The 226412-nt window shown below is 70.8% G+C and carries 227 protein-coding genes and 3 pseudogenes (1 of these 230 only partly in view); 111 read left to right on the forward strand and 119 right to left on the reverse strand.

Annotated elements, in window-relative coordinates; all coding sequences use genetic code 11:
* Positions 1-713: 713 nt before the first annotated feature.
* The 4 genes from ACTXG6_RS28805 (at position 714) to ACTXG6_RS28820 (ending at position 4564) form a co-directional block, all read left to right on the forward strand.
* The gene (locus tag ACTXG6_RS28805; RefSeq protein ID WP_445182534.1) at positions 714-2135 is read left to right on the forward strand and encodes a polysaccharide lyase family 7 protein; all 1422 of its coding nucleotides are present in this window, start codon (positions 714-716) and stop codon (positions 2133-2135) included.
* Positions 2136-2183: 48 nt separating this feature from the next.
* Positions 2184-2828, forward strand: coding sequence for a helix-turn-helix transcriptional regulator (locus ACTXG6_RS28810; protein WP_445182535.1), 645 nt, complete (start codon positions 2184-2186; stop codon positions 2826-2828).
* Entirely contained in the window at positions 2825-3967 is a 1143-nt protein-coding gene (locus ACTXG6_RS28815) for an aminotransferase class I/II-fold pyridoxal phosphate-dependent enzyme (protein WP_445182536.1), read from the forward strand. The genes ACTXG6_RS28810 and ACTXG6_RS28815 overlap by 4 nt, the downstream gene beginning before the upstream one ends.
* Before the next feature lie 72 nt (positions 3968-4039).
* Positions 4040-4564, forward strand: a complete 525-nt coding sequence (locus ACTXG6_RS28820) for a hypothetical protein (RefSeq protein ID WP_445182537.1) — start codon at positions 4040-4042, stop codon at positions 4562-4564.
* Positions 4565-4612: 48 nt separating this feature from the next.
* On the opposite strand, the gene ACTXG6_RS28825 is transcribed toward ACTXG6_RS28820, so the two are convergent.
* Positions 4613-5347, reverse strand: a complete 735-nt coding sequence (locus tag ACTXG6_RS28825; RefSeq protein WP_445182538.1) for a glycosyltransferase — start codon at positions 5345-5347, stop codon at positions 4613-4615.
* 262 nt (positions 5348-5609) lie between these two features.
* Here ACTXG6_RS28825 and ku point away from each other — a divergent pair, with 262 nt between their 5' ends.
* Positions 5610-6596, forward strand: coding sequence for a non-homologous end joining protein Ku (gene ku / locus ACTXG6_RS28830; RefSeq protein ID WP_445182539.1), 987 nt, complete (start codon positions 5610-5612; stop codon positions 6594-6596).
* Positions 6597-6632: 36 nt separating this feature from the next.
* Here the strand turns inward: ku and ACTXG6_RS28835 are convergent, their stop codons facing one another.
* Positions 6633-7490: an SGNH/GDSL hydrolase family protein gene (locus ACTXG6_RS28835; protein WP_445182540.1), complete on the reverse strand. Its 858-nt coding sequence runs from the start codon at positions 7488-7490 to the stop codon at positions 6633-6635.
* Positions 7491-7800: 310 nt separating this feature from the next.
* Here ACTXG6_RS28835 and ACTXG6_RS28840 point away from each other — a divergent pair, with 310 nt between their 5' ends.
* Positions 7801-8550, forward strand: a complete 750-nt coding sequence (locus tag ACTXG6_RS28840) for a hypothetical protein (protein WP_445182541.1) — start codon at positions 7801-7803, stop codon at positions 8548-8550.
* Between the two features lie 559 nt (positions 8551-9109).
* Here the strand turns inward: ACTXG6_RS28840 and ACTXG6_RS28845 are convergent.
* Together ACTXG6_RS28845 and ACTXG6_RS28850 are read right to left on the reverse strand one after the other, a co-directional pair.
* Entirely contained in the window at positions 9110-10531 is a 1422-nt protein-coding gene (locus tag ACTXG6_RS28845) for an alpha,alpha-trehalose-phosphate synthase (UDP-forming) (protein WP_445182542.1), read from the reverse strand.
* Between the two features lie 55 nt (positions 10532-10586).
* Positions 10587-11222 (reverse strand): hypothetical protein, encoded by a 636-nt coding sequence (locus ACTXG6_RS28850; protein ID WP_445182543.1) that lies wholly within the window; start codon positions 11220-11222, stop codon positions 10587-10589.
* Between the two features lie 240 nt (positions 11223-11462).
* On the opposite strand from ACTXG6_RS28850, the gene ACTXG6_RS28855 reads away from it, so the two are divergent.
* A complete protein-coding gene (locus tag ACTXG6_RS28855; protein ID WP_445182544.1) occupies positions 11463-12125 on the forward strand; it encodes a hypothetical protein in 663 nt (220 codons plus the stop codon).
* 99 nt (positions 12126-12224) lie between these two features.
* On the opposite strand, the gene ACTXG6_RS28860 is transcribed toward ACTXG6_RS28855, so the two are convergent.
* The 5 genes from ACTXG6_RS28860 to ACTXG6_RS28880 form a co-directional block, all read right to left on the reverse strand.
* On the reverse strand, positions 12225-13754 hold the full coding sequence (locus ACTXG6_RS28860; protein ID WP_445182545.1) for a DHA2 family efflux MFS transporter permease subunit: 1530 nt from the start codon (positions 13752-13754) through the stop codon (positions 12225-12227).
* 127 nt (positions 13755-13881) lie between these two features.
* Positions 13882-14925, reverse strand: coding sequence for an adenylate/guanylate cyclase domain-containing protein (locus tag ACTXG6_RS28865; protein ID WP_445182546.1), 1044 nt, complete (start codon positions 14923-14925; stop codon positions 13882-13884).
* Positions 14926-15031: 106 nt separating this feature from the next.
* A complete protein-coding gene (locus tag ACTXG6_RS28870) occupies positions 15032-15697 on the reverse strand; it encodes a MadR family response regulator transcription factor (RefSeq protein WP_445182547.1) in 666 nt (221 codons plus the stop codon).
* Entirely contained in the window at positions 15694-16971 is a 1278-nt protein-coding gene (locus tag ACTXG6_RS28875) for a MadS family sensor histidine kinase (protein WP_445182548.1), read from the reverse strand. The genes ACTXG6_RS28870 and ACTXG6_RS28875 overlap by 4 nt, the downstream gene beginning before the upstream one ends.
* On the reverse strand, positions 16968-18176 hold the full coding sequence (locus ACTXG6_RS28880) for an iron-containing alcohol dehydrogenase (RefSeq protein WP_445182549.1): 1209 nt from the start codon (positions 18174-18176) through the stop codon (positions 16968-16970). Before ACTXG6_RS28880 ends, ACTXG6_RS28875 begins: the two co-directional genes overlap by 4 nt.
* A gap of 321 nt (positions 18177-18497) precedes the next feature.
* Here ACTXG6_RS28880 and mdo point away from each other — a divergent pair, with 321 nt between their 5' ends.
* The 4 genes from mdo to ACTXG6_RS28900 all read left to right on the forward strand — a co-directional run bounded on the left by mdo (position 18498) and on the right by ACTXG6_RS28900 (position 23197).
* A complete protein-coding gene (gene mdo, locus ACTXG6_RS28885; RefSeq protein ID WP_445182550.1) occupies positions 18498-19790 on the forward strand; it encodes an NDMA-dependent methanol dehydrogenase in 1293 nt (430 codons plus the stop codon).
* Positions 19791-19883: 93 nt separating this feature from the next.
* Positions 19884-21095 (forward strand): AAA family ATPase, encoded by a 1212-nt coding sequence (locus ACTXG6_RS28890; RefSeq protein ID WP_445182551.1) that lies wholly within the window; start codon positions 19884-19886, stop codon positions 21093-21095.
* A gap of 11 nt (positions 21096-21106) precedes the next feature.
* The gene (locus ACTXG6_RS28895) at positions 21107-22663 is read left to right on the forward strand and encodes a VWA domain-containing protein (RefSeq protein WP_445182552.1); all 1557 of its coding nucleotides are present in this window, start codon (positions 21107-21109) and stop codon (positions 22661-22663) included.
* 228 nt (positions 22664-22891) lie between these two features.
* Positions 22892-23197 carry a DUF2795 domain-containing protein gene (locus ACTXG6_RS28900; RefSeq protein ID WP_445182553.1) on the forward strand — a complete coding sequence of 102 codons (306 nt, stop codon included), beginning with the start codon at positions 22892-22894 and terminating at the stop codon, positions 23195-23197.
* Between the two features lie 21 nt (positions 23198-23218).
* Here the strand turns inward: ACTXG6_RS28900 and ACTXG6_RS28905 are convergent, their stop codons facing one another.
* Both ACTXG6_RS28905 and ACTXG6_RS28910 read right to left on the reverse strand, forming a co-directional pair.
* Positions 23219-23971 carry a ferredoxin reductase gene (locus ACTXG6_RS28905; RefSeq protein WP_445182554.1) on the reverse strand — a complete coding sequence of 251 codons (753 nt, stop codon included), beginning with the start codon at positions 23969-23971 and terminating at the stop codon, positions 23219-23221.
* Positions 23941-24540, reverse strand: a complete 600-nt coding sequence (locus tag ACTXG6_RS28910) for a sulfite oxidase-like oxidoreductase (protein ID WP_445182555.1) — start codon at positions 24538-24540, stop codon at positions 23941-23943. Before ACTXG6_RS28910 ends, ACTXG6_RS28905 begins: the two co-directional genes overlap by 31 nt.
* 92 nt (positions 24541-24632) lie before the next feature.
* On the opposite strand from ACTXG6_RS28910, the gene ACTXG6_RS28915 reads away from it, so the two are divergent.
* From ACTXG6_RS28915 to ACTXG6_RS28945, 7 genes are all read left to right on the forward strand, one after another.
* Positions 24633-25091, forward strand: a complete 459-nt coding sequence (locus ACTXG6_RS28915) for a TOBE domain-containing protein (RefSeq protein ID WP_445182556.1) — start codon at positions 24633-24635, stop codon at positions 25089-25091.
* A 281-nt stretch (positions 25092-25372) separates the two neighbouring features.
* The gene (locus ACTXG6_RS28920) at positions 25373-26680 is read left to right on the forward strand and encodes an extracellular solute-binding protein (protein ID WP_445182557.1); all 1308 of its coding nucleotides are present in this window, start codon (positions 25373-25375) and stop codon (positions 26678-26680) included.
* Complete coding sequence (locus ACTXG6_RS28925) at positions 26680-27627, forward strand: carbohydrate ABC transporter permease (protein ID WP_445182558.1); 948 nt, start codon at positions 26680-26682, stop codon at positions 27625-27627. The genes ACTXG6_RS28920 and ACTXG6_RS28925 overlap by 1 nt, the downstream gene beginning before the upstream one ends.
* The gene (locus ACTXG6_RS28930; RefSeq protein WP_445182559.1) at positions 27620-28519 is read left to right on the forward strand and encodes a carbohydrate ABC transporter permease; all 900 of its coding nucleotides are present in this window, start codon (positions 27620-27622) and stop codon (positions 28517-28519) included. Before ACTXG6_RS28925 ends, ACTXG6_RS28930 begins: the two co-directional genes overlap by 8 nt.
* Before the next feature lie 13 nt (positions 28520-28532).
* Complete coding sequence (locus tag ACTXG6_RS28935) at positions 28533-29294, forward strand: SDR family NAD(P)-dependent oxidoreductase (RefSeq protein WP_445182560.1); 762 nt, start codon at positions 28533-28535, stop codon at positions 29292-29294.
* Positions 29291-31141: a heparinase II/III domain-containing protein gene (locus ACTXG6_RS28940; protein WP_445182561.1), complete on the forward strand. Its 1851-nt coding sequence runs from the start codon at positions 29291-29293 to the stop codon at positions 31139-31141. The genes ACTXG6_RS28935 and ACTXG6_RS28940 overlap by 4 nt, the downstream gene beginning before the upstream one ends.
* Complete coding sequence (locus ACTXG6_RS28945; RefSeq protein ID WP_445182562.1) at positions 31138-33168, forward strand: DUF4962 domain-containing protein; 2031 nt, start codon at positions 31138-31140, stop codon at positions 33166-33168. The genes ACTXG6_RS28940 and ACTXG6_RS28945 overlap by 4 nt, the downstream gene beginning before the upstream one ends.
* Positions 33169-33175: 7 nt before the next feature.
* On the opposite strand, the gene ACTXG6_RS28950 is transcribed toward ACTXG6_RS28945, so the two are convergent.
* Positions 33176-34213 (reverse strand): LacI family DNA-binding transcriptional regulator, encoded by a 1038-nt coding sequence (locus ACTXG6_RS28950; RefSeq protein ID WP_445182563.1) that lies wholly within the window; start codon positions 34211-34213, stop codon positions 33176-33178.
* Positions 34214-34445: 232 nt separating this feature from the next.
* Between ACTXG6_RS28950 and ACTXG6_RS28955 the strand changes: the two genes are divergently transcribed.
* From ACTXG6_RS28955 to ACTXG6_RS28980, 6 genes are all read left to right on the forward strand, one after another.
* A complete protein-coding gene (locus ACTXG6_RS28955) occupies positions 34446-35609 on the forward strand; it encodes an ROK family transcriptional regulator (protein ID WP_445190126.1) in 1164 nt (387 codons plus the stop codon).
* A gap of 208 nt (positions 35610-35817) precedes the next feature.
* Positions 35818-37194, forward strand: a complete 1377-nt coding sequence (locus ACTXG6_RS28960; RefSeq protein ID WP_445182564.1) for an extracellular solute-binding protein — start codon at positions 35818-35820, stop codon at positions 37192-37194.
* 5 nt (positions 37195-37199) lie between these two features.
* Complete coding sequence (locus tag ACTXG6_RS28965; RefSeq protein WP_445182565.1) at positions 37200-38180, forward strand: carbohydrate ABC transporter permease; 981 nt, start codon at positions 37200-37202, stop codon at positions 38178-38180.
* A complete protein-coding gene (locus ACTXG6_RS28970) occupies positions 38177-39070 on the forward strand; it encodes a carbohydrate ABC transporter permease (protein ID WP_445182566.1) in 894 nt (297 codons plus the stop codon). The genes ACTXG6_RS28965 and ACTXG6_RS28970 overlap by 4 nt, the downstream gene beginning before the upstream one ends.
* Positions 39067-40332 (forward strand): 6-phospho-beta-glucosidase, encoded by a 1266-nt coding sequence (locus tag ACTXG6_RS28975; protein WP_445182567.1) that lies wholly within the window; start codon positions 39067-39069, stop codon positions 40330-40332. The genes ACTXG6_RS28970 and ACTXG6_RS28975 overlap by 4 nt, the downstream gene beginning before the upstream one ends.
* Positions 40329-41315 (forward strand): N-acetylglucosamine kinase, encoded by a 987-nt coding sequence (locus ACTXG6_RS28980; protein WP_445182568.1) that lies wholly within the window; start codon positions 40329-40331, stop codon positions 41313-41315. Before ACTXG6_RS28975 ends, ACTXG6_RS28980 begins: the two co-directional genes overlap by 4 nt.
* Positions 41316-41448: 133 nt before the next feature.
* Here the strand turns inward: ACTXG6_RS28980 and ACTXG6_RS28985 are convergent, their stop codons facing one another.
* The gene (locus ACTXG6_RS28985; protein WP_445182569.1) at positions 41449-42762 is read right to left on the reverse strand and encodes a fatty acid desaturase family protein; all 1314 of its coding nucleotides are present in this window, start codon (positions 42760-42762) and stop codon (positions 41449-41451) included.
* A 175-nt stretch (positions 42763-42937) separates the two neighbouring features.
* Here ACTXG6_RS28985 and ACTXG6_RS28990 point away from each other — a divergent pair, with 175 nt between their 5' ends.
* Together ACTXG6_RS28990 and ACTXG6_RS28995 are read left to right on the forward strand one after the other, a co-directional pair.
* On the forward strand, positions 42938-44035 hold the full coding sequence (locus ACTXG6_RS28990; RefSeq protein WP_445182570.1) for a ferredoxin reductase: 1098 nt from the start codon (positions 42938-42940) through the stop codon (positions 44033-44035).
* 141 nt (positions 44036-44176) lie between these two features.
* A complete protein-coding gene (locus tag ACTXG6_RS28995; RefSeq protein WP_445182571.1) occupies positions 44177-44479 on the forward strand; it encodes a hypothetical protein in 303 nt (100 codons plus the stop codon).
* Positions 44480-44501: 22 nt separating this feature from the next.
* Here the strand turns inward: ACTXG6_RS28995 and ACTXG6_RS29000 are convergent, their stop codons facing one another.
* Complete coding sequence (locus ACTXG6_RS29000; RefSeq protein WP_445182572.1) at positions 44502-45467, reverse strand: GlxA family transcriptional regulator; 966 nt, start codon at positions 45465-45467, stop codon at positions 44502-44504.
* A gap of 94 nt (positions 45468-45561) precedes the next feature.
* Between ACTXG6_RS29000 and ACTXG6_RS29005 the strand changes: the two genes are divergently transcribed.
* Together ACTXG6_RS29005 and ACTXG6_RS29010 are read left to right on the forward strand one after the other, a co-directional pair.
* Positions 45562-46107, forward strand: coding sequence for a hypothetical protein (locus tag ACTXG6_RS29005; RefSeq protein ID WP_445182573.1), 546 nt, complete (start codon positions 45562-45564; stop codon positions 46105-46107).
* Positions 46108-46633: 526 nt separating this feature from the next.
* Positions 46634-47098, forward strand: coding sequence for a MarR family winged helix-turn-helix transcriptional regulator (locus ACTXG6_RS29010; protein WP_445182574.1), 465 nt, complete (start codon positions 46634-46636; stop codon positions 47096-47098).
* Between the two features lie 42 nt (positions 47099-47140).
* On the opposite strand, the gene ACTXG6_RS29015 is transcribed toward ACTXG6_RS29010, so the two are convergent.
* The gene (locus ACTXG6_RS29015) at positions 47141-47599 is read right to left on the reverse strand and encodes a winged helix-turn-helix transcriptional regulator (RefSeq protein WP_445182575.1); all 459 of its coding nucleotides are present in this window, start codon (positions 47597-47599) and stop codon (positions 47141-47143) included.
* A gap of 199 nt (positions 47600-47798) precedes the next feature.
* On the opposite strand from ACTXG6_RS29015, the gene ACTXG6_RS29020 reads away from it, so the two are divergent.
* The 9 genes from ACTXG6_RS29020 (at position 47799) to ACTXG6_RS29060 (ending at position 54149) form a co-directional block, all read left to right on the forward strand.
* Positions 47799-48800 carry an oxidoreductase gene (locus tag ACTXG6_RS29020; protein ID WP_445182576.1) on the forward strand — a complete coding sequence of 334 codons (1002 nt, stop codon included), beginning with the start codon at positions 47799-47801 and terminating at the stop codon, positions 48798-48800.
* 164 nt (positions 48801-48964) lie between these two features.
* Positions 48965-49135, forward strand: a complete 171-nt coding sequence (locus tag ACTXG6_RS29025) for a hypothetical protein (protein ID WP_445182577.1) — start codon at positions 48965-48967, stop codon at positions 49133-49135.
* A 181-nt stretch (positions 49136-49316) separates the two neighbouring features.
* The gene (locus ACTXG6_RS29030; protein ID WP_445182578.1) at positions 49317-49928 is read left to right on the forward strand and encodes an OsmC family protein; all 612 of its coding nucleotides are present in this window, start codon (positions 49317-49319) and stop codon (positions 49926-49928) included.
* A gap of 61 nt (positions 49929-49989) precedes the next feature.
* The gene (locus tag ACTXG6_RS29035) at positions 49990-50694 is read left to right on the forward strand and encodes a mechanosensitive ion channel family protein (RefSeq protein WP_445182579.1); all 705 of its coding nucleotides are present in this window, start codon (positions 49990-49992) and stop codon (positions 50692-50694) included.
* 79 nt (positions 50695-50773) lie between these two features.
* Positions 50774-50986 (forward strand): dodecin, encoded by a 213-nt coding sequence (locus ACTXG6_RS29040; protein ID WP_445182580.1) that lies wholly within the window; start codon positions 50774-50776, stop codon positions 50984-50986.
* Positions 50987-51167: 181 nt separating this feature from the next.
* The gene (locus ACTXG6_RS29045; protein WP_445182581.1) at positions 51168-52739 is read left to right on the forward strand and encodes an aldehyde dehydrogenase family protein; all 1572 of its coding nucleotides are present in this window, start codon (positions 51168-51170) and stop codon (positions 52737-52739) included.
* Positions 52740-52772: 33 nt separating this feature from the next.
* A complete protein-coding gene (locus ACTXG6_RS29050; RefSeq protein WP_445182582.1) occupies positions 52773-53246 on the forward strand; it encodes a 2-oxoglutarate and iron-dependent oxygenase domain-containing protein in 474 nt (157 codons plus the stop codon).
* The gene (locus ACTXG6_RS29055; protein ID WP_445182583.1) at positions 53165-53803 is read left to right on the forward strand and encodes a 2OG-Fe(II) oxygenase family protein; all 639 of its coding nucleotides are present in this window, start codon (positions 53165-53167) and stop codon (positions 53801-53803) included. The genes ACTXG6_RS29050 and ACTXG6_RS29055 overlap by 82 nt, the downstream gene beginning before the upstream one ends.
* A gap of 139 nt (positions 53804-53942) precedes the next feature.
* Complete coding sequence (locus ACTXG6_RS29060) at positions 53943-54149, forward strand: hypothetical protein (protein ID WP_445182584.1); 207 nt, start codon at positions 53943-53945, stop codon at positions 54147-54149.
* Positions 54150-54666: 517 nt separating this feature from the next.
* On the opposite strand, the gene ACTXG6_RS29065 is transcribed toward ACTXG6_RS29060, so the two are convergent.
* Both ACTXG6_RS29065 and ACTXG6_RS29070 read right to left on the reverse strand, forming a co-directional pair.
* A complete protein-coding gene (locus ACTXG6_RS29065; RefSeq protein WP_445182585.1) occupies positions 54667-55143 on the reverse strand; it encodes an SRPBCC family protein in 477 nt (158 codons plus the stop codon).
* A gap of 57 nt (positions 55144-55200) precedes the next feature.
* On the reverse strand, positions 55201-55992 hold the full coding sequence (locus ACTXG6_RS29070; RefSeq protein WP_445182586.1) for a maleylpyruvate isomerase N-terminal domain-containing protein: 792 nt from the start codon (positions 55990-55992) through the stop codon (positions 55201-55203).
* A 223-nt stretch (positions 55993-56215) separates the two neighbouring features.
* On the opposite strand from ACTXG6_RS29070, the gene ACTXG6_RS29075 reads away from it, so the two are divergent.
* The 3 genes from ACTXG6_RS29075 (at position 56216) to ACTXG6_RS29085 (ending at position 58851) form a co-directional block, all read left to right on the forward strand.
* On the forward strand, positions 56216-56566 hold the full coding sequence (locus tag ACTXG6_RS29075; RefSeq protein ID WP_445182587.1) for a PadR family transcriptional regulator: 351 nt from the start codon (positions 56216-56218) through the stop codon (positions 56564-56566).
* On the forward strand, positions 56563-57297 hold the full coding sequence (locus ACTXG6_RS29080; RefSeq protein WP_445182588.1) for a permease prefix domain 1-containing protein: 735 nt from the start codon (positions 56563-56565) through the stop codon (positions 57295-57297). Before ACTXG6_RS29075 ends, ACTXG6_RS29080 begins: the two co-directional genes overlap by 4 nt.
* 93 nt (positions 57298-57390) lie before the next feature.
* Positions 57391-58851: a histidine kinase dimerization/phospho-acceptor domain-containing protein gene (locus tag ACTXG6_RS29085; protein WP_445182589.1), complete on the forward strand. Its 1461-nt coding sequence runs from the start codon at positions 57391-57393 to the stop codon at positions 58849-58851.
* Between the two features lie 277 nt (positions 58852-59128).
* Here the strand turns inward: ACTXG6_RS29085 and ACTXG6_RS29090 are convergent, their stop codons facing one another.
* Positions 59129-60874: a cytochrome c biogenesis protein DipZ gene (locus ACTXG6_RS29090; RefSeq protein ID WP_445182590.1), complete on the reverse strand. Its 1746-nt coding sequence runs from the start codon at positions 60872-60874 to the stop codon at positions 59129-59131.
* Positions 60875-61115: 241 nt separating this feature from the next.
* Between ACTXG6_RS29090 and ACTXG6_RS29095 the strand changes: the two genes are divergently transcribed.
* The 4 genes from ACTXG6_RS29095 to ACTXG6_RS29110 all read left to right on the forward strand — a co-directional run bounded on the left by ACTXG6_RS29095 (position 61116) and on the right by ACTXG6_RS29110 (position 64414).
* Positions 61116-61598, forward strand: coding sequence for an SRPBCC family protein (locus tag ACTXG6_RS29095; protein ID WP_445182591.1), 483 nt, complete (start codon positions 61116-61118; stop codon positions 61596-61598).
* Positions 61599-61722: 124 nt separating this feature from the next.
* Positions 61723-61956, forward strand: coding sequence for a hypothetical protein (locus ACTXG6_RS29100; protein ID WP_445182592.1), 234 nt, complete (start codon positions 61723-61725; stop codon positions 61954-61956).
* Positions 61957-62103: 147 nt separating this feature from the next.
* The gene (locus ACTXG6_RS29105) at positions 62104-63492 is read left to right on the forward strand and encodes a S41 family peptidase (RefSeq protein WP_445182593.1); all 1389 of its coding nucleotides are present in this window, start codon (positions 62104-62106) and stop codon (positions 63490-63492) included.
* Between the two features lie 286 nt (positions 63493-63778).
* Positions 63779-64414: a hypothetical protein gene (locus ACTXG6_RS29110; RefSeq protein WP_445182594.1), complete on the forward strand. Its 636-nt coding sequence runs from the start codon at positions 63779-63781 to the stop codon at positions 64412-64414.
* Between the two features lie 141 nt (positions 64415-64555).
* Here ACTXG6_RS29110 and ACTXG6_RS29115 read toward each other — a convergent pair whose 3' ends face one another.
* The 6 genes from ACTXG6_RS29115 to ACTXG6_RS29140 all read right to left on the reverse strand — a co-directional run bounded on the left by ACTXG6_RS29115 (position 64556) and on the right by ACTXG6_RS29140 (position 70017).
* Entirely contained in the window at positions 64556-64774 is a 219-nt protein-coding gene (locus ACTXG6_RS29115) for a hypothetical protein (RefSeq protein WP_445182595.1), read from the reverse strand.
* Positions 64771-66546 carry a xanthine dehydrogenase family protein molybdopterin-binding subunit gene (locus tag ACTXG6_RS29120; protein WP_445190127.1) on the reverse strand — a complete coding sequence of 592 codons (1776 nt, stop codon included), beginning with the start codon at positions 66544-66546 and terminating at the stop codon, positions 64771-64773. Before ACTXG6_RS29120 ends, ACTXG6_RS29115 begins: the two co-directional genes overlap by 4 nt.
* Entirely contained in the window at positions 66543-67178 is a 636-nt protein-coding gene (locus tag ACTXG6_RS29125; protein WP_445182596.1) for a xanthine dehydrogenase family protein molybdopterin-binding subunit, read from the reverse strand. Before ACTXG6_RS29125 ends, ACTXG6_RS29120 begins: the two co-directional genes overlap by 4 nt.
* Positions 67175-67747: a (2Fe-2S)-binding protein gene (locus tag ACTXG6_RS29130; RefSeq protein WP_445182597.1), complete on the reverse strand. Its 573-nt coding sequence runs from the start codon at positions 67745-67747 to the stop codon at positions 67175-67177. The genes ACTXG6_RS29125 and ACTXG6_RS29130 overlap by 4 nt, the downstream gene beginning before the upstream one ends.
* Positions 67740-68627 carry an FAD binding domain-containing protein gene (locus ACTXG6_RS29135; protein WP_445182598.1) on the reverse strand — a complete coding sequence of 296 codons (888 nt, stop codon included), beginning with the start codon at positions 68625-68627 and terminating at the stop codon, positions 67740-67742. Before ACTXG6_RS29135 ends, ACTXG6_RS29130 begins: the two co-directional genes overlap by 8 nt.
* Before the next feature lie 112 nt (positions 68628-68739).
* Positions 68740-70017 carry a polysaccharide pyruvyl transferase family protein gene (locus ACTXG6_RS29140; RefSeq protein WP_445182599.1) on the reverse strand — a complete coding sequence of 426 codons (1278 nt, stop codon included), beginning with the start codon at positions 70015-70017 and terminating at the stop codon, positions 68740-68742.
* 212 nt (positions 70018-70229) lie between these two features.
* On the opposite strand from ACTXG6_RS29140, the gene ACTXG6_RS29145 reads away from it, so the two are divergent.
* Together ACTXG6_RS29145 and ACTXG6_RS29150 are read left to right on the forward strand one after the other, a co-directional pair.
* On the forward strand, positions 70230-71933 hold the full coding sequence (locus ACTXG6_RS29145) for a PHA/PHB synthase family protein (RefSeq protein ID WP_445182600.1): 1704 nt from the start codon (positions 70230-70232) through the stop codon (positions 71931-71933).
* Positions 71930-72787, forward strand: a complete 858-nt coding sequence (locus ACTXG6_RS29150; protein WP_445182601.1) for an alpha/beta fold hydrolase — start codon at positions 71930-71932, stop codon at positions 72785-72787. The genes ACTXG6_RS29145 and ACTXG6_RS29150 overlap by 4 nt, the downstream gene beginning before the upstream one ends.
* A gap of 38 nt (positions 72788-72825) precedes the next feature.
* Here ACTXG6_RS29150 and ACTXG6_RS29155 read toward each other — a convergent pair whose 3' ends face one another.
* The 3 genes from ACTXG6_RS29155 to ACTXG6_RS29165 form a co-directional block, all read right to left on the reverse strand.
* On the reverse strand, positions 72826-73419 hold the full coding sequence (locus ACTXG6_RS29155) for a CGNR zinc finger domain-containing protein (RefSeq protein WP_445182602.1): 594 nt from the start codon (positions 73417-73419) through the stop codon (positions 72826-72828).
* A 55-nt stretch (positions 73420-73474) separates the two neighbouring features.
* Complete coding sequence (locus ACTXG6_RS29160; protein WP_445182603.1) at positions 73475-74458, reverse strand: quinone oxidoreductase family protein; 984 nt, start codon at positions 74456-74458, stop codon at positions 73475-73477.
* Positions 74459-74547: 89 nt separating this feature from the next.
* Complete coding sequence (locus ACTXG6_RS29165) at positions 74548-74832, reverse strand: hypothetical protein (RefSeq protein ID WP_445182604.1); 285 nt, start codon at positions 74830-74832, stop codon at positions 74548-74550.
* 253 nt (positions 74833-75085) lie between these two features.
* Between ACTXG6_RS29165 and ACTXG6_RS29170 the strand changes: the two genes are divergently transcribed.
* The gene (locus ACTXG6_RS29170) at positions 75086-75817 is read left to right on the forward strand and encodes a ribonuclease activity regulator RraA (RefSeq protein WP_445182605.1); all 732 of its coding nucleotides are present in this window, start codon (positions 75086-75088) and stop codon (positions 75815-75817) included.
* Here ACTXG6_RS29170 and ACTXG6_RS29175 read toward each other — a convergent pair.
* From ACTXG6_RS29175 to ACTXG6_RS29195, 5 genes are all read right to left on the reverse strand, one after another.
* A complete protein-coding gene (locus ACTXG6_RS29175; protein WP_445182606.1) occupies positions 75781-76149 on the reverse strand; it encodes a sigma factor in 369 nt (122 codons plus the stop codon). The genes ACTXG6_RS29170 and ACTXG6_RS29175 overlap by 37 nt on opposite strands.
* 5 nt (positions 76150-76154) lie before the next feature.
* Positions 76155-76487, reverse strand: coding sequence for a DUF3099 domain-containing protein (locus ACTXG6_RS29180; RefSeq protein WP_445182607.1), 333 nt, complete (start codon positions 76485-76487; stop codon positions 76155-76157).
* Positions 76488-76495: 8 nt separating this feature from the next.
* Complete coding sequence (gene qcrB / locus ACTXG6_RS29185; RefSeq protein ID WP_445182608.1) at positions 76496-78118, reverse strand: cytochrome bc1 complex cytochrome b subunit; 1623 nt, start codon at positions 78116-78118, stop codon at positions 76496-76498.
* Positions 78119-78264: 146 nt separating this feature from the next.
* Positions 78265-79233 (reverse strand): MerR family transcriptional regulator, encoded by a 969-nt coding sequence (locus ACTXG6_RS29190; protein WP_445182609.1) that lies wholly within the window; start codon positions 79231-79233, stop codon positions 78265-78267.
* Between the two features lie 55 nt (positions 79234-79288).
* Positions 79289-79897 (reverse strand): ethanolamine ammonia-lyase subunit EutC, encoded by a 609-nt coding sequence (locus ACTXG6_RS29195; RefSeq protein ID WP_445182610.1) that lies wholly within the window; start codon positions 79895-79897, stop codon positions 79289-79291.
* A 4-nt stretch (positions 79898-79901) separates the two neighbouring features.
* Here ACTXG6_RS29195 and ACTXG6_RS29200 point away from each other — a divergent pair, with 4 nt between their 5' ends.
* From ACTXG6_RS29200 to ACTXG6_RS29210, 3 genes are all read left to right on the forward strand, one after another.
* Positions 79902-80357, forward strand: coding sequence for a FadR/GntR family transcriptional regulator (locus ACTXG6_RS29200; protein WP_445182611.1), 456 nt, complete (start codon positions 79902-79904; stop codon positions 80355-80357).
* Positions 80358-80569: 212 nt separating this feature from the next.
* On the forward strand, positions 80570-81112 hold the full coding sequence (locus tag ACTXG6_RS29205) for a TetR/AcrR family transcriptional regulator (RefSeq protein WP_445182612.1): 543 nt from the start codon (positions 80570-80572) through the stop codon (positions 81110-81112).
* A 160-nt stretch (positions 81113-81272) separates the two neighbouring features.
* Positions 81273-81659 (forward strand): hypothetical protein, encoded by a 387-nt coding sequence (locus tag ACTXG6_RS29210; RefSeq protein ID WP_445182613.1) that lies wholly within the window; start codon positions 81273-81275, stop codon positions 81657-81659.
* A gap of 348 nt (positions 81660-82007) precedes the next feature.
* Here ACTXG6_RS29210 and ACTXG6_RS29215 read toward each other — a convergent pair whose 3' ends face one another.
* Positions 82008-82244 carry a hypothetical protein gene (locus tag ACTXG6_RS29215; RefSeq protein WP_445182614.1) on the reverse strand — a complete coding sequence of 79 codons (237 nt, stop codon included), beginning with the start codon at positions 82242-82244 and terminating at the stop codon, positions 82008-82010.
* Positions 82245-82789: 545 nt separating this feature from the next.
* Between ACTXG6_RS29215 and rpsR the strand changes: the two genes are divergently transcribed.
* Positions 82790-83059, forward strand: coding sequence for a 30S ribosomal protein S18 (rpsR, locus tag ACTXG6_RS29220; RefSeq protein ID WP_445182615.1), 270 nt, complete (start codon positions 82790-82792; stop codon positions 83057-83059).
* Positions 83060-83133: 74 nt separating this feature from the next.
* Positions 83134-84312, forward strand: a complete 1179-nt coding sequence (locus tag ACTXG6_RS29225; RefSeq protein WP_445182616.1) for an AAA family ATPase — start codon at positions 83134-83136, stop codon at positions 84310-84312.
* Between the two features lie 2 nt (positions 84313-84314).
* Here ACTXG6_RS29225 and ACTXG6_RS29230 read toward each other — a convergent pair whose 3' ends face one another.
* Positions 84315-84731 (reverse strand): MarR family winged helix-turn-helix transcriptional regulator, encoded by a 417-nt coding sequence (locus ACTXG6_RS29230; RefSeq protein WP_445182617.1) that lies wholly within the window; start codon positions 84729-84731, stop codon positions 84315-84317.
* 150 nt (positions 84732-84881) lie between these two features.
* Here ACTXG6_RS29230 and ACTXG6_RS29235 point away from each other — a divergent pair, with 150 nt between their 5' ends.
* Positions 84882-86762 carry an ABC transporter ATP-binding protein gene (locus ACTXG6_RS29235; RefSeq protein ID WP_445182618.1) on the forward strand — a complete coding sequence of 627 codons (1881 nt, stop codon included), beginning with the start codon at positions 84882-84884 and terminating at the stop codon, positions 86760-86762.
* A gap of 5 nt (positions 86763-86767) precedes the next feature.
* Here the strand turns inward: ACTXG6_RS29235 and ACTXG6_RS29240 are convergent, their stop codons facing one another.
* The 3 genes from ACTXG6_RS29240 to ACTXG6_RS29250 all read right to left on the reverse strand — a co-directional run bounded on the left by ACTXG6_RS29240 (position 86768) and on the right by ACTXG6_RS29250 (position 89246).
* The gene (locus tag ACTXG6_RS29240; protein WP_445182619.1) at positions 86768-87889 is read right to left on the reverse strand and encodes a glycoside hydrolase family 172 protein; all 1122 of its coding nucleotides are present in this window, start codon (positions 87887-87889) and stop codon (positions 86768-86770) included.
* A 511-nt stretch (positions 87890-88400) separates the two neighbouring features.
* Positions 88401-88601, reverse strand: a complete 201-nt coding sequence (locus tag ACTXG6_RS29245) for a helix-turn-helix domain-containing protein (protein WP_445190128.1) — start codon at positions 88599-88601, stop codon at positions 88401-88403.
* Positions 88602-88715: 114 nt separating this feature from the next.
* A complete protein-coding gene (locus tag ACTXG6_RS29250) occupies positions 88716-89246 on the reverse strand; it encodes a hypothetical protein (protein WP_445182620.1) in 531 nt (176 codons plus the stop codon).
* A gap of 348 nt (positions 89247-89594) precedes the next feature.
* Between ACTXG6_RS29250 and ACTXG6_RS29255 the strand changes: the two genes are divergently transcribed.
* Together ACTXG6_RS29255 and ACTXG6_RS29260 are read left to right on the forward strand one after the other, a co-directional pair.
* Entirely contained in the window at positions 89595-90284 is a 690-nt protein-coding gene (locus ACTXG6_RS29255) for a response regulator transcription factor (RefSeq protein WP_445182621.1), read from the forward strand.
* A gap of 6 nt (positions 90285-90290) precedes the next feature.
* A complete protein-coding gene (locus tag ACTXG6_RS29260; protein WP_445182622.1) occupies positions 90291-91595 on the forward strand; it encodes a HAMP domain-containing sensor histidine kinase in 1305 nt (434 codons plus the stop codon).
* A gap of 26 nt (positions 91596-91621) precedes the next feature.
* Here ACTXG6_RS29260 and ACTXG6_RS29265 read toward each other — a convergent pair whose 3' ends face one another.
* A complete protein-coding gene (locus tag ACTXG6_RS29265; protein ID WP_445182623.1) occupies positions 91622-92368 on the reverse strand; it encodes a GntR family transcriptional regulator in 747 nt (248 codons plus the stop codon).
* 162 nt (positions 92369-92530) lie between these two features.
* Here ACTXG6_RS29265 and ACTXG6_RS29270 point away from each other — a divergent pair, with 162 nt between their 5' ends.
* The 3 genes from ACTXG6_RS29270 to ACTXG6_RS29280 all read left to right on the forward strand — a co-directional run bounded on the left by ACTXG6_RS29270 (position 92531) and on the right by ACTXG6_RS29280 (position 94820).
* Complete coding sequence (locus tag ACTXG6_RS29270; RefSeq protein WP_445182624.1) at positions 92531-92830, forward strand: hypothetical protein; 300 nt, start codon at positions 92531-92533, stop codon at positions 92828-92830.
* Positions 92831-94389: 1559 nt separating this feature from the next.
* The gene (locus ACTXG6_RS29275) at positions 94390-94731 is read left to right on the forward strand and encodes a hypothetical protein (protein ID WP_445182625.1); all 342 of its coding nucleotides are present in this window, start codon (positions 94390-94392) and stop codon (positions 94729-94731) included.
* Positions 94674-94820 (forward strand): hypothetical protein, encoded by a 147-nt coding sequence (locus ACTXG6_RS29280; protein WP_445182626.1) that lies wholly within the window; start codon positions 94674-94676, stop codon positions 94818-94820. The genes ACTXG6_RS29275 and ACTXG6_RS29280 overlap by 58 nt, the downstream gene beginning before the upstream one ends.
* Positions 94821-94909: 89 nt before the next feature.
* On the opposite strand, the gene ACTXG6_RS29285 is transcribed toward ACTXG6_RS29280, so the two are convergent.
* The 8 genes from ACTXG6_RS29285 to ACTXG6_RS29320 form a co-directional block, all read right to left on the reverse strand.
* Positions 94910-95107 (reverse strand): hypothetical protein, encoded by a 198-nt coding sequence (locus ACTXG6_RS29285; protein WP_445182627.1) that lies wholly within the window; start codon positions 95105-95107, stop codon positions 94910-94912.
* Positions 95104-95877 carry a carboxymuconolactone decarboxylase family protein gene (locus tag ACTXG6_RS29290; protein ID WP_445182628.1) on the reverse strand — a complete coding sequence of 258 codons (774 nt, stop codon included), beginning with the start codon at positions 95875-95877 and terminating at the stop codon, positions 95104-95106. The genes ACTXG6_RS29285 and ACTXG6_RS29290 overlap by 4 nt, the downstream gene beginning before the upstream one ends.
* Before the next feature lie 9 nt (positions 95878-95886).
* Positions 95887-96780, reverse strand: a complete 894-nt coding sequence (locus ACTXG6_RS29295) for an NAD(P)-dependent oxidoreductase (RefSeq protein WP_445182629.1) — start codon at positions 96778-96780, stop codon at positions 95887-95889.
* Positions 96773-97225, reverse strand: coding sequence for a 4-carboxymuconolactone decarboxylase (gene pcaC / locus ACTXG6_RS29300; RefSeq protein WP_445182630.1), 453 nt, complete (start codon positions 97223-97225; stop codon positions 96773-96775). The genes ACTXG6_RS29295 and pcaC overlap by 8 nt, the downstream gene beginning before the upstream one ends.
* Positions 97222-97629, reverse strand: coding sequence for a cupin domain-containing protein (locus ACTXG6_RS29305; RefSeq protein ID WP_445182631.1), 408 nt, complete (start codon positions 97627-97629; stop codon positions 97222-97224). Before ACTXG6_RS29305 ends, pcaC begins: the two co-directional genes overlap by 4 nt.
* A 6-nt stretch (positions 97630-97635) precedes the next feature.
* On the reverse strand, positions 97636-98640 hold the full coding sequence (locus tag ACTXG6_RS29310; protein WP_445182632.1) for an NAD(P)-dependent oxidoreductase: 1005 nt from the start codon (positions 98638-98640) through the stop codon (positions 97636-97638).
* Positions 98588-99406, reverse strand: a complete 819-nt coding sequence (locus ACTXG6_RS29315; RefSeq protein ID WP_445182633.1) for an N-acyl homoserine lactonase family protein — start codon at positions 99404-99406, stop codon at positions 98588-98590. Before ACTXG6_RS29315 ends, ACTXG6_RS29310 begins: the two co-directional genes overlap by 53 nt.
* A 70-nt stretch (positions 99407-99476) precedes the next feature.
* Entirely contained in the window at positions 99477-100823 is a 1347-nt protein-coding gene (locus tag ACTXG6_RS29320; RefSeq protein WP_445182634.1) for an MFS transporter, read from the reverse strand.
* Between the two features lie 222 nt (positions 100824-101045).
* On the opposite strand from ACTXG6_RS29320, the gene ACTXG6_RS29325 reads away from it, so the two are divergent.
* Entirely contained in the window at positions 101046-102290 is a 1245-nt protein-coding gene (locus ACTXG6_RS29325) for an alpha/beta fold hydrolase (protein ID WP_445182635.1), read from the forward strand.
* Positions 102291-102390: 100 nt separating this feature from the next.
* Positions 102391-102807, forward strand: coding sequence for an HAD family hydrolase (locus tag ACTXG6_RS29330; protein WP_445190129.1), 417 nt, complete (start codon positions 102391-102393; stop codon positions 102805-102807).
* 22 nt (positions 102808-102829) lie between these two features.
* Here the strand turns inward: ACTXG6_RS29330 and ACTXG6_RS29335 are convergent, their stop codons facing one another.
* The 7 genes from ACTXG6_RS29335 to ACTXG6_RS29365 form a co-directional block, all read right to left on the reverse strand.
* Complete coding sequence (locus ACTXG6_RS29335) at positions 102830-103408, reverse strand: TetR/AcrR family transcriptional regulator (RefSeq protein WP_445182636.1); 579 nt, start codon at positions 103406-103408, stop codon at positions 102830-102832.
* Positions 103405-104127: a hypothetical protein gene (locus ACTXG6_RS29340; protein ID WP_445182637.1), complete on the reverse strand. Its 723-nt coding sequence runs from the start codon at positions 104125-104127 to the stop codon at positions 103405-103407. The genes ACTXG6_RS29335 and ACTXG6_RS29340 overlap by 4 nt, the downstream gene beginning before the upstream one ends.
* Before the next feature lie 9 nt (positions 104128-104136).
* Positions 104137-105342, reverse strand: a complete 1206-nt coding sequence (locus ACTXG6_RS29345) for a phosphotransferase family protein (protein WP_445182638.1) — start codon at positions 105340-105342, stop codon at positions 104137-104139.
* Positions 105343-105947: 605 nt separating this feature from the next.
* Positions 105948-106706, reverse strand: a complete 759-nt coding sequence (locus ACTXG6_RS29350) for an MIP/aquaporin family protein (protein WP_445182639.1) — start codon at positions 106704-106706, stop codon at positions 105948-105950.
* 296 nt (positions 106707-107002) lie between these two features.
* Positions 107003-107212, reverse strand: coding sequence for a hypothetical protein (locus tag ACTXG6_RS29355; RefSeq protein ID WP_445182640.1), 210 nt, complete (start codon positions 107210-107212; stop codon positions 107003-107005).
* A 138-nt stretch (positions 107213-107350) separates the two neighbouring features.
* On the reverse strand, positions 107351-108352 hold the full coding sequence (locus tag ACTXG6_RS29360) for a YihY/virulence factor BrkB family protein (RefSeq protein ID WP_445182641.1): 1002 nt from the start codon (positions 108350-108352) through the stop codon (positions 107351-107353).
* A gap of 75 nt (positions 108353-108427) precedes the next feature.
* Positions 108428-109315, reverse strand: a complete 888-nt coding sequence (locus ACTXG6_RS29365; RefSeq protein WP_445182642.1) for an AurF N-oxygenase family protein — start codon at positions 109313-109315, stop codon at positions 108428-108430.
* 109 nt (positions 109316-109424) lie between these two features.
* Between ACTXG6_RS29365 and ACTXG6_RS29370 the strand changes: the two genes are divergently transcribed.
* Positions 109425-110024, forward strand: coding sequence for a TetR/AcrR family transcriptional regulator (locus tag ACTXG6_RS29370; RefSeq protein ID WP_445182643.1), 600 nt, complete (start codon positions 109425-109427; stop codon positions 110022-110024).
* A gap of 8 nt (positions 110025-110032) precedes the next feature.
* Here ACTXG6_RS29370 and ACTXG6_RS29375 read toward each other — a convergent pair whose 3' ends face one another.
* The 9 genes from ACTXG6_RS29375 to ACTXG6_RS29415 all read right to left on the reverse strand — a co-directional run bounded on the left by ACTXG6_RS29375 (position 110033) and on the right by ACTXG6_RS29415 (position 115943).
* Entirely contained in the window at positions 110033-110293 is a 261-nt protein-coding gene (locus tag ACTXG6_RS29375) for a hypothetical protein (protein ID WP_445182644.1), read from the reverse strand.
* 80 nt (positions 110294-110373) lie between these two features.
* On the reverse strand, positions 110374-110817 hold the full coding sequence (locus ACTXG6_RS29380; protein ID WP_445182645.1) for a hypothetical protein: 444 nt from the start codon (positions 110815-110817) through the stop codon (positions 110374-110376).
* An 82-nt stretch (positions 110818-110899) separates the two neighbouring features.
* Complete coding sequence (locus ACTXG6_RS29385; RefSeq protein ID WP_445182646.1) at positions 110900-111115, reverse strand: hypothetical protein; 216 nt, start codon at positions 111113-111115, stop codon at positions 110900-110902.
* Between the two features lie 110 nt (positions 111116-111225).
* Entirely contained in the window at positions 111226-111582 is a 357-nt protein-coding gene (locus ACTXG6_RS29390; RefSeq protein ID WP_445182647.1) for an FAD-dependent oxidoreductase, read from the reverse strand.
* A gap of 591 nt (positions 111583-112173) precedes the next feature.
* A complete protein-coding gene (locus ACTXG6_RS29395; protein ID WP_445182648.1) occupies positions 112174-112908 on the reverse strand; it encodes a hypothetical protein in 735 nt (244 codons plus the stop codon).
* Between the two features lie 136 nt (positions 112909-113044).
* Entirely contained in the window at positions 113045-113917 is an 873-nt protein-coding gene (locus ACTXG6_RS29400) for a cytochrome c biogenesis CcdA family protein (RefSeq protein ID WP_445182649.1), read from the reverse strand.
* Entirely contained in the window at positions 113914-114639 is a 726-nt protein-coding gene (locus ACTXG6_RS29405; protein WP_445182650.1) for a DsbA family protein, read from the reverse strand. The genes ACTXG6_RS29400 and ACTXG6_RS29405 overlap by 4 nt, the downstream gene beginning before the upstream one ends.
* Before the next feature lie 98 nt (positions 114640-114737).
* Positions 114738-115136, reverse strand: coding sequence for a VOC family protein (locus ACTXG6_RS29410; RefSeq protein WP_445182651.1), 399 nt, complete (start codon positions 115134-115136; stop codon positions 114738-114740).
* 30 nt (positions 115137-115166) lie between these two features.
* On the reverse strand, positions 115167-115943 hold the full coding sequence (locus ACTXG6_RS29415) for an IclR family transcriptional regulator (RefSeq protein WP_445182652.1): 777 nt from the start codon (positions 115941-115943) through the stop codon (positions 115167-115169).
* 113 nt (positions 115944-116056) lie between these two features.
* On the opposite strand from ACTXG6_RS29415, the gene ACTXG6_RS29420 reads away from it, so the two are divergent.
* Genes ACTXG6_RS29420 through ACTXG6_RS29455 form a run of 8 tightly spaced genes read left to right on the forward strand, consistent with a single transcriptional unit; the run spans position 116057 to position 123193 of the window.
* Positions 116057-116752, forward strand: coding sequence for a 4-carboxy-4-hydroxy-2-oxoadipate aldolase/oxaloacetate decarboxylase (locus tag ACTXG6_RS29420; protein ID WP_445182653.1), 696 nt, complete (start codon positions 116057-116059; stop codon positions 116750-116752).
* A complete protein-coding gene (locus ACTXG6_RS29425; protein WP_445182654.1) occupies positions 116752-117849 on the forward strand; it encodes a 4-oxalomesaconate tautomerase in 1098 nt (365 codons plus the stop codon). Before ACTXG6_RS29420 ends, ACTXG6_RS29425 begins: the two co-directional genes overlap by 1 nt.
* A complete protein-coding gene (locus tag ACTXG6_RS29430) occupies positions 117846-118877 on the forward strand; it encodes an amidohydrolase family protein (protein ID WP_445182655.1) in 1032 nt (343 codons plus the stop codon). Before ACTXG6_RS29425 ends, ACTXG6_RS29430 begins: the two co-directional genes overlap by 4 nt.
* Entirely contained in the window at positions 118874-119788 is a 915-nt protein-coding gene (locus tag ACTXG6_RS29435; protein WP_445182656.1) for an amidohydrolase family protein, read from the forward strand. Before ACTXG6_RS29430 ends, ACTXG6_RS29435 begins: the two co-directional genes overlap by 4 nt.
* The gene (ligA, locus tag ACTXG6_RS29440) at positions 119785-120174 is read left to right on the forward strand and encodes a protocatechuate 4,5-dioxygenase subunit alpha (RefSeq protein WP_445182657.1); all 390 of its coding nucleotides are present in this window, start codon (positions 119785-119787) and stop codon (positions 120172-120174) included. The genes ACTXG6_RS29435 and ligA overlap by 4 nt, the downstream gene beginning before the upstream one ends.
* Before the next feature lie 2 nt (positions 120175-120176).
* Positions 120177-121019 carry a class III extradiol dioxygenase subunit beta gene (locus tag ACTXG6_RS29445; protein WP_445182658.1) on the forward strand — a complete coding sequence of 281 codons (843 nt, stop codon included), beginning with the start codon at positions 120177-120179 and terminating at the stop codon, positions 121017-121019.
* Complete coding sequence (locus tag ACTXG6_RS29450; RefSeq protein ID WP_445182659.1) at positions 121016-121972, forward strand: Gfo/Idh/MocA family oxidoreductase; 957 nt, start codon at positions 121016-121018, stop codon at positions 121970-121972. The genes ACTXG6_RS29445 and ACTXG6_RS29450 overlap by 4 nt, the downstream gene beginning before the upstream one ends.
* 12 nt (positions 121973-121984) lie before the next feature.
* On the forward strand, positions 121985-123193 hold the full coding sequence (locus tag ACTXG6_RS29455) for a 4-hydroxybenzoate 3-monooxygenase (RefSeq protein ID WP_445182660.1): 1209 nt from the start codon (positions 121985-121987) through the stop codon (positions 123191-123193).
* Between the two features lie 24 nt (positions 123194-123217).
* Here ACTXG6_RS29455 and ACTXG6_RS29460 read toward each other — a convergent pair whose 3' ends face one another.
* From ACTXG6_RS29460 to ACTXG6_RS29475, 4 genes are all read right to left on the reverse strand, one after another.
* Entirely contained in the window at positions 123218-124120 is a 903-nt protein-coding gene (locus ACTXG6_RS29460; RefSeq protein WP_445182661.1) for a LysR family transcriptional regulator, read from the reverse strand.
* Between the two features lie 59 nt (positions 124121-124179).
* On the reverse strand, positions 124180-125067 hold the full coding sequence (locus tag ACTXG6_RS29465) for an ABC transporter substrate-binding protein (RefSeq protein ID WP_445182662.1): 888 nt from the start codon (positions 125065-125067) through the stop codon (positions 124180-124182).
* 348 nt (positions 125068-125415) lie between these two features.
* Positions 125416-126183, reverse strand: a complete 768-nt coding sequence (locus ACTXG6_RS29470; protein ID WP_445182663.1) for a DUF1932 domain-containing protein — start codon at positions 126181-126183, stop codon at positions 125416-125418.
* A gap of 703 nt (positions 126184-126886) precedes the next feature.
* A complete protein-coding gene (locus ACTXG6_RS29475) occupies positions 126887-127336 on the reverse strand; it encodes a universal stress protein (protein WP_445182664.1) in 450 nt (149 codons plus the stop codon).
* Between the two features lie 572 nt (positions 127337-127908).
* Here ACTXG6_RS29475 and ACTXG6_RS29480 point away from each other — a divergent pair.
* The 4 genes from ACTXG6_RS29480 to ACTXG6_RS29495 all read left to right on the forward strand — a co-directional run bounded on the left by ACTXG6_RS29480 (position 127909) and on the right by ACTXG6_RS29495 (position 130701).
* Positions 127909-128202, forward strand: coding sequence for a hypothetical protein (locus ACTXG6_RS29480; RefSeq protein WP_445182665.1), 294 nt, complete (start codon positions 127909-127911; stop codon positions 128200-128202).
* A gap of 502 nt (positions 128203-128704) precedes the next feature.
* Entirely contained in the window at positions 128705-128860 is a 156-nt protein-coding gene (locus tag ACTXG6_RS29485) for a DUF6131 family protein (protein WP_445182666.1), read from the forward strand.
* A 464-nt stretch (positions 128861-129324) separates the two neighbouring features.
* Positions 129325-130446: an anion permease gene (locus tag ACTXG6_RS29490; RefSeq protein ID WP_445182667.1), complete on the forward strand. Its 1122-nt coding sequence runs from the start codon at positions 129325-129327 to the stop codon at positions 130444-130446.
* Positions 130447-130464: 18 nt separating this feature from the next.
* Complete coding sequence (locus ACTXG6_RS29495; RefSeq protein ID WP_445182668.1) at positions 130465-130701, forward strand: hypothetical protein; 237 nt, start codon at positions 130465-130467, stop codon at positions 130699-130701.
* A gap of 102 nt (positions 130702-130803) precedes the next feature.
* Here the strand turns inward: ACTXG6_RS29495 and ACTXG6_RS29500 are convergent, their stop codons facing one another.
* Positions 130804-131112, reverse strand: coding sequence for a DUF202 domain-containing protein (locus ACTXG6_RS29500; RefSeq protein ID WP_445182669.1), 309 nt, complete (start codon positions 131110-131112; stop codon positions 130804-130806).
* Positions 131109-131465 (reverse strand): DUF202 domain-containing protein, encoded by a 357-nt coding sequence (locus tag ACTXG6_RS29505; RefSeq protein WP_445182670.1) that lies wholly within the window; start codon positions 131463-131465, stop codon positions 131109-131111. Before ACTXG6_RS29505 ends, ACTXG6_RS29500 begins: the two co-directional genes overlap by 4 nt.
* 377 nt (positions 131466-131842) lie before the next feature.
* Here ACTXG6_RS29505 and ACTXG6_RS29510 point away from each other — a divergent pair, with 377 nt between their 5' ends.
* The 3 genes from ACTXG6_RS29510 to zwf all read left to right on the forward strand — a co-directional run bounded on the left by ACTXG6_RS29510 (position 131843) and on the right by zwf (position 135320).
* Positions 131843-132646 (forward strand): polysaccharide lyase family 7 protein, encoded by an 804-nt coding sequence (locus ACTXG6_RS29510; RefSeq protein ID WP_445182671.1) that lies wholly within the window; start codon positions 131843-131845, stop codon positions 132644-132646.
* A gap of 42 nt (positions 132647-132688) precedes the next feature.
* Positions 132689-133711, forward strand: coding sequence for an LLM class F420-dependent oxidoreductase (locus ACTXG6_RS29515; RefSeq protein WP_445182672.1), 1023 nt, complete (start codon positions 132689-132691; stop codon positions 133709-133711).
* Between the two features lie 109 nt (positions 133712-133820).
* Positions 133821-135320 carry a glucose-6-phosphate dehydrogenase gene (gene zwf, locus ACTXG6_RS29520; RefSeq protein ID WP_445182673.1) on the forward strand — a complete coding sequence of 500 codons (1500 nt, stop codon included), beginning with the start codon at positions 133821-133823 and terminating at the stop codon, positions 135318-135320.
* A gap of 79 nt (positions 135321-135399) precedes the next feature.
* Here zwf and ACTXG6_RS29525 read toward each other — a convergent pair whose 3' ends face one another.
* The gene (locus tag ACTXG6_RS29525; protein WP_445182674.1) at positions 135400-135825 is read right to left on the reverse strand and encodes an OsmC family protein; all 426 of its coding nucleotides are present in this window, start codon (positions 135823-135825) and stop codon (positions 135400-135402) included.
* Positions 135826-136114: 289 nt separating this feature from the next.
* Between ACTXG6_RS29525 and ACTXG6_RS29530 the strand changes: the two genes are divergently transcribed.
* The gene (locus ACTXG6_RS29530; RefSeq protein WP_445182675.1) at positions 136115-136414 is read left to right on the forward strand and encodes a hypothetical protein; all 300 of its coding nucleotides are present in this window, start codon (positions 136115-136117) and stop codon (positions 136412-136414) included.
* A 497-nt stretch (positions 136415-136911) separates the two neighbouring features.
* Here the strand turns inward: ACTXG6_RS29530 and ACTXG6_RS29535 are convergent, their stop codons facing one another.
* Positions 136912-137265: an ArsR/SmtB family transcription factor gene (locus tag ACTXG6_RS29535; RefSeq protein WP_445190130.1), complete on the reverse strand. Its 354-nt coding sequence runs from the start codon at positions 137263-137265 to the stop codon at positions 136912-136914.
* A gap of 177 nt (positions 137266-137442) precedes the next feature.
* Here ACTXG6_RS29535 and ACTXG6_RS29540 point away from each other — a divergent pair, with 177 nt between their 5' ends.
* Positions 137443-139422, forward strand: coding sequence for a heavy metal translocating P-type ATPase (locus tag ACTXG6_RS29540; RefSeq protein WP_445190131.1), 1980 nt, complete (start codon positions 137443-137445; stop codon positions 139420-139422).
* On the opposite strand, the gene ACTXG6_RS29545 is transcribed toward ACTXG6_RS29540, so the two are convergent.
* From ACTXG6_RS29545 to ACTXG6_RS29565, 5 genes are all read right to left on the reverse strand, one after another.
* Positions 139380-139571 carry a hypothetical protein gene (locus tag ACTXG6_RS29545; protein WP_445182676.1) on the reverse strand — a complete coding sequence of 64 codons (192 nt, stop codon included), beginning with the start codon at positions 139569-139571 and terminating at the stop codon, positions 139380-139382. The two genes, ACTXG6_RS29540 and ACTXG6_RS29545, sit on opposite strands and share 43 nt — an antisense overlap.
* 204 nt (positions 139572-139775) lie before the next feature.
* Positions 139776-141350 carry a flavin monoamine oxidase family protein gene (locus tag ACTXG6_RS29550; protein ID WP_445182677.1) on the reverse strand — a complete coding sequence of 525 codons (1575 nt, stop codon included), beginning with the start codon at positions 141348-141350 and terminating at the stop codon, positions 139776-139778.
* A 219-nt stretch (positions 141351-141569) separates the two neighbouring features.
* Positions 141570-143216, reverse strand: coding sequence for a flavin-containing monooxygenase (locus tag ACTXG6_RS29555; protein WP_445182678.1), 1647 nt, complete (start codon positions 143214-143216; stop codon positions 141570-141572).
* Between the two features lie 89 nt (positions 143217-143305).
* Positions 143306-144313, reverse strand: coding sequence for a GlxA family transcriptional regulator (locus ACTXG6_RS29560; protein WP_445182679.1), 1008 nt, complete (start codon positions 144311-144313; stop codon positions 143306-143308).
* 14 nt (positions 144314-144327) lie between these two features.
* The gene (locus tag ACTXG6_RS29565) at positions 144328-144966 is read right to left on the reverse strand and encodes an HD domain-containing protein (RefSeq protein WP_445182680.1); all 639 of its coding nucleotides are present in this window, start codon (positions 144964-144966) and stop codon (positions 144328-144330) included.
* 473 nt (positions 144967-145439) lie between these two features.
* Here ACTXG6_RS29565 and ACTXG6_RS29570 point away from each other — a divergent pair.
* From ACTXG6_RS29570 to hpaD, 5 genes and pseudogenes are all read left to right on the forward strand, one after another.
* Positions 145440-145660, forward strand: a pseudogene (locus ACTXG6_RS29570) (dihydrodipicolinate synthase family protein); the annotation flags it as partial.
* Positions 145661-145693: 33 nt separating this feature from the next.
* Positions 145694-145762: pseudogene (locus tag ACTXG6_RS29575) on the forward strand (hypothetical protein); the annotation flags it as partial.
* Positions 145763-145933: a hypothetical protein gene (locus tag ACTXG6_RS29580; protein WP_445190337.1), complete on the forward strand. Its 171-nt coding sequence runs from the start codon at positions 145763-145765 to the stop codon at positions 145931-145933. It begins immediately after the preceding pseudogene.
* The gene (hpaE, locus tag ACTXG6_RS29585; RefSeq protein ID WP_445182681.1) at positions 145930-147432 is read left to right on the forward strand and encodes a 5-carboxymethyl-2-hydroxymuconate semialdehyde dehydrogenase; all 1503 of its coding nucleotides are present in this window, start codon (positions 145930-145932) and stop codon (positions 147430-147432) included. The genes ACTXG6_RS29580 and hpaE overlap by 4 nt, the downstream gene beginning before the upstream one ends.
* Positions 147429-148508 carry a 3,4-dihydroxyphenylacetate 2,3-dioxygenase gene (gene hpaD / locus ACTXG6_RS29590; RefSeq protein ID WP_445182682.1) on the forward strand — a complete coding sequence of 360 codons (1080 nt, stop codon included), beginning with the start codon at positions 147429-147431 and terminating at the stop codon, positions 148506-148508. Before hpaE ends, hpaD begins: the two co-directional genes overlap by 4 nt.
* A gap of 12 nt (positions 148509-148520) precedes the next feature.
* On the opposite strand, the gene mdlC is transcribed toward hpaD, so the two are convergent.
* Positions 148521-150092: a benzoylformate decarboxylase gene (mdlC, locus tag ACTXG6_RS29595; protein WP_445182683.1), complete on the reverse strand. Its 1572-nt coding sequence runs from the start codon at positions 150090-150092 to the stop codon at positions 148521-148523.
* A gap of 103 nt (positions 150093-150195) precedes the next feature.
* Positions 150196-150408 (reverse strand): hypothetical protein, encoded by a 213-nt coding sequence (locus ACTXG6_RS29600; RefSeq protein ID WP_445182684.1) that lies wholly within the window; start codon positions 150406-150408, stop codon positions 150196-150198.
* Between the two features lie 189 nt (positions 150409-150597).
* Here ACTXG6_RS29600 and hmgA point away from each other — a divergent pair, with 189 nt between their 5' ends.
* From hmgA to ACTXG6_RS29615, 3 genes are all read left to right on the forward strand, one after another.
* Positions 150598-151923, forward strand: a complete 1326-nt coding sequence (gene hmgA / locus ACTXG6_RS29605) for a homogentisate 1,2-dioxygenase (protein WP_445182685.1) — start codon at positions 150598-150600, stop codon at positions 151921-151923.
* Entirely contained in the window at positions 151920-152747 is an 828-nt protein-coding gene (locus ACTXG6_RS29610) for a GntR family transcriptional regulator (protein ID WP_445182686.1), read from the forward strand. Before hmgA ends, ACTXG6_RS29610 begins: the two co-directional genes overlap by 4 nt.
* Before the next feature lie 109 nt (positions 152748-152856).
* Entirely contained in the window at positions 152857-153540 is a 684-nt protein-coding gene (locus tag ACTXG6_RS29615; RefSeq protein ID WP_445182687.1) for a GntR family transcriptional regulator, read from the forward strand.
* Between the two features lie 281 nt (positions 153541-153821).
* On the opposite strand, the gene ACTXG6_RS29620 is transcribed toward ACTXG6_RS29615, so the two are convergent.
* Both ACTXG6_RS29620 and ACTXG6_RS29625 read right to left on the reverse strand, forming a co-directional pair.
* Positions 153822-154658: an NmrA family NAD(P)-binding protein gene (locus ACTXG6_RS29620; RefSeq protein WP_445182688.1), complete on the reverse strand. Its 837-nt coding sequence runs from the start codon at positions 154656-154658 to the stop codon at positions 153822-153824.
* 68 nt (positions 154659-154726) lie between these two features.
* A complete protein-coding gene (locus ACTXG6_RS29625; protein WP_445182689.1) occupies positions 154727-155365 on the reverse strand; it encodes a DsbA family oxidoreductase in 639 nt (212 codons plus the stop codon).
* Between the two features lie 151 nt (positions 155366-155516).
* Between ACTXG6_RS29625 and ACTXG6_RS29630 the strand changes: the two genes are divergently transcribed.
* Positions 155517-156362, forward strand: coding sequence for a patatin-like phospholipase family protein (locus ACTXG6_RS29630; RefSeq protein ID WP_445182690.1), 846 nt, complete (start codon positions 155517-155519; stop codon positions 156360-156362).
* Positions 156363-156387: 25 nt separating this feature from the next.
* Here the strand turns inward: ACTXG6_RS29630 and ACTXG6_RS29635 are convergent, their stop codons facing one another.
* From ACTXG6_RS29635 to ACTXG6_RS29655, 5 genes are all read right to left on the reverse strand, one after another.
* Positions 156388-157185 (reverse strand): PASTA domain-containing protein, encoded by a 798-nt coding sequence (locus ACTXG6_RS29635; protein ID WP_445182691.1) that lies wholly within the window; start codon positions 157183-157185, stop codon positions 156388-156390.
* Between the two features lie 107 nt (positions 157186-157292).
* Positions 157293-158741, reverse strand: a complete 1449-nt coding sequence (locus ACTXG6_RS29640) for a DHA2 family efflux MFS transporter permease subunit (protein ID WP_445182692.1) — start codon at positions 158739-158741, stop codon at positions 157293-157295.
* 175 nt (positions 158742-158916) lie between these two features.
* Positions 158917-159753: a carbohydrate ABC transporter permease gene (locus ACTXG6_RS29645; protein ID WP_445182693.1), complete on the reverse strand. Its 837-nt coding sequence runs from the start codon at positions 159751-159753 to the stop codon at positions 158917-158919.
* 7 nt (positions 159754-159760) lie between these two features.
* Positions 159761-160675, reverse strand: coding sequence for a carbohydrate ABC transporter permease (locus ACTXG6_RS29650; protein ID WP_445182694.1), 915 nt, complete (start codon positions 160673-160675; stop codon positions 159761-159763).
* A gap of 5 nt (positions 160676-160680) precedes the next feature.
* On the reverse strand, positions 160681-161940 hold the full coding sequence (locus ACTXG6_RS29655; protein WP_445182695.1) for an ABC transporter substrate-binding protein: 1260 nt from the start codon (positions 161938-161940) through the stop codon (positions 160681-160683).
* Positions 161941-162096: 156 nt separating this feature from the next.
* On the opposite strand from ACTXG6_RS29655, the gene ACTXG6_RS29660 reads away from it, so the two are divergent.
* Entirely contained in the window at positions 162097-162999 is a 903-nt protein-coding gene (locus ACTXG6_RS29660) for a 2-dehydropantoate 2-reductase (RefSeq protein ID WP_445182696.1), read from the forward strand.
* A 30-nt stretch (positions 163000-163029) separates the two neighbouring features.
* On the opposite strand, the gene ACTXG6_RS29665 is transcribed toward ACTXG6_RS29660, so the two are convergent.
* The 7 genes from ACTXG6_RS29665 to ACTXG6_RS29695 form a co-directional block, all read right to left on the reverse strand.
* Positions 163030-164607: an ABC transporter permease gene (locus tag ACTXG6_RS29665; protein ID WP_445182697.1), complete on the reverse strand. Its 1578-nt coding sequence runs from the start codon at positions 164605-164607 to the stop codon at positions 163030-163032.
* A gap of 806 nt (positions 164608-165413) precedes the next feature.
* Complete coding sequence (locus ACTXG6_RS29670; protein WP_445182698.1) at positions 165414-166043, reverse strand: LysE family translocator; 630 nt, start codon at positions 166041-166043, stop codon at positions 165414-165416.
* Positions 166044-166187: 144 nt separating this feature from the next.
* A complete protein-coding gene (locus ACTXG6_RS29675) occupies positions 166188-167942 on the reverse strand; it encodes a DNA polymerase (RefSeq protein WP_445182699.1) in 1755 nt (584 codons plus the stop codon).
* A 48-nt stretch (positions 167943-167990) separates the two neighbouring features.
* Positions 167991-168989 carry an ABC transporter substrate-binding protein gene (locus ACTXG6_RS29680; RefSeq protein ID WP_445182700.1) on the reverse strand — a complete coding sequence of 333 codons (999 nt, stop codon included), beginning with the start codon at positions 168987-168989 and terminating at the stop codon, positions 167991-167993.
* On the reverse strand, positions 168986-170350 hold the full coding sequence (locus tag ACTXG6_RS29685) for an MFS transporter (RefSeq protein ID WP_445182701.1): 1365 nt from the start codon (positions 170348-170350) through the stop codon (positions 168986-168988). The genes ACTXG6_RS29680 and ACTXG6_RS29685 overlap by 4 nt, the downstream gene beginning before the upstream one ends.
* A gap of 88 nt (positions 170351-170438) precedes the next feature.
* Entirely contained in the window at positions 170439-171089 is a 651-nt protein-coding gene (locus ACTXG6_RS29690; protein WP_445182702.1) for a PadR family transcriptional regulator, read from the reverse strand.
* Between the two features lie 69 nt (positions 171090-171158).
* Positions 171159-172595: an MFS transporter gene (locus tag ACTXG6_RS29695; protein ID WP_445182703.1), complete on the reverse strand. Its 1437-nt coding sequence runs from the start codon at positions 172593-172595 to the stop codon at positions 171159-171161.
* A gap of 111 nt (positions 172596-172706) precedes the next feature.
* Between ACTXG6_RS29695 and ACTXG6_RS29700 the strand changes: the two genes are divergently transcribed.
* The 5 genes from ACTXG6_RS29700 (at position 172707) to ACTXG6_RS29720 (ending at position 176239) form a co-directional block, all read left to right on the forward strand.
* Positions 172707-173129 carry a MarR family winged helix-turn-helix transcriptional regulator gene (locus tag ACTXG6_RS29700; protein ID WP_445190132.1) on the forward strand — a complete coding sequence of 141 codons (423 nt, stop codon included), beginning with the start codon at positions 172707-172709 and terminating at the stop codon, positions 173127-173129.
* Positions 173130-173475: 346 nt separating this feature from the next.
* A complete protein-coding gene (locus ACTXG6_RS29705; protein WP_445182704.1) occupies positions 173476-174258 on the forward strand; it encodes a helix-turn-helix transcriptional regulator in 783 nt (260 codons plus the stop codon).
* A gap of 296 nt (positions 174259-174554) precedes the next feature.
* Positions 174555-174914, forward strand: a complete 360-nt coding sequence (locus tag ACTXG6_RS29710; RefSeq protein WP_445182705.1) for a TraR/DksA family transcriptional regulator — start codon at positions 174555-174557, stop codon at positions 174912-174914.
* Positions 174915-175271: 357 nt separating this feature from the next.
* A complete protein-coding gene (locus ACTXG6_RS29715; protein WP_445182706.1) occupies positions 175272-175547 on the forward strand; it encodes a hypothetical protein in 276 nt (91 codons plus the stop codon).
* A gap of 416 nt (positions 175548-175963) precedes the next feature.
* The gene (locus ACTXG6_RS29720) at positions 175964-176239 is read left to right on the forward strand and encodes a hypothetical protein (protein ID WP_445182707.1); all 276 of its coding nucleotides are present in this window, start codon (positions 175964-175966) and stop codon (positions 176237-176239) included.
* Positions 176240-176619: 380 nt separating this feature from the next.
* On the opposite strand, the gene ACTXG6_RS29725 is transcribed toward ACTXG6_RS29720, so the two are convergent.
* Both ACTXG6_RS29725 and ACTXG6_RS29730 read right to left on the reverse strand, forming a co-directional pair.
* Complete coding sequence (locus ACTXG6_RS29725) at positions 176620-176937, reverse strand: hypothetical protein (protein ID WP_445182708.1); 318 nt, start codon at positions 176935-176937, stop codon at positions 176620-176622.
* Positions 176938-177352: 415 nt separating this feature from the next.
* Positions 177353-177766 carry a hypothetical protein gene (locus ACTXG6_RS29730; protein WP_445182709.1) on the reverse strand — a complete coding sequence of 138 codons (414 nt, stop codon included), beginning with the start codon at positions 177764-177766 and terminating at the stop codon, positions 177353-177355.
* A gap of 513 nt (positions 177767-178279) precedes the next feature.
* Here ACTXG6_RS29730 and ACTXG6_RS29735 point away from each other — a divergent pair.
* Positions 178280-179665, forward strand: a complete 1386-nt coding sequence (locus ACTXG6_RS29735) for a DUF3710 domain-containing protein (RefSeq protein WP_445182710.1) — start codon at positions 178280-178282, stop codon at positions 179663-179665.
* Between the two features lie 37 nt (positions 179666-179702).
* Here the strand turns inward: ACTXG6_RS29735 and ACTXG6_RS29740 are convergent, their stop codons facing one another.
* Both ACTXG6_RS29740 and ACTXG6_RS29745 read right to left on the reverse strand, forming a co-directional pair.
* Positions 179703-180278, reverse strand: coding sequence for a hypothetical protein (locus ACTXG6_RS29740; protein ID WP_445182711.1), 576 nt, complete (start codon positions 180276-180278; stop codon positions 179703-179705).
* A 211-nt stretch (positions 180279-180489) separates the two neighbouring features.
* Positions 180490-180807: a hypothetical protein gene (locus tag ACTXG6_RS29745; RefSeq protein ID WP_445182712.1), complete on the reverse strand. Its 318-nt coding sequence runs from the start codon at positions 180805-180807 to the stop codon at positions 180490-180492.
* A gap of 458 nt (positions 180808-181265) precedes the next feature.
* Between ACTXG6_RS29745 and lepB the strand changes: the two genes are divergently transcribed.
* On the forward strand, positions 181266-182018 hold the full coding sequence (gene lepB, locus ACTXG6_RS29750; RefSeq protein WP_445182713.1) for a signal peptidase I: 753 nt from the start codon (positions 181266-181268) through the stop codon (positions 182016-182018).
* Between the two features lie 98 nt (positions 182019-182116).
* Here the strand turns inward: lepB and ACTXG6_RS29755 are convergent, their stop codons facing one another.
* From ACTXG6_RS29755 to ACTXG6_RS29770, 4 genes are all read right to left on the reverse strand, one after another.
* On the reverse strand, positions 182117-183760 hold the full coding sequence (locus ACTXG6_RS29755) for an efflux RND transporter periplasmic adaptor subunit (RefSeq protein WP_445182714.1): 1644 nt from the start codon (positions 183758-183760) through the stop codon (positions 182117-182119).
* Positions 183761-183800: 40 nt separating this feature from the next.
* Positions 183801-185018: an ABC transporter permease gene (locus tag ACTXG6_RS29760; RefSeq protein WP_445182715.1), complete on the reverse strand. Its 1218-nt coding sequence runs from the start codon at positions 185016-185018 to the stop codon at positions 183801-183803.
* On the reverse strand, positions 185015-185734 hold the full coding sequence (locus tag ACTXG6_RS29765; RefSeq protein ID WP_445182716.1) for an ABC transporter ATP-binding protein: 720 nt from the start codon (positions 185732-185734) through the stop codon (positions 185015-185017). Before ACTXG6_RS29765 ends, ACTXG6_RS29760 begins: the two co-directional genes overlap by 4 nt.
* A 685-nt stretch (positions 185735-186419) precedes the next feature.
* Complete coding sequence (locus ACTXG6_RS29770) at positions 186420-187016, reverse strand: LuxR C-terminal-related transcriptional regulator (protein WP_445182717.1); 597 nt, start codon at positions 187014-187016, stop codon at positions 186420-186422.
* Between the two features lie 162 nt (positions 187017-187178).
* On the opposite strand from ACTXG6_RS29770, the gene ACTXG6_RS29775 reads away from it, so the two are divergent.
* Complete coding sequence (locus ACTXG6_RS29775) at positions 187179-187370, forward strand: hypothetical protein (RefSeq protein WP_445182718.1); 192 nt, start codon at positions 187179-187181, stop codon at positions 187368-187370.
* 22 nt (positions 187371-187392) lie between these two features.
* On the opposite strand, the gene ACTXG6_RS29780 is transcribed toward ACTXG6_RS29775, so the two are convergent.
* The gene (locus ACTXG6_RS29780) at positions 187393-187917 is read right to left on the reverse strand and encodes a GNAT family N-acetyltransferase (protein ID WP_445182719.1); all 525 of its coding nucleotides are present in this window, start codon (positions 187915-187917) and stop codon (positions 187393-187395) included.
* 194 nt (positions 187918-188111) lie between these two features.
* Here ACTXG6_RS29780 and ACTXG6_RS29785 point away from each other — a divergent pair, with 194 nt between their 5' ends.
* Entirely contained in the window at positions 188112-188651 is a 540-nt protein-coding gene (locus ACTXG6_RS29785) for a L,D-transpeptidase (RefSeq protein WP_445182720.1), read from the forward strand.
* Between the two features lie 244 nt (positions 188652-188895).
* Complete coding sequence (locus ACTXG6_RS29790; protein ID WP_445182721.1) at positions 188896-189423, forward strand: SixA phosphatase family protein; 528 nt, start codon at positions 188896-188898, stop codon at positions 189421-189423.
* Positions 189424-189432: 9 nt separating this feature from the next.
* Here ACTXG6_RS29790 and ACTXG6_RS29795 read toward each other — a convergent pair whose 3' ends face one another.
* On the reverse strand, positions 189433-190044 hold the full coding sequence (locus ACTXG6_RS29795) for a TetR/AcrR family transcriptional regulator (protein WP_445182722.1): 612 nt from the start codon (positions 190042-190044) through the stop codon (positions 189433-189435).
* A 152-nt stretch (positions 190045-190196) separates the two neighbouring features.
* Between ACTXG6_RS29795 and ACTXG6_RS29800 the strand changes: the two genes are divergently transcribed.
* The 4 genes and pseudogenes from ACTXG6_RS29800 to ACTXG6_RS29815 all read left to right on the forward strand — a co-directional run bounded on the left by ACTXG6_RS29800 (position 190197) and on the right by ACTXG6_RS29815 (position 194582).
* The gene (locus ACTXG6_RS29800; protein WP_445182723.1) at positions 190197-191273 is read left to right on the forward strand and encodes a phosphotransferase; all 1077 of its coding nucleotides are present in this window, start codon (positions 190197-190199) and stop codon (positions 191271-191273) included.
* Complete coding sequence (locus ACTXG6_RS29805) at positions 191273-192436, forward strand: TIGR03857 family LLM class F420-dependent oxidoreductase (protein WP_445182724.1); 1164 nt, start codon at positions 191273-191275, stop codon at positions 192434-192436. Before ACTXG6_RS29800 ends, ACTXG6_RS29805 begins: the two co-directional genes overlap by 1 nt.
* Before the next feature lie 102 nt (positions 192437-192538).
* Positions 192539-192895: pseudogene (locus tag ACTXG6_RS29810) on the forward strand (VC0807 family protein); the annotation flags it as partial.
* Positions 192896-193052: 157 nt separating this feature from the next.
* Positions 193053-194582, forward strand: coding sequence for a S1C family serine protease (locus ACTXG6_RS29815; RefSeq protein ID WP_445182725.1), 1530 nt, complete (start codon positions 193053-193055; stop codon positions 194580-194582).
* Positions 194583-194602: 20 nt separating this feature from the next.
* Here ACTXG6_RS29815 and ACTXG6_RS29820 read toward each other — a convergent pair whose 3' ends face one another.
* Entirely contained in the window at positions 194603-195355 is a 753-nt protein-coding gene (locus ACTXG6_RS29820) for a M48 family metallopeptidase (RefSeq protein WP_445182726.1), read from the reverse strand.
* Between the two features lie 59 nt (positions 195356-195414).
* Here ACTXG6_RS29820 and ACTXG6_RS29825 point away from each other — a divergent pair, with 59 nt between their 5' ends.
* The 5 genes from ACTXG6_RS29825 to ACTXG6_RS29845 all read left to right on the forward strand — a co-directional run bounded on the left by ACTXG6_RS29825 (position 195415) and on the right by ACTXG6_RS29845 (position 200313).
* Positions 195415-195633, forward strand: coding sequence for a hypothetical protein (locus ACTXG6_RS29825; RefSeq protein ID WP_445182727.1), 219 nt, complete (start codon positions 195415-195417; stop codon positions 195631-195633).
* Positions 195634-195674: 41 nt separating this feature from the next.
* Positions 195675-196067 carry a hypothetical protein gene (locus ACTXG6_RS29830; RefSeq protein ID WP_445182728.1) on the forward strand — a complete coding sequence of 131 codons (393 nt, stop codon included), beginning with the start codon at positions 195675-195677 and terminating at the stop codon, positions 196065-196067.
* 126 nt (positions 196068-196193) lie between these two features.
* Positions 196194-198158: a hypothetical protein gene (locus ACTXG6_RS29835; protein WP_445182729.1), complete on the forward strand. Its 1965-nt coding sequence runs from the start codon at positions 196194-196196 to the stop codon at positions 198156-198158.
* Positions 198155-199735: a hypothetical protein gene (locus ACTXG6_RS29840; RefSeq protein ID WP_445182730.1), complete on the forward strand. Its 1581-nt coding sequence runs from the start codon at positions 198155-198157 to the stop codon at positions 199733-199735. The genes ACTXG6_RS29835 and ACTXG6_RS29840 overlap by 4 nt, the downstream gene beginning before the upstream one ends.
* A 104-nt stretch (positions 199736-199839) precedes the next feature.
* Positions 199840-200313 carry a hypothetical protein gene (locus tag ACTXG6_RS29845; protein ID WP_445182731.1) on the forward strand — a complete coding sequence of 158 codons (474 nt, stop codon included), beginning with the start codon at positions 199840-199842 and terminating at the stop codon, positions 200311-200313.
* 99 nt (positions 200314-200412) lie between these two features.
* On the opposite strand, the gene ACTXG6_RS29850 is transcribed toward ACTXG6_RS29845, so the two are convergent.
* From ACTXG6_RS29850 to ppdK, 7 genes are all read right to left on the reverse strand, one after another.
* Positions 200413-200580 (reverse strand): hypothetical protein, encoded by a 168-nt coding sequence (locus ACTXG6_RS29850; protein ID WP_445182732.1) that lies wholly within the window; start codon positions 200578-200580, stop codon positions 200413-200415.
* A 167-nt stretch (positions 200581-200747) separates the two neighbouring features.
* Positions 200748-201968 (reverse strand): formaldehyde dehydrogenase, glutathione-independent, encoded by a 1221-nt coding sequence (gene fdhA, locus ACTXG6_RS29855; protein ID WP_445182733.1) that lies wholly within the window; start codon positions 201966-201968, stop codon positions 200748-200750.
* Between the two features lie 320 nt (positions 201969-202288).
* A complete protein-coding gene (locus ACTXG6_RS29860) occupies positions 202289-202783 on the reverse strand; it encodes a bifunctional nuclease family protein (protein ID WP_445182734.1) in 495 nt (164 codons plus the stop codon).
* Between the two features lie 63 nt (positions 202784-202846).
* Complete coding sequence (locus ACTXG6_RS29865) at positions 202847-203617, reverse strand: FadR/GntR family transcriptional regulator (RefSeq protein WP_445182735.1); 771 nt, start codon at positions 203615-203617, stop codon at positions 202847-202849.
* Between the two features lie 16 nt (positions 203618-203633).
* The gene (locus tag ACTXG6_RS29870; RefSeq protein ID WP_445182736.1) at positions 203634-204413 is read right to left on the reverse strand and encodes an SDR family NAD(P)-dependent oxidoreductase; all 780 of its coding nucleotides are present in this window, start codon (positions 204411-204413) and stop codon (positions 203634-203636) included.
* A gap of 19 nt (positions 204414-204432) precedes the next feature.
* A complete protein-coding gene (locus ACTXG6_RS29875; RefSeq protein WP_445182737.1) occupies positions 204433-205890 on the reverse strand; it encodes an aldehyde dehydrogenase family protein in 1458 nt (485 codons plus the stop codon).
* 214 nt (positions 205891-206104) lie between these two features.
* A complete protein-coding gene (gene ppdK, locus ACTXG6_RS29880; protein WP_445182738.1) occupies positions 206105-208855 on the reverse strand; it encodes a pyruvate, phosphate dikinase in 2751 nt (916 codons plus the stop codon).
* A 241-nt stretch (positions 208856-209096) separates the two neighbouring features.
* Here ppdK and ACTXG6_RS29885 point away from each other — a divergent pair, with 241 nt between their 5' ends.
* Positions 209097-209873, forward strand: a complete 777-nt coding sequence (locus ACTXG6_RS29885; protein WP_445190133.1) for an ion transporter — start codon at positions 209097-209099, stop codon at positions 209871-209873.
* Between the two features lies 1 nt (position 209874).
* Here the strand turns inward: ACTXG6_RS29885 and ACTXG6_RS29890 are convergent, their stop codons facing one another.
* The 6 genes from ACTXG6_RS29890 to ACTXG6_RS29915 form a co-directional block, all read right to left on the reverse strand.
* On the reverse strand, positions 209875-210564 hold the full coding sequence (locus tag ACTXG6_RS29890; protein WP_445182739.1) for a cyclase family protein: 690 nt from the start codon (positions 210562-210564) through the stop codon (positions 209875-209877).
* Between the two features lie 20 nt (positions 210565-210584).
* Positions 210585-211367, reverse strand: a complete 783-nt coding sequence (locus ACTXG6_RS29895; protein WP_445182740.1) for an SDR family NAD(P)-dependent oxidoreductase — start codon at positions 211365-211367, stop codon at positions 210585-210587.
* Positions 211364-213799: a xanthine dehydrogenase family protein molybdopterin-binding subunit gene (locus ACTXG6_RS29900; RefSeq protein ID WP_445182741.1), complete on the reverse strand. Its 2436-nt coding sequence runs from the start codon at positions 213797-213799 to the stop codon at positions 211364-211366. Before ACTXG6_RS29900 ends, ACTXG6_RS29895 begins: the two co-directional genes overlap by 4 nt.
* Entirely contained in the window at positions 213796-214317 is a 522-nt protein-coding gene (locus ACTXG6_RS29905; RefSeq protein WP_445182742.1) for a (2Fe-2S)-binding protein, read from the reverse strand. Before ACTXG6_RS29905 ends, ACTXG6_RS29900 begins: the two co-directional genes overlap by 4 nt.
* A 5-nt stretch (positions 214318-214322) precedes the next feature.
* Positions 214323-215207, reverse strand: a complete 885-nt coding sequence (locus tag ACTXG6_RS29910; protein WP_445182743.1) for an FAD binding domain-containing protein — start codon at positions 215205-215207, stop codon at positions 214323-214325.
* A 234-nt stretch (positions 215208-215441) separates the two neighbouring features.
* Positions 215442-217316, reverse strand: a complete 1875-nt coding sequence (locus tag ACTXG6_RS29915; protein WP_445182744.1) for a helix-turn-helix domain-containing protein — start codon at positions 217314-217316, stop codon at positions 215442-215444.
* Positions 217317-217582: 266 nt separating this feature from the next.
* On the opposite strand from ACTXG6_RS29915, the gene ACTXG6_RS29920 reads away from it, so the two are divergent.
* From ACTXG6_RS29920 to ACTXG6_RS29930, 3 genes are all read left to right on the forward strand, one after another.
* Complete coding sequence (locus ACTXG6_RS29920; protein WP_445182745.1) at positions 217583-218713, forward strand: hypothetical protein; 1131 nt, start codon at positions 217583-217585, stop codon at positions 218711-218713.
* A gap of 220 nt (positions 218714-218933) precedes the next feature.
* Positions 218934-219980 (forward strand): alpha/beta fold hydrolase, encoded by a 1047-nt coding sequence (locus ACTXG6_RS29925; RefSeq protein WP_445182746.1) that lies wholly within the window; start codon positions 218934-218936, stop codon positions 219978-219980.
* Positions 219981-220186: 206 nt separating this feature from the next.
* Positions 220187-222364, forward strand: coding sequence for a glutamine synthetase III family protein (locus ACTXG6_RS29930; RefSeq protein ID WP_445182747.1), 2178 nt, complete (start codon positions 220187-220189; stop codon positions 222362-222364).
* Between the two features lie 65 nt (positions 222365-222429).
* On the opposite strand, the gene ACTXG6_RS29935 is transcribed toward ACTXG6_RS29930, so the two are convergent.
* The 4 genes in view from ACTXG6_RS29935 to ACTXG6_RS29950 are tightly spaced (at most 38 nt apart) and all read right to left on the reverse strand, a layout consistent with a single transcriptional unit that may run on beyond the window.
* On the reverse strand, positions 222430-222795 hold the full coding sequence (locus ACTXG6_RS29935) for a cupin domain-containing protein (protein ID WP_445182748.1): 366 nt from the start codon (positions 222793-222795) through the stop codon (positions 222430-222432).
* Positions 222796-222833: 38 nt separating this feature from the next.
* A complete protein-coding gene (locus ACTXG6_RS29940; protein ID WP_445182749.1) occupies positions 222834-224213 on the reverse strand; it encodes an LLM class flavin-dependent oxidoreductase in 1380 nt (459 codons plus the stop codon).
* Positions 224210-225355 (reverse strand): LLM class flavin-dependent oxidoreductase, encoded by a 1146-nt coding sequence (locus ACTXG6_RS29945; RefSeq protein ID WP_445182750.1) that lies wholly within the window; start codon positions 225353-225355, stop codon positions 224210-224212. Before ACTXG6_RS29945 ends, ACTXG6_RS29940 begins: the two co-directional genes overlap by 4 nt.
* Positions 225352-226412, reverse strand: the 3' portion of a protein-coding gene (locus ACTXG6_RS29950) for an ROK family protein (protein WP_445182751.1). 172 nt of this gene lie beyond the right edge of the window; only the last 1061 of its 1233 coding nucleotides appear in the window; its start codon lies beyond the right edge, outside the window; the stop codon is at positions 225352-225354. The genes ACTXG6_RS29945 and ACTXG6_RS29950 overlap by 4 nt, the downstream gene beginning before the upstream one ends.

Below are 226412 nucleotides of genomic sequence, written 5' to 3' on the forward strand. Positions count from 1 at the left end.
ACCCACATGCTTACCAGGCCCCCGAACCAGTGGCGGACAGATCACTCCTGTGCGCGGGGCGACCTGGGGACGAGGCCCGTTATCCGCCGCCAACGGTCGAGCGAGCGGCCGGAAACGCAACGTGAGAGCCAATCGGCGCGAACGGACCATTCGAATGATCCGAATAGCCCAAAGGGACGTTCCTCAGCCCTCAGCACGCCCCGATCGGCGTTTCGGCGTAACCTCGGCTCTCATGCAACGGCTCGCTCCCCATCCGCCTGCCTAGCATCACGTGTGTTGACCAAGGCGTGAGTACCCAACTCGCGTCGACGTGACGGGCTGCTGGTTTCGACGCTCCCCCTGCTCGGCTCCCCTCGAAGCAGGTCGAACCGATGCCCGGTTGTCCCACCACGGAGGGAAAGACCGGTGTCACCCCGAACACCTCACCACCGCATGAGCCGACGTTCCCGTCCGGGGGTGCGGTCATGAGTGGGGGAAGGCACCGCAGGCAGCCCGACGGCTCAGTCCCGCAGGCGGTGACCAGGGCGCCGGCCGCCACCAGTACGCGTGCCGCCAACCGCGCGGCGGCGCCGCCCAACAACGCAACCGCGCCTTCCACGGCGGGACCTCGTGCGGCGGCTCGCACCGGGACGACGGCCAGCCGCACGGCGGCGGCACCTCGCGCGGCGGCGGCACCTCGCGCGGCGGCGGCACCTCGCGCCGGGGCCCGCGCCGTGGGAACGACGACGCTCCCCCGGCGGTCGGCGGCGCAGTCCACGCCGCCGAGGCACACAGGGGCTACCCCGATCCCCTCTCCCCGGCACGTGGTCGCCGAGGACATCTGGTCCAGCGCGGTCGAGCTGACCGACGACACGGTGCGCATCGGTGAGCCGATCCGCGTCGACGAACCCTGGTACACCGACGCCGCCTACACCGACGCCGCCTCCTACGTCGACGCTCCCGCACACGTCGAGACCCCCGCACATGTCGACAACCCCCTGTTCGTTGACAGCCGTGCATACGTCGACGACTACGTGCACGTCGACACCCCGGCCCACATCGACGCCCCGGTCCACGTCGACACCCCCGTGCACGTCGACACCCCCATCCACGTCGACACCCCCGCGCACATCGACACCCCGGCCCGCGTTGCCCGCTCCGAGCACGACCGCGACGACACGGTGCACCCCCGTGACACCGCGCACAACGGCGCCACCGCGGCGGTCGTCACCTTCGGCACGAACCGGCAGTCGGTCGTGGCGGCGATCAAGGCGTCCTCCACCAGCCGTCGCCTGGTGGCCGCCGGGGTTGTGGTGGCGCTGCTCGGCGGCGGGCTCTGGCTGGAGCTCGGCCACCAACCTCGCGCACACGTCGACACGACGGCGGCGCCGCCACCCGCCCTCCCGGAGGAGCCGGCCCTGCCGATCCCGACCGCCCCCAGCGTGGCCGCCCCCGCCCCGATCACGACACCCCCGCCCGCGCCGACGGGACCGGTGAGCCTCGCCGGCTGGAAGCTCACCATTCCGGAGGCATCGGAGAAGGGCACCGCGGCCAACATCAACCCGGCGAAGAGCTCGTCACCCTGGCTGACCCGGGGCAGCAACGGCAGCCTCAAGTTCTGGGCTCCGGTCAACGGGGCGACCACGCCGAACTCGCAACACCCGCGCACGGAGCTGGACAGTCTCAACAACTTCAAGGCCGGCAAGGGCTCGCACACCCTGCGCGCCTCGCTTTCGGTGGCCCAGGCGCCCTCCGGCAACCAGGACATCATCATCGGCCAGATCCACGGCGCCGACGACATCAGCTCGGTGCCGTTCGTGATGCTGCACTACGACGCCGGCACGATCAAAGTTGTCATGAAGCAAGCCCAGAGCGGCTCGACCTCCGACAAGTTCCCGCTGATCACCGGCGTGCCGCTGGGTAGCCGGTTCGACTTCACGATCAGCGACCCCGGCACCGGAAACCTGGTCTTCACCGCTACCTACGGCAGCAACACCAAGAAGGTCACCACGGCGATCCCGGATCCGTTCAAGGGCGCCACCGTCCGCTTCCAGGCCGGGGCCTACCAACAGGGCGAGGGCGGCGACGGCAGCGCCAGTGACGGTGCCCGGGTCACCTTCTACACCCTGAGCGAAGGCCCCAAACCCGCCCCCTGAGCCACCGCCGTCTGGACTATTCGTCCAGCCTGGACGTATTGTCCAGGCATGGAGACGACCACCGACGCCGCTGACCCATGCGTGCGGATGTGGTCGCCGGCGTGCCAAGCGGTGGCGCTCCTGCTCGGCCCGTACGCCGAAGTGGTGCTGCACGACGCCGCGCGGGACCGGGTGCTCGCCATCTGGAACCCGATGACCACCCGCGCTCCTGGCGACCCTTCCCTGCTGGGCGAGCTGGACCAGCTGGAAGCGTCCGCCCACGACGTCTACGGCCCCTACGAGAAGCTGCTGGCCGACGGCCGACGTCTCTCCTCCGTCAGCGCGGTACTCCGGACCCCGGACGGGCAGCCCTCCGCCGTGCTCTGCGTGAACCTCGACCGCTCGCCGTTGGAGCAGGCCGCCGCGCTGTTGGCCGGCTTCGCCGCTCCCACCGAGGCCCGTCCGGAGGCGATGTTCGAGCAGGACTGGACCGAGCGCGTGCACCAGATCATCGGCGCTTTCGTCCGCGCTCGCGGTCGCCCGGTCGAACGCCTCGGGCGCGACGACCGCCTCGCCGTGCTCACCGAGCTCGACCAGGCCGGCGTCTTCGCGGTTCGGCGTGCGGTGCCGGTGGTCGCCAGGGCCCTCCAGGCGTCGCGCTCGACCGTCTACGCACTCCTGGCCGAGCTCAAGCAGCAGCGGAGCGAGTCATGAGCCGACTGCCCGACTTCCGGCTCGAGACGTACTTCTCCCGCTGGGAGTTCTCCGCCCGCCACCACCTGACGGCTTCCGACGCGCAGACCATGACCATGGCCGAGCTGCTCGACCTGGCCGACGACGCGGACCGTCGCGCCTGGGAGACGCTGTCCCTCGGCTACACCGAGACCTTCGGGGACCCCGCGCTCAGAGAGGCGATCGCCGGGACGTACCGCACCGCCGAGGCAGCTGACGTGATCTGTTTCGCCGGCGCCGAAGAGGGCCTCTACCTGGCCATGCAGGTCCTGCTGGGGCCCGACGACCACGCGGTGGTGATCACTCCCAACTACCAGGCGGCCGAGACCGTGCCTCGGTCGCTGTGCGCGGTCAGCGGGGTCGCCCTGGATCCGGGCCGGGACTGGGCACTGGACCTCGACGAGGTGGCCGCGGCGATCCGGCCCAACACCCGGGTGGTGTCGGTCAACTTCCCCAACAACCCGACCGGCAAAGTCATCGCGGTCGAGGAGCTCACCCGGCTGGCGGCGCTGTGCGACCAACGGGGGATCCACCTGTTCAGCGACGAGGTGTACCGGGGCTTGGAACGCGACCCGTCCCGCACCCTGCCACCGGCCGCGGATCTGTCGGAGCGGGCTCTGTCGCTCAACGTCACCTCCAAGTCGCTGGGCCTGCCCGGGCTGCGGATCGGCTGGCTCACCTGCCGGGACCGGAAGCTGCGCTCCCGCCTGGAGCGGGCCAAGCACTACACCACGATCTGCAACTCGGCCCCGAGTGAGATCCTCGCCCGCATCGCCATCAAGGCGCGCACCCGGATCCTGGATCGCAACCGCGCGATCATTGCCGCCAACGTGCCGGTGTTCGACGCCTTCTTCGCCGAGTTCCCCGACCTGGTCGACTGGCGGGGCCCGGACGGTGGTTGCGTGGCCTACCCCCGGTACCGCGGTGCCGACGGGGTGGAAGCGTTCTGCACGGACCTCGTCGAGGAGGCCGGGGTGCTGCTGCTGCCGGCGAGCATCTACCGCTCGGAGCTCACCGACACCCCCGCCGACCACTTCCGCATCGGCGTCGGGCGCCTCGCCCCCGAGCCTGCTCTGGACGCGTTCGGGACCTGGTTGCGGGCCCGCCGCGGCGGACGCTGACGGCCGTACGCGACGACCGAGATCGCGGCCGGTTGGCTCGTTTGCGGTGCCCACCGGCGGGAACCCAATCCGATGACGCAATTACCCTGGTCGCGGCCGAGCCTGCTCGGCATCTATCTCAATGACCACCTGGCCGGTTCCACCGTCGGCGTCGAGCTGATCCGCCGGGCGGCGAACAACCAGCGGAGCGAACCCTGGGGTCCGCTGCTGGCGCGGCTGGCAACCGAGATCGCCGAAGATCGCGATGCGCTGCTCGACATCATGCGGGTACTCGAGATCCCGATCCGGACGTACAAGGTGTACGCCGGCTGGATCGCCGAGAAGGCCGGGCGGGTCAAGCTCAACGGCCACCTCCTGAGCCGGTCCCCGCTGAGCTCGGTGACGGAGCTGGAGGGCATGCGGCTGGGTGTCGAGGGGAAAGCGTCCGCCTGGCGTACGTTGCGCACCCTCGCCGAGCACGACCGCCGGCTGGACCGCACCCGCCTGGACGACCTGCTGGCCCGCGCCACCCGGCAGGCCGAAGAGCTGGAAACCGCCCGGACGCAGGCATCGGAGCTGGCCTTCAGCGGCGGGACACGGCGCGACCAGGCCAGCTGAGCGCGCCGCGCCGGAACCAGTCCGCGTTTCACTGATCAACGGGGCCACCTACGCCACGTTCTCCGACCCCACTCGCGATTGCGCGTCGGTCTGCAACGACCGGAGCAGGTCGGCCACCCCTCCCGCCGCGCGGCCGCGTGTTCGAGCGCTGGTACGGACCCGCAGGTCGGTCGGCTGACGCAGCCGGCAACCGGCCTCCGACATCGCCTGCCACAGCTGTCGCTCCTCACCGTGGCCCCACGCCGGGAAGCCACCGCAGCGCAGGTACGCGTCGGCCCGCACCCCCAGGTTCGCCGCGTAGACGTGGTCGTGCGACCGACCGCGCATCCCGTCGGCCAGGATCGCGCGGTAGCGCGACCGGGCGTGAGCGCTCAGACCCCGCTCGTCCGCCAGGTCCGCCAAACCGGCTACCCCGTGCACCCCGGCCGCCGCGTAGCGCAGTTGCTCGACCGCCCACCCGGGCGGCACCGCGGTGTCGGCGTCGGTGCTGAGCAGCCAGATCTGCTCGGGCCGCGCCGGGTGCAGCCTGCGCAGGAGGTCGCGCACACCGAGGTCACGGACGAACCCGACGCCGGCGCCGAGCGGGCGGTGCGCCACCCGCAGGACCCGGGCACCGGGCCAGCCCCGCAGCTGCCCGGCGGCCAGCGACGGCGTCCGGTCCTCGCAGCGGTCCAGCACCACGGCGACCTCGACACGAACCTCGGCCGGCAACCGGCCCAGCGCCCCGCGCACACTCCGCAGACAGGCGGCGATGCCGGCCTCCTCGTTGTGTGCGGGAACCACCAGTCCAACAGCGTGAATCACTGGCACCTCTCGCTGGTCGTCGTGCGTACCCGCCCGGGGCGGCGGGCCCCTCGCGCACTGTCCGCCCGGTACGGCGGCATACCCGCCCACCGCCGGCTTACCCCTGCGGCGCGGGAGGTCCTGTTGCCGGCCGATCAGTGGGCCAGCGGGTCGCCGACCTCGCGTGCGACAGCGCGTTCACCCGACGCGCCGAACGGGTACGCCGAACCGGGTTGTGGTTCATCTCAGGAGGTTGGTGGCGATGGCACGGGCGATCTGGACCGGCTCGATCACGTTCGGGCTGGTGTCCATTCCGGTGGGGCTCTTCAGCGCGACCGAGGACCACACGGTCCACTTCCACCAGTTCCAGCGCGACACCTCCGATCGCATCCGCAACCAGCGGGTCAACGAGCGGACCGGCAAGGAGGTGGAGTACGGCGACATCGTCAAGGGCGCCGATGTCGGCGACGGCGAGCACGTGATCGTCGAGCCCGACGAGCTCGACTCGATCGCGCCGGGCCGCTCGCGCACCGTCGAGATCACCGACTTCGTCGATCTGGACGAGATCGACCCCCTCTACTTCAACAGGACGTACTGGCTCGCGCCGACCGGCGACCAGCACACCCAGCCGTACCGGTTGCTGCTCGAGGCCATGACGCGCACCAACCGCGCCGCGATCGGCACGTTCGTCATGCGTGGCAAGGAGTACCTCGCCGCGATCCGGCCCGACGGCGACGTCCTGGCCCTGGAGACGATGTTCTTCGCCGACGAGGTCCGCGACCCGGCCAAGGAGCTGGACAACATCCCAGAGAGCGGCGCGGCGAAGGGCAGGGAGCTGGACATGGCCACCCAGCTCGTCGAGTCGATGAGCGGGCCGTGGCGACCGGACAGCTACCGCGACTCCTATCAGGACCGGGTGCGGAAGCTGATCGAGGACAAGCGCCGCGGCCGTGAGATCGTGACCGAGCCTGAGGGTCCCGAGCCCACCGAGGTGTCCGACCTGCTCGCAGCCCTCGAGCGCAGCGTGTCCGAAGCCCGGGGCCGGGGCGGAGCCGGCAAGCGCGGCGGTGGCGGCGGTGGTGGTCGCACCGGCGGCTCGTCCGGACGGACCGACCTGGCGGACGCGACCAAGAGCGAGCTGCTCGAGGTGGCCCGCGAGCTCGATATCCCGGGCCGTTCGCGGATGAAGCGTGCGCAACTGGTCGAGGCGGTCGCCGACGCGCGCCGGAAGGCCAAGCGCGCGTCCTGACCCGGACTCGCGGACGGACGGAGACGCCGGGCACTCCTAGGGGACCGCGCCCAGCGCTTCGACCACCTGGTAGGCCGTATTGCGCATGCTGAGCGCGTTGGGGTGGAACGCGGCCGCCGGCGATGTGGGGTTCCGCCCCTCGATCCACCGACTCCCGGCCGGGGTGCAGATGTCGTGACCGGTACTGCTTTCCGCCGTGTCCACGAACCGTGCGCCGGCGACGCCCGCCTGGGTCCGGAGCATCGCGTTGAGCGACTGGAACGTCTGGTTCAGGTACGCGGTGTCGCCCGCGCTGAACGGTGCCTCCGGACAGCCGCCCGCCGCGGCCGGGAAGAGTGTCGGATAGCCGACGAGCAGCACCTTCGCACTGGGTGCCCGCTCCTTGATCCGCGTCAGGACGGCGGCCACCTTGGGAGCCGTTGCCGCGATGCGCTGGGCCAGCAGGTCACTCCCGGAGCGGTTGAAGTACGCGCGGCAGGCCGCGCCCCCGGGTTGACCGGCCGACCGGGACAGGCACTGGTTGATGATGTCGGTGAAGCCGATGTCGTTGCCGCCGATGGTCACTGTCACCAGGCGGGTGCGGCTGGTCACCGCGTCCAGTTGGGGCGGGTTGGGGCCGGTGCGGGTGGTCTGCGGCGCGGTCATGTTCCCGGTGGTGGCGCCGCCGCAGCTGGCGTCGGTGAAGGCCGAGGCGTGCACCGCGGCGCGCACCAGCGACGGGTAGTCGTTCGACGATCGACCGCAGGACAGGGGCACCCCGGTCGTCGACGGGATGCCGGGGCCGGCCACGTAGGAGTCCCCGAGCGCGACGTACTGACCGACGGCGCTCATCGGCAGCGCGACGCCTCGGCCGTGGCCGAGCACGACCGCCAGTACCCCCGTCGCGACAACCACAGCCGCGACAACCACAGCCATCGCGAGCCGAACACCGGTGTGTCGCATGCTGGTCTTCCCGATCGGGCCGATACTGGGCCAGCGATACCCGGTCAGCTACCCCGCGAACCCTGTCCCCCGGCACCGGATCAGCACCGCGAGCGGGAAACTAACTTGCCCCCGACCAGCTGACCACACGCCGACAAAGAGCAACCTATGTCCCCCGATGAGGGGGTTCTGAAGGGGCCAGTCGGGTGGCGCCTCGCCTTCCAGGTGACTGTCAGCTAGAAATCGCTGGTCTTGTTGTGTCGGTCAGGAGGTGTCACGGGTCGTGGCCAACTCTGATCCCGAGCACGGTGATCAACCTGAACGGATCGAGATCACCGTTGCCGAACTGCTCGCCCAACGCTCCGGCTCCGGCACCGCGCCGACACGGCGGCCCACCCGTCACGCCGACACCGTCTTCGGGCGGTTGTCGCCGCGCCGCAGGGCGGCCGTGACCGCCGGCGCGGTGGTCGCGGCCGGCTCGGTCGTGGCGACCGCCCTCTTCGGCCCCACCCACCTGTTCCGCCCCAGCGCTCCGGTCCCGACCGGCTCGCACGACCCGGACGGCGGCCATCCGAACACCGGCCCACCCGCGCTACCGCATCCGGCGCCGCCGTCCGATACGCACGGCCTCGGCGACCTTCCCGATGCGCTGAACCCTCGCCCGACACCGCCCTCGGCACTGCCGACACGCGCACTGCTGACCGCGCCGGACCGTGCTCGGCGGGCTGCGGCACCGGGCCGCGCCGGGCAGGTACGAACAGCGGCCGGCAGCCATGCCCGATCCGGCTCCCGCGACGGCACGAACAACGGCGGGAGCGACGACGGAAGCGGCGGTTCGAGCAGCCGCTCCGGCGGCGGCTCGAGCGGCGGTGGAACGTCGGGTCGCACGATCGGCAGCGTCGGCGGGGGCGTCGTCAGCGTCGGCCCCGCGAGCGTCCCGCTCGACGAACCGACAGAGGAGCTGAGCGAGCTGACGAACGACAACCCGATCGCCCCGGCTGGCTCGGCATTGAGCAGCCTGACCAGGCTTTAACGGCCCGCCACGAATAGCGACTTCACAGATACAACAGCTCGACAACCACAAGAACGTGAATTCTCGACAGAGCGTCACCCAGTCAAGTGTTAATGCACGATAGATCACCCTTACGTGGCTATGAACCGATCAGGTGAGTGGGTTCGAGTGGCTTTCCGTGACGATGAAGCCCTATTGTTCCAAAGCGTGACTGCAACGCCGATCTATGACGAGCTGCGGGCCGGACGGGAGGCGCCCAGCCCGAGGAGGTCCCGCGGGTGGCGGGCGGCGCTGGCCGACGGCCGCCCGGTCGGCAATGTGGTTCGGGCGCTATCCACCCGTCCCGGCCTTGGCGGGCGCCACCGTAAGCCACTCGATGACGCCGCCCACGGCGATCTCGCGCGCATGGAGACATCCCGCCGGTGAATGAGTGCCCGGCCCCTTCGAAATCGTGGAAAAGCTTGCGGATTGCGGTGTGATCCTCCTTGAGCAGGACGATTGCGTCAGTCGACATGAAAACGCCCTCATGCGGCCGCCATTGGATCGCTTGCTGCCCAGCATTCCCCGTGTCCACCGGCCGTTACCCGGGTGACGCCATTGCCGCGTCGGGGTCGAGCGCGTCCAGGAACGACCGCGCCCAGCGGTCCACGTCATGGCTCAGTACCTGGCGACGGAGGGCGCGCATCCGGCGGCGGCCCTGCGCCGCGGGCATGGTGAGTGCCTCGTAGAGGGTGTTCTTCACCCCGTCGAGGTCGTGTGGATTGACCAGGAGCGCCTGGTTCAGCTCGATGGCGGCGCCGGTGAACTCGGAGAGCACCAGTGCGCCGGACAGGTCGAACTTGCAGGCCACGTACTCCTTCGCGACCAGGTTCATGCCGTCGCGCAGCGGGGTCACCAGCATGACGTCGGCGGCAACGAAGAAGGCGGCCAGCTCGTCGCGGGGCAGCGACTGGTGCAGGTAGTGCACCGCCGGGTGGCCGACCCTGGCGAACTCGCCGTTCATCCGGCCCACGGTGAGCTCGATGTCGTCGCGCATCTTCTGGTAGGCGTCCACGCGCTCGCGGCTCGGCGTCGCGATCTGCACCATGACGGTGTCGGCGGCGTCGATCCGCCCGTCGACCAGCAGCTCGTGGAACGCGATGAGGCGCACGTTGATGCCCTTGGTGTAGTCCAGCCGGTCCACCCCGAGCACCACGCGCTTCGGGTCACCGAGCTCGGTGCGGATCTCGGCGGCTCTGGCCCGCGTCGCGGGTTCGCGGGCCAACTGGTCCAACTCGCCCGAGTCGATCGAGATCGGGAACGCCCCCATCCGCACGGTGCGTCCGCCGTAGTCGATCTCTCGGGTCCGTCCGGTCGCAGTGGCATCGGACAGGTGGGTGGCCAGCCACCGGAAGTTCCGTGCCCCGCCCAGGGTGTGGAAACCGACCAGGTCCGCGCCGAGCAGCCCCTCGACGATCTGGGTCCGCCACGGCAGCTGCATGAACAGCTCGGTGGGCGGGAACGGGATGTGCAGGAAGAACCCGATCCGCAGGTCGGGGCGCAGCTCCCGCAACTGACCCGGTACCAGCTGCAGCTGGTAGTCCTGGATCCAGACGGTGGCGCCCGGCGCGGCGACCTTCGCGGCGGCCTCGGCGAACCGCTGGTTGACCCGGACGTAGGTGTGCCACCACGTCCGGTCGTAGATCGGCGGGACGATGACGTCGTGGTACAGCGGCCACAGCGTGGCGTTGGAGAAGCCCTCGTAGTACTCGGCGACCTCGGCGGCCGACAGCCGCACCGGGTGCAGGACCACGCCGTCCTGCTCCAGCGGCTCCACCTCGACGTCCGGGACCCCGGGCCAGCCGACCCAGGCGCCGTCCCGACCGCGCAGCAGTGGCTCCATCGCGGTCACCAGGCCGCCGGGACTGCGCTTCCAGGACTTGCCGCCGTCCTCGTCCACCACCAGGTCGACCGGCAGCCGGTTGGCCACAACGATGAAATCGGAAGCGCCCGTGTCGTCCACGGCGGCCGACCTTACGGCCTGGACCGCCCGCTGTCCTGCTCTGTCAGTCTCGGACCTAGGGCGACGCGCGGTGGGCCCGCTTCGGGCGGCCGGCGTCGGTGCACGATGTCCCGACTCCGGCCGGGCACTGGTGCGCCGGCTCGCCGGTCGCGGCGGCGGGGGACGTGGCCGCTGCCGGCGGCGTCGCGCGGGTCGGTGTTGCCCCGGCGGCCGAGGCCGGCGAGTCGGGAGTAGCTGATCCGCCGGTCGCGGCGGCGGCATCCGAGGGTGCCGGGTGCTCGCGGGTGGCCGGTGCCGTGGTCGCACCGCGGCGCGCGGCCGGCGAGCGGCTCGAGTGTTTCGCCCTGCTCGCGGACGGGGCGTGCCGCTCCCTGGCGGCGGACGACGCATGTCGGGCCCGTGGCGTTGACGCCAGCCGGGACGCGGTGTCCGGCCCGGTCAGGCCCGCCGCCACGGCCGGTGAGGCACCTCGAGGTGTGGCCGACGGGTCGGGCATCGTGAAGATGGCGGGCGAGGATCGCGCCGGAGCGGCCGGGGCGGGCCGCGGCACAGCGGGGGCGACCGCGGGCGGGATCGGCGTCATCAGGTTCGCCGAGCCGAGGCCGAGTGACTCGACCCCGACACCGATACCGAGCCCGCCGACCAGCATCAGCGGGACCGCGACGATCAGCTGGTGCACAGTGTCGCGCACAGGATCCCCCCGGTCTCGAGCTGGCCAGGGCTTCGTTGTACGTCCTCAACTACCTCAGAAGCCACACCCGTCACACGAACGGTGCGCCAGGTTGCCGCGCTGGATCACCCGTTCAGCCGCACCGTCCAGTGCCGGGTAGGTCGCGGACGGGGGTCGAGCAGCGGTCGAGGTTTGGCGACTCCCCAGACGGGAACGCACCACTCAGAAGAGTGAGTCAGAAATCACAGAGGAGGTAGGACAATGGGGTCCACCACGGTCGTGCTGATCATCGTCGTCGTCGTGCTGCTCGTCGCGGCGCTGGGGTTCGGCGCCATGCTGCTCAAGCGCAAGCAGTCCGAGAACCTGCGCAAGCACTTCGGGACCGAGTACGAACGCACCGTCGCCGAAACCGGTGACCGCAAGGCCGGTGAGTCCGAGCTCCGGGAGCGCCAGCAACGGCGCCGCGAGCTGGACATCCGTGACCTGCGCCCGGAGGAGCGCAGCAAGTACCAGGAGTCCTGGAACTCGGTCCAGCGCGACTTCGTGGACGACCCGGCGCGCGCGATGGACAGGGCCGACGAGCTGGTGGTCGCGATCATGCGCACCAGGGGCTACCCGGTCGACGACTTCAACCGCCGCGCCGACGACATCTCGGTCGACCACCCGAACGTCGTGCGCCACTACCGCGAGGCACGGTCGGTCCGGGACGCCTCCTCCGACGGCTCGGTGGACACCGAGAGGCAGCGGGGCGCGCTCACGTCCTACCGGTCCCTCGTCGAGGAGCTGCTCGGCCGCGACCGGACCGCACAAGCCGACGGACGCGGAACCGGCACCGGAGAGACCGACCACCGCGAGCACCGGGCGGACACCGACGACCGCGACCGCGGGGCCGACAACACCGAGAGGGCCCGCGAGCGGCGCTGAACACCGCCCTGTGTCGAACCCGTCTCGGCGCCGGCCGGCGCCGAGACGGCCCTCGGGGGTGTTCGACCCCGACGAAGACACGCCCGCCTCGGCGGCGGCCTACATCTCGACGTGCACCGGTTCGCTGGACGACCCGACCCGCCCCGAGCGGAGTGTCAGCGCCAACGCCATGCCCGCCACACACAGGATCCCGACCACATAGAACCCGTTGTTGTAGGTCTCGGTCAGCACGCTCAGGTTGGTGGTCTGGTAGAGGCCGTACAGCCCGCCGGGGCCCCCCTCGGCCGCCGCCGCCACCCCGGGCAGTGCCTGGGCGCCGCCGGAGAACAGCACCCCCCGGTCATGCATCATCTGCGCCGCGTCGGACGCACCGAGGCTGCTGAACACAGCGACCGCGACGCTCGAGGCCACCCGCTGCATGACGTTGTTCATCCCGCTGCCGGCACTGGTCAGCGCGGCGGGCAGCGCCGAGACGCCGGAGGCGAAGATCGGCATCATGGCCAACCCGACACCGACGTTGCGGATGAAGGTCCAGATCTCGAGCTGCAGGCGCGGGGTGTCCGGGGTCATCCCGGCCATCAGGAACGAGCCGTACGCCATGATGGCCAGCCCGGCCACCACCGGCCAACGCGGCCCGAACCGGTCATAGATCCGCCCGGCCACCGGCATGAGCACCACCAGGACGAGGGCCGCCGGGACGAGGACCAGGCCGGCGTCCAGAGCCTGCATGCCCTGGACCACCTGGAGGAACTGCGGCAGGAAGTACAGCACCGCGAACAGGCCGGTGACAGCGATGCCGAGCAGCAGGATCGAGTTGGTGAAAGCCCAGACCTTGAAGATCCGCAGGTCGATCAGCGGGTTGTCCACCTCGAGCTCGATGATCACGAATAGGGCGAGGCTGAGCGCGCCGGAGACGACGAGCATCAGGATCGGGTAGGAGCCCCAGTGCCACTTCTGCCCCTTCGACGTCGCCAGCAACAGGGCGAACAGGCCGTAGGCGATGGTCAGGAAGCCCCACAGGTCGAACTTCGGCCAACTGGTCGGCCGCAGCCGCGGGAACACCACGATCGCGGCGATGGTGCCGAGAATCCCGATCGGCACGTTGATGAAGAAGATCAGCCGCCAGTCGACGTACTGCACCAGCCAGCCACCCAGCACCGGGCCGACGGCCGGGGCGACCACGACGCCGAGGCCGTAGATGCCCATCGCGGAGCCGATCCGCTCCCGCGGCACGACCTGGTAGAGCATGGTCAGGCTGACCACCGGCAGCACCCCACCGGGGATCGCCTGCAGCACCCGGAAGACGATCATGCTGTTCAGGTCCCAGGCCAGACCGCACAGCGCGGACGCCAGCGCGAACCCGATCATCGACAGGATGTAGAGCCGGCTCAGCCCGAGCCGTAGGCCCAGCCAGCCGCTCAGCGGCACCACGATGCCCAGGGCCAGGGTGAACCCGGTGACGATCCACTCCACGTTGTCGGGCGCCGCGTTCAGTTCGACCTGGATCTTCGGCACCGCGACGTTCACGATGCTGGTGTCCAGCACCGACATGAACGCGCCCACGATCAGCACGGACAACGGCAGCAGCCAGTTCTGGCTCTGTGTCTTCTCACCTGTAGCGGTCGACAACGCGTACCTGTCCTGCTCGTGGCGACGATGCGGCGGTACCGGGTCGGCGCCGACCTCGATGTGTTCCGCCCGCTTCGCTGGCAGAGCGCTTCGCGCACCCCCCAGGTCAACCACGCGACCTCGCCGTTTACTCCGCCGAGGTGTGCATTTCTTCGCCCTCCCCGCGCCTGAGCAGCCAGGGCTGCAGGTGGGAGAACCCGCGCACCGACACCCGCCGCAGTCTCTTCACACGGAAGCCCGGCTCGTCGCCGATGGCGGCCGCCAGCTCACGGTCGACGAGCACCGTGCCGGGCTGGGCCAGCGCGGTGAGCCGGCTGGCCAGGTTCACCACGGTGCCGTACACATCACCGAGGCGGTGCAGCACCGGGCCGTAAGCGAGACCTACGTGCAGGTCCGGGCGGCCGTCGAGCGCGCTGATCCGCTCCGCGAGGCCGAGCCCGATGTCGGCCGCGTCCCGTGCGCTGTCGGCGGTGAACATGATCTCGTCGCCGATATTCTTGATCACTCGGCCGCCGTGCTCGATCACCACCGACGATGCGCTCGCCTCGAACGCCTCGAGGAACTCGTCGAGGCGGGCCTCGGCCAGGCCCCGGCTCAGGCTGGTGAACCCGGCGACGTCGGCGAACCCCACCGCGAGCGGCGCCGTCTCACCGGGCCCCGTACCCGAGGCCACCATGCGGTTGCTGGCGGCGAGCAGGTGCCGGCGCCACACGTAGCGCTGCAGCCGCTCCACCCCGGGGATGAGCGCGGCGGCGGCGGCCAGTCCGGACTCCGTGGTCACCTCGCGGTCCGCCGCATCGGCGTCGGCCACGACCAGCTCGCGCAGCATGCCCACCTGCCACTCGGTCAACCGTGCCATCGCCTGGCCCATCGCGCGGGTCAGGGACAGCTCGACGCCGACGTCGCCGACGCCGGCGTTGCGCAGGCCGGCCACCGCGCGCAGGGCGTCCACGTCGGCATCGGTGAACACGATCTCGTCGTCCCCCGGTGTGGCGAACCCCAACGACCGCCACAGCGCGCCCGCCCGCTCGACGCCGACGCCGGCCCGCTCCGCGCACTGCACCCGGGTGTAGCGCGGCTCGCCGCCCAGCAGCAGCTGCTCGGCGCTGGGTGTCCCGGACGGGGCGTCCGCCGTCCGCTCCCCCGACTCCTGCCCCGGCCCATCCCCCACCGCGCACCTCCCGATCGCCGGCCCCACCCCTGAGTCGTGCCGGGCACAAGCTACTGCCTCGTGAGTGGCCAGCGTTGTCAGAGCAACGCTGGCTAGCCATCACGACTCAGAGCAGGCCGAGTTTGCTCGCGGCGTACACCGCCTCGGCGCGGCGACTGACCAGCAGCTTGCGCATCAGGTTGCCGACATGGAACTTCACCGTGGTCTCCGAGATGTACAGCTCGCCGCCGATCGCCCGGTTCGACAGGCCGCGCGCGAGCAGCCGCAGCACCTCCAGCTCACGGTCGGTCAACTGCTCCCGGTCCGCACCCGCGCCGTTGAGGGTGCGGACCATGGCCGAGGCGCTGCGCGCGTCGAACGCACTCTCGCCCCGCGACACCGCCCGGATCGCCCGGACCAGCTCCGTGGTGTCCACGTCCTTGACCACGTAGCCCCGGGCACCGGCCTGCACGGCCCGCACCACCAGTCGGTCCTCGGTGAACGTGGTCAGCACCAGTACCCCGATCCCGGGGTGCGCGGTGGTGAGGGCCCGGCACAGGTCGAGTCCGTCGGTCTGCGGCCCGGCGCTCAGCTTCAGGTCCAGCAGCACCACGTTCGGCCGGGCGTCCAGCACGGCGGCGGCCGCCCCGGCGGGGGTGGCGGCCTCCCCGACCACCCGGAGGTCGTCCTCCCGTTCGAGCACCGCCCGCAAACCCTGGCGCATGATCGAGTGGTCGTCCACCAGCACGATGCGGATCGGTGGCCGGCGGGCCCGGCCGGTCGTGACGCTCATTCCGCTGCCCCATTGGCCTCGGGCCGCGCCGGCACGCTGACCTGAACCTGCAGGCCGCCAAGCCGTGCCCTGGTCAGAGTTAGCGAACCGCCGAGCTCACGCGCCCTGGCCTGCATGTTCGCCACTCCCCGATGTTCGCCGGACGGGCAGGAGCTCGCCGCCCGCAGCATCCGACGGACCTCCTCCGGGCTGCCCCGGCCGTCGTCGGACACCGAGAGCACCACCCGGTCGTGCCGATAGGACAGCCGCACCAGGGCATGCCGGGCCTCGGCGTGCACGGCGGTGTTGAACAGTGCCTCGCCGGCGATCCGGAACAGCGACTGCTCGGCCGCGGCGGGCAGCGCGACCGGGTGCCCGCCGATCCGCACCTCGACCCGCAGCTCGTCGGGCAGGTGCACCCCGCAGAGCCGCTCCAGCATCGCCGGCAGGCCGTTGTCCCCCCGCTCGTCGTCGCTGAGGGCGTAGATCGCGGAGCGCAGCTGTTCGACTGCCCGGCGGGTCAGGTCCTTGGCGGTGTCCAGCCGCGCGCGCAGCCGGGGATCGTCGACCTCACTGCGGCACAGCTCGATCTGCATGCCGGCGGACAGCGCGTACTGGGTCACGCTGTCGTGCAGCTCGCGGGCGATCCGGTGCCGCTCCTCGTCGAGCACCTGGTGCTGGCGGGCCAGGAAGAGCTCTTCCTGGGTGCGCTGCAGCTGCAGGTTGCGCTCGCCGAGGTTCTGGAAGAGCGCGCAGTTGCGCAGCGCCGCCGCGGTCTGGCCGGCGAGGATGCGCAGCACCGACTCGTCGGTGCCGTCGATCTCCCGGTCCAGCGTGGTCCAGGCGGCGAACCCGCCGACCACGGCGTCGCCGAGGGTGACTGGCACGTGCGCGTGGCGCCGGCGTTCCTCGCCGTGGTGGTCATCGTGGAAGGTGCCGGCCCGTACCGCCCGGATGTGTCCGCCGATCTCGTCGGGCACCGCCGTCCAGTCGGTCACCTCCGTCCCGGTCGGGCCGAGCACCAGGTGCCTGGGTTCGGCGTCCGGCATCTCGCCGTCGACCAGCGCGAACACCACCCAGCGAGCGCTTAGGTGCTCGGCGGCCGCGGTGACCACGGCGCGGACCAGCGCCTCGGACCCGTCCACGGTGCACACCAGCGCGGCCGAGATCCGGTCCAGCGCGTGGATCACCCGGCGAAGGCGCTCGGCGGAGTGCCGGTACTCCGGGTAGAAGGACGGCTTGCCGGAGCGGATACCGGTCAGTGCCTCCAGGTCCGGTGCCGGGCGGCTGCTCACAGCGCGGCCCGGAACAGCGCCTCGATGTCGGCCACGGACGTCGAGCGGGGGTTCGTGGACAGGCACGCGTCGGCCATGGTGAACTCGGCCAGCCTCGGCACATCGGCCTCGGAGACGCCGAGCTCCGCCAGGCCCTTGGGTACGCCGACGTCGTCGGCCAGCCGCCGCACCTCCTCGGCCACCAGCTCGGCGGCCTCCGCACCCGGGATGTCCGCCCGGGGCGACAGACCCATTGCCAGCCCGATCGCCCGGAACCGAGCCGGCTCGGCCGCCCCGTTGAACCGGATCACGTGCGGCAGCAGGACCCCGTTGACCACGCCGTGCGGCAGGTCGAGCAGGCCGCCGACCTGGTGGCTCATCGCGTGGGTGGCACCCAGGATGGCGTTGGTGAAGGCCAGCCCGGCCTCGAGCGCCGCCTGCGCCATGCACGTCCGCGCCGCCGAGTCGCCGGGGTGGTGCATCGTGCGCGCCAGGTTCCCGTTGACCAGCGAGATCGCATGCAGCGCGTGGTTGTCGGTGAGCGGGTTGTGGGCCCTGGACACGTACGCCTCGACGCCGTGCGTGAGCGCGTCCAGCCCGGTGGCGGCATTCAGCTCGTCCGGCATGGTGGTCAGCAGCCTGGGGTCGATCACCGATACGTTCGGCACCAGGGCGCGCCCGATGATCGTTATCTTGGTCCGCCGCGCGGTGTCGGTCACGATGCAGAACTGCGAGACGTCCGCCCCGGTGCCCGAGGTGGACGGCATCATGACCAGCGGCGGGATCGGGCAGGTGACCTTGTCCACCCCCTCGTAGTCCAGGATCGAACCGCCGTTCGCGGCCAGCAGCGCGATCCCCTTCGCCGCGTCGATCACCGAGCCGCCACCGAGGCCGAGCACCACGTCGCAGCCCTCGGCGAGGTAGTGCTGGAAGCCGGCCGCGATCTCGTGGTCCTTCGGGTTCGGCGTGACGTCGTGCCAGACCTGTGGCCGCAGGCCCGCGTCCCGCAACTGGGCGAGCAGCTCGTCCGGCCACCCGGCGGCCATCAGGCCGGGGTCGGTGACCAGCAACGGCCGTCGACCACCCAGCCGCACTGCCGCGTGCGCCCCCTCGGACAGGGCGCCGGAGCCGAAGACGATCTCCGGGGCATGGAACTTGGCCAGCCGGGGCGGCACCGGGTCTGGCTGCGGCGACAGCTGGCCGGTGGGCACCCCGTCAGATGCCACGCTGTCAGCTGGCCGCGCCTCGCCGATGAGGACCACGGTGCCCTCCTGCCGTCTCGCCCCCGCACCCGTCACCGCCGCGCGACCGGGGTGAGCCAGGTTACAAGAGAACTGGGCCCGATTATCCCGTTACGGCGGCGTTGAAACCCCTCCGCCCGTGACCGTCCGCCCTACCGGAGAGCCAGGTACCTACCCGACCGGACAGGTTCGGCCCCCTCGGCAGCGACGGTTTCCCGGCGCGACGCTGTCAGCCGGGTCACAGGCCGCCCTACCGTCGCCGGCCAGGAACTCGCACCCCCACCATCGGCTCGAGAGAGGACCGCAATGCAGGTCGACGAACTCCTCAAACCGTTCCCGATCAAGGAATTCCACCCGTTCCCCCGGGCGCTGCTCGGCCCGGGCGGCCACGAGCTGATCGGCCCGGAAGCGCTGAAACTGGGCTTCAAGCGGACCTTGGTGATGACCTCCGGCCTGCGCGGCTCGAACATCGTGGAGAAGATCACCGAGTCGATGAAGTACCACGGCCTCGAGGTCGTGGTCTACGACAAGGTGGAGTCCAACCCCAAGGACTACAACGTCATGGACTCCGTCGAGCTGTACCAGCAGAACAACTGCGACAGCTTCGTGTCCATCGGAGGCGGCTCATCGCACGACGCCTGCAAGGGCGCCCGGGTCTCGGTGGCGCACGACGGCCGCAACGTCAACGAGTTCGAGGGCTTCAACAAGAGCGAGAACCCCCAGAACCCGCCGCACATCGCGGTGTCCACGACGGCGGGAACCGGGTCCGAGACCTCGTGGGCCTACGTCATCACCGACACCACCACCGACCCGGACAACCCGCACAAGTACGTCGCGTTCGACGACTACTGCGTGACCTCGCTGGCCATCGACGACCCGGTGCTCTACTACGACTGCCCGATCGACTACACCGCGCAGTGCGGCTTCGACGTGCTGGCGCACGCGTCCGAGCCCTACGTGTCCCGGCTGAACTTCCAGCCCTCGCTCGGCAACGCCCTGCACGCGATCAAGCTGACCGCACAGCACCTGCGCGCCGCGGTGTGGAACGGTCAGGACCTGCCCGGCCGCGAGGGCATGATGTACGCCCAGTACATCGCCGCGCAGGCCTTCAACTCCGGCGGGCTCGGCATCATCCACTCCATCTCGCACGCGGTCAGCGCGTTCTACGACACCCACCACGGGCTGAACAACGCGATCGCGCTGCCCCGGGTCTGGGCGTTCAACATGCCGGTGGCCTACGAACGGTTCGCCGACATCGCCGAGGCGATGGACATCGACACGCACGGGATGACCAAGGTGCAGGCCGCCGAGGCCGCGCTCGCCGCGTCGATCCGGCTGCTGCGCGACGTCGGGATCCCGGAGCGGTTCGTCGACGTCACGCAGAGCAGCTACTCGAAGAACCGTCTCGGCACCGGGCCGACCAAGTTCTACGAGAACGCCCGGGTCATCAGCGGTGACGAGGCCGACGTGGAGCGGATCACCAACCACGTGCTCGGCGACGCCTGCACCCCGGGCAACGCCAAGGAGTGCACCTTCGAGACGGTCCGCCCGGTGGTCGACCACTGCATGAACGGCGACCTGGACGACCTATTGAGCTAGGGCTAGTCGTGGTTCACGATTCGGGCAGCGGATCCGCCGCGGTGGGTCCGCTGCCCGGTCAGTTTCGGGAGACACTCGGCGGATCGGAGCAGCATGCCGGAGTTCGACTCGGTACCCAGCGTCGTCGACGCGCTGGGCGCACGCGGCTACATCGCCGACACCCGGCTCGCCACCACGGTGTACCTGGTGACCCAGCTCGACAAGCCGATGCTCATCGAGGGCCCGGCCGGCGTGGGCAAGACGGAGCTGGCCAAGGCGCTTGCCAAGATCACCGGCCGGCGACTGCTGCGGCTGCAGTGCTACGAGGGCCAGGACGAGACGAAGGCGCTCTACGAGTGGGACTACGGCAAGCAGCTGCTCTACACCCAGATCCTGCGGGAGAAGATCGGCCAGGTGGTTGCGGACGCCCCGGACCTGCGGGACGCGGTGGAGCGGATCGGTGCACAGGAGAGCGTGTTCTTCTCCGAGCGGTTCCTGGCCTCGCGCCCGCTGCTGGAGGCGGTCCGCTCGCCCGAGCCGGTGGTGCTGCTGATCGACGAGGTGGACCGGGCCGACGAGGCACTCGAGGCGGTACTGCTGGAGACCCTCGCCGAGTTCCAGGTGTCCGTGCCCGAGGTCGGCACGTTCGTCGCCGAAAAGCCGCCGTACGTCGTGCTGACCAGCAACAACACCCGAGACCTCTCGGCCGCCCTGAAGCGCCGCTGCCTGCACCTGTTCCTCGACTACCCCACCGCGGAACGCGAGCTGGAGATCGTCCGGTCCAAGAGGACCGGGCTGCCGGACGCGCTGGCGGCACAGCTGGTGGACATCGTGCGGGGACTGCGCGAGCTCGAGCTGCGCAAGGCCCCGTCGATCTCCGAGACCATCGACTGGGCCCGCACGCTGGCCGTGCTCGGGGTGAGCGAGCTGACCGCCGGCATCCTGTCCGACACCGCGTCCGTCGTCGTCAAGTACGACAAGGACGTACGCAAGACGATCTCCGCACTACCCCGGCTGGTCGACCCGAACGCGAAGGTCCCGGAGGCCGGCTCCGAACGGGGCCACGGCCACGGGCACGGTCCCGGTGAGCACGACCACGGCGAGCACAGCCACACCTCGAACGGCCGGCCGGAGCGGGACGCGGAGGAGGTGGACGGCCGTGCGGTGCGGGCCGGCAAGGACGCGCCGGGCCGCCACGGTCCCGGCTACTACCGGACCAAGGACTCCAGCCAGGCGGACACTGAGCCCGGCCCGCCGCGACGGGTCACCGCGGACCGGGGAGCCCGCAGCTTCGGCGCCAACCTCGGCCGCCGGCGCGCACTCTAGGAGGGGCCGCGATGGAAGCTGCCCTGCACCGCTTCATCCGGCTGCTCCGACTGCGCCAGGTGCGTATCTCGGTGTCCGAGGCGCTCGACGCGATGACCTGCGCGGCGCAGCCCGGAATGCTGGCCGACCGCGAGGTCCTCCGCCACGCCCTGCGGGTTGCGGTGATCAAGGACCGGCGGGACGAGGAGATCTTCGACGAGATCTTCGATGCCTTCTTCTCGCTGGTCAAAGTCGGTCCCACCGACACCGGGCACGGCCACGGGCACGGCCACGAGGACCTCGCCGACGGCGGGACCCTGGACGAGTTCACCCTGTCCGAGGAGCCCAGCGAGACTCCGCAACAGGGCCACACCCACGGCAAGCCGGTCGACATCCGGGACTTCTTCGACCCGGACGACCTGGCCCAGCAGTACAACCTGCACCAGGAGGCCAACAAGATCGACCTGGCCGCGATGACCGACGAGATCGTGCTGTCGAAAGAGAGCACAGGTAACACCCCCGACGGCGCCGACCAGCACCGGGTGCAGATCGAGACGGACCGGTTGCACGGCGCCGGAGCACCCGGCCAGATCTCCCAGCAACAGGGCACCAAGGTAGATGCCGACCTGTCCGTCGCCGAGCAGGAGGCGCTGCTGGGGTGGCTGAACGAGGTCGAGGAGGACCACGCCGCGCAGGACGGCACCGAGGACGATGCCGCCGCACTGCGCCGCCGGATGACGGGGGTGCTGGCCGGTCTCCCCGAGGCGCTCAAGCGGCACCTGGAGGCGCTGCTCGCGCTGGAGCAGCGGGTGGTGGAGCACGCCGAGGCGCGGGAGACCGCCGAGGTGGACCGGGTCGGCGAACACGAGCGGATGGAGCTGGAGGAGTCACTGCGGCGCCTGGCCCGCTCGCTGCACGGCGGGCTGACCCACAAGCGCCGGGTGTCCAGCCGAGGGCGGATCGACTCGGGCCGCACGATGCGCCGCAACATGCGCTTCGACGGCATCCCGTTCGCGCCGGTGACCGTGCGGCGCGCGGAGGACAAGCCAAGGCTGGTGATCCTGGCCGACGTCTCGCTCTCGGTGCGGGCCACCGCGCGGTTCACCCTGCACCTGGTGCACGGCCTGCAGAACCTGTTCGGCCAGGTCCGCACCTTCGCGTTCGTGGCCGACCTGGTCGAGATCACCGACCTGTTCGAGGATCACCCGGTGGAGCAGGCGCTCGGTCTCGTGTTCGGCGGCTCGGCCGGCAGCGGGGTCCTGGACGTCGACGCCAACTCCGACTACGGCGCGGCGTTCAGCACCTTTCACGAGGACTTCGGCTCGGCGGTCAACCGGCGATCCACCGTCATCGTGCTGGGCGACGGCCGGGGCAACGGCAACTACCCGAACCTGGAGGCCTTTGCCGAGATCACCCGCAGGGCCCGGGAGACGATCTGGCTCACCCCCGAACCGCGCTACTCGTGGGGTCTCGGCGGCTGCGACCTGCCCGACTACGCCGAGTACTGCAGCCGGGTCCGGGTGGTCCGCGACCTGACCGGACTGGAGAGCGCGGCGCGGGAGATGGCGACGGAGCTGACAGGACGCTGAGGCGATCGCGACCAGCGGCTAGGCCGATCAGCGGCCGGGACTACACCGATCGGCGTAGCAACCACCCTATTGCCCGCATAGAAACACGTTGTTAACGGTGAGGCCGCGGAGTTAACGGCGTGAGTCAGGCAGGCTTCGATCGAGCTCGAGGTGCTCCACGCCCGGGTGCTGTGGCCGCCCAGAAGGTATGCGGCCACACCCGGGAGTGTTGTAGGCGGAGGTGAGACCGTGATCGAGAAGTCGCGCTGGTACAAGGTCGCGGCAGGTGTGTACAGCGAGGACATCGCGCGGTTCGACCGGGCGCTGCGCGGGCTGCACTACCCGGCCGAGAAGTGGCAGCTGATCGCTCACGCGGTGCAGGCGCACGCCGACCAGGACCCGGCGGACCTACGCACGATCCAGCAGTTATGGGCATTGCCGGCCGGTCGGTACTCGAACTTCTCCCAAGTCCTTGGCGGGGCCGCACGAACCGCCCGCGGCCACCCCCGCCGACCCGGGACGGACACGACGCCGGAGCAGCAGCCGGCACAGTAGCCGTCCAGGGCGGGGTTCGGGTCAGTCTCCGGTAGGGCCGAAGCGTTCGGTTCGGATCCGGCCCGGGTCGTGGCCGAGCTCGACGAGCAGGTCGGCGGTGGTCTCGACGAAGCCGGTCGGGCCGCACACGTAGCAGCTCGGTTCGAACTCCGCCGGCCAGCCGCCCGCGTGCAGGTCGGCCGCGTCGATGCGCCGCGCCGGCCGGGCCGCGCCACGCGGGGTGGACCGGGTGTAGAGGTAGCTGATGTCCAGGCCACCTCGGCCCTGTCCCAGCTCGGGCTGGTAGTACCGGTCGTCCGGCGTGCGCACCGAGTACACCAGCCGGAACGGCACCCGGCTGCCGGCGTCCCGGCGGACCCGGACCATCGCCATCAGCGGCACGATGCCGGAGCCCCCGGCCACCAGCAACACCGGCGCGGGGTCCTCCGGGTGCCACACGAACCAGCCGCCGACCGGCCCGCGTAGCTCGACCTCGTCGCCCGGCTCCATCGTGTCGGCCAGGTAGGGCGAGACCTCGCCGTCCGGTACCCGCGCCACGGTGAGCTCGACACGGTCACCGGCCGGCGCCGAGGCCATCGAGTAGCTGCGCTGGGTGCTGTAGCCATCCTCGGCGGTCAGCCGCACGTCGACGTGCTGCCCGGCGAGGTGCCCTGGCCACCCGGGCACGTCGAAGACCAGCGTGCGGGCCGCCTCGGACTCGTCGCGCCGCTCGACCAGCCGGGCGACCAGCCACCGCAGGCGCCCTAATCCCCCTGGTACCGCTGCTCGCGCCACGGGTCTCCGTAGTCGTGGTAGCCGACGGACTCCCAGAACCCCTGCTTGTCCGTCACCCGCAGCTCGATCCCGCGCACCCACTTGGCCGACTTCCACAGGTACAGGTGTGGGACCAACAGCCGGGCGGGGCCGCCGTGCTCGGGCGTCAGGTCCTTGCCGTCGAACTGGTAGACGATCCATGCCTGGCCGTCGAGCAGGTCCCGCAACGGCAGGTTGGTGGTGTACCCGCCGTAGGCGTGCACCAGCGCGAACTCGGCCGCCGTCTCCACGTCGGCCAGCAGGGTGCTCAGCGACACGCCCTGCCAGTGGGTGTCGAACTTGGACCACTTGGTCACGCAGTGCAGGTCCACCGTCGGGCGCTCGGCCGGCAGCGCCAGCAGGTCCCGCCACGACCAGCGGTGCCGGGTGCCGGTCTCGGTGGAGATGACGAACTCCCACCGCTCGCGGGCGACCTTCGGGGTCGGGCCGGCGGCGAGTACCGGGAAGTCCTCGGTCAGGTACTGGCCGGGCGGGAGCTTCGAGTCCGACCGCCTGGGCCTGCCCTTGAAGCCCCTGGACACGATTGCCATCGCGCCGCCCCTCCCGCCCACGGCGCTCGGACCGAGCCCGCCCGCCGGCCAGCGTAGCGGCCCTGGGAGCCGGCGGATCTATGCTCTCGCGCGTGCCCCAGTTCAGGATCTCCCAGGCCGCCGAGCTCCTCGGGGTCAGCGACGACACGGTCCGGCGCTGGGCGGAGACGGGGACGTTGCCGGTGGAGCGGGACGCATCCAACCGCCGGGTCATCGACGGCGTCGCGCTCGCCACGTTCGCCCGCGCGCACGCCCGCGCCGCGCCCGACCCGTCGCCGGTGCGCACCTCCGCACGCAACCGGATGGTCGGCCTGATCACCTCGGTGGTCGCCGACCAGGTCATGGCGCAGGTCGAGATCCAGTGCGGGCCGCACCGGGTGGTGTCGTTGATGAGCAGCGAAGCGGTGCGCGACCTCGGCCTGGAGCCCGGTTCCCTCGCGGTCGCGGTGATCAAGTCGACCAATGTCGTGCTCGAGACCCCGAACCCGCCGACCGGCTCAACCGACCGGCGCGCGGGCCAGGACAACAACGACACCACCGCCACCGAGTAGCCACGCGGGGCCGCGGCTGGCGCCGGTTCTCTGTTGCCGAGAGCTACGTCGGGGGTCCCGAGCATGATCAAACCCCGCTGACGTAGCACTCGATGTGCCCACCTGGCGGACGCTCGCCGACCACGAGCAGCGCACGCCCACCACGTACGGCGCCCACCACGTACGGCCGCGCACGGACCGAGGAACCCGTCCGTTAGAGTCGGGCCACCAGAGTTCGGCGGCACCCGCAGCATCCGGTAAATCGACGCACCGCTCTCGTCCGCTTCGAAAGGCCCAAGCAGATGAATGCCTGGTCACGAGGCCTGTCCCGGCGTGAATTGCTCACCGCCGGCGCCTCGGTGGCCGGGCTGGCTGGGCTGTCCGCGCTCGCCGGCTGCGGCGCCAGGCTGTCCACCCCGTCCGACCTCGGCGGCCCGCCCGAGGGCCACATCAACCTGCTCACGCCGATCTTCCCCGGTGCCGACGGCAAGGCACTGCTGGAGAAGCAGCTGCTGCCCCAGTTCCTGGCGCGCAACCCGAAGGTCACCGTGTCGGTGGACTACACCACCTACAACTACCTGAACCAGAAGATCACCACCGGGCTGACCACCGGCATCCCGGCCGACGTGATCATGCTCGGGGTGGGCTGGGTCGAGCCGTTCGCGTCCCGGCAGGTGCTCTCGGAACTGACCATCCCGCCCAGTGGCCTGGCCGGCTACTCCGAGCGGGTCCTCACGTCCTGCCGGTGGGGCGGCAAGCTCTACGCCCTGCCCGTCGTGCTGGACACCCGGTTCGGGATCGCCCGCCGCGACATCCTGGCCCGGGCCGGCTTCAGCCGCCCCCCGACCAGCATCGACGAGCTGCGCGAGTATGCCATCGCGCTCACCCGGCGCACGGACGGCAAGCTCACCTGTGCCGGGCTGGACGTGCAGAGCCTGGACCCCCGGCAGTTGTTCGAGACGGTGTTGTTCGCCTTCGGCGGCGACCTGTTCCGGGGCGGCCGGCCGGCGTTCAACGACCCCACCGGGGTGGCCGCGCTGCAGTGGCTGGCCGACCTGCAACTGAAGGACAAGGTCATCGACCCCGGATTCTCCAGCCCGAACAGCACCACGCTGCCGATCGCCGACGGCCGGGCCGCCATGTCCATCGGGCACAACAACGCGTGGGTCACCACCTCGAAACAGCGCCCCGAAGTGCTGGGGCAGCTGCAGCCGTTCCTGCTCAACCAGGCCAAACCGTCGATCTTCGCCGGCGGCACCCTGGTCACCGTCTCGGCGGCCTCCCGACACCAGTCCGCGGCCCAGGCACTGGCCGCGTTCATCGCCACCCCGCAGGTGTCGCTGGCCGGCGCGGCGCAGCGGGGCAACGTGCCCGCACTTGCCGAGCTGGACAACACCCCCTACGTGCGGAACCACCCGCTGATCCAGTTCGGGCTGGACAACCTCAAGTACGGCCGGCCGGAGGGTGGCATCGCGGCGTGGCTGTCGCTGCGCGAGGAGATCCTCAACACCGTGCAGTCCGTCACGACCGGCCGCCAGGACGCCCAGCAGGCACTCGACGCACTGGCCGGCGTGGCCGACGCCGCAATCGCCGACTTCGGGGTGAACTGATGACCGCGTCCGAGGTCCACCCGCCGCTCCCGGTCGACACCGCGCCGAGCGGCCCGGCGGCGCCCAAGCGCCGGCGCCAGGTCTCCGACCACCGGGCCCGGGTGGCCTGGACGATGGTGGCGCCGGCCGGGCTGCACGCGCTGTTCTGGATCGCGCTCCCGGTGCTGGCCACCTTCGCCCTGTCCGTCACGAACTACAGCGTGCTGGCCCCGCTGCGGTTCGTCGGGCTGGGCAACTACGTCACGGCCTTCCGCGACCCGATCTTCCTCACCTCGATCTGGCACACCGCCGTCTACACCTTCTTCACCGTGCCGGTCGCGATGGCGATCGCGGTGTTCCTGGCCGTGCTGCTCAACCAGCAGATCCGGGCGCGGGCCTGGTACCGGGCGGCGGTCTTCCTGCCCCAGGTCACCGCCACCGTGGCGGTCGCCACCGTCTGGTACCAGATCTACGACCCGTACAGCGGGCTGGCCAACAAGCTGCTCAGCTTCCTCGGCATCACCGGCCCGGCCTGGCTCGCCGACCCGAGCTACGCCCTGTCGGCGGTGATCGTGATGGGGGTGTGGCAGGGGATCGGCATCAAGATGATCATCTACTTGGCCGCGCTGCAGAACCTCCCCGACGAGCTCTTCGAGGCCGCCGAGCTGGACGGGGCCAACGCCTGGCAGCGGTTCCGTCGGATCACTCTGCCGATGCTGCGCCCGGCCACCCTGTTCGTCGGGGTGGTCTCGATCATCAGCGCGTTCCAGGCGTTCGACCAGGTCTACGTGCTCACCCGGGGCGGCCCGGCCAACGCCACCACGATGATGACCTACGAGGTGTACAAGAACGCGTTCGCCACGTTCCAGATGGGGATGGCGTGCGCCAAGTCGGTGGTGCTGTTCGTGTTCCTGTTCGGCCTGACCGTGCTCAACCGGAAGCTGACCGGCGGTGACGAGGATGAGTGAGCGCGCCGCCGGGAGTCGTAACCGGCTGACCCCGCGGCTGCGGGTGGCCACCCACCTGCTGCTCGCCCTCACCGCCCTGGCCATGGTCGCGCCGTTCATCTGGATGGCACTCACCTCGTTCAAGACGGACCGGGACATCGCCACGTTCCCGCCGACGTGGCTGCCCAGCACCTGGCGGCTGGCCAACTACACCGACGCGCTCAGCGTGGCGCCGTTCGGGATCTACTTCCGCAACAGCCTGATCATCTCGGTCGGGCATGTGGTGATCAACCTGCTGCTGGCGTCGCTGGCCGGTTTCGCGCTGGCCCGCTACCGCTTCCGCGGCCGGGAGGCGGTGTTCCTCGGGTTCATCGCGATGCTCATGATCCCCACCTACACCAAGATCGTGCCGCAGTTCCTGATCGCCAAGACCATGCCGCTGTTCGGTGGCAACGACTGGCTGGGCTCGGGCGGCTCGGGTTGGGTGAACACCTGGTGGGGCCTGATCATCCCCGGCGCGGTGACCCCGTTCGCGGTGTTCCTGTTCCGGCAGTTCTACCTGTCCATCCCGCGCGAACTGGAGGACGCGGCGCGCATCGACGGGTTGGGCGAGTGGTCGATCTGGGCGCGCATCGCCAGCCCGCTGATCAAGCCGGCGTTCGTCACCGCCGGGCTGCTGACCTTCCAGGAGTCGTTCAACAACTTCCTCTGGCCGCTGCTGATCACCACCGACGACAACAAGCGGGTGGTCCAGCTGGGGCTGACCGTGCTGAAGGAGTCCGGGGAGGGTTTCACCACCCAGTGGAACCTGCTGATGGCCGGCACCGCCATGGCCAGCCTCCCGATGATCGTGCTCTTCCTGCTGACCCAGCGCTACTTCGTGCAGGGTCTGGCCACAACCGGAATCAAGTGAACGGAGATCGTGAGTGACCGTCGAGCAGACACCCGTCCGGGCCCTGGTGACCGGAGCCGCACACGGCATCGGCCGAGCGATCGCCCTGGCTCTCGCCGAGGCCGGCGCCGACGTCGCGGTCCACTACGGACACTCCGCCGACGAGGCCGAGAAGACCGCCGCCCAGATCACCGCACTGGGGCGCCGCGCCAAGACCTTCGCCGGTGACGTCCGGGACTCCGCGCAGGTCAACACCTTCGTGGCCGACGCGGTGGAGTTCCTGGGCGGGCTGGACGTGCTGGTCACCAACGCCGGGCACCTGGTCGGCCGCAGCCCGGTGGCGGACATGACCGACGAGCACTGGCACAGCGTGATCGACGTCAACCTCAGCTCCACCTTCTACACCTGCCGGGCCGCGCTGAGCAGCCTGGCCGCCTCGGGCGGTCGGATCGTGACCATGGCCAGCGTGGCCGCGCACAACGGCGGCGGGCCCGGCGCGGTGGCGTACGGGGCGGCGAAGGCCGGCGTGGTCGGGTTCACCAAGGCGCTGGCCAAGGAGGTCGGTCCGAAGGGGATCACCGTCACCTCGGTCGCGCCCGGCTTCATCGCCAACACCGCCTTCCACGACACCTTCACCTCGCCGGAGGCCCAGGCGGCGAACGTCAGCTCCATCCCGGTCGGCCGGGCCGGCACCCCGGACGACGTCGCGGCGGCCGTGGTCTACCTCTCCTCGCCCGCCGCGCGCTTCCTCTCCGGCGCCACCCTCGACATCACTGGGGCTCAGTGGCTTCGTTGACCGGGTCGGTCTCCTCCGGCGGCACGGTGGTCGAGGTCCCGGCGATCCCGGGTCGGCGGGGCGGCTGGTGGCACGAGTACGTCTGTCCCACGCACGGCACGGAACTGCTGCCGGCCCGTGACCAGGTGTTCCCGTGTCCGCACGGGTGCGAGCTGAGCGGTGAGCCGTACGCGGGCGCCTGGACGGTCCTGGCGCACCAGGCGGCGGCCCGCTCGCTGCGGCGGCTCGCGGTGCGCGCCCGGGGCGGTGACCGCGCGGCCGGCGATGCGGCGGTCGCCGGGCTGGCGCGCTACGCCGAGCTCTACGAGCGGCTCGCCGGCGAGACGCACCCGGACGCCCAGGGCTGGATGCTGTCCGGCCGGCTGTTCCAACAGGCGCTCACCGAGGCGATCTGGGGCACCTCGCTCGCCCATGCCGTGCACACGCTGGCCGGGTCGGTCGACCACGAGCGGCTCGAACCGGCCGCCGCCCTGCTGCGCGCGCTGCGGGACGGCGCCATGGCGGCCCGGGGCGTCCTGGTCGAGCGGGACGACTTCCGCAACAACTACACCGCCTGGCTGAACGCCGCCGGCTCGTCCGCGAGCCGCGCGCTGGCACTGCTCGGCGAGACCGACCAGAGCGCCGGGTGGCTGACCGGCGAGCACGGCATCGCCGCGCACGCGGCGGCGTCCATCCACCCCGACGGCTGGGAGTGGGAGGGCAGCAGCTACTACCACGTGTTCGTGCTGCGCGGGTACCTGCTGGCGCTGCGTGACTGCGCACCGGGGACCGTCCCGGCGGACCTGCTGCGCCGACTGCTCGACATGACCGCGGTGGTCGCCACGCTCGGCACGGACACCGGCGGCACGTTGCCCGCGGTGCACGACACGCCGTACGCGGGCCCGCGCTGGGACGACGAGCTGTACGAGCTCTGCCTGCTCTCCGCCGGTCTGCCGGGCGCACCGAGCCTGGTACACCTCGCCGAACCACTGGCCGCCCGGCTGCGGCCGGACCTCGAGGACCACTGGCGTTCCGAGGAGGCCCTCGGCTGGTTCGGCGCGACCCGTACCGCCGCCGAGGTCCCCCAGCCGCGGAGCCGCCTGTTCCCGGACGCGGGGTACGCCGTTCTGCGCGGCGCCGGCTACCAGGCGGTGCTCGACCTCGGGCCGCACGGCGGCTCGCACGGACACCTGGACAAGCTGGCCCTCTACCTCTACGGGCCGAGCGCCGCGTGGCAGCCCGCCTACGGCGTCCCCCCGTACGCCCATCCGCTGCGCCGCGACTACTACACCCGCACCGCCGCCCACCCGACCCTCACCGTGGACGGAGCCGACCAGCGCGAGGCGACCGGCCGACTGCTGTACTGGCACGACGACGTGGCGGGCGGGTTCACGGCCGTCGGCGCCGAGGCGGACGTCTACGACGGTGTCCGGTTCGAACGACACCTGCGCGCGGATACCGAGCAGCTGATCGACGTGGTGACCGTCGAGGCGGACCGCGAGCGGGAGCTCGTCCTGCACCTGCGGACCGACGTCGACGTGCAGGTGCGGCGGAGCGGCGCCGGCACCCACAGCCACTGGCCCGGCGACTCGGGGCTGACCGGGTGGCACGCCGCCGCCCCCGCCTCCGCACTCACCACCGGCGCCGACCTGGGGCCGGCCGACGACCCGCAGCGCTCCCGGCCACACCTGCGGTGGCGCACGGTCGGTCAGCGTGCGGTGTTCGCGTCGGTCTACTCCCCCGGTGGCGTGGCGAGCGGGATCAGCATCGAGCAGGCCGGCGACGACCTGACCATCCACGTCCAGCGGCACCGCGGTGAACCGGACCGCTGGCTGGTACCGAGCCGGAGGGACGGAGTGACGCGGTGACCGAGCCACGGCTGCTGATCGGTGGGGGGCGGCTGGACCGGCTGCGCACCGAGATCCGGGACGTCCGGGCCGCCCAGTTCCTGCGGCTGCTCGACCAGTGCGAGTTCTACGCCGGTGACAACCCGCCCGAGGAGCACCCGGAAGCCTCGATCACCTACCTCGGGCCGGCGAGCGCGGGGTTCGCACTGGCCTACCGGCTCACCGACCAGCCGCAGTACCTGGACCAGGCGCGGCGGTGGCTCGCGGCGGCCGTGTCCTACCCGCACTGGGGCCGGGCGCACATGCCGGACCACGACCTGGACGCCGGCTGGTTGCTGCACGGCCTCGGGCTGGCCTACGACTGGCTGGGCGACGCGCTGCCGGCGGCCGAGCGGTCGGCGCTGCGGGAGAAACTGATCCTGCAGGGCGACCGGCTGTACCGCTTCGCGGTGGAGTCCGAGGGCACCTGGTGGTCCTCGTCGTACTGGCAGAACCACAACTGGATCTGTTACGCGGGCGTGCTCACCGCCGGCTACGCGCTGCGCGACGAGCACCCGCCGGCGAAGGACTGGACCGCACGGGCGCTGGACAACTTCCGCACGGTGGCCGACATGCTGCCCGCCGACGGGTCGGGCAGCGAGGGCGTCGTCTACTGGCGCTACGGCGTGCCGTCACTGGCCATCGCCTTCGAGCTGATCGAGGAGCAGGACGGCGTCGACCTGTTCGAGTCCTGCGCGTTCCTGCGCAACACCTTCAGCTACCGGCTGCACCAGAGCGCGCCCGGCTGGGAGTACATCGTCGACCACGGCGACTGCCACGACCGGCGCAGCGGGCACAGCCTCGCGCTCTACCACAAGCTGGCCGGCGTCTACCGGCTCGGCGCGGCGCAGTGGCTGGCCGAGCGGGTGCGGACCGGCTTCCTCGGCCGGGAGTGGCACGAGAGCGGGGTCAAGCCCGGGGTGCGCGCGGAGGGTTACCTCGAGCTGCTCTGGTACGACCCGACCGTGCCCGCCGAGGCGCCCGAGCAGCTGCCGACCTCGGCCTACTTCCCGGACCTCGGCCTGGTCACCGCCCGGACCGGGTGGGACGACGACGCGGTGCTGCTGTCGTTCAAGGCCTCCCCCGGCGGCGGGCACCGGGCCTGGGAGACCAGTCACCGGATGCGCGACGAACGCGGCTGGGACACGCTCAACGCCGGGCACCACCACCCGGACGCCAACACGTTCGTCCTCATCGGGCACGGCTCACCGCTCGCCGTCGAGGACGGGTACGCCAACAACAAGCTGACCCGCAACCACAACGTCATCCTGGTCGACGGCTCCGGCTACGCCGGCGAGGACCGCTACCACGTCTACAAGGACATGCCGCTGGCGCACCAGGCGCACGTGCACTCGGTGCGGACCGCCGAGGGCTGGGTGCACGCGGTCGGCGAGACCGCCGCGATGTACCCGGCCGAGCTGGGCGTGCTGCGGGTCTCCCGGCGGGTCCTGTTCGGCCCGAGCGGCAGCCTGCTGCTGATCGACGACCTCGAGGCCGGGACGGAGCGGACCTGGACCTGGCTGCTGCACGCCGACCAGCCCGCGACCGCCAAGGCCGGCGAGGGGATGCTGGTCCGCTCCGGCACCGGGGCGCTCACCGTGCACGCGCTCCCCGGCGGCGAGTTCGGGCAGAGCGAGTTCGGGCAGAGCGAATTCGGGCAGAGCGAATTCGGGCAGAGCGAATTCGGGCAGCGCGAATTCGGGCAGAGCGAGACCCTGGTGACCGCGAACCCGACCTCCAGCACGCCGAGCCTGGTGGTCGGCCGGCGGCTGCACACGCTGCGCCGGGAGATCGGCCCGGTCCGCTCGGCGCGGTTCGTCAGCCTGCTGCTGCCCGGTTCCGCCCTGGAGCCCACGCCGGACGACCAGGTCAGCGGCACCGCCGACGAGATCAACTGGCGGCACGGCGACTGGGCCTACCGGGTCCGCCTCGATGGGACCGACGTCGAGGCGACCGCGCGGTCCGGCGGCGAGGTACGGCGGATCCGGGCCAGCGCGACGGAGGTGTGACCGACCGTCACCGCGCTGGCCGGACCGGGCCCGTCGAGGCTCGCACCACCAGCTCGGGGCGCATCAGCACCGACCGCCCGACACCGGTGGCGCTCGACCCCAGCAGGTACTCCACGGTCGCCGCGGCCATCTCCGGCAGCGGCTGCCGGACGGTGGTGAGCGCGGGAAACGTCAGGTCGGCCAGCGCGATGTCGTCGAAGCCCACCACCGAGATGTCCCGGCCGACCTCGAGCCCCGCGTCGCGGACGCCGGCGCAGACCCCGATGGCGAACATGTCGTTGTTCGCCACGATGGCGGTGGGGGCCGACGCGGCGCCGAGCAGCTCCCGAGCGGCGGCCCGTCCCGCCGCCGCGGCGTCCCGGTCGCCGTCGCGGCCGTTGCCGCCGCGGTGCACCAGCGCTCCCTCCGCCGGTAGGCCGGCGCGGTCCAGGGCGCGGCGGAAGCCGTCCAGCCGCTCCTGCCGGTTCACACTCGCCACCGTGCCGGAGACGAATGCCAACCGGCGGTGCCCGAGCTCGAGCAGGTGGTTGGTGGCCAGCTGGGCGCCCAACGAGTTGTCCACGCTGATGTTGGTCAGTGGCGGGTCGCCCAGCTGGCCGGTCCGGTCGAAGGCCACGATCGTCATGCCGCGCCGCAGAAATGTCTCGACGTGCGCGATCGAGGGCAGCGAGGAGCACAGCAGCACGCTGCCGATCCCGTCGGCCCACAGCTCTTCCAGGTACTCCGACTCCCGGGCGGGGTCGCGTTCGCTGTTGCACAACAGCACCCGGAAGTCCGACCGCAGCGCGACCGATTCAACGAGTTGCGCGAAGGCACCCCAGAACGGGTTCGCCACCGACGGCACGACCAGGCCGAGCATCTGGATCCGCCCGGTGCGCAGCTGCCGCGCGGCCCGGTTCGGCCGGTAGCCGAGCGCGGCGATGGCCTCCTCGACCCGCACCCTCGTGGCCGGCAGCATCCGGCGGTCGCGCCCGTTCAGCACGTTGGACACGGTGCTCGGCGACACCCGCGCGGCCCTGGCCACATCTTGGATGGTGACGGCCACGCGCCCAGCCCTTCATCTGACGGCAGCGCCGGCGGATTCGAGTGGTAAAACGATACACCGCAGCCGATCCCCCAGGACACGGCGGCAACGATCTCTGGGCCCTGAGGCCGATTTGCGCAGTTTGCGGTGAGCCGTTGACGCTCCCGGGCCGGCGACCTACAGTCCTCCGAAACCGTCTGTAAAGTTTCCTAATTAACTCGGGGGCGCGAGCGTGCGAGTCGGTAGCCCACGGATGCTGCGCGAGCTCAACGATCGCGCCGCCATCGACGTCCTGCTCCGGGAAGGTCCGCTCACGCGTTCGGAGCTGGAGTCCGCGATCGGGCTGTCCAAACCCGCCACCGCCCAACTGCTCACCCGGCTGGAACAGGACGACGTGGTCGGCAAGGCCGGGCTCCGCAGCGGCGGGCGCGGTCCCCGGGCGCAGCGCTGGGCGGTCCGGGGCGGCCTCGCGCACGTCGCGGCCGTCGACCTGACCCCGCACCTCGCCGACTTCGTGGTGGCCGACGTCGCCGGCACCGTGCTCGCCGAGTACCAGGTCACGCTCCCGGTGCACGAGGGCGCGGACGTGGTCGGGACCTTCGGCGAGGCGCTCTCACACGTGGCCGCGGCGGCCGGCCTCGGGCTGTCCGAACTGGCGAACGTGGTGATCGGCGCGCAGGGCGCGTTCGACCCGCGCACCGGCCTGCTCTCCTCGGCGCCGCACATCCCCGGCTGGCTGGGCTTCGACGTGCCGGCCCGGCTGAGCGAGAAGCTCGGCGTCGAGGTCACCATCGAGAACGACGTCAACCTGGTCGCGGTCGAGGAGATGACCGAGGGCAAGGCGGTCGGGATCGACGACTTCGTGATGGTCTGGCTCAGCGAGGGCGTCGGTGGCGCGGTGGTCATCGGTCGGCGACTGCTGCGCGGTACCACCGGCGGCGGCGGCGAGATCGACTGGATGCGGGTGCCCGACCCGGCCTCGGTGGACACCGGTGACCGGTGGCCGCCGGCCGGCGCCCGCTTCGGCAACCTGGTCGACTCCCCCGCGATCATCCGGCTGGCCGCCGCGCACGGCCTGACCGCGGCCACCGCCTGGGCCGCGGTCACCCTCGCCAGACGGGACGGCGCCGACGGGTTCCTCGACGACCTCGCCCGCCGGGTCGCCGGGGGCATCGCCAACCTGGTCGCGATCGCGGATCCGCAACTGATCCTGCTGTGCGGCGACACCAGCCGGGCCGGCGGTGAGGAGCTCGCCGCCCGGGTGGCGGGCCGGCTGCACGAGCTGGTGCTACCGCGCACCCCGGTGGCCGTCGCGTCGGTGCAGGGCAACGCCGTCCGTGCCGGTGCCCTGCAGTCGGCGCTGGCCATCGCGCGGGCGGACCTCTTCGGCGTCATCACCCCCGCCCTCGCGCACTAGGGCGTGTCTGGTGGATCTATGGCGAGCGAGCGGTGATCCAGATGTCGTCTCGCAAGGCGGAGAAGTCGCCGATCCCGGGGTTGGATCGGCGGCGACGACAACGCCGCGAGGCGGCATCTGGGTGCCGCGTAGCCGGCTGGAGATCCACCAGACATGTCCTAGAGCTCAACCGTGAAGCCCGCTGCCCCAACCGAGTAGGAGGAGGGTCATGCGCACCCTGACCCGGAGGATCGCCCGAGGGCGTCGTTCTCTGCTGTTCTGTGTCGCGGTCGTCATCGCACTGCTGACCACCGCCTGTTCCGGCGCCGCCGCACCGGGCGGGGGCGCCGCCGGGCAGGCCGCGGCGCCGCCGGGGCGCGACGACACACTCACCGTCACCGTGTACAGCAAGTTCACCTCGCGCGAGTACGACGTCGTCACCAAGGCGCTGAACAAGCTCAAGGACAAGTACCCGAACATCGAGATCAAGCACGAGGGCAACCAGGACGACGACAAGATCACCCAGTCGATCCGGAGCGGCAACCCGCCGGACGTGGCGATCTCGTTCTACACCGACAACCTCGGCGTGTGGTGCTCCAACGGCAGCTTCCAGGACCTCCAGCCCTACATCGACCGGGACCGGATCGACCTCGACCAGATCCCGAAGGCGGTCCGCGACTACACGGGCTACCAGGGCAAGCGCTGCGCGATGCCGATGCTCGCGGACGTCTACGGCCTCTACTACAACACCGACATGTTCGCGGGAGCCGGCATCACCGCGCCGCCGAAGAACACCACCGAGCTGCTCGCGGACACCAAGAAGCTGACCCAGTTCAACCCGGACGGGTCGATCAAGGTCGCCGGCTTCATCCCGTCGATGCCGTTCTACGCCAACCAGGCCCAGTACTGGGCACCCAACTTCGGCGCGAACTACTTCGGGCCCGACGGGAAGTCCGACCTCGCCGACAGCCCGGCGTGGAAGGCGATGTTCCAGTTCCAGAAGCAGCTCGTGGACTTCTACGGCGGGCACGACAAGGTGGAGCAGTTCAAGTCCGGCCTCGGCGACGAGTACTCGGCCGACCAGGGCTTCCAGGCCGGCAAGCTGGCGATGGCCTACGACGGCGAGTACCGCGACGCGTTCGTCTCCGACCAGGCGCCGGCGCTCAAGTTCGCCACCGCGCCGGCACCGGTGCTGGACAGCCTGTCGGCCCAGTACGGCGGCGGGTTCACCACCGGCACCATCATCGCCATCCCGAAGGGGGCCAAGCACCCCGGCGCGGCATGGGAGCTGATCAAGCAGGTCACCCTGGACACACCGACGCTGGTCGACCTGGCCAACGGGCTCAAGAACGTACCCAGCACGACCGCCTCGCTGACCGACCCGAAGCTCGTGGCCGACCCCCAGTTCAAGACGTTCCTGGACATCTACGGCAGTGGCAAGCTGGTGGCGAACCCGCCGTCACCGATCGGTGACGCCCACCTCAAGGCGGTCAACGACTTCGCCGAGCGGTGGCAGGCCGGCGGGGTGCCGGACCTGACCGCCGGCCTGAAGCAGGTCGACGCACAGATCAACGACGCGCTCGCGCAGAAGCCCACCGGCGGCTGAGCGGCATGACGACCACGCTGTCCGCTCGGGCGGCGGCACCGCCGCCCGCGCCCACTCCGGTGCGCACCGGGGCCAGACGCTACCGGACGGCCGCGCTGTTCATGGCGCCGGCCGGCCTGGGTTTCCTGGTCTTCTTCGCCTACCCGCTGGTCGCCACCGTCTATTACTCGTTGACCCGCTACGACCTGATCAACCCGCCCCAGTTCATCGGGTTCGACAACTACGTGCGGATGTTCACCAGCGAGCCGCTGATCCGCACGGCGGCCTACAACACGCTGTGGCTGGTCGTCGTGCTCACCGTCTGCCGGGTGACGTTCGCGCTCGGGGTGGCGTCGGTGATCTCCCGGCTCAAGGCGGGCGTGGGGCTGGTCCGGACCCTGTGCTACCTGCCGTCGCTGGCGCCGCCGGCCGCCGCGACGCTGGCCTTCGTGTTCCTGTTCAACTCCGAGTTCGGCCCGGTGAACCGGTTCCTGAAGCTGGTCGGGATCGACGGTGGGCTGTGGTTCAACTCGCCGACCATGTCGAAACCGGCGCTGAGCCTGCTGGCGCTGTGGGGCTCCGGCGAGCTGATGATCATCATCCTGGCCGCCCTGCTGGACGTGCCGCCGGAGCAGTACGAGGCGGCCCAGCTCGACGGCGCCGGCCCCATCCGCCGGTTCTGGCACGTCACGCTGCCCTCGATCTCGCCGGTGCTGACCTTCGGCGTCATCAACTCCATCATCTACGCGCTGCAGTTCTTCACCCAGGCGATCGTGGCGGGCTCCGCCGCGGCCGGCTCCGCCGACGTCGCGGGCAACAGCAAGTACATCGGCGCGCCGCAGAACTCGACGCTGACCTATCCGGTCTGGCTCTACGTGCAGGGCTTCCGCTACTTCAACATGGGCTACGCGGCGGCGATGGCGGTGCTGCTGTTCGTCGTCTCGGCCGGCTTCACCTGGATACTGGTGCGCCAGTTGCGCCGGTCCTCCCACCAGGAGCAGACGTGACCGCACTCAGCGAGGTGGCCCCGCCCCGGCCGGCCGCCGTGCCGCCCCGGGTGCGGGTGCGGCAGTCCTGGAACCGGCGGCTGCACTGGATCGCGACGCACGCCATCGGGCTCGCGCTCGGCATCGTCTTCACGCTGCCGATGCTGTTCGTACTGCTCACCGCCGTGATGAAGAGCGACCAGGCGATGTCCGCGAGCCTGTGGCCGACCGAGTGGCACTTCGAGAACTTCGTCCAGGTCTTCGAGCGGGCGCCGCTGCTGGAGTACTTCGCCAACAGCATGATCTACTCGGGGCTGGCCACGGTCGGCGCGCTGCTCTCGGCGATCCCCGCGGCGTACGCGCTGTCCCGGCTGCGCTGGCGCGGGCAGAACCTGTTCTTCATGCTCACGGTGGCCGCGATGATGCTGCCGCCGCAGGTGACCGTCGTGCCGCTCTACGACCTGTGGGTACGGCTCGGCCTGACCGGCACCCTGGTGCCGCTGGTGGCCCCGTACTTCTTCTTCGACGCCTTCTCGATCTTCCTGCTCCGGCAGTTCTTCCTCACCATCCCGAAGGACTACCTGGAGGCCGCGAAGATCGACGGCTGCAACGAGTTCCAGGCGATGGTCCGGGTGCTGCTGCCGATGGCCAAGCCGGGCATCGCCGCCACCGCGATGTTCTGCTTCCTGTTCACCTGGAACGACTACTTCGGGCCGCTGCTCTACACCGGGGAGAACCAGGAGCACTGGCCGCTCTCGCTGGCCATCGCGTCGTTCCGCGGCATGCACCACGTGGAGTGGAACCTGACCATGGCGGCCACCGCGCTGATCATGGCGCCGGTCATCGTGCTCTTCGTGCTCGCGCAGCGGACGTTCGTCAAGGGAATCACGTTCACGGGGGTCAAGGGATGAAGCTGGCAGTGGTCGGCGGCGGTTCGACCTACACGCCGGAGCTGATCGACGGGATCGCGGGTCGCCGGTCCACGCTGGACGTCGACGAGATCGTGCTGATCGACCCGGACGCCTACCGGGTGGACACGGTGGGCGCGTTCAGCCGGCGGCTGCTCGAACACGCCGGCCACCCCGCGCGGGTGCACACCACCGCCGACCTCGAGGAGGGCGTGGACGGCGCGACGGCGGTGCTGATCCAGCTGCGGGTCGGCGGCCAGCGGACGCGGCGCTCGGACGAGACGTTCCCGCACGTCTGCGGCTGTATCGGGCAGGAGACCACCGGCGCGGGCGGGCTGGCGAAGGCGCTGCGCACGGTGCCGGTGGTGCTCGACATCGCCGACCGGGTGCGCAGGGCCGCCGGGGACGACACCTGGATTGTCAACTTCACCAACCCGGTCGGCATCGTGACCCGCGCGCTGCTGGGCGAGGGCCACCGCGCGGTCGGGCTGTGCAACGTGGCGATCCACCTGCAGCGCACCTTCGCCGGGCTGCTCGGCGCCGGTGTGGACGACGTGCGTCTGGTGCACACCGGGCTCAACCACCTGAGCTGGGAGCGCGGCGTGCTCGTCGACGGCGTAGACCGGCTGCCCGAGCTGCTGGGGCGGCACGCGGACGCTGTGGGCGACCAGGTCGGCGCGCCGGTGGACTGGATGCGGCGGATGAACGCGGTGCCGTCGTACTACCTGAAGTACTACTACGCGCACGACGAGCTGGTGGCCGCCCAGCGCACCGGACGCCCGCGCGCGGACGTGGTCAGCGACGTCGAGGAGGAGCTGCTCAAGGTCTACCTCGACCCCGACCAGGTGACCAAGCCGGCGCAGTTGGAGAAACGCGGCGGCGCCTACTACTCCGAGGCGGCCGTGCAGCTGGTGCACGCGCTGACCGCCGGCGGACCGGGCGAGGAACACGTGGTGAACGTGCGCAACAACGGCACGTTCGGGTTCCTGCCGGACGACGCCGTCATCGAGGTCCCGGCCACCGTGGACGCCGGTGGGCCGACGCCGATCGCGCAGCCGCCGGTGGAACAGCGGTTCGCCGGTCTCATCGCGGCGGCCACCGCGTACGAACACCTGGCCCTGGACGCCGCGCTGCGGGGCGGGCGGGACCGGGTGGCCGACGCGCTGCTCGCGCACCCGCTCGTCGGGCAGTACGCACAGGCCGACCGGCTCGCGGACGACCTCGTGCGGACCAACCGCGAGTTCCTGCCCTGGGCGCGCGCATGACGCCGGTCCGCGACGTCGTCGCGATCGACGGGGGGAACAGCAAGACCGAGGTCCTGGTGGTGTCGCGCGCGGGCGAGGTGCTCGGGCGGTCCCGAGGTCCCGGGGCCTCGCCGCAGAACGTCGGCGTCGCGGCGTGTGTGGTCGCGCTCGAGGAACTGGTGCTGCGGGCGCTGACCGCCGGCGCCGGTCCCCCCGACCGGCCGTTCGCCGTGCACACCTCGGCGTACCTCGCCGGCGTCGACTTCCCCCGCGAGGAGGCGGCGCTGCATGCGGCGCTGGCCGCGCGCGGGTGGAGCGACACGCTGACGGTCGGCAACGACACGCTCGCGCTGCTGCGCGCCGGCAGCTCGGACGGCACCGGTGTCGCCGTGGTGTGCGGCGCCGGCATCAACGCGGCCGGCGTCGGCCCGGACGGCCGGGTGCACCGGTTCCCCGCGCTGGGCAAGGTCTCCGGTGACTGGGGTGGCGGCTACCGGCTCGGCGAGGAGGCGCTGTGGTGGGCGGTGCGCGCCGAGGACGGCCGGGGGCCCGGCACCGCGCTGCGGGCGGCGGTGGCCGGCTACTACGGCGCCGAGACCCTGCTCGAGGTCGTCCAGGGGCTGCACTTCGGGGAGATCGGGACCGCGTCCCTCCACGGCCTGTGCCCACTGCTGTTCCAGGTGGCCGCCGCCGGGGACCAGGTCGCGCAGGAGGTGGTCACCCGGTTCGTCGAGGAGGTGGGCTCGCTGGTCGCGGTGATCCTGCGGCGCCTGCGGCTCACCACGTCCGAGCCAGAGATCATCCTGGGCGGCGGGGTGCTGACCGGGGTCGGTGCGCCGGTGATCGCGGAGATCGAGCGGCGGTGTCTCAAGGTGGCGCCGCGTGCGGTGGTCAGCGTCGTCGACGTCAACCCGGTCGTCGGCGCGGCCCTGTTCGGCCTCGACACCCTGGGCGCGCCCGCGTCGGCGAAGGCCGCCCTCAAGGCCGCCACCCAGCGCAGCTGACCCCGCGCAGCTGACCCGCGCGGCTGACCCCGCCCGCCGCGCCGGTTTCGCCGAGTTCAACCCGAGCCGGGTGAGCGCCGTGTTCCGAGGCCGCCACGGTTGAACTCGGCGAGCCAGCGCAGCGGGCGGGACCTCAGACGGGTGCGGGCGCGGTGCCGCGCTCGGCGACTTCGCTCGTCCCGAGCCCGGCTCCCTCCGGCCGGTACGGTCCGGGCTTGGGCCGGGGGCTGCCACCGGGGAAGGCCAGCCGGGCAATGGTCCGGTGCACCGTGCCGAGCTGCACGGACAGCCGCCCGGTGTTGTACGGCAGGCCGTAGCGCTGGCAGATGTCCTTGACCCGGGGCGCGATCTCCGCGTACCGGCTGCTCGGCATGTCCGGGTACAGGTGGTGCTCCACCTGGTAGCCCAGGTTGCCGCTCATGACGTGGAAGAACGGGCTGCCGGTGATGTTGGCCGCGCCGACCAGCTGGCGGGCGTACCAACCGCCGGAGGTCTCGTTCTCGACCTCCGCCGGGCTGAACGTGTAGGTCTGGTCCGGGAAGTGGCCGCAGAAGATGATCGAGTGCGTCCACACGTTGCGGATGATGTTCGCGGTGAAGTTGGCCCAGAAGGTGGCCACGAAGCCGTCACGGGCGGAGCGCGGCATCGCGGAGAGCCGCGCGGACGCCGCCGCGCGCAACCGGGGGCGCCCGCGCCCGAGCCGCTCGCGGAGACCCCGGCGCTTCGGGCGGCGGGTGACGAGCTGGTCGAACGCGAGCGCGGCGGCCGCCGACACGGCGGGCCAGCCGAGGTAGTCCTTCACGATCTGGTCCCGCGCCTTGCCGGAGATTCCCTTCAGGTCGTGCCAGACGTCCTTCCACGGCTTCTCACCGGCGCGGATCGCCTCGATGTCCATGTCATGCACCGCGACGCCCCACTCGAAGAACGCCATCAGCAGCAGGTTGTACAGCGGCTGCAGCAGGTAGCTCGGCTTCCACTCCTGGTGCGGGTCGATCCGCATGATCTCGTAGCCGAGGTCCTTGTCCTTGCCGCGGATGTTCGTATACGTGTGGTGGATGTAGTTGTGTGAGTGCTTCCAGGCCTCGGCGGTGGACGCGGTGTCCCAGTCCCACGTCGAGGAGTGGATGTACGGGTCGTTCATCCAGTCCCACTGCCCGTGCAGGACGTTGTGGCCGATCTCCATGTTCTCCAGGATCTTCGCGGCGCCGAGGCCACAGGTACCGAGGAGCCACAGCGGCTTGCTCCGGGAGCCGACCAGGAGCGCCCGGCTGGCCGTGGCCAGCTGCCGGTGCATCCGGATGATGCCGGTGATGTAGCGGCGGTCGCGTTCACCGAGGTCGGCGTACACCTCCTCGTGGATCGCCGCGAACTCCCGGCCGAGCTGTTCGAGCCGCGCGTCGGTCAGGTGCGCGAACGGGCTGGGTGGACTGGTCGGGCTGGTTGGCATTGCATTGTCCTCTCGCCGAATTCGTGGACCGCTCCCCCAGGCTGTCCGATACCAGTGGTAACTGTGACCGCCGGTAACGTCTCTCGGTCGGGCCCAGCTGTCAAATTGGAGCGAAGTGGGTACCCACCTGTCGGCGAGGTTCGAAATCGAGCAGACGGATGGGACGGTGGTCGTCGTGACCGAGGTGGGAATGCAGCCGAAGGTGTCGCCGCTGCGCCGGAGGTTGCTCAGCGGGGTGCGGCTGTTGTTCACGCCGCTGCTGCCCGACGACTACGTCGAGCTGATCGACCCGCTCTGGTCGACCCGCGAGCTGCGCGGCCGGGTCGAGCGCCTCGAGCCGAGGGCGGACGGCGCGGTCACCATCCACGTGCGGCCCGGCTTCGAGTGGGCCGGCCACCGACCCGGGCAGTACGTCCGCTTCGGCGTGGTCGTCGACGGGGTGCACCACTGGCGGGCGTACTCGCTGACCTCCGACCCGGACGCCCCGGACGGCCTGATCTCGATCACCCCGAAGCTGGTGGACAGCGGCGTCGTCTCGCCGTACCTGGTCCGCACGCTGCGGGTCGGCTCCGTGGTGCGCCTCGGCGAGGTGGAGGGCACCTTCACCCTGCCCGAGCGCACCGGGGCGCCGCTGTTGTTCCTCACCGCCGGCAGCGGGATCACCCCGGTGATGAGCATGCTGCGGCACCTGCACACCGAGCACGCGATGCACGACGTGGTGCACATCCACTCCGCGCGCTCCCGCGACCGGGTGATCTTCGGCGACGACCTGCGGTCGCTGGCCGACGGTGAGCCCGGGCTGACCGTGCACATCTGGGAGTCGGGCGAGCAGGGCCGGATCACTCCGGCGGACGTCGAGACGCTGTGCCCGGACTGGCGCGAGCGGGACACCTACGCCTCGGGCCCGGGTGAGCTGCTCGACGCACTGAGTGGGCACTGGGACGAACACGGAGCCGGCGAGCGGCTGCACCTGGAGCGCTTCCAACCCGTGGTGGGCGGGGCGGACGCGGGCGGCGCGGGCGGCACCATCCGCTTCCCCCGCCGGCAGCTGGAGGCCGAGTGCCCGCCCGGCACGCCGATGCTGGTCGCAGGCGAGGAGGCCGGGGTGGACATGCCGTTCGGGTGCCGGATGGGCGTGTGCCACACCTGTGTGGCCCGACTGCGCGAGGGCACGATCCGCGACCTGCGTACCGGCGACGTACGGCAGGCGCGCAACGAGATGGTGCGCACCTGCATCCACGCTGCCGAGGGCCCGGTCGAGCTCGACCTCTGACCCGACCACACCGGGCCGCCCACCCGGTCCGGCCGGCAGGCTCGATAGAGGTACAAAAGTCCGGCCGCCGGGAGATGTCGGCAAAGCTGAGCGGGACGACGCTCGGAGGTCCACGGAGCGTGGGCCGAGTCGGGGAACGGGATGACGAGCGCGCAGACCTGGAGTGTCCGGATCGCGGTCCGGCTGCACCGCCTCCTTCTCGACGAGCAGGCACAGACGATCCGGCTCCTGCTCAGCCGGGACCGGGACACCGTGGTGATCGACCCCTTCCACCGTGACCTCATGCTCACCGCGACGCTGACCATGACCGACGCCGAACCCGGCCCAGCCCTGCTCAGCCCGGTCCTCGACTCGTTCGAGGCAGCCGTGCTGGACGCCGGTGTGGAGATCGCCTACTGGGAGGCGGTCGAGGTGTCCCTGCCCCAGCAGCGCAACCCGTGGTGACCATCGGGCCGGAGAGGCTCGGTCAGACCGGGACCGGCGCGCGGAACGACCTCCGGTACATCGTCGGCGCGACCTGCACCGCCAGTCGGAACTCCCGGCGCAGCGCCTGTACCGACCCGAAACCGGCTGCCTCCGCCACCGCCTCGACGCTCAGGTCGGTGCCCTCCAACAGCCGCCGTGCTGCCTGCACCCGCTGAGCCGTCAGCCAGGACCCCGGCGAGGAGCCCAGCCGGTCGCGGAACAGCCGCTCGAGCGCGCGGCGGCTCATCGCGGAGCGTTCCACCAGATCGGCGACGGACCGGACCTCACGGATGTTCTCGGCCGCGGCGCACAGCAGGCCGCCGAGCCGATCGTCGGCGGTACTCAGCGGTTGGACGGCCGCGAACTGGGACTGGCCGCCCGAGCGGTGCGGCGCGGTGACCAGCGACCTTGCGACCATGGCCGCCGCATCGGCGCCGTGGTCGCAGCGCACCAGGTGCAGGCAGCAGTCGATCGCGGCGGCACTGCCGGCGGAGGTCACCACCGAACCGAGATCCACGTACAGCGGCGCCCGGTCGAGCAGGACAGCCGGGAAACGCCGTGCGAAGTCGTCGGCATAGCGCCAGTGGGTCACCGCGCGGCGGCCGTCGAGCAGGCCGGCCTCCGCGACAGCGAACGCCCCGAGGCACAGCCCGACGATCCGGCAGCCGCTCTCGTGCGCGGCCCGCAGGGCAGTGACCAGCGAGCGCGGAACGGGCCGGTTGTCGACGGGCCAGGTGGGCACGATGACCATGTCCGCCCCGGGGACGTGGTCGGCCAGCCGCTCCAGGCCACCGAGGGACAGCGGCGACACCGCCAGGCTCGCCCGACCGTCGCGGGTACCGCAGGCGACCAGATCCGTGTCCGGCCAGTCCGGCTCACCGGGGTCCGGGCCCCACACCCGCAGCGGCGTCGCGATCTCGAAGAGGCTGCCGCCCTCCGGCACGATCACCACGACCTTCTGGCGCACAATGGTCGATAGTAGCCGCGGGCGCCACTGGTGAGCGGCCCCGGCCCGGGCCATGATCAACGCCGACGTTCTGATCCCCCGCCTCTGGAGCACCGTGCCCACCACATCGATCGCCCGCGCCCACGACACCGCGGACCAGCTCTTCGAACGCCACCGCTCGGTCTTCGGGCCGGATCTGCCGGTCTACCGGGGCCATGTGCACCGGGTGATCGGTGTCGTCGGACTGCAGTGCGACGTCCCGGCAGACGTCGCGGTACCCCTCGGCGTGGCCGGCTTCTTCCACGACGCCGGCATCTGGTTCGACGGGACCTGGGACTACCTGCCGCCCTCGGTGCGCCGCGCGGCGGCCGAGCTGGACGAAGCCGACCAGCCGCACGCGGAGCTGGTGTCCAGCCTGATCAGCGAGCACCACCGGCTGCGTCGGGCCCGTCACGACGACCCACTCGTCGAAGCGTTCCGCCGCGCTGACCTGACCGATGTCTCGGCCGGTCTGATCCCCGCCCCCGGTGTGTCCCGCGACCGGTACCGGGAGCTGACCTCGGTATACCCGGCCAACGGCTTCCGGCCGATGTTGCTGAAAGCGTTCGGTCGAGGCCTGCGGGAGGCACCCCTGCGACCGGCGCCGATGATCAAGCTCTAGCGCTGACACCGCCCGGGTCTGTTCGATTCCGTACGCAGACGAACGACCCCGCGCTGCCCTGGGGCGACATGAAGACCAGCGGTAGCGAACCGGCCGGTTAGGCAACCCGGACGGGGTGGGGCCGCTGCCAATCCGGGCTCCCGGCGCGTGGAACAGCCGCCAGCGGGTACTCCCGCAACCATGAGCGTCAGCCAGGATTCGGTGCCGACACCCCCGAGGCCGCTACCCACACCGCCGCCCACCCCGGGCCCGATGCCCACGCCACCGCCCGGCCCGATGCCCACACCCCCGCCCGGCCCGGTGCCCACACCCCCGCCTACGCCGGACCCGGGCCCGGGTCCGGCGCCCGACCCGGGTACCCCTCCCGACCCGGGCCGCCCGCCGATCCCCGAGCCGCTGCCCGACCCGGTGCCCACGCCCCCGCCGGCCCCGCACCCGCCGGGCCCCGACACGGATCCGCCGTCGAGCTCCCTAGCTGCACCGGTCCATAGCTGATACGTCAACAAATTCCGATTATGGTCGCGTGATGGCGGAACCGAGATGGCTCGACGAGCGCGAGGCGCACGTCTGGCAGGCCTACCTCGACCTGCAGCGGGAACTGCTGGGCGCGGTCGAGCGTCAGCTCGCGGGGAGCTCAGGTCTGTCCGGGGCGGACTACTCGGTGCTGGTACCGCTGTCCGAGGCTCCGGACGGTGCACTGCGTCCGCGCGAGCTGTGCGCCAGCACGGGATGGGACCGCAGTCGGCTGTCGCACCAGCTCCGCCGGATGGAGAAGCGCGGCCTGCTCACCCGCGAGGAGTGCGCCACGGATGCCCGGGGGTCGGTGGCGCGGCTGACCGACGCCGGCCGGGTCGCGATCGTGGCCGCCGCTCCCGAACACGTGGAGACCGTGCGCCGCTACTTCTTCGACCTCGTCACGCCTGAGGAGCAGGACGCGCTGGTCGCCGTGTTCGACCGGATACTCACCAACCTCGGCGCGGACACCGCCTGAGGACGGCCGGCTCCGGGGCCCCGCGTCGGGTGCGGTCGGACATCAGCTCCGTTCGAGGCCGGGCCCGGCCTCCACACACACGTCACGCACCGAGAGCTGGGCGCCGCACTGGTCGCAGACGTGGCGCAGCTCCGCCCGGCCGCCGCAGTCCCGGTGGCGGTACACCTGGAACGGCCCGTCCGGCGCCAGGTACTTGTCGCCCCAGGTCCGCAGTGCCATCAGAACCGGATAGAGGTCCCGGCCCTTGTCGGTCAGCCGGTACTCGTGCCGGGTCCGGCGTTCGTCGCGGTACGCGCTCCGCTCCAGGATGTCGGCCTCGACCAACCGACCCAGCCGCTCCGAGAGCAGTGACCTCGACAGCCCCACGGTCGTTTGGAACTCCTCGAACCGCCGGACACCCGCGAACGCCTGGCGCAGCACAATCAGTGTCCAACGGTCACCGAGGAGCGCGACCGGGCGCGCGATCGAGCACGGCTCATGCTCAAGATCGCCGTACGCCATTACTCCAAGTTACCACTTGCGTTCGCTTTCAGGACCCAGTCGAGCGGGTCGGCGCCGGTGACCAGCTCCGGCGGATCGCGGAACCCGGTCGGCCGGGCCAGACTGTGCAGGGTCTGAGACCACGCCACCCAAGACGCCGCCTGACACACGCCGCCTGACACCACGCCGCCCGAGACCACGCCGCTCCTGGAGGACCGCTGTGCCCGATCTGCCGACCCAATTCCGCGCCTTCGTCGCCGAGCAACGCGACGGGGACGTCGTCCGCGAGGTTCGCACCCTGGACGTCGACAGCCTCGGAGACGGGGACGTGGTGATCCGGGTGGCCTGGTCCGGGGTGAACTTCAAGGACGCGCTGGCCTCCACCGCCGGCGGCAAGGTCGCCCGGCTACCCACGCTGGTGCCGGGCATCGACCTGGCCGGTCAGGTGATCGACCCCGGAAGCAGCGGCCTCATGGCGGGTGACGCCGTGCTGGCGCACGGATACGACATCGGCGTGGCACACCACGGCGGTTTCGCCGAGTACGCCCGGGTACCCGCCGGGTGGGTGGTCGCGCTGACCGACGGGCTCCAACCCCGCGAGGCGATGACGATCGGCACCGCCGGGTTCACCGCCGCGCTGTCGGTCGCCGCGCTGGAGAGCCACGGGCTCACCCCGGGCACCGGGCCGGTGCTGGTCACCGGCGCCACCGGCGGCGTGGGCAGCGTGGCAGTGAACATCCTGGCCAAGCGCGGTTACGAGGTCGTCGCCTCCACCGGCAAGGCGGCGAGCGCCCAGTGGCTGCTCGACCTCGGCGCCGCCGCCACCATCGACCGCGCGGAGACGAGCGCCGAGGGCAAGCCGCTCGAGCGCGAGCGCTGGGCCGGCGCGGTGGACTGCGTCGGCGGCGACACCCTCGCCTACGCGCTGCGCACCCTGAAGTACGGCGGAGCGGTCGCCGCCAGCGGCAACACCGGTGGCACGAAGCTCGCGACCACGGTGTTCCCGTTCATCCTGCGCGGTGTGAGCCTGCTCGGGATCGACTCGGTCGCGGTGCCGATCCAGCGGCGCCGGGAGCTGTGGCACCGGCTGGCCACCGACCTGCGCCCGGAGGGACTCGACCAGATCGGCGGCACCGAGATCGACCTCGACGGCCTGGGGCCGGTCCTGGACGCCATCCTCGCCGGCGGCTCACAGGGTCGTTCGCTGGTCCGACTGAGCTGACCACCGCCCTGCACGGTGCGCGGCTGCCCCGTTACCGAGCTGCACACCAGGCAGGATTCGCGCGCCGCGAACCTGCACCGTGTGCAGCTCGGTAACGGCCGGCGGGGGGCTCACGCACCCGGTAGCGCACCGGCCGGCCGGTCACCTCGGTGAGGACCCGGGCGATGCCCGCGTGGTCGAGCCGCACCGCCGCTCCGGCGATGAGCGTCCGCTCGGTGACCAGCGTCGGGTCCGCCAGCAGCGCGGCGGCCATCGCGCCCACATCGGCGCCGGCCACCACCGAGGCCGCCCATGCCCCCGCCCACGGCGGCAAACCCCTCCTGACCTTCGACTGACAGTTACTCCGTTTGCTGGCCGTCCGCCGCCGACTCTGGTACGAACAGCGCATGGCTGGCGACGTTCTCCTGGTGCGCCGCCGACACGTGGACAACGGTCTCGTCTGCACCTGTGCCTGTCCGGGCTCGCGCTGAGCCAACCCCGGTACACCGTCAGCCGAGCGTGAAAGGTCCGTCCGCGATGAGCACCGAGACGACTGCAGACACCAGCACAGACACCAGCACAGACACCAGCACGGACAGCAGCACGGACAGCAGCACGGACAGCAGCACAGCCAACTCCGCGAACCGCGCCGCGGCCCTGCGCGGGATCATCGACGCCACCGCCGCCGCGACGTCCGATGACGCCGCCAAGGCGAGCGTGGTGTTCCACGCCGCCGGCAGCGGCGACTCCGGCGTGGCCACCGACATCCAGATCAGGACCCACGAGGTACAGGTCGACGAGCCGCCCGCGCTGGGCGGGGTCGACTCCGCCCCCAACCCGGTGGAGACCGCCCTGGCCGGGCTGCTCTCCTGCCAGGTGGTCACCTACCGGTTCTGGGCCGCCAAGCTGGACATCCCGCTCGACGACGTGCGGGTCGAGACCGAGGGCGACCTGGACGTACGGGGGTTCCTCGGCCTGCGCGACGGCGTCCGCCCCGGCCTCGGAGCTGTGCGGGTGAAGGTCAGGCTCACCGGCCCCGCATCACCGGAGCAGTACCGCGAGCTGCACGCCGCGGTGGACGAGCACTGCCCGGTGCTCGACCTGTTCACCAACCCGACGCCGGTGAGCACGGAGCTGGTCACCGGCTGACGGCCGCGCACAGGCCGGGGTGCACGCCCGGCCCGCGAGCGCACTCCTCGACAATGAACCCGTGTCCCCATTCCGAGTGTGGCTGCGCAAACACAACGGCGCGGTCGAGGCCTTCGAGGTCCTGGAGGCCCGGCTGCGCCCAGATTTCCGTCGCGCGCTCGTGGGGTTCGTCCTCGCCGCGGCGGCGCTGGTAGCGGGTAGCGAGCTCGGCGGGCTGCACGCGCCCCAACTGCGCGAGCGCCTGATCGTGATCGGGCTGGCCGTCGCATTCGTGATCTTCGGCGTCATCGCCACCCGCAGCGCGGCGAACCAGGTGTCGAAGGCGGCCAGTCGTGCCAGTCTCGGCGCCGGCGCGGCGGCCAAGGTGTTGTGTCAGCTGCTCGGTTACCTCGTCGTGTTCTTCGGCGTCATGGGGCTGTTGACGATCCCGCTGCAGCAGTTGCTCGTCGGCGGCGCGTTGACCGGTGTGATCGTCGGCATCGCCGCCCAGCAGCCGCTGAGCAACCTGTTCGCCGGCCTCGTCCTGCTCATGGCCCGCCCGGTCACCGTGGGACAGCGCATCAGGGTCTACTCCGGCGCGCTCGGCGGCCCGCTCGACGGTCTGGTCATCGAGCTGGGGCTGATCTACGCGACTCTGAGCACGGACGACGGCGGTGTCCTCCGGATCCCCAACACCGGGCTGCTGAACTCCGCCATCGGCGCCGCACCGCTCCCCCCGCCCCCGACCGAGGCGGCCCCGGAGGAGACTCCCCCGGCCTCCGGTTGAGGTCGGCCCCTTCCTTGGCGTCCCGAAGCCGGGGCTCAGGGCGAGCGCAACGCCCGCTCCAGCGCTAGCGTCCGCCCCCATGGACCACACCTATCGCGTCACCGAGATCGTCGGCACCAGCCCGGACGGCATCGAGCCGGCCATCCGCAACGGCGTCTCCCGGGCGTCCAAGACGCTGCGCAACCTCGACTGGTTCGAGGTCAGTGAGGTACGCGGGCAGATCGGCGACAACGGCGAGGTGAAGTACTTCCAGGTCGGTCTCAAGGTCGGCTTCCGGCTGGACGAAGACTAGAGCAAGACTAGAACAAGTTATATATCGAGGGCCCACGAAGGTCCTACGGCGGACTGTCTACCTCTAGACTTGATCCGCTCGGCCGGCCACGAATGCCGCTGGGCCCGAGGCCGTGGGCGGTGCAGCTCTGCCCGAACGTCCCGCCTCGGCGACCGGACGATCGGCATAGGAGTGCGTTTCGATGGCCCTGAGCACGGAGACCGGCACCACCGGGCAGTCGCCCACACCGTCCGGCGCGGAGTTCTTCGATGTGCACGGCCCGGCCGACAACCGGGTGGTCGGCACGCTGCCGAACCACTCGCCGGAGCAGGTGGCCGTGATGGCGGCGGAGCTGCGCGCGGCCCAGCCCGCCTGGGAGGACCTGGGGCCCGATGGCAGGGCGAAGACGCTGCGGTCCTGGCTCGACTGGGTCATGGACAACGAGCAGCGCCTGCTCGAGCTCGTCCAGCGGGAGAGCGGCAAGTCGTGGGGTGACACCGCCATCGAGACCATGGTCGCGGTCGAGGTGATCAACTACGTGACCAAGCACGGCGCGAAGTGGCTGGCCGACCAGGACCACCGCCCACACAGCGCGTCCCAGGCGACCAAGAGGCTGCGGGTGCACGCCCGGCCGTACCAGCTGGTCGGCGTCATCACCCCGTGGAACTTCCCGCTCGGCATGCCGATGATGGACGTCCCCGGCGCGCTGATGGCCGGTGCCGCCGTGCTCAGCAAACCCTCCGAGGTGACGCCACTGGCCTGGGCCGAGGCGGTCCGGGGCTGGCGCGAGGAGATCGGCGCACCGCCCGTACTGGCCTGCGCGACCGGGCTCGGCGGGACCGGCGCCGCGGTGGTCGACCTGGTCGACATGATCCAGTTCACCGGTTCGACCCGGACCGGGCGCGCCATCGGCATCCGCGCCGCCGAGCGGCTGATCCCGTCCAGCCTGGAGCTCGGCGGCAAGGACGCGATGATCGTCCTGGCGGACGCCGACATCGACCGCGCGGTCGGCGGTGCGATCTGGGGTGGCCTGTTCAACTCCGGCCAGGCCTGCATCTCCGTCGAGCGGGTCTACGTCCAGGCACCGGTCTACGACGAGTTCGTCCAGAAGCTGACCGAGAAGGCGGCCGCGATCCGCCAGGGCACCGACACCGACAAGAGCTACAGCAACGACATCGGGGCCATGGCGACCGAGGCCCAGGTCGACATCGTGGACCGCCACGTCAAGGACGCCGTCGCCAAAGGTGCCCGGGTACTCACCGGCGGCACCCGCGGTGAGCAGGGCTTCTACTACCCGCCGACGGTGCTCGTGGACGTCGACCACACCATGGACTGCATGCGCGAGGAGACCTTCGGACCGACCCTGCCGGTGATGAAGGTCGACACCGACGAAGAGGCGATCCGGCTCGCGAACGACTCGCCCTACGGCCTGGCCGGGAGCGTCTGGACCGCCGACCCGGAGCGCGCCGAACGGGTCGCACGACAGTTGGAGACCGGCGGGGTGACCGCGAACAACGTCCTGGCCAGCGTGTTCCAGTTCCCGCTCCCGATGGGTGGTTGGAAGAGCTCCGGCCTCGGCGCCCGGTTCGGCGGCCCGTACTCGGTACGCAAGTACTGCCGCAACCAGGCCTTCGTCAGCGAGCGGCTCTCGCTCAAGAGCGAGATGAACTGGTACCCCTACACGCCGGCCAAGTCCAGGATCATGGGCCGCGTGATCCGACTGCTCGGGCTGCACGACTGGCGCCGCCGGCTCGGCCTCAAGGCGAACGGCTGACCCGCCCGCCGCGGCCCCATTAGTCTCCTGGGCATGCGTGGTTCCGCCGACTCCGCCGCTATCCCCGTCCTGCGCTTCGACGAGGCGCGCGGCGCCGATGGGCGGTTCGATCCGGTGTTCCTGCGGCGGCTGCGTACCGCGCTGCACGAGGTCGGGTTCCTACAGCTCACCGACTTCGGGGCGACGGCGGCGCGGTTGAGCGAGCTGTCGGAGGTGACCCGGCGGTTCTTCGCGCTGCCCCCGGCCGAGCGGCTCGCGCTCGACAACCGGCTGTCGCCGCATTTCCGCGGCTACACCCGGCTCGGGCACGAGATCACCGCCGGCCGACCCGACGCGCGCGAGCAGCTCGACTTCGCTCCGGAGCAGTCGCCGCTGCCCCGCGCGGAGTGGGACGCGCCGTACCGGCTGTTGCAGGGCCCGAACCAGTGGCCCGACACGGCGCTGCCCGAGTTGCGCGGCGTCGTGCTGGCCTGGGCGGACTGCTCGCCGAGGTCGCCACCGAGCTGACCAGCGCGCTCGCGGTCTCGCTCGGGCTACCCGAGAGCCACTTCGACGACGCCTTCGCCGGTTGCCCGCATTGGTTCGGCAAGCTGATCCGCTACGTGGGCACCGACACGGACGGCCCGCACGCGCAGGGCGTGGGCCCGCACGCGGACTGGGGGTTCCTGACCCTGTTGCTGCAGGACTCGACGGGCGGGTTGCAGGCGCGGCCGCCGCGCTCACCGGACTGGGTCGACGTGCCACCGCTGGACGGGGCGCTGGTGGTGAATGTCGGGGAGATGCTGGAGGTCGCCACCCACGGCTACCTGGTCTCCACGGTGCACCGGGTGCTGCCCTGTGCGCCGGGCGCTACCCGTCAGTCCATCGGCTTCTTCTGGTCACCGCGGCTGGACGCCACCCTGCATCCGGTGCCGCTGACCGCCGAGCTGGCCGCGCACGCACCGGGTGTCACGGAAACCGAGCACAACCCGCTACTGCCCCGGTTCGGCGACAACGCACTCAAGGGCTGGTTCCGGTCGCATCCCGAGGTGGCCGCGCGCCACCACGCCGACCTGAGGGGCTGAGGCCGCGCACCCGCCGGTCGGGCCGGGGCGGCGAGATCGAGAGCTGACACGACAGTGCTCCGGTGACCAACCCGCGTTGGTCACCGGAGCACGTGACGCGCACGGGGCGCGTCAGAGGCCGAGGAGGCCGCCGCTGTCGGTGCTGCTGCCGCTGTCGCTGCTGCCGCTGTCGCTGCTGCCGCTGTCGCTGCTGCCGCTGTCGTCACTGCTGCTGTCGTCACCGGAGCTGTCGTCGCTTGTCGCGTCGTCACTGGACGACGTGCTGTCGTCCGCGGTGTCGCTGCTGCTGCTGTCGGTGCTATCGGTGCTGTCACTGCGGACAGTGGGGCTGTGGCTGGCGCTGTGAGTGCTGTGGGCGCTACCGGTGTCGGCGTAGGCGATTCCAGCAACTCCGAGCGTGGCCACGGCGGCGACCGCGGCAGCGATAATGGCCTTCTTCAACACGTGCAGTTCCCTTCGGTTGACACACTGAGCCGTCCACCGGGTGCCGGCCTGCGCAATGGGGTCAACGAGAAGGGGCGGTGCGACGTAACGATCTCGCACAAGCTTGGCCACCTATGGGTGAGCCGCCGGGAACCACCGCGCACCGATGCTATGTGGCTGCGGCGGCCCGCCCGCCGGCTGCCGGGCACGGTCGGCCACACTCCCGCGCCGGGCCGACCCAGTGCCGACCGCCGCGTCGGCGCGAGCCGGGTAACGCCTGGCCAGAGCGCCGATCATCGCTGCGGTGACCGGCCGGCCCCGCGTCACCGCGACGTGTCGAGCGCCGGGACCGCGGCACTCCCCGTCGAGCGTCCCAGCACGTCGGGCCGGGGTCACGCGCGATCCGGCCAGCGGCTGAGGCCATCCTCAGCCCGTGACGCTCAGTGACCGGATTCCGCGGTCTCCTTGAGCCGTGTGAGGGTCGTTTCGATCATCGACCTGGTGTGCGCGGCACGGTCCTCGACGCCGGTGATGGCCTTGCCGAGGATCGACATGATCGGTCCGGCGCCGTCGGTCCAGGTCTCGGTGACCTTGCAGCGCGCGCCGCCGTCGGTCGGGACGATCCGGTAGCTCCACTCGGCGACGATCTTGGGACCGACCTTGTTGATGAACGTGAACCTGGTCGGCGCGGTGGCGTCGGTGATCGTCACGGTGGTCGACCACTTCTTGGCGCCGCACTGGTTGGTGCCCTTGAACCGCGCACCCTCGGCCGCGCCGGAGGCACCGCCGACCCATCGCCCGCCGGTGTTCTCCGGGCTCCACTCGCCCATCCGGCACAGATCGCTGACCAAGGCGTACACGACCTCGGGCGGTGCCGCGATCTTCGTCGACGACGACACCTTCCGCTTCTCTCCCATGGTCGGACAGGGTGGCATGCGCCGGCTCGGTCCAACCAGTCGGTCAGCCAGGAGTGGTCAGTAGCCGGCGAGCAGGGCCTGCAACCGATGCAGGGTGGGCTGGTCGGCGTAGCTGCGGAACCGCCCGCGCTGTTCCGGCCGGCGCCCCCAGATGACCAGGGTCCGGGCCGGGGCGTCGAGCTCGACGTAGGGCTCGTCCGCCGGCGAGTCGCTCAGGTGCAGGCCGGCCTGCCCCGACTCGACGACGAGCCGGACATCGGGCGCGCCGTCGGCTCGCAGCCGCACGTGCAGGTCGCACTCGGGGCTCGGGTCGCGCTCCCGCCCGCGCCGCACCAGGATCTGACCGAGCACCCCGACGGCGTGCTCGGTGAGCTCGGGCTGGCCCAGCAGTTGGTCGCTGATGTCGTCGTCGCCGACGAGGTCCCACCGGTGGATCGCGAACTCGTTGCGCAGGTGCGGCAGGAACTTGGCCACCACCATCCGGCGCCCGGTCCACGGCACGACCGCGTCCGGCTCGCGCGCCAGCGCCTGGCCGATCACCGTGCGCATCCGCCGCTCCTCGGCCTCGAGCCGTGCCAGCAGCTCGGCATCACCGAGCTCGCGGTACGCGGGTTCGCGCTCCTCGAAGGTCCGGGTCCGCGGCACCGGCTCGCCGGCCAGGTAGGGCAGCAGGTGGCGGGTGACCTCGGCGGCCGCGGCGGCCAGGTGAGCGGTGACCTCGTGGGCGGTCCAACCCTCGCATGCGCTCACGACCTCAGGCCCGGTGTGCTGGCGGGAGTCGAGGAAGGCCTCTGCCTCCCTGCTCCGCTCGCACAGCGCTGACTCAGCCGACGTCGTTGTGGTGACCATTCCCCGACGCTAGGCCGGGAACGGTTCGGCGCCGGCCGAATCGGGCCGGCCCACGTTCTCAGCGGGGCCGTGCCCAGCACCAGGAGCCGGGCGAGCCCGTCACCAAGATCTCAGCCAGCACGTCACAACCCGTGCTGACCGGGCAAGGAGACGCCGTAGGGTGAACCGCGGCACGATCTCAACCGGCTGCCGAGGAGCTCGATCGAGGTGGGGGGATCACAGCGTGCGAGCTGAGGCATTGAAAGGTCATCTCGATGCACTACTGCTCGCCACGCTGGAGGCGGGACCGGCACATGGGTTCGCCGTGATGGCCGAGTTACGTCGGCGCACCGGCGGCACGGTGGACCTGGAGAGCGGCACGCTGTACCCGGCGCTGCGCCGACTCGAGGAAGCCGGCCTGATCCTGGGCATCTGGACCAGCGGGCCCGGCCGGCGCCGCCGCGAGTACCAGCTCACCGATCGCGGTCGGGCCGCACTGCACGACGAGCGCGGCGTGTGGCGCGACTTCGTGGCCACGATCGGCGCGCTCCTCGAGCCGCCGGCCGCGCACCCCTCGCCGGGTAGCCCGACATGACCCGGCCCGAGTCCGAGAGCACTCTCGAGGGCTACCTGTCGAGGCTGCAGGTCCAGACCTGGCCGAGGCCGGTCGAACCGGATGCCACCGACCTGCTCGACGAGCTGCGGGATCACCTGCTCTGCGACATCGAGCAGCAGGTCACCGACGGCGCGCAGCCGCGCTCCGCCGAGGCCAGGGCGCTGGCGGGGTTCGGCCCGGCAGACCGGGTGGCCGGCGCACTGCGCGTCGAGCTGGTCCGGCCGCACCTGCGCCGCCTCAGCCTGGCGCTGCTGCTCCTGGGTCTCGCCGGCGGCGCGACCTGGGTCGGCGTGTTGCTCGCGGGCCCCGCCGAACCGTGGACCGACCGCACCGAGCCGCACACGATCCTGTTCTTCGACAGGGTCGGGGAATTCGCCGGCACCGCTACTTTGCTGGTGGCGGCACTGGCGGCGCTGCTGATCGGGTGCACCGGGCGAATCTGGCGCTACCCCAGGGTGCGGGCCGGCGCGCAGCGATGGTCGTTGCGCGCCTGCTGGGTCAGCCTCACGCTCGGGCTGCTGACCGCCGCCCAGCTGGGCGGGTACCTGCTGGTTCGAGGGGTGATCGCCCCCACCTCGCTGACCTGGCCGGCGGTGCTCGCCACGGTGACACTCACGGTCGCGGGCGCCCCGCTGTTGCTCGGGCCGCTGCGTACGGTCGCGGAGTTGCAGACCGGCCGGCGCCTCCTCGGCCCGCCGCGCCGCCGGTAGCGCGCGCCGAGATCACTAGCGCAGGGTAAACGCACAGCCAGCGCAGGACCCGCACACAGGCCCGGTTGCCGCCCACCGGGCAGAATCGCCGAAATGCGCAGACGGATCGTTGGCCTGGCCACGCTCGCGGCCGTGCTCGCTATCGCGTTGTTCGGTATTCCGCTGGCCGGCACGGTGGCCAAGTACCTGCTCGACGACGAGCGCAGCGAGCTGGAACAGGTCGCCGATGTCGCGGCGGTGTCCTCGTCGATCAGGCTGGCCAGGAACGAGCCGCCGGGCGCCATGCCGGAGACCGAGGACGGCACCGACCTCGGGCTCTACGACACCGCCGGCCACCGGATCTCGGGCAGCGGGCCGCTCGAGGCCGACGCGCTGACCCACGCCGCACAGGCCGGCATCGAGACCTCCGGCGAGGCGAACGGCGAGATCGTGCTGGCGCTGCCGATCTCGGCGAACGGCCCGGTGCTCGGGGTGGTCCGCGCGGCCACCCCGCACAGCGAGGCCTACACCCGGATCACCGAGGCCTGGCTGCTGATGGCCGCCCTCGGCACCGTCGCCGTCCTGCTGGTGTGGCTGGTAGCCCGCATGCTGGCCGCCCGCTTGATCCGCCCGCTCGAGGAGTTGGCCAGCGCCGCCCACGCACTGGGCGGCGGCGACTTCAGCGTGCGCGCACACCCGGCCGGCATTCCCGAGATCGACTCGGTGAGCGTGGCACTGAACAGCACCGCCGCACGCCTCGACGAGCTGCTGGCCAGGGAGCGGGCGTTCACCGCCGACGCCTCACACCAACTGCGCACACCGCTCACCGCGCTGCGGCTCGGGCTGGAGGTCGCGCTGGAAGCCCCGGGGCAGGACCTGCGGGCGGCGATCGGCGCCGCCATCGACGACACCGAGCGCCTGCAGTCCACCATCGAGGACCTGCTCGAGCTGGCCAGGGACTCGACCCGGAGCACCGACCTGCTCGAGCTCACCCCGCTGCTCACCGAGCTCGAGTACACCTGGGCGGCGCGGCTGGCCGCTGACGGGCGCGCGCTGCGCATCACCGTCCCGGCCGACCCGCCCACCGCGAGGGCGTCCACCGCCGCGGTGCGCCAGGTGCTCACCGTGCTGCTGGAGAACGCCGTCGGCCACGGCGGCGGAGGGGTCACCGTGGCCATCCGGGACGCCGGCCAGGCCCTCGCCATCGACGTGTCCGACAAGGGCGCCGGCGTCACCATCCCGACCGACCAGCTGTTCACCCGGCGCGCGGCGGGCGCCGCCGGACACGGCATCGGGTTGGCGCTGGCCCGCAGCCTTGCCGAGGCCGAGGGCGGTCGGCTGCGCCTCACCACGCCGTCGCCACCGACCTTCACCCTGCTGCTACCGACGGCGGAGAGCGACGGCGCGGCGCCGGCGAAAGGGCACCTCGCCGACGCCGCTGTTGCCGACGCCGCTGTTACCGACGCCGCTGTTACCGACGCCGCTCTTGCCGACGCCGCTGTTACCGACGCCGCTGTTACCGACGCCCCGGTCGCCCCGGTCGCCCCGGTCGCCGATGCCAGGGCAGCACCGTGACGGGCCGACCGAGGAGCCTCCGAACGGGACACGGCCACCGCCGTGACGCTGGGGGTAACGCCGCGTCATCGACAGGCCGGCCTGGTGTCGAACCTGGTGCGTCCACTGGCACCGAGAACCAACGTCAGTCCGGTATTTTCGACGAAAACCGGACTCAGGTTGACCTCGACGCATCATCAACCCTCAGGCCAGGGGCCTGAGACGATCGGCCGGTCACCGATAACTCAGCCACCACCTCGGCCGTCCAAGGCACCGCCCCACTACGTCCAGGGCGCTCCTAGCCGAAGGTGAAGTCGTAGGCCTGGACGCCCGGGCTGGCGCTCAGGCTGAGCACCGCGCTCCGCCCACCGGCCCGGGTGACGAGTGGGTAGAGCTGTGGGACGCCGTCGACGGCCAGCACCGAGGGCGGCTGACCGCTCACTCGCACGGTGACGGTGCCGTGCCCGCCGAGCACGAGGTACACGTCGTCGGCCCGATAGCTCAGTTCGAGTTGGGCATCGGGCCCGGCGGTCAGCGCCTCCGGGCCGGCGCTCCAGGTGCCTGCGAGGGCGAAGGTGCCCGGCGTCAGCGCCGACGGGAACCGGTAGGCGCTCGGTGCGTCGGGTGTCGGCACCGGACCACTGATGCGCAGCGGCGCGTAGTGGTAACCGAGGTAGGTCTCCGGGGTCAACTGGTCGGCGGGGGTGGTGTCCGGGACGTCGGTCGACGGCGGCAGCGCACCGTCGGGGTTGTTCTCCACCAGTAGCTGCCGGATGAGCTCCTCGGTGGTGGCGTAGTCCCCCTCGCCGAAGCTGACGTGCCGGATCGTCCCGCTGGGGTCGATGAGGTACTCCGCCGGCCAGTACTGGTTGTGGTAGGCGTTCCAGGTCGCGTAGTCGTTGTCGATCGCGATCGGGTACCGCACGCCAAGGGCCTGTGCCTGCTCGCGGATGTTCGAGGTGACGTGCTCGAACGCGAACTCCGGGGTGTGCACCCCGAGGATGACCAGCCCCGCCCTCTCGTACGAGCTGTACCAGGCCGACAGGTGTGGCAGGGTGCGCTGGCAGTTGATGCAGCTGTAGGTCCAGAAGTCGACGAGCACGACCTTGCCGCGCAGGCCGGCCAGGTTCAGCGGCGCACCGCCGGCGGTGTTGAGCCACCCGGTGATGCCGGTCAGCTCGGGCGCCGGGCCGCAGTCGACGAGCGACGCGCCGCCCGCCACGCAGGTGGCACCGGGTTCGGCCCCCTCGGCTCCCCCCGTCCCGCCGCTCGCCAGTTGGTGCAGTTGGTTCGTGGTGGCGGAGTTGCCCTCGACGAGGTTCTGCAGCGCGGCCGTGTAACCGGGCACCTGGCGCTGCAGGCCGTCGGTGAGGTTCAGGCCGATCAGCGCGGCGATCAGGATCATGACCACACCGCCGGCAACCCGGAAGCGCGCGGCGTGCCGCCGCAGGCCGCCGACGCGGCGGGTGATCGCCTCACCGGCCAGAGCCAGTGCCAGCAGTGGCAACCCGACCCCGACCGCGAACGACGCGGTCAGCAGCAGTGCACCGAAGCTGACCTGGTGCGCGGCGCCGACGACGGCAATGGCCGCGAGCACCGGCCCCGCACAGGGCACGAAGAGCAGACCGAGACCGAGCCCGAGGACGATGCCGTTGCTGTCGGGGTCGACCTTGAGCCCCGGCAACCGGGCGAAGGGGCGCCCCAGCACCTCACCGAGGCGGGGCCAGACCAGGCCGAGGCCGATGACGACCAGCACCGCGATGCCGGCGTCGCGCAACAGATCCTGCGGCAGGTGCAGCGCGCTGAGCAGCAGCGAGCCGAACAGCGTCGACACGCTGAAACTGAGCACAAGGCCGGCCACCACGCCGTACGGCCGCCAGGACCGCACCCGCCGAGCGGGCGCATCGGCCGGCGTCCCCGACCCGGCGGCCGCCGTGCCCCGACCCGCTGCCGCCGTGAGCACCACCGGCAGCACCGGCAGCACACAGGGCGAGATGCTCGTGATCACGCCGGCGAGCAGGCCGATCACGACCAGTACGACCATCTGAAGCTCGTCCCCCGCTCTCCGTCGGTCTGTCCTCGGTACGAAGCCAGTGTCCTGAGTCAGAGGTCCTGTGCCGACTCAGGACACTAGGCCCTGCTGGTCGCCGAGATCCTTACGAAGCCGTGGTCACCTCTCACCTGGTAGCGCTGGCCGACGAGGAAGGCCAATATGTGACCCGGGACACACTGGCGAGCGCACGACGGATCCGACCGGCAAGTACGACCCGACGGAGGAGCAGACCGTGGACACCTCGAAGAAGCTGCAAGCCAGCAAGGTCATCAACGCGCCGGCGGACAAGATCTTCGCCCTGCTCGCGGACCCGAACCGACACACCGACCTCGACGGTGCGGGCATGTTGCGTGGCCTGGCCGGCGAGACACCGCCGCTCGCCGCGATCGGGCAGGCCTTCACCATGAACATGAACCAGCCCGACCTCGGGGACTACCGGATGGTCAACACCGTCACCGCCTTCATCCCGAGCGCCCGGATCGGCTGGGGCCCGGCCGTCGACCCGTCCTGCGCCCTGGCCGGGCAACTCGGTGACATCGAGGCCAGCGGACACACCTACACCTACGACCTGCATCCGGTCGACGGCGGCACCGAGGTCACGCAGACCTACGACTGGACCGGGGTGAAGGACCCGAACTTCGAGGCGTTCTTCCCTCGGGTCTCGGCCGAGCAGCTGGCCGGGACGCTGGACAAGATCGCGGCGACGGTCGAGTAACCCGGCCGGGGTGCACGGACGATTTCAGTTCCGCCCCTACCGGGTGGTATCGGGTAACGACTGATACGCCACCTCCTCCTCGCCCGATGTACTCAGCATCAGCCAGTCTTCAGGAGGTGATGGCGTGAGCGAACACATGCACGCCAACGCGGAGCTCATTGCCGCCGCGGAACAACTCGGGCTATGCGACGGTTACATCGTTCTGGCGGTCGACCCGCAGACCGGGGAGGTCGACGCGCACGGTCCGTACGACGGTATGGGCGCCACGTTGAAGGCGGACCGCCTCCGCCGCGATTTCGACGACGACGGGCTCACCGACGTCAGCGTCGGCGTGGTGCGGCTGCACTCCTCGCGCTGACGCCGGGCGCCGGCCCGTCGCCGCCCGGTAACGCACCGCGGCACGGTGCGCTGCGTCACGCCGGCATTAAACACCGTCGGCCGACCGGTGCCAGCGGACTCTCAGGTTCACGGCGAGAAGCCGGCCGGCCACATAGTGTGGGTGAACATGCGGCCGTCCTTGAGCTCAGTGGTGGTGGCGGTGCTGACCATGGTCCTCGCCGCGTGCTCCATACCCGGTACCCAGACCTCGTCCACCGGCCAGGCCGGCCCGGTGGACGGCGTGTGGCGCACCGACGGTTACGGCTGGGTCATCGCGGTCAACGGCGGGCACGCCCAGACGTTCGACACCACCGAGCTCAGCTGCCTGCCCAACAACACGGCGGACCAGCTCGGCCAGGCCGCCCCCGACGGCACCGTGCAGTTCGGCAACAAGGGCGTCGCCGTGGAGACCCTGCGCCGGACTGCCGACGGGCACGGCCTGCTCCGCCTGCTGGGTACCGCCGCGGACATCGATCTGTTGCCGCTGCCCGCCCTGCCGGACGCCTGTACCAAGACGGTGCCCAACGACCCGCTCACGGTGTTCGACGTCTTCTGGGCCACCTTCAAGGAGAACTACAACTCCACGGTCCGCAAGAACATCGACTGGAACGCCGTGCGGGACAAGTACCGGCCGATGGTGACCGCGTCCACCTCGCCCAAGGAGCTGTACAAGATCCTCGTCGAGATGATCAAGCCACTCGACGACGCCCACGCCTATCTCGAGGGGCCGGGCGGCGACTCGTACGCCGGCAAACGAGCGGGCACCCGGGACGAGGACGAGGTGTCGCGCAAGGATGCGACGACCGCGGTCGACCAGCACCTGAGCCAGGACCTCGGCGTCACCAACATCCAGAACTTCGCGAACAACAAGATCTCCTACGCGGACCTGCCCGGTGGGCGGGGCTACCTGCGCCTCACCGCCTTCGAGAGCTACGGCGGCGACCAGAACGTCTTCGTCGACAACAGCGCGATACTGGCCAAGGCACTGGATGCCATCTTCACCCCGGCCCGGATCAAGGCCTGGCACGAGCTCATTGTCGACGTCAGCTTCAACACCGGCGGCGACGACGAACTGGGGCTGCAGCTCGCGTCGCGGCTGACCAACACCGCGTACCTCGCCTACAGCAAGAAGGCGCGCAACGACCCGAACGACCCGAGCCGCTACGGCCGGCTCCGGCCGGTCACCGTCACCCCGTTCGACGGCCCCCGCTACACCGGGCCGGTCCGGTTGCTGATCAGCGACCTGACGGTCAGCGCCGGTGAGACGTTCACCGAGGCGATGCTGGCGCGCACCCCGGCACCGAGCCTGGTCGGCATGAACACCCAGGGCGTGTTCGCCGACGACATGCAACGCAAGCTGCCCAACGGTTGGACGTTCACCCTCGGCAACGAGGACTACATCGCCGCGAACGGGCACAACTACGAGGACGTCGGCATCCCGCCGACCATCCCGATGCCCGTGTTCAGCACCGACCAGATCAGCCAGCACAGCGACCCCGCGCTCGACGCCCCCTGATCACCGGGGCGCAAGAGGCCCGATCCGTCCGCAGGTCACGACGGCGATCCGGTAAACGTGTCAAGTGCCACCCCACCTGCGCAAGCACAGCGCTTGCTACAGCTAGCACGATGGCTTAGTGTCGTTGCTGTCAGATACACGAGCTGGTCGAGCGAGGACAGCAATGACCTGGCCCCCGGGTTGAACCGGGTTGGCCCATCGGGTCACAGGCCCGTCCCCTCGACCGCGGCGTTTGAGACAGCAGCCGTCGCGGACACCAGTCCACTCCCAGAGAGGTGATCATTCAATGGCTATTACGCTGCCGACCTCCGCGGACGTCCGCAAGGCCCGTTCGCGCACCAACAAGTTCGTCAACGCCCAGTTCGACCTGGTCCGCACCCCGGTGCTGGCCTGGCTCGGTGCCGGCGACCTCGCGGTGCACACGCTGCGCGAGCTGCCGGACCGACTGACCGGGGACGAGCTGCGCAAGCGTGCCGACAAGGCCGCTGACCGGGCCCGCAAGACCTACAACGAGTGGGCCGAGCGTGGCGAGGACACCGCGGAGCGCATCCGCACCGAGCCTCGCGTCGCCCGTGCGCTGCGCACCATCGAGGACACCAACAAGCGGTTCGACCGCCAGCTGGAGAACCTCGTCGACGAGCTGCACGACGCCGGCGATGAGGTGCTCAAGGTGGTGAGCTTCGAGAGCCGTTCGGTCGGCGAGAAGACCGCACGCCGCACCCAGCGGGTGGCTCGGGACACCGCGGCCACCGTCAGCGAGGCGAGCACCGAGCTGGCCGAGTCGGTCGTCGAGGCCGGTGACGAGGCGGCGCACGACACCCGCAGCGTCACCCGCAAGGCCGCGAACAGGACCGCGCCGGCGGACCGGACCGCGCCCGCGAAGCGGAACAACAGCCGCGGCGGTGTGAGCTCGGTCAAGTAGGCTCGGTCAAGTAGCGAGTAGTGAACGGGTAAGCGAGGCAGGAACGAGCACGACCTGTCGAGAGGGAGCCCCGGGGCAGTTCGCTCCGGGGCTCCCTCGCGAGCCCGAGCATGCTGGTGGGTCCGCGCCGACGCTACGGTGTCAGCCGCCGCCGAGCACCCGGCGCAACAGCCGGAACAACACCGCCACCCCGGCCAGCGCCGCGCCGACCGCGACCCACCGGACGGTCGGCGACACACCCGGTCGCGGCAGCGCGGTGCTCGCCGGAGCCCTGGTGGGGCCGTCCACCGGCGAGGCGAGCACCTCGTCGTCCGGCCAGTCGCCCGCCGCCAGGTTGGCCGGGTCCTCGCCCGTGGTCACGGCGCCTCCTCCGGGGTCGGCAGGGTCGGGTCGTCCGGCGGCTCCGGCCACGGCCGCCCGGCGGCCTCGTCCAGCGCGCGCAGCACCCGTTCCGGCGTGATCGGCTGGTGCCACACCCGGGCGCCGCGCTGCGCCAGGGCGTCGTTGACCGCGTTGTGCACGGCGGCGGGAGCTCCGGCGGCACCCGCCTCGCCGGCGCCCTTGACCCCGAGCATGGTGATCGGACTGGGCGTCTCGATGTGCGAGATGTGGATGTCCGGCAGGTCCGGGCCGGCCGGCAACAGGTAGTCCAGCAGGGTCGAGGTGAGCAGCTGACCGTTCTCGTCGTAGTACAGCCGCTCCAGCAGCGCGCCGCCCACGCCCTGCGCCACGCCGCCCCGGATCTGGCCGTCCACGATGCTCGGGTTGATCAGCACCCCGCAGTCCTCGACACAGCTGTAGTCGACCAGCCGCACCAGGCCGCTGTCCTCGTCGATCTCCACGACGGCGGCGTGCGCGCCGTTGTTGAACGTGACGTTGGGGCCGACGTACTCCCCCACCACCGAGAGCCCAACCCGCAGCTCGGGCGGCAGCTTCTGGGTGCGCCAGTGGGCCACCTCGGCGACCTCGCCGACGTCCATCCGGGTGCCGGGCGCCCCGACCACCCGCACTTCGCCGCCGACCAGCTCCAGGTCCGCCGGGTCAGCCTCCATCAGGTGCCCCGCGATGGCCAGCAGGCGGTCCCTGACCTGGTGGGCGGCCGACGCGGCGGCGCCCGAGCTGACCACGGCGGAGCGGCTGGCCCAGACACCGGTGCCGTGCGGGACGGTCTTGGTGTCGCCGCTGAGCACGGTGATCCGGTCGAACGGGACGCCGAGGTGATCGGCCACCACCTGCGCCGCGGTGGTGTGCAGCCCCTGTCCCTGGCCGGGGGTGCCGAGCAGCACGGTGACAGAGCCGTCCGCCTCCATCCGCACCTCGACCTGGTCGTGCGCGGTGATCGGGGCTCCCCGGGCGCCGTAGAACGCCACCCCGGGCGCGGTCACCTCGACGAAGCAGGCCAGCCCGACACCCAGCAGCGCGCCCCGGTCCCGGGCCCGCTCCTTGCGCTCCGCCAGCGTCCCGGGCGCGATGTCGCGCAGCAGCACGCGCAGCGACTCCTGGTGCGACCCGCTGTCGTAGACGTGCCCGGTGACCGAGGTGAAGGGCAGCTCGTCGGGGTTGATGAGGTTGCGGCGGCGCAGCTCCGCGGGGTCCAGCCCGAGCCGGCGGGCCGCCTCGTCCATGAGTGCCTCCATCACCAGGATCGCCACCGGGTGGCCGACGCCCCGGTACACCGCGAGCGGGGCCTTGTTCGTGATGGCCACCCGCAGGTGCGCGCGGTACACCGGCACCCGGTACGGCCCCGGCATGATCGTGGCGACCTGGATGCCCTCGGTGACCATGGTGCGCGGGTAGACGGAGAACGCACCGCCGTCGCTGACCACCTCGGCGCGCATCCCGGCGATCGTGCCGTCCGCCGCGAGTGCCAGCGCGGCGACCACCCGCTCGTCGCGCGCCTGGGTGTCCGACTGCAGCGCCTCGACCCGGTCCTGGATCCACTTGACCGGGCGCCCCAGCAGAATGGTCGCCGCGCAGGTTGCCAGCTCGTCCGGGTACACGTGCGCCTTCATGCCGAACGCCCCGCCGACCTCGTCGGTGAGGATGCGCACGCTGCTCTCCCGCAGGCCCAGCAGCTCGGCGAAGGTGGACTGCAGCAGGTGCGGCGCCTGGGTCGACAGCCGGACGGTCAGCGCGCGGGCGACCGGGTCGACTCGGCGACCGCGCCCCTCGGTTCGATCGCGGTGGCGGTGTGCCTCGCGGTGGACATGCCGATCTCCACCACCTCCGCGGCCCCCGCGAACGCCGCCTCGACGTCGCCGCCGCCGAAGCGGCCCTCGAATGCCAGGTTCGTGCCGAGCTCCTCGTGCACCAGGACGGAGTCGGCGCCGACCGCGCGGATCGGGTCGGTGACAGCCGCCAGCTCGGCGTACTCCACCTCCACCAGCTCGACCGCGTCCTCGGCCAGCGCCCGGCTCTCGGCCACCACGACCGCGACCGGCTCACCCACGTAGTGCACCTTGCCGGTGGCCAACGGCCGCTGGTCGCCGGACACCAGTCCCGGCCAGTCCAGCAGCCCCTTCCAGGACCGGCAGATCGGGTCGACGTCGGCGGCGGTGTACACCGCGTGCACGCCCTCGGCCCGGCGCGCGGCGGCCACGTCGATGGCGGTGATCGCGGCATGCGCCACCGGGGACCGGACGAACGCCGCGTGCAGGCAACGGGACGGGGTGACGTCGTCGGCGTAGCGGCCGCGGCCGAGCAGGATGCGGGGGTCCTCCACCCGCCGGACCCGTCGGCCGACCCAGCCCTCGGTGAGGCTCATGGCTGCTCCTCCCCCGGCCCGGGCGACTGCTCATCCGGCCGGTCGCCTCGCTGGCCGAGGCCGGCCGCGTACTCCGCCACGGCGTCCACGATCGGCTGGTAGCCGGTGCACCGGCAGATGTTGCCGGACAGCCGGTCGCGGATCTGTCCCCGGGTCATCGACGGCTGCTCCCGCACCGCCGCCACCGCCGCCATCAGGAAGCCGGGCGTGCAGAAGCCGCACTGCAGCGCCTGGTGCTCCCAGAACTTCTCCTGCAGCGGGTGCATGGCGGCCCGACCGTCACCGCCGTCACCGCCGTCACCACCGCCCTCAGCGGAGAGTCCCTCGACCGTGTCCACCCGGGCGGCGTCGGCCTGGACCGCCAGCGTGAGGCAGCCGCGCACCGGCTGGCCGTCGAGCAGCACCGTGCAGGCGCCACACACGCCCTGCTCGCAGCCGAGATGGGTGCCGGTCAGCCCCAGCTCGTGGCGCAGGAAGTCGGCGAGTGTGGAGCGCGGGGTGGCGCGGCCGGTCTCGGTGCGCCCGTTGACCGTCAGCCGCACCGGCGCCGGGTCGTGTGCCTCACGCATGGGCCGCCTCCGTAGCGCTCAGCCGGGCGGCCGCCTCGGCGAGGGACCGCTGCACCAGCCGGGTGCCCGCACGGCGACGGTAGGTCGCGGAGCCGTGCAGGTCACCCAGGATGGCCACGCCGTCGAACGCGCACCCGGCGGCCTCGGTGAACAGCCGGGGGCTCAGTGGTTCGCCGACCAGCGCCCGCTCGGCCGCGGCGGCGCGGACCGGGACGGCGGCCACCCCGAACAGCGCGATGCGCGCCTGTGTGCAGCGCCCGCCGGCGTCGGCGTCGAGCACCGTGACGACGCCGACCAGCGCGAAGTCGCCCCGGCGGCGGGCGATCTCCCGCACCGACCAGCCCGCGGTCGGCGACAGGCACGGCAGTTCTACGCCGGCGACCAGCTCCCCCTCGTCCAGCGCGGTCAGGTACGGGCCGCGCAGGAAGTCCGCCGCGGCGATCCGGCGGCGCCGCCGCGCACCGGCCACCCGCACCGCGCCGTCCAGCGCCAGCAGCAGCGCGGGCAGCTCGGCGGCCGGGTCGGCGTGCGCCACCGAGCCGCAGAGTGTGCCCCTGGTCCGGATCTCCACGTGGCCGACCTCGGCGAGGCAGGCGGTGAGCAGCGGGTGCGCGCGCCGGATGTCCGGGTTGGTCTCCGCGGCGCGGGCGGTCACCGCCGCGGAGACGACCACGCGTTCGCCGGTGACCGCGTAGCCCGTCAGGTCGGCCGCGCGGGTGATGTCCACCAGCAGCTCCGGCCGCGACATCCGCAGCGCCATCAGTGGCAGCAGGCTCTGGCCGCCGCCGAGCACCCGGGCATCCGCGCCGTGCTCGGCCAGCAGCGAGGTCGCCTCCGCCAGCGACTCCGCACGCTGGTAGGCGAACGGCGGTAGCTTCACGACGCGTCCTCCTCGACGATCGGCGAGCCCGCAGCCGCATGCTCGCACGCCCCGGTCGTCCGCGCTCGGTCAAACGTGCTGACCAGCGCGAACGGCTCCGCGACGGGGCGCGCTAACCGTTCCGCCGGCGGCGGTCCCAGAGCCGGTTCCGCGCGGTCGCCGCGTCGTTCGCGGGCGCGGGTCCCCGTCGAGCGGCGACCCCGGAGCCGTGGCCCACCGGTCCGTACACCGCGTCCGCGAGCTCGGCCTTCGCGGTGTGCTGGCGCCGCACCACCTCGGCGGGGAAGCCACCGGCGGTGGGCAGGTCGGGGACGGTGAGCTCCTTGGCGACACCCCAGCGCGAGCCCTGGGCGATCAGTGACTCGTGCTTGGTCAGGTAGTAGTCCGGGCTGACCGGGATGGCCACCCCGCTGGCCCCGGCGGCGGCCGCCATCAGGTGCGGGTGGAATCGGGTGCTCAGCCAGGTCTGGCCGGGCGCGACCGGGAGGCCGTCCCGCCAGATGTGGGCGAACGGGAAGAACCGGGCGCCCGGGATGTGGTGCTCGATCAGCGCGTAGATCTCACGGTCGACCCCCGGGATGCCCTCGACCACGCCCAGGTTCTCCGGGGCCACCCGCCAGGCCCGCAGGGTCTCGAGGATCAGACCAGCCAGCCGGGACCGGTCGACGGTGAGCATGTCGGACTGGGCACACAGCATGAACTCCGGCAGGTCCGGCGAGGAGTTCGAGGGAACCCCCGACGTGCCCGGCCCGAGCCCGAGCCAGGCGTCGTCGCAGCTGACGCTGGCATGGCCCACCCCGCCGGCGCGCAGCACCGCACCAGACGCCTCGTCGCGCAGATCGACCACTTCGAACCGGTCGGCGAGCCCGCACAGCAGCGGGGCCACACCCTCGGCGACCGGCGCCAGACCCAACCCGGTCGCCACCGCACGCCCGCCCGAGTGGCGGATCGCGGCCACCGCCCCGGCCACCAGCCCCACGTGCCGGGGCCACTCGCCGTGCAGGTAACCGCCCCCCAACAGGTGCACCACGTCCGCGCCGCGCAGCAGCTCGACACCCTCGGCCCAGCGCGGCGCCCGACCGGGATCGTCCACCGCCTGCTGCGCGAAGGCGGCCACCTCCCACGGTGACTCGGACGGCGCCTCCCAGCACAGCCGGAACAGTGTGTCCACGAACCGGGCCCTCGGGTGCAGACCGTCCATCAGCACGGCGGCAAGGCCCGGACTCGGGCAGTCCACCCAGACGTCGGCGTCCGGCGCCCGCTCGGCGAGCTGGCGGAGCCAGTGAGCGGTGATCAGCTCGTCGCCGTAGTTCGGGAAACCCGCCGTCGCAACCAGGTAGATCCGGCGAGGTGACTCCCCGGCCGCGGCGGCCGTGCTCAGTTCGGACATAGCCGCAGAGGTTACTTGCGGGCGCCGGGTCCAGCCCGAGCGTGGGTCCGGCACGGCATGTGAGCTTTCCGGGCACGCACTCTTGGGTACTTTTCCAAGCAGCGTTCGGTCAACTGCCAGTAGGGTCAGTTCGACCTGCCGATCGACGCCCGGGACGCCGAACGGGGCTTCGGCGCGACGAGGTCGTCCCACCAACGGAGGTGGTTTGTGCAATGAACGGACGGACCGACTGGGAATCCCGGGACGCGGCGGATCTGGCCGGCGCCCCGCTGGACCTGCTGCTCACCGACGCGGTGCGGGGCAACTGGCGGCGTCTGGTGCCGGACGCGACGGCGTTGCGGCTCGTCCGAGGCCTGGCGAACCGGCCGGTGAAGGTGGTGGGCCGGGTGCGCGGCCTCGTCGGCGAGCTGGGCCGCATCGTGGTCGGCAACTCGAACACCCAGCCCGACCCGAGGGACCGCCGCTACACCGACCCGGCATGGTCGGGAAACCCGCTGCTGCACCGCGCACTGCAGGCCCACCTGGCCACCAGCCGCACCGCCGAGGCACTCGTGGAGGACGCCCGGCTCGCCGAACCGGACCGGCTCCGGGTGCAGACCATCGTGTCCAACCTGTCCGACGCACTGGCCCCGAGCAACAACCCGCTGCTGAACCCGCGTGCGCTCAAGGCCGTGGTGGACACCGGCGGCGTCAACTTCGTGCGCGGCGCGCGCCGGCTGGCCGGTGACCTCGCCCAGCCGCCCCGGGTGCCCAGCATGGTCGAGCCCGACGCGTTCACCGTCGGCGAGACGGTCGCCGCCACCCCCGGCGCGGTCGTGCTGCGGACCGAGGTGCTGGAGGTCATGCAGTACGCCCCGACGACCGAGAAGGTCCGGGCGATCCCGCTGCTCATCGTGCCGCCGACGATCAACAAGTACTACGTCACGGACATCGCGCCCGGTCGCAGCCTGATCGAGTACCTGGTCGGGCAGGGCCACCAGGTGTTCACCATCTCCTGGCGCAACCCGGACGTGCGGCACGCGCGCTGGGGGTTCGACACCTACGGCGCGGCGATCCTGGACGCGGTCGACGCCGCCCGCACGGTTACCGGTGCGCCGAGCGCGGCGCTGCTGTCGCTCTGCTCCGGCGGGGTGCTGTCGTCGATGGTGCTCGGGCATCTGGCCGCCATCGGCGAGCTGGACCGGATCGCGGCGGCCGCGCTGTCCGTCGCCGTCCTGGACCAGCGCGACGCCGGGGTGACCGGGGCCCTGCTCACCCAGGAGGCGGCCGATGCGGCGGTGCGCGCCTCGGCGGCGCGCGGTTACCTGGACGGGCGGTCGCTGGCCGAGGTGTTCGCCTGGCTGCGGCCGAACGACCTGGTCTGGAACTACTGGGTGGACAGCTACCTGCTCGGCAACGCGCCGAAGCCGTTCGACGTGCTGTTCTGGAACGCCGACACCACCCGGATGACCGCCCGGCTGCACCGCGACTTCATCCACCTGTCGCAGCGCAACGCGCTCACCGAACGGGGCACCGCGACCATGCTCGGCTCGCCGGTCGACCTGTCCCGGGTACACCTGGACACCTACATCACCGCCGGGGTCGCCGATCACCTGTGCCCGTGGCAGAAGTGCTACCAGAGCACCCAGCTGTTCGGCGGCAAGAGCCGGTTCGTGCTGTCCACGAGCGGGCACATCGCGTCGATCGTCAACCCGCCCGGCAACAAGAAGGCCAACTTCCGCACCGCCGAGCACAACCCCGCCGACGCGGCCGCCTGGCTGTCCGGCTCGCAGGTGGTCGACGGCTCGTGGTGGCCGGACTTCAGTACCTGGCTGCACGCCCGCACCGGCGAACAGGTCCCGGCGCCCAGCGCGCCCGGCGGGCCCGACCACCCACCGCTCGCCTCGGCGCCGGGTAGCTACGTCAAGCTCAAGTGACCACCCCACCGAACCGGGGCGGCGCGGACGGCCGAACCCGTGCCAGCCGATCAGCGCAGCCCAGCCGCATCAGGGTGGGGCGCCGAGAGCTGGCCTACCTGCACCAGCCCGGCGAGCCGGGGCGGGTGCCGCTGGTGTTGTGCAACGGCATCGGCTCCAGCATGGAGCTGTTCGACCCGTTGGTCCGTGAGCTGGACCCGGGCCGGCCGGTGGTCCGGTTCGACGTCCCGGGCATCGGCGGGTCGGCCCAGCCGAAGCTGCCCTACACCTACCACCAGCTGGCCTTTACCATGCGCGGGCTACTGGATCGGCTCGGTTACGCCAGGGCCGACGTGCTGGGCATCTCCTGGGGCGGCGGGCTCGCTCAGCAGTTCGCCTTCCAGCACCCGTGGTTCTGCCGGCGGGTGGTGCTGCTGGCCACCGCGACCGGGATGTGCATGGTGCCCGCGACGCCGAAGGTGCTCGCCCGGATGCTCACCCCCCGGCGGCACCGGGATCCGGACTACGCGCGCAGCATCGCCGGTGACATCTACGGCGGCAGCGCGCGGACCGCTCCGGACACCACCGTCGCGGTGCTGCACAGCTCGATGCGCGCCACCCCGGTCCGCGGCTACCTCTACCAGCTGGCGGCGATCGGCTCCTGGACCAGCCTGCCGTGGCTGCCGATGATCCGGCAGCCCACCCTGGTCCTGGCCGGGGACGACGACCCGCTCATCCCGTCGGTCAACGGTTCGGTCATGTCCCGGCTGCTACCCAGGGGTCAGCTGCACCGCTACCGCGGCGGCCACCTGGCCGCACTCACCGAACCGGAGACGCTGGCCCCGGTGATCGACGAGTTCCTGGACCGCGACTGAGCACCAGGCGGCGGGCCCGGACCCGCGCCGGCCGCGGGTCAGCTCTGCCGGCCGCGTCGTTCCCGGTAACCCTTGATCTTCACCAGGTTGCCGCAGCGGTCCATCGAGCACCAGCGCCGGCGACCGGACTGGGTCTCGTCCAGGAAGACCAGCGAGCAGTCCGGGTGCGCGCACTCCTTGATCCGCGTCGCTCTCGGTCCGCCGAGCAGGCGCGCGGCGTCCCGGGCGATGGTCGCCAGCGCCTGGGACGGGCTCCCCGCCGAGGGAGCGGTCACCACCCTGCCGTCCGTGCCCGCCGCGAGCCGCGGCGGCAGGTCGGCCAGTGCGGCGAACTCGTTGACCACGCCGAGTGGTTCCGCACCGGCCGCGGCACCGCCCATCGACGACCGCACGATGGCGCTGATCGCCTCGCGGAGTCGGCGAGCCCGATCCAGGTCCCGGTCCGTCGCCGGCGGCGGGTCGGTCAGCAGGCCCTGCTCGACGAACCAGCGGGACAGTGTGTCGGCGTTGGGGATGCGCTCCACCGGACTGTCGTGCCTGCGCCCTAGCGTCGCCACCAGGTCCAGGGAGGGACAGCCGCCGACGAATACGAAGGCCTCCTGCCCCCCTGGTCCGCGCTGCGCCGACGTCATGGTCCGATCCTACAATTCTGACACCGGGTGAACCGGTTGCCGATGGGCCGCGCTGTCAGGCCGAGGTCAGGATCACCTTGCCCCTGGTGTCCCGTGACTCGAGGTGCCGGTGCGCCTGACCGGCCTGTTCCAGGCTGAACGTCGCGTCGATCGGCACGGTGAACCGGCCGGCGGCCACTCCCGCGAGCAGCTCCCGCAGATCCGGCCGGGGATCCCAGCCGTGCTGCATCAGGTCGGTGATCTGGAAACCGTGGATGCTGACGTTCTTCGGGTAGAAGTCGCGGGTGTCGATCGTGCTCGGTGCGAGTGCGACATTGGCCATCGCCACCACCCGCCCGGCCCGCCCCACCGCCTTCAGGCTCTCGGCGAAGCTGTCCCCGCCCACCAGGTCCAGCGCCACCGCCGCCCCGCGACCATCGGTGATGCGGTTGGTCTCCCGGACGACGTCGTGCTCATGGCGGTCCAGCGCGTGGTCGGCGCCGAGCTCACGCACCCAGGCCCGCTTCTCCGCCGACCCGACCACGGCGATCACCGACGCGCCGGCGTCCTTGGCGATCTGCACCGCGGCGCTCCCGACACCGCTGGCCGCGGCGTAGATCAGGACGGAGTCGCCGGCCCGCACGGCGGCCAGACGGCGCAGGCAGTACCAGGCGGACAGCCACGCGACCGGTAGCGCCGCGGCGGCCGACAGGCTCACCCCGTCGGGCACCGGCAGCGCCCGCCGCGCGCTGACCACCGCCAGTTCCCGGTAGAAGCCGGGCGCACCCAGCGGGCCCCACGCCACGACCCGGTCACCGACCGCAAGGTCGTCCACTCCCGCGCCGACGGCGACCACCGTTCCAGCACCCTCGGAGCCCGGAACCGCGGGCAGCGCCGGACCGCTGTGGTAGCGGCCGGACCGGAACAGCAGATCCGCGCGGTTCACCGCGGCGGCGGCCACCTGGACACCGATCTCGCCCGGCCCCGGCGTCGGATCCGACACCTCGACCCAGGCCAACCTGTCGGCGGAACCGAACTCCCGAACCTGGACAGCATGCATGTGGTCCATCTCCTGACACCAGTTCGACTGGTGTCGAGAGTGCACACCAGTTCAACTGGTGTCAACCTCGGGCCGCTCCCCTCAGCTGGTCAGTGCGGCCATTCCTTCGAGTCGAGCAGCCGCCGCAACGCCTCCGGGCTGCCCGGCGCCGGCTCACCCCGCCAGGTGCGCCCGACCTCCACGTAGACCCACTGGTGGTCCGAGTCCGGCCGGTGCTCGCGGCGGTACTGACACTGCACCTGACGGCCCTTGTCCTCGGCCGACGCGATCTCCACCATCTCCGGCGGCTTGCCCTCGGCGTCGACCTCGATCTCCAACGTGATCCAGTGCTCGCCGTCACGGTCGAAGAACGGGACCTCGCGCGTCTGGGTCATCCGGGGCTCCTCCGCTCGGCCACCGCTACACGGTCGCACCCATCGCCTCTCCACGGCGGCCCGGACGGCCACAGGATCGGTGGGTGGCAGAGCCTGATCCGAAAATCCGCACCGGGACCGCGGAATCCGGGCCGCGTGATCCGGTGGTTCGATCGGGTAGGTCGATCGGGTGGGCATCGCCGGCGGGTGCGGACGATCCGCGATTGAACCATGATCGACCGGGAGAGCGGCACCCCCGATCTAGGAGTATCCGATGGCCATCCACCCGCCGATCAGCGCCAGCACCCTGCGGACCCTCGGCACCGTGTCCACCGCGACGCTGACGACCCAGTTGATGGCCAGGGGGTTGCGTAACACCTACCTGGCCGGGCTCGCCCCGCTGAACCCCGGGCGCTCGCGGCTGGTGGGTGAGGCCTTCACGCTGCGCTGCATCCCCTCCCGCGAGGATCTCGACGTACTGTCCGTCTTCCAGGACTACGACCACCCACAGCGCAAAGCCGTCGAGTCCGTCCCACCCGGGGCCGTGCTGGTGATCGACGCCCGGGGCAAGACCCGCGCCGCATCGCTCGGGCACATCCTGGCGACCCGGCTGCTGCGCCGCGGCGCCGCCGGCATCGTGACCGACGGGGCGGTCCGCGACAGCCAGGGATTCGCCACCCTGGACCTGCCGACCTTCGCGGCCGGCGCCGCCGCGACCACCAACCTCGCCCAACACCACGCCGTCGACCTGCAGGTACCCATCGGCTGCGCCGAAGTGGCCGTCTATCCGGGCGACATCATGGTGGGCGACCACGACGGCGTCATCTGCCTACCGAGAGAACTGGCCGGGGAAGTCGCCGAGGCAGCGGCGCGCCAGGAGCACCTGGAGGACTTCATCCTGGCGAAGATCGACGCCGGGTCTCCGCTGCGCGGCACCTACCCACCGGACGAACACACCCTCGCCGAGTATCAGCGGACCGCCGGGGTGGAGACACCGGAGCGCTGACACCGGGCGTAGACCGCCTGTCGATGGGTCAGGGTCAGCAGCGCCGTGCCGAACTGGTCCCGCCCGTCGTCGAATCGCCGCGGATCGCGCCAGACTGAAAGAAAGACCTGGTAGACGACCTCCTCGGCGAGCTTCTGGTCTCCGCACACCCGTCGGGCGAGGGTGTAGGCCCGCCGGCTGTAGCGGTCGTACAGGGCAGCGACCGCGCCGGCGTCACCGTTGACGATCCGGTCCAGGAGCTGACCGTCCGGCGGGTCGAACTCCAGTCTCGCGCACGGACGGGCCCCCTGCCCATCGGCGAAGAGCGGAGGTGGCGGGTCCGGGTCGGCCACGACGCTCACCTCCCCCTAGCATCTTCACCCAAGTTATGGCCCACTTGAATCGCTTGTGCATCACTTTGACGAGTAGGGCGCTCGACCCTGGACGCGGACCGGGGCAGGCGGTCGTTGGCGATCAACACCGCCATCCAGGGCAGTGGAATCGACAGCGCGAGGATTGCGACCGCCAACCAGGGAATGTGATAGAGGATGGCAGCCAGCAGTAAGCACGGAATCCGAAATGCCATCAGAATTCCGTAGCGCCGCTTACGGACCGCGAGCTCCTCGAGATAGGAGCGCGGCGCATCGGTAACCAGTACCACGTCGTGACCACCGCGATGAATTCCGATCATCTGACTCCTCATTGCTTGACAACTCTTCGTTGCGATCCGGATTGTTCCGATCGCGCCCGTTCCAATGCCTGAGTCTCTTCGACGGAGTCCGGGCGCAGCAGCGATCCGGGTACCGGATGCCCCGCGTAACCGAGCTGGTTCAACCGTTTCGGCACCGGCGCGCCCTGGTAGGTGAGCGGGACCGGGTGGCCGTCGGTCCCCGGGCCGGCGAGCGGTTGGTGGATCTCGATGAACGCGCCGTTCGGCAGCCGCCGGATGATGCCCGTCTCGATGCCGTGCTCGAGTACCGCCCGGTCGCCGCGCTGCAGACCGAGGCAGATCCGGTAGGTCACCCAATACGCCAGCGGCGGCAGCAGGAGCAGTCCGATCCGGCCCGCCCAGGTCATCGCGTTGAGTGAGATGTTGAGCTTGAGCGCGATCAGATCGTTGCCCGAGGCGGCCACCAGCCAGGAGTAGAAGACGATCGCCAGGACACCCAGCGAGGTGCGGGCAGGAACGTCACGCGGGCGCTGCAGCAGATTGTGGTGGGCCCGGTCGCGGGTGAAGCGACGCTCGATGGCGGGGTAGCCGATGGCCACTCCGAAGATCAACGGAATGAAGAAGGCGATCGGCCAGAACACCGCGGGTATGAGGTAGTTGCCCAGGTATATCTCCCAGGACGGCCACAGCCGTGGCATGCCGTCGGTGAACCCCATGTACCAGTCCGGCTGGGATCCGGCCGAGATGTGCGCGGGGTTGTACGGCCCGAAGTTCCAGATGGGGTTGATCTGGAACACCCCGGCCATGAGCGTGATGACACCGACCGTCACCGCGAGGAACGCCCCGCCCTTGGCCGCGAACGTGGGCAGGATGCGCACACCCACCACGTTGCGCTCGGTGCGTCCGGGCCCGGGGAACTGCGTGTGTTTCTGGTACCACACCAGGCCCACGTGGACGGCGATCAGCGCAAGCAGCAGGCCCGGGAGCAGCAACACATGCACGATGTAGAGCCGCGGAATGATCTCGGTGCCGGGGAACTCCGCACCGAAGAGCGCCCAGTGCACCCAGGTACCGACCACCGGTACCGACAGGGTGATGCCCGACCCGATCCGCAGCCCGGTACCCGACAGCAGGTCGTCGGGCAGTGAATAGCCACTGAAGCCCTCGAACATCCCCAGCAGGATCAACACCACGCCGATGATCCAGTTGGTCTCCCGCGGCTTCCGGAACGCCCCGGTGAAGAATGTCCGGAACATGTGGACAACCATTGCGGCGAGGAACAACAGCGCCGCCCAGTGGTGGATCTGGCGGACCAGCAATCCCCCACGCACGTCGAAGGAAATTCGCAGCGCGCTCTCGAACGCCCGTGACATGGATAACCCGCGCAGGTTGTCGAACTGGCCGCTGTAGGTGACCTCGGCCATCGACGGGTCGAAAAAAATTGCCAGATAGGTCCCGGAGGCCAACAGCACAACAAAGCTGTAGAGCGCGATCTCCCCGAGCATGAAGGACCAGTGGGTCGGGAATACCTTGTTGAACTGCTTGCGCAGCCCAGCCGCCGGATGCAGCCGCTGGTCAACGGCATCCAACAGCCCGGCGGGCCGGGCGCCCCCGCCCGCGGCGGGGCTCGTGGGTGTGGTGAGACCACTCATGCTCCGTGCCTCCCGCGACGTCGAATCCTGCCGCCAAGACGCACTCTACTGCGCTTGAGCCGTACTCGCATCGTTTACGCAACGCTTTGCGCAGACGCGTCCGCACGGTCGGTGGAGCGGGACGGCGCACCCGGCGGCGGTACGGCTCAGAGAGCGGCCGAGTGCCGCACCGGTGCCTGGGTGGCACCCACAGTGATGAGCAGGGCGGTACGGAGGGAGTCCGGCCGCGTGACCTCGGCCGGCAGCCTGCGCCCGATCCAGCCGGGGCCAGCGGCGATCACCACCATCCCCGGGACATCGGTGAGTGCCGCGAGCCCGGACGGCCGAGCGGTACGCGGGGTCTGGGACCAGACCACCACAGCACCGGGGCGGCTGCGCCGAACCGCTCCAGCCACCACGGTGGCCGGGGTGTCCGCCCCCAGCATCCGCACACTGCAACCCCGCTCGGACAATCCGGCGCGCAGGGCATCCAGACCCAAGGTGTGGTGCTCGTCCTCGGCGCAGGCCAGCACGGCCGCCAGCGAGCCCGGCGTCGGCGTTGCCAGTGGCACTCGGCTCATCGCCGCGGTGATCGTCCACGAGAGCAGGTGTTCCGCGTCGACACAGTGCACACCCTGCGCCACCCGGCTGCCCAGCTCCTCGATCGCCGGCAGGCACACCGTGTTCCAGGCGTCGAGCACGCCCAGTTCGTCGAGCTCACGCGTCACGACCGCCGCGATCGCCTCGCCGTCCAGACGCAACGCGGCACTCACCACACCGGACACGACCCGGGCCCGCGCGGGCTTCCCGCTGCCAGGCCCGGTCGGCTCGAGACCCCCGTCGTTCAGATCGGCGGCCGACGGGTCGGGATTGGACAGTTCATCGATGGAACGGGTCTGGACCCAGCGGGCGGCCGCCGAAGGGGCGACCCCGCCGGCGACGAGCCGACTCATCGTCTCCAACCGCGCGATGTCCTCGGCCCCGAAGCGGCGATGCCGGCCCGCCGCGTGCGCCTCCGGACCGAGCCCGTAGCGGCGGCTCCAACTGCGCAGCGTCGACGCCGCCACCCCTAGATGGCGAGCAACCGCTCCGGCCGTCCATTCCAGGACCGGCTCCGCCGCATTCTCGGTCCGCACCGGACCATGGTGACAGAACATGCGGTTCGCACGACCCTGCCACGTCAGAAGACGCCTACACCGACCCCGCGGAACCTTCGGGCAGCGTCGGAAGGTCGTCTTTGAGTGTGGTGCCGGTGATGCCGAGGTGGCGTGCTTGGGTCATGAGGTGGGTGAGTGTGTCGGCGGCTCGGTGGTAGTCGAGTCCGCCGGGTGGGTGGATGTTGGAGATGCAGTTGCGTTCGTGGTCGCGGCGGCCGGTTGTGGGGTGGGCGGTGAGGTAGATGCCGAGGCTGTCGGCGGCGCTGAGGCCGGGGCGTTCGCCGATGAGCATGACGACCAGGTCGGCGCGCAGGCGTTGGCCGATTTCGTCGCCGAGGGCGACTCTGGCCTGGGTGGCCAGTACGACCGGGGCGATTCGCCAGTCGGGTAGGCGGGGCAGTACCGCGAGCAGCATCGGCGCGGCGTGATCGTGCACCGCGCGCGCGGATAGTCCGTCCGCGATCACGAAGACCACGTCGAAGCGGCCACCAGCGGGCTCGCCGGGGTGGTCCGGGTTGTCGGGGTTGTGGGGTGTGGGGGCGGGCAGGGTGTCGCAGTGTGGGTCGAGGCGCCGGCCGAGGTCGGGGTGGCGCAGGTAGGTGGCTCGATCCGGTGCCGCGCTGCGGACCTCGAGGGTGTCCAACCCGGTGAGCCTGCACGTCGAACCACGTCTGCAGGCCCGCGCACTGGACGCCACGCTCGAGGAACGCCTGACGCTGCGCCACGTGCTGGAGACGGGGGCCGCCGAAGCCGCCGCGCAGCGGTCCTTCAGCCCCGAAGAACGCGCCCATCTCACGCGCCGGCTCGCCGAGACCACCGGCGCCGACCCCTCGGACTACCGCCGCCTCGACTCCCGACTGCATCTCGCCATCGCCGAGGTCGCCGGGGTGCCGACGCTGACCGGACTGGTCGCCGACATCCGCATGCAGATGAATGAGCTCCTCGACGCGATCCCCCTGCTCGAGGTCAACATCGCGCATTCCAACCAGCAGCACGCCGATCTCACCACCGCGATCATCGACGGCGATGCACCCGGTGCCCGCCGCCTGATGGCCGAGCACCTCGCGGGCACGGCCGCGTTGCTGCGCGGCTTCCTGGCCTAGGAGCGCCTGAACACCCGCCGAGCGCCGGACCCGGCCCAAGGACGGCGGGTGGCACACACCACAAGTTTCGTTCCACCCCGTGCGTCACAGGTCGACGCACGGAAGGTCCCCTCGTTAAGAGCCACAGTTTTGTAGCGGAAACGGGGGAACATAGGTGTGTCCTGTGGCATAAGTAGCCAAATCTGCCACATGTGGTTCGTACGATGAGAGATATGCGAGCTGACGCGATTCGCAACCTCGACTCGGTCCTACAGACCGGCGCCCGGCTGCTAGCCCACGACCCGAGCACCAGCATTACCACCATCGCGACCGAAGCCGGAGTCGACAGGCGCACCGTCTACCGACGCTTCGCCACCCGCGAGGCGCTGCTCGCCGCGGTGTTCCGCACCAAGCTCGACGCGACGGACCAGGTGTTCACCGATTCCCGGTTCGACGTCGCTCCGGTCGCGGTGGCGCTGCACCGTTACGTCGAGGGCATTGTCCCGGTCATGCGGCGCTGGCCGGTCGACCCGGAACGGGTGCGCTGCGACACCGAGGCCTACGACCGGATGTTGGGCCAGCGCGAGCGGTTCAGCGCGTTCGTCCAGCGCGCCGTCGAGGAAGGCGTCCTCCGGGAGGACCTGCCCGACGGCATGGCAAGAGGACTACTCCTCCGCATGATCGATCTCGTGTCGTCCAAGTTCCCCGACATCGAGCCGGCCCCGGCGGCGGACCTGGTCGTCGACGCCTTGCTGTGCGGGATCGGACAATCCTGACCCAGCCTGCCCCGGCCCACACCCGACCGGCGGCCGGCCCGGCGGGGCACCCGGACCACCGGGCGTGCCGCGTTCGGCCCAACCTTTCCACCACGGCCCGGCTGCCTGCTTTTCGCGTCTAAACTGCCGCCTCCCGCACCAGGTGCTCGAGGAGCCCGTCATGGGCCTACGACAGATCACCGGCTACATCGCTCATCTGCTACTCGGCGTGTACTGGCTGTGGGTGATCTCCCGCACCGCACCTCAGTTGCGCAGGGGCGTTCGGGACCGGATGGTGCGGCTGCGGGTGGCGCTGATCAAAACCGCCGCGCTCGCAGTCACCGCCCTGGTGGTCGGGGTGATCCACTTCTGGGCGACCGAATGGTGGCATGTCGTGTTGGCGGTGCTGTGCGCGATCGTTCTCGGCCTGGTGCTGCACCGGAGCTACCGAGCGCTTGTGGCCGCACCGCGCCACCGGCTCACCCTGGTGCAGCGCGCCCGGGGCGCCGAACGCGTCCGGGGCATGCACCCCGGCGGTGTCCAGGGCGCCCACAAACCGCGCCACTAATGGCGACGGCTTGGTCGCTGGAACTTGGCACTTGGGACCCCTACGCCCTGCGAACGGGACACAACCACCGCCGTGACGCCGGGGATAACGCCGCGTCACCGACAGCGCGGCCTGATCTCGACCCCGGCGCGCCTAGCGGCGGGCGGTGACCGGTCGGCGCCTCGCGGCGTCGTCCTCGGAGTGGCCGAGACAACGGTCTCCGCCACTCCGAAGACGACACAAGCCTTGCGACGCATCCAACTGGATCACCGCTTGCGACGAGCAGCATCATTCAGGCCCTTCCCAGTGCGGGGCACTGGTCGTGGCGACGGCTTGCGGACCTCCCCAGACGCCGGTGCTCGAACCCGGTCAGGTCAGACTCGGCCAGTCATGCGAGTCCAGGACGCGCCGCAGCGCCTCCTGACTACCCGGGGTGGGCTCACCCCGCCAGGTGCGGTTGATCTCCACGTAGGCCCACGGAGGGTCTTCACCGGGCCTGTGTTCACGGCTGAACTCGCACTGCACCGCCCGGCCGGCCTCCGGGCCAAGGAGCTGCACCGCCTCGGGCGGCTCACCCCGCTCGTCGACGCCCATCTCGAGCGTCATCCAATGTGCGCCATCACGGTCGTAAAATGGAACCTCGCGCGTACCAGTCACGTCGGACCTCCTCGCTTGGCTTACCCCACGGTCGCACCTCGCACCCTCACATGCTGCCTCAGGCGGGCGAGATGTGAGTGCTGACACCGGCGGACCGGCCCTGTTTCCACCCTCGGACGGCGGCACCGGGCCTCCCGAACGGGCCGCTGAACGGTCGCGCGACCGGCGCCGGCACGCACGAGTGGGAGGCGGTCTGACCGGCGCCGGCCGGTAAGGCGATACTGTTGACCTGATGACCTACTCGACCCGAGCGACCTCTCAGGGAGGCACGGCAGCACAACGAGGACGTTCTCTCGCGGTGCGAGCTGGTCGAACGGCTCGGGAACAAGGTCAACACCGGCTTTCCGCGCAGCAGTACGACGACCGAACCGAACGATGAACTCGACCTGACGCCGCAAGGGGCGGCACTCGCGCGGCAACGCGTGAAGCCCCACCTGACCGGCCGAGACCCACCCGCCCGACCTCTAGAATCAACACCTCAGGAGCCATTCCCCATGCCGAAGCCAGTACTGCGCGAGCCGAAGAAGAAGATCTGCGCGTTCTGCAAGGACAAAGAGCAGCAGATCGACTACAAGGACACCGGCATACTTCGCAAGTTCATCTCCGACCGGGGCAAGATCCGCCCCCGCCGGGTCAGCGGCAACTGCCGCCAGCACCAGCGTGACGTCGCGGTCGCGGTGAAGAACGCCCGCGAGGTGGCGCTGCTGCCCTACACCTCCACCGGCGGTGACCGGGACAAGTCCGGCGGTCGCCGGCGCCCCTGACCCTCCAGCGGAGGGGCCGGCGGGCGGGCGACCGGAACGACGGCTAGGGCGGGACACGCTCTAGCCTCGATCCGGTGTTGACCACCCTGGCGGTCGAGAACTATCGATCACTGCGCGACCTGGTGCTGCCGCTGTCCCGGTTGACCCTCGTCACCGGGGCCAACGGCAGCGGCAAGTCCAGCCTGTACCGCACGCTGCGACTGCTCGCCGACGCCTCCCGCAACGGCGCGGTCGCCGCGCTCGCCAGGGAGGGCGGCCTGCCCTCCACGTTGTGGGCCGGCCCGGAGGTCATCGGCCGCGCGGTCCGGGACGGCCGCACTCCGCCGCAACCCACCCGGCGCACGAAACCGGTCGGGCTGCGGCTCGGTTTCGCCGGCAGCGATTTCGGCTACGCGCTCGACCTCGGCTTCCCGATCCCCGCCGACACGCTGTTCAACCTCGACCCCGAGTTCAAGCGCGAGTGTGTCTGGACCGGGCCCTCGCTACGTCCGGCCACCCTGCTCGCGGACCGGGCCGGGCCGACGGTGCGCACCCGCGACCGGACCGGCGCCTGGGCTGGCGACATCGATCCGATCCGACTCACCGACAGCATGATCAGCGAGTTCGGCGACCCGCGCCGCTGCCCTGAGCTGCTGATCGTGCGCGAGCAGATCCGCTCCTGGCGCTTCTACGACCAGTTCCGCACCGATGCCGAGGCCCCCGCCCGCCAGGTGCGGATCGGCAGTCGGACCCCGGTGCTCGGCCACGACGGCGCCGACCTCGCCGCGGCCCTGCGCACCGTCCAGGAGATCGGCGACGTCGAGGGCCTGGACCTCGCGGTCGACAACGCGTTCCCCCGGGCCCGTCTCGAGGTCACCACCACCGACGGCCGCTTCGAGCTGCGGTTCCACCAGCACGGCCTGCTGCGCCCGCTCGGTGCCGCGGAGCTCTCCGACGGCACGCTGCGCTACCTGCTGTGGGTCGCCGCGCTGCTCACCCCGCGCCCGCCCGAACTGCTCGTCCTCAACGAGCCGGAGACCAGTCTGCACCCGGAGCTGCTGCCCGCGCTGGCCGGTCTGATCGCCACCGCCGCGAAGCAGTCCCAGCTCATCGTCGTGTCCCACGCGCAGCCGCTGATCCGGGCGATCGAGGCCGCCGCGCACGAGCTCACCGAGGACGTCACCACTCTCGAGCTGCGCAAGGAGTTCGGCGAGACGATGCTCGACGGCCAGGGAGAGCTGCAGCGCCCGTCGTGGCACTGGCCGAAACGCTGACCCTAACCGTGCAGCGTGCGCAGGATCCGGGCCAGCTGCTCGCGGTCGCCGGCGCTGAGCGCCCCGAAGATGCGCTCGGCCTCGGCCGCACGGTTCGCCTCGATCGCGTCCCCGACCCGGTGCCCCTCCGGGGTCAACTCGACGAACGTGGCTCGGCGATCCTTCGGATCGGGATGCCGCTCGACCAGGCCACGGGCCTGCAGGATGTCGACGACCTCGGTGGTCGAGCGCGGCGCGATGCGCAGGTGTTCGGACAGCTCGCTCAGGCGCAGCGCGCCGTGGCGTCGCAGCACCGCGAGCGCGCGCCCGTGCGAGGGCGCGATGTCCCACGGGGCCATCGCCTCGCGGGACCTGTGGCGCAACAGCCGGGCGACCCGCCAGAACGCCTCCGGCAGCGTCTCGTCCTCGTCCCGTGCCATCGGAATAGGTTAGCAGCGCTTCGTGTTGTAACCTCATGTTGAGGTAACCTCAGCATTGCAAACGGCCGGCATCGCCGCCGTCCGCCCTGAGCTTCCGCGTCCCGTGACTTCGACCGGGACCGCGACCAATCCGAAAGGAGTGGTTCCGCCATGGAAACCACTGACACATACCAACACCGCGGCGGGGGTACCCGCCCCGCCCCGGACGACGGCCGGGCCAGAACGCCCGGCCGCACCGGCAACGGCCCAGCCGCCGGCGGCCGGGGTCCCCGCAGGAAGGCCACCGCCGCTGAGAAGCAGCAGGCCAGCGAGGTCTCACTCCGACGGGTCGGCCGCCTGTTCAAGCCCTACACGGGACAGCTGGCGGTCGTCGTCGCGGTCATCGTGGCATCCTCCGTCGTGGGGATGGCCTCGCCGTTCCTGCTCCGTGCGGTGATCGACGACGCGCTGCCGCGACGGGATCTGCGCCTGCTCGTCTGGCTGGTCATCGGGATGCTCGCGACGGCGGCGGTGACCGCGGCGTTCGGCGTGATCCAGACCTGGCTCAGCACCAAGGTCGGGCAACGGGTCATGCACACGCTGCGGACCGGCGTCTTCGCCCACCTGCAGCGCCAGTCCCTCGCCTTCTTCACCCGCACCCGGGCGGGCGAGGTCCAGTCCCGCATCACCAACGACATCGGCGGCATGGAGTCGGTCGTCACCTCCACGGCGACCTCCATCGCATCGAACCTGACGACCGTCGTCGCGACGGCGGTCGCCATGGCGGCGCTCTCCTGGCGGCTCTCGCTCATCTCGCTCGTCGTGATGCCGCCCGCCATCTACCTCACCCGCAAGGTCGCCGGGATGCGCCGGGAGATCACCGCACAACGACAGCGCGAGCTGGCCGACCTCAACGTAACCATCGAAGAGGGCCTGTCCATCAACGGGATCGCGCTCAGCAAGACCATGGGCACGGCGACGGCGTTGGTCACCCGGTTCACCGAGTCCTCCACGCGCCTCATCGACCTCGAACTGCGCTCGGAGTTGGCCGGCCGCTGGCGGATGGCCACGATGAGCGTGATCTTCGCCGCGATCCCGGCGGTCATCTACCTCAGCGCCGGCCTGCCCGCCACGTCCGGGCAGCTCACCCTGGGCACACTGGTGGCCTTCACCGCCCTGCAGACCGGGCTGTTCCGCCCGCTGATGGGGCTGCTGGACGTCGGGGTCTCGCTGGTGAGCTCGCTCGCCCTGTTCGCCCGGATCTTCGAGTACCTCGACCTGCCGGTGGACGTGGCCGACCCGGCCGACCCGGTGGAGATCGACCCGAGCCGGGTGCGCGGGGACATCCGTTTCGAGGACGTCACTTTCGGCTACCCGGGCAGCACGACCGCCGCCGTTGCCGGTGTCAGCCTGGAGGTCGCGGCCGGTACGACCCTGGCCCTGGTCGGCGAGACCGGGTCGGGCAAGAGCACGCTCGCCGGACTGGTCTCCCGGCTGCACGACCCGACCGGCGGGCGCATCACCATCGACGGGATCGACCTGCGCGACCTGCGACTGGCCGACCTCAGCGCGATCGTCGGCGTGGTCAGCCAGGACACCTACCTGCTGCACACCACCGTGCGGGAGAACCTGCGCTACGCCAAGCCGGACGCCACCGACGCCGAGATCGAGACCGCCGCGCGCGCCGCGCAGGTGCACGAGCTGATCGCCGGGCTCCCCGACGGCTACGACACCGTCGTCGGATCGCGGGGCTACCGCTTCTCCGGGGGCGAGAAGCAGCGCATCGCCATCGCGCGCACCCTGCTGCGCAACCCCCGGATCCTCATCCTCGACGAGGCCACCAGCGCCTTGGACAACGAGACCGAGCGCGCCGTCCAGCAGGCCTTCGACACCCTCGCCGCCGGGCGCACCACCATCACGATCGCGCACCGGCTCTCGACCGTCCGGGACGCGGACCAGATCGCGGTCCTCGACCGGGGCCGGATCGTCGAGTCCGGCGATCACCACAACCTGCTCAGCAACCACGGCCGCTACGCCGCACTGGCCGCGTAGCGGTCCTAGCGGTTGAGTCGGAGCAGGGAGCGGACCCGGGCACCGAGGCCGCCGGCGCTGGGCGGGACCGCCAGCCGGGTCGTGGCCAGGTGCTCGGTCGGCAGCGGATCGCGGAGCGCGTGCGGTTCCGCCTGGTACCACAAGGCGGTCGTGGCGATGTCGGCCCGGTTGAGCGGGCGGTAGCGGCCGCCGGACTGCCAGCCGAGCGCCTGGACCGTCACCCGCAGGTCCCGCTCGAAGTAGATCGGGTCGGGAGTGTGCCAGCGGTACATCCCGAACCGCTGTTCCGGCCGGTAGATCCGGTCCCTGGGCAGCACCTGGTGCAGGCCGAGATACGCCGTCGAGTACGGCAGGTAGCGGCCGTTGAGGTCGAAGTTCCAGGCTCCGCCGAAGTAGTCCTCGGTGCCCGTGCCGCAGAGCGTGGGGAACTCGTCGTCGCCGTCGAGGTAGAACTTCAGCTCGCCCTCGCCCCACCAGCCGGCGTCGCCCGGCTCTATCGCCAGATACGTTCCGACATAGCGCCCGCGACCACGGACACCGTCCACAATGGTGTGTACCGCCGGATGTCCGAGAGGATTGCTGCGTCGCCAGAAAGCGTGCAGATAACCTGTTCGTTCAGGTAATTCCCGCTGTGTATACGTTACCTGGTAATACACCGGAACATCGTGCCCACTCACATTCTCCAGCGTTATCCGGGCGTGGCCGCGGAACGGCATCTGCCAGTAGCTGTTCAGGCCACCCGCCGGCGCGACAACGATCGGCTCGGAGTTCACCAGGGCCAGCTCGTCGCTCCAGCCGTTGCAGAAGAAGTCGCCGAGCGGCACCTCGACCGAGGGGTGTGCCTCGCCGTCCCAGTACATCCGCAGCACCAGGCGGCGCAGGCTGCCGCGGTCGGTGGTCAACCAGATGTGCTGCACGACCCCCGGTCCCTCGACGTCCGCCAGGGTCGCGGTGTCACCCTCGGCCAGGTGGATCGAGGGCGACACCTTCCAACCCCGGCCCAACTCCCTGGCCGCCGCCGCGCCGGTGCCTTCGCTGGCCATCCCGCCGGCGCCCTTGGTGCCACTGAAGTTCTCCGGGCTCACCGACCGGGTCACCCCGTCATCGAGCCGCCAGATCTCGCGCATGAACGCTCCCCGTGGTCGCGGTGCTCCGGCGACCATCGAACAGCCTCCACCCCACGCGCTGCCACCCGCCCGCGGCGCTGACCGCCGTCATCGCCGTGGCGCTCGCCGTGATCGGCGGCACAGACCCCGTGGCGCTCGTACAGAGTCTGCAAGCTCTGTGCGGGCGGTACCCGGACTGTGCGGCTCGCCGGCGCGGCGCCCTTGGCGAGTTCAGCTCCTAGGGTCATCCGCGCACCCCCTAGGCTCACATTTCGTACGTTTTCATGGTCAACGCAACCTGAGTCGGGTTTTTCCGGCCAGAAACCCGACTCAGGTTGCGTTGACCATGAGTTGCGGCAACTCACCCGTAATGAGCAGATCCGAGCAGTCCGCGTGCACCGGCGAGCACCCCTCGGCACGCCGGCCCCCGGCACAGCAATCCCCGGCACAGACCCCGTGGCGCTCGTACAGAGTCTGCAAGCTCTGTGCGGGCGATACCTGGTCTGTGCGGCTCGCCGGCGCGGGGCGCGGCTCAGCGCCGCTCGCGCCAGTCGTCCTCGAGGATCCGCCGCAGGGACTGGGCGGAGACCCGGTACGAGCCGCCCTCCTGCGCCGCGTCGAGCCGGCCACTCTGAATATGCCGGTACACGGTCATTTTCGAAACATTCAGCACACCGGCTACCTCGGCCACTGATAGTGCGGATTCCCGCAGTTTCACTCCGGCGTCAACCATCACAGATTCACCCACGCAATTGAGCCTGCCAGAGCGAACAATAAGGCGGAGATAAGGAGCCCCTATATTTGTGACGGGTCGGCCCGACCACGGGCGGTCGAGCGGTTCCCGGGACTATCGATGGTGCTCCGGGTAACCGGCGTTCATCCGGTACCGCATCATCTCCTGCGCCAGCCGCTGGTTCCGGTCGTACTGGCCCCAGCCGTGGCCCGGGCCGTAGCCGGGCGGACCGCCCGGCTCGAACGAATCGCTGTCCGACTCCGACGAGTCGCTGTCCGATGACCCCTGGTCGGCGGCCGAGGGCGCGGTCTGGCGCGCGCGGGCCTTCTTCGCCGCCTCGGCGGGCTTGGCCGACTTGGCGGCCTTCGCGGGCTCGGTCGCCGGAACCTCCCCAGCGGGTGGAGCGGGCACCGGCGGGGGCGGTGCCGCCTGGGTCGTCGGCGGGCCGCCGCCACCCCACAGGGGCGCCAGCACACCCACCCGCTTGTCCGCCACGGCCAGCGCCACGAGCACGAGCGAGAGGCCGAGCAGACCGCACAGCGTGGCAACCAGCCACACCCGCCCCCGACTGAACTCACCACCGGGCGCCTCGGCCCGGCCGGGCGGAGCACCGGCGGCGGGCGTGCCGGCCACCGGGCGGGTCATCGGCAACGGAACCCTCGGCGGACCCGGCACCGGTCCACCCGCGCGCACCGGCCCCGACGGCCGACCCCGGGACCACATGGGTTGGGTCCTGGAGGTCGCCACCACCCGGTCCCGGAACCCGTCCGCGGCCGGCGAGCCACTCCCCCTCGCGTACCGCTGTCCTCGCGGTGCGTTCGACACCGTCATACCCCCAGAAGCTACGTCGCGCCGATCAGCCACGACGTTCCCCCGCACGTCAGGCCTAATGGCGCCAACGAGCCGGAGTCGCAGAGGTGACTCTGCTTGAGCAGGCAAGAATGCGACCGTCCCCGCGTGGGGCGGAACCAGGGGCCCGATATCCTCCCGCTCGTGCCCCATGTCCTCGTGATCGAGGACGACGCCGACGTCCGCCGCGGACTCATCCGGTCACTGACCGTGAGTGACTTCGCGACGACATCCGCCTCGTCCGGGTTCGCCGGCCTCCAGGCGGCCCTGGACTGCCAACCTGACCTGATCGTGCTCGACCTGGGACTCCCCGATGTCGACGGCACGGAGGTCCTGCGCATGGTCCGGGCCGTGAGCGAGGTTCCGATCATCGTGGCTACCGCGTGTGACGAGGAGCGCCAGATCGTCTCCATGCTCGACGCCGGCGCCGACGACTACCTCGTCAAGCCGTTCGGTGGCGACCAGTTCGTCGCACGAATCCGCGCGACGCTGCGCCGGGGCCGGCTGAACGCGCGTGATCCGAAGCCGGCTCTCTCGATCGGCGGACTGGTCATCGAGCAGGCCCGCCGGACGGTCACCCTGGACGGCACGCAGTTGCAGCTGGCGCCCCGCGAGTTCGACATGCTCTGTTACCTGGCGGAGCGGCCCGGGGAGGTCGTGTCCAAGCGGGAACTGCTGACCGAGGTGTGGCAGGTCCCGTTCAGCGGAGCGGACAAGACCGTCGACGTGCACCTGTCCTGGCTGCGGCGCAAGCTCGGCGAGAGCGCGCAGTCACCGCGCTACCTGCACACGGTCCGCGGTGTCGGGCTGCGGCTGGCCGACCCGACGGGCTGACCGGCCGTGCGCGGACATCTGGTCACGGTGGTGCTGGCCGCGCTGTCGGTCGTACTCATCATCTTCCTGGTACCGGTCCTGATCCTGATCCGCCGGGACGCCGACAGCCGGGTCGCCCTGACCGCCATGCAGCAGGCCGCGGTGCTGGTGCCGCTGGCCCACGCGGTGCCACCGCCGAATCTGTCCACCCACGCCGAGCACGGGTTCGCCGTCTCGATCGTCACCTCGGACGGCCGGGTGCTCGGCGTGCCGACGTCCCCGTCGCCCTCGATTCAGACCGCGCTGCGTTCCTGCGCAACCTCGACCGGGCGCGTCGCCGACGGCGTCGAGGTGCTGGTGCCGGTCCGCACCGGTCCCGGTTGCGACTCCGTGGTCCGGGTCCAGGCCAGCGACGAGACGACCGGCGCCGAATCGGCGTTGCTGACCGTACTGAGCCTGACCCTGTCGGCGGCGGCGGTGCTGGTTGCCGTCCTGCTGGCGGAACGACTCGCCCGCGGCCTGCTGCGCTCGGTGGCCGACCTGGCCGCCGGCGCCGACCGGATGGCGGCCGGCGACCTCAGTGCCCGGGTCACCCCGGCCGGCCCCGCCGAGATCCGCCGGGTGGGCGACCAGCTCAACCACCTGGCCATCCGGGTGGACCACCTGCTCGACGAGCGGAGCCAGCGCAGCGCGGACCTCACGCACCGGTTGCGCACCCCGCTCACCGCACTCCGCCTGGACATCGACGCCATCCCGGACTCACCCGCCACCCAACGGCTGCTCGCCGACTACGACACCTTGTCCAAGGCGGTCACCGAGGTGATCCGGACGGCCCGGCGCGCCGGCGAGATCCCCTCCCGCCAGCGCTGCGAGCTGACCGAGGTCGCACGCGAGCGCATCGCGTTCTGGGACGTGCTGGCCGAGGACACCGGGCGCAGGATCGGGCAGGACCTCCCCGCCGAGCCGATCCCGGTGCAGGCCAGCCGGGCCGACCTGGAGGCGACGTTCGACGCGCTGCTGAGCAACGTGTTCGCCCACACCGGGCACGGGGTGCCGCTCTGGGTCACCGTCGCGGCGGCTCGGCGCGGCGGCGCCCTGGTCACCGTGGACGACGCGGGACCGGGCTTCCCCGACCTGGACGTCGTCCGGCGCGGGCGTTCCAGCACCGCCTCCACCGGGCTCGGGCTGGACATCGCCCGCCAGACCGCGACCGAGTCCGGCGGGAACCTCCGCCTGGGGCGCTCACCTCGGGGCGGCGCCCGGGTCCAGCTACACCTCGGCAGGCCGGTGGACGACCCGGTCCCGCGCTGGTCGGTGGTCTCCGGGCACTAGCTGATGCCGGCCGGGCCGGGACCTGGCTAGTGCCGGCCGGCCGGCACGCCCTCCAGCGCCGCGAGCCCGGTGGCCGCGGCGTGCTCCAGGTGTTCGATGCACAACCGGGTGGCCAGCTCGACGTTCCGCCCGGTGATGGCGTCGACCAGGGCGCGCATCTCCGCCGCCATCCGCCCGGCCCGCCCGGGCTGCGACAGCGAGGTGGCCCGCAGCAGCCGCACCCTGGCCTGCACGCCGGCCAGGATCTGCTCGATCGTCGGGCTGGCCGCGCCGGCCAACAGCTCCTGGTAGAACAGGTCCTTGGTGCGCAGCAGCCGGTGCATGTCCGCGCCCTCGGCCACGTCCACCTCGAGCCGGGTCACGGTGGCGCGCAGCAGGTCGTGCTGGGCCTGGCTGGCCCGCTCGATGAACCTGCGCACGGTCAGGGCCTCCAGTGCCGCGCGGACCGCGTAGAGGTCCCGTGCCTCGTCGGGCGAGGGCGAGTAGACCACCGCGCCCTTCTGCGGCACGGTGACCACCAGTCCCTCGGCGGTCAGTTCGCGCAGCACCTCGCGGATGGTGGCCCGGGACACCCCGATCTGCTCGATCAGCTCGCGCTCCACGAGCCGCTGCCCGGGCTGCAGCTCGAAGTCGAGGATCGCGTTCCGCAGCCCCTCCAGCACCTGCTCGCGCAGCGGGGCGGCCACCCGGCCGATCCGGATGCCACTGAAGCCCCCCGCCTCGGCGCCGGACGCCGCGGCCGGACCCCCACTCGCGTTCCGTCCAGCGGTCATGAGGTCAGACCCTAGCCCGGCCGGGTCCCCGGCAGTCAGCTCAACACCACCGCGACGTCGCAAGGGGCCGCGCGATCTCATGGCTACTCGGCTCCCAATGGAGGAGGCCGACCGCCTCCGGGACCTCGCCGATGACCTCGGAATGACCAACTCAGACCTCGGTTGACGCGCAAGGCGGTGCGGGCGCTGTGCCGTCCGTTCTGGGCCGCCGGGTGGTCGAACCTGGACATCGTGCACGCGATGGATCACCTGCCCGCCGCGGTCGGGGCTCGGGCCGGCACCCTGATCGGGCGTGGTCCTGGCGAACACCTCGACCCCGTCCAGGCCTGGTGGTGGGTCCGGACCCGCCTCGACGCCTGGCGAGACGCTGACGGTCAGGTCCGCTGCGGCTACTACCAAACCCGGGGCTGTCGCCGGGCCATGCGCGCCGCCGGGGTGCGGTCAGGTCGGCGTGACCGGTGAGCGGACCCATGCCGCGGCCGCGGCGGTTGAGCTGGTGTCCGCGGCGGTCACCCAGCGCCGTGCTCGCCAGGTGTCCGCGGCCGAGCACGGTGCCGCGTTGATGGCCCGCTTGGCCCCCCAGCTACCCGCAGGACCCGTCTCTATGGTGAGGCTCGCCGAGATCGGAACCCGCTGCTGCCCACAGCGGTCGTGTTCCGTCACCCGCGCCCGGCGGGGGCCTCACCACCCGCCCGGGGGTGTACAACGGAGCGTCCGTGTACGCGTACCGGGCCGAGGTCATGGCCGCCGTGGCGCCGCTGTTGCCGGTCCCGGTGCACGACGCGGTGTGGTTCCTCGCCGCACGCCGAGCGCCCTGCTGACCAACCTCACCAGTCCACTGGACGCCGCCGTTCCGTTCAGGATCCTCTTCACTGGCCACTAGAGAACGGGGATGTCAGGTGGGTAACGCCGCTGTCGAGGTCTGCTTCGCGGGGATTGTCATTGCGTGGCGAGGATGGTGGTGGTGTCGAGGTTGTTGTTCATGATGGCCTCGGCCACGTCGGTCAGGCGTTGGTTAGTGCGGCGGGCGTAGGCACGCAGGTGGGTGAAGGCGACCTCGACGGTGGGTCGCTGGGGAGCGGACGAGTGGATTCCCGGTCGGGGTCAGTCGTCATCGGGGTCGGCGGCCCCGACCTCTTCATGTCCGCCGTCATGTTCGCCGTCGTATTCGCTGTGCTTCGCGGTCCTCGTTGTCGGTCGTGAGCTGTCGCTGGGGAACGATCGCAGGATTGTTACTCGCCTTGATGTTGTGATCGCCACCGCTGACCCGGGGGGTTCCGGTTTGACGGAGGTCTGGGTGCGGGCAGCGGCGGGACCACGGGTCTGCCCGACGCGGCCGACTCCGACCTGGACTGGGTGCGGCAGCCGCGGCTCGGCGCCGACGCAAGTGGATCCGCGGGCGGCGAGTATTGGTCCTGACACGGAAGACCGCCGCCGATCCCGTCGCCAGCGGGGGACGTGTGGCGTCAGGTCTGTCGCGGCGGTCTCGCCGGCGAACCCAACCCGCCGGTCGCCGAACATGCCACACCACCCGCCCGCGGCCCTAGTCCATCGCCGTTGGCCAGCGATTATCCACCCGGGTGGCGGTTCATCCCAGGGCCGTCTGCCAGGTAATGATTGACACTAATCTCCTTCCGCCCCAGACCCCGGTGGACGGTGCCGCCACACGCTGTCCCGGGCTGCCTACCCATGGGGGACGGTGACCATCTGGGCCGCCCTCCCCGCACCGAGGGGGTGGGGGAAAGCGACCAGATGTGTGGTGGTCCGGGCACGGTGGGCCTCCCGACACGTCCGTGCCCGGACCACCTCCGTGGGTGCACGCTCACGCTCCACGAGGTACCGACCCCAGCAACACCCGTGTGGGTGACGAGCACCGAGTGCCGGGTGTTGCCGGTACGGGCGTAGGTTCCTGGCCGGCGTGACCCACCCTTGGTCCCCCGTGTGTCGCGCCGACCCACCAGATTGACCCGGTCCCCGCGCAGGGACCCGGTCAGATCCGCCGGCTGGTGGCCAGGGCGTTCGTGTCGCTGGCCGACACCCTGGTCGATGACTACGACGTCATCGGACTGTTGACCCGACTGGTCGTCTACAGCGTCGAGCTACTCGGCGCCGACGCCGCGGGCGTCATGCTGGTCGGCCCGAACGGTCCGCCGCGGCTCGTCGCGGCGTCGAACGACGACGCCGAACTGATCGAGCTGATGCAACTGCAAAACGACCAAGGCCCCTGCCTGGACTGCTACCACACCGCAGCCGCGTCGTCATCGAACAAGCCACAGGAATCCTGGGCCAACACTCCGCGCTGCGCATGGACCACGCATTCGAGATCCTCCGCCGATACGCCCGATCCCAGCACCTGCGCCTAGCCGACGTCGCCCGCGGCCTCGCCGAGGACACCCTCAACCCCGCCACCATCATCGCGGCCACCCACCCACCGGGCTCTCCCCGACCTTGACCCCAAGGCCGGGCCCAGAACCCTCCGAACCGGTCAGCGAGGGCTCAATCCGCTGGGCGCAGTTGAGCGTCGCGCATCACCCTCTCCTCTCATGTCGCCGTGTTCAGCGTGCGCTGACCGGCCGCAAGGCCGCGGATGACCCAGAAGTTGTAGTCCATGTCGAGGGTCGCGTCCGGCAGCCCGTAGGACCCGTAGTCGTGGAACACCTCGCTGCGCCGGACCTGCCGCTGCGCGTACCGGACCGAGAGCACCTGGGCCGCGACGCCCAGCTCGGCTGGGTCGATCACCGGCCGGCCCCATTCTCCCGGGCCGCCGCGATCTCCGCCAGGATCGGGGCCGCCGTCGTCGCGGCGTGGATGCCGACCACGCTGACGATGGACAGCACCTCCATCAGCTCCCCGGTGGTGGCGCCGAGGCGGACCGCGTTGCGCAGGTGCAGCTTCAGCCCGGGCACGTACAGGTGGGTGGCCGAGGCGTCGAACGCGATGTAGATCATTTCCTTGACCTTGGGCGGGAGGGTCCCGGTCTTCCACGGCACCGAGGAGAACTCCACGTAGGCCTCGAACAGGTCCGGCGCCAGCTCGAGGATGCCCTCCCAGAACTCGTGCCAGTAACCCCGGTTCGCGGTGAACTCGGCCTTCAGCCGCTCCTGGCGAGCGTCCATCAGCGCCGGGCCGGTGCGCAGGCCCTCCTCCTCGAGCACCTCCAGCAGCAGTGGCACCCCGATGTTGGCCGCGTGGATGCCGAGGGTGCTGGTCAGCTCCAGCACCTCCATGACCTCGGCCGGGGTGGCGCCGTGCTCCAGCGCGGCGGCGATGTGCTGGCGGATGCCCGGCTCGTAGAGGTGGGTGGCGGCCGCGTCCGCCGCGAGGTACATGAACTCCTTGACCTTCGGCTCCAGGTGCGACTCCTTGAGCCAGGGCACGGCGGAGAAGTTCAGGTACGCGCGCACGAACGGCGGGTCCAGCTCCAGCATCCGCTGCCACCCCTCGCCCCAGGTGCCACGGACCCGGATGAACTCGTCCTTGATCTCCTGCTGCTCGGCGGTGAGCGTCATGGGTGCTCCCTAGTCGGGGCCGGGTACCCCGGCTCGGCGGAGCCAGCGCACGATCTCGGTGTGGTCCGCGCCGGGGCCGAGCTGCTCGACCGCCCGGCCCCACAACTCGACCGTGCGGGCGGCGAGCTGGGACGGGGCACCGGTCGCCTCGGCCAGCCCCAGCGCGATCCGGATGTCCTTGACCATCAGGCCGGCGGTGAAGCCCGAGTCGTAGGTCTCCGGCAGTACGTAGTTCGGCCACTTGTTCTCGGTGGACCCGCTGCGGCCGCTGGAGCCATTGACCGCGTCCAGCATCACCGCGGGGTCCAGCCCGAAGCGCTCGCCGACCAGGATCGCCTCCGAGCTGGCCAGCAGATGCGCGGCGGACATCAGGTTGTTGAGCGCCTTCAGGGCGTGGCCGGCGCCGACGTCACCGACGTGGCGCACCCGCCCCATCAGCGACAGCAGCGGGGTCAGCGTGGCGGCGGCGTCGGCCGGCCCGCCGACCATGATCGTCAAGGTGCCGGCCCTGGCACCGGAGACCCCGCCGGACACCGGGGCGTCCACCAGGGTGACCCCGCGCTCCGCGACCCGCCGCGCCAGCGCTCGGGTGCGCAGCGGCTCCGAGGAGCTCATGTCCACCAGCAGCGCGCCGTCGCCCAGCGCGTCCAGCAGGCCGCCGTCCACGACCTTCTCCACCACGTCGGAGTCCGGCAGCATCAGGATCACCACCGGCGCACCGGCCGCCGCGGCCGCCGCGCTGTCCACCGCCGTGACGACCCCGGCAAGGCCGTCGGTCGCTCCGGCCGCCGCGTCGTAGCCGCGCACCGCGACCCCGCCGGCCGCGACCCGCCGCACCATCGGATCACCCATCCGGCCGAGCCCGACAAAGCCGACGACCCCGGGCAGCTCCGGCTCAGCCACGACCGTTCTCCGAGGCGTGCGCGGCGGCCGTCTCCGCGTCGATCTCACCGAGCACCCGCTCGGCGACCCGGAAGGACTCCAGCGCGGCCGGTGCGCCGCAGTACACGGCGGCCTGCAGCAGCACCTCCTGGATCTCCTCCGTGCTGCAGCCGTTGGTGATCGCGCCGCGCACATGAACCCCGAGTTCGTGGTTGCGGTTCAGCGCGGTGAGCATGGCCAGGTTGAGCAGGCTGCGGGTCCGCCGGTCCAGGCCGGGCCGGCTCCAGATGTCACCCCACGCGGTGGCCGTGACGTACTCCTGGACCGGCCGGGCGAACTCGCTCACAGCGGCCAGTGACCGGTCCACGTGGGCGTCACCGAGCACCTCCCGGCGGATCTTCAGGCCACGTCGGTAGCGGTCGCCGCCCTCGCTGTCGCCGCTGTTGCTGCCGTTCGATGTGCTCACTGCGTCGCCTCCCCGGTCGCGGCCCGGTAATCCTCGTCGCTGACCTCGTCGAGCCAGGTGGTCCTGCCGATCGAGATGGCCAGGTGGGTCAGCACCGTGTCGACGGTGCCGCCGTGCCAGTGCCGCTCCCCCGGTGGCACCCACACCACGTCGCCGGCGCGGATCACCTGCGGCTTCTCACCGTGCGGGCAGACCCAGCCCAGACCGGCGGTGACCACCAGGATCTGGCCGCCGGTGTGGTGGTGCCAGTAGGTGCGGGCGCCCGGTGTGAAGGTGACCGAGTTGATCGTGTTGCCTTCCTCGGTGGTGGGCAGCACCGGATCGCCCCACACCGTGCCGGTGAACGTCTCGGTGCGGTTCTGGGTAGGTGTGCTCTCTGGGGCGCGGCCCCGCACGATCTGCACTGCTGCTCATCCCTCCGTGTTGCTGGTGTTGCTGGTGATGTTGCCGCCGTGCACGCGCACGCCGCCGGAGATGTCACCGATCGCGTCCACCACGCGGTTGCTGATCTGGTCGCCGTAGCCGAGGTTCTCCGCCAGCCCGAAGCTGGCCAGCGGCCCGGCCGCGTTCAGGCTGGGCACGCCGAGGCGGCCGAGGAGGTCGAGGTAGAGCGCCACGTCCTTGGTCATCAGCCGGCTGGTCAGCCCGCCCTCCAGGTAGTCGCCGGTCACGATGCGCGGGAACCGGTTGAGCGTGGCGAAGTTGACCCCGCTGCTGTGGTTGATCACCTCGAGCAGCTGGGCCAGGTCCAGCCCGGCCCGGCGTCCGGCCACCATCACCTCGGCGCTGGCCGCCAGGCTCACCGCGTTGAGGAAGTTGTTCAGCAGCTTGGCGGTGTGACCCGCGCCGGAGGCGCCCATGTGGTGGACCTGCGCGGCGATCGGCTCCAGCACCCAGCCGATGTCGGCGAGCGCGCCCGGGTCGCCCCCCACCATGATCGTCAGCGTGCCCTTGTCGGCGGCCGCGGCGCCGCCGGAGATGCCGGCATCCAGGTAGTGCACACCGACCCGGCCGGCCTCGGCGTGCAGCACGGTCGTCGAGGCGGGCGACGCGGTGGACAGGTCGGCCACGGTCGTGCCCGGCTTCGCGGCGGGCAGCAGCGCGCGGACCACCGGCTCGACCACGTGGCTGTCCGGCAGCGACAGCAGCACCACCTCGGCGCGCCCGGCCACCTCGGCCGGGTCGGCGGCCGGTTCGGCACCGGTGGCCTCGGCGCGCCCGGCCACCGGGTCGTGCCCGACCACCGTCATACCGGCGTCCACCAGACGACGGGTCATCCGCCCGCCCATGTTGCCCAGGCCGACGAAACCGACCGTTCCGCGTGTCATCCCGGCGCTTTCCTTCCGCTCGTTCACGTCGAGCTCAGTCCTTCCCGCGCCGGCCGGCGATGCGCACGACCAGGTCGTCGAGCCCACCGGGCAGCCCGGTGAGCCGGTCCGGGAACAGCGCGCCCACCCGTGCGTCGTGGCCGGGCACCAGCAGCCGGCCCGGGTCGGCGGTCATCTCGCGCAGCAGGTCGAACCCGCGGTACATGTCCCGCAGGTCGGCGACGACGAAGAAGGGCCGGTCCCGCTCCAGCTCCTCGTAGAAGTGCAGCGCGTCCGCGGCCAGCACGGCGGCACCGCCGTCCACCGCGACCTGCGCGACCAGCTGGCCGGGGGTGTGCCCGCCGACCACGACCAGCTCCAGGCCGGGCGCGAGGTCGAGAGTGTCCTCCACCAGCCGCAGCCGCCCCTCGGCCCGCAGGCCGGCCAGCCGGGCCAGCTCGTCGGCCTCGGTGGAGTGCGCGAACTGGCCCCGGCCGGCGTAGGGACCGGTCCAGAACTCGAACTCCCGGCGGGCGATCACGATCTCGGCGGCGGGGAACCGGTCCAGGTTGCCGATGTGGTCGTAGTGCGCGTGGGTCACCACCAGCTGGCTCACCTCGGCCGGGTCGATACCGAGACCACGCAGCGCATCGGCCGGGTCGACCAGCTGGGTACGGCCCCGCCGGCGCCCGGCCGCCGCGCCGAATCCGCAGTCCACCACCACGGTGCGCTCGGCGTTGCGCACGACCCAGAAGAAGTAGTCCATCGGCAGCTCGACGTCGGGCTCGCCGTAGACGTGGTAGTTGAGGTACGACTCGGACTTGCGCGCCACCCTGGTGCCGTAGCGGACCGCCAGCACCTCGTAACCACTCACCGCGCCATGCCTCCGATTGTCTACTCGTCTGACATTCTGTCACGCCCACTGCACGGGTGCCCCCGGCTTCTCAGGTGCTCCGGGTGAAGTCCACATCCTTCGTCTCCGGACCCGCCGCCGCGCCCACCGCGCCCAGGACCCCGCCGATGACCAGCAGCACGATGGACGCCAGCGCATAGGGCATGAACTGCCCGAGCCCTTCGAGGTAGAACGCGTAGAACGACGGGATGATCACCGAAACGCTGAAGCCGAGCCCGAAGCCGGAGGCGCGGACGTCGGTGTGGAAACGTTCGTTGATGTACGGGAGCACGACGCCCCACGGCGCGGTGACCAGCACGGAGAAGGCGCACACCAACAGGACGACCATCCCGAACGACAGCCCGGTCCCGGTCACGAGCAGCGCCAGCAGCACCGAACCGAAGATCGCGATGGACGGTCCGAGGATCATGAAGAACCGCCGCCGGCCGATCCGCTGCCCGAGGATCCCGGAGCCGATGTAGCTGACCACCAGGCACGCGTAGGCGATGAGCAGCGTGAGGGTCAACTGGGTGTTCGACAGCTTCAGGAAGGTGTGCAGGACGGTGGTCGGCAGGTACAGGGTGACCAGGTTCTGGGTCAGCCAGAAGCCGGTCATCATCGTGAACACCTGCAGGAAGCTCTTGCCGGTGCTGCCTTTCAGCAGGTTGCGCAGCGGGAACGACTTCTTTTCCGACGCCTCCCAGATCTCCGACTCCGACACGCTCCGCACGTAGTAGACCGCCAGCGCCAAGGCCAGCAACGAACCGAGCACGAACGGGATCCGCCAGCCCCACACCGCGTACGGCGAGTCCGGTCCGGCCAGCGGGAAGATCGCGAACGACGCCATGCCGACCAGGTTGATGACGATGTAGGCGAGCGGGAACGCCGCCAGGATCACGCCGCCGAGCAGGCCGCGCCGGTGCTTCGGCGAGTACTCCATCGCCAGCGGCAGCGCACCGGTGTAGCCGCCGCCGAGGCAGATCCCGTCCAGGAAGCGCAACACGATCAGCAGCCAGTAGGACGCGATGCCCAGTGTCGTGTAACCGGGCACGAAGGCGATCAGCAAGGTGATGACACCGAACCCGGAGACGGAGGCGATGGTGGTCTTGCGGCGGCCGATCCGGTCCGCCAGCGCGCCGAAGATCGCCGCTCCGACCGGGCGCCCGACCAGGGTCGTCGCGAAGACCAGCGAGGTCAGGATCCCGGCGAGCCCCGGCGACAGCTGGGCGGGCTGGAAGTACATCAGCGCCGGCGTCAGGATCACGGTGGGCAGGTAGATGTCGAACATGTCGACGAACTCGGCGAAGAAGGCCCCCAGGGTGGCGGAGCGCCGCTTCGCGGCCAAGTCCGGGGACTGCCGCTCCAGGTCCAACCTGGCAGCCCGACCAGTGTGTGCCATCTGGGGCCCCATCCGTCGCCGCAACGTTGCGTGGTGGCCGCCGCGCTGAGTCAGTTCAGCTCGGCGGTCGATCGTTCCTGTCTGTTCGTCCGACAATCTGGCGCCGACGGTAATCCGCCCGATTTAACTCGGTCAAGGCCTTGCACCTCCCGCACTCGGCCTGAAATCGTCTGACGGTCGAACAATCCTGGGTCAACGGCTTGGGTCAACAGGGAGGTACCGATGGTCCCCTCGCTCGAGGATGTCCGGGACGCTTCAGCCGCCGTGACACTGGCCGGGCTGCCTGCCTGCCACCCGTGGTCGGCCCTGCTGGAGATCGGCGACCTCCGCTTCGGCGTGCGGGTCGCCGACGGCGAGCTATCCCTCGCCGACGACGTCTCGATCAACTCCAGCTGGGACTTCAGCTTCAGCATCTCCGCCACCGAGTGGTCGGAGTTCTGCGCCCTGCCGGTGACCAGGGGCAACACCTCGGCACAGGCGCTTGTGGCGACACGCGGCGCGGACCGGGTGCGGGGCAGCCGTGAGGTCTGGGCCCGCGCGGCCGGCGCGCTCGACCGGGTCATCGAGGCCGTCAGGGCGCACGGCCGGGTGGCACCGCCGGTTCGACCGGCACCGCGACAGGCACCGCTGGGACTGGGCCCGATCGAGGGCCGGTATCTGACCGTCGAGATCGAGGGCGAGGTACGGCGCATCTACGTCGAGTCGGCCGGCGCCGGGGTGCCGCTGCTGTGCCTGCACACCGCCGGCGCCGACTCCCGCCAGTTCCGCCACCTGCTCGAGGACCCCGAGCTCACCAGCCACTACCGGGTCGTCGCCTTCGACCTGCCCTGGCACGGCCGGTCCGACCCACCGGAGGACTGGCAGACACAGCGCTACGCCCTCACCACCGAGACCTATGCCGCCACCGTGCTCGCCGTGTCGGACGCACTGCGACTGAGCCGCCCGGTGCTGCTGGGCTGCTCGATGGGTGGCGCCATCGCGCTGTACCTGGCCAGCCGGTACGGCGAGCGGTTCACCGGGGTCTGCGCGCTGGAGGGCGGGCTGGGCAACCCGGGCCGCTTCGTCGACTGGACGCACCGCGCCGACGTCGACCACTCCGCGTTCCTCACTAGCTGGGTCGGCGGCCTGATCGCGCCGGGCAGCCCGGCCGGGCCGAGGGCGCAGACGCTGTGGGGGTACGCGCAGTCCGGCCCCGGCATCTACCAGGGCGACACGTACTTCTACTCCCAGGACCTGCCCCGGTACGCCGGGGACCTCGGGCCGGCCGGCTGCCCGCTGTACGTCTTCAGCGGCGAGTACGACTACTCGGCGACGACGGAGATGAGCAGGGCGGCCGCCGAACAGCTGGGCGGTGAGCTGATCGAGATGCCCGGGCGGGGGCATTTCCCGATGTCCGAGGACCCGGCCGGGTTCGCCGAGTACCTCTTCCCGGTGCTCGACCTGCTGCACGCCAAGTACCCGGCCTGACCGGCGGCCGCGGCACCGGTCAGGCCGGCTCCAGGACCTCCGGGCCCGCCTCGGCTGCCTCCGCCGCCACGAGCGCGGCCTGGGCCGCCGCAGCCCGTGGATCGACGGGATGGCCGAGGTGCTCACCGACATCAGGGACCGCAACGAGTTCTCCGCCGTGGTCACCATGTCCCCCGACTTCTTCGCCGACCTGCTCCGCACCGTCGGCGCCGACGACGTCCACGCGTCCCGCTTCCCCGCGCTGCCCATGCGCCGAGCACCGGACCCCGCCGGCATCCTCACCCCGGCGGACAAGGTCACCATCGTCGATGCACTGCTCGCGAAGCACGGCATCGACACCGAACGGTGCATCGCCTACGGCGACTCCGGCTCGGACATCCCGCTGTTCGAGCACCTGCGCCACACCGTGGCGGTCAACGCGACGCCGGCGCTCGAGTCGATCGCGGCCCACCACTTCACCGGCGGCGATCTCTATGCCATCTACGCCGCGACGCGCGAACATCTCGTCCCGGGCTGAGCCGCACGCACGGACCGCTCGGTCAGCGCACCAGCGCGGGCAACAGCATCCGGGCGAGCAGCCGGCGGTCGCTCTGTTCGTCGGAGACGCTCTGGGCGCGCGACCCGACGAGCATGAGCGTCACGTAGGTGAGCCACCGCTCGATGTCGTCGTAGTTGTGGCCGGCCACGAGGTGACCGTCGCGCTCGGCCGCCTCCAGTACCGGGCGCCAGATCTCCCCGGTCAGCTTCGGCATCAGCCGGTCCGCACCGACGATCTTGCTGATCATCGCGAACTCGCCCTCGCCGACCAGTCCCTGCATGTAGGGCTCGGCGAGTGAGTCCTCGACGATGAACAGCAGACCCTCGACGACCTTGCTGGCGAAGTAGCGCTGGCGGTCGATCACCTCGGTGGCGCGTTCCCGCAGCCGGCGGGCCTTGGCCGCGAGGACGGCGCGCACCAGGTCGTCGCGGCCACCGACGTGGTCGTAGAGCGCCTGACGGCGCACCCCGGACGCCTTCGCCACGTCGCCCATGGTGAAGCGCTGCAGGCCGAAGTGCTCGATCGACGCCTCGGCGGCGCGCAGGATGCGCGCCACGACGTCCGTCTCGGTGGCCGTCAAACCAGCTGGGCCGACGGCTCGCGCTGCTCGCTCACCGGCGCGCGCCAGCGGATGCTCGCGTACAGCAACCCGAGGCCGCCGAGCAGGCAGCAGAGGTCGAGCAGCACCCATTGCGTCGACCGGAACGCGTCGCCGAACCAGAGTGTGTTCGCACCCGCCCAGCATACGACGAGGATCAGATAGCCGACCCAGATGATCGGCGTCTGACCGGCCATCGACCGGCGCCGCACAGCCAGCGCGGTGCCCATCAGCGGATAGGAGAGGTTGGCGATGCCGAAGCTGGCCGCGTAGATCGGGTCGTCGAGGGCGTACTTCACCGCTTCCCAGCACACGCAGGCGCCGATCACCCCGGCGACGACCAGCGCGGCGAACTGGGCCTGGCTTGCTCTCGGCAGCAGCTCCCGGCGGCCGTACTGGAGCACCTGGGCGAGGTAGACCGTCTCGAAGATCACCGTCAGCACGAGCGCCGCCCAGAACAGCTTCACGTACCAATGGTCGATCTTGTTGAACCAGTCGTCGAACCGGTAGACGAAGGACAGGTCGTGCGCGAACCAGAACATCGTGCAGAAGATCGGAATCGTCACGATCTTGTCCCGGCGGGCGACCCGGAACGCCTCGATGAAGAAGATGTAGTTGCCGATCATGGCGAATGCGCAGACGATCAGCACCGGCCACTTGTGCTGGTCGATGCTCGCGAGCAGGTCCTGGGCGCTGTACATGACTCCTCCTCAGGCCTGGGCCAGCACGGGCCGCTCGTTGATCGCGTCCAGGGTCTCCAGGTCGTCGGCGGCGACGCAGATACGCCGGACCGACTCCATCACGATGTCGTGCGGCTGGTAGTCGGGCTGGGCCCAGTGCCGCCCCAGGGTGCCCAGCCACATGAACATGGCGTGCGGCATCTGCTGGCGGTAGGCCAGGAAGGCGTCCTCGGGCGAGGGTGCGGCGATACCGGCCTCGGCGAGCCGCTTGCCGTGCCGGTCCACCAGGTCGCGCTCCCACGCACGGCGGTCCGCCGGGGGAAGGCCCGACGCCAGCGCATAGGCGATGTCGCGCGCCCAGCCGCCCTGGACCACGCACTGCCAGTCGCACAGCCCCATCCGGCCGTCCCTCGTCACGTACCAGTTACCGGGGTGCACGTCGGAGTGCAACATCGTCTGGGGACCGCTGATGTTGATCTCCAGAGAGCGCATCATCGCATCCGGGACCTCGTGGCGGCGGTCGTACAACCGAGCCGGAATGACGTCACGGCCGCGCTCGAAACCGCTGAGGATGCGTGCCGCCGCGCCGATGGTGACGTTCAGGGTGGCCATGAAGTCGTACGAGTTCCACAGCCAGCTGCCGTACATCTTCCGCAGCGGCTTCTCCCAGAACGCCACGTGCAGGCTGGCGAGGGTATCGACGACGTCCTCGGCCTGCTCGCGGGTCAGCGTGCGGGTCAGGACGGTGCCGAAGACCGCGCCCTCGGTGGCGGCCAGGTCGTCGACGATCAGCAGCTGCCGGTTGGAGACCGGGTCGTAGGCCGAGTAGCGGGTGGGCGGCGCCTCGATGTCCAGCCCGGGCCGGACCTGTGCGTAGAAGTTGGCCTCGATCCGGCTCAGGCCGGCGGCCGCCGACACCAGGCGGGTCTTGAACGTCGGCCCTGACTTCGTGAACAGCTGGGTGGGGAGCCCCGCCGCGGTACCGGCCTCGTTGTAGGTGATCGTCAGCCGTCGGCGCGATGACGTGCCGTCGTCGCGCCCGCCGAGGTCGTGGCGCAGCACCCGGGCACCGCGGACGCCGTCGCAGAGCGCGAGGGTCAGCCACTCGTCGGTCAGGTGGTCGGGCGAGGGCGGGACGGCCCGCAGGTTGGTCGGCCGCGGCTTGGTGATCCGCTCCTTGACCACGTGATAGGCGATGCGGCCGGTGAGCGCCGCAAGCTCGACTCGGGGATCCATGTGAGCAACTTAACAGGACACCGGACAAGAGTCATCCGTTGTCCGTCACCGCAGGTCAGCACTGGGCGGCCATCGCCACTCACGGGCCCGGCGGCGGGACAGTTGTCCCTAGAGATCCTCGGGCGTGGGGAGAAATGGGGTCCTGGCCAGCCATGTTGAGGTGGCACGGCCGGTCACCCTAGACAGGACCACCGCAATGCCACCGAGGGGTAGCACCGCGTCACCGCCAGGCTGCCTGGCGTCGGCCCCTGGCGCGTCCATTGTCACCGAGACCAACGTCAGTCCGGTATTTTTCGCCGAAGTCAAGACTCAGGTTACTTTCGACGCACCCCTCAGGTCACCGAATGTGACTGTCGCGGCGTAGCGGCGGGCGGCGATCTGTCGATCAGGACCGCGATTCCCCGGCGTGAGCGTCGGGAGGCGCAACCTCACTGGGAGACCCCTGAACAATGCATGCTCTGCTGCGCGCCCAGTCGGCGCCTCGCGGCGTTGTCCTCGGAGTGGCCGACACAACAGCGGTATCGGTCACTCCGAGGACGACACAAGCCTTGCGACGCATCCAACTGGATCACCGCTCGCGACGAGCGGCATCATTCAGGGCCCTCCTAGGCGTGGGCGGTGCTCGCGGCGGGTTGAGGCTCCTGAATCTCGACAGCTGATCCCGCACGGTCCGCGCGGGTGCGCGATATCGCGCCGTAGACGAGGCCGGCCAGCGCACCCGCGGCGAGCTCGGCGAGCAGGTAGACCGGCAGCTGGCTCCAGGTCACGGTGCCGCCGGCGAGCTGCTGGACGAGCATGGGCCCGAAGGCGCGGGCGGGGTTGATCGCGGCGCCGGTCGCCGGGGCGACCGGGATGATCGCGGCGAAGACGACGAACCCGATGGCGAGCCCCGCAAAGCCGGCGGCGGCCTTGCGGTGGATCACCCCGAACACGGTGAAGACCAGGATGAACGTGCCGACGAACTCGGCGAAGAAGGCCTGCCCGGTGCCGACGCCGGCGGAGTAGCTGGCGACGCCGAGGCCCACCTCGCTGGCCTTCGGCCCGAGCACACCCAGGATCGCGCCCGCGCCCAGGATCGCCCCGAGAACCTGTGCGGCCCAGTACGCCGGGACCCGCGACCAGGGGAACTTGCCGGTCACCGCGAGCCCGAGCGTGACGGCGGGATTGATGTGGTTGCCCGACACGTGACCCAGAGCGTAGACGGTGGCCACGACCACGGTGGCGAATGCGAAAGAGATCATGCCCAGATCCGCCATCGTGAACGGGGCGCCACCGTTCACGATGAGCGTCGCCGGGACCGCGCCGACACCGATGAAGACCAGGAACGCGGTGCCGATCGCCTCGGCCGACAACCGCTGAACCATCGTTGGCTCGTCCATAACACCCTCCCGAGGTGCTGCTGGATGTGCTCGCGAGCGACCCGGCTCCAGTCCGGACATTCTCGAAGCTCATTCGACGATGTCGAATGTTCTGCGGACGGTACGCCAGTGTTGCGGCCATCACAAGAGCCGTACGACAAGAAGGCACAGGTTTCGCGTCTTAGGCGCACCACGAGGTGCGCGGCGCCGCCGGCGTCGAGATGCCCGGCGCCGCGGGCGTCGATCGTCCAGCCGGGAGCGCGCCGTTCCGTCGGGGCCGCCGCAATGCCCCGAATCGACCCCTACGGAGCGTCGAAGCGGAATCCGCAGTTGAGCTCGTGCTCGTCGCGCAACCGCTCAGCGGCCTCGAGCTGGCCGGGCTGGAACTGGGCACCCCAGGGGCAACCGTCGACCAGGTACCTGCAGCGGAACCACTGCGACCAGGTCTCCTCGACCGGACTGGTCGGCGTGACCGGCGTGACCGGCTGGAGCGGATCGGTCGGACTGTCCACGTCATGCACGGCGACAGTGCCCCCTCACAACGGTCGGCTGACGGATCTCCAGGACTCATCCGGATGCCGAGGGAGCAGCACCCTACCGGGGTAGCCGCGGGCCGCCCGCCGGGGCCTCGACCGCGTGATCCCGACGCACTAGCTCTCGGTGCCCCCCGTGCGGGGAGTCGGCGGCGGACTGAACTCGCTCTGCACCGTTTGGTAGGTCTTCTGCCGTTCGGTTCGGGCGTATGCGGCATAGGCCCGACGGTCGGCGGGCGTCAGGCTCCGGTCGTTCGGATCGGGGGCGAGCAGGCTGCGTGGGTAGAGCCGGTGCGCGCGCACGGCGTTGATCTCGGCGCCGAGCACCAGGATGAGCGCGCCGAGGTACAGCCAGCCGATCAGGCCGAGCACGATGCCGAACAGGCCGTAGGTCGCGCTCGCTCCACGCAGCTCGTGCCCGACCAGGTACGCACCGACGGCCAGCAACACCTCCCACAGCACGGCCGCCGTCAGCGCACCGGGCCACAGCTGTCGCAGCGGCGGACGGTTCGCGGTGAGTACGCGGTAGGCGAGCGTGAGCAGCACGGCGTTGATGGCCACCGAACCCAGGGCGGCGGCAGCGCTCACCGCCGCGGCGACGCCACCACCCCGATCGGTCTGTACGGCGGTGACCAGCGCGGAGAACGCGGTGCCCACCACGACCTCGGCACCCAGCACCGCGAGCAGCCCGAGCCCCCGACCGTAGGCGGCGAGCAGGCTCGGCCGGTCGGCGCGCGGGACGGCCCAGATCTTGTTCATGGCGTTCTGCGTGGCCAGGGCAACGCCGAGCGCCCCGTAGATGCTCCCGGCCACGCCGACGACCGCTCCGGCGGTGGTGCCGTGCAACGAGTGCACGTTCTCTCCGATCTGGTCGCCGATGATCGGGAACTCGCGCAGCGCGGAGTGCAGCACCGCCTGTTGCAGCGCGGCATCACCGGTCATCGCGAAGCCCAGGCAGGTCACCAGGAGCAGCAGCAGCGGGAACAGCGACACGAAGCCGTAGTAGGTGATCATGGCGGCCAGGGAGGTGGCCTGGTCGTCGATCAGCTTGTAGAGCACCGCCAACGGCCAGGACAACCATTTCCGTTGGCGCTGCTGACGGTCCAGCGACTCCGCCATGGCCACGGCTCACCTCCCGCTGGTCGCCCTCCCCTCTGCGATACCCGGAATCCGGCCTCGGCGAACGCGCCAGGGTCAGGCGATGAACCCGTAGCGCCGCCAGACAGCGCGGGAGAACCCGTTGAGCAGGCCCTGCCCCTCGAAGAACTCCCGCATCGGGGCGAAGTAGCGCTGCCGGGGCTCCAGGAGGTGCGGGTTGGCCATGGCCTGGCGGACCGCCTCGCTCGGGTCGAGCCCGCAGCGCCGGTACACCTCGCGGCTCACGCTCATCCGGTGGATCACGAACGCGGCCAGCCCGTTGGCGTTGCGGGCGAACGCCCTCTCCCACCGGGGAGCCCGTTGCACCCGTCGACGCACTCCTTCACGGGCGAACTTGATGTGCCGCGCCTCCTCGGTGACGTGGATCTGCATCAGCCGGCGGATCAGCGGCTGGACGACCGGGTTCCGCATCTGGTCGCGTTGCGCCTGGTCGATCCACTCCTCGCCGCAGAGCGCCGCCACCCAGAGGAACAGTCCCCGGTAGACGAGCGGAAATGCCTGCACAGCCAGTGCCTGGGACCGGGTGAGCCGGTACGGCCGGGCGCCCATCCGGGCCACCGCCCGCCCGAACATCATCATGTGCCGGGTCTCGTCGCCCAGTTCGATCAGCGAGTAGTGCACGTGCGCCGAGGTCGGGTCCTGGAACAGCATGGTCCGCAGCAGGCCCTGGTTCAGCGTGTTCTCGAACCACACGCCCATGCTCAGCGTGTTGGCAGTCTCCTCGCGGGCCAGGGTCCGGCGCTGCTCATCGGTCATGGCCTCCCACAGCGGGGTGCCGAAGAGCGACACCGCCTCCGGCGACCGGAACCACTTGTCGTCCTCCAGCGGCGCATCCCACGCGATGTCCACCCCCGGGTCGAAGGATCGCTTCAGGGAGCCGCCGATCAACCGCTGCGCGACCTGTTCCCGCTCGGACACTCCCACGGCGACCTCCCCGATCCGGTTTACGAATTAACAAGAACCGTAAACATGCGGGGGTCGCCGGTCAACGGCTACGATTACAAATTCCGCAAATCTGTCAACGGGGGTCCGGGTGGACAAGGCGACGGAGATCCGGGCGCGCATCCTGGACGCCGCCGAGGGGTGCCTGCTCGACGGTGGTTTCCGCAGTGGCCGCCTGCACTCCACGATCGCCGCGCGCGCCGGGCTGTCGCGCCCCACGCTGTACAAGTACGTCGGCGACCAGGACGCCATCAGCAATGCGCTGATCCACCGCGAGCTGACCAGGTTCCTGGAGCTGCTCGCGCCGATCCTCGAAGCGCCGGCCCCGATCGGTGAGCACCTGGTCACAGTGCTGACCTTCGTCGTGGACCACGCGCGCAACCACCCACTGCTGCGGGCCGCGCTGCGCGACGTTCCCGAACAGGTGCTGCCGTCGTTCACCACACACGCCGGGGTGCTCATCGAGCGGGTCGAGCTGGTGACCCGGCCGCACCTGCAGCGCCGGATCGACTCCGGCGAGCTGCCGGACGTCGACCCCCGACTGCTGATCGATGCGTTGAGCCGGGTGGCCATCTCGATGGTGTTCACCAACGGTCTGGTCGACCTGACCGACCCGGACACGCTGCGCGGCTACCTCGGCGCGGTGGGCCTCATCCTGAACGGCACACGCAGCCCGTCGACCACCGGGTGACCGGTGACTCAGATCGAGCGCAGCATCGGTGCGATCTCCTCGCCGACCGGGCTGTCCGCGCTCGGGTGCTCGACCAGTGCGAGCACCCGGTTGGAGAGGAACCGCGCGGTGCGCACCGTGCTGCCGCCCCGAGTGGTCTCGGATACCTCGATGACGCCCCGCGAGTGCGCGATGCCGACCTTGCGACCAGCCCGGGTCGCGACAATGTCGTAGGTCTTCGTGGTGCCGCTGCCGGCGTCGATGACGATCTCTACGCGATCACCCTTCATGGCTCACGCCGCCTCTACATTGTTGGGGATGCGCTACGTACAACCCCTGCGACCTGCGGATTGTTCCCGAATTGCGCCGGTCACGGCCCCTCGGTGCCGCCGCCGACCGCGCCCAGGAGCTGCTCGCCGAACCAGTCGAGATCGGCATCGAGCTGGTCGCTGCCGACACTGAGGCCCGCGAGCGGCCCGGTAGTCATCGACGTCAACCCCCGGCTGGTGGAGCCGGGAAACGCCATGGCGGCGGGCTCGACCTGGTCGGCGCATACCTGAAGATCGCCTGTGCCTCGAGCCCGGCGGCCCGCCCGGACGGGCGCCCCGGAGTGCGCACCCACCAGCTGCTGCTCGCCCTGGTCGGAGCGCACCGTCGCCGTGCGGTGCTGGCCGAGCTGGGCGCCGTGGTCACCCGCACCGGGAGGTACCGGGGCAGCATCGAAGAGCTGACCCCGGTGCGCCGCGACCCGGTCGCTGGTCTGTCGATGGCCGCCGTTGCCGCGCTGCTGCTGGTGCGCCCCGACCTGCGGCACCACCTGGCCGGTGGCGCCGTCAGTGGTTATGCGCTCGACGCCCCCGGCTGGCGCCGGGAAACCGCCCGGCCGGCAAGCTGCCCTAGTTGGCCGAGGTCGGCAGCGCGTCCGCGCGTACCCGGTCGCAGGTCCGCTCCACGTCTTCCCACACCTTGCGCGCATCGGCGTCGGAGTTGATCCAGCGTTCGGCCGTCGCGGCGGCCACCGTGTCCCCGCTCTCGGCGAGGACGTGGAGCTGCACCAGCTCGTCGTACCACTCGGGTGATTGGCTGGACAGGCTCTGTGCGTGGTTGGGCATACGCAACCCTGATACCTGCGAGCCTCAAACGAGGCGTGATGTGACAAGTTCCACTTCGCAAGAACCTACCTGAGCGACAGGTCAGGCAGGGTGTCACGCCCTGTGGTTGCCTAGTGACTCACCAGTCGCCCTCGCGCCATGAAATCGAGCGGGACCTCGGTGCGACCCACCAGGGCGTCCGCGACAACCGAGGCGAGGGCCGGGGCGTACTTGAAGCCGCGACCGGAGAACCCGGAGGCGACGAGCAGCCGCCCCCCGACGGCGGTCCTGCCGACGAGCGGTGCGCCGTCAGAGCTGTAGAGGTCGGTGTAGGCATCCGTGCGCACCGGGTGCGGGTGCAGGCCGGGCAGCACCTCGCTCACGGCCGAGGACATCGCCGCGATCTCGGCGCGGTCCTGCCGGCGTACCACCTGGTCCGGGTCCTCGACCGGGCTCGACCGCACCGCGCCGGCGACCTTGACCGACACCCCGACGACGGTCGGCGCGCGTCGGAGTCCAGTACCTCGACACGTTCATCACCACGACGAGCTTGCCGGCCTGGGTGACCCGGGCCGGCACCTTCGCGGCGGCGCCGGGGTCGGTTGCCACGTTGCTGAGCGCGGCGAACCGACCGACATCGCCCGAGCCGCCGGCGGCGGGCGGGGCGGCGGCGCACGCGGTGCTGGTCACGGCGATCACGGCGAGCAGGACTGCCCACCACCGTGCGTTGCCGGCCTGGGCCGGGCGGACTGCGCGCACGAGGGGCTCCGATCAGGTGGAGAGGCGTTCGGTTCCCGCCGGCGCGATGACGACGGCGTAGCGCACGGGCATCTCCAGCGACCGGCACTTCGTGCGCGGTGTCGCAACAGGCCCACTCCGACCGATGCGGTGGTCCAGGCGGCGGCCTTGTGCAGGGAAGTCTGTCCGGCTGCCCCGGCGCCGCCACAGATTTCGGGGCGCGACTTGGTGGGCCTCAGCGCAACCGGCGGTGCGCCTCGCCGCGGCGGGGCCGGGCCGCGCACGGGAGTGGCGCCGGTCCGAGTTCCGGACCGGCGCCACGTCGAGCTCGAGGCAGACTCCTAGTTGTCGCCGCTGCCGCTGTCGCCGCCGTCGTCACTGCTGTCGTCGCCGCTGCCGCTGTCGTCACTGTCCGCGTAGGTCCCCATGTTCGCCGGCTGGGCGGGGATGTTGCACTTCTGGTTGGCGAAGATCGGACCGGCCATCACCGGCAGGTTGTCCGGCGGGTCGGCCTGGGCCGCCACCCTGCCGGTGAAGGTGTTCTCGCAGTCATCGGTCGCCTGCTTGGTGCCGTCCTGGCCACCGATCCACATGTCCAGGTGCGTATCGGTACCCGCCGGCTGCTTCGCCGCACCGGAGTCCTCCACGATCACATACCGCTGCACCGTCGGCAGATAGAACTTCGTCCCCGGCTGCCACGCCATCTTGCCCTCATGACCAGGCACCGCCACCGTGATCGGGTCCGCGAACGTACCCTGCCCATCGGCCTGCTTGTGCAACACCGGCTCACCCACGACCGACGAACCGGGCGGCGTGTTGTCCTGCCAGGAGTAACCGGTCAACCAGATGGTCAGCTGCTTCGAACCGGCCTGCGGCTGCTGCTGTGCCGGCGGGATCGGCTCGGGCGCGGCCTTCGAGCACCCGACCGCCAGCACCACGACCGCGCCGAGCAGAGCGGACAGCTTGACCGATCGTCCGTACCCCGACCCGCGCCGTGCCCGATCCTCCTGGACCGCGCCGCCACCCTGCACCACGCCAACCACCCCAATCCTGATCACCCGACGATGATCAGCCACTTGATGCACCACCGTTCAGAGCACACGCTCTACCCCGGGCCAGCCAGTGCGCTGTGAGCGAGATGTGAGTGGGATGTGGAGGTCCCGCACAGCCGGGAGCCGATCACCCGGTGAGCCGCGGGCCCGGTCGCGCCGCTTAGTCCTCAGCTGGGTCCGTAGTGGGTTGACCAGCCGAAAGCCTCCGGGCGTGCCGGCGCAGCAGCACCGCGGTCACGATCATCGCGGCGGCCGCGATGATCGCGAGCAGCGCCAGGTCGGGCAGCCTGGACTGCAGCTCGCTGATCGTCTGCTGGGCCCGCTCCTGCCAGCGCACCACGGCGGGGGGTTCGAACAGAGCGGTGAGCCCGCCGGTACCGCGATAGGTCAGGAACAGCACGCCGAGGGCCACGAAGATGAGCCCGGACAACAGCGCCGTGGTGTGCACCCGCCACAGCCCGATGCGTACGCCGTAGCCGCGCAACCAGCGCAGGTGGGCGAGGTCGAAACGGTCCCACAGGGCGGCCAGCACGAACAGCGGAGCGGCCATGCCGGCGCCGTACACGGCCAGCAGCGCCCCGCCGTACACGGTCCGGCCGGACGTGGCCGCCACGGTGAGGACCGCGCCGAGGATCGGCCCGGAGCAGAACCCGGCCAGCCCGGAGACCGCGCCGAGCGCGAACACCGCGGGTACCGAGTCACCGCGGACCCGGGCCAACAGACGCGCCAACGGGCCGATCTGGAAGCCGCCGCCGACCAGCTCGACCACGCCGAAGCCGATCAGCAGCACGCCGGCGATCGTCGCGAGCGCGGTCTGGTGACCGTAGACGAGCTGGCTGGCCGCCGCCGACCCGATGCCGAGCGGCACCAGCACCGCCGACAACCCCAGGTACAGCACGAGCGTGCGGCCGGCCAACCGCGCGTGCGACGGGAAGGCGTAGGCGAGGAACGCCGGCAGCAGCAGTGCCCCGCAGGGACTGAGCAGCGCCAGCAGCCCACCGAGGAACGCACCGGCGTAGCCGATCTCGCTCACCGCGGTGGTGCGCCGCCGGGCACCTGGCCCCGGGCCTGCTCGATGGCGTGCTCGAACGTGCTCAACGGTTGCGAGCCGAAGATCTCCGGCGACCCGTTGACCAGGAACGACGGTGTGCCCGGCACACCCAGTTGCTGCCCGAAGGCGAAGTCGGCCGCCACGGTGTCACGCAACGCCGGATCTCGGCGTGCCAGGTCGAAGCGGGCCACATCCAGTCCCAACCCGCCGGCCAGTCCGTCCAGGTAGCCGCCGGTGAGCCGCCCGCTGCGCAGCGGCGGCTGGTGGGCGTACAGCGCGTCGTGGAACGGCCAGAACTTGCCCTGTTGCCCGGCGGCGCGCGCGGCCACCGCCGCGTCGACCGACTGGGCGCCGTAGTACGGGAAGTCCCGCCACACCAGCCGCAGCACGCCGGTGTCGACGTACTTGGCCAGCAGCGCCGGCTGCACGGTGCGCGCGAACTCGCCGCAGTACGGGCACTGGTAGTCCGCGAACTCCACGACCGTCACCGGGGCGTCCGCCCGGCCGATCATCAGCGCCGGGTCGACCTGGGGCGGCCGGGGCCCGGCCCACTGGGGAGTGCTCGGCGCGGCCGGGGTCGGTGTGCCGGCGGGCGACGCGGCGGGCGCTCCGGCCGGCAGGGCCGCCGGGCGCTGACCGTGCCCACCCCACACGCTGGCGACGGCCAGCCCCGCGAGCAGCACCAACAGCAGGGCCGCCACCACCAGCACACGCTTCGGGTGCAGCGCAGCCTCCTCGGTCGCCTCGGATCCCGCTGCCCACGGTAGCTCTCCCCCGGCGCGGCTCCGGGGCGCACCGGCGATCAACCAGGTCCGAGCAGGTCCCACCGGTTGCCGGCGATGTCGAGGAACACCACCACCCGGCCGTACGGCTCCGCCCTCGGGGCGCCCACGAACTCGACGCCGGCCGCGCTCAGCCGCCCGTAGGCCTCGTCGAAGTCGTCGACCCGCAGGAAGAAGCCCACCCGCCCGGCGACCTGGTTGCCGATCGCGGCCGCCTGGACCGCACCGTCGGCACGCGCGAGCAGGATCCCGGTCTGCGCACCCGGCGGGCGGACGACGACCCACCGCTTCGGCTGGCCACCCTCCGTCGTCAGCGCCGCCGAGTCCTCGGCCAGTTCGAAGCCGAGGGCGTCGACGAAGAACGCGATGGCCGGGTCGTACTCCTCGACGATGATTGCGGTCAACTGCAGGAATGCCATGCCAGGAGCATGCCGGAACGGCCCGACCGGTCAGGGGCGCGGATCCGGGTCGCCGGACGCGCCGAGCGCCCGGGAGATACCCCTGGCCGCCGCGCGCACCGCGGGCACGAACCGCGGCACGTCCGCGCCCCGGGCCGGGACGATGATCGACAACGCCGCCACCACCCCGGCGCCACCGGGGCCGTTGATGGGCGCGGCGACCGACATGGACACCAGTTCGACCTGCCGGGCGGTGATCGCGTAACCGTTCTTCTTGATCTTCGCCAACTCGCGGCGGAGTTCGTCGGGGTCGACCGTCGTGTGCTCGGTGCGCCGCTCCAGCGGTTCGGCCAGCACCTCGTTGACCAGCGCCTGGTCCGCGTGGGCCAGGAGCACCCGGCCCACCGCGGTGACGTGCCAGGGCAGCCGCCGCCCGGGCCGCGCGATGATGCGGGTGGCGTGATGGCTGAAGAGCCGCTCGACGTAGACGACCTCACCGCCGTCCAGCACCGCCACCTGGACGTTCTCGTGGGTCACCTCGTAGAGGTCCTCCATGAACGGCAGGGCGGCATGACGCAGGTCGGTACTGCGCGGAGCCAGCGAGCCGATCTCCCACAGGTGCAGCCCGACCTGGTAGCGCCCGCGCTCGTCGCGTTCCAGCGCACCCCACCGCGTCAGTTCGCCCAACTGCCGGTGCGTCGAGGAGATGGGCTGGCCGAGCATCCGGGCGATCTCGGACAGGGTCAGCACCCGGGACCTCGTGGAGAAACAGTCCAGTACCGCCAACGCCCGCGCGGTGCTGGTCGGCACCGGCTTGCCGTCGGCCATGACCTCTCCATCGGTCGAGAATTCTTACCTCAGGGTGGAAAGTCTAGATCGCCGACCGGCCGCGCGGCGAGATGCTGCACGGGCCTGGCCCAACTGAAGGAGTGGTTGATCGGATGAGCGTCGTGGTCCGCAACGCGCCGCGTACCGATAGCGATGTGGTGGCCGCGCTCGGCGAGTTCGGCGTCGCCACCGTGCACGAGGCACAGGGCCGCCGAGGGCTGCTCGCCTCCCGCCTGCGCCCGATCTACCGCCCGGTTCGGGTCGTCGGTACCGCGCTGACCTGCGAGGTCGCCCCGGGCGACAACTGGATGCTGCACGTCGCGGCCGAGCAGGCCCGGCCCGGGGACATCCTGGTGGTCGCCCCGACCAGCCCGTGCGGCGACGGCTACTTCGGTGAGCTGCTGGCCACCAGCCTGCGGGCGCACGGGGTGGTCGGCCTGGTCATCGACGCCGGGGTCCGCGACATCGCCGAGCTCACCGAGATGGCCTTCCCGGTGTGGTCGGCGGAGGTCAGCGCCCAGGGCACGGTGAAACAGACCGTCGGCAACGTGCAGACCCCGGTCGTCTGCGGCGGCGGACTGATCCGGCCCGGCGACGTGATCCTGGCCGACGACGACGGGGTGGTCGTGGTGAGCCGCACCGAGGCGAAGACGGTGCTGGACAGCTCGCGGGCCCGGGAGGCGAAGGAGGCCGCGACCCGGGAACGGCTCGCCGCCGGGGAGCTCGGCCTGGACATCTACGGCATGCGCGAGGCCCTGGCCGCGAAGGGCCTGCGCTACGTGGACGCAGTGGACGCGGGGGACGCGTAGTGGACCAGCTCGCCGTGCGCTGCTCGGTCATGCGGGGCGGCACCTCCAAGGGGCTGTTCTTCCTGGCGTCCGACCTGCCGGCGGACCGCGCGGCGCGCGACGCGCTGCTGTGCGCCGCGATGGGCTCGCCCGACCCGCGCCAGATCGACGGTGTGGGCGGAGCCCACCCGCTGACCTCGAAGGTCGCCGTGGTGGGGCCGTCGGCCGAGGCGGACACCGACGTGGACTACCTGTTCCTGCAGGTCTGGCCGGACCGGGCCGAGGTCTCCGACGGGCAGAACTGCGGCAACATGCTCGCCGGGGTCGGGCCGTTCGCCCTGGAGCAGGGGCTGCTGGCGTCGGCCGGCGAGGTGACCCCGGTGCGGATCCGGATGCTGAACACCGGCGACATCGCCGTGGCGCACGTGCAGACCCCGGGCGGGCGGGTGCGGTACGACGGGACCGCGCACATCGACGGCGTCCCGGGCGGGCACGCCCCGATCCCGATCGACTTCCTCGACGTCGCCGGTTCGTCCTGCGGGGCACTGCTGCCCACCGGAAACGCCGTCGACAAGGTCGACGGGGTCCGGGTGACCTGCATCGACAACGGGATGCCGGTGGTCTGCATCGCGGCGGCGGACCTCGGGATCACCGGGGCGGAGAGCCCGGCGGAGCTGGAGGCCGACAGCGAGCTGGTCGCCCGGGTGGAGTCGATCCGGTTGGCCGCCGGCCCACTGATGAACCTCGGCGACGTGCACGCGGCCACGACGCCGAAGATGAGCCTGCTCGCGACAGCCCGCCACGGCGGCGCGGTCGCGACCCGGACCTTCATCCCGCACCGGGTGCACGAGGCCATCGGCGTGTTCGGCGCGGTGTCGGTGGCGACCGCGTGCCTGGTGCCCGGGTCGGTCGCGGCCGAGGTCTCGGGTCTGACCGGGACCAGCGGTGGCGTCGAGCTGGACATCGAGCACCCGACGGGTTACTTCACCGTCAGCCTGGACGTGCTGGTCGAGGACGGCGTGGTGCAGGTTCGTCGGGCCGGCCTGCTGCGTACCGCCCGGCTGCTGATGCGCGGCGAGGTCCTGGTGCCCGCTACCGGGGAGGAGACAACTCCGTGATCATCGACTGCCACGGTCACTACACCACGGTGCCCTCGGCGCACACGGCTTGGCGCGATCTGCAGCGGGCGGCGTTCGATGCCGCCGACACTCCCCCGCCGTACCCGGTGATCTCGGACGACCAGGTCCGGGAGTCGGTGCGGGACGGTCAGCTGCGGCTGATGGACGAGCGCGGCGTGGACCTGACGATCTTCTCCCCTCGGGCCTCCGCGATGGCCCACCATGTCGGCGACGAGGCGGTCAGCGCGGCCTGGGCCCGTGCCTGCAACGACCTGGTCCACCGGGTCGTGCAGCTCTACCCGTCGCGGTTCGCCCCGGTCTGCCAACTGCCCCAGTCACCCGGCGTGCCGATCGGGCACTCGGTGGACGAGCTGCGCCGCTGCGTCCTGGAGCTGGGCTTCGTCGGCTGCAACCTCAACCCCGACCCGAGCGGCGGCAACTGGACCGCGCCACCGCTGACCGACAAGAGCTGGTACCCCTTCTACGAGGCGATGATCGAGCTTGACGTGCCCGCGATGGTGCACGTCTCGGCCAGCACCAACCCGGCGTTCCACGCCACCGGCGCGCACTACCTGAACGCCGACACGACCGCGTTCATGCAGTTCCTGCAGGCCGATCTGTTCACCGACCTGCCCGAGCTGCGGTTCGTGATCCCGCACGGCGGCGGCGCCGTGCCCTACCACTGGGGTCGCTTCCGCGGCTTGGCCGACATGCTCGGGCGGCCCGGGCCGGACAGCGCCACGCTGGCGAGCCTGATGGGCAACGTCTTCTTCGACACCTGCGTCTACCACCAGGCCGGCATCGACCTGCTCTTCGAGGTGATCGACCCGGCCAACATCCTGTTCGGCTCGGAGATGATCGGCGCGGTGCGCGGGACCGACCCGCTCACCGGGCACCCGTTCGACGACACCCGCCGCTACCTCGACGCGCTCCAGCTGCCGGCCGATACGGCCGCCTGGGTGTTCGAGGGCAACGCCCGCCGGGTGTACCCCCGGCTGGACGCACAGCTGACGGCGGCCGGGCGATGAGCGAGAAGACGACCCAGAGCGCCTTCACCCCCGACGCGGACTGGCTGGCCTACCACCCCGCACCGAGCCGCCCGAGGTTCCGGCCACCTCCGGGAGCGGTCGACGCGCACTGCCACGTCTTCGGGCCCGGCGACCGGTTCCCGTACGCCCCGGAGCGCAACTACACCCCGTGCGACGCGGGCAAGGACGAGCTGTTCGCGCTGCGCGACCACCTCGGTTTCGACCGCAACGTGATCGTGCAGGCCACCTGCCACGGCGCGGACAACCGGGCCCTGGTCGACGCGCTTCACGCGGCGGACGGGCGGGCCCGCGGGGTGGCCACCGTCCGCGCCGACGTCTCCGACGCCGAGCTCGCCGACCTGCACGCCGCCGGGGTGCGCGCGGTGCGTTTCAACTTCGTGCGGCGCCTCGTCGAGCCGAAGCCGGACCGCTACTACCACCGGATCGTCGAGCGGATCGCCTCGCTCGGCTGGCATGTGGTGATCTACTTCGAAGCGGCCGACCTCGCGCCGCGCTGGGATTTCCTCACCTCGCTGCCCACCACCGTCGTGGTCGACCACATGGGGCGACCGGACGTGACGGAGCCGGTCGACGGGCAGGGCTTCGGGCTGTTCCAGCGGCTGCTGCGGGAGCACCCCAACTTCTGGTCCAAGGTCAGCTGCCCGGAGCGGCTGAGCGTGGCCGGCCCGCCCGGCTACCCGGATGTCATCCCGTTCTCCGGCGCGCTGGTGCGGGCCTTCCCGGACCGGGTGCTGTGGGGCACCGACTGGCCGCACCCGAACATGCGCGGCCACATGCCCGACGACGGCGCCCTCGTCGACCTCATCCCGCGGATCGCCCCGACCGAGGAGCTGCGCACCCGGCTCCTGGTCGACAACCCCCACCGACTTTATTGGAGTGACCAGCCGTGAGCGGAGATCCAGGTCTGTACGACATTCCGGGGACGACGGTGTTCACCGGTGTGCAGACCCGCAAGGGATATCACCTGAACCAGTTCTGCATGAGCCTGCGGGTCGCGGCGAACCGGGTCCGGTTCCTGGCGGACGAGCGGGCCTACCTCGATGAGTGGCCGATGACCGAGGCGCAGAAGCAGGCGGTGCTGACCCGGGACTGGAACGCGGCGTTGACCGAGGGCGGCAACATCTACTTCCTCGCCAAGATCTTCGCCACCGACGGCACGAGCTTCCCCGAGGCGGCCTCACTCATGACCGGGGTCAGCGTGGCTGACTACACCGCCATGATGCTCGCCGGCGGCCGCTCACCCGAGGGTCAGCGCTCCATCAAGGAAGGTCGGTAACCATGGCCCGGATCACCGCCGGCGTCGCCGCCAGCCACGTCCCCGCGATCGGTGCCGCGATCGATCGTGACCAGGTCGGAACCGAGTACTGGAAGCCGTTGTTCGACGGGTTCGGCTGGACCCGGGACTGGATGAGCGAGCAGCGTCCGGACGTGGTCATCCTGGTCTACAACGACCACGCCACCGAGTTCTCCCTGGACCTGATCCCCACCTTCGCGATCGGCTGCGCGGAGACGTTCGCCCCCGCCGACGAAGGTTTCGGGGCGCGCCCGGTGCCCGTGGTGCAGGGACATCCCGCGCTGGCCTGGCACCTGGCCGAATCACTGATCCTCGACGAGTTCGACATGACCATCCTGAACAAGCTCGGCGTGGACCACGGGTTGACCGTGCCGATGTCGCTCATGTTCGGCCAGCCCGAAACCTGGCCGGTCAAAGTGATCCCCGTCCTGGTCAACGCCGTGCAGTACCCGCCGCCGACGGGGAACCGGTGCTGGGCACTCGGTGAGGCCATCGCCAGGGCGGTCGCCAGCTTCGACGAGGATCTGAACGTGCAGATCTGGGGCACCGGCGGCATGAGCCACCAGCTCCAGGGCCCCCGCGCCGGACTGATCAACACACCCTTCGACATCGCGTTCCTGGACCGCCTCACCACCGACCCGCACGCCCTGCGCAAGATCCCGCACCTGGAGTACCTGCGCGAAGCCGGCTCCGAAGGCATCGAGCTGGTCATGTGGCTGATCATGCGCGGCGCCCTCGGCGCCGGAGTCAAAGAACTGCACCGGCACTACCACGTCCCCGCCTCCAACACCGCGGTCGGCCACATCGTCCTCGCGGTCGAGCCGTGAGCGGGCCGGTCCGGATCGCCCTCGTCGGGGCCGGGGCGTTCGGCATCAAGCACCTCGACGCCCTCTCGGTGATCGACGACGCGGTGGTCGGTTCGGTGGTGAGCACCCCGATCGAGCAGGCCAAGGAGGTCGCGGCCCGATACGGCGCGACGCACGCGGGCACCGAGCTGGACGAGGTGCTGGCCCGCGACGACATCGACGCGGTCATCCTGGCCAGCCCCACTCCGCTGCACGCCGAGCAGGCGGTGGCCACCCTGCGGGCCGGCAAGCACGTGCAGGTGGAGATCCCGCTGGCGGACAGCTGGGCCGGCGCCGAGAGCGTCGCCCTGGCCGCCGAGGAGACCGGGTTGGTGTGCATGGCCGGCCACACCCGCCGGTTCAACCCGTCGCACCGCTGGGTGCGCGGGCGCATCCAGGCGGGCGCGCTCACGCTGCAACACCTCGAGGTGCAGACCTACTTCCTGCGGCGCAGCAACCTCAACGCGCTCGGCCAGCCGCGCAGCTGGACCGACAACCTGCTGTGGCACCACGCCGCGCACACCGTCGACCTGCTGCGCTACCAGACCGGGCAGGAGGTGGTGGCCGGACACGTCCTCGCCGGCCCGACCCACGCCGAGCTCGGCATTCCGATGGACATGTCGATCCAGCTGCGCACCAGCGGCGGCACGCTGTGCACCCTGTCGCTGAGCTTCAACAACGACGGGCCGTTCGGCAGCGTCTTCCGCTACATCGGCGACACCGGCACCTATCTCGCGCGCTACGACGACCTCGTCACCGGCAACGACGAACCGGTCGACCTGTCCGGAGTCGGCGTGCCCGGCAACGGCATCGAGGGGCAGGACCGGGAGTTCGTGGCCGCGATCCGGGACGGGCGGGCGCCGGAGTCGAGCGTCACCTCGGTGCTGCCGTCCTACCGGGTACTCGCCGACCTCGACGCGCAGCTCAACGGGTAGAAGGGAACGTCCATGCCCGCGAAGCGCACGCAGGTGGCGATCGTCGGCGCCGGCCCCGCCGGGCTGCTCCTCGCCCAACTGCTGCACCGGCACGGGGTTCGCAGCGTGATACTCGAGGCCAGGGACCGGACCTACGTGGAGGCCAGGATCCGGGCCGGCGTGCTCGAGCAGGGCACCGTCGACCTGCTGCACCAGCTCGGCGCGGGCGATCGACTGGCCCGGGAAGCCCTGGTGCACGACAGCTTCGAGCTGCGGGTCGACGGGCAACGCCACATCATCGGCGTCCAGGAGCTGGCCGGCGTGCCGATGACCGTCTACGGCCAGCAGGAGGTCGTCAAGGACCTCATCGCGCTGCGCACCGAGCAGCACGAGCCGCTGCTGTTCGACGCGCGGGTGGTGCGCATCGACGACGTCACGACGGATCGCCCGAGCGTGGTCTACGAACACGCCGGCCGGACCCACACGCTCCTCGCCGACGCGGTCGTCGCGGCGGACGGCTTCCACGGCGTCGGTCGCCCGACCATCCCGGGCTCGGTGCTGCGCAGCTACCAGCGGGAGTTCCCCTACGCCTGGCTGGGCGTGATGGCACAGGTCGCGCCGTCCTCCGACCACGTCATCTACTCGCGCCACCCCGAGGGTCTCGGCATGTTGAGCATGCGTTCCCCGACCCTGACCCGGCTCTACCTGCAGGTCGACCCTCGGGACACCCGGGAGCAGTGGCCGGACGACCGGATCTGGGAGCACCTGCACCGCAGGCTCGCCACCGACGACGGCTGGACGCTGAACGAGGGCCCGCTCATCGAGTTCTCGGTGGCCCCGATCAGGGCGTTCGTCGCCGAGCCGATGCGCTACGGGCGGCTGTTCCTGGCCGGCGATGCCGCGCACATCGTGCCGCCCACCGGCGCCAAGGGGCTCAACCTCGCCGTCCGCGACGTCCAGGTGCTCGCGCCCGCGCTGGCCGCCCTGGTCAACGAGAACGACGACCGGCCGGCCGGGGAGTACTCCGAGCAGTGTCTGCGGCACGTCTGGTGGGCGCAGTACTTCTCCTGCTGGATGAGCGGGCTGGTGCACGCCTCCGCCGACCCGGTGGAGCAACGGCTGGCCCTCGCCGAGCTGCGTACCGTGATCGCCAGCCCCTCGGCGCAGGCACTGCTCGCGGAGAACTACGTCGGCCTGAGCGCCCGCTCCGACTCGTTCGCTGCCCTGCCACGGCCAGCCTGAGGCCAGCGCCTCGGGCAAGCCTACTCAGGCTGAGCGCTTGGCCAGCTTGCGCAGCCAGGCGGCGAGCGCCTCGGTGCTGCTGGACGGCTCCCCCGGGCGGCAGACGAGACCGAGATCCACCGTGACCACCGACCCCTCCACCGGCAGCCGCGTGAGCCCGTCGAAACTGATCTCGTGCGCGTACCTCGGGACGAAGGTCGCCATCACACCCAGCCCGGCGGCGGTGGCGAGCAACCTGGCCTGCTGGCCGTCCACCTCGAGCACCGAATGATCACCACTGAGTCCACGCTCACGGAGCACGTCGCGGTAGTAGAACGACTCCGCGCCCTTCAGCGGGGCGGTGATGAGCCCCGCCTTCCCGATGTCGGCGATGGTGACCAGCTCCGCCCCGGCCAACGGGTGGTCGTGGCACACCAGGAAGGTCAGCTCGGCCTCGTGCAGGAACTCGAACCGCGCCTCACCGGGCAGGTGCCACCGGATGACGTAGGCGAGATCCAGCTCGCGGTCCAGCACCGCCTGCGCCTCGCGTCGGCTGTGCCCGAAGCGCAGGGACAGCATGGTGCCCTGGTGCGAGCGGCAGAACGGAGCGATCACCTCGTGCAGGAAGTGCTGTTGCTCGAAGGCCAGGCTCGCGCCGAGACGCACTCTCCCCTGGCGCCCTTCCTTCAGGTCGCCGAGCGACTTGGCGAGCCGCTCCTGCTCGGCCAACATGACCAGTGCGGTCTCGTAGACCTCCTGGCCGGCGGTCGTGATGTGGACCGTCCTGCCCTCGTACCGCAACAGCTGGGTGTTGCACGCGCGTTCCAGCTCGCTCATGTGATGCGAGACCGTGGACTGCGCAAGATGCAGCTGGCGGGCCGCCGCCGAATAGCCGTTCCGGTCGACCACGGTGACGAAAACCAGTAGCCGGAACAGGTCCAAGGTCATGAGCGCTCCGTCCACGTCCTCGACCAGGACCTGTTACGCGGCCTGCCAGCCCTACCTGCTCAGGTGAGAACGACTTCCTGGTACTTCGAGGTCTTGTCCTCAAGGTCTAGCAGATTGTGGGCGTCCATCCACTGCTGGGTGGAGTCGTACATCTCCTTGGTGTACGGCTCGAACACCATCCGCTCACCAGGGCCGAACCGCCGCACGTCGACCAGGTCGGCGAGATCCTCGGGCATCTCGCGCAGCCAGTACTTCTTGTACCGCTCCGGCTGCAGGTCGATGTCGCGCTGCGCCGACTGCAGCGCCCGGAAGTACCGCTTCGTCTCCTCCGGGTCGGCGCCCTCGGCGACCAGGAAGCCGACCATGAAGGTCGAGTCGACGATCTTGCGGAACCCGAGCTGCTCGGCGATGTAGTACTGGGCACCGAACAGGTTCGCCACCGGCACCTCACCCCGCACCAGCAGCCGGACCCGGTCGTTCGGCAACCCGGAGAACGTCAGCTTGACCTGCGCACGGTCGAGGAACGGCTCCAGCGCCTGGATCGCCGCGTAGTGGCTGCCCGAGTGGTAGCCCACGGACACCGGCACATCGGCCAGGTCCTCGGGGCGGTGGTAGCCGGAGTCCGGCGCCACGAAGATCCCGGACGGCGTGACCGAGTAGGCGTGGCCCCACATCTTGCCGGCGCCGGCCGCGGTCACCCCGTTCACCGCCCAGTGGCAGGCCGACGACACGTCACACGCCCGACCCGCCGACATGTCCTCGAACGCCCCGCTGCGCACCTCGGCCGGAACGCTGTCGGCCGACTGCACCGGTGCGGTGGTCTTCGCGTTGCCGGCCAGGCTCTCGCCCTGGAACTCATAGTCGAGACCCTCAGCGGTGAAGTAGCCGTGCTCCTCGGCCACCCACTCGTGCAGACGGTGGTGTGACTGGATTACGTACTTTCCCATTGCTGATCCCCTGTCGTCGTTGTCGGGCCGATCCGCGAACGTTTACCTTCGAATACGCTAGGGGCGACCGAGTGTTCGGACAATCAGCCATATTCGATTGGCATATCGAAGTTTTCTATGAGCTTTTCGCACGCTAGGTGCAGCTCGCCCGCGGGGCAAGATGCCCTGCTCGATGGGCCTATCGAGATTTTCGATGACCACCTCGGTGATGCCCGAGACGGGACAAAAACGGCTCCGCCGAGAATTACCCTGACTCGTCGTCCCATCGTCTGTTCGACAATTTCCGGCGATATTCCCGCGGCGTATCCGCCGCCACCGGTGTACTGGTGCTGAATTCGACTCAGGGCACTAGCCGGTCCTGGCGAGCCCGGCGAGCTGGTCGCGGCTGGCCGTGGCGACCAGCGGGTCGACCCCCAGCTCGGTGAGCATCTCGGCGGCGGCGGCCATCTCCGCGCCGCGGCGGGCGGCGTGCCGCAGGCTGCCCTCGACCACACGCCGCACGGTGGCCGCACCGCAGCTCTCCAACTCGGCCGCGATCTCGCGGCGCAGCCAGTCCTCCTGCCCGGCCGCCCGCGCGGCCAGAAGCGCCTCCACGATGGCCGCCGACATGCCCTTGAAGAAGACGCTGCGCAGGAGCTTGCGTTCGGCCGCGGCGCCGGCCGGGCCGTCCAGCACCGTGATGGACGCGCCGACGCCGGTCAGCAGCCGGGCCGTGGACACGGCGCCGGTGCCGCTGACCAGCATCGGAACGGCAAGGCCCCGGCCCGGCACCGGCGCCATGATCGCGACGTCGGCGAAGTCCAGATCGTGCGCCGCGCAGACCCGGGCAAGCTCGGCCTTCGCCCCCGGGGACGCGGTGTTCAGGTCTGCCCAGGTGGTGTTCGGCCCGGCAGCCGCCACGCCACGCCGCAGCGCCGCCCCGGCCTCCAGCGCGCTGTTGACGCTGAGCACCAGGTCGGCGCCGGTCACCGCGTCAGCTTCGTCACGGCACGGGTTGACGCCGGCCGGTGCGCCGACGGCCGGGTCGTAGCCGCGGACGGTCACGCTCGCCCCGACCAGCCCCAGGGCCAGCTCGCCGCCGGCCTCGCCCAGCCCGAGCACGGCCACGGTCAGCACGGCGCCTCCTGCGTATCGGGTTCCTCGCGAAGCTACCCAAGATATGCGCCGGTCGGCTCGATCCGGCGTCGTGGACAGCGGTCCGCGCACGATCGGACGGCACGCCCAGGGCCGCGACCGGTCGCCACAGCGCTCAGTGGTCAATTCGACACGCCCGACCGGGAGGCTCAGCCGCCCAGCGCGCTCGTAGCCCCGTTCAGCAGCACTCCCACGGCGGATACATGGTGATCAGTGCCGGACGTCGGTCTAATCAGACACTTCCGCTCCCCAGCACCTGGACGCCGACGACGCGCATCGGACCCGCCCAGGCTGCCTCGGCGGGGGCGGATCGAGCACCTGGACTCGATCCCCCCAGCCGGTGGAAGATCGGCGACGGCACCAGGGACGGCGCGGAATGCGGCGCCGGTGACGGCGCTGCTGACGGCGCCGCTGACGGCGCTGCTGACGGCGCCGCCGTACATAGGCGAGGGCCGGAGCCGCCGTCCCCGAGACAGCAGCTCCGGCCCATCGCGACCACCCGTCCGCTCCCCAGCGACAAGTGGTTGGTCCGAGCCACGATTGTCCGTCCACATTGGCGATAAGAGTCAGAACGGCTCGTGTTTCACCCGGATGGCGCTGCCCTTCAGCGACATCGGCGAACTTTTGTTACCGCGCGGTAACCTTCCCGCCCAATCGGCGCCCACCGCGCACCCCGGACGCCCGCTCAGGTGGTGTGCACGATGAGCACGTCCACCCCGGAGCGGCGCGCAACACCCTGGGGCACGGACCCCAGGATCCGACCGGCCAGGGTGTTCAGACCGACACTGCCCACGACGAGCAGGTCCGCGCTCGACTCAGCCACGGCCCGGTCCAGCACCGTCACCGGCGCCCCCTGCACAGCCAGGGTGTCCACCACGGCGGCTCCGGCGGAGCGGGCTCGCGATGCCGCGTCGCGCAGCATGCTCTCCGCCGGGGCAGAGCCGACCGCGAGATAGGCCTCGCCCTTGAGAGCGTCCCGTGCGGCCTTGACCTCGACCTCTCCCGCCGGCTCGAAGGCGGTCACGATGAGCAACCCGGCCTGGCTGTCCTTGGCTATCGCGGCTGCCCGGTCCACCGCGATCAGCGAGGTGTCGGAGCCATCGGTGCCCACGACGATCTTCTTGTAAGAGCTCATCGAGAGCCTCCTTCTCATCTGGCGGTCCGGATGGCCGCTGTCTCATCTGGAGTTGCACAGAATCGGGGACACAGCCGGGCGAGTTCACGGACAGGTGCGAATCGTCATCCCGGCGGTCTCCCCCGCCCCGACGGACAGGGCTCGCACGACCGACGTCACTGTCCGACGCGACAAAGGCCCAGTTCAGCCGGGGTCTCGTTGTCGTTCTCGATCCGGTCGACCGCACGCCAGGAGGAACCGAGGCGCGGCCAGCCTTCTCCTCGAAGGTACGACAGATACCCGCGGTATGGACGCTCACCCAGCGAAGATCACACCCGTCGCGCGTCACAGCGGGCGGACTGGTGCGACGCCGCCGCACCGGCACGGCCCTCGGGCATGTGCGGACAGGCACGAACCGAAGATCGATAGGCCATTCAGGTGACACTCGCACAGGGTGCGTGACCACTCGATGTTGCGCCCGTTGACCACTTTGTTCGGCTCGCGGCGAGGAAACGTTCTCCACGAGGTCCCCGCGAACCAAGGCAGCTAGACCGCTAGACCCCAGGCATTCGAGAGACGAAGGAGAGACTTCTGTGTTCATCAAGGCTGGAGCCGTTGTTGCGACCGCGGCAGCTGCACTGTTGGCAGTAAGTCCCCTGGCGTTCGCCAGCGACCACCACGGGCACCACGACGGCCACGGGCTCGCGGACAGCGCCCACATTCAGGGCGGCCTGATCAACATCCAGGACGTGGGCGTTCAGATCCCGATCCAGGCGTGCAACAACAGCATCCTCGAGGGCGTGCTCGGCATCCTGTCGTCCGGCCAGCGCAACAGCGACAGCCACGACGGGAAGTGCGGCCAGCGCAACAGCGCCGACGACAACTGATCCGCGACAGCCGAGTCCGCAGACCGCGGACGCATCGGCTCCCACTTGTCGTCGGGGAGCGGACGAGTGGTGTCCGCCGGGGCTGGTGAGCTACGGCTCGCCAGCCCCGGCCGTGCACCGTGCACCGCACAGCCCGGCTGCACCTGAGCAAAACTGGTTCGGTCCCGTTCAACCGGTCAGGCCACCGCGATGACCACACTCGCGGCGAGAGCTCCGACCGGGCCGGGTGGCCACGTACGGGTGAAGCGTCCCCGAGCACGATGATGAGTGCCCGGCCGCGGCTGGCGCCACCGAGTACCGGCGGACCGCCCCGGCCCCTCCTGCCCCGCCGGATACGTCGCCTCCGCCACGTCACAGATCGGTGTCGGACGCATCGGCCAGGTTTCGACTCCTCACCGAGGGGCACCCAGGCGCATGTTCGCATGAGCGATGCGAACAACGTCTCGGCTGGATTTCCCAAGTGCCCGCAGGGCACAAATGGGACCTGGCTCCAGGAGGAACAATGATCCTCCTCGGCGTGATTCTACTGCTCATCGGCTGGATTACCCACATCTCGATCATTTCCACGGTGGGCACAATCCTGCTCGTTGTCGGCCTCGTGCTCCTACTGTTGGGCTCGGCCGGCCGCGGCATCGGCGGGCGCAGGTGGTACTACTAGCAATTAGCAATGCTCACCGCGCCATGAATCAATGGCCCGGTCGGCGGATGCACGGCGCACGGGGTGGGCTCCTCAGGATCCCACCCCAGCGGCGTCGGTGAGCGCCGCCCCGCAACTCCAGCTCCCCGATCGGCATTGCCGCCAGTCTTGCCGCACACGATGAGCCGCCGGTCGGCCCGCTCGAGCAGGGAGCGGCACCGGCGGCACGATCGCGAACGTCGGCGAGCGGCGGCCCGCGTGCTCCCTCAGCGGGGCGGGTGGGGAGTGACCTGGCTCGCTTCCGGGTGGGTCATCGCGCTGGCCCCCCGGTGAACCAGCGCGGAACGGCGGCCATCAAGTGATGGTGAGGGCCACTGTTGCGTCTCCGTTAACGCGCTGTTTGCTTACGCGCCTTAGCGTCCGGCGTTGTCCCAGCCGTGGCGCAGCGTCGTGCCATCCGTAGTGATCCGCGAAGGACTCTCCCCATGTCGGTCATCGTTATCGCGGTCATCCTGACCGCCCTCATATTTGATTTCACGAACGGTTTCCATGACACGGCGAATGCGATGGCGACGTCCATCGCCACCGGGGCACTGCGTCCCAAGGTAGCGGTCATCATTGCTGGCGTGCTCAACCTGATCGGGGCCTTCCTGTCCGTCGAGGTCGCCAAGACGATCTCCAGCGGGTTGGTCGACGAAGCGAAGATCACTCCGGTGGTGATCTTCGGCGGCCTGGTCGGGGCGATCCTGTGGAATCTGCTCACCTGGCTGCTGGGCCTGCCGTCGAGCTCCTCGCACGCCCTGTTCGGCGGCCTCATCGGTGCCACCTGGGTGGCCGCCGGAGGCAGCGCCATCAAGTTCGCCGGCGTGGTCAGCAAGGTGCTGTTGCCGCTGGTCCTCTCCCCGATCGTGGCGGGCATCGTCGCCCTCACCGCCACCTACCTCGCCTATCGGATCGCCAGGCGCGGTGAGGAAGGCACCATCACCCGCGGCTTCCGGATCTCCCAGATCGTCTCCGCCTCGATGGTCGCGCTGGCCCACGGCACCAACGACGCGCAGAAGACGATGGGGATCATCACGCTCACCCTGATCACCGTCGGCGCCCTCCCGCCGGACGCCGGCCCGCCGCTGTGGGTGATCGCCACCTGCGGGCTGGCCATCGCGTTGGGCACCTCGCTGGGCGGCTGGCGCATCATCCAGACCCTCGGCAAGCGGATCAGCGACATCCAGAGCCCGCAGGGTTTCGCCGCGGAGACCAGCAGCGCGGCGGTCATCCTGGTCTCGGCCCACCTGGGCTTCGCACTGTCCACCACCCAGGTGTGCACCGGCTCCATCTTCGGCGCCGGCGCCGGGCGCAGGCTGGCGGGCGTGCAGTGGGGGGTCGCCGGGCGCATGGCGCTGGCCTGGCTGCTGACCCTGCCGGCGGCCGCCGTCGTGGGAGCACTCGCCGCATGGGTCGCCGGCAGCGGTACCGCCGGCACGATCGTGGTCGCGGTAGTTGCTCTCGCCATCGCCAGCGGGATCTACCTCGCCTCGCGGCGCGAGCCGGTCAACGCGAACAACGTCAACGACGTGCCGGCTCCGCAGCCGGTCACGGTCGGCGTCTGAGTAGAAGGGACTGCATCGGTGAGCATCGCCTGGGGTTCATTGCTGGTCGTCTTCATCGTGTCGTTCGGCTCCGCGGTCGCGGTGGTGGTGTTGGTCGCGTTCGCCCTGGTTGCGCTGTCCGGCCGGGCCACCGCCACCGCCCCGGATTCCCGGCCGGCGCTGATGACGGCGGGTACCGGCACGGCTGTCGCGGGGATCTGCCTGGTCGCGGCCGCCGCGATCGTGCTCTACGGCCTGTACATCATCGTGGCCTGATCATCGTGGCCTGATCGCCGGGGCCTGATCATCGTTGCTCCCGGACGGACTGTCGGGGGCAGGCGGCGGGGGCGCCGACTCCACCGGGTCGGCCCCGCCGTTTCACGCCGTGGACACCAACTGCTGGGCCATCGTGAGGACGCCCGCGGCAGCGACCAGGCCGGCGGCACCGAGCAGCACACCGCCGCGGCGGCCGACTCCACCCCGAGCGCGCACCGCCACCGCGGCCAGCACCACCAGAGCGGCGAGACACAGACCGGCGAGCGTGTCCAGCACCGCGCCCTCGCTCAGCCCGGCCCGCAGCAACAACATCGCCACCACCGCCGAGGACAGGGCGGTCCGCTGCCACGCGAGCGCGGTCCGCTCCGGCTGAGTGCCGCGTTGACCGCGCACTTCACCCCGCCCGGTCACAGCCGCAGCACCAACACGAGCACGACGACCCCGATGACCGCTGTCACCCACCCGACGGCGAACGGCAGCCACGTCATGGGCAGCGGATTCCCGTTCCGCATCGCCCGCTGCACCCGCGCCCACCGCCGGTAGCCGAACGCGGCCAGCAGCGCCGCGGTGACCGCCAGCAGCGCGGCGAGGCCGCTGCGCGCCCCGGGAACGGCAAATGCCGGCACCAGCTGCACCAACGCGACCGCGCCCGCCAGCAGCGCGAGCGCGGTCCGCAGCCACGCCAGGAACGTGCGCTCGTTGGCCAGCGTGAACCGGTAGTCGGGCTCCTCGCCCTCCTCGTACCAACGGGGACCCCGGGACATGCGCCCAGTATCGCGGGGCCTCGACCGCTCCCGCGTCACCGGGCCCACGCCGCCCGGCCGACACGCACGCGGCGGCCAAGGCGCGCGGCGGGGCGCCGTGGACGGTAGCGTGCGTACTCGCCAAGGGATTCCAGCTCCACGCGGTGCCCAGTCGCTGTCGACCCAGTCGCTGTCGGCCCAGCCCGCCGGGGAGCTTCTTGATGATCACGGCGAGCGCTGGTGGGGGTTGTCCTGGTGAGGCGGCGTACGCGGGTCCGTTTTGTCCGGCTGGTCGTGATGGGCGTCGGCATACTGCTGGTGCTGATGATGGTGCTCAGCGCACTGCCCAGCCCCTTCTAGCCGCGACGCCGGTCGGCGGATTTCGCTACCGTGCAGGGGTGATCCAACGCAGCGGGGCCGTCGAACGACCGTCGTGGCGTCGACCTCGTCCGCTGCTCCTGGCGGCGGTGCTGCTCGTGCTCGTCGGTGGCGGGCTCTGGGTGGTTTTCGGCTCGCACCGAGGGCCGAACCGGCCGGCCGCACCGGGCGCGATCGCGCTGAACGGCTGGAAGCTCACCATCCCGGTGGCCGGTGACAACGGCAACGCGGACATCATCGAACCCGCGGCCAGTACCCCGCCGTGGATGACCGCCAAGGACGACGGCAGCCTCGAGTTCTGGGCGCCGACCGCCGGCGCGACGACGAAGACCTCACAGCACCCGCGCTCCGAGCTCAACAGTCTCAACAACTTCACCGCCGGGGACGGCGTGCACTCGCTGCACGCCAGCGTCTCGGTAGCGCAGGTGCCCTCGGGCACCGGGGACATCATCATCGGCCAGATCCACGGCGCCGGCGACATCATCTCGGTGCCGTTCGTCATGCTGCACTACAAGAACGGTGTCATCCGGGTCGTGGTCAAGCAGGTCCAGAAGGGATCGACCGGACAGACCTACCAGCTGCTGACCGGTGTGCCGCTCGGTGCGCGCTTCGACTACACGATCACCGACTCCGGCAACGGCAACCTGGACTTCTCGGCGACCTACGGCGCGGACACCCGACAGGCCACCGCCCCGCTGCCTGATGCGTTCAACGGCGCCACCGTCCGCTTCCAGGCCGGCGACTACCAGTTGGGCGACTCCGGTTCCGACATCGACTCCGACGGCGGCCGGGTCACCTTCTACACATTGACCGAAGGCACCTAAGTTCGATGAAGCCGTGACGTTCGAGGCCGAGGGAGTCGTACCGTGAAGCTCGGGTTGTCGCTGGGGTACTGGGGTGCCGGTCCGGACCCGAAGGCACCGGAGCTGGTGGACACCGCGGAGCGGCTCGGATTCGACTCGGTGTGGACCGCGGAGGCGTACGGCTCGGACGCACTGACCCCGCTGGCCTGGCTGGGCAGTCGCACCAGTCGGCTGCGGCTGGGGACGTCGATCGTGCAGCTGTCCGCGCGTACGCCGGTGGCCACCGCGATGGCCGCGATGACGATGGACCACCTCAGCGGCGGGCGGTTCGTGCTCGGCATCGGCGCGTCCGGGCCGCAGGTCGTGGAGGGCTGGTACGCGCAGCCCTACCCCAAGCCGCTGGCCCGCACCCGGGAGTACGTGGCGATCCTGCGTGCGACGATGGACCGCGAGGTCGTGCGCTTCGACGGCGAGCACTACCAGATCCCGCACCCCGGGGGCGCCGGTCTGGGCAAGCCGCTGCGCTCGACGATCCACCCGCTGCGGCGCATCCCGATCCTGTTGGCCGCCGAGGGCCCGAAGAACGTGGCGATGGCCGCCGAGATCGCCGACGGCTGGTTGCCGCTGTTCTACTCCCCCTACGACGACAAGCGGTACCGGGAGTCGTTGGAGACCGGTTTCGCCCGGCGCGCCGAGGGTGCCGGGGACCGGGCGAACTTCGAGGTCAACTGCCCGGTGACGGTGCAGATCGACGACGACGTGGAGGCGGCCGCGGACCGGATCCGCCCGATGCTCGCGCTCTACATCGGCGGCATGGGCGCGCGCGGCGCCAACTTCCACTACGAGGTGTTCGCCCGCATGGGGTACGAGGCGGAGTGCGCCAGCATCCAGGAGCTCTACCTCGGCGGCCGCAAGGACGAGGCGATCGCGTCGGTCCCGCTGTCGCTGGTGGAGAAGGTCGCGCTGATCGGGCCGAAGGAGAAGATCGCCGAGGAGTGGCCGGCCTGGCGCGACTCGCTGATCACCACGATGCTGATCGGCGGCTCGGCGGACACGCTGCGCACCATGGCCGAGATCGCGTTGTGAGCGGGACACCAATTAGCCACCGGCGCGCAAGGTCGGTATACCCCGTCCACTGGCTATAGTTCCGGAAGCGAATCTCGCGCCCGCGGTTTCGTCCGTAGGAGGATCGAGCGTGGCCGAACCCAATCCGCAGACCATCGCCTACCCGTCGCCCGGGTCCCGAGCCAGCCGACGCGGCCTGGACACGTTGGCCCCGCACGTCATCGTGCTGTTCGGTGCGACCGGCGACCTTGCCAAGCGCAAGCTGTTACCGGGCCTGGCCTACCTGCAGCAGTCCGCCTTCGCGCCCGATGTACGGATCATCGGGTCGGCGATGGAGGACATGAACACCGATGAGTTCCGCGCGCTGGCACAGGCGGCCATCGCGGACTTCGGCACCCACCAGTTGGGCGGCGAAGCGCTGAAGAGATTCTGCGATCGACTGGCCTACGTGCCGCAGGGCGCCGGACCCGAGGGGCTGACCGCGGCGGTGAAGGCCGCCGAGGAGCTGCTCGGCCCGCAGTCCCGCCGGCTGCACTACCTGTCGGTGCCGCCCAAGGCCGCCCAGGCCGTGATCACCATGCTGCGGGACGCCGGCCTGGTCGAGAACGCCCGGGTGGTGATGGAGAAGCCCTTCGGGGAGGACCTCGCCAGTGCGGTCCAGCTCAACGACTTCGTGCACGAGACGTTCGACGAGTCGCAGATCTTCCGGATCGACCACTTCCTGGGCAAGGAGGCGGCGCAGAACATCCTGGCGTTCCGGTTCGCGAACGGGCTGTTCGAGCCGATCTGGAACCGCAACTTCATCGACCACGTCCAGATCGATATCCCGGAGACGCTCGGGCTCGACCAGCGGGCGAACTTCTACGAGGCCACCGGCGCCTACAAGGACATGGTGGTCACTCACCTGATGCAGGTGATGGCCTTCGTCGCGATGGAACCGCCGACGGCGCTGGAGCCGAGGGCGATCAGCGAGGAGAAGAACAAGGTCTTCCGCTCGATGCTGCCGATCCGCACCAGCGACGTGGTCCGCGGCCAGTACGGCGGCTACCGCCACGAGGTGGGCGTCGCCCCCGACTCCGACACCGAGACGTTCATCGCGCTCAAGGTCGGGCTGGACAACTGGCGGTGGGCCGGGGTGCCGTTCTACCTGCGCACCGGCAAGAAGATGGCCGAGGGTCAGCGCATCATCTCGATCGCCTTCAAGGAGGCGCCGAGGACCATGTTCCCGAGCGGTTCAGGGGTGGGCTCCCAGGGGCCGGACCATCTGACCTTCGACCTCGCGGACGCCTCCCGGGTCTCGCTGTCGTTCTACGGCAAGCGACCCGGGCCGGGGATGCGGCTGGAGAAGCTGTCGATGCAGTTCTCCACCCAGGAGACCGATCAGGCCGGCGACGTCCTGGAGGCCTACGAGCGGCTGATCCTGGACGCGATGCGCGGCGATCACACCCTGTTCACCACCGCCGAGGGCATCGAGTCGCTGTGGGAGCGTTCCACGCCGCTGCTCGACGACCCGCCGCCGGTCAAGAACTACCCCGCCGGCACCTGGGGACCCAACGCGATCCACCAGCTCATCGCGCCGAACGCGTGGCGGCTGCCCTTCGAACGGGCGTGGCGCGAGCACAAGACCTGACAGGCTCCGCGTACGCAAAACACCGGCCGGCGCGATCCCGATGACCACGGGGATAGCGCCGGCCGGCGTCGCGACGAACTCAGCTGGCGAGCGTTGCGTCCAGCGTGACCTCGGGTACGGCGGCCAATGCCTTGCTCACCGGGCATCCCGCCTTGGCCGCGAGGGCGTGCTCGGCGAAGGCGTCCTGGTCCAGACCGGGTACCCGCCCCACGGTGACGAGGGCGATCTTCGTGATGGTCGGGGCCCCGTCGACGATCCTGAGGGTGACCGCGGCGTCGGTGTGCACCGAGTCCGGCGGGCTACCGGCCCCGGCCAGGATGTTCGACAGCGCCATCGAGAAGCATGCGGCGTGCGCCGCGGCGATCAACTGCTCCGGGTTGGATCCCGGTCCGTCCTCGAAGCGGGACTTGTAGGTGTACCCGCCGCTGATCGAGTCACCAGCGGTGAACGAGCCCGTGCCCGTGGGGACGTCACCCTTCCACTCCGCACTTCCCCGTGCCGGCATGCGCGTCTCCTTGCCCTGTGCGTTGTCTCGGTCACTGCTCCCCCCGATCCTGCCAGAGCGGGCCGGCCACGGGGCGGTACGTCCGTTGACCAGCACTATCGGGTCGCTCATGCCCTCCATACGGAATTCACAGAATGTCTGCCAATTCTCCTCCCTGTCAAAGTCCTCAGCTCAACGCACTCGAACTGAGGAAAACTCAGACCCGGACGTTGTCGACAAGCACTGCTTATGTCCTACAGTGCACTCGCTGTGCACCCGTAGTGGTACCGAGAAATGAAGGAGCATCAGTTTGATCCCCTCCGTCAAATCCTCTATTGCCGGCGTGGCGATTGCTTTGGCAGTCACCACGGTCGGTGCGGTAGGCACAGCATATGCTGATGTGCCGACCGCCTCAGGCGCGGCGACCATTGCCGCCGAGAACCCGCCCCCCAGGCCGCCCAAGGCTGCGCCGCACCGGTTCCGCGCCAAGTTCAGGACGCAGCAGCAGTGTGAGCAGCGCGCGGGCCACGACCACCCCGGTCACCGTGCCGACTGGGACTGCCGGCGCGGCCCCGACAGGAACAACCCGTGGGAGTACTGGGGCCGCTGAACCCCAGGCCGGTCGAGGTAATCCACCAACCGCTCCCCGGGGGCGTACGTCCAGCGGCTCCCCCCGTCCCCCGACGGGCCAGCTGACCGCGTGCCCGCCGATTCAGCATTCAAAGGTGCATTTCTCGGCCTGTTCCGTCAGCCAGATCTGAATACTGATTGCCCCGGTGACCGACAACGGCCACCGGGGCAATCAGTCGTTCGGAAATCAGGAACGACTCAACGAAGTCGACTCGTCCAGGCGAGCCGTGCGACGCATCCAACTCGGGCACCGCTCACAACGAGCGGCATTTCTCAGGTCTCTCCCGGTAAGGCTGTGCCTCGGACCGCCGAGGTGGTGGCTGAGCTGGGCGTTCCGCGCAACGACCTGACGTGACCGACGCTCGCCGCGCCAACCTCGACACGAAGCCGTCCTGTCAGTGTCGCGGCGTTACCCCCAGCGTCGCGGCGGTGGGTTGTGTCCTCAACGTGGCTGGCCAGACCCGGTCGCAGGGGTCCCTAGGCCTCCGGGATGTCCGGGACACCGAGCTGCAGGTGCTCCGCGTGGTAGATCGCCTCGTCGAGCAGCTGCGCGACGTGCGTGTCATAGAGGGCGTAGCGCACGGTGTGGCCGTTGCGCTCGCCTTCGACGAGGCCGAGATGGCGCAGCAGCCGCAGCTGGTGGGAGATCGCGGACTGGGTCATCCCGACCGAGGTGACGAGCTCGCTGACGGTGGCGGGCCCCTGCCGCAGGCGGCTCAGGATCAGCAGCCGACTGGGCGTGGCGAGCGCCTGCAGGGTGGTGGCCACCCCTTTGGCCTCGGCGAGGGTCAATGGCCCGCCGCGGGTGCGCCCCTCGATGCCATGACCCATGCCGTCAGCATAGTTGAGCAGATATGAAGACGTCTTCATACTTGCTATGGTCGAGGGAGATCACCCTCCGCCGTCCGCTGGGAGTACCGGGTGTCCTCGACGTTGTCCGCCACGCCCCTCGGTGAATCCGCCACCCCTACCCGGGTGCGCCGACCGCCGCTGTGGCGCCTCGTGTCGATGCCGGAGCTGCGCTACGCGGCGGCGGCGCTGGGGTTGTTCGCCGTCGGTGGGGCCCTGCAGCTGCTCGGAACCCCGGCACCGCTGTGGTGGGCGTTCTACCTGGCCTGTTACCTCGTCGGCGGGTGGGAGCCGGCGCTGTCGGGGTTGCGCGCACTGCGGGAGAGGACGCTCGACGTCGACCTGCTGATGATCGTGGCCGCGCTGGTCGCCGCCGCCATCGGCCAGGTGTTCGACGGCGCGCTCCTGATCGTCATCTTCGCCACCTCGGGGGCACTGGAGGCCTTCGTGACCCGCCGGACGGCCGACTCGGTGCGGGGACTGCTGGACCTGGCGCCGGAGAAAGCCACCCGGTTGGGCGGGGACGGTTCCGAGACACTCGTCGACTCTGCCGTGCTGGGTGTCGGTGACACGGTGCTCGTCCGCCCCGGCGAACGGGTCGGCGCGGACGGCGAGGTCCAGGAGGGTGTCAGCGAGGTCGACCAGGCCTCCATCACCGGCGAGCCGCTGCCGGTGCTCAAGCAGGCGGGTGACCCGGTGTTCGCCGGCACCCTCAACGGGACCGGTGCACTGCGGATCCGGGTCACCCGGGCGGCGGCGGACACCGTGGTCGCCCGGATCGTGGCGATGGTCGAGGCCGCGTCGGCGACGAAGGCGAAGACCCAGCTGTTCATCGAGCAGGTGGAGCAGCGCTACTCGATCGGCGTCGTGGTCGCCACCCTGGCGCTGTTCGCGGTCCCGCTGGCCTTCGGCGCCCCCGTGGAGCCCACCCTGCTGCGCGCGATGACGTTCATGATCGTCGCATCGCCGTGCGCGGTCGTACTGGCGACCATGCCGCCCCTGTTGTCCGCGATCGCCAATGCGGGCCGGCACGGCTTGCTGGTGAAGTCGGCGGTCGTCCTGGAGAAGTTCCGGACCGTCGACGTGGTCGCCTTCGACAAGACCGGCACCCTCACCGAGGGCACCCCCCGGGTCACCGAGGTCCGCCCGCTGCCCACCGACGGCGGCCTCGGTGCCGACGAGCTGCTCCGGCTGGCCGCCGCCGCCGAGTACGCCGGTGAGCACCCGCTGGCCCGCGCGGTCGTCGCCGCCGCGCGCGAACGTGGGATCACGGTGCCGCGCGCCGGGGGGTTCACCTCCGCCCCCGGGCGTGGGGTCCGCGCGACGGTCGAGGGGCAGGTGGTCGAGGTGGGCTCCCCGAGACTGCTCGGCGGGACGGGCGACGGGACTGCGAAGCAACGCGCGCGGGCGATGGTGGACGAACTCGAACAGGCCGGCCGCACCGCGGTGATCGTGCTCGTCGACGGCCGGCCGGCCGGGCTGCTCGGACTGGCCGACCGGGTCAGGCCCGACGCGGCCGCGACCGTCGCCGCGCTGGCCACCCTCACCGGCACCACCCCGATCCTGCTGACCGGGGACAACGCCCGCGCCGCCGCCCGACTGGCCGAGGAGGTCGGGATCACCGAGGTGCGTGCCGGGTTGCTGCCCCAGGACAAGGTCGACCACGTGCGTGCGCTGCAGGCCGGCGGCCGTCAGGTGCTGCTCGTCGGGGACGGCGTGAACGACGCCCCGGCCATGGCCGCCGCCGACGTCGGGGTGGCGATCGGCCGGCACGGCTCCGACCTGGCACTGGACACCGCCGACGCGGTGATCGTGCGCGACGAGCTCGCCATCCTGCCCACGATCATCGGGCTGTCCGCCCGGGCGCACCGGGTGATGCGGGCCAACCTGCTCCTCGCCGCCATCGTGATCGCCGCGCTGATCACCTGGGACATCGCCGGGTTTCTGCCGCTGCCGCTCGGGGTCGCCGGCCACGAAGGCTCCACCGTGCTCGTCGGGCTCAACGGCCTACGGCTGCTCCGCCGGAGCGCATGGCGGCGCCTCGGCGGGCCCGGGGCTGATGGCACCCACCCGGACACCCACCCCGATCACCCCGATCAGCCCGGCGTTCCGGGCGGGGTGGCCAACGTCGCCAGGTGAGCCGCGAACGCGTCCAGCACCCCTAGCGCGGCGGCGCTGTCCCGGTCCGGCAGCCAGTTCAGGCTGAGCCCGTCGATCACGGTGACCAGGAGCCGCGCCAGCGTCGGCATCGGCAGGGTCCTCGCCACCAGCATGGCGGGCCTGGGCACACTGGGGATCCTCGTGCTGCAAGCCGCCGCGGCCGCCTCGGTGATCGGTTCTTCGCCCGCCGCCCGGACCGGCACTGGTGGCGGACCCGACTGGCGCCGGCCATCGGCCTCGCCGGGCTGGTCGCGGCCACGATCCTGGTCATCCGGAAGTTCTCCGTGCTCACCGGCACCAGCTGTGTCCGGCGGTCACGCGCTCAGCCGGCCTCAGGTGGCGAGCGCGCGGGAGTGCAGTGCGGTGACCGCCTTCTGGGCGGACGTGAACGAGCCGTGCTGCCAGGAGACCTCGTTGCTGAGCCAGTCGCCGGCGAAGTAGACCCGCCCGGCCGCGGTGTTGAGCGGGGCGAACACCGGTGCCTGCGGCCCGCCCGGGATGTTCTGCCAGCCGCCTTCGATGAAGGGGGCGACCGACCAGGCGATGGAGAACGAGTTGGCCAGCTCGGTGCGGTGCTTCGGGCCGTGGATCTTCACACCGCCGGCCAGGGCGCGCTCCAGCCGCTCGGGCGGGCGCAGCCGGGCGTAGGTCTTGGCGTCGTCGTCGGTGTTGTAGTAGCCCACCAGCACACCGCCCGGCGAGTGGAACCCGTCCGAGGGGTACCAGATCTGCCCCAGGTCGAGGTCGGTCTCGGTGATGCCGCCGTAGATCCGGTGATCGGACTCCCACCAGCGGCTCTTGTACTCCAGGCCGATCTTGCTGGCCGCGACCTGGGTGAACGTGGTCAGCCCGCGCTGCACGTCGGGGCCGAGGTTGTGCGTCAGCTTGGCGAGCACGTTCGGCGGCAGCGTGGCGATGCAGAAGTCGGCCTCGATCTGCTGCGGCGCGCCGTTGGCATCCTTGTACGCGACGCTGACCCGGTCCGGGTTGTTGGTGACCGAGGTGACCGGGCTGCTCAGCTTGATCTTCTCCGCGCCGACCGCCTTGGCCAGCGCGAGTGGGATGGCGTCCATGCCGCCCACCGGCTGCAACATGACCATGGACTGCTCGAAGTCGGTCTCGAAGGACAGCTCCTCCCCGATCTCGTAGCCGAACACCGTAGACAGCGACAGCGGCGGACCGGCCAGGACACCGGGCGTGCCGGTCGCGCCCGGCCACGTGTTGTAGCCGCGCTGCGGGCCGCCGGTGTACTGCCAGCTCCGCGCCCGGTCGTTCGGGATCCGCTTGCCGATCCTGCCGAAGTTACTCAGGAAGTTGAGCAGCGAGTCCTTGTCGTCCGCGCTCATCTGCTGGTCCAGCGCACCCTGGTCGGTGGCCTTGGCCAGCAGTTCCGAGATGTAGCCGTACATGTCGGAGCGCAGCGCGCGGCGGCGCGCGGGCTTCGTCATGCCCGACTGCTCCTGGTAGAAGTAGGCATCGGCGTTGACGTTGACGAACACCTCCAGCGGAACGCCCAGCTCGCGGCAGTAGTCCAGGGTGATCATCCACTGCGCGATCCGGGCCGGTCCGGCGTTGAAGTACCGGCCCGCGCCGAAGGCGGCCGTCTGGGTGTCGCCGTTGAGGTCGGCGTGCTTGGTGCCGCCGCGGACGGTGAAGTTCCGCCCGCCGACATGGTCCTGGGCCTCGACGACCACGCAGTCGTAGCCTGCCTTGCCCAGCTCGTAGGCGCAGGCCAGGCCGGCGACGCCGGCACCGAGAACCACGACCCGCTTGGCCTTCTTGCCGGGCAGCGTGAAGTCCGAGGGGCGCGGCGGGTGGTACGGCTGGATCACCGAGTCGGAGGTGACCGCCAGGTCCATCGCGCCCATGGTGGCGAACAGGACGCCGGCGCCACCGGCCTGTCCCACCCGACGCAGAAAATCCCGACGAGTACGACCGCCCACCACCATGTTCACCATCCGAACGGCCTCTTGGGCACTGATCGACCCGCGGCAACGACACCTGACGCCCGGGATCTTGGCACAGCCGGAAGTCGCGGACGGGCACAGGTCACTCGCTACGGGCATACCGATCGGGGGGCGGCCGGTTCCGCGGGGCAAACGTCCGGCTGCCCGGCGATCCGAGCCCTACCCGGCCGCGAAGGAGAACCCCTCGTAGCCGTTTCCCGCCACCTCGGCACACCTGTCGGCGTAGTTCGCTAAACCGCCGGCGTAGGGCATGAAGACCCTCGGCTTTCCCGGCACATTGGCACCCAGGTACCAGGAGCTCTCGGCCAGCGGCAGCAGTGTGCGGTGCGCCGCCTCGTTCACGTGCTCGCCCCACGTCTGCTCGGCGTGTTCGCCCGCCTCGATCCGGACGAGCCCGCGCGCCCGCATGTGGTCGATGCAGGTGGCGATCCAGTCGACGTGCTGCTCGATCGCGGTGGGCATGTTGGTGAGCACCGACGGGCTGCCCGGGCCGGTGATGGTGAACAGGTTCGGGAAGCCGGCCACCTGCAGCCCCAGGTAGGTGCGCGGGCCCGCCGCCCACTTCTCGCGCAACCGGGTGCCGTCGGTGCCCATGATGTCGATGTTCAGCAGCGGCCCGGTCAGCGCGTCGAAGCCGGTCGCGAACACGAGGGTGTCCAGCTCGAACTCCGCCTCGGAGGTCCGCACGCCCCTCGGGGTGACCTCCTCGATCGGCGTCCGCCGCACGTCGACCAGCCGCACGTTGTCCCGGTTGTAGGTCTCGAAGTAGTGCGTGTCGATCGGCGGGCGCTTCGTCGCGAACGGATGGTCCAGCGGCATCAAGGTGGCCGCGGTGTCCGGGTCGCGGACGATCTCACTGATCTTGGACCGGATGAAGTCGGAGGCGGTGTCATTGGCCGCCTTGCTGGTCAGCAGGTCCTGGAAGGCGGCCCGGAACCGCAGGCCACCGACCGCCCAGGCCGCCTCGTACACCTGTTGCCGGCGCTGCTCCGGGACCTGGAGCGCCGAGGTCGGGCTGATCGGGAAGGGGTGCCCGTTGGTCGACTCACGCTGGGCCCGCCGGATCGTCGGGTAGTCGGCCTTGACCGTGCGCTGGAACTCCGGCTCCAGCGGGGCATTGCGGGCCGGGATGCTGTAGTTGGCGGTGCGTTGGAAGACCGTCAGGTGCGCGGCCTGCTCCGCGATCACCGGGATGGCCTGGATGCCGGTCGAGCCGGTGCCGACCACGCCCACCCGCTTGCCGGTGAGGTCCACGCCGTCCCCCGGCCACCGGCCGGTGTGGTACCAGTCGCCGCCGAACGAGTCGAGCCCCGGGATGCGCGGGATGTTCGCCGAGGACAGGCAGCCCACCGCCGTGACCAGGAACCGCGCCGACCAGCGTTCGCCCGCGTCCGTGCGCAGCCGCCAGCGGTTCGCCCGTTCGTCGAAGGCCGCCTCGACCACCCGTCGGCCGAACCGGATGTCCCGGCGCAGGTCGAACCGGTCCGCGACGTGGTTCAGGTAGCGCAGAATCTCCGGCTGCTCGGGGTAGCGCTCCGTCCACACCCAGTCCTGCTGCAGCTGCTCGGAGAACGAGTAGGAGTAGTAGTAGCTCTCCGAGTCGCACCGGGCTCCGGGGTAGCGGTTCCAGTACCAGGTCCCGCCGACCCCGTCGCCGGCCTCGAGCACGGCGGTCGCCAGCCCCGAGCCGCGCAGCCGGTGGAGCATGTACAGACCGGCGAAGCCGGCGCCGATCACAACCGCGTCGAGCTCGCGCTCGACATCGCCGAGCTCGGCCGGGGCAGAGTCCCGCAGAGGTACCGTCATTGTTCCTCCCTGCCCCTCACTGTGGGCCACGCGCTCGGCGCCCGCATGTCGAGCTCCCCGCATGTCGAGCTCAGTGAGGAGGACGCCCCTCAGGACGCGACGGCGGCCGAGCCGCGGAAAGCACGTCGGTGGCGCTGCGGGCTGGTACCGGTGACCGCGTTGAAATGGGAGCGCAGCGCCTCCAGTGACCCGAATCCGGTGTCATCGGCGATCTGGGCGATCGAACGGTCCGTGTCCTCGAGCAATACGCGCGCCCGCGCGACCCGCTGGCGGGTCAACCAGCCCATCGCCGTCTCGCCGGTCTCCGCCTGGAACCTGCGGGTCAGGGTGCGCACGCTGACCCGGGCGTGGTCGGCGATGGCCTGCAGGGTGTGGTCCTCGCGCAGGTTCTGCTGCAGCCACTGCCGGGTGGGGGCGAGTGAGCCGGCCGCGACGGCCACCGGTTCGCGGATGAACTGCGCCTGCCCGCCTTCGCGGTGCGGAGCGCTGACCAGGAACCTGGCCACGGTGTTCGACGCGGACTGCCCCAGGTCCCGGCGCAGGATGTGCAGGCACAGATCGACGCCGGCGAGCACACCCGCCGAGGTGAGCACCGATCCCTCGTCGACATAGAGGTGCTGCTCCTGCACGTCCACCAGCGGGTACCGGGCGCGCAGCTCCCGCGCCCACATCCAGTGCGTCGTCGCCCGGCGCCCGTCCAGCAGGCCGGCCTCGGCGAGCGCGAACGCGCCGAGGCAGACCGACACCAGACGCGCTCCCCGCGCCGCCGCCTCGGCGAGCGCGGCGCACACCCCCTCCGGCAGCGGTTCCCTCGGGTCCAGGAAACCGGGGACGATCACGGTGTCCGCGTCGCGCATCGAGCTGATCGGGCCCACACCCCGCGCCGTGAGCCACTCGCCGGTCATGGCGGACGGGTCGGGACCGCAGAGGAACAGCTCGTACGGGTTGGCCGGCACCATCTCCTCGGGCATCAATTCGGCCGGCCACGGGCCGAAGATCTGCAGCGGCACGACCAGGTCGAGCGCGACGACCCCGGGCAGCACGAGTACGGCCACCCGATGCGGAGCCGTGGCCAGATTAATCCGAGAAACGGACATCTGGCCACCTTAACTCAGCTACCCCATCGACCGTGTGCGGCGAGTACCTCCATATCGGTGGAGTGTGGCGGCGTGGCACGCTGCCCGAGTAGGCCGGCGGCGATCGTGTAACCGGGAGCCTTCTCCGGTCGGGTCCGGGCCTGGCCGACGATGATGTCGACCAGGGACGTCGCCATCGCCAAGCGCGGGTACTGCTCGTGAATACGCTTTCCCTGATCGTCTGTGACGAACTCGCTCCCGACGCCGAAATCGAGCGCAATTCCGCCGTGCGTCACCGCGGTCAGCGCACCCCTGCGCTCGGCGATACCGAATGATGTGTGCAGGGCGATCGCTTCCCATACTGCGTCGACCTCGGCGCCGGGCAGTCCCCGCTCGGTGAGGAATTCCGCGGCGACGTCTGCCCCGTCGACCTCGAACCGCTGATTTCGGTTACCGAGCTCGGTCAGACCCAAGTCGTGGAGGACACACGCATAGAAGAGGAGGTCGCGATCGACGTCGATTCCCCGGTGCTCGGCGAAGAGTTTCGCAAACAGCCAGCTGCGGACGCTGTGGTTCGCCACCGAGGGCCCCGCATTGCGGACGACCAGGTCGAGTGCCTCACGCGCGACTGGCGATGCCGGCAGTTCGAGCAGGTCGTCGGTGCCGGCGGTCACGAGCCGGCCTTCGCGGCCCGGACGGGAGGAGCCGTCTCGGTGTCGTGCAACGTCGCTGGAAATACCAGGCTGAGAATCTTCACCACAATCTCCAATACTCCTGGGTACACGCATTGACCCAGTTCCCGTCGTGCTTGAACATCTCGACAAAGATCTGCTGCACTGGCCTTTTCCTCGAGTCGGGCTGATGGACGTCGGCGCAATTGTTTCTCATACGGTAGTCCAGGGAATCTGAACCCATGTGTGCCTAAAGGGACAACAAGTCCAGGGATCCGGCCATCGTGTGGCGGAGTCCCGCACCGGCCGCGGCGGGGCCGCGCGCCGGCCTCCCGGTGGGCCCTACCTCAGCTCAACTGTGGATGGACCCGAGGGATGAGCGCTTTCCGCGTCCGGCCAAATCGTATATGAAGTCATAGACGGTTCTGCCCGACTGGAGGTCCTGTGACCCACCGCAACGCCCGGAGGGGCGACCGATGAAGTTCCGCGACGATCCGGCCCGCATCCGGGGTTCCATCGCCCCGGTGGTGACCCCGTTCGCCCGGGACGGGGCACCCGACCCGGCGGGGCTGCGCCGGCTGATCGAGTTCCAGCTGGTCAACGGCTCGCACGGGATCTCGCTCGGCGGTTCGACCGGCGAACCGAGTGCACAGACCCTCGCCGAACGAGCCGATGCGATCCGGCTGGCCGCCTCGGTGGTCGCCGACCGGCACCGGCCACCGTCGGGCGGCTGTTCCGGGACTTCGACAATGTCGTCGGGGTCAAGGAGACGACAAAGGACTTCGAGCACTTCTCCCGCGTGCTGCACGAGTGCGGCCCGGAGCTGCTGGTCTGGTCCGGCATCGAGCTGCTCGGTCCGGACTTCGTCCGGCCGCCGCTGATCCCGCTGACCGAGGCGGGCCAGGACCGCGCCAGGACCCTTCTCGCCGGCGCCGAGGACCTCCTCTCCCCGATCGGAGCGCAGTCGTGACACCCGCCGACCTGCCCACCCACCTACCGCACTTCATCGGCGGCGAGTCCGTCGACAGCGTCTCGGGCGCCACCTTCGACGTACTCGACCCGGTCTCGAACCGCCCCTACGCCACCGCCGCCGCCGGAGACCGGGAGGACGTCGCCCGCGCGGTCCGGGCCGCCCGCACGGCCTTCACCGACGGTCCGTGGCCAACTATGCCGGGCCGGGCCCGGGCCCGGATCCTGTTCGCGGCCGCCGACGCCGTCGAGGCCAGGGAGGACCGCCTCGCCGAGCTCGAGTCGTTCGACACCGGGCTGCCGATCACCCAGGCTCGGGGCCAGGCCAAGCGCGCCGCGGAGAACTTCCGGTTCTTCGCCGACCTGATCGTCGCCCGAGGTGACGACGCCTACTCGGTACCCGGCAGCCAGCTCAACTACGTGGTGCGCCGCCCGGTCGGGGTCGCCGGGCTGATCACCCCCTGGAACACCCCGTTCATGCTGGAGAGCTGGAAGCTCGCCCCGGCGCTGGCGTCCGGCTGCCCGGTGGTGCTCAAGCCGGCCGAGTTCACGCCGCTCTCGGCCAGCCTCTGGCCCGGGATCATGGCCGACGCCGGCCTGCCCTCGGGGGTGTTCAACCTGGTCAACGGGATCGGTGAGGACGCCGGCGCCGCGCTGGTGGGGCACCCGGACGTGCCGCTGATCTCGTTCACCGGCGAGACCACCACCGGCAAAGTGATCATGCGCGAGGCCGCCGAGAACCTCAAGGGCCTTTCCATGGAGCTGGGCGGCAAGTCCCCCGTCGTGGTGTTCGCCGACTGTGACCTGGAGGCGGCGCTGGACTCCACCCTGTTCGGCGTGTTCTCCCTCAACGGCGAGCGCTGCACAGCCGGCTCGCGGATCCTGGTCGAACGGGCGATCTACGAGGAGTTCTGCGAGCGCTACGCCGAGCGGGCCCGGCGCATCGTGGTCGGCGACCCGGCGGACCCGGCCACCGAGGTCGGCGCGCTGGTCCATCCGGAGCATTACGAGCGGGTGCTGGCCTACGTCGAGACCGGCAAGGGTGAGGGCCGGCTGCTGGCCGGCGGTGGGCGCCCCGAACAGCTGCGCGAGGGCAACTACCTGGCGCCCACCGTGTTCGCCGACGTCAAGCCCGACGCCCGGATCTTCCAGGAGGAGATCTTCGGCCCGGTGGTCGCGATCACCCCGTTCGACACCGAGACCGAGGCGATCGACCTGGCCAACGCCGTGCGGTACGGGCTGGCCGGCTACGTCTGGACCGACAACCTCAAGCGCGGGCACCGGGTGGCCGGCGCCATCGAGGCCGGCATGGTCTGGCTCAACTCGCACAACATCCGTGACCTGCGCACCCCGTTCGGCGGGGTGAAGAACTCCGGGGTCGGCCACGAGGGCGGCCACCGCAGCATCGACTTCTACACCGACGAGCACATCGTCCACGTCGCGCTCGGCGACGTGCACACCCCCCGGTTCGGCGCCAACCCGGACGGAGCGTCCCGATGACCGTGACCCCTGGCCCCGCCGCGCTGCCCCCGCCACCGGACGTGATCCGTGCCGGCTACGCCGAGCTGATCGTCACCGACCTCGACGCTGCCCGGTGGTTCTACGTCGACGTGCTCGGGCTCGTGGTCACCGCCGAGGACGCCGACGCGCTCTACCTGCGCGCCTTCGAGGAGTACCTGCACCACAGCCTGGTGCTGCGCCGGGGCGACACCCCGGCGCTGGGCCGACTCGCCTACCGGGTCCGGGGGCAGGCGCAGGTCGACGCGGCGGAGCGCTACTACCGGGCGCTGGGCGTGGACACCCGCCGCGTCCCGGCCGGCACCACCCGCGGGATCGGCGAGGCCGTCCGCATCACCGACCCCCTCGGCTTCCCGGTGGAGTTCTACTACGACGCCGAGCACACCGAGCGCCTCACCCAGCGCTACGACCTGCACCCGGGCAACGCCCTCACCCGGCTCGACCACTTCAACGTGATGGTCCCCGACGTGGCGGCCGCACACGCCTACTACACAGGCCTCGGCTTCGGGGTCTCGGAGACCATCGAGGACGAGCGGCACAACATCTACGCGGCCTGGCTCTACCGCAAGCAGACGGTCCACGACATCGCCTTGACCAGCGGCGACGGGCCGCGCCTTCACCACATTGCCTATGCCACCGCGGAGCGCCACCACATCCTGCACACCTGCGACGTACTCGGCGCCCTGCGCAGGGAGCGGCACATCGAGCGCGGGCCCGGCCGCCACGGCGTGTCCAACGCCTTCTATCTCTACGTCCGCGACCCCGACGGGCACCGCATCGAGATCTACACGACGGACTACTACACCGGCGACCCGGACAACCCGACCGTGCGGTGGAACGTCGACGACAACCGCCGCCGCTCCTTCTGGGGCCACAGCGTCGTCCCGTCCTGGTACACCGAGGGTTCCCCGGTGCTCGGACCGGACGGCGGGCCGACCCCGCTCACCGCCGCCACCGTCCGCGAGGCCGACCGAGGCGTCCTCGTCGGCGCCGACGGGTTCTCCCAGGTCACCGACGGCGGCGCGCCGACCGGCTTCAAACTCGGCACCCAGGTCTGAGGTCGTGAGTTCTCAGCCGACGTGGACGTCGACGAGGCTGGGCGTGGTGGCGGCGAGTGCGGCGGTCAGGGCGGCGGCGAGTTCGTCGGGCCGCCGGACGGTGACCCCGGAGCAGCCCAGGTCCCGGGCCAGCCCCGCGAAGTCGATGCCGGGCAGCGAGGTACCGACGGGTTTGCTGATCCCGAAGTGCTGGGCGAACCTGTCCAGAGCGGCGTAGGCGCTGTTGTTCACCACCACGAACACGATCGGCAACTCCTCCCGGGCGGCCGACCACAGGGCCTGGACCGAGTACATGCTCGATCCGTCGCCGAGCAGCGCGATCACCTGCTGTTCAGGTCTGGCGAGCGCAACCCCGACGGCCGCCGGCATGCCGTGCCCCAGGCCGCCACTGGCGCAGGTGAAGAACGTCTCGGAGCGGTCGAACGGCAGGTGGTCGTGCATGGTCGAGCGGCTGCTCGGGGCCTCCTCCACCACGATGCTCGCCTCGGGTCGCAGGTCGGCGATCGTCTGCATCAGGAATGCTTCCGAGATCACGCCGTCCGGTTGGACCCGGGCGGGGCGCACGCGGGGCGCTGGCGCGGTCCGGGCCGCCGGTTCCGGCCCGGACAGCAGGTCGCGCAGACCGAGGCGGATGCTCGTCACCACCGATGTCCCGGTCGGCGTCCAGGCGGCGGTCGCCGGGTCGTCGACGAGCTGGAACAGCGCGGTGCCCCGCGCGACGTACGGTCCGGTGCCCTCCACGTGGTAGGAGAACACCGGGGCGCCGATCACCACGACCACGTCGTGCCCCGCGAGCTGTTCCCGGATGCGGTCGCGCTCGGCGTCCAGGAACCCGGCGAACAGCGGGTGTGACTCGGGGAAGCTGCACCGCGCGGAGAGCGGCGCCACCCAGACCCGCGCCCGGTGGCGCTCGGCCAGCGTGACGACATCCTCGAAGGCACCCTCCACGTCGACACCGGCCCCGACGACGAACGCGGGCCGCCGCGACCGGGCGAGCGCCGATGCGACCTCGTCGAGCAGGGCCGGGTCCGCGCGGACAGCGGTGCTGACAGTGCGCGGCTCCAGCGGCTGGTCCGGGTCCGTCGGCTGGTCCCAGTCGTCGACCGGCACCGACAGGAACACCGGGCCCCTCGGCGGGGCCATCGCCAGGTGATAGCCACGGGCGAGCGCGGCCGGCACATCCTGCGCCCTCGCCGGCTCACAGCTCCACTTCACGTACGGCTTGGGCAACTCGGTGGCCTGGTCGGCGAACAGGAACGGCTCACCGACCAGCATCGACCGGGCCTGCTGCCCCGCGGTGATCACCAGCGGGGTCCGGTTCTTCCACGCGGTGAAGATGTTGCCCATCGCGTGGCCGACCCCGGCCGCGGAGTGCAGGTTGACGAGCGCCGCGTTGTGGGTGGCCTGCGCATAACCGTCGGCCATGCCCACGACCACGGCCTCCTGCAGACCGAGGACGTACCGGAAGTCGTCGGGGAAGTCCCGGAACATCGGCAGCTCGGTCGAGCCCGGATTGCCGAACACCGAGGTCATACCCAGTGTTCGCAGCTGCTCGATGAAAGTTTCCCGGACGGTGCGAGACATGCCCACGTTCCCCCTGTTCAGCGTCGACCCTGCCTCCCCGACCCTGGCACAGACCGCGCGGCGGCGCCCGGTTCCCCGGTCCGGCGACGGGCGCCGTGCGTCGTCAGGAGCTGGACGCCGAGCTGAGTCCGGGTGTGGCCGTGGACGTCGGGCGCAACAGGATCGCGGCCACACCGAGGTCGTAGCCGGCGCAGAAGGCCGGGTACCAGTCGGGAATCCGTGAGTGCTGGCCACCGTCGTGCACCAGGTCGAACAGTGCGTGGGCGGCCCAGCCGGCCGCGACGACACGGGGGGCGTTCGACGTCCTGCCGCGCACGGCCGCCGTGCCCAGGGCACCAAGGCCAACAGGGCAGCCAGCTCGCGGACGACAGGAGCACTGCGCGGGCGGCTCGACCGGAACAGCGGCCCACCCTAGTCATCGGCCAGCCCGTGCTTGACAGGGCGGATATCGAATGATCTGATTAACCGTATCAATCAGGCTAATCGGTGAGTGACGAGGTCGACAGTGACAACCACACTGAGCACCGGGGCGACCACGGGAACCGGCATCCGCCCCTACCTGTCCGGTTTCGGCAACGAGCACAGCAGCGAGGCGGTGCCCGGCGCGGTCCCGGCAGGGCGCAACTCGCCACAGCGCGCACCACTGGGCGTCTACGCCGAGCAGATCAGCGGGACCGCGTTCACCCAGCCCCGCGCGGTGAACCGCCGGAGCTGGGTCTACCGGATCATGCCCTCGGCGGCGCACCCCGCCTTCCGCCGGATCGACAACGGACTGCTGCGCAGCGCCCCGTTCACCGAGGTGGAGCCCGACCCGAACCGACTGCGCTGGGACGCGCCGCCGACGCCGGGCGCACCGACCGATTTCATCGACGGCCTCTACACCGTGGGCGGCAACGGTGACACCGGCAGCCACGCCGGCATCGGCATCCACTGGTACACGGCCAACCGCTCGATGACCGACCGCTACTTCGTCGACTCCGACGGCGAACTGCTCGTCGTCCCCGAGGACGGCCGCCTCACGGTGCACACCGAGCTGGGCATCCTCGACGTCGCGCCGGGCGAGATCGTGGTCATCCCCCGCGGCATCCGCTTCCGGGTGGAGTTGCCGGACGGCCGGGCGCGCGGCTACATCTGCGAGAACTACGGCGCCGCGTTCACGCTGCCCGAGCGTGGCCCGATCGGCGCGAACGGCCTGGCCAACGAGCGGGACTTCCTGGCCCCGGTGGCGGCCTTCGAGGACCGCCAGTCCGCCGTGCAGGTGGTGCAGAAGTTCGGCGGCAACCTCTGGGCCGCCGACTACGACCACTCACCTCTCGACGTCGTCGGCTGGCACGGCGACTACGCGCCGTACAAGTACGACCTGGCGAACTTCATGACGATCGGCACCATCAGCTTCGACCATCCCGACCCGTCCATCTTCACGGTGCTGACCTCCCCCACCGACGCCCCGGGCCTGGCCAACGCCGACTTCGTGATCTTCCCGCCGCGCTGGCTGGTCGGCGAGAACACCTTCCGCCCACCCTGGTACCACCGCAACATCATGGCCGAGTTCATGGGCCTGATCCGCGGTGTCTACGACGCGAAGGCCGAGGGGTTCGTGCCCGGCGGCGCGAGCCTGCACAACACCTTCACCTCGCACGGGCCCGACGCCGACACCTACGACAAGGCCAGCTCCGCCGAGCTCGCACCGCACAAGCTCGACGACACCCTGGCGTTCATGTTCGAGACCCGCTGGAGCGTCGTGCCGACCCGGCACGCACTGGACGCGCCGCACCGCCAGAGCGACTACGACGCGGTCTGGCAGGGCCTGCGCCGCCAGTTCACCCCGTGACCACACCGCACACCGACGCCCGCGCACCGGTGAGTGGCGATGGTCGCGATAGCAACCATCGCGACTCACAGGCCGACGTCCTCGCCGCGATCGGGCACCTCCCCGACCTCGCTCGGAGCCCGCTTCCCCTGTGGTTCCAGGCCGCCGAGATCCTGCGTGCCTTCACCGACGAACGCCCGCCGGACGTCGCGACCCGCCTGCCCACCGAAGCCGCGTTGGCCAAGCACTGGGACATCAGCCTGTCCACCGTGCGCCAGGCGCTGGGAGCGCTGGAGGGCGAAGGTCTGATCTCCCGGCACCGCAGGCGGGGCACCTTCATCAAGGCGGCCGCCACCCGGGGACGCAGTCTGTGGGTGTCCGGGTCGGTCGACTCGGTGGTCCGCCAGCAGGCCAACGACCAGGTGGTCGTGCTCGACCGGTCGCTCTGCGCCGTCCCGGTCGCGCTGGTCGAGCACTTCCCCGACACGACCGAGCTGGTGCGGATCCGCCGGCTGCGCAGCGACAGCGGCGCAACCCTGAGCTACGCGGAGAACTTCCTGCGTCCGGAGCTGGCGGCCCGGTTCGCCGACGACCAACTCCGCCGGGTTCCCATGACGCAGATCCTGCGCGACGAGCTGGGGTTGCGCCTCACCCGCATCGAGAACGCGATCGAGGCGCGCAACGCGACGCCGCTGCTGGCCGAACTGCTCGAGGTGGACCTGCTCAGCCCGATCCTGCTGTCCACCAACCTGACCCGGGACGACACCGGCGCCGTCGTCGACGCCGCGCTCATCCACTACCGGGGCGACCGCTTCCGGTTCACCGTCGACATCGACGTGCGCTGACCGGCGAGACCACCGACCGGGACGCCGGACAACCGGCCGCCGGCGCCTGGGTGGCCGGTAGCTCGTGGATATCATCCGCGGGGTGGCTGGTAATGCAGGCAATCCCAGGGTGCCCACGTCGCTGCGCGTCCGGCACACCTCGCTGACCGACTCGGTCGCGAGCACCTTGCGGCGCATGATCCTGAACCGCGAGTTCGAACCCGGTGAACGGATCACCCAGGTGCAGCTCGCGGCGCTGCTCGGGGTGAGCACGATGCCGATCCGGGAGGCGTTGCTGCGGCTGGTGGCCGAAGGCCTGGTGATCGCCGAGGCGAACCGCTCGTTCCGGATCACCGAGACCACCGAGTCGGAGATCCGCGACATCTACTGGATGCACGCCGTGCTCGCCGCCGAGCTGACCGGGCGGGCCTGGGAGCGACGCACCGCCGACCTGCTGGCCACCCTGCACACCGAGCACGACGCCTACCGCGAGAACCAAACCATGGGCAACCATGAGGACCTCTTCCAGTCGAACTGGGCATTCCACAGCGCACTGCACAACGCCGCCGGCGCGCCCGCTCTGGGCCTGATGCTGAAGAACACGCTGCGCTTCTTCCCGGACTTCTCCATCCCGGTCGACGGCTGGCGGGAACTGGCCGCCCAGTGGCAGGCCGGGCTGATCAGGGAGTTCACCGACGGCAGCCGGGCCGGCGCCGAGGAGGTTGCCCGCTCGAGCATCGGCATGGCGTCCGACCTGTTCATCGCGTCCTTCTGGAGCGACGGCGGCGCGGACACGGCAGGGACCGGGTCCTAGGTGTGGTGCTGAGCTGGGCGCTCCGCTGAGCGACTTGATGTGACCGACGCTCACGCCGGGGTCGCGGTCATGATCGTCAGACCGCCGTCGGCCACTACGCCGCTGCAGTCACATTCGGTGATCGGTCGATTGGCTCAGGCCGCTGACCCCAGGGGTGAGCTGCATCGAAAGCAACCTGAGTCTGGTTCTCAGCGAAAAATACCAGACTGGCGTTGGTCTCGGTGAACCGTGACGCGCCAGTCGCGCCAGGGTCGACCCCAGGCAGCCCTGGCGACCGGCCGTCACGGCTTCCACACACCGGTGGTGGCGGCGTCGCGGGCGTAGTCGGCGAAGTCCCTCGGCGGGCGGCCCAGCGCGCGCCGCACTCCGTCGGTCAGGTGGGCGTTGCGGCCGTCCAGGACGGTACCGAAGATCTCCGCGAAGACCGCGGCCTCCTCTTCCGGGATGCCCTGCGCGACGAGGCCGGCGATGAACTCGGCGGCGGAGATCCGCTGGTAGCCGATGTCCTGGCCGGTCGCCTTCGCGATCTCGGCGACGGCCTCCTCGAAGGTCAACAGGCGTGGCCCGGTCAGCTCGTAGAGCTGCCCGGCGTGACCGTCCTCGGTCAGCGCGGCGACGACCACGTCGGCGATGTCGTCGGCGTCCACGAACGGCTCCCCCACCTCCGGGGCCGGCAGTGCCACGGTGCCGGCGCGGACGAACTCCTCGAAGCCCTTCTCGCTGAAGTTCTGCGCGAAGAAGGCGCACCGGACGATCGTCACGTCCGCGCCCGAGGCCACCACCGCCTGCTCGGCGAGCTGAGCCAACTCCTCGCCCCGGCCGGACAGCAGCACCAGCCGGCGCACGCCACCGGCCACGGCCGTCTCGGTGAACCGGCGGACCGAGTCAAGCGCGCCGGGTGCCACCAGGTCGGGGTAGAACACCAGGTAGGCGGCCGTCACGTCCCGCAGGACAGCCGGCCAGGTGGTCTCGTCTGCCCAGTCGAAGGGCGGCTGGCCGGACCGGGAACCGAGCCGGGTCGCCACCCCGCGCGCCGCGAGGCGGTCCGCCACCCGGCGGCCGGTCGTGCCGGTGGCACCCAGTACCAGGGTGAGTTCGGTGTGCGTGTCTGTTGTCATGAGACACAGTCAAGCCGCAATCCGCGAGACGAACCATCGCTGAATTTCTCGAATTCATGTCTGTGCGTCTAGGCCGACGCGTTCTGTGCCTGACGCAGCGCGGACAGGAACGTCTCGAGCGGTTGGGCCCCGGACAGGCCGTACGCCCGGTCCAGCACGAAGAACGGCACCCCGCTCACCCCGAGCTCCCGGGCCTGGCTGATGTCCTCCTCCACCTCGGTGGTGTACTCGTCGCCGGCGAGCACCCGCCGCGCCTCCCCCGCCGGTACGCCGACCTCCTCGCCCAGCCGGACCAGCGTCTCGGGGTCCGCCAGTGTCGCGCCCTCGACCAGCTGCGCCCGCATCAGCCGCTCGTGCATCGCCGCGCCCAGCCCGTGTGCCTCGGCCAGGTGGGCCAACCGGTGCGCGTCGAAGGTGTTGACCATGCTGGAGGACTCGAAGTCGTACACCAGCCCCTCCTCGGCCGCGACCGCCTTGACCTGCTCGGTCATCGCGCGGACCTGTGCGGCCGAACCGCCGGTCTTCTCCATCAGAGCCTCGTACGTCGGGCGGTGGACGCCCTTGGGAAATGCCGGGTCGAGTTGGAAGCTGCGCCACACCACCTCCACGTCGCCGGCGTGCTCGAACGACCCGAGCGCCCGCTCCAGCCGTCGTTTGCCGACGTAGCACCACGGGCACACGACATCCGACCAGACCTCGACGCGCATCTCAGCCCCTCACCTCGATCGAACACACCCCGTCGGAACGACCGGCCCACAGCTGCCCCGCCGAGCGCGCGGGGCGGGCAAGTACTGTGCGAAACGCCCTCCCGATGGGCCACCTCGACCTCGTCGGCCGGATCTCAGCCAAGGCGGTGTCATGAGCGACGAACCGCTGGCCGACCCACCTCGACTCGGCCTGGTTCTCGGCGGCGGGGCCGCGCTGGGCGCGGCTCACGCCGGCGTCCTCGAGGTGTTGGAGGAGGCGGGCATCTCCTGTCCCATCGTAGTGGGCACCAGCGCCGGCGCGCTGGTCGGCGCGGGCTACGCCGCGGGTCTCAGCAGTGTCACGCTCACCGAGGCGATACTGGCCGCGACCTGGGCGGACTTCGCCCGGCTCAGCATCGGGCGCCGGTGGGGGCTGCTGGACACCTCGCCGCTGGAGCAGAACATCGAGAAGCACATCCCGGTGGCCACCATCGAGGAGCTCGACCGCCGGTTCGGGGCCGTCGCCTGGGACCTGCGGGCCAGGGAGACGGTGCTGCTCACCCAGGGGCCCCTGAGCGGCGCACTGCGGGCGACCAGCGCGGTACCCGGGCTGTTCCCGCCGGTGGCGATCGGCGACCGGCTGCTTGTCGACGGCGCTCTCGCCGACAACACGCCGGCGTGGGCGGCACGCATCCTCGGCGCCGACCTGGTCATCGCCGTCCGGCTGAACGACGAGACCAACACCGTGGCACAGACCGCCGGGCGGCTGCTGGAGACGCTGAACAGCCCGCGCCAGACGACCGTACCGGCCCAGCACGCCGGCCGACCCGATGTACTCATCCGCCCCGAGACCCGCGGCATCAACCGGTGGTCGCCGAAAGGGGTACCCGACCTGATCGCCGCCGGCCGACTCGCCGCCGAAGCCGCCCTGCCGGCGATCGCCGAGTCGATCGCGGCCAGGGGCCGGGACAGGACGGCCACGCCGCCCGCCGCAACCCCGGCCGTGGACGCGACCTAGCGAACCCGCCGCCGCGAGGGCGCCGTCACTGCGGCATGGCCACCACGAGGTTGACCGCGCTGCCGACGGGGAGTGAGGTGAACGCCGGCGGGTTGGACCGCACGACCGCGCCCGGGGTCGCGCCGGAGTTCTGCGTGCTCACCGAGCCGACCGTCAGCCCGCGGTCACGCAGCATCTGTTCGGCCACGTACAGGCCGGAGCCGATCACCCGGGGGACCTGCACGAGTGTCTGCCCCGGCCGAGGCGATACCGGGACCGGACGCGGCTGGACCGGGACCGGAGCCGGGTGCGCGCGCGGCTGGACCGGAACTGGGTAGCCCCGGGTCGGCGTCGGGTGACCGCCGGGGTAGGCCGGCACCGGTTGCGGGTGGACCGGGGCGGCCGGCACCGGGTTCGGGTACCCCGGATGCTGGTGCTCGGGCGCGTGACCGGGAGCCTGCCGCGGGTACCCCGGAGCCGGGCGCGGGTACGGGTACGGCTGGACCGGCGCTGGCCGCGGGTACGTCGGAGCGGCCCTCGGGTACGTCTGAACCGGGGCCGGCCGCGGGTACACCGGCGCGGGCGCCGCCCTCGGGTACGTCTGAACCGGGGCCGGACGCGCGTACGTGGGTGCCGGGCGGGAGTAGGTCGGCGGCGGCGGCGCGGGCTGCGGCGCCGCGGCCAGCACCGGGTCGCCACGCTGCGGCTGGGTCAGTGCGGCGAGACGAACCGGGGCGCTCCGGTCGGACACCTCGGTCGGTGACCGGGCCGCCCCGAGCACCACGAGCCCTACCACGACCGCGATCAGTGCGGTCCGGGTCCGCATCCGGCCGCCGAGTCCCACCGGCCTGGCCTTCCTGCCCCCACCACGCACGTTCCACCTGCCCAGCGAGCCGACGCTGACACGCCCACTACCTCAGTGATACCACCACCGAGCTGAGGTGACCTGGATCAGGCCGTCTCAGTCTTGGGGCCGCGGCGCCCGACCAGGAACGTGACCGGGAGCGTGGCGGTCGCGATGAGCGCCGCACAGAGGAACGCGGCCCGGGCGCCGACGACGTCGGTACCGCCGGCCGCATTGCTGGAGGCAAGCGTCATCACGGTGATGAACAGGGCGGTCCCCGCCGCGCCGGCCACCTGCTGCAGGGTCGATACGATCGCGCTGCCGTGTGAGTCGAGGTCCTTCGGCAGCTGCCCGAGTGCGTCGGTGACCAGCGGCGTGAGCATCAGGGAGAGTCCGATCACCAGCACAACGTGCATGGCGATGACCGTCCAGAGCGGCGAGGACGCGCTGAGCGTCGTGAACGCCCAGAGCACACCGGCGAGCACCACCGCGCCCGGGATGACCAGCGGGCGGGCTCCGATCTTGTCGTAGCGCCGGCCGATCACGGGCCCGAGCAGTCCCATCACCAGGCCACCGGGCAACACGGCGAGCCCGGTGACGAACGCGTTCACGCGCAGCACGTCCTGCAGGTAGAGCGGCAGCAGGATCAGCGCGCCGAACAGCGACATCATGCTGAGCACCACCAGCACGACCGAGATGACGAACGGCCGGTGCGCCAGCGGCCGCAGGTCCAGCAGGGCCCGCCCCGTCCGCTGCAGCCGCAGCTGGCGGGCCACGAAGACCACCATCGCCACGGCGCCGACGGCGGTCGGCAGCCACGGCGGCACCAGCGCCTCGCCCAGCGCGGCCTCGCCGACGCTGCTCAGGCCGAACACCAGGCCGCCGAACGCCAGCGCCGACAACAACACCGACGCCAGGTCGAGCGGCACCGCCCGGACCTCGGCGCGAACCCGCAACCAGCGCGCGCCGGCCGCCAACGCGAGCAGTGCGATGGGCAGCACGATCCAGAACATCCACCGCCAGCCGAGCAGGGTCAGGATCACCCCCGAGAGCGTGGGCCCGATGGCCGGCGCGACCGCGATGACCACGGTCATCGTGCCCATGGTGGCGCCCCGGCGCTCGACGGGCACGAGCCTGATCACCGACGTCATCAGCAGCGGCACCATCACCGCCGTGCCGGCGGCCTGCACGATCCGCCCGGCCATCAGTACCGGGAAGCCGGGAGCGAGCGCACAGATCAGCGTCCCGGTGCTGAACAGCGACATCGACGCGAGGTAGACCCGCCGGGGCGGGAAGCGCTGCAGCAGGAAGCCCGTGATGGGAATGACCACCGCCATCATCAGCAGGAAGCCACTGGTCAGCCACTGGGCGGTGCCGACACTGATGCCGAGGTCCACGATCAGCACCGGCAGCGCCACACTCATGATCGTCTCGTTGAGGATCATGACAAAGGCCGAACCCACGAGCAGCCAGATCACCACCGCCGCGCTGGCCTCCGCCGCGGTCGGCACAGCGGTGGGTTCCGTGTCGGTGCGGCCGGTACCGGGGCCGGTCATCAAACATGCTCCTGTCAGTGCGGATCGTCGGGTGCGGATCGTCAGGATGCGGATCGTCAGGTGCGGATCGCCGGATCGGGGGCGGCCGCGGCGGGGAGGCCGCATCCGACGCTACCCGCGCGGGCCGCGCGGGGCGACGGAGTTTGGGCGGCGCCGAATCCCAGCCGGCCGCGGCTCAGCCCTCGATGCCGCTCCGCTCGACGCCGGCGATGATGTGCCGCTGCAGGGCGACGAACACCACGAGCAGCGGCACGATCGACAGTGCGGCGGCCACGAACAGCTCGTGGAGATCGACCGACTGTGCGGTGGCGAAGCTGGCCAACGCGACCTGCACCGTCCATGCCCCCTGGTCCTGGCCGATGACGAGTGGCCAGAGGAAGGAGTTCCAGGAGCCGATGAAGACGATCACGCCGACAGCGGCGAACACCGGGCGCGAGTTCGGGACCACGATCCGCCAGTACGTACCCCAGTAGCCGAGGCCGTCGACCCGGGCGGCGTCCTCCAACTCCCGAGGAAAGCCCAGGAAGTACTGCCGGAACAGGAAAGCGGCGAACCCGCTGAACAGCGTCGGGATGATCAGCCCGCGCAGGGTGGAGACCCAGCCAAGCGACGACACCAGCACGAAGCTGGGCACGAACGTCACCGCGGCCGGGATCATCAGGGTGCCGAGGATCCCGTAGAAGACCTGGTCGGCGTACGGGTACGGGATGCGGGCCAGGCCGTACCCGGCGAGCGAGGCGAGCAGCAGCGTCCCGCCGGTGGTCAGTACCGCGATCACAGTGGAGTTCCACAGGGCGTGCGCCATCGGCACTGTCGGGTCGTCGAACAGCTGGCCGATGTTGTCCCAGTGCAGGGTGTGCGGCAGGAACGTCCAGCCGGGCGCGGTGATCTCCGCGTCGGTGGCCAGGCCGTTGCGCACCAGCAGGTAGAACGGGATGAGGAAGAGCACCGCCAGCACGGTCAGCAGCAACAGCCGCACGGCCCGCACCAGCAGGCCGAAGCCCGGCGTCATCGCGGCCTCACGTCTCCTTCCGGCCGAGCCCGGACCAGCGGGCCGCCGCGACGGTCACGACGGCGATGACCAGCGCCAGGACGATCGCGCCGGCACTGCCGACACCGAGGTCCTGCCCTTGACCCAACGCGACGTAGTAGAGGTAGACCAGTGGCGGGCGGGCGTAGGGCGGATAGCCCCGGGCGCTGGAGAGCAGGTTGTAGAACTCGTCGAACGACTGGAACGCATTGATCACCAGGAGCAGCAGCACCGCCACCGAGGTGGCCCGCAGCTGCGGGAAGGTGATGTAGCGGAAGGTCTGCCAGCCCGGCCGGGCGCCGTCCACCGCCGCCGCCTCGTAGAGCACCCCGGGAATGCGCTGCAGGCCGGCGAGCAGCAGCACCATGTAGAACCCCGCCTGCAGCCACAGCCGGACGCTGACGATCACGACCCAGTACCAGGGCGGATGGGCGGTCGACAACCAGGCGACCGGGTCCGCGCCGAACCACCGCAGAACCGTGTTCGCCAACCCGAACCGCACCCCACTGAAGATCGACATCTTCCAGATCAGGGACGCCGCCACATAGGAGCACGCGGTCGGCAGGAAGAACACCGAGCGGAAGAAGGCGCGGGCGAACCGGAGCCGGTTCACCGACAGCGCCAACGCCAGCGAGAGCGCGTACGTGGCCGGGACGATGAACAGCGCGAACACCGAGAACGTGCCGAGGCTGCTGGTGAAGGCTGCGTCGCCCAGCACGGTCGCGTAGTTGGCGAACCCGACGAAGTCGGTGGGGGTGACCGTGTTGCGCGCGTCGAAGAAGCTGAGCGCCAGGCTCCACAGGATCGGGAGGTAGGAGAACACGAACAGCCCGACGACGAACGGGCCGGTGAAGATCCAGAACCACAGGTGGCGGTGCTGCGGCCCGAGCAGCCTGGTGAGCACGCTCGTCAGTTCGCCTTCCGGACCCGGGCGAGCTCCCCCCGGACCGTGTTCACCACCGCGGCGAGCTGGCCGACCGGGTCGGCGCCCCCGGAGATGATCCGGGTCAGTGCGTCCTGCAGCTCCGTCTTGCACCGGTCCGTCCACAGCAGCGGATCGGCGTGGCCGTGGTCGGTGGTGAAGCGGACCGCGTCGGCGGCGGGCCCGGTCCGCAGCTTCGCCGCCCGGTGCGCGAGCGAGAGGCGGGCCGGGATGTGGAACCCGTAGGACAGCGCGAAGTCCTCCTGGAAGTCCGTACGGTCCACCCAGAGCCAGCCGGCGTAGCTCTTCGCCGCGTCGATCTGGCGGCTCCGGGTACTGACCGAGCTGCCGTACGCGCCGACCGGTACCGCGGGCCTGCCCCGGGCGCCGTCCGCCGGCCAGGGCAGCACGCCGAAGTCGTCACCCAGCGCCGTGCTGATCTCCGGCAGCGCCCACAGCCCGGTCCACTGCATGGCGGTCAGCCCCTGGGTGAACGCCGCCGGGTCCGACCAGTCCGACGGTGCGCCCAGCAGCAGCGAGCTCTGCGCGTACAGGGTGTGCAGCTTGCCCAGGGTGGCGGCGGCCGCCGGGGGGTCGAAGCCCACCTCGCCGGCGGCGGTCACCAGTTCGAGCCCGGCCGCGTACAGCGGTGTGCTCCCGACTGCGCCGGCGCCGCCGTCGTTGCCGAGGAACAGCCCCTTGACGTCCGCGCCGGTCAACGTGTGCGCGGCGGCGACCAGCTCGTCCAACGACTCGGGCGGCCGGACCCCCGCCTTGGCCAGCATGCTCTTGCGGTAGTAGAGCATCTGCATGTCGATGGCCTGCGGGATGCCGTAGACCTTGCCCAGGTACGTCTTCGGTCCGAGCACGACCGGGTTGAAGTCGGGCCCCGCGCCCCCGAGCACGTCGCTGAGGTCGACGACCTGTCCGCCCTGGATCTGGTCGAGGGTCGGGCCGGCCGACTCGAACACGTCGGGCCCGTCGTCGGTCAGCAGCGCGGCGGCGGTCTGCCGGTCGTAGTCCCCCGGCCGCCACTGCACGGTGACCTTCGCCCTGTCGTACGCGGCCGCGTAGCGCTGCACGGCCTGCTCGGTACCCGGCTCGCCGTACTGGTGGTACCACTGCGACAGCGCCGAGGCAGCGCCCGGGCCGCCGCGGCCGGTGTTCGACCCGCAGGCCACCAGCACCGCGGTGGCGGCGAGCCCACCGCCCGCGGCCAGCAGACGCCGCCGAGAGACTGACTGCACGTGCGGGCTCCCCTCACCTGGTGTCGACCTCGCTGTGGGCCGCCCCGAGCATTAGTACCGCAACGAGCGCCGGGTGAGCGCCTCGGGGCGCGATCTCCGACCGGTGATCACCGGTCGCATTACGCTGGGCGGAGTGGCGACCGAAGGAGAGCGCTCTTGACCCTGTCCGCGAAGTCCCCCGTCGCGGTCGTGGGCGCCGGCGCGGTCGGCATCACGCTGGCCACCGGACTTGCCGACGCGGGCCATCCGATCATCGTCTGCGGCGGCCGGCCGCTGGACACGATCACGGTCACCGAGGGCGAGCTGACCCGGTCCCACGCGGTGCACTGGGCGGCCACGCCCCGCGATGCCGGGCGGGTGCCGTGGGTCGTGCTCGCCACGAAGATCCACCAGACCGACGCGGTGGCCGGCTGGCTGAGCGCCATCAGCACCGACCGGACCTGCGTCGTCGTCGCCCAGAACGGGGTGGACCACGATGGCCGGGTGCCCGCCGAGCTGCGCCCGACCGCGGCGCCGGCCCTCGTCTACGTCAACGCCGAGCGGACCTCGCACGGCAACGTCAGGCTGCGCCGGACCGGCCGCGAGCTGGTCCTGCCGGACAACCCGGTCGGCCGGCACGCGGCGAGCCTGTTCGACGCGAGCTGGATCAGGACGGAGCTCGAGCCGGACTTCCCCACGGCGGCCTGGCGCAAGATGCTCACCAACGCCATCGCCAACCCGATCACCGCGCTCACCCACCGCCGCCTGGAGGTACTGCGCGAGCCGGCGGCGGCCCAGCTCGCCACCGAACTGCTGCGCGAGACCGCGGCCGTCGGCCGGGCCGAGGGCGCCGACCTGCCCGAGGCCGTCGTGCACGAGACGCTCACCTGGCTGCGGAACGTGCCGTCGGGCAGCACCACGTCGATGCTGCAGGACCGGCTCGCGGGCCGCACGATGGAGTACGCCGGGCTGACCGGCAGCGTGGTCCGTCTCGCCGAGCGGCACGGGATCCCGGTGCCGGCCAGCCGAACGCTGCTGGCGCTGTTGGAGCTGACCCCGACCTCGGCGCCCACCGGTTGACCGTCGGCCGCGCCTCGGCCCGGTGCGCGGTCACTCGAAGCGGAGTGCCTCGATCGGCCGCATCCGGGCTGCCCGGTTCGCCGGGTAGCCACCGGCCAGCACCCCGATCGCCAAACTGACCCCGAACGCGACCAACACCGGCGCGACGGTCAATACGGGTGTGGGGAACTCCGGGATCCACTTGGGGATCATGGTGCCACCGGCGAGGGCGACGCTCACCCCGATGACCACCCCGATGACCCCGCCCAGGCCGGTCAACATCACCGCCTCGCTCAGGAACTGCCGCAGGATCGCCCGCCTCGGCGCCCCCACCGCCTTGCGGATACCGATCTCACGGGTCCGCTCCGTGACCGAGACCAACATGATGTTCGCGACGCCGATACCGCCCACGAGCAGCGAGATCGCCGCCACCGCCACGATGAACATCGTCAGGAAGTTGATGAACTGGGTGCTCTTGTTCAACAGCTGGGTGAACGAGCGGACGTTGAAGTCCCGGTCGGCCGCCGCCTTGATGTAGTGGCGGCCGTCCAGGACATCGGTCACCTCACCGGCCGCCCGATCGACTGTGTCCACACTGGTCGACTTGACGATGATCTGGTCGACCTCACCGGCGTTGTTGCCCACCAGGTAGGCCCGGGAGGTCCCGAAGGGCACGATCACGACGTTGTCGTCCTGCCCGTCCGAGTCCAGCACCCCGACCACCTTGAACGAGGAGCGACTGACCCGGATCGTCGACCCGACCACCTCGCCGAGGTCCGCGCCAGGACCCCACAGCAACGCCACCGCCTGCTGCCCCAGCACGGCCCGCCGCTCGTTGCCCGCGATCTGCGCCGACGTCAGCCAGCTGCCCGCGGCGATCTTGCGGTCCAGCAGCTCCAGATAGTTCTCGGTGGCCCCGACCAAGCCGGCCCGTTCCTGCACCTGCCCCACGGTCAGCGTCACGCTGCCGGTCATGCTGGGCGATACCGACGCCACATCCGGCGCCTGGCGAGGGTCCTGCAACGCGGTGACGTCCTGGTCGGTCAACCTCCGGGCCACCCCGCCGCTGGCCACCCCACCCGATACCGGCGTCACCGTGATCTGGTTCGCCAGCTTGCTGAACTGGTCGTTGAACTGGGCCTTCATCCCGTTACCCAGTGCCACCAGCACGATCACCGCCGCCACGCCGACGACGATTCCCACCGTCGTCAACAACGACCGCAGCCGGTTGTTGGACAAACTGTGCAACGCCGCCCGCAGCGCCTCCCGGAACTGCCCCAGGAACACCGCCGGCGCCACCGCGACGAGCTCGACCGCCCGCTCCGAACGGCTCGGCATGGGCCGGCCGCTCAGCACCGCCGCCGCCTCCCGACGGCCCGCCGCGGCCTCCGCCCGCCGACGGGCCTTCCGCTCCAGCCGCTCGTCCAGGCTGTCCCGCCGCGCGTCCAGGCTGTCCCGCGGCTCGGCCCCGGCCGGGCCCTCGGCGAGGGCGGGCCCCGTGGTGCCGGCGGGCCCGGCGGCGAGCGGCAGGTCCGCCCGTGCTCTCGGCGCTGGTCGCGCGGTCGCGGCGGTCCGAGCTGACTTCGTGGCCGGAGTGGCCCGTGCGGTCGGAACGGGAGCGGGCGGCACGGCGGGCCGAGGCGGCGGAGACGGAGCGGCAGGGTTGTGCTCGGCGGGAGACGGAGCCGCCGGAGACGGCGCGACGGGAGACGCCGGGGCGGGAGACGGAGCGGCGGGAGACGGAGCGGCGGGAGACGGAGCCGCGGCCGGAGGCGACGCGGGCGCCTGGAGCCAGTCCGGCAGCAGCGCCTCCGACTCGTCGAATCGGCGCCGTTGTGCCGGCCGCACGCCGCGGGACGCGTGTGGCCGAGGAGACGAGGGTCGAAACCACCTGAACCGCCTGGTGGGAGGGGCGGGCACCAACCGCCGGTACGGCGCGGCCGGCTTCTCGGCAGGTGGCCCCGCCACCCGTGCGACCGGCTCGGCGGCCGGCCGTCTCACCTGCGCGGCCGGTTCCCCGGTCACCGGCCGGGCGCGCAGGTGCGCGGCGGCGGCACGATCCACCTGGGCGGTCGACCCGCCGGACGACGAACTGGCCGGCGCCCGTGAGGTGGCCGTCGCCGCGGGGCCGGCGTCTCTCGGTCCCGCCTGGATCCGCCGCTGGCGGGCCGCCTTGCGGTGCGCGGAGCAACAGTACTTGCGGGCGCGACCGCCACCGATCTCGTCGAGTGGATTCTGACAGCCGGACAGCGCGCACACCTGTTCCGAGCTGCTCATGGCCCCCTCAGCCCCACCAAATCAGCCGTCAGCACCCCAGCCGACCAGCGGCTCGGTCAGTGAACGACCCCGAACGCCGGCGACATCCTGCGTTGATCCCGCACGACCGTACGCAGCCTGAACTCAGTTGTCATGTCGAAACTGTCATGTCGGAACGATCAGAGAGCCGCCCGGCTCAGTGTGATCATCCGCAGGCCCAGCCCGACCAGCACCAGACCACTGATCTGCTCGACCCGGGCCTTGACCGAGGGGCGGGCCAGCGTGCGGCGAACCAGACCGACAGCCAGCACGACGAGGGTGTACCAGCTGACGCTGATGGCCATCTGCACGGCGGCCAGTACGGCCGTGTCGGCCAGTGTGGCGCCGCCGGCGGGCAGGAACTGCGGCAACAGCGCCAGGTACAGCACCGCGGCCTTCGGGTTGGCGAGGTTGGTGACCATGCCGGTGCGGAAGGCCGTGAGCCGCCCACCACCGCCGGTCCGCAGCACCACCGGGTCGTCAGCGGCCGTGGCGCGGGACCGGACCAGCGTCCGCAGTCCGAGCCAACACAGGTAGGCCGCGCCGACGACCTTCAACGCGACGAAGGCGAACTCGGATGTCCGGATCAGCGCGGTGAGCCCGAAGACGGAGGCCGATGCCCAGAACACCAACCCCGATGCGTTGCCAAGGACCGCGGCGAGACCGCCCAGCCGCCCGTTGCGCAGCGACTGGTTGACCATCACGGCGAACGACGGACCTGGCGCGACGACGATCAGCACACAGGTCACCACGAACGCTACGGACACCACCGGCCGATCACCCCTCCACTGCCCCGGTCACCCGGTTCAGACCACTGAGCCGCGCGCGACGAGACGCCCCTCAGTGGACGGTAGAGGGCCCGGCCGAGCCCCGGCCTGTGATTAAGCCCATGCACCGGCGTCGGGGCGGTCGGGTCAGGACTTGGCCTCGGACCACTGCTGGATCACGCTCACGTCGGCAACGAAGCGCACCCCCGCATCGTGGAACCAGAGCCGGGCCGTCCCCGCGAGGCACTCGTGCAGCAGGTTCGCCGCGGCCCCGCCGTGCTCGGCCGGCACGTGCAGGAGCAGTTCGTCGTGCAGGCAGAGTACGATGCGCGCGTCCAGGGCGGCGGCGCGGGCGCGCACGGTGACCGCCCACACCTTGAACAGCTCCGCCGCGGCGCCCTGGATGACGGCGTTGCGGGCGAACCGCCCCCGGCCCGAGGCGACCGTCCGCCGCGCGTTCTCGTCCAGACCCGGGGGCAGCGCGCCGATCCGGACCAGCCGGCCGCCGTAGGTCCGCACGTCCCGCCCGGCCCGGCCCTCCTCCGAGGCCTTGCGCAGGAACCGCATCGCGGTGGGGTACGCCGACTCGAGCCCGCGCAACGCCTCACCGGCGGCGCCGGAGGTCTGCCCGTACATCGCCGCGAGCACCGCCACCTTGGCCACCGGCCGCTCGACCCCGAGCCGCGCGGCGACCGGCGAGTACAGGTCGTCATCGGCGGTCGCGCCGGCCAGCGCCCGATCCTTCGACACCGCGGCGAGCACCCTCGGCTCGATCTGCCCCAGGTCGGCCCGCACGAGCACGTGACCTGGCTCCGCGACCACCGCCGGGCGCAGCTCGGCGGGCAGATTGTGCAACCCCGCCTGCGCGGTCATCCGGCCGGCGGCACCGTCGCTGCTGCTCCAGCGGCCGCGGAGCCGGCCGTCGGCGCCGACGTGCTCGTCCAGCCACCGGTAGCCGTAGGTGGTGGCGATCCGCTCCGACTTGCGCCAGGCCAGCAACGCCGGGACCACCGGGTGGGCGCCGGTCAGGGCCTCCAGCCGCCAGGCGCGGGTGTCCGGCACGTCGACCCCGATCTCGACGAGCATGCGCTTGACCTGGGCCGGATTCCGCAGGTCGATACCGTCGCCGTCGGCGAGCAGGCTGCGCACCGTGTCGTCGCGGCGCCGTTGCAGGCTGCTCGCCTCGGACTCGTCGCGGGGGCGCGGGCCCATCAGCGTGGCCAACAGGTCCTCCGCGCGCCGCCGGTCCACCGGCAGGCCGTCCGCCGCCAGCTCCGCGCACAGCAGCTCGACGGCCGACTCCGAGCGCGCGGTCGCACCCGCGTCGCCGGCCACCCGTAGCGCGGCCAGTCGGTCCCGCTGGCACACGCTGGCCGCCAGCGCGGTCGCCGCCCACCGGGCCCACCGCTCCGGGTCCCGGGCCCACCCGCCGCTGACCCACTCCGGACGCAGGTGCCCGTCCGGGCGCAGCGGGTCCTCCGGGTCGGTGCCCTCGTCACCGCCCTGGCTCAGCAGGTTCAGCTGGCCCATCCCCGGGATCGACTCCTCGGCCAGGTCGTGCAGGGCCGCCCAGACCAGCGACGGGCCCGAACGCCAGCCGCCGAACAGCAGGCGGTGCACCGCGCCGAGATCCCAGCAGGTCGCCAACCGCAACCCGGCGGCGATCAGCGCCGACGGTGTCTCCTGCGACCACCACACCCAGCGCGGCCGGATCTCCGACTCGAGCAGCGCCACCACCGCGGCCGGCTCCGGGCCCGCCAGCGACCACCTGCCCCCGTCCGCCGCGACGCCGAGGCCGACACCGTCGACGAGCGCCAGCGCGACCGAACCGCCACGCCCCACCCCGGCGGCCCGCAACCGGGCCAGCAGCTCCGCCGCGGTGCGCACCACAGGCTCCGTCACCGGACCATCCTCGCCGACGGCCGCGCCCGCCAGCCGGCCGAGGGGGACTCAGATGACGTACGTGTCCTGGGTCTCCGGGACGAAGAGCCGGGCGGGATCGACCCGACCGGGCGTCAGCCCCTGCTCGTGGGCATAGCGCAGGAAGACCTCCAACGTCGACCGGTTGCGCTCGAAGCCGTACGGCCAGAAGTCCGGGCCGAGCAGCCGACGCGTCCGTTCCACCTCGTCGTAGAGCCAGGGCAGCATGTAGCGGCTGGCCGCGGTCTCCCCCATCCGGCCGGCGGTCGCCGCCTTGGCCTGCTCGAACGCGGTGTAGAGCGATCGGGCGAGCCACGGCCACTTCTCGTACACATCCCGGCGGATCACCACCACGTGCATGATCGGGAAGATGCCGGTCTCGGCCGCGTACTGCTCCTCGGCGGCCCTCGGATCGGCGAAGAGTCGGCGCACCTCGGGCCGGCCCTCCAGCAGCGGGCGCGGTGTGCGGGGTGCGTACAGGGCGTCGATCTCCCCCGTGACCAGCATGTCGGCCAGCGTGCGGTCCGCTCCGATGGGCTCGATGTCGATCTCCGGCGGCAGGTTCAGGGCCTGCTTCTCCACCCGTCCCTGCTCGTGCATGCCGCCGGTGCGGTAGCGCACCGAGGACACCGGCACCTGGTGGTAGTCGGCGAGGATGCCTCGGATCCAGACCGCGGCGGTGACCTGGTACTCCGGCACGCCGACGGTCCGCCCGGCGAGGTCGGAGGGCTTCTCGATCCCGCTGCCGCTATGGATGTAGATGCCGTTGTGCCGGAACGCGCGGGAGGGGAAGACCGGGATCGCCACGAACGGCCAGCGCGCGGGGTCGGCGGCGAGCCCGGTGACGTAGGAGGACAGCGACATCTCCGCCGCCTCGAACTCACGGTGGCGCAGCATCCGGAAGAAGGTCTCCTCCACCGGCAGGCACAGGTAGGTCAGGTCGACGCCTTCCGGGCGGACCGATCCGTCGGCGAGTGCCTGGGTGCGGTCGTAGTCCCAGCAGGCCAGGGTGACCGGAATGCGGCTCATGGGGCTCCTTCGGTGAGAGTGGTGGGGGCGAGGAGGCCGGCCTCGGCGCGCACCGGGCGCATCGCGGCGGCGGCCAGCCCGCCGAGCACGCAGGCGGCGCCGAGCACCCCGAACACGCCCGCCACCGCCCAGGCCGCGGCGGCCAGTACGCCCACCACGAGCGGGCCGGTGAACGACCCGACGCGCCCGACGCCCAGTGCCCAGCCGACACCGGTCGAACGGATCGCCGTCGGGTAGGCCACCGCGGCCAGGCCGATGACACCCGAGCTCGCGCACCCCAGGCCGAGCCCGACCAGCACCTCCATCACGGCGACACCCGAGGTCGACGGAGCGACCAGGCCGACACCGCCGACCCCGACGGCGGAGAGGGCGAACGCCACCGGCAGCACCCGGCGGGCACCGAAGCGGGTGATCAGCCAGCCGCCCGCCGCCGTGGCGACCACGCTGCCCGCGTTGAACAGCGCGAGAGCCACCGCGGTGCGCGCCACCGGGACACCCAACGGCGCGAGCAGGGTCGGCGTCCACGACGAGTTGACCACCAGCACGCCGAAGGCCACGAAGGACGCCACCCACAGCAGCACGGTGCTGCCGCGCCGGCCGGCATCGAACAGGCGGCGCACCGGCGCTTTCTCGACGCGGCGCCGCTGGGCCCCGGTGAAGCGGGTGGAGGCGTCCACGGCCAGCCCGGGTACGACCCTCGCGAGCGTCCGCGCGATACGTTCGGCCGGCGCCCCACGCTCCACCAGGAAGATCGGCGACTCGGGCAGCAGCAACCCGATGAGCACCGCCAGCACCAGCGGTGCGATCCCGCCGACGACGAACAGCGACTGCCAGCCCTCGGTGGGGATCAGCCGACTGCCCAGCAGCCCGGCGAGCACCCCACCGACCGGGAAGCCGGCGAACAACGGCCCCGCGATGGTCGCCCGCCGCCCGGCCGGCACCAGCTCCGAGGCGAGGCTGATCGCGCACGGCACGGCGGTGCCGAGCCCGAGCCCCGTCACGAACCGGTAGCCGAGCAGGGCGGGAACGGATCCGGCGGTCATCGTCGCGAGCGTGAAGGCTCCGAAGCACACCACCGCCGCCAGCAGGACCACCTTGCGACCCACCCGGTCCGCCAGCGGCGCGAGCACGAGCCCGCCGACGGCCAGGCCCGCGAGCGCGGCGGAGAACACCGCGCCCAGGCCGGCGACCGGTATGTGCAGGCTCCGCGCGATGGACGGCGCGGCAAGGCCGATGATCTGCAGATCGAACCCGTCGAACAGGGCCACCAGTGCGCACAGCGCGACCGCGAGGACCCGGACTCCGCCGATGCGGGCCCGCTCCAGCACCTCACCGACGTCCACCGTTGCCGTATCGGTCATCGTCGACCTCCGCGGTTGCACCCGATTCGGAGCGTCCACGATATATGTACAGAGGTACATAAATGAAGGCCGAAAGGGAGCCCTCCGGTCAGCTGGCGGAAGGCTGATCCCTCGGCGGGGTCGGGCGGTAGACGCTGGTGTCCCCCGGTATCCCGGCATCCCGCTCCAGGCGGTCGACCAGTTCCAGGCCCTGCTCCGCCCACCTGACCTCGGTGCGCGCCCGCTCGGTCAGACCCCGGTAGACGTGCACCTTGTAGGCGACGATCGCGTCGTGGGCGTGCTGGGGCGCGTGCGCCAGGCGCCGGCGCAGCAGCGCGGTGTCCCTGCGTTCGAGTTGGTCCGCGTGCGCCGACCAGTGCGCCTCGACACGGCGGTAGTGCTCGAGGTGGCCTCGGAAGTGCTCCCTGGCGAGGTCGAACGAACCGAACTCGAAGTAGGTGGCCTTGAGGTACGCGGCGTCGCGCTCCCGACCGGGTTCGGACACCTCGGCGAGCCAGCGCAACAGCTCCGCGCAGCCGGGGTCGGTGAGGAAGTAGCGCCGCTTGGTGGCGGCGATGCCCCGGGGTGCCTCCTCCGCCTCGACCATGCCAGCCGACTCGAGCCGGCGCAGTTCGGTATAGATCTGCGGATGGTGGGCGTGCCAGACGTACGCGGCCGAGACGTCGAACTGTTTCGCCAGCTCATAGCCGGTCATCGGGCGCGCCTCGAGCAGCGCCAGCAGGGCATGCCGCAGCGACACGCTCGACCTCCCTCCGTTCGGGTCGACGGAGATCCTGGCACGCACCGGGCCGCCACCCGCACGTCAGGCCTACCAGCTGCCCCGGTGGTCGGGCACGGTGAACACCAGCGGCAGTGCCGCGAGCAGGACCACGGCGAAGCCGATGAACACGTGCGCCTGAGCGATGCCGGGGTCGCCGCTGCGGGCCAGGATCGCGGTGGTGACCGACACCGCGATGATCGAACCGGACTGTCGGAACATCCCGCGCAGCCCGGCGATCGCGGCCACCTGATCCGGTGCCAACTGCAGGCTTGCGTTGTTCGACGCGGGCACCGCGAGCCCCATCCCGCAGCCGGTGACGCCCGCCGCGATGGCCAGCCAGGCGTAGGTCGACAGGTGCGGCGTCGTCGCCATCGCGATCAACCCGGCGGCCAGGACGAGGAACCCGACGACCATTGGGAACCGGTAGCCGGTGCGGCGCAGGGTCAGCACCGCCACGCCCGCCACCGAGATCATGCCGACCGCCCGGGCGGTGAGCAGGATGCCGGAGGCGAGTGGCTGCATGCCGTAGCGCTGCTCCGCGTAGAGCGGGACCAACGCGCCGAAACCGAGCGCGGCGGCGCCGTAGAGCAGGTTGATCACGTTCATCACACCGAAGCCCCTGCCGCGCAGCAGGCGGTACGGGATGAACGGGCTCGCGTGCCTCTTGGTGTGCCGGACGAACAGCCAGGCCGCCGCGACCGCGACCGCCTCGGAACCGAGGAAGACCGGGTCGTAGAGCGGGATCTCGCCGCTGCCGAGGTAGGTGATCCCGAACATCGCCGCGAGGATGACCACGCCCAGCAGCCCGATGCCGTATGCGTCGATGCGGCCGGTGGACCGGGTCGCGCCGGCCGGGAGGAACACGGCGGCGAGCACGATCAGCACAATGCCGATCGGCACGTTCACCAGGAAGATCCCCCGCCAGGACCAGACCGCGACGAAGACTCCGCCCAGAATCGGTCCGACGATCCCGCCGATCGGCAGGATGCTGGTGAACATGCCGAGTGCACGATCCCGCTCCCGGCCGAAGTGGTCCGAGACGATGCCGGTGGCCGAGGGCATGAAGGCACCCCCGCCGAGCGCCTGGACCAGGCGGAGCCCGACGAGCTCGTAGATGTTGTGCGACAGCCCGCAGCACAGCGATGCCACGGTGAACACGGCGGCCGAGATCAGGAAGACCTTGCGTCTCCCGTACATGTCACTGATCTTGCCGGCCATCGGCATCGCCAGTACCTGGCCCAGTGCGTAGATCGTGATGGTCCAACCGCTCCAGTTGATCTGGGCGTGCAGCTCCCGCTGGATTGCCGGCAGCCCGGTGGCCACGATGGTCTGGTCGACGGAGCTCATGAACAGCCCCATCGAGACGATGGCGAAGATCAGCTTGCGCCGTGGCAGTGGATCGCCGGCGGATCCGCCGACGGTCGACACCGGAACCGGGGCGACGGCACCCACGGCCGCGAGTTGCGTCTTCGGCGCGGCGGTCAAGAACCTCGGTCTGTGTACGATCGGACCCGGCCCGCCCGCAATTTTGTCCGATCTGGTCATGAACTCAAGCGTAGTACTTGCCTATCGGCAAGCAAGAAATCCCGGGGTGTGATGGACGTCGAACTGGTCGCCCGTCTGAGAGGCGTCATCAGCAAGCTCGCCCGGCAGCTGAACGCGACCTCCACCGACGAGGGCCTCACCCCCACCCAGTACTCGGTGCTGGGACTGATCGCGGTGCGCGGGCCGCTCGGCCTCACCGAGCTCACGGAGCTGGAGGGACTGAACCCGACCATGCTCTCCCGGGTCGTGCGCAAGCTCGACGACGAGGGGCTGATCAGTCGCCGGACCGACCTCTCCGACCAGCGCGCGGTGCGGGTGCAGGTCACCCCCGCCGGCACCGTGGTGCACCAGCGCATCCGCGCCCAGCGCACCCAGGTCCTGTACGACTGCCTGGAGCGATTGCCCGCCGAGGTCACCGATGAGCTACTCAGAGCGGTACCAATGCTCGAAGCCGTCGCCAAGGAGCTCAAGTAAGCGTCGACCGATGTTGTCAATAGGCCATTGGAGAGCTACTGGCGACAACGCGCGGCCCTATTTGACCGTGCCGCGCAATTTTTGCGGGGATTGCGACGGCTGTCCCTTGTAGGTGATCACGGCGGGGGGTAGACAAGACGCCTGCCCACCCTTGACCTAGGTGAGCAGCCGGTCCTTACGTCGTAGGTGTGGGATGTTGATAGCGATGGAGGTCTGTCGCGATGTTTCGATACCGACCGCTTGAGACAGGATCGACCAGAATCACGGTCTCCACGATCGACCCCTCGAGCTATGTGCACGGCTCGACGGTGGAGCGCTACCGGACCAGTCGCACCGGACTGAACAGGTGAACGCCGACAAAATCTCCCAACTCCGGCACTCGGTCCTCATCATTGACCACCACAACCTGTTCAGCACCGCACTGCGCATCGCACTGCGGGCCGAAGGCCTCGACGCCCACCAAATTCCGATGACCGAGCACGATGCCATTCTGGCGACGGCAGCCCGATTACCCGCCGGGTTGGCACTACTCGACCTGGCGCGGACCGTCGATGCCGAGGGTCGCGCCATTCACGGGACCGACCTGGTCGCGGCACTGAGCCAGCACAACCTGCGCACCCTGGTCCTTAACGACGGTTCCGACGAGCCTGGCACCGCGGCCGCCATCGCCGCCGGCGCGATCGGCTGGCTCGCCAGGTCCGCCTCGTTCGACGTCCTGCTGCGGACGTTGATCGCGGCGGCGGCCGGGGAGCCCGTCATGACCGGGGCCGAACGCCAACGATGGCTGAACCGGCACCGCACCTACCAGGACCGGCAGAAATGTTTCGCCCAACGCCTGCAACGGCTCAGCCCCCGCGAACACGAGATGCTCGGACTGCTGACCGACGGCTACCGGGCCCGCGCCATCGCGGAACGCCTCGCGGTACCACCGACCACCGTGCGCACCCAGATCCGTGCAATCCTGGCCAAGCTGGAGGTCAACTCCCAACTCGAGGCCGTCGCTTTACTCTACGACGACCCTCTCCGGCACCGCATGCTCGACGAACTCACGTTAGACCGAGGGACCGAATGGGCGCCCGCTAGGCGGACGAACTTGAGCCGACTCGGAGTATTTCCCAGCAAAGGTTGACGAGTGAAGTCGCACCCGCGCGTACCTTCCCCTGCATGCCGCCCCCGACGACTCCCCCCGAGAATTCCGGGGAGGCGACACCTCCCGGCGACCACGGTCCATCAGGATTGATCGACGTCCTTGTCGGACTGGCCCTGGATGACCTGGCAGAGGGCAATATCGACATCGAAACAGCGCTTCGGACCATTGCCCGAGCCGCCTGGACCGACGGCCACCGCCACGGTGTGAGCGGCCTCCAACCGGACAGCTGAATCCGATCCGAGGAAGAGATGACCGGCCACGGCGGTTGTACGGGCATGGGGGAACAGCGGCCGGACACAGTGCTCGCGGCGGAGCGGGACGCGACCAGCCGACGCGCGGAGTCCCTGCAGCGGCAGATCGGGGAGCTCGCCGATCAGCAGGCGCTCACCACACACGACGACGAGCACGACCCGGAAGGCGTCACCATCGGCTACCAGCGAGCCCAGCTGCAGGGCCTGTTGGCCGGCGCCCGGGCGGAGCTGGACGCCATCGACCGCGCCGCGCAACGCCTCAGGGACGGCACGTACGGCACCTGCATCCGCTGCGGCGCCCGGATCGGACCACAACGGCTGGCGGCGCTACCGGCCACGCCGACCTGTATCGACTGTGCCCGGCGCGGGGACCGGCGCCGTTGAGGCGTCGGCGACGCACTCGGCGGCAACGAACGCGGCGCCCCGAGCGCGGCGGCCACCCGCGTAGCGCGAGAACACAGTAACGCGGAGAACACCGCAAGGTGAACGAGTCGGGAATGCGTACACTCATCACAAGGTTCGTCACTCGACCGCGCGCAAATTCGACTCCCCGTCGCCCGAAGTCGGCCGGTTTACTCATCTTCACCTGAACGTGCAGGATCACCACCTCCGGGATTCACTCCCCTGAGTGGATTCGTCGTGAGACTTCCGCACACTGTTGGACAAGTTGATCCGCGCCCACTAAGCCTACAAAAGCGGTTGGGACGAAGGGCGTCCCGGCCAGTCATTTCAGGAGGAAATATGAACCGCAGGCTCGGACAGCGCGCTGTCATCGCGGTCGCCGCAGCGGCTCTGACTGCTGGTGCGTCGGCTCTGTTCGGTGGCACCGCGTTCGCCGGAAGTCACGGTGAGCACAACAACTCCGGTGGCGCCGGTGGCAACGGTGGAGCTGCCAACTCGAACTGTGTGATTCCAATCGGCGTGACCGCCGGCGTCATCGGCCAGGGTGGCGACAACTCGCAGTGCCAGGCGACCGGTGGCGGCGCCGGCAACGGTGGGACCGGCGCAAACTACTGATTTACCGAGATTAGGCGGGTAGAGGTCCCAGGATGTGTCGGGGACCTCTACCCGCCTTCCCACTTTCACGCCCACATTGCAGTGCCAGTAGTACCCCAGTAGTACCGCAGTAGTACTCAGTAGTACCGCAGTCAACTAACCACTTGACCGCGAGCCAGTACCGTGGATCGCACCAGAACGCGATCGTCTTCGAGCAGCATCTCAATCGGATTGAATTCCGGACACTCATCTCCGAATGTCAAGTTCTCTCCCATGCGATCGCGGTAGAAACCATGAACCACCCTGTAGCGTGGTTTCCCGCAACCTTCGAATGAAAGACCGGCGCCGAGTTGGACACCGGATACTGCGGCGCGGTAGACATTTGCGCGCGCTGAGCGAAATCGACCTCAGCGCACAAATGACTTTGGAGGCTAAGGGTGACCCGCAAGTTCAGCTCTAAGACCGCCGTGGCTGCCGCCGTTCTCACGCTCGGCGCCACCGGCTCCGCGTTGTTCGGCGGCACCGCCTTCGCCGGCAGCCACGGCACCGGTGACAACACCGGTGGCAGCGGCGGCGACGGTGGCAAGACGTACGTCAACTGCGTGCTCCCGATCGGACTCTCGCTGGGCATCATCGGGCAGGGTGGCGACAACTCGCAGTGCAACGCCACCGGCGGTGCGGGCGGCGGCGGCGGCACCGGCGCCAACTACTGATCGTCTGTCCCCGGGGAGAGACGATCCGTTAGACCCGGATGGTGCAGGCCCCCGGATGTGTCAGGGACCTGCACCACCCGTCCACGACAGGTCACCGCAAGGCCGCGCGACAGCTCCGCCCGGCTTGCGGTGCAACGCCTCTGAACGCCCCTGAACGAGAAGGCGGTAGAGGCCCCCGGATGTGTCGGGGGCCTCTACCGCCTTTCTAGTGTGCACCCAAGCCTCGCGCGGGGGTTCGCCTGGTCCCGACTTGCGGCGCCGGGACGCCCGCAGTGCGGGCTGAGTGGCTCCCCACTGGCTCGCGCGGCCCGCGACGCAGAACAGGCCCCGGCGTATGCCGAGGCCTGGATCTGTCGCGGCGCAAGCCGCTGAGACGCGTTCTAGTCCGAGCCGTCGCCGGCGTCGCCGCCACTGCCGCTGTTGGAGTTGCACTGCGAGACCGGGCCGCCCTGGCCCATGAGCCCGGCCGACACCCCGAGCGGGGCCGCACAGTTGGCGTTCGAGTTGCCGCCGTTGCCGCCGTCGCCGCCGTTCGACTTGTAGTAGTCGATGCTCCGACCGCCGTGGCCGCCGTGGCTGCAGCTGTCGCAATCGTGGTCATCCGCGAAGGCGGGGCCGGCGAAGGCAATCGTGCCACCGGCAGCCAGCGCGACGGCCACGGCCGTGACCGCGACCCTATGACCGATCTTGCGGATCATCATTCGTCCTCCATCAGTTTTCGGGGCGACGACTGCCGGCCTTCGGCGAAGGCGTCGACAGTGTGAGTGACACGTGGCCGTCGACCAGGCCGAAGATCTACAGTCGGCCGTCGAAGTCTCTTCTAGTTGTAGCACTTTGGGGAACTATCGGGGATAGACCGGCGTCACTCCCGCATAGAATGCAACGAGTCCGGCACCGCGCGGTGACGCCGTGCGGGCACGACATCCAATTACCTCGAAGGTGTGGCACAGGAAAGGTATTTCGACGCCTGCGTCCCCACTGGAACAGAAGCCGCGGCATCAGTTATTGCAAATACAACCGCTTCGTCCCGCCCGGACGCTCTCACCCGATAAACGCCGCCCGCGTCGAGTGACACCACGCCCACCGGGCCGACGATCACCGGAACGCCTGGCGTCAGAGGCCGCCGAGGAGGCTGTAACCGCGAGTGCTCTTGCCGTCGTCGCCGGCGCGGCCGTTGTCCCCCGCGTCGTCGCCGTCCGCCGCGCTGCTGTTCCCGTCGCCGCTGAAGTCGCTCGACGCGCCACTGTCGGATCCGGTGCTGTCAGTGGAGCTTGTTGTCGTGTCGTCGGCGGCGCTCGACCTGGTCGCGCCGCTGCCACTGTCGCTGTCGGTGCTGTCAGCACTGTCACTGCTGTCGCTGCTGTCAGCGCTGTCGGCACCGCTCCCACCGAGGGGGCCCCGGCTGCTGTGGCTGCTGCCACGGGACCCGTCGGCACCATCGCTGTTGGTGTCGGCATAGGCGATTCCGGCGACTCCGAGCGCAGCCACTGTGGCCACAGTGGCCGTCACGATGACCTTCTTCAACACGTGCCGTTCCTCTCCGTTGAGACTTCCACGCTGCCTGTGCCGGCCCGCATATTCGTATCAACGAGCAGATCACCGTTGCGTCACGACCGCAGCCCCAGATAGGTGATGCGACAAATAGCCCACTGAATTCCAACGCTCCCGCGAGAGCGTTCACGTGACCCCAACGTGTGAAAGTCGAGAGTTATGCGGAGTGGGGCGGGCCAACCGAGAATACCCATCCGCGTTTACAGCGAGTGACCACCAGAGGGCGCACTTATGGCGCCCATAGAACCATCCAGGCAGCTCACGCGGCTCACCCCCGCCGAAGTCGGCAACCAGACCCTCACACGCCGCCTCGATATGTCACGCCAAGTGATCAGACTCTTCGAGTCGATGTCTCGCGCGCTGCACATACGAGTGATCTTCAAACGCATCGGTGGCACACAGTGCTCGTTGCACCCGGAAAGGGGAGTCACACCCGATAACTTCGGTGGGACGTCGGGTCGACTGGGAGTTTCCGGATGGTGGGGGTAAATGTCTGACCGTGCGCGGGATGGGTCCGAGCTCACTGAGCGGCGGCCCTCGGTGCCCGGTGAGCCGGTCGGCGACGCGCCGGGCGCCGTCAGGGGTCCGTACGACTCCGAGGACGCCCATCCGCCGGAGCAGGACGGCACCCTCGACTTCGGTCCACTCCGGATCCAGCTGCCGGACGAGGCGCGGCTTCAAGCCGAGAACACAGCCGGCACGGTGACACGCACGGTCCACCTGCTGGTACCGACCGGCCATGTCGACCTCAGCGTGCTGGCCGCGCCCCGGAGCAGCGCGCTGTGGCCCGAGATCGCCGATGAGGTGGCGACCGTGCAGGGCAACAGCGGCGCCCAGGTCCGCTCCGAGCCGGGCGAGTGGGGCCCTGAGGTTCTGGCCGCGTCGGGCGACGAGCTGTCCTGGTTCATCGGGGTGGACGGGCCGAGATGGATGCTCTACGGGGTCGCTACCGGACCGGCTGAGGGCTCGGCGGAGCTGGGTGCGACGCTGCGCGCGATCATCCGGGGCAGCGTGGTGCGGCGAGGTGCCGAGCCACTGCCCGTCAAGACACCGCTCGCGCTGACGCCCCCCGCTCAGCGCAGGCAACCGGCAGCCGACGCCGGCGAGCATCCCGCGCGGCAGTCCCCCAGCGAGCCCGTCTGGTTCAGGCTCGGGCCCACGCCGGCCAACGCCGCGGTCGCGCCAGCGCCAGCGCCCGCGCCCGCGCCCGCGCCCGCGCCCGCGCCGAGGCTCGCCCCCGAACCGGCGCGGCCCGTGGCACTCATCGGCAGTGCCCAGGCATCGCAGGCTTCGGGGCCGGGGCGCTCGGAACCGGACCACACCGGCCACTGGGGGCTGCCGACCGGCGTGACTGCGGGTGCGGCCGGGCTGATCCTGCTGGTCGGCGTGGCCAGCGCGCTGGTGATCGAACGGAACGGCGAGCAGGCCGCCGCTACGCCACCGGCGGCGCTGCCCGACCCGACGAATGCGCTCACCAACCCGGCCACCGCACTCACCAACCCGCCACCCGACCCGGCCACCGCACTCAGCGACCCACCGCCCAACCCGGCGATCGCGGCACCCGGGCCCGGGATACCCGCTCTCATCCCCCGGCGTCGGGCGCCCACATTGACCGCGCCGGCCGCCGCCGACCCGCACGGCGGGTCTGCCACCCCGAGGGTGCCGGCGGCGCGGCTACTCGAGCGGTCCAGAGGAGCCCGCTACCAGGATGTCGAGGGCGCTGCCCCGCGACCGGAGCACCCCTCGACAGACAGTGAAGACCGGGCGACGGGGTCGAGCGACACCCCGGACAGCGACGCGGACCAGACGTCCGACCCTGGCTTGCTCGGCGAACTCACCGGCGCACTGGACCAGGGCTGGCTCGGGTTGGGCTAGCGGGACGGCCGGGCGTGTCCCCGGGCGGCCGTAGCGGTCATTTGGGCGTGGTGAGGCCGAGGATGATGACCGCGAGCAGGGCCGCCCCGCTCATGAGACCGCCGGCCAACGCGAGAAAACTGTTGCCGGCAAGGCCCCCCACGATGGCGACGATCGCGGCCAGCACGGTAAGGATGACCAGCGGGCCCTGGATCTCGTCCTTCAGCGCGACCGGTGAATTCTTGTCCGAGACCTTCTTGCCCGAGGCCCTCTTTTCCGAGACCTTCTTGCCCGAGGCCCGCTCGACGAGACTCTTCTTTCCCCAGGCCCTCTCGACCGAGCTCTTCTTGCCGGCGGCCGCGCTGTCGGGCTCGTTGTCCCCCTGACGGGGAACCCCGCCGAGATCCGGTCCCAAGGGCTCACCGATGACCGCGGTGTTCTCGTCGTCGAAGAGCCAGCCACTCTCCGACTTCCCCGCACCCCGGCCTCGGATACCGGGAAGGTCCCGCAGTCTGGAGCGTGGTTTCGGTGTGCAGTCCGAGCAGGTGACCTGGCCGTGGTCGTCGCCCCGGGACAGAACTTCGCGGTGCAGGTCGCAGACCAGGTGCCCACATTGGTCGCAGCTATGGGCCACCGGGTTCTGACAGCTCGTCGAAGACTGGCATCGCACAGCAGAGCAACATACTCCTGGCCGTTCGGCGCCCGGTGGTGGTTGTCCCGCACCGCCGCGGGCAGAGACAACCGCAGGCAGAGACAACCGCGGGCAGAGACAACAGTGCAGGCCCAGACACATCCGGGGCCTGCACTGTTGGTAACGCTTCAGGAGTGGTTACGGCTAGGACCGATCAGTAGTTGGAGCCGGTGCCCCCGTCGCCGCCGGCTCCACCGGTGGCGTTGCACTGCGAGTTGTCGCCGCCCTGGCCGATCACGCCGGCGGAGATACCGATCGGCAGCACACAATTGACGGTGGCGTCGCCGCCATTCCCGCCGTTGCCACCATCGTTGTCGGACGAGCCGTGATATCCCCATCCGCCATTCCATCCGTCACAGCCGCAGTCGTGCCCTCCCGCGAATGCGGTGCCGGCCAACGCGGCCGAACCACCTGCCGCCACGGCTACGACCGCCGCCGCTGTCAGGGCACCATGACTAAGTTTGCGGATCACGCTTGCCTCCATGGATATGGCCGAAGTCTCTTATCGCCCCGGCTCGTCCCTTAGAAGTAGTACTCAGGGACCGGGATGTCCACAATCCGTACCCGCCACGCAGTCAGGAACACTCCTTCGGGGAAGACACGCCCGAACGAGGAGCTCGACTTTCGTCAATCCAGGGGATTTCACTACTCAAGGTGATCAATCTCGAGGGTTTTCTGACCTCAAGTAGGCGTTCCCGCTGCGTCCGAGTGAAACAAACCTGAGGTCGGCGAAGTTCTAAAAGCCAACCCTAAAGGGCCTATCTACTCGGGCTTCACTTCTTGTAGTGAATGCGGTCACCTCGGGTGGGCCGGTGCCGCGCGACGTGCGGTCATCGACACCGCGGGGTGAAGACTCATGCCCGGCGGGGTCGGAGCTGTCCGCACGGTGAAGGATGGGCCCGTCCACATGCTTCACAGTAGGGAGCACCGGTGATCCGCAAACACGGCCGACTGGCTACCGAGGAGACGGACGTGGCCTCACCCGAGACGGATTCTTCTCGCACGGACGGGCGTCCCCTGTTCGGCCGGGGCTTGCGAGTGCTGCTCGTGGTCGCCTTGCTGGTAGTACTCATCCCGGTATTCATCGCCCGGGTGTATGCAATCCCGAGTGGCTCGATGGAGACCACACTGCACGGTTGTACCGGTTGCAACAATGATCGTGTGTTGGTGGACAAGCTTGCCTACAAGTTCAGCACTCCCCAACCCGGGGACATCGTGGTGTTCATCGTCCCGGATAGCTGGCACAACACCGAACTCCCACAGGCACCGGTTACCAGCAACCCGCTGATGCGAGCTCTTGGCTCTATTGGTGCGGTATTCGGTATGGAGCAGCCGGACCAGACGGACTTCATCAAGCGGGTCATTGCGGTGGGGGGCCAAACAGTATCCTGTTGCGACGCCCGCAACCGGCTGATCGTGGACGGCAAGTCGGTCGACGAACCGTATGTCTACTTCGCGCCTGAGTTCGGCAAGGCCCAGCAGGCGGCGTTCGGCCCGGTCCGGGTCCCCCCGGGCAGCCTCTGGGTGATGGGCGACAGCCGGAACAACTCGGTGGACTCGCGCGCGGCCGCGAACGGGCCGGTCTCGGTGCGGAGCGTGATCGGCAAGGCCCGGTGGATCGTGCTGCCGCTGTACCGTTTCGGCGCCATCGGCAGCTCGACCGGAAGCACCGGCGACCACTAAGATCCCCGGGTGAACGAAGAGACCCGGGGGTGACGGTCACGCCGTCGCCCCCGGGTCTCTGTCCCGCCTTCCGCCCTACGCGGCGGTTCCCGGACCGGTCACCCCTGCGCGATGACGACCTGCTGGCCCTCGTTCAGCCCTTCCACGATCTCGGTATTGGTGTCGCCGATCATGCCGAGCAGCACCTGGACCTGGCGTTGGGTTCCGTCGGGCTGCATCACCTGCACCACGCCGGACTGTCCGCCCCGCTGCACCGCGGCGGTCGGCACCACGAGGACGTTGTCCGCGTTGCCCACGACGACCTTGGTCTCGGCGGTCAGACCACCCTTGAGCCGAGGGTCCACCCCGTTGAGCACGACCGAGACGTAGTAGTTGGTGACGTCCTGGATCTGCGTGCCGGCGGGGGCGACGGACGACACGGTACCTACCTCGGTCAACCCCGGGACAGCGTCGAAGCTGACCTCGACCTTCTGGTTCGGCGCGATCAGGGCGGCGTCCGACTCCTCGTACGGGGCGACCACCTGGAAGCTGTTGACGTCCTTGAGTGTCAGGAAGGACGGGCCGCCCGGACGCTGGGCCTTCGAACCGTTGGAGTCCTTGCCACCGACGCCGGAGTCCAGGTCCGGCAGCGACGCGCGGCTACCCGGTGCGAGCGGAGTGGTTCCGGTGGCCGACCCGAGGTACTCCCCGACCGTGCCGTTGATGCTGGCCACCGTCCCGGCCACCGGCGCCTTGAGCACGGTGTCGTCCACGCTGCGCTGCGCGCGGCGCACATCGACCTGGGCGTCGGCCACATCGGCCTCGGCCGCCTCGATGTCGTGCGGCCGGTCGCTCTCCGCACCGTCGGCGGCGTCCTTCGCGGCCATCGCCTCGCGCCGGGCGTTCGCCTCCGCGACCCGCTGCTTGGCATGGTCGATGTCGCCGCGCCGCTCGGCCCACTGGATCTGGTCGCGGTCGCGCTTGATCTGCCGCTGGTAGGACACGACCGCGGCCTTGCCGCGCTCGGCGCGCTCACACGCCGGTGAGTGCACGTTCAGCGGCGACTCCAGCAGCAGCCCTTTGTCGTTCTTGGAGGTGACGTCGGCGTTGTCGCCGTAGCCGTCGTAGCGGTGCGAGCCTCCGGTGACCGACCGGTTGCATTTCGACTGGTCGTAGCGGACCTGCTGCTGTGCCTGCTTCAGCGAGTCCTGATCGTCGCTCAACTGCTGGTGAGCCTGGTCCAGCGAGTCGGAGTTCGCCCCGTCGATCGCATCCGACTCGTCCTTGGTCGAGTCGTAGACATCCCTGGCCGCGTCGTGGTCGTCCCCGGCGGCGTCAACCTGGTTGCCGTCCCGGATCTTGTCCAGGTGAGCCTGTTGGCGCGCCACCTTCGCCTGGGCCTCCTGCAGGTCCGCCTGGGCCTCGAAGTCGTCCATCCGGGCCAGCACCTGCCCCGCGGTGACCTGCTGCCCGACCGTCACCATCAGCTCGACCAACTTGCCGGACTTCGCGAACCCGAGGTTCTGTTCAGTGATCGCCTGCAGCGCGCCGGTCGCCGCCACCGTGCGCTCGACGCTGCCCCGGGTGACCCGCACCGTCGTCGGCGACGAGCCCACGCCGGTACCGCAGGCGACCACGACCAACGCCACCGGGAGCATCACCGCGCCAGCACTGAGCCACCGACCCCGCCGAGTCGCGACAAGCTCCTCGGCTCGCGACATGGCCAGGCCGGTCACCTTCTGCCAGTGATCTGGTGCGTGCATCGTGCGAATTCCCCTTCGTGGACCGCGCGTCATTGCTGCCTCACTCGTACCTCAGTGCGTCGATCGGACGCATCCGAGCGGCTCGGTTGGCCGGATAGGCCCCGAAGAACAGGCCGATACCGAGACTGACGGTGAACGCCAGCACCACCGACCCGATGGACAGCTCCGGCGGGGCGAACTGTCCGAAACTGGCTCCCACGCTCTTCCCGGCCAGCGACAGGCCGACCCCGACGACGACGCCGGCCAGCCCCCCGAGACCGGCGAGCACGGTCGACTCGATCAGGAACTGCTTGAGGATGGCCTTGCGACGGGCCCCGACCGCCTTGCGGATCCCGATCTCACGGGTTCGCTCGGTGACCGTGACCAGCATGATGTTCATGACGCCGATACCGCCGACAAGCAGCGAGATCGCGGCAATGGCGACAAGGAACAACGTGAATACATCCGTCAGCTGGGTGTACTGGTGCAACAGCTCCAGGTTCGAATGGACCTCGAAGTCCTTCTGCGCCGGGCTGTTGACCTTGTGCCGGTCCATCAGCACGTTGGTGATCTTGTTCATCGAGGCCGGGACGGTCGCCTGGCTGGTGGCCTCCACGACGATCTGATCGACCGTGTCGTCGCCGCCGACCAGGTAGTTGCGCGTCGCGCTGATCGGCATCACCGCGACGTCGTCGTTCTGCCCGTTCGGGACGAGCACGCCCACCACCTGGAACTGCTGCCGCCCGATCCGGATGGTCTGGCCCAACGCCGCGGCCGGGAGCCCACCGAACAGTTGCTGCACCGGCTTGTCGCCCAACACCACGACCCTCGTGCTGGTACGCACGTCGCCGTCGGTGAAGAAGTTCCCGGCCGCCATCGTCCGGTGGAACGCCGCCAGGTAGGACTGCGACGAACCGAAGATGCTCGTGCGCCACATCGAGTTCTGGAAGTCCAACACCGCGCTGGCCTGCTTGACCGGCGTCACCGACAGCAGCCGCGGCGGCTGGCTGTCCTGCTGCAGCCCCTTCACGTCCTTGTCGGTCAGCGGCTGGCTCCGCCCGCTCGCGGCCACACTGCCGCGCGACTGCAGCACCCCGATCAAGTTGGTACCCAGCGAGGTGATCTGGGCGTTGAACCGCGCGGACGTGCCGTTGCCCAGCGCTACCAGCAGAATGACGGCCGCAACGCCGATCATGATGCCGAGCATCGTCAACAAGGACCGCAGCCGATTGGCCCGCAGCCCACGCACCGCAACATGGAACGCCTCAGTAAAGTTCACTCGGCGACCTCCACCGGAACCTGCGCACCAACGCCGGCCCGGTCGGCGGAGTCGGCGGAGTCGGCGACTACCCGCCCGTCACGCAACCGAATGACACGCCGCGCATACGAAGCGATCTCCTCTTCGTGGGTAATCAATACGACGGTCCGGCCCACATCGCTAAGTCGAACCAGCATCTGCGCAATCTCGGTGCTCGCGGTCGAGTCGAGGTTCCCGGTCGGCTCGTCGGCCAAGAGCATCGATGGCTCGGTGACCAGCGCGCGGGCGATGGCCACCCGCTGCTGCTGGCCACCGGAGAGCTCGTTGGGCATGTGCTGTGCACGATCGGCCAGCCCGACCTCTTCGAGCGCGGCGGTGGCGCGTTGGCGCCGGGTGCGGGAGCGGGCGTAGAGCAGCGGGAGCTCGACATTGACCACCGCACTGGTGCGGGCGAGCAGGTTGTAGGACTGGAACACGAAGCCGATCTTTCGACCCCGAATGTCCGCGAGTTCGTCATCGCCCAGCCCGGAGACGTCGACTCCGTCCAGCAGATAACGGCCCGAAGTGGGCACATCCAGGCAACCCAGAATGTTCATCATTGTGCTCTTGCCGGACCCCGACGGCCCCATGATCGCAACAATCTCACCCTCGTCGATCGTCAAGTCGACGTCGTCGAGCGCCCGTACCTCAACATCACCAGCCCGATACACCTTGCAAATACCTTCGAGCTGAATCATCGCCCCCGCCGTCGCAGCTTCGTTGCGCGAAGAGTCCGCCCCTCCCGGAGGACCCCACCCATTCCCAGCAACGAGGGTAGGACAGCGCGGATACGACACCGGTTATCTGATTACCCCTACTTACATGGGCGTAATTCTTCCGGGGGTCAGGAACCGCGGCCTCAATGAGTGTCATGTGTTCATGCGCCCCGCCGCTCTTCTGGCGGAATGACCTCGGGGTTTCCGTCGAGATCAGGGCACCCCACGTCCCCGCCCGGGCGCCCGCTCGAAGATCGGGAACACTCACCGTCAACTTGAGGCATCACTCGTCCCAGCGACCGTCCGGCGTGTCTGTCACCAGGAGTAGCTAACCGCAGATCTCATTGCAGAGCGTAACACCATGTTGCAGAGAGTGCACTAGCGCTATGTAACGCGCTCGATGCGACCGGGCCGAGGTTGAATCGGGTCAGCGGCCCACCAGGGCGCCACCGGGGCCGGACAGCCCGCGAAAAGTCGCGCCCGGCGGACAGGCGCGATCGCACCATAATTGACGACTCAATAACCTCTACCCGGGGCGGCGAAAAGCCTTCCACTCTATGGCGGATGGGCACGCCGAGTCGGGCGTCAGAGGAGGTCGTGCCGGTATCCCCGGAACAAAGCCGGGCTCAAGGATCACTCTTTTACGGCCGGGACAGCCGTGGAAAGGTCAAGAAACGAGGCCCTGGCGAAACCCATGGGCGACGGCCTCGGCCCGGTCTTTCACGCCGAGCTTGCGGAACAACCGGCGGGCGTGGGTCTTGATGGTGTCCTCGGACAGGTAGAGCTCGCGGCCGATCTGACCATTGCTCTTGCCCTGACTCATCCCGAGCAGCACCTGCAGCTCCCGCTCGGTCAGCGCTGAGACGGGGGCTGTGCGGGTCACGGGTGCCTGCACCGCATTACTGGTGAGGATATGGGTCAGCGCCGCCAGTAGGTCAGGCCGCGAAGCGTCCCAGCGCAGATATCCGCGCGCCCCGCCGGCGATGGCCGCGGTGATGCTGCCCGCGTCGTCCGGAGCGCCGAACACGATGGCATTGGCGGCCGGGAACGACGCGAGCAGCCGACGAACAGCATCGATACCGGTGGGAACGGCCCGCTGGGTCCCCACCAGCACGACGTCCGCCGACTGTCGGGAGTACCGCGCCACCAGCTCGTTGCCGTTCGCGACAGCGTCGATCCGCTGCAGACCCGTCACCGCCGACATCACGCGAGTGAGACCTTCACGAACGCTCCGGCGATCGTCGCAGATCAGTGCCGTCGTCATAGGTACGCCTTCCTCAAACCGCTGCTAACAGTCGGGTGCACATCTCATATGCCGTATCGGTCGACGCGGAAGAGATCTTGAATGCGAATCGCAAAATTCTTCAGACAGGCATCACCTCACCGGCGGCTGATTCCGTCGGTACCCGGGCCCTACCGTGATCCCGTGGCGTTCTCCGCTTCCGGGCCCTGCTGCCCGCTGTGCAATGAGGAGATGACCTGGGTGCTCGGCCCCGACCCGGCACCCGAGGTCGACGCGCACTGGCTGTGCCAGGAAGGCGACCGGTGGCGGCACATCGGTGGGGAGGGCGAGCTGGCGAAGCTGTCCCACAAGGATCAGCCCGGCCCAGGCCGGTAGGTACCTCCCGGCGGCGGGTGGGTCAGTCGACGCCGCGCTCCATCGCCACGCCGGCCAGGACGACTCCGTCGGGCATGGTCAGTGGGACGCGCGCGACCTCGGTGAAGCCGAGTGCCTTGTACAGCGGCACCCCGGGCAGAGTCGCCATCAACGCGAGCGACCGGAAGCCGGCTGACCGGGCCGCCCCGACAGAGGAATCCAGGATCGCCCGGCCGAGGCCGCGCCTGGTCCAGTCGCGCCGGACGAACATGGCGCGGATCCTGGCCGGCTCGCTCGCCGGGTCCAGCAGGCGGCCGTCGGCACCCGCGCCGGTGCCGTTGAAGAGCTTGTTGCGCAGGCTCCACCCGCCACACGCCACGACCTCGCCGCCGACCTCGTGCAGGTAGTAGGTGCCGTCGTCGATCAGTGCCACGTCCAGAGCGGCGATGTGCACCGCGGCGCTGGCCACCTGCGTCTCGTCGTAGTAGGCGGGGAACAGGTCCAACACCGACGAGCGCATCAGCTCCGCCACCGCCGGCGCATCCGCTGCCACCGCAAGCCGCTGCACTGGATCCACCGCACCACGCTACGTCAGGCAGCCAGGTCATTTGACTGATCAGGCGGCGGGTACGTTCCTGACGACTCTCAGTCGCAGCCACGGGTGCGGCAGTCACTCTGACGGGGATGCCTCGTTGATCCTCAGGGATGCACGTCAAGGAGACTGGATTGGCCGCACGGACTGCGGGCGCGGTTCGCGCCACGATGACCTTTGTTGTGTTCGCGGTGTGCACGGGCGCCGCGCTGGCCGGGCTCGCCTCGCCCGCGTTCGCCGCGGTCGACCTCGTGCCCGGCACGCCGTGCGACATCACCGCCAAGGCCTGCGTGGACCTGACGACCCAGCGGGCCTGGCTGATCCACGCCGGCGCGGTGACCCGGGGGCCCGTGCCCGTCGGCTCGGGAGGTCCCGGTCAGGAGACGCCGACGGGGACGTTCAACGTCCTGTCCAAGGACAAGAACCACAAGTCGGCGGAGCAGGGCGGCACGCCGATGCCGTACTCGGTGTTCTTCGCCCCCGGCGGGGTCGCCTTCCACGGTGGTGACCTGCGCAAGGCCTCGGCCGGCTGCGTGCACATGCAGGACGTCGACGCCATCGCCTTCTTCGACACCCTGCAGATCGGTGACCAGGTGCAGGTTCGCGCGACGCCGCCACCCCGGCCCAGGCCGAGGCGGCAGTCACCGCCCTCGACATCCCCGGCACCGGCGCTCCCCCACCTGAACCTGCCCTCCCGGCCGCGCAACTGAGCCGACCGGCACGCTGGGCGCCGGCCAGCGGCGTGTGCGGCACCCGGTTCCGGCTCCCCGAGCTCGGCATGGGCTCGGATCATCCAGCCGACCGCGCGGCCTGCCGAGATGCTCCGCGCCCCCAGCGCCGACGCCGTACGAGCCGTCCTCATCGCAGGCCGACCCGTCACTCGGATGGCATCCGTGGACGGATAGGGCTACACACAAGCAGCGAACCGAGTCAGCCGCGGCCGGAGGAGCATTGGTGCAGCCGACGAACGAGACCCACCACCTGGTCCTGCTGCGCCACGCCAAATCCGCCTGGCCCGACGTGCCGGACGATCAGCGTCCGTTGGCGCCCCGCGGCCGGCGTGACGCACCCGAAGCCGGGCGATGGCTGCGCAGCTCCGGTCACACCCCGGACCAGGTCCTCTGCTCCCCCGCCCAGCGCGCCCGCCAGACCTGGCGACTCGCCGCCACCGGCCTGGACCCCGCGCCGCCGGTCGACCACGATCCCCGGATCTACCATGCCGACGTCGAGCTGCTCCTGCGGGTGCTGCGCGAGGTCCCCGAGCACATCGGGACGCTGCTGGTCGTCGGACACGAACCGACCATGCGGGACCTGACCCTGCACCTGACCGGCGGCGGATCTCACGACGAGTCCGACGCGCTCCAGCGGGTACGGCTGAAGTTCCCCACCTCGGCGATCGCCGTGCTCGGCCTGACCGGCCCGTGGGCCGGGCTGGACGCCGACGGTGCGCGCCTGACCGACTTCGTCATCCCGCGCGGCTGACGCGCGACACTAGAGCGCCCGGAGCGGCCCAGCCTCGAGGGCGTCGAAGGCGTCTTCCAGGTGCAGCACGACCGATCGTGCGTCGGCGGGGTCGGTGGTGCTCGCCTGGGCCCGGAACGCGGCGCGCAGGCCGGCGACGATGCACGCGGCGGTGAGCCGCGCGCTCACGTCGACCGGGCCACCGGGATCACCTCGGCGGGCCACGAGCTCGGCGAGCCAGTCCTCGTACTGTTGACAGTAGTCCAGGTAGCGGCTGGTCAGCGCCGGTTCGCGGTGGAACAGGCGGACCCGGGCCGCCGCGAACTCGGGGTCGCCGGCTTCCCAGGTCCGGGCGTGCTCGAGCATGGCGGCACGGATGTCGGTCCACGTCGAGTGCTCGTCGAGGCTGCCGCTCAGCACCTCCAGACGGTCCGGCATGTCGAAGAAGACGGCGTCCTCCTTGCGCGGGAACAGCCGGAAGAACGTGCTGGCCGAGTAGTCGGCGGTGAGCGCGATCTCCTCGACCGTCGTCGCCCCGAAGCCGTTCACCTCGAACAGCCGCACCGCGGCGACCGCGAGCTCACGCCGGGTGCGCTGGCGCCGACGGTCACGGGCGGTCTCCGGGGCGGCGGTGGGGGGCACAGCGGTAGAGGTTACCGGGCTCAGCGCGAGTTGGACTCATCTTGCGTGTCAGAGCCGTATTGAGAGTGACTCTTATTACGCACTAGACTGCCGCCGGCAATCCGGCCAGTGCCCAGCCGGGCACCCGGCGACCGACCACCCAGGAGCCACCGATGCCGATGGCGACCATCCCCACCGCCCTGGCCGCGCTCGACGCCGCCTGGTTCGACAAGGTGCTGCCGCCCACCGCCGACGGCGGCGGACCCCGGGCCGCCGTCACCGCCATCTCGGTGGAACCGCTCGCGATCGCGGGGGCCGCCGGCGAGCTGGCCAGGGTCCGGCTGCGGTACGACGCGGGAGCGGCCGGTCCGGCGAGCGTCATCGCCAAGTTCCGCGGCACCTCGCCGACCCAGCAGGCGATGGACGGCGCCCTCGGCATCTTCGACCGGGAACACCGGTTCTACCGCGAGGCCGCCCCGCTGCTGCCGGTCGCCGCACCGCGCTGTTACCACGCCGGCGACGGGCACCGGGCGCCGCTGCTGCTGGAGGACCTGTGCGACCTGCGGATGGGCGATCAGGTCGCCGGCCTGGAGCTCGCGGACGCGGAGCGCCTGATGGACGTGCTCGCCGACCTGCACGCGGCGTTCTGGGAACAGCCGGTCCCCGCCGGGTCGGGGTGGACCGTGTCGCTGTCCGACCCGACGTTCGCCGGCATGCTCACCCAGCTCATCGTCAGTGGCGTCCCGGAGCTGCGGCAGCGCTACGCGGGCCGTGTCCCGGCCGGGCTGTTGGCCTCGATCGAGGAGGCCGCGCCGGACTGGGCCGCGGTGCTGGCCCGCTGCGACGAGGGGCCCCACACCCTCGTGCACAACGACTGCCGCTCGGACAACATCTTCTTCCGGCCGGGAGGCGAGCCGGTGTTCATCGACTGGCAGCTGCTGGCACACACGCGAGGCACCCAGGACGTCGCCTACCTGCTGTCCGGCAGCCTCGAGCCCGGCCTGCTCCAGGAGAACTGGGGGTCACTGCTCGAGCGCTACCACCAGCGGCTGAGCACCCTGGGTGTCGTCGGTTACTCCTGGGAGCAGTGCGTCGTGCACTACCGCCAGAGCCTGCTGTACACCCTCGCACCCGGCATCGCGATGCTCGGCGCGATGGCGATCGCCGGTGACGAACGCGGCCTGGCCGACACGCTCGTGCTGCGCACGTTGACCCACGCCGCCGAGCTCGACGCGTTCGGGACGCTCTGATGGCCGCGCCCACGGCCGCGTCCACGATCGCGGCGGCTCCCGACCACGGCCTCCCGCCCCGGTTGGACGACCTGAGCGCCTACGTCATCAGCGGTCGCGTCCTGGCCCGGGCCCGCGAGTCCCGCTACGTCACCGATGCGCGCAGTGCCGCGCAGGGCATCCAGGACGGCGTCGAGGCAGAGCAGCTCGGTTTCCGCCGGGTGTTCCTGTCCGAGCGCTGGAACCTGAAGGAGGCCGGCGTCCTGCTCGCCGCGATCGCCGCCCGCACCACCCGGATCGACGTCGCCTCCGGGATCATCACCGCGCCCGCCCGGCACCCGCTGCACGCCGCCGGGCTCGGCGCCACCATGCAGGCCGCGTTCGGTCCGCGCTTCGTACTGGGGCTCGGGCGGGGCAACCCCGGTTGGTTGCGGGGCGCCGGCCTCAGCATGCCCACTTACCCGGCCCTGGTGGACTACGTCGACATCCTGCGTCGGCTCTGGGCCGGTGAGCAGGTCAGCTACGACGGCCCGGCCGGCACCTTCCCGCACCTCGCGCTGGAGGACGTCGACCCCGACGTGCCGGCGCCACAGGTCTGGTTCGGCACCCTCGGGCAGCCGCTCGGCGCCCGGGCTTGCGCGGCAGCCTTCGACGGCGTGCTGCTGCCGCCGGTGTTCACCCCGACCGCCACCGCCGCGATCGTCGACCGCCTGCACGAGGAGTGCCGCCGGATCGGCCGCGACCCCGCGACGCTGCGGATCTGCCAGTCCGTCATCACGGCACCGGACCTGGACGACACCGAGACCAGGACGCTGGCCCACGCCCGCGCGGTCACCTACCTCGACGCCCCGGGCTACGGCGAGATGCTGGTGCGGCTCAACGGGTGGGATCCGGCTCCGCTGCGGGCGCTGCGGGAGCACGAGCAGTTCCGCGGCATGGACTCGGTCAGTGACCTCAGGTTCCACCGCGCCGACCTGCTCGGCCCCGCCGCCCTCGTCCCGGACGGGTGGATGAGCGAGTCCTGCGCCCTCGGTTCGGTGCCCGAGTGTGTGGCGACCCTGCGCCGGTTCCGGGACGCGGGCGCCGACGAGATCGTCACCTACGGCAGCACTCCCGCCCAGAACGCCGGCCTGGCCGCCGCCTGGTCGGCCCACACCGCGGCCGCGAAGCCCGGCGGGGGATGACATCCGTCAGGTGCGAACCGTGACCGTTGTCCGGGGTTGAGGGACACACACGGGCAGATCCTTGGGTGGTGACCACAGAGGCAGCCGGCAACAAGGCAGCCGCGGTTCGCGGTGCTGAAGGACTCGCTGACCAGCTTCCTGGCCGGGATCTTCTTCCTCGGGAGTTGTGCGCTGCACCGGCCGCTGGGCTACCACGCCGCCCAGCGGTTCGCCGGGCCCGCCGGGGCCGCCGGGATCCGGGCCCGCTACGGCGAACCGCTGGTGCGCCGGCGGTACTACGTCAGCTCGCTGGTCTGGGGCGGCGGCCTGCTGGTCGAGTCCCTGCTGCGTGTCCCACTGGTCTTCCTGCTGCCGATCGACGGCGCGGTGGCCGCGTCGAACGTGCTGATGGCCGTCACGTACACGGTGCTGATCAGCTGGACGATCCGCTCCGCCAGGCGGACGGCCGCGGCTGCCTGAGCCCGCCCCCCGGATGCACGCCCCGGTCGGTCACCTTCGGTGACCGACCGGCCGCCGTTTCCGCCTCGGATGGGCGATCAGGTAACGCCAGGGTGACCGGGGGCGACTGTCAGGTAGCAACGCGGACACCGGTCGCACTGGCGTAGAGGAGGGGCCTGTGAACCACCCGTCGGGCGGATACGGTCCGCCGCCGGGCGAGTGTCCGCCTCCGCGCCACGGTGGATACGGCCCGCCGCCGCACCAGGCGTACGGCGCGCCCACCGACTACTACCCGGTGCCCCAGGACCGGTACGACCCGCCCGCCGGCCACTACCCACCCGCCGGCCACTACCCACCCGCCGGCCACTACCCACCCGCCGGCCACTACTCACCTGCCGGCCACGGCCCGCCCGTCGGCTACGGCCCGCCCCCCGCCGGCCATCGCCCGGCGACCGGTCCATATCGACGGCGCTCAGCGTGGTCCGCCCCGGCGACGCGCGCGCTCGCCCCACCCCCCGAGCGCGCCGGCACCGGCCTGAGCGGCGTGTTCGTGGTGCTGATGATCGTCGCGGTTGTCCTGATCGGCGCGATGGGGCTGCACCAGGGCGTGTTCCGGATCAGCATGCCGTCCTGGGCCGAGCAGGCCCAGGCGTACCAGAGCGAGCCACCCGGCCCAGTGCAGAACCGCACACCACTGACCACCGACCAGGCGTCCGCACTGCGGCGCCAGGTCGCCCCCGGCCTGGTCGACGTCACCGCCGAGCTCCCCTCCCAGAACGCGATCGGCGCCGGCACCGGGATCGTGCTCAGCTCGAGCGGCGAGGTGCTCACCAACAACCATGTGATCGCTGGTGCGTCCAGCCTCAAGGTCACCGACATCGGCAACGGCCGAAGCTATTCGGCGACCGTGATCGGCTACGACCAGGTGCACGACATCGCGCTACTGCGGATGCGCGGCGCGTCCGGCCTGCGCACCGCAACCCTCGGCGACTCCGACACCGTGCGGGTGGGCGACCAGGTGGCCGCGATCGGCAACGCCGGCGGGGTGGGTGGCCGCCCGAGCGTGGTGACCGGCCCGGTCACCGCCCTGGGGCGTTCCATCACCACCAGCGACGAGCTGACCGGTCAGGCCGAGCACCTCACCGGGCTGATCGAGGCCGCCGCCGATATCCGGCCCGGCGACTCCGGCGGTCCGATGGTCGACAGGGCCGGCCGGGTCATCGGGGTGGACGTGGCCGCTTCGGTCGACACCCGCAGCCAGAAACCGGGCGGCACCGGGTTCGCGATCCCGATCAACAACGCGATGGAGGTGGTCAGCCAGATCCGCGGCGGCAGCACCAGCGCGGCCGTGCACATCGGGGAGACCGGCCTGCTCGGTGTCGCCGTCACCGGATTCTCCGACCGCGCTGTCCGGGATGCGCTGGCCGGGTTCAACCGGGCACACCCCCAGTCGCGGCCGCGGCTGGGTTCATCGGCGGCCGGTGCATTTGTGGCCGGGGTAGCCGACGACTCGCCGGCCGACGAGGCCGGGCTGTCACCAGGTGACGTGATCACCTCGGTGAACGGCACCGACGTGAACTCGGCCGAGGAGTTCAACCGACTGGTCGGCCCACACCGGCCGGGCGACCGGATGACCCTCGGGTGGGACGACGCGAACGGCCAGGCCCAGGCCGCGACCGTGGTTCTGATACCGGGACCGCCCAACTGAGCTGTCCGGCCCGGAGACAGTTACCCCAGGTCAGGGCCGGACACCAACCCACTCGCGGGCTGATACTCGTGGAGTTCGTGACCGTGCAGCCGCAGCCAGGCCGCCTGCTCCCGCCAGTCCGGGCGCACCGATTCGAGCAGCCGCCAGAACGACCGTGAATGGTTGAACTCGCGTAGGTGGCAGAGCTCGTGCAGCACGACATAGGCCAATATGTCGGACGGGGCCAGCACGAGCCGCCAGGAGAACGAGAGCCGTCCGACGCGCGAGCACGAGCCCCATCTGGTCCGTTGGTCGCGGACGCCGATCGACTGGTAGCGGACGCCCAAACGAGCCGCCTCGGGCTCGGCCGCCTCCTGCAGCCTGCGGTGGGACTCACGGCGGTACCACCGCTCGATCGCGGCGGCGGCGGCCGTGGCGGTGCCCCCGACGACCAGCCGGCCGTCCTGCAGGGCCGCGACCGGTCGACCGGCCTCGCGGTAGCTGACCGGCACGGGTTCGCCGGCCAGCCAGACCGTCCCCGGTCGCTCCAGGAACAGCTCGCGGGGACGCTCCGCAACCGCGCGTAATGCCGCGACCTTGTCGGCGAGCCAACGGCGATTCACCGCGATGAACTCGTCGACCGACCTCTCCCGGACACCGGCGGGTACCACTACCTCCGGCGGATGCCGAGGACCGACAACGAGGCGCATCGTCCGCGCCCGGCGGGACACCCGAATGCGAACCACAACCACGCTGCCGTCGATGACCAGCTCCCGCGACGGCCGATCACCCATGAACCCATTATTCATCGACCACCACCGGTACCGGCGACCGCTTCGACACCGTCGTTCCGGTGGTGAACCAGTTCCTGGCCCGCGGGCTCGTCAGCGGGTGGGGGCTGCACCTGCTCTGGACCGCGGTCGCGGGCGCCGGCATCGGCTGGTTGTACGTGCACCGGGACACCTCCTGGGCGCGCCGGGCCGTGGTGGCGGCGCTGGCGTTGTGCGTGCCGGGACCGGTGCCGCCGGGGCGGTCCGTCGCCTGCAGCGCGGCCAGGCCGAACTGGCCGTGATTCTGTGCGGGCCCAGCGGCCCCGGGCGCGGTGACGCGCCCATGGACCCGGCGGGGGCGCGGGCGGCAATCCGGGCGGCGCGGCAGGAACTGGGTGCCAAGGGAGCGCTCCCGACCGGGGCAGGTGTGCCCCGAGGGGGCACGGCGAACGGCTGGCTCGCCCTCGCATCGGCGGTGGCGGGACCGGTGGGGCTCCAGTTGTTCCTGGTACTGAGCACCGACGTGTGGGGGCCGCCGACCCTGCTGACGATCGCGTTGCTGCTCACCGGGCTGGGAGTGACGCCGCTGGTGCTGTGTCAGCGAGCGGTGCGCGGCGCCCGGACCTCCGGCGACCCCGCCGACGTCCGACTGGGTCTCGCCGTGCTGCCGGGGCTCGCCGGGCTCGGGCTGGCAACGGTGTTCGCCGTGGCCGCCGTCAACATAACGCTCAGCTGACCGGGCCGTCGCCGCCCCGGACCAGGTTGACCTGATCAGCACGGTCTCGGACAATCCGGTCGGCGGTCCCGGACGTCGGCCCCGCCCACCACCATTCGGACCAACAGTGGCGGACGGGGGACGCGGGTGGACGGGCGGACCGCGCTGCAGCACGCGATCATGAGCGTCCCGGTGCCGGGCGCGCCGCCGCGCCAGTTCAGCGCAGCCGCGATCGGCCTTTCCTTCCTCGACTCGGCACTGCGCCTCAACCACGTCCGTCGGCTCACCGAGCGGCTGACGATCACCGACCACCGGGTGGCCCGGCGGATCACCGAGATCGACATCAGCCTCCGGATGCTGGACTCGGGCCAGCGCCACGCCGCGACCCTGTCCCGGGAGCTACGCAATGCGGGGCCGCGCCGGGGCGGCAGCCGAGCGGACCGGATCTGGGTCCCGGTCGCGCGCATCTCCCGGCAGAGTGCCGCCCCGGTCGAGGTCTTCGACGCCGCTGGCTCGCGGCTGCCCCGGTTGACCCAGTACGAGGCGAGCCGGCTGCTCGCCTCGGGACTGTTCCGGCTGCTGCGCGGGATCCTGGACAGCCTGCCCTCGGCCACCCCCGAGTCCGACCTGCACCGATTCCTGCACCGGGCGCACGAGTCCGAATGGCTGGTACAGCACGCGATCGACATCCTGATGACCGAGCGCCACCGACCCGAGGCCGTGCTCCCCCGACTCACCAGCGAAGGTGTCCTCGAGGGGCAGGGAGCGCGCTACCGATCACTCGCGCTGGCCGTGCTCGACAAGCACGAGGCGGTCCTTGCCGACTTCTTCGAGCTCTTCGACATCGCGCTGGACAACGACCTGCTGATCGTCGCCCTGGAGCCCACCACCGACGAGCACCTGCTCACCTACGAGACGGCACTGCACGTCGAACCGGAGATGCAGCCCGGGCGGCGGATCGCGCGGCTGCTGCGGTCCAGCGCGGACGGCTACTGCCTGGACTACCGCAGCCACATCTCCTCATCGATCCCGGCGTACCACCTGGTCGTGGAGACCGAGGCGGGCGTGGACATCGCACGGATGTACCTGAGCACCGACGCCGACGCCCGAACCGCCGACACGCTGCGCACCGACCTGACGGTCCTCGCGCAACGCCTGGAGAACCAGCGCCGGGACATCGAGCGGGGCACCCCGAGCCGCGCCTCGAGCAAGATCCTGGAACTGCAGATGCAGACGACCCTGCGCATCCTCGCCGACCTGGTCCGGCGCCGGCGCTGGGACGCGGCCCAGGCGGGGATGGCCATCCCGACCCAGCGCATGGTCGCCTGTACCAGCCTGGCCCTGCTCGCGGTCTCCGGCGAGGGCACGGCGGGCCGACAGGGCGAGGTCGACAGCTCGATCCTGCGCCATCCTCGGCTGTTCCCCGAGCATCTGCGGCAGGCGGCGGAGGAGCTGTACGACGAGGAGCTCTACCTGGACATGGCGCTGGAGAACGACCCGACCAGCAGTCGCGCGCACGCGAACTGGCGCGGCTCGGCGCAGGCCGCGGTCACCGGGACGCCCGTGCAGATCAGGGCGGGCATGCTGCTGCGGGACACCACGGCGGCCGGGCCGCGCAGAGTGTGTCTGTACGCCGTGATCGTCGCGATCGTCGGCTACGTCCTTGCCGCGTGCCTCGCCCGCCTCGGCTGGCCCTTCGGTGCCGAGGCCCGGGTGACGCTCGGCGCCATCAAGGACCCCGACGCCGTCATCTCGGTGCTGCTGCTGGTGCCGGGTTTCCTCTACACCCGGCTCGCGCTGTCGGACCGGCACTCGGTCGCCGGGCATCTGCGGGCACTGCCGCGCGCGGTGGCCAACCTCTGCATCGGGGTCGTCGCGGCGGTCGGCGGTGTCGTGGCGGCCGGGCTGCCGGGTGGCTGGGTCGAGGTCGCGTTCGGGACCATGGTCGTCGTCCCGCTGGCCGGGGCGGTGACGTTGCTGCTCCGCAGGCGGACCGGCCGGGAGACCGCCGAGCTGGTCCGCCTTGGCGCGCCGCGCTGGCTCGACGCTGTCGACGTGCCCCGCGTCCGGGGCGACGCCCGGTTCTTCTCCGCGCTCGGACGCGGCCGGTGACGGCCTCCACCCGTGCGCTGGCGGACCTGGCCCGCGCCGGCTACCGCGTGTTGCACGAGCCGTCCACCCAGGTCGAGTTCGAGATCCACCACCTCGCGGACCGGCCGGGCGCCCTGGTCGACATCGCCGCCCGCGGCTCGGACAGGAGCGGGTTCGCCGAGACGTTGTCGTCCGGCGCCCACGGTGTGGGTCTGGTCATCGGGACGCGGATCGGCGACTCCCCCGCGCGTCCCGGCTCGCGGGAGCACCAGCACGGCGCCTGGGTCGATCTCGAGCACAACGCCGGCGACCGGTTCGGCTTCCGTGGCTCCGAACGGCCCAACCTGACCTTCCAGCACGAGTCGGCGCAGACGTTCGAGGGTGTGATCTCCATCGAGGACGAGCCGAAGCGGATGCTGCTGCGGCACGGCCTCGCGGTGTTGGACACGCTCCAGCACATCGCCGAGACCGCACTGCAGGCCGGGGAGGCACCCCTGCTCACGCTGCAGTGTCCCGCTCAGCTGCCGCCGACGAACTCGTTCCGCGAGAGCGGGGGAATCAACGGCCGGGTGATCGAGCCCGCGAGGTCCTCGTCCATGGCGATCCGGTTCGCGATCGCGCTGCAACGGCCGAGCGCGGACATCCGGTTGCAGATCGCCGACCGGCTGGCCCGGCACTGCGAGGACCGGGGACTCGGGCTGTGGCTGGCCGACACCCGCCCGGGCTACCGCACGGGCAACTGGTTCCTGGTACTCCCGCACGACCGGTCCAAGGCACGCGGCCGGTACCGGCACGAGGCCGACCACCGGCGCGCGAGCAACGCCGCCGAGGGTTGCCTGCCGCTCACCCTCGTCGGTCCGGCCCGCGAGGGGTCGATGCACGCGATCCTGTCGTTCCTCGGCCAGTTCCCGGCGATCGGGCTCCTCGGGTGCTCCATGACGGTGCTCGACGAGCTCGCCTTCCTGCACCTGCAGCTCTCGGTGAACGGTGCCTCCCGGGCCAGGCTCGCCGCCGTCAACAGCGGCATCGCCGACCTGCTCGCGTCCGGCGCCGGCCCGGCGGACGTGCTGCCCCAAGTGGTCCAGCAGTTGCTGCGCGACCACCGGGTCGAACTGCCGGGCGAGGAGCACACCGGGCGGCTGATCGACCGGGCCGGCGACTACCAGACCGTGGTGGGCCCGGCACTGCCGGTGGTCGCCGACAACGTGCGCCGCGTCCCGATCTGGATCGGCTGGCAGATGCGCAAGTCCGACGCCGGGTTGCGCACACCCCTGCTCGCCCTGCATCGCGCGGTGGACCGGCTCGGGTTGACGGAGGCCGACGAGACCGGCGCCCGGTCCGGCCCACCGAACATCGAGTACCTGATCTGCCGCCAGCTCGGCGCAACGGTGCTGCGCGGCAAGGGGAAATTCGCGGTCGCCCGGACCCAGGTCGAGCGCAGATTCAAGGACAACCGCCGGGGGGCGGCACAACTGGCCGCGGATCTCGAGGACGCCTGGAAGGCGCAGTTGCGGGCCGACGGCGACGAGGACCAGTTCAGCGACGTGTCCGTGTCGTCGCGCGAGTTCCTGCTGGGCGGCGGCTACCCGTCGCTCTAGGAACGTCGCTCCAGGAACCGGGCCTACCTGACGGGCCGCGACTCCGCCCGGGCTCGCTCGTTAGACCAGTTGCCAGACACTGGCCGTTCTCTGGGGGGAGACTATTGGTAGGCACGATCCGGGCACTGGCGTGCGGCGCCGTGCTGCTGGCACTGGGCATGGGCGTCGTCGCGGTACTGCGGCTGAGTGGCGGACAGGCCCCGGGGCAACCCGCGCGCCTGGCGCCGGCGAACCTGGCACCCGCCCCGACCGGCACCTCCGCGACGGCCACTCCCGGCAACGCGGGAGCGGAGGCGGCGGCACCGGTCGCCCCGCACCCGGAGAGCGACACCCCGACGACGTCGGCGGACAAACTCGCCCAACCCCGGAGCGGGGGCCAGGCCCTGCCGAAGCTCGACCAGCAGGCCACTCAGCAGACGACGAGGATGCGGCACGCGCCAGAGCCCCCGACGCAGACCGAAGCACAGGCGAACCGGCGCAACGAGCAGGTGCGCCGGGAAATGATCGACCGGCTGTGCGAGCGGTACAACCTGCCCGCCGACCGCTGCGAGGAGTCGAAGTACGGCTCTGACTATTAATTTCCGGCGACTACTGAGTTCCGGCGATCCGGCCCGCCTCCATCCTCGTGACGGAGGCGGGCCGGACCTGGGTAAGTCCGCCCGGTGGTGCTCAGCGACCTACCGAACGGCGGTTCCCCAATGCACGCCCGTCACGACGCGGGTCAGTGCCTCGGGTACCCGCACGGTCAGTGCCGGATTGAGCACCGCTGGCAGATCGACCAGCAGTACCGCAACCACTCCCGTGAAACCGATGATGCACAGGGCCGCAGTGAGGTCCTCCCACATGATCCATCACTCCTTCCGCGTGCCGGTCGGCTGCGTCGGCCGGTACGTCATCGACCAAACTCTTTAGCTAGCGAAACGAACGTTACTCCGATCTTGTTCCCGCGCGCCGTACGAGAGGCGCGGATCACTGGACTGACGCGTCGTGGGCAACGCGCCTTGGCCCGTTCCTAGGCGACGTTGGGAATCAGTCCGTGCGGGTTCAGCACGTACTTGCGTGCCGCGCCCTGGTCGAACTCCTGGTAGCCGCGCGGCGCATCGTCCAGCGGGATCACCGTGGCGTTCACCGCCTTCGCGATGTGCGCCTTGTCGTGCAGGATGCTCATCATCAGCCCACGGTTGTACTTCAGCACCGGACACTGCCCGGTGGAGAACGTGTGGCTCTTCGCCCAGCCCAGCCCGAGCCGAACCTTGAGCGTCCCCTGCTTGGCGTCATCGTCGGCCGCACCCGGGTCACCGGTGACGTACAGGCCGGGGATGCCCAGCCGCCCACCGGCGCGGGTCAGGGTCATGACCGAGTTGAGCACGGTGGCCGGCGCCTCGGCGGCGTCCCTGCCGTGGCCGCTGGCCTCGAACCCCACCGCGTCGACGGCACAGTCCACCTCGTTCGTGCCCAGGATCTCCGCGATCTGGTCCTCCAGCGTCGCGTCCTGGGAGATGTCCACGGTCTCGCAGCCGAAGGAACGCGCCTGCGCCAGACGTTCGGCATTGCGGTCCCCGACGATGACGACGGCCGCGCCGAGCAGCTGCGCCGAGTAGGCCGCGGCGAGCCCGACGGGTCCGGCGCCCGCGATGTACACGGTGGACCCGGTCGTGACGCCGGCGGTGTAGGCGCCGTGATACCCCGTCGGGAAGATGTCCGAGAGCATCGTCAGGTCGAGGATCTTCTCCAGCGCCTGGTCCCGGTCGGGGAACTTCAGCAGGTTGAAGTCGGCGAACGGCACCATGACGTACTCGGCCTGGCCGCCCTCCAAGCCACCCATGTCGACGTAGCCGTAGGCCGAGCCGGCCCGGGCCGGGTTCACGTTGAGACAGATGCCGGTCTGGCCGTCCCGGCAGTTGCGACAGCGTCCGCACGCGATGTTGAACGGAACCGTGACGATGTCACCGACGTCGAGGAACTGGACGTCCTCGCCCTTCTCCATGATCTCGCCGGTGATCTCGTGCCCGAGGGTCTGACCTGGTGGGGCGGTGGTGCGGCCGCGGACCATGTGCTGATCGGACCCGCAGATGTTCGTGGCGATGTTGCGCAGGATGACCCCGTGCACTGCCTTCTGGGTCAGCCCCTTGGCCTTGGCCACATCGGTCGGGACCTCGAGCTTCGGCACGTCGTGGTCCTCCACCACGACGACGCCGGGCTCCTTGTAGACGACGATCTTGTTTCCACCCATGTGTTCCTCCTCGAGTCTCCGTTGACCCTCTCCAGACCTACTCAGAGGTCACGACCCGCACAAGGGCAGTCAGCACGCTGCGCCCCGCTTGGGTGCAATCGGACTAGTCGCGCACCGCTCCGCGCGGCATCCGGTGGATCGACGACCCTAGGAGCGCCCCGAACAATGCATGCTCTGCTGCGCGGCGCCCAGCCAGCGCCTCGCGGCGTTGTCCTCGTGGCCGATACCACCCCGGTATCGGCCACTCCGAAGACGGCAGAGCCTTGCGACGCATCCAACTGGATCACCGCTCGCGACGAGCGGCATCATTCAGGAGCGTCCTAGTCGGGCGGGTCCCGGAAGTCCTCCGGGCGCACGTCGGCGATGAACTCACGGAACTCGCGCAGCTGCTCGCCCGGCGGTGCGTCGGCGCCGGGCGGGAACAGGTCGGCGATCGGCTGCCCGACCTCGTCCAGGATCGCGTCCGCGACCACGATCGGCAGCCCGTCCCGGACCGCGACGGCCAGCGCGTCACTCGGCCGCGCCGCGATCCGGGTCCCGGCGTCGAAGACCAGCTCCGCCGTGAAGACCCCGTCGGTCAGCGCGGTGATCTCGACGCTGTCGAGCCGACGGCCGAGCCCCTCGACGACCGGGACCAGGAGGTCCTGGGTCAGTGGCGCGTCGCGCTCCCCGCGCGGACCCACCGCGATCACCTCGGCCTGGGGGTGCCGCAGGAACACCGGCAGGCAGCGCTGCCCGTCGAGCTCACCCAACAGCAGCACCGGCTGCCGGGACCGGCCGTGCAGCACCAGGCGCAACACCCGCATCGTCGCCATCGACAGACCTCCAGTCGGAGTCAGTCTCCGCGCCGATCCGCCCCGCGTACAGGCCCGAACACCTCAGACCGGGACCCGCCCGCCGCACTCCCGGACCAGGTCGGCCATGATCGCGCGGTCGGCCGGCTCCACATGGTCGGCGTAGTAGGCGTACAGCGTTTCACGGGCGAGCCGGGAGGCCCGGGCGCCGTCCCGGGCGGCGATCGCGGCGAAGACCGCCCCGTGGTGGCGGATCGACGCCAGCATCAGCGCTGTCCGGTCGTCGGCGTCCAGGATGGTCCGCTGGATCAGGCCGAGCACGGCCTCCCGGATCACCCCGCCGTAGACCTGGACCAGCTTGTTCCCGCCCGCCTCGGCGATGATCTCGTGGAACTCCAGGTCGGCCCGGCTGAACTCGGCGTAGCCGACGCCCATCGACTCGCGCATCCTGGCCATGTTGCGCTCCAGGGCGAGAAGGTGTTCGTCGGTGCGCCGGGCCGCGGCCATCAGGTTCGCCGACGCGTCCACGATCATGCGGAACTGCACGAGCTCGGGCAGCGTGACGGTCCGCGCCGAGGTCAGCACGGCGAGCGAGCGGCGGACCGGGCCCACCGAGTACTCGAGCACCAGCGGCCCGCGCGGGTCCCTCGGCGCGGAGCGGACCAGCTCCATGTTCTCCAGTACCCGCAGCGCCTCGCGGACCGAGGAGCGGCCCATGCCGAACCGCTCGACCAGCTCGCGCTCGCTGGGCAGCCGGTCCCCCGCCTTGAGCTCGCCGGCCGCGAGCGCGCGCTCCACGTACTCGACGATGCGCTGGAACGCCCGGGTGTCCGGCAGCTTGGCGGGGCTGGTCATCGGGGCACCGTGCCCGTTACGCCGGCGGGGTGAAGCGGCCGTCCACGGCGGTCCAGCCGCCGTCCACGGCCAGCACCGATCCGGTGACGAAGCTGGCCGCGTCCGACGCCAGGTACACCACGGCGCCCGCCATCTCCGACGGCTTCGCCCAGCGGCCCAGCGCACCCTTCTCCGCGTAGGCCCGGTACCAGGCGGGGTCGGCCTTGATCTGGCTGGTCAGCGGTGTCTCCACCACTCCGGGTGCGACCGCGTTGACCCGGACGCCGGACTCGCCGAACTCGACCGCGGCCGTCCGCAGCAGCTGCACCAGGCCGGCTTTCGTCGCCGCGTACACCGACTGGCCGGGCTCCACGACGGTGCCCCGGATCGAGGAGAAGGCGATGATGCTGCCCCTGCCCCGGGCAACCATGTTGGCACCGAACGCCCGGATCGTGGTGAAACCGGCCTTCAGGTTGAGCCCGACGACCCGGTCGAACTCCTCGGGGGTGTAGTCCAGGATCCGCTTGCGCACGTTCATCGCGGCGGTGAGCACCAGGACGTCGAGGTCGGTGTGCTCGGCGGCGACCCGCTCGACCGCGTCGCCATCAGTGACGTCCAGCTCCACCGCGCTGGCCTGTCCCCCGGCCGCGCCGATGGCCTCGGCGGCGTCCTTGGCCTGCGCCGGGTCCTTGTCCGCACAGATCACCGACGCGCCGTGCGCGGCCAGCGCGAGCGCGGCCTCCCGCCCGATGCCGCCGGCGCCGATCACCAGCGCGCGGCGCCCGTCGAGGCGGAACAGGGTGCGGTAATCCGTCATGAGTGGTCCCCTCGATCGGTCAGGGCCGGATCACGGCCATGCGGGTGACGGTCAGTTCCTCGATCGCGAAGCGCGGGCCCTCCCGACCGACGCCCGAGTCCTTCACCCCGCCGTAGGGCATGATGTCCGACCGGAAGCCGGGCACCTCGTTGACGATTACTCCACCCACGTCCAGCTCCTCGATCGCGCGGAACGCGGCGGCGAGCGAGCGGGTGAACACGCTGGCGTGCAGCCCGTACCGGGACCGGTTCACCGAGTCCAGCGCCGCATCCAGGTCCGGCACCGACCGGACCGCCACGACCGGGGCGAAGATCTCCTCGCACCACGCGTCGGCGGTCTCCGGGACGTCGAGCAGCACGGTGGGCTCGATCGCCCGGTCGCGCACCGAGCCGCCGCACAGCCGCTTGGCGCCCGCGGTCTCGGCCGCCTCGATCCAGTCCAGCACCCGCCGGGTGGACGCGTCGTTGATCAGCGCCGCGACCCGGGTGTCCGGCAGCCGGGGATCGCCGACGGTGAGCTCGCCGATCCGCGCGGTGAGCCGGCCGACGAACTCGTCCAGCACCGGCTCGCAGACCAGCACCCGCTGCACCGAGATGCACGCCTGGCCGTTGCCGTAGAAGCCGCCGCGCAGCACCGCGTCGGCCGCGGCGTCCAGGTCGGCGTCCGCGTCGACCACGAGCGCCGCGTTGGAGCCCAGCTCGAGCAGGGTCTTCCTCGGCGCGGCGTCGCGGGCGATCTGGTGCCCCACGGCGGCCGAGCCGGTGAACGAGACCACCCCGATCCGGGGGTCGGTGACCAGCGCGCGGCCGACCTCGGCGTCCCCGGTGACCACCTGGACGATCTCCGCCGGCGCTCCGTGCACGGCCGCCGCCCGGCGCACGATGTCGGCCAGCCACAGGGTGGCGAGCGGGGTTGCCGGCGCGGGCTTGCAGATCACCGGGCAGCCGGCCGCGATCGCCGGCGCGATCTTGTGGGTGGCCAGCAGCAGCGGGTAGTTGAAGCCGGCCACCCCGATGACAAGGCCGATCGGCTTGCGCGTCCAGAAGCCGACCAGACCGGCGCCGGAGGCCTGCAGGTCCAATGGGACGGTCTCGCCGTGCAGGTGCGCGACCTCCTCGGCCGCCGCCGACCAGGTGAACAGCGTCCGGGACAGCTCGACGGTGCAGTCGATGCGGGTCTTGCCGGTCTCGGCGATCAGCAGGTCGACGAACGCCTCGGACTGGGCCTCGAGCTCGCGTGCGACGTCGAGCAGGATCGCCCGCCGCGCCGCCGAGCTGAGCGCGGCGACCGGCCGCCGAGCCGCGACCCCCGCGTCCAGCGCAGCCCGCGCGTGCTCGACGGTGCCCACCGGTGCGTGCGCGACGGTGGAGCCGTCGTAGGGGAAGATCACCGGCGCCGTGGCCACATCGGTACGCCAGCCGGGCCCGACGGGCAGCCCGGGCCGGCGGCTCGCGAGCTCGGGCAGATCAACACTCATCCGGGCAACCCCTCCTCGTGGGCGGCGGCGTGGGCGGCGACATACAGCAGTGTGCCGAAGTGCTGGTCAGACCAGCCCTCTCCTGGAGCATGCCGCCCGAGGTCACCCGGGGTCAACGGCGCCCGGCCGGACCGGGCCCGGCGGCACCGCACCTAGGAGCGCCCGACGAGTTCGGGACCGGGTAGACCCCCATCCCGGCTCGCCGACGCACCGGTCAGGACGCTCCCGCCCCGGTCTCCGCGATGAGGGCGGCGCGTCCCGCCTCGAGCCGCGCGACGGGCACCCGGAACGGCGAGCAGGACACGTAGTCCAGGCCGATCTCGTGGAAGAAGTGCACCGAGTCCGGATCGCCGCCGTGCTCGCCGCAGACCCCGACCTTGAGGTCCGGCTTTGCTTCGCGGCCGGCGGTGACGGCCATCCGGACCAGGGTCCCGACGCCGTCCCGGTCCAGGGACTCGAACGGCGAGACGGTGAACACCCCCTTGTCCAGGTAGGTGGCGAAGAGCGCCGCCTCCACGTCGTCCCGGGAGAACCCCCAGGTCGTCTGGGTCAGGTCGTTGGTGCCGAAGGAGAAGAACTCGGCGACCTCGGCGATGCGGTGCGCGGTCAACGCGGCCCGGGGCAGCTCGATCATCGTGCCGATCGGGATGGACAGGTCCGCGCCGGTGCGGTCCGCCACGTCGGTGATGACACCGTCGATCTCGTCGCGGATCAGGTGCAGCTCCATGACCGAGCCGACCAGCGGAACCATGATCTCCACCAGCGGCCGGCCGCCGTCCTGGAGCCGGGCTGCCGCCGCCTCGGCGACCGCCTGGGCCTGCATCGCGAACAGGCCCGGCACCATCAGGGCGAGCCGGACGCCGCGCAGCCCGAGCATCGGGTTGGACTCGTGCAGCCGCTCGACCGCGGTGAGCAGCACCTCCCTGGCCGGGTCGACCTCGCCGGCCGCCCGGGCCAGCGCCACCTCGACGGCGAGCTCGGTGCGGTCCGGCAGGAACTCGTGCAGGGGCGGGTCGAGCAGCCGGATCGTGGTGGGCAGCCCGTCCATCTCGCGCAACAGCGTGGTGAAGTCGGCCCGCTGCAGCGGCAGCAGCTCGGCCAGCGCGGCGTCCCGGCTCGCCGGCGTGTCGGCCAGGATCAACCGCTCCACGAGCACCCGGCGGTCGCCGAGGAACATGTGCTCGGTGCGGCACAGCCCGATGCCCTCCGCGCCCAGGTGCCGGGCACGGGCGGCGTCCTCGGCGGTATCGGCGTTCGCGCGGACCCCCAGCAGCCGCGTCCGGTCGGCATGCCGCAGCAACTGGTCGACCGAGCCGACGAGGTCGGCGGTCTCGGCGTCGGCCGACTCGAGCGCCACGTCCAGGCCACGCTCGAGGTAGGTCGCCACCGGGGACGGAACCACCGGGATCCGGCCGGCGAAGACCTCGCCGGTGGAGCCGTCGATGGACAGCACATCACCCTCGGCGACCACCACGTCGCCGACCCGCAGCTTGCGGGCCTGCGCATCTATATCGATCTCCTCCGCGCCGCAGACACAGGTCCGCCCCATGCCGCGGGCGACCACGGCGGCGTGCGAGGTCTTGCCGCCCCGGGTGGTCAGCACCCCGGCCGCGGCGATCATGCCCGCCAGGTCGTCGGGGTTCGTCTCCCGCCGGCACAGCAGCACGTCCTCACCCCGGGCCGCCCAGGCCGTCGCGGTGGCGGAGTCGAAGACGACCTTGCCGACCGCGGCACCCGGTGAGGCCCCCATCGCCAGCGTCAGCCGGGTGCGCGGTGCGTCGGCGTCGAACTGCGGGAACATCAGCTGCGCGAGCTGCTGGCCGCTGACCCGGGTGAGCGCCTCGTCGTTGGTGATCACTTTCTCGTCCACGAGCTGGGTGGCGATCCGGAAGGCGGCGGCCGCCGTCCGCTTCCCGACCCGGGTCTGCAGCATCCACAACTTGCCGCGCTCGACGGTGAACTCGATATCGCACAGATCGCGGTAGTGCGTCTCCAGCCGGCGCGCGATCCGCGTCAGCTCGGTGTGTGCCGCCGCATTGAGATGGGCGAAGTCCTCCAACGACAACGTGTTGCGGATACCCGCGACCACGTCCTCACCCTGGGCGTTCACCAGGTAGTCGCCGTAGAGGCCGGGACGGCCGGTTGCGGGGTCGCGGGTGAAGCAGACCCCGGTGCCCGAGGAGTCCCCCAGGTTGCCGAACACCATCGCGCACACGTTCACCGCGGTGCCCAGGTCGTTGCGGATGCGCTCGCGGCGGCGGTAGAGCCGCGCCCGGTCGGTGTTCCACGAGGCGAATACCGCGCGCATCGCCAGATCGAGCTGTTCCCGGGGATCCTGTGGGAACTGGCGGCCGGTCTGCTCGAGCACGATCCCCTTGAACTCGTCGACGAGCTCGCGCAGCACGGCCGCCGGCAGCTCCACGTCGGTGTCGGCGCCGGCCCGAACCTTGGCCGACTCCAGCGCGGACTCGAACAGCTCGCTCGAGATGTCGAGAACGGTCCTGCCGAACATCTGGATGAGCCGGCGGTAGGAGTCCCAGGCGAAGCGCTCGTCGCCGACCGCGTCGGCCAGCCCCTTCACCGAGTAGTCGTTGAGGCCGACGTTCAGCACCGTCTCCATCATCCCCGGCATGGAGAACTTCGCCCCGGAGCGCACCGAAACCAGCAGCGGGTCCTGCACGTCGCCGAGTCGCCGCCCCAGCAGGTTCTCCAGCCGCCGCAGGGCCATGGTCACCTGCAGCCGCAGTGGCTGCGGCTCCTCACCGCGGAGCAGGTAGTGCTGGCAGGCCTCGGTCGTCACGGTGAAACCAGGGGGCACCGGCAGGCCGAGCCGGGTCATCTCGGCGAGGTTCGCACCCTTGCCACCCAACAGGTCGACCATGCCGCGGTCGCCGTCGGCGAAGTCGTAAACCAGTTGCACGCCCGGGCCCCTGCCGGCGACCGAACCACTCGTCATGGCGTTCATCGTGTGCCTCCCCGCGGAAACCACCAAGAATGCCATCAGATGCGTCGGTTTGGGTGCGTTGTGCGGGCGTGCCATGATCGGGCCCCGCCGACCGTCGATGTGCAAGTCTGGAGACGCCAGGATGGCCCCCGCCCGTGACGCAGCCAGCCGCGCTGCCGCCACGAATCCGAGTCCCCGCGGCCGTGAGCACGAGCTCAACAGCGGCATCCTTCCCGGCAACGTGCACGCCGACGACTGGATCATGTTCTCGCTGGCCGTGATATCGGTGAGCCTGCTCGGGTACATGGTGCTCAGCCCGCCGTCCTACCGGGTCGGGATCTGGATCTTCTACGCCGACTGCGCCGCGTGCGCGGTCTTCCTCGGCGAGTTCCTCTGGCGCTGGCGCAAACGCCACTGGGACAAACGGTTCCTGGTCCGCAACTGGTACGAGCTCTTCGCGATGATTCCGGTCGCGCACCCGGCCCTGGTCGCACACCGCTTCATCACGGTGGTGCTGCTGATGGTGCGCATCGGGCGGGCCGTCGACCGGGCGGTCGGCGAGCAGTTCACCTACCGACTGGTGGACAAGCTCTCCGAACCCATCGTGCGCGCGATCAAGAAACCGATCACCATCGCCGTGCTCGATGAGGTGGTCAAGGTGCTGGAGACCGGGAACTACCCGGAGAACCTGGCCAAGTCCCTCACCGAGAACAAGGACGAGCTGCGGGCCATCATCAGTGAGAAGCTGACCGAGGACCCCCAGCTCGGCCGGTTCAAGGTCATCCCCTTTCACGACGAGATCGTGCACGCCGCGGTCGACACCACCTTCCGGGTGGTCCTCGAGGTGCTCCAGGACCCGCGCATCGACGACTTCTTCTCGTCGGTCGTGCGGGACAACCGGGAACAGATCCGGCGTGCGGTGGCCCTCGGCCTCAACGACGAGGACGCACCCGAGAGGGAGGAGATCCTCCCGTCGCGGACCCAGCGGTCGGCGGTCCGCGAGTTCGACCAGCACCACCGCACCCGGGGCAACCGGTAGCTCAGCCCTCGATCAGCGCAACGGCCCGGGTCGGCCCACCGTGGGCGCCCCGCAGCTTGAGCGGGAACCCGACGAAGGTGAACCGGGTATTCACCACCCGGTCCAGGTTGGCCAGGTTCTCGTAGTGGGTGATGTGTTCCCGGCGGCACATCATGTGGCAGGGATAGCTGGTGCTCACCGGGTTGTCCGGTGTCGGGCTGTCCACGCCGAATGTCTTGATCCTGCGCTGGACGATCCACTCGCTCGCCGACTCCCCGAGCCCGGCGAACTCGCTGAGGTACTTCTTGTCCCCGCTGTAGCGGTTCCAGGTGGCGGTGTGGAACAGCACGATGTCGCCGGGCCGCACGTCCACCGGGGACTCCGACTCGACGCGGTCCAGGTCCTCGGCACTGATGTCGGTCTGCGCCTTGAACTCGGTGACGTCCAGGCACACCGCCGTCCCGTAGAACAGGTCCAGGGACATCTTCTCGATCGTCTCCGCGGTGGGGTCCGGGTCGAGGTGGGAGAACGAGTCCACGTGGGTCGGGCCGTTGTCGTTGAGCATGAACCCGGTGGTCTGGAAGGAGAAACCGCTGTCGAACCGGGGCTCGGTCTCCTCGTGGGTGGCGTGTTCGAACTGCACCGTCTTCAGGTGCCCGGGGTAGACCTTCATCCCCTCGTAGATGTCCTGGGACAGGTCGATGATCTGCATGGACGCCTCCTCGTGCTGCTTCAGTACATGACGACGCCGGCGGTGACGTTGACGTCCTCGCCGGTGATGGATGCCGCACGGTCGGAGGCCAGGAACGCGCAGGTGTACGCCACCTCGTCGGCCCGCACGAGCCGCCCCAACGGTGAGGCCGAGGTGAAGGCGGCGAGCGCCTCTGCCTCGGTGATCCCCCGTGCGGCGGCCTGGTTGCGGATCACGTCCTCGATCCGGGGCCCGGCGACCGCGCCCGGGCACACCGCGTTGACCCGCACGCCGTGCGGCCCGAGCTCGACGGCGAGGGTGCGTACCAGGCCGATCACGCCGAGCTTGGCGGCCGCGTACGGGGTGCGGCCGTGCAGCGGGCGCTTCCCGGTCATCGACGAGATCGCGATCAAGCTGCCGCCGGCCCGGGTCATCAGACCGGGCACGAACGCCCGGAAGGTCAGGAACACCCCGTCCAGGTCGGCCGCGAGGGTGTCGCGCCACTGCGCCAGCGTGATCTCGTGCAGGGGCGCGGTCGGGCCGGCGATACCCGCGTTGGCGACCACGGTGTGCACCGTGCCGAGCTCACCCGCCGCGGCGGCCACCGCGGCGACCGACTCCTCGTCCCGCACGTCGCAGGCCAGTGCGGCACAGGCGGCCCCGACCTTCTCCACCTCCTCGACGGTGTCGGTCAGCGTCTCCGGGTCCCGGGCCGTGGCAGCGATGGCGAACCCGTCGGCGGCGAGCGCTACCGCGATGGCCCGCCCGATGCCCCGGTTCGCCCCGGTGACCACCGCGACCCTGGGCACCTCGGCGACCGTCATCCGCGCGCCTTCCGGATGGCGGTGAGGATGCGGTCCGGGGTCATCGGCAGCTCGGTCAGCCGCACGCCCAACGGGGCCAGCGCGTCGTTGACGGCCGCGTTGATCGCGGCGGGTGCCATCATCCGGCCGCCCTCGCCACCACCCTTGATGCCGTGCGGGGTGTACGGCGACGGCGTCTCGACGTGCCCGATCGCCAGCTCCGGGACCTCCATCGCCGTCGGGATGAGGTAGTCCAGGTAGCTCGAGGTCAGCAGCTGCCCGTCGTCGTCGTAGACGTACTCCTCGTAGAGCGCCGTACCGATGCCCTGCGCCGTCCCGCCCACGATGTGCCCGGCCAGCGAGCGCGGGTTCACCAGCGTCCCGCAGTCGTGCACGGCCGCGTAGTGCAGGAAGGTGACCGCGCCGGTCTCGATGTCCACCTCGACCACCGGGATGTGGCAGGCGTGGCCCATGAACGGGTAGAAGACGCCGAGGTCCTTGCGGTCGGCCGAGGGCATCGTGGTGTACGGGTGGTCGTAGACCTTCGCCTCCTCCAGGCCGGACTCCACGTCGTCGGGGAAGCTGTGCTTGAACAGGTGCAGCGCGACCGCGATGTCCCCCAGCGACTTGCGCCGCTCCGGGACCCCGCGCACCTGGTAGCCCCCGTCGGCCCACTCGAGGTCGGTCGGGTCGATCTCCAACAGGTGTGCCGCCGCCCGGCGTGCCTTGTCCTTGATCTTGGCGGTGGCCCCCTCGACCGCGCCGGCCAGCATCACCGTGGTTCGGGAGCCGCCCGGACCGGTCGCCGGCAGGCCGTTGCGGCTGCCCTGGTAGACGACCGACACGTCGTGCGGATTGCAGTCGAACTCCTCGGCGACGAGCTGGGCCACCATGGTCTCCGGGCTGTTGCCCCAGAACGCGCAGGAGTACAGGGTCGCGGTGATGCCACCGGTGGCGTCCAGCGTCACCGACTCCGGCATCGAGGTGACCGGCGCCCCGGGCTCGTCGAACCAGAACCAGAACTCCGTCGCGGAGAACACGCTGCGCTCCTGCGCGCAGATCACCCCGACTCCGACGTAGCGGCCCTCCTCGGCCAGCAGCCTGCGCTGTTCGCCGCGCCAGTGGTCGAGGTCGCCGAGCTTGAGGGCCTTGTCCAGCACCGCGTCGTAGTCGCCGGAGTCGTAGACGTTCCCGGTCGGGATGAAGTGCGGGAAGCTCCGGATGAAGTTGCGCCTGCGCACCTCCACCGGGTCCAGCCCCAGCTCCCGTGCGGCCTTGTCCACCATCTGCTCGAGCATCCAGTTGTTGACCTCGGAACCGAAGCCCCGGTAGGCGCCCTGCTGGTTCTTGTTGGTCAGCGCGGCGCGGACCCGGTAGCGCACGCTGGTCATCTGGTAGGGACCGACGACCTGGGCCAGTGCGTTGCCGTGGTGGCCGACGCCGAACTGGATGTAGGCCCCGTAGTCGTCCACCGTGTCGATCTTGATGCCGCGCATGGTGCCGTCGCGCATCATCGCCAGCTCGACCTCGTAGACCCGGTCCGAGCCGTGGTGGTCGCAGTTGGAGATGTTGTCCACCCGGTCCTCGAGGTAGACGACCTTGCGCCCGACCTCCCGGGAGCACATCGCGGCGAGCACGGCTGGCTTGGTGGCGAACAGCTTGGAACCGAAGCTGCCGCCCGCCGGCACCGGCCGGATGTCCAGCCGGTTCGCCGGGATCTTGAGCGTGCCCGCCACCATGAACAGGTAGCTGGTGAAGCTCAGTGAGTTGGTGTCCACGGTGAGCTGGCCGGTGGCGTGGTCGTAGTCCGCGATGGCCCCGACGGTCTCCAGCGGCTGGCCGCCGGAGCGCCGCCAGCGCAGCCGGTCGGAGATGACCACGTCGGCCTCGGCGAAGTCGCGCTCGACCTCGCCGAAGTCGAAGGTCCGCTCGTAGGCCAGGTTGCTGCCCAGTGACTCGTGCACCAGGGGCGCGCCGTCGACGAGCGCGGCCTCCGGGTCGACGACCGCGGCGAGCGGCTCGTACTCGACCTCGATCAGCGGGAGCGCGTCCTCGGCCAGGTAGCGGCTGTCCGCGACGACGACCGCGACGCCCTCCCCGACGTAGCGGACCTTCTCCGCCGCCAGGCAGCGCCAGGTGTGGTTGGCCGGGTCGGGGCCGAAGTCGGGCAGCGGGTCGCACAGCTCGGCGGCCCGCGCGCCGGTGATCACGGCGTGCACCCCGGGAGCCGCCAGCGCCGCGGTGATGTCGGTGCTCAGAATGCGGGCGTGCGGGTGGGGGCTGCGCAGCACCGCCGCGTGCAGCGTCCCCGGGGTGACCAGGTCCGCAATGTAGCCGCCCCGGCCGCGGAGGAACTTCGGGTCCTCGACCCGGCGGATGGACTTGCCCACCCAGTTGCGGGGAGCGGAGTGGTCCCGCACCGGCGGCGCCGGTGGGCGGTCGACGGTGGTCATGACCTCACCTCGGTGTTCTCCCGAGCGCTCGCCCCGGCGCCGTCCCGCAGCCGGGCCGCCGCGGCCAGCACCGCCTCGACGATGAACTGGTAGCCGGTGCAGCGGCACAGGTTGCTCGAGATGCCCTCGCGTACCTGCTCGGGGGTGGGGTCCGGCTTCGACGCGAGGATCTCCTGGGCGCGCATCAGCATCCCCGGGGTGCAGTAGCCGCACTGCAGGCCCTGCTTGTCCCAGAACTCGTCCTGCAGCGGGTGCAGCTCGGCGCCCCGGGCGAGCCCTTCGACGGTGCTCACCTCGGCGCCGTCGGCCTGCACCGCGAAGGTGATGCAGGACCGGATGCTGGCTCCGTCCAGCAGCACCGTGCAGGTGCCGCAGACGCCGTGCTCGCAGCCGATGTGGGTGCCGGGCAACCCCAGCTCGTCGCGCAGGAAGTCGACCAGCAGCAGCCGCGGCTCCACCTCGGCGCTGTGCCGGCGGCCGTTGACGGTCACGTCGATGGGGTGTTTCTGGGGCTTCACCGGGTTCACCTCTCGTCCCTGGCCCGGGAGATCGCCAGGTCCAGCGCGCGCCGCACGTACGTCCGGGCCAGGACGGTGCGGGTGGTGGCGCTGGCGTGCACGTCGCCGGACGGGCTGGTGCCGGCCACCGCTGCCTCGGCGGCCGCCGCGACGGCGGCCGGGTCCGGTGCCGCGCCGGTGAGGACCCGTTCGGCCGCGTGCGCCCGGACCGCCGTCGGGGCCACGCCGGTCAGGGCGAGGGCCGCGCGACGGATCCGGTCGCCGTCCAGCTCGACGAGAGCGGCCACCCCGACGATCGCGAAGTTGCCGAATACCCGGGAGAACTCGACGAAGGCGTACCCGCTGCGCACGCCGACCAGGTCGCGGCGGGGCAGCCGTATCTCGGTGAGCAGCTCGTCGGCGGCCAGCGCGGTGCTGAACGGCCCGCGCAGGAAGTCGGCGGCCGCGATGGTGCGGGTGCCGTCCGGGCCGACCGCGACGAGCTCGCCGTCCAGTGCCAGTACCGCGGCCGGGAGCTCGGCGGCCGGGTCGGCGTGCGCGATGTTGCCGCCGACGGTGCCGAGGTTGCGGATCGGTGGGTGCGCGGCCAGGCCGATCGCCTCGGCGAGCAGCGGTGCTGCCAGCGCCACCTCGGGTGAGTGTTCCACCTCGCTCTGCCGGGTCATCGCGCCGATGACCAGTGCATTGCCGTCCAGCCGGATGGCACTCAGTTCGGCGATGTTACGCAGGTCGACCAGGTGGCCGGGCTGCGCCAGCCGGAAGTTCATCAGCGGGATGAGACTCTGCCCGCCGGCGAGCACCCTCGGCTCGACCTCGGCGTGCGCCGCCAGCAGCTCGACGGCCTCTGCGACGGTCGCCGGCACGGAATAGGCGAACGGTGGTGGTTTCACGGCAGGCTCCGGTGCACAGCGACCTCCTCGACTGCCCTGGCGGACGACCTGATCGGCGCGGGGTGGTGGTCGGCGATGGTGTGACCCACGCCACCCGCAGGTCGATCCTGCTGGCCGCGGCACGCAACGACCATGTGTGTCATCCCAGGAAACCGGTCCCGACCCTGGGCTGTGGCACAACGGCCCGGAACCCGGCCGAACGCACCGCGCTCGGTGTCAGGACCGCCGGCGGGTTCAGCCGGTCTGGTCCAGCCTGACGATCTCGCGGACGGTGAGGGCGAGCTGCAGCTCCAGCCGGACCTCGGCGTCCCGCAGGCTGCGCCCGACCAGCTGCTCGATCCGGCCCAGCCGGTAGCTCACCGTGTTCGGGTGCACGACCAGCGCCTCGGCGGCGGCCGCCGTCGAACACCCCGTCGCGAGCCAGGTCCGCAGGGTCACCAGCAGGTCGCCGCCGCGCCGCTGCTCGTGTGCGACCACGGTGCGCAGCAGGTTCCGGGCGAAGCGGCGCAGCGCATCCGGCGCCCCGGTCTCCAGCAGCAGCGCGGACAGCCCCAGCTCGCGCACGTCCACCAGGCCGCCCGGTTGGCTCGCCCTGCGCAGCGCCGCCGCCCCGCGCGCAACCCGGTAGGCGCGGGCGTAGTCGGCGAGGTCGCCGGCCACCGGCCCGGCAACCAACGTCGGTGTGGTGTGCGGGGATACCGCCTGCGCGACCTGGCTGAGCACCCGGCGCAGCGCATCGCCGGGGTCGGGCTCGGCCGGCAGGAGCAGCACGTAGCCGCCGTCGTACAGCCCGGAGAGAGGGCGGGGGCCGGGTTCGGCGGCGGCGCGGATCAGCTCCGGCAACGGGGGCGCGGGTGGGAGCGGCCCGTCCAACGTCAGCAGTGCCACGACGTGCGGGCGGGACAGGTCGTGGCCCAGCGCCGAGGCCCGGTCGAGCAGAGCCCGGGGGCGCGCCGGGCCGTCGGCACGGAACAGGTCCCCGAGCAGGTCACCGGACAGCTGCCGGTGCACCTCGACGAGGTGGCGCTGCTGCAGCAGTTCCAGTGCGACAACCAGGGCGAACCGCTCCACCACCCGCAGCTGCACGGGCTCGGGCGCGGCGGGTGGCGCGCTGACCCACAGCCGGCCGACCAGTTCCCCGCCAAGCACCACCGGCGCCGCCCAGGCCACCTCGGAGGGGCCGGCACCGGGCACCCCGGCCACGATCGGCCCGGCCGCGGCGTCGATCGGGACCAGCGCCACCGAGTACCGCCGGCCCGGCGCATCCTGGGCACCCAACGCGTCGCGGGCCGGGCGGCGCCGCCGGGCGGCGGCGTCCGGCGGCGGGCAGTAGCCCAGCTCGGGGGCGCACGCGAGGACCCGGCCGGCGGCATCCTCCACGGTGACCGATGCGCCAAGAGCGGCGGCCAGGGCGGTCACCAGACCGGCCAGCCCGACCTCCTCGAGCACCAGCCGCATGAGCTCGTGGTGCTGACGCTCGGCCCACTCCAGTACGGCCCGCCCGCGCTGCAGCTCGTCATTGACCAGGGACAGCTCGCTGATCACGTCCTGCTGGGCGGTACGCAGCCGGGCCGTCTCCGTCGCCAGCGCGACCTGCTCGGCGAGCAACTCGATGAGCTCCCGTTCGGCCGCCTCGAACTCCCGCGCCGACACCGAGTACCCGACGATCACCCCGACGACCTCGCTGGACCCGCGCAGCGGGGCGGCCAGCAGCGCCTGGTAGCCCTGCGCCGGCGCGAGCCGGCGCAGCCGACCGAAGTTCGGCGCCACCCCCACGTCGGCAACCGCGACGGTGCGGCCCTCGCGGAACGCCCGCGCGGCCGGTGTGTCCAGGTCCGGGCCCGACGGGTCGATCAGCAGCGATCCCCCGTCACTGACCAGGGCCACGTACTCGGCGCTGAGCCCGTACCAGCCGGCCACCCGCAGGTACTCCCGCGCGGGGTCGGCGAGCATCACCGCGCAGAACTCGAACCCGACCAACCCGCAGGCCTGCTGGGCGACCCGGGTGAGCACCGCCTCGAGCGGCTCCGCCGCATTCACCGCCCGCGCGATCTCGCTCACAGCGGACATCCACGACCGCAGCGAGGTCGGCACCCGCGACACGCTCATCGAGCCTCCTCCCGCCCGCGATGACGCCGTGCGGACGCCGCGCGACGGGACACCGGGACAGCACCCAGCACACTCGCCTCCCGGTGGCCCGGAAGCAAGAGTGGCCGGCACCGGTCCTTGTGCCCGGAGCCAAGGCATCGGAACAATCCCTGTGCCCGCCGACATGGCCCCGGCTGTCCGGCCTGAGGATCGTGGCCTTGTTTCCACACCGGGCTGACGAGGGCCGGTCCGCCGAGCTGGACCAGACAGAAGGAAAGGGGCGGACGGTGTCAAAGAAGATCACCGATACGCTGCTGCCGACCACCATGATCGGCTCGTACCCGAAGCCGAGGTGGTACACCCGCTACAACCTCGCCGGGGCCGACCTGCTCGAGTGGTGGAAGCTCGAGGAGAACTGGCACGCCTGGTGGGACGCCACCACCGCGTGCATCAAGGACCAGGAGCTCGCCGGACTGGACATCGTCACCGACGGCCAGATGCATTTCGACGACTACGGCGGCGGCATCGGCTCCTTCGTCTGGTACTGGTACGAGCGGCTGGACGGGTTCACCAAGGCGAAGCTGCCCAACCCGCTCGCCCGCGCGATCGAGGAGAGCGCCGACGGCGACCTCAGCCAGGCCGCGTGGATGCACAACTGGGGCGGCACGGCCGTCACCGGCCCGGTCGGGCGCGGCATCCCGGGTCGGCTGGGCGAGATGCACCAGGCCGCGCGCCAGCTCACCGACAAGCCGCTGAAGGTCTCCGTGGGGGCCGGCCCGCCGAACCTGACCTACCACGTCGACTTCAACCACCCCGACTCCCAGTACACCGAGGCACGGCGGCTGGCCGAGGACCTGGTCCCGATCTTCAACCAGGACCTCAAGGACCTGGTCGCGCACGGTGCCGAGTTCATCCAGATCGAGGACCTCGGCGCCTGGATGCTCGCGCTCGACGGGAAGAACGACTGGGTGCTCGACGTGCTGAACGGCTGGATCGACGGGGTCGAGGCGAAGATCGCCTGGCACTGCTGCCTCGGCGCCGGCTACGGCAACACGTTCCGGGCCGTGGAGGACGCGCTCCCCCGCGTGCTCGAGCGCTGGATGGCGGTCAACGTCGACCAGTTCGCCCTCGACTTCGCACTGCGCGACATGGCCGACGTGAAGGCGCTCGAGATGGTGCCGAAGGACCGGGAGGTGCAGGTCGGCGTGATCGACATCCGCACCCTGTACATCGAGTCCGACGACGTGATCGTCGACCGCATCCACAAGGCTCTCGAGTACATCGAGCCCGAGCGCGTCTACCTCTCGACCGACTGCGGCCTCAAGGCACTGCCCCGGTTCTGCGCGTACGAGAAGCTCAAGGCACTGTCCCGCGCCGCCGCCCGGGTACGCAGCGAGATCAACACCGGGGCCGCCTAGCGACCGCCGGTACCGCGAGGGCCGGTTGTCCCACCCGACCAGCAGGTCTATGTTGAAATGTGACGGCCGACACACCTGAGAGCGCGGCCGTGGCGGTCCGGGCTCGGCGTATTGCTGACAGCCCCCGAGCCGATCGCCGGCCCAGCAGCAGTACTCGATCTTCACTCGATTGGCCCTGGCCGACGCCCGCCGGCTCGAGCCGCAGCGTCAGGAGTTCGCAGTGGGAAACTATTACTCTGAAGAGCTGCACGGACCACACGAATACTTCGAACTGGGCAATTACGAGCTGGAAAGCGGGATCACCCTCCCTGACGCGCGACTTGCGTACAAGACACAGGGAACCCTGAACGAGGCACGGAACAACGCGATCTTGTTCCCACACATGTGGTCCGGGACATCGAAGTCGATGGAGATCTTCATCGGCGAAGGGCGACCGCTGGATCCGGGGAAATACTTCATCATTCTGCCCGGGCAGTTCGCGAACGGTTTCTCGTCCTCACCCAGCAACACCCCGCCGCCCTTCAACGGCGGCGGCTTCCCCCAGGTCACCATCGGCGACGACGTCCGAGCCCAGCACCGCCTGGTGACCGAGATGTTCGGCCTCGAGCGTCTCGAGCTCGTGCTCGGCTGGTCGATGGGTGCCGAGCAGACCTACGAGTGGGCGGTGCGCTACCCGGACATGGTCAAGCGGGCACTGCCCTTCGCCGGGACAGCGAGGACGACGGCCCACGACTACCTCTTCGTCCGCTCGCACGAAGACGCGCTGAAGTCGGACCCAGCCTGGGACAACGGCTACTACCGAGATCAACGGGATGTCCACGTCGGGCTCCGCCGGCACGCGCAGACCTGGTCGGTGATGGGGCTGTGCCCAGAGTTCTACAACACCGAGACGTGGCGATCGGTGGGATTCACCTCGCTGGACGACTTCCTGCACCGGTTCTGGGAGAACTACTTCGCCCCCATGGATCCGAACAACTTGATCTGGATGGGCTGGAAATGGCGGCACGGCGACGTGAGCGCCCACACCGACGGGGATCTCGCCGCGGCACTGGGCAGAATCAAGGCCAAGACCTACGTCGTCCCCTTCTCCCGCGACATGTTCTTCCCGCCGCAGGATTGTGAGGCGGAGCAGCGGCTCATCCCGAACAGCGAGTTCCGCGTGATCGACAGCCTGTGGGCGCACTTCGCCATGTTCTGCATGTCCACCTCGGACCGGGAACAGATCGACGCCTGCATCGGTGACCTGCTGAAGGAGGAGGTCGCCTGACCCCGCGCCCCGACCACCATCCATCCCGCGACGCCTAGGTCTAGGTCTAGGTCTAGGCCTAGGCGTTACGCGGGACCGCTCATGTTTCTCCGCGCATTACAGCCCTCACAGGATCGAAACACTCCCGCCACGGCAGCTTCGTAGGGTCGGCGAGCCGGGCTCCTCGAACCGCAGCGGAGCCAACTGCCTGGTCGAGAGGCACGTACATGAGTGGAAACACCGTCCGTCTGCAGGCGATCAAGGGCGTCGAGGCCTACGTGCCGCCCGCTGTCAGCTTCACCGATACCGAGGCACCCGGCGAGATCTTCGGCGAGAACGTGTTCAGCAAGGTCGTGATGCAGAAGCGACTGCCCAAGTCGGTCTACAAGTCGGTCATCGCAACCATCGAGCGCGGCGCACCACTCGACCCCCTGGTCGCCGACGCCGTGGCGGCCGCCATGAAGGACTGGGCGCTGGAGAAGGGCGCAACCCACTACGCGCACGTCTTCTACCCGCTCACCGGTCTGACCGCGGAGAAGCACGACAGCTTCCTCGAGCCCGTCTCCGATGGTTCGGCGCTCGCCGAGTTCGCCGGCAAGACGCTGATCCAGGGCGAGCCGGACGCATCCAGCTTCCCGAACGGCGGCCTGCGCAACACCTTCGAGGCCCGCGGTTACACCGGTTGGGACGTGACAAGCCCGGCGTACGTGCTGGAGAACCCGAACGGCAACACGCTGTGCATCCCCACCGTCTTCGTGTCCATGACCGGCGAGGCACTCGACCACAAGACACCGCTGCTGCGTTCACAGCAGGCGATGGGCATACAGGCCCAGCGCATCCTGACGCTGTTCGGCCATGACGACGCCGGCCACATCGTGTCGTTCTGCGGTCCCGAGCAGGAGTACTTCCTGGTCGACCGGCACTTCTTCCTCGCCCGCCCGGACCTGCTGAACTCCGGGCGCACCCTGTTCGGCGCCAAGCCGCCGAAGGGGCAGGAGTTCGACGACCACTACTTCGGCGCCATCCCGGAGCGGGTGCTCGGATTCATGATGGACACCGAGCGGGAGCTGTTCAAGCTGGGCATCCCGGCCAAGACCCGGCACAACGAGGTCGCGCCCGGGCAGTTCGAGGTCGCGCCGATGTTCGAGCGCGGCAACGTCGCGGCCGACCACCAGCAGCTGCTGATGACGACGTTCAAGACCATCGCCAAGAAGCACGGGATGGAGTGCCTGTTCCACGAGAAGCCGTTCGACGGCGTCAACGGCTCGGGCAAGCACGTCAACTTCTCGCTCGGCAACGCCGACCTGGGCAGTCTGCTCGTGCCCGGCGACACCCCGCACGACAACGCGCAGTTCCTGGTGTTCTGCGCGGCGGTCATCCGGGCGGTGCACAAGTACTCCGGCCTGCTGCGGGCGTCGGTGGCGTCCGCGACCAACGACCACCGCCTCGGCGCGAACGAGGCCCCGCCGGCCATCATCTCGATCTTCCTCGGCGACCAGCTCGCCGACGTCTTCGAGCAGATCGCCAAGGGCGCGGCGACCTCGTCCAAGGGCAAGGGCGTGATGCACATCGGGGTCGACACGCTGCCCGTGCTGCCGACCGACCCGGGCGACCGCAACCGGACCAGCCCGTTCGCGTTCACCGGCAACCGGTTCGAGTTCCGCGCGCCGGGCTCGATGCAGACGGTCGCCGGCCCGATGGTCATGATCAACACCATCATGGCCGAAGCGCTCGACTACTGCGCCACGGAGCTCGAGACCGCGGTGGCGGCGGGCACCGAATTCGACTCGGCGGTGCAGAACCTGCTCACCGAGATCATCACGACCCACGGGGCGGTCGTGTTCAACGGTGACGGCTACTCCGAGAAGTGGCAGCTCGAAGCGGCCGAGCGGGGCCTGCCGAACCTGCGCACCACGCTCGACGCCCTGCCCGAGCTCATCACCGAGTCGGCGATGGAGCTGTTCGAGAAGTACAAGGTCTTCAACCACCGCGAGATGCACAGCCGCTACGAGATCGGCGTGGAGCAGTACGCACTCACCGTCGGGGTCGAAGCCCGGCTGACCCTCGAGATCGGCTCCACGCTGATCCTGCCGGCCGCGGTTCGCTACCAGACCGAGGTGGCGGGCAACGTCGGCGCACTCAAGGCGGCCGGCGTCGAGGCCGACACCTCGACGCTGGCGGAGGTCACCGCCCCGCTCACCGACCTCAGGGCGGCACTCGCCGACCTCAAGGCCGCGCTCGCCGCGGACGCGGGCGAGACCGCGCTCGCCGAGGCCGAGCACGCCCGCGAGGCACTGCTGCCGGCGATGGCCGCGGTGCGATCGGCCGCGGACCTGCTCGAAGGGATCGTGGCCGACGACCTCTGGCCGCTGCCGACCTACCAGGAGATGCTCTTCATCCTCTGACCAGGGCGAACACGTAGCTCGGCCGGCCGGGACCCGGTCCCGGCCGGCCGCCCGCTGCTCGCTCGCTACGAGTAGAGATCGTTGCCCCTGGAGAACTCGACGAAGACGCAGGGCTCGTCGCCGACGGTCCAGGCGTCGTGGCCGGGTGGCAGGAGCATGACCTCGTTGCGGCCGAACTCCTCCTCGCTACCGTCGCTCATCACCACGTGCAGGCGCCCGGAGAGCACCAGTGCGACGTGCGGCAGCTCGCAGCTCTCGGTCCCCGCGTAGTCCTTCAGGTCGTTCGACCAACGCGCCCCGACGTCGAACCGCACGCGGGTGACGTCGACGCCGTCGAGCTCGGCGGTCTGCTTGCTGATCAGGCCGTGCACATCGGGCGGGATGGCGTCGAGATCGGCCTTCTGCATGGCGGTTGCGGCAGTGGACGTCATGGTCACCTCCGGAAGAAGGGATTGCGCGGGCGCACGGGTCAGCTGGCACCCTGGGACAGACCGGCGAACTGGCTGGCCGGGCGGGCGAGCCCCAGGTGGTCGCGCAGGGTGGTGCCGGTGTAGTCGTCGCGGAACAGGCCGCGCCGCCGCAGGATCGGCACGACCGTCTCAGTGAACACCTGGAGGCCGCCCGGGTAGTAGGGCGGCATCACATTGAACCCGTCCGCCGCGCCGTTCCGGAACCAGTCCTCGATCGTGTCGGCCACCTGCTCGGGCGTACCGGCGAACACCCGGTGCCCCCGCGCGCCGGCGAGCCGGTGCAGCAGGCCGCGCAACGTCGGGCGCTCCCGCTCGACGATGCCGGCCACCACCTGCAGCCGGCTGCGGGCGTTGTCGGTGACGTCACCCGCGCCGGCGAACAGTGACGCCGGCACCCGGGCATCCAGCTCGACCTCGTTCACCGAGACGCCGACCAGGCGCTCCAGCTGGATCAGGCCGTACTCCGGCACCGTGAGCTCGTTGAACTCGCGCTCCAGCTCACGCGCCCCCTCCTCGGTGCCGGCAATGAAGGGGCTGATCCCGGGCAGGATCTTGACGTCGTCGGGCCGGCGGCCGAAGGTCGAGGCCCGCTGTCTGATGTCGGCGTAGAACGCCTGCGCGTCGACCAGCCGCTGGTGCGCTGTGAAGATCACCTCGGCGTAGCGGCCGGCGAAGGCCCGGCCCTCGTTGGAGGCGCCGGCCTGCACGAGCACGGGGCGGCCCTGCGGCGAGCGCGGGGCGTTGAACGGGCCGCGCACCCGGATGTGGGCACCGGCGTGGTTCACCCGGTGGATCTTCGAGACGTCCGCGTAGACGCCGCGGTCGCGGTCGAGCAGCACCGCGTCGTCCTCCCAGCTGTCCCAGAGCGCGACGGCGGCGTCGACGAACTCCCGGGCCCGCGCGTAGCGCACCGTGTGCTCGGGGTGCGCCGGCAGCCCGAAGTTGGCCGCCGCCAGGTCGGTGCCGGTGGTGACGATGTTCCAGCCGGCCCGCCCGCTCGACAGGTGATCCAGCGAGGAGAACAGCCGGGCCAGGTTGTACGGCTCGTAGTAGGTGGTCGAGGCCGTCGCGATGAGGCCGATGTGGCGGGTGGCCATCGCGATCGCGGTGAGCAGGGTGATCGGCTCGAGCCGCCCGGCGGGGTTGTGCGCGACGTTGTCACTGAGCGCGGGGCCGTCGGCGAGGAATACCGCGTCCAGCTTCGCGGCCTCGGCGGTGCGGGCGATCTGCTGGTAGTAGTCCGCCTGGTAGAGCCGTTCCGGTTGGCTCTCCGGATGGCGCCAGGCCGCTTCGTGGTGGCCCGCTGGGTAGATGAACGCGTTGAGGCTGAGTTGGCGGTGTGGTTCCCTGCTCAGGTGAGGTCCGTGCCAGGTGTTCATCGCCGCCGCCATTCCTCGGCCAGGAGCTCGTAGGAGCGCACCCGGTCCGCGTGGTCGTGGGTGATCGTCGTGATGATCAGCTCGTCGGCCTGGGTGGCGTCGCGGAGCTGTTCGAGCTGGTCGGCCACCTGAGCGGGCGAGCCGACGAACTGGGTGTCGACCCGGTCCGCGACCAGCGCCCGTTCCTCGTCGCTCCACCGGTGCGCGCTGGCCTGCTCGGGTGTCGGGAACTGGATCGCGCCCGCGCCGGAGCGGATGCTGTGCACCCAGATCCCGTAGCCGGTGGCCAGGGTCCGCGCGGTGTGCTCGTCCGGCGCCACCACGACATCGGCGGAGACGCTGACGTAGGGCCGGTCCAGCTCGGCGGACGGCCGGAACGCCGCCCGGTAACCCCGCGCGGCCTCGAGCACGGTGGCCGGGCTGACGTGGTAGTTCGCCGCGAAGCGCAGCCCGTTCTCGCCGGCCACCGATGCGCTCTGGCCGCCGCTGCTGCCCAGGATCCAGACCTGTACCTCCGCACCCTCCCCCGGGACCACGTGCGCCTCCACACCGTCGGGTGTGCGGTAGGTGCCGCGCAGCAGGCTGAGGATGTCGCCGATCTGCTCGCCGTAGTCCTGGGCCTCGGCGTTCGGCTGCAGCAACAGCTTCTTCTGCATCGCGAACCTGGGCGAGGAGAGCAACTTCTCGAAGGAGAACCGGGGCGGCAGCAACAGGCCGTTGGCCGCCCGACCGGCAGCGTCCTCGGCCCGGTTCAGCTCGGCCCGGTTCAGCTCGGCCCCGTTCACCGCCGGCGCGGGTGGGCGCCCGCCGGAGCGGCCCAGCCCCAGGTCCAGCCGTCCCGGGTGCACGGCATCCAGCAGGCCGAACTCCTCGACGGTGGACAGCGCGGTGCGGTGCCCGAGCTGGACCGCGCCGGAGCCGACCCGGATCGTGGAGGTCGCCGCGGCGGTCAGCGCCAGCAGCACCGCGGGAGAGGTACCGGCGACGCCCGGGTTCAGGTGGTGCTCGGCGAACCAGTAGCGGGTGTAGCCGAAGCGTTCGGTCGCTCTGGCCAGGTCGATGCTGTTGCGCAGTGCGGCGGCGGCGCAGGATCCGGACGAGATCGGCACCAGGTCCAGTACCGCGAGCGGGGTGGCGCTCATCGGGTCGCCGCCCGCCGGGCCGGGATGGCCGAACCGGACCACGCCTCGCGGGCGACGGACTTGCGTACCGCGCCGAGCGGGTCGGCGTGGACCGGCAGCAGCGCCGCCGTGCACGCCGCGAGCGCCTGCACCCCGGGGCCGAGCGAACTGACGCTCGGGACCAGGGGGTCCAGCACGGTGGCGGCCGCGAAGCTGGCCGAGACGTGCGCGAGCCCGGGGCGGTAGCCGGTGAAGGCCTGCCCGAGCAGCACCACGCGGTCCGGGTTGAAGACGTCCCGGGCCAGCGCGACACCTCGGCCGAGCACCCTGGCCCGCTCCACGAGCAGCTCGTGCGCGGCGCGGTGGCCGCCCTCGGCCGCCGCGATGACCTTGGCGATGGACGGCTCCGACACGATCCCGGCACGGTGCGCGGCGGCGGCGACCGACGCTTCGCCGACCGAGGCCTCCAGGCACCCGGTCGCACCGCACGGGCAGCTCGCGGCACCGCCCACCGGCAGGTGGCTGATGGTGCCGAGACCGGCGGCGGGTACCGGCGCCGCGCCGTCCACGGTCAGCACCGACCCCACTGTCTCCCGGGCGTACACGTACAGCGCGGTCCCCCGCGACGGCTGCCGGGCGAGCAGCGTCTCGGCGCCCGCCATCGCCTCCACCTGCGGGACCACCTCCACGTGGGAGCCGGCCACCCGGTCGACGATCTCGCCGATCGGCGCGGACTCCCAGCCGAGGCGGGGGTGTCGCAGCCGGCCCCGGTCGGCGGAGAGCTGCCCGCCGACGACCAGCCCGACCCGCAGCATCCGGCGCTCGGGCCACCGCGCGCCGAAGCGCCGCAGCCGCGCGACGAGCAGGGTCAGCACGTCGGCCGGGTCACCGATCGGGTTCGGTACCTCGGCCGCGCCGAGCACCCGCCCGCGCAGGTCGCCCGCCGCCAGCGTGGTGCGGCGCAGCCCGATGTGGATGCCCAGCACGCCGTACCCGTCCGGGTCGACCTCGACGGGCACCCTCGGCCGGCCGACGGCACCGGCCTGGACCAGGTCGGGGCGCTCGCGCAGCAGACCCA

The organism is Pseudonocardia sp. Cha107L01 (assembly GCF_052566575.1).

Bases quoted from the DNA above. Each gene is read 5' to 3' on its own strand.
- ACTXG6_RS28810 (WP_445182535.1), top strand. From the start codon at position 2,184: ATGGAGACGACCACCGACGCCGCTGACCCATGCGTGCGGATGTGGTCG.
- ACTXG6_RS28815 (WP_445182536.1), top strand. From the start codon at position 2,825: ATGAGCCGACTGCCCGACTTCCGGCTCGAGACGTACTTCTCCCGCTGG.
- ACTXG6_RS28820 (WP_445182537.1), top strand. From the start codon at position 4,040: ATGACGCAATTACCCTGGTCGCGGCCGAGCCTGCTCGGCATCTATCTC.
- ku (WP_445182539.1), top strand. From the start codon at position 5,610: ATGGCACGGGCGATCTGGACCGGCTCGATCACGTTCGGGCTGGTGTCC.
- ACTXG6_RS28855 (WP_445182544.1), top strand. From the start codon at position 11,463: ATGGGGTCCACCACGGTCGTGCTGATCATCGTCGTCGTCGTGCTGCTC.
- ACTXG6_RS28870 (WP_445182547.1), bottom strand. From the start codon at position 15,697: ATGAGCGTCACGACCGGCCGGGCCCGCCGGCCACCGATCCGCATCGTG.
- mdo (WP_445182550.1), top strand. From the start codon at position 18,498: ATGCAGGTCGACGAACTCCTCAAACCGTTCCCGATCAAGGAATTCCAC.
- ACTXG6_RS28890 (WP_445182551.1), top strand. From the start codon at position 19,884: ATGCCGGAGTTCGACTCGGTACCCAGCGTCGTCGACGCGCTGGGCGCA.
- ACTXG6_RS28895 (WP_445182552.1), top strand. From the start codon at position 21,107: ATGGAAGCTGCCCTGCACCGCTTCATCCGGCTGCTCCGACTGCGCCAG.
- ACTXG6_RS28910 (WP_445182555.1), bottom strand. From the start codon at position 24,540: ATGGCAATCGTGTCCAGGGGCTTCAAGGGCAGGCCCAGGCGGTCGGAC.
- ACTXG6_RS28920 (WP_445182557.1), top strand. From the start codon at position 25,373: ATGAATGCCTGGTCACGAGGCCTGTCCCGGCGTGAATTGCTCACCGCC.
- ACTXG6_RS28925 (WP_445182558.1), top strand. From the start codon at position 26,680: ATGACCGCGTCCGAGGTCCACCCGCCGCTCCCGGTCGACACCGCGCCG.
- ACTXG6_RS28930 (WP_445182559.1), top strand. From the start codon at position 27,620: ATGAGTGAGCGCGCCGCCGGGAGTCGTAACCGGCTGACCCCGCGGCTG.
- ACTXG6_RS28955 (WP_445190126.1), top strand. From the start codon at position 34,446: ATGCTGCGCGAGCTCAACGATCGCGCCGCCATCGACGTCCTGCTCCGG.
- ACTXG6_RS28960 (WP_445182564.1), top strand. From the start codon at position 35,818: ATGCGCACCCTGACCCGGAGGATCGCCCGAGGGCGTCGTTCTCTGCTG.
- ACTXG6_RS28965 (WP_445182565.1), top strand. From the start codon at position 37,200: ATGACGACCACGCTGTCCGCTCGGGCGGCGGCACCGCCGCCCGCGCCC.
- ACTXG6_RS28975 (WP_445182567.1), top strand. From the start codon at position 39,067: ATGAAGCTGGCAGTGGTCGGCGGCGGTTCGACCTACACGCCGGAGCTG.
- ACTXG6_RS28980 (WP_445182568.1), top strand. From the start codon at position 40,329: ATGACGCCGGTCCGCGACGTCGTCGCGATCGACGGGGGGAACAGCAAG.
- ACTXG6_RS28985 (WP_445182569.1), bottom strand. From the start codon at position 42,762: ATGCCAACCAGCCCGACCAGTCCACCCAGCCCGTTCGCGCACCTGACC.
- ACTXG6_RS28995 (WP_445182571.1), top strand. From the start codon at position 44,177: ATGACGAGCGCGCAGACCTGGAGTGTCCGGATCGCGGTCCGGCTGCAC.
- ACTXG6_RS29010 (WP_445182574.1), top strand. From the start codon at position 46,634: ATGGCGGAACCGAGATGGCTCGACGAGCGCGAGGCGCACGTCTGGCAG.
- ACTXG6_RS29015 (WP_445182575.1), bottom strand. From the start codon at position 47,599: ATGGCGTACGGCGATCTTGAGCATGAGCCGTGCTCGATCGCGCGCCCG.
- ACTXG6_RS29025 (WP_445182577.1), top strand. From the start codon at position 48,965: ATGCCCGCGTGGTCGAGCCGCACCGCCGCTCCGGCGATGAGCGTCCGC.
- ACTXG6_RS29030 (WP_445182578.1), top strand. From the start codon at position 49,317: ATGAGCACCGAGACGACTGCAGACACCAGCACAGACACCAGCACAGAC.
- ACTXG6_RS29040 (WP_445182580.1), top strand. From the start codon at position 50,774: ATGGACCACACCTATCGCGTCACCGAGATCGTCGGCACCAGCCCGGAC.
- ACTXG6_RS29045 (WP_445182581.1), top strand. From the start codon at position 51,168: ATGGCCCTGAGCACGGAGACCGGCACCACCGGGCAGTCGCCCACACCG.
- ACTXG6_RS29050 (WP_445182582.1), top strand. From the start codon at position 52,773: ATGCGTGGTTCCGCCGACTCCGCCGCTATCCCCGTCCTGCGCTTCGAC.
- ACTXG6_RS29065 (WP_445182585.1), bottom strand. From the start codon at position 55,143: ATGGGAGAGAAGCGGAAGGTGTCGTCGTCGACGAAGATCGCGGCACCG.
- ACTXG6_RS29070 (WP_445182586.1), bottom strand. From the start codon at position 55,992: ATGGTCACCACAACGACGTCGGCTGAGTCAGCGCTGTGCGAGCGGAGC.
- ACTXG6_RS29080 (WP_445182588.1), top strand. From the start codon at position 56,563: ATGACCCGGCCCGAGTCCGAGAGCACTCTCGAGGGCTACCTGTCGAGG.
- ACTXG6_RS29085 (WP_445182589.1), top strand. From the start codon at position 57,391: ATGCGCAGACGGATCGTTGGCCTGGCCACGCTCGCGGCCGTGCTCGCT.
- ACTXG6_RS29090 (WP_445182590.1), bottom strand. From the start codon at position 60,874: ATGGTCGTACTGGTCGTGATCGGCCTGCTCGCCGGCGTGATCACGAGC.
- ACTXG6_RS29105 (WP_445182593.1), top strand. From the start codon at position 62,104: ATGCGGCCGTCCTTGAGCTCAGTGGTGGTGGCGGTGCTGACCATGGTC.
- ACTXG6_RS29110 (WP_445182594.1), top strand. From the start codon at position 63,779: ATGGCTATTACGCTGCCGACCTCCGCGGACGTCCGCAAGGCCCGTTCG.
- ACTXG6_RS29125 (WP_445182596.1), bottom strand. From the start codon at position 67,178: ATGAGCCTCACCGAGGGCTGGGTCGGCCGACGGGTCCGGCGGGTGGAG.
- ACTXG6_RS29130 (WP_445182597.1), bottom strand. From the start codon at position 67,747: ATGCGTGAGGCACACGACCCGGCGCCGGTGCGGCTGACGGTCAACGGG.
- ACTXG6_RS29140 (WP_445182599.1), bottom strand. From the start codon at position 70,017: ATGTCCGAACTGAGCACGGCCGCCGCGGCCGGGGAGTCACCTCGCCGG.
- ACTXG6_RS29145 (WP_445182600.1), top strand. From the start codon at position 70,230: ATGAACGGACGGACCGACTGGGAATCCCGGGACGCGGCGGATCTGGCC.
- ACTXG6_RS29155 (WP_445182602.1), bottom strand. From the start codon at position 73,419: ATGACGTCGGCGCAGCGCGGACCAGGGGGGCAGGAGGCCTTCGTATTC.
- ACTXG6_RS29160 (WP_445182603.1), bottom strand. From the start codon at position 74,458: ATGCATGCTGTCCAGGTTCGGGAGTTCGGTTCCGCCGACAGGTTGGCC.
- ACTXG6_RS29165 (WP_445182604.1), bottom strand. From the start codon at position 74,832: ATGACCCAGACGCGCGAGGTCCCGTTCTTCGACCGTGACGGCGAGCAC.
- ACTXG6_RS29170 (WP_445182605.1), top strand. From the start codon at position 75,086: ATGGCCATCCACCCGCCGATCAGCGCCAGCACCCTGCGGACCCTCGGC.
- ACTXG6_RS29180 (WP_445182607.1), bottom strand. From the start codon at position 76,487: ATGATCGGAATTCATCGCGGTGGTCACGACGTGGTACTGGTTACCGAT.
- qcrB (WP_445182608.1), bottom strand. From the start codon at position 78,118: ATGAGTGGTCTCACCACACCCACGAGCCCCGCCGCGGGCGGGGGCGCC.
- ACTXG6_RS29205 (WP_445182612.1), top strand. From the start codon at position 80,570: ATGCGAGCTGACGCGATTCGCAACCTCGACTCGGTCCTACAGACCGGC.
- ACTXG6_RS29210 (WP_445182613.1), top strand. From the start codon at position 81,273: ATGGGCCTACGACAGATCACCGGCTACATCGCTCATCTGCTACTCGGC.
- ACTXG6_RS29215 (WP_445182614.1), bottom strand. From the start codon at position 82,244: ATGACGCTCGAGATGGGCGTCGACGAGCGGGGTGAGCCGCCCGAGGCG.
- rpsR (WP_445182615.1), top strand. From the start codon at position 82,790: ATGCCGAAGCCAGTACTGCGCGAGCCGAAGAAGAAGATCTGCGCGTTC.
- ACTXG6_RS29230 (WP_445182617.1), bottom strand. From the start codon at position 84,731: ATGGCACGGGACGAGGACGAGACGCTGCCGGAGGCGTTCTGGCGGGTC.
- ACTXG6_RS29235 (WP_445182618.1), top strand. From the start codon at position 84,882: ATGGAAACCACTGACACATACCAACACCGCGGCGGGGGTACCCGCCCC.
- ACTXG6_RS29240 (WP_445182619.1), bottom strand. From the start codon at position 87,889: ATGCGCGAGATCTGGCGGCTCGATGACGGGGTGACCCGGTCGGTGAGC.
- ACTXG6_RS29245 (WP_445190128.1), bottom strand. From the start codon at position 88,601: ATGGTTGACGCCGGAGTGAAACTGCGGGAATCCGCACTATCAGTGGCC.
- ACTXG6_RS29250 (WP_445182620.1), bottom strand. From the start codon at position 89,246: ATGACCCGCCCGGTGGCCGGCACGCCCGCCGCCGGTGCTCCGCCCGGC.
- ACTXG6_RS29265 (WP_445182623.1), bottom strand. From the start codon at position 92,368: ATGACCGCTGGACGGAACGCGAGTGGGGGTCCGGCCGCGGCGTCCGGC.
- ACTXG6_RS29280 (WP_445182626.1), top strand. From the start codon at position 94,674: ATGGACCACGCATTCGAGATCCTCCGCCGATACGCCCGATCCCAGCAC.
- ACTXG6_RS29290 (WP_445182628.1), bottom strand. From the start codon at position 95,877: ATGACGCTCACCGCCGAGCAGCAGGAGATCAAGGACGAGTTCATCCGG.
- ACTXG6_RS29320 (WP_445182634.1), bottom strand. From the start codon at position 100,823: ATGGCACACACTGGTCGGGCTGCCAGGTTGGACCTGGAGCGGCAGTCC.
- ACTXG6_RS29325 (WP_445182635.1), top strand. From the start codon at position 101,046: ATGGTCCCCTCGCTCGAGGATGTCCGGGACGCTTCAGCCGCCGTGACA.
- ACTXG6_RS29340 (WP_445182637.1), bottom strand. From the start codon at position 104,127: ATGTACAGCGCCCAGGACCTGCTCGCGAGCATCGACCAGCACAAGTGG.
- ACTXG6_RS29345 (WP_445182638.1), bottom strand. From the start codon at position 105,342: ATGGATCCCCGAGTCGAGCTTGCGGCGCTCACCGGCCGCATCGCCTAT.
- ACTXG6_RS29350 (WP_445182639.1), bottom strand. From the start codon at position 106,706: ATGGTTCAGCGGTTGTCGGCCGAGGCGATCGGCACCGCGTTCCTGGTC.
- ACTXG6_RS29360 (WP_445182641.1), bottom strand. From the start codon at position 108,352: ATGGCGGAGTCGCTGGACCGTCAGCAGCGCCAACGGAAATGGTTGTCC.
- ACTXG6_RS29375 (WP_445182644.1), bottom strand. From the start codon at position 110,293: ATGAAGGGTGATCGCGTAGAGATCGTCATCGACGCCGGCAGCGGCACC.
- ACTXG6_RS29385 (WP_445182646.1), bottom strand. From the start codon at position 111,115: ATGCCCAACCACGCACAGAGCCTGTCCAGCCAATCACCCGAGTGGTAC.
- ACTXG6_RS29410 (WP_445182651.1), bottom strand. From the start codon at position 115,136: ATGGCATTCCTGCAGTTGACCGCAATCATCGTCGAGGAGTACGACCCG.
- ACTXG6_RS29415 (WP_445182652.1), bottom strand. From the start codon at position 115,943: ATGGCCGACGGCAAGCCGGTGCCGACCAGCACCGCGCGGGCGTTGGCG.
- ACTXG6_RS29420 (WP_445182653.1), top strand. From the start codon at position 116,057: ATGAGCGTCGTGGTCCGCAACGCGCCGCGTACCGATAGCGATGTGGTG.
- ACTXG6_RS29435 (WP_445182656.1), top strand. From the start codon at position 118,874: ATGAGCGAGAAGACGACCCAGAGCGCCTTCACCCCCGACGCGGACTGG.
- ACTXG6_RS29445 (WP_445182658.1), top strand. From the start codon at position 120,177: ATGGCCCGGATCACCGCCGGCGTCGCCGCCAGCCACGTCCCCGCGATC.
- ACTXG6_RS29455 (WP_445182660.1), top strand. From the start codon at position 121,985: ATGCCCGCGAAGCGCACGCAGGTGGCGATCGTCGGCGCCGGCCCCGCC.
- ACTXG6_RS29460 (WP_445182661.1), bottom strand. From the start codon at position 124,120: ATGACCTTGGACCTGTTCCGGCTACTGGTTTTCGTCACCGTGGTCGAC.
- ACTXG6_RS29465 (WP_445182662.1), bottom strand. From the start codon at position 125,067: ATGGGAAAGTACGTAATCCAGTCACACCACCGTCTGCACGAGTGGGTG.
- ACTXG6_RS29475 (WP_445182664.1), bottom strand. From the start codon at position 127,336: ATGAGCTCTTACAAGAAGATCGTCGTGGGCACCGATGGCTCCGACACC.
- ACTXG6_RS29485 (WP_445182666.1), top strand. From the start codon at position 128,705: ATGATCCTCCTCGGCGTGATTCTACTGCTCATCGGCTGGATTACCCAC.
- ACTXG6_RS29490 (WP_445182667.1), top strand. From the start codon at position 129,325: ATGTCGGTCATCGTTATCGCGGTCATCCTGACCGCCCTCATATTTGAT.
- ACTXG6_RS29505 (WP_445182670.1), bottom strand. From the start codon at position 131,465: ATGTCCCGGGGTCCCCGTTGGTACGAGGAGGGCGAGGAGCCCGACTAC.
- ACTXG6_RS29525 (WP_445182674.1), bottom strand. From the start codon at position 135,825: ATGCCGGCACGGGGAAGTGCGGAGTGGAAGGGTGACGTCCCCACGGGC.
- ACTXG6_RS29535 (WP_445190130.1), bottom strand. From the start codon at position 137,265: ATGGGTCATGGCATCGAGGGGCGCACCCGCGGCGGGCCATTGACCCTC.
- ACTXG6_RS29540 (WP_445190131.1), top strand. From the start codon at position 137,443: ATGCCGGAGCTGCGCTACGCGGCGGCGGCGCTGGGGTTGTTCGCCGTC.
- ACTXG6_RS29555 (WP_445182678.1), bottom strand. From the start codon at position 143,216: ATGACGGTACCTCTGCGGGACTCTGCCCCGGCCGAGCTCGGCGATGTC.
- ACTXG6_RS29560 (WP_445182679.1), bottom strand. From the start codon at position 144,313: ATGTCCGTTTCTCGGATTAATCTGGCCACGGCTCCGCATCGGGTGGCC.
- hpaD (WP_445182682.1), top strand. From the start codon at position 147,429: ATGACCGTGACCCCTGGCCCCGCCGCGCTGCCCCCGCCACCGGACGTG.
- mdlC (WP_445182683.1), bottom strand. From the start codon at position 150,092: ATGTCTCGCACCGTCCGGGAAACTTTCATCGAGCAGCTGCGAACACTG.
- ACTXG6_RS29620 (WP_445182688.1), bottom strand. From the start codon at position 154,658: ATGACAACAGACACGCACACCGAACTCACCCTGGTACTGGGTGCCACC.
- ACTXG6_RS29625 (WP_445182689.1), bottom strand. From the start codon at position 155,365: ATGCGCGTCGAGGTCTGGTCGGATGTCGTGTGCCCGTGGTGCTACGTC.
- ACTXG6_RS29630 (WP_445182690.1), top strand. From the start codon at position 155,517: ATGAGCGACGAACCGCTGGCCGACCCACCTCGACTCGGCCTGGTTCTC.
- ACTXG6_RS29640 (WP_445182692.1), bottom strand. From the start codon at position 158,741: ATGACCGGCCCCGGTACCGGCCGCACCGACACGGAACCCACCGCTGTG.
- ACTXG6_RS29645 (WP_445182693.1), bottom strand. From the start codon at position 159,753: ATGACGCCGGGCTTCGGCCTGCTGGTGCGGGCCGTGCGGCTGTTGCTG.
- ACTXG6_RS29680 (WP_445182700.1), bottom strand. From the start codon at position 168,989: ATGAGCCGCATTCCGGTCACCCTGGCCTGCTGGGACTACGACCGCACC.
- ACTXG6_RS29685 (WP_445182701.1), bottom strand. From the start codon at position 170,350: ATGACCGATACGGCAACGGTGGACGTCGGTGAGGTGCTGGAGCGGGCC.
- ACTXG6_RS29700 (WP_445190132.1), top strand. From the start codon at position 172,707: ATGGACGTCGAACTGGTCGCCCGTCTGAGAGGCGTCATCAGCAAGCTC.
- ACTXG6_RS29710 (WP_445182705.1), top strand. From the start codon at position 174,555: ATGGGGGAACAGCGGCCGGACACAGTGCTCGCGGCGGAGCGGGACGCG.
- ACTXG6_RS29715 (WP_445182706.1), top strand. From the start codon at position 175,272: ATGAACCGCAGGCTCGGACAGCGCGCTGTCATCGCGGTCGCCGCAGCG.
- ACTXG6_RS29725 (WP_445182708.1), bottom strand. From the start codon at position 176,937: ATGATCCGCAAGATCGGTCATAGGGTCGCGGTCACGGCCGTGGCCGTC.
- ACTXG6_RS29735 (WP_445182710.1), top strand. From the start codon at position 178,280: ATGTCTGACCGTGCGCGGGATGGGTCCGAGCTCACTGAGCGGCGGCCC.
- ACTXG6_RS29755 (WP_445182714.1), bottom strand. From the start codon at position 183,760: ATGCACGCACCAGATCACTGGCAGAAGGTGACCGGCCTGGCCATGTCG.
- ACTXG6_RS29765 (WP_445182716.1), bottom strand. From the start codon at position 185,734: ATGATTCAGCTCGAAGGTATTTGCAAGGTGTATCGGGCTGGTGATGTT.
- ACTXG6_RS29770 (WP_445182717.1), bottom strand. From the start codon at position 187,016: ATGACGACGGCACTGATCTGCGACGATCGCCGGAGCGTTCGTGAAGGT.
- ACTXG6_RS29785 (WP_445182720.1), top strand. From the start codon at position 188,112: ATGACCTTTGTTGTGTTCGCGGTGTGCACGGGCGCCGCGCTGGCCGGG.
- ACTXG6_RS29800 (WP_445182723.1), top strand. From the start codon at position 190,197: ATGCCGATGGCGACCATCCCCACCGCCCTGGCCGCGCTCGACGCCGCC.
- ACTXG6_RS29805 (WP_445182724.1), top strand. From the start codon at position 191,273: ATGGCCGCGCCCACGGCCGCGTCCACGATCGCGGCGGCTCCCGACCAC.
- ACTXG6_RS29820 (WP_445182726.1), bottom strand. From the start codon at position 195,355: ATGGGTGATCGGCCGTCGCGGGAGCTGGTCATCGACGGCAGCGTGGTT.
- ACTXG6_RS29830 (WP_445182728.1), top strand. From the start codon at position 195,675: ATGGACCCGGCGGGGGCGCGGGCGGCAATCCGGGCGGCGCGGCAGGAA.
- ACTXG6_RS29850 (WP_445182732.1), bottom strand. From the start codon at position 200,580: ATGTGGGAGGACCTCACTGCGGCCCTGTGCATCATCGGTTTCACGGGA.
- fdhA (WP_445182733.1), bottom strand. From the start codon at position 201,968: ATGGGTGGAAACAAGATCGTCGTCTACAAGGAGCCCGGCGTCGTCGTG.
- ACTXG6_RS29860 (WP_445182734.1), bottom strand. From the start codon at position 202,783: ATGGCGACGATGCGGGTGTTGCGCCTGGTGCTGCACGGCCGGTCCCGG.
- ACTXG6_RS29865 (WP_445182735.1), bottom strand. From the start codon at position 203,617: ATGACCAGCCCCGCCAAGCTGCCGGACACCCGGGCGTTCCAGCGCATC.
- ACTXG6_RS29870 (WP_445182736.1), bottom strand. From the start codon at position 204,413: ATGACGGATTACCGCACCCTGTTCCGCCTCGACGGGCGCCGCGCGCTG.
- ACTXG6_RS29875 (WP_445182737.1), bottom strand. From the start codon at position 205,890: ATGAGTGTTGATCTGCCCGAGCTCGCGAGCCGCCGGCCCGGGCTGCCC.
- ppdK (WP_445182738.1), bottom strand. From the start codon at position 208,855: ATGAACGCCATGACGAGTGGTTCGGTCGCCGGCAGGGGCCCGGGCGTG.
- ACTXG6_RS29885 (WP_445190133.1), top strand. From the start codon at position 209,097: ATGTTCTCGCTGGCCGTGATATCGGTGAGCCTGCTCGGGTACATGGTG.
- ACTXG6_RS29890 (WP_445182739.1), bottom strand. From the start codon at position 210,564: ATGCAGATCATCGACCTGTCCCAGGACATCTACGAGGGGATGAAGGTC.
- ACTXG6_RS29895 (WP_445182740.1), bottom strand. From the start codon at position 211,367: ATGACGGTCGCCGAGGTGCCCAGGGTCGCGGTGGTCACCGGGGCGAAC.
- ACTXG6_RS29900 (WP_445182741.1), bottom strand. From the start codon at position 213,799: ATGACCACCGTCGACCGCCCACCGGCGCCGCCGGTGCGGGACCACTCC.
- ACTXG6_RS29915 (WP_445182744.1), bottom strand. From the start codon at position 217,316: ATGAGCGTGTCGCGGGTGCCGACCTCGCTGCGGTCGTGGATGTCCGCT.
- ACTXG6_RS29930 (WP_445182747.1), top strand. From the start codon at position 220,187: ATGAGTGGAAACACCGTCCGTCTGCAGGCGATCAAGGGCGTCGAGGCC.
- ACTXG6_RS29935 (WP_445182748.1), bottom strand. From the start codon at position 222,795: ATGACGTCCACTGCCGCAACCGCCATGCAGAAGGCCGATCTCGACGCC.
- ACTXG6_RS29940 (WP_445182749.1), bottom strand. From the start codon at position 224,213: ATGAACACCTGGCACGGACCTCACCTGAGCAGGGAACCACACCGCCAA.
- ACTXG6_RS29945 (WP_445182750.1), bottom strand. From the start codon at position 225,355: ATGAGCGCCACCCCGCTCGCGGTACTGGACCTGGTGCCGATCTCGTCC.